214 protein-coding genes, 3 tRNA genes, 3 rRNA genes, 1 pseudogene and 2 riboswitches (2 of these 223 running past the window's edge) are annotated in these 230,686 nt (G+C 66.7%); of the genes and pseudogenes, 160 read left to right on the top strand and 61 right to left on the bottom strand.

Going from position 1 to position 230,686, the window contains the following annotated elements; all coding sequences use genetic code 11:
* Positions 1–543 carry the 5' end (the start) of a sensor histidine kinase gene (locus tag VUN84_05225; GenBank protein XAS65072.1) on the bottom strand. It extends 1,197 nt beyond the left edge of the window, so 543 of the gene's 1,740 nt are visible here — the first part of the coding sequence; the start codon lies at positions 541–543; the stop codon falls past the left edge of the window.
* Between the two features lie 157 nt (positions 544–700).
* On the opposite strand from VUN84_05225, the gene VUN84_05230 reads away from it, so the two are divergent.
* The 4 genes from VUN84_05230 (at position 701) to gatB (ending at position 5,720) form a co-directional block, all read left to right on the top strand.
* Positions 701–2,170 carry a CitMHS family transporter gene (locus tag VUN84_05230; GenBank protein XAS65073.1) on the top strand — a complete coding sequence of 490 codons (1,470 nt, stop codon included), beginning with the start codon at positions 701–703 and terminating at the stop codon, positions 2,168–2,170.
* Positions 2,171–2,339: 169 nt separating this feature from the next.
* On the top strand, positions 2,340–2,636 hold the full coding sequence (gene gatC / locus VUN84_05235; protein XAS65074.1) for an Asp-tRNA(Asn)/Glu-tRNA(Gln) amidotransferase subunit GatC: 297 nt from the start codon (positions 2,340–2,342) through the stop codon (positions 2,634–2,636).
* Between the two features lie 4 nt (positions 2,637–2,640).
* Complete coding sequence (gatA, locus tag VUN84_05240) at positions 2,641–4,215, top strand: Asp-tRNA(Asn)/Glu-tRNA(Gln) amidotransferase subunit GatA (protein ID XAS65075.1); 1,575 nt, start codon at positions 2,641–2,643, stop codon at positions 4,213–4,215.
* A complete protein-coding gene (gene gatB, locus VUN84_05245) occupies positions 4,215–5,720 on the top strand; it encodes an Asp-tRNA(Asn)/Glu-tRNA(Gln) amidotransferase subunit GatB (protein XAS65076.1) in 1,506 nt (501 codons plus the stop codon). The genes gatA and gatB overlap by 1 nt, the downstream gene beginning before the upstream one ends.
* 16 nt (positions 5,721–5,736) lie before the next feature.
* Here gatB and VUN84_05250 read toward each other — a convergent pair whose 3' ends face one another.
* Positions 5,737–6,645, bottom strand: a complete 909-nt coding sequence (locus VUN84_05250; protein ID XAS65077.1) for a LysR family transcriptional regulator — start codon at positions 6,643–6,645, stop codon at positions 5,737–5,739.
* Positions 6,646–6,803: 158 nt separating this feature from the next.
* Between VUN84_05250 and tdh the strand changes: the two genes are divergently transcribed.
* The 4 genes from tdh to hutI all read left to right on the top strand — a co-directional run bounded on the left by tdh (position 6,804) and on the right by hutI (position 11,533).
* On the top strand, positions 6,804–7,850 hold the full coding sequence (gene tdh, locus VUN84_05255; protein ID XAS65078.1) for an L-threonine 3-dehydrogenase: 1,047 nt from the start codon (positions 6,804–6,806) through the stop codon (positions 7,848–7,850).
* Positions 7,851–7,900: 50 nt separating this feature from the next.
* Positions 7,901–9,115: a glycine C-acetyltransferase gene (locus VUN84_05260; protein XAS65079.1), complete on the top strand. Its 1,215-nt coding sequence runs from the start codon at positions 7,901–7,903 to the stop codon at positions 9,113–9,115.
* Between the two features lie 85 nt (positions 9,116–9,200).
* Entirely contained in the window at positions 9,201–10,313 is a 1,113-nt protein-coding gene (locus VUN84_05265) for an FAD-dependent oxidoreductase (protein XAS65080.1), read from the top strand.
* Positions 10,314–10,324: 11 nt separating this feature from the next.
* Entirely contained in the window at positions 10,325–11,533 is a 1,209-nt protein-coding gene (gene hutI / locus VUN84_05270) for an imidazolonepropionase (protein ID XAS65081.1), read from the top strand.
* On the opposite strand, the gene VUN84_05275 is transcribed toward hutI, so the two are convergent.
* Entirely contained in the window at positions 11,530–12,210 is a 681-nt protein-coding gene (locus tag VUN84_05275) for a histidine phosphatase family protein (protein ID XAS65082.1), read from the bottom strand. The two genes, hutI and VUN84_05275, sit on opposite strands and share 4 nt — an antisense overlap.
* A gap of 88 nt (positions 12,211–12,298) precedes the next feature.
* Here VUN84_05275 and VUN84_05280 point away from each other — a divergent pair, with 88 nt between their 5' ends.
* Positions 12,299–13,054, top strand: coding sequence for a CPBP family intramembrane glutamic endopeptidase (locus tag VUN84_05280; protein ID XAS65083.1), 756 nt, complete (start codon positions 12,299–12,301; stop codon positions 13,052–13,054).
* A gap of 123 nt (positions 13,055–13,177) precedes the next feature.
* Here the strand turns inward: VUN84_05280 and VUN84_05285 are convergent, their stop codons facing one another.
* Positions 13,178–13,816 (bottom strand): VOC family protein, encoded by a 639-nt coding sequence (locus tag VUN84_05285; GenBank protein XAS65084.1) that lies wholly within the window; start codon positions 13,814–13,816, stop codon positions 13,178–13,180.
* 197 nt (positions 13,817–14,013) lie between these two features.
* A riboswitch (SAM riboswitch) is annotated at positions 14,014–14,129 on the top strand.
* Positions 14,130–14,190: 61 nt separating this feature from the next.
* Here VUN84_05285 and VUN84_05290 point away from each other — a divergent pair.
* The 3 genes from VUN84_05290 (at position 14,191) to VUN84_05300 (ending at position 18,434) form a co-directional block, all read left to right on the top strand.
* Entirely contained in the window at positions 14,191–15,507 is a 1,317-nt protein-coding gene (locus VUN84_05290; protein ID XAS65085.1) for a bifunctional o-acetylhomoserine/o-acetylserine sulfhydrylase, read from the top strand.
* A gap of 84 nt (positions 15,508–15,591) precedes the next feature.
* Positions 15,592–15,707, top strand: a riboswitch (SAM riboswitch).
* A gap of 11 nt (positions 15,708–15,718) precedes the next feature.
* The gene (locus VUN84_05295) at positions 15,719–16,870 is read left to right on the top strand and encodes a homoserine O-acetyltransferase (protein ID XAS65086.1); all 1,152 of its coding nucleotides are present in this window, start codon (positions 15,719–15,721) and stop codon (positions 16,868–16,870) included.
* Positions 16,871–17,051: 181 nt separating this feature from the next.
* Positions 17,052–18,434, top strand: a complete 1,383-nt coding sequence (locus VUN84_05300) for an MFS transporter (protein XAS65087.1) — start codon at positions 17,052–17,054, stop codon at positions 18,432–18,434.
* A 125-nt stretch (positions 18,435–18,559) separates the two neighbouring features.
* Here the strand turns inward: VUN84_05300 and VUN84_05305 are convergent, their stop codons facing one another.
* Positions 18,560–19,459 (bottom strand): LysR family transcriptional regulator, encoded by a 900-nt coding sequence (locus tag VUN84_05305; GenBank protein XAS65763.1) that lies wholly within the window; start codon positions 19,457–19,459, stop codon positions 18,560–18,562.
* A gap of 131 nt (positions 19,460–19,590) precedes the next feature.
* On the opposite strand from VUN84_05305, the gene mmsB reads away from it, so the two are divergent.
* Positions 19,591–20,493 carry a 3-hydroxyisobutyrate dehydrogenase gene (mmsB, locus tag VUN84_05310; protein ID XAS65088.1) on the top strand — a complete coding sequence of 301 codons (903 nt, stop codon included), beginning with the start codon at positions 19,591–19,593 and terminating at the stop codon, positions 20,491–20,493.
* Positions 20,494–20,525: 32 nt separating this feature from the next.
* Complete coding sequence (locus VUN84_05315) at positions 20,526–22,010, top strand: CoA-acylating methylmalonate-semialdehyde dehydrogenase (protein XAS65089.1); 1,485 nt, start codon at positions 20,526–20,528, stop codon at positions 22,008–22,010.
* 257 nt (positions 22,011–22,267) lie between these two features.
* On the opposite strand, the gene VUN84_05320 is transcribed toward VUN84_05315, so the two are convergent.
* Positions 22,268–22,765 carry a hypothetical protein gene (locus VUN84_05320; protein XAS65764.1) on the bottom strand — a complete coding sequence of 166 codons (498 nt, stop codon included), beginning with the start codon at positions 22,763–22,765 and terminating at the stop codon, positions 22,268–22,270.
* Between the two features lie 228 nt (positions 22,766–22,993).
* Between VUN84_05320 and arsD the strand changes: the two genes are divergently transcribed.
* Both arsD and arsA read left to right on the top strand, forming a co-directional pair.
* Positions 22,994–23,386, top strand: coding sequence for an arsenite efflux transporter metallochaperone ArsD (gene arsD, locus VUN84_05325; protein ID XAS65090.1), 393 nt, complete (start codon positions 22,994–22,996; stop codon positions 23,384–23,386).
* Between the two features lie 8 nt (positions 23,387–23,394).
* Positions 23,395–25,197: an arsenical pump-driving ATPase gene (gene arsA / locus VUN84_05330; GenBank protein XAS65091.1), complete on the top strand. Its 1,803-nt coding sequence runs from the start codon at positions 23,395–23,397 to the stop codon at positions 25,195–25,197.
* On the opposite strand, the gene VUN84_05335 is transcribed toward arsA, so the two are convergent.
* Complete coding sequence (locus tag VUN84_05335; protein XAS65092.1) at positions 25,140–25,490, bottom strand: metalloregulator ArsR/SmtB family transcription factor; 351 nt, start codon at positions 25,488–25,490, stop codon at positions 25,140–25,142. The two genes, arsA and VUN84_05335, sit on opposite strands and share 58 nt — an antisense overlap.
* Positions 25,491–25,603: 113 nt before the next feature.
* Between VUN84_05335 and arsB the strand changes: the two genes are divergently transcribed.
* From arsB to VUN84_05355, 4 genes are read left to right on the top strand one after another with little or no spacing between them, the layout of a single operon-like run.
* Complete coding sequence (arsB, locus tag VUN84_05340) at positions 25,604–26,701, top strand: ACR3 family arsenite efflux transporter (protein ID XAS65093.1); 1,098 nt, start codon at positions 25,604–25,606, stop codon at positions 26,699–26,701.
* Between the two features lie 25 nt (positions 26,702–26,726).
* Positions 26,727–27,149, top strand: coding sequence for an arsenate reductase ArsC (locus VUN84_05345; GenBank protein XAS65094.1), 423 nt, complete (start codon positions 26,727–26,729; stop codon positions 27,147–27,149).
* A gap of 27 nt (positions 27,150–27,176) precedes the next feature.
* Positions 27,177–28,154, top strand: a complete 978-nt coding sequence (gene trxB, locus VUN84_05350; protein XAS65095.1) for a thioredoxin-disulfide reductase — start codon at positions 27,177–27,179, stop codon at positions 28,152–28,154.
* A gap of 30 nt (positions 28,155–28,184) precedes the next feature.
* Positions 28,185–28,499 (top strand): hypothetical protein, encoded by a 315-nt coding sequence (locus tag VUN84_05355; protein XAS65096.1) that lies wholly within the window; start codon positions 28,185–28,187, stop codon positions 28,497–28,499.
* Here the strand turns inward: VUN84_05355 and VUN84_05360 are convergent.
* Entirely contained in the window at positions 28,496–29,293 is a 798-nt protein-coding gene (locus VUN84_05360; GenBank protein XAS65765.1) for an SGNH/GDSL hydrolase family protein, read from the bottom strand. The two genes, VUN84_05355 and VUN84_05360, sit on opposite strands and share 4 nt — an antisense overlap.
* Before the next feature lie 148 nt (positions 29,294–29,441).
* Here VUN84_05360 and VUN84_05365 point away from each other — a divergent pair, with 148 nt between their 5' ends.
* Entirely contained in the window at positions 29,442–30,092 is a 651-nt protein-coding gene (locus VUN84_05365) for a phospholipase (GenBank protein XAS65097.1), read from the top strand.
* Between the two features lie 85 nt (positions 30,093–30,177).
* On the opposite strand, the gene VUN84_05370 is transcribed toward VUN84_05365, so the two are convergent.
* Entirely contained in the window at positions 30,178–30,414 is a 237-nt protein-coding gene (locus tag VUN84_05370) for an RNA-binding S4 domain-containing protein (GenBank protein XAS65098.1), read from the bottom strand.
* Positions 30,415–30,447: 33 nt separating this feature from the next.
* On the opposite strand from VUN84_05370, the gene VUN84_05375 reads away from it, so the two are divergent.
* The 3 genes from VUN84_05375 to VUN84_05385 all read left to right on the top strand — a co-directional run bounded on the left by VUN84_05375 (position 30,448) and on the right by VUN84_05385 (position 33,952).
* On the top strand, positions 30,448–31,437 hold the full coding sequence (locus VUN84_05375) for a DMT family transporter (GenBank protein ID XAS65099.1): 990 nt from the start codon (positions 30,448–30,450) through the stop codon (positions 31,435–31,437).
* Positions 31,438–31,559: 122 nt separating this feature from the next.
* Positions 31,560–32,945, top strand: a complete 1,386-nt coding sequence (locus VUN84_05380) for a glycine--tRNA ligase (protein ID XAS65100.1) — start codon at positions 31,560–31,562, stop codon at positions 32,943–32,945.
* 2 nt (positions 32,946–32,947) lie between these two features.
* On the top strand, positions 32,948–33,952 hold the full coding sequence (locus VUN84_05385; protein XAS65101.1) for a GNAT family N-acetyltransferase: 1,005 nt from the start codon (positions 32,948–32,950) through the stop codon (positions 33,950–33,952).
* A gap of 69 nt (positions 33,953–34,021) precedes the next feature.
* Here the strand turns inward: VUN84_05385 and VUN84_05390 are convergent, their stop codons facing one another.
* The 4 genes from VUN84_05390 to VUN84_05405 all read right to left on the bottom strand — a co-directional run bounded on the left by VUN84_05390 (position 34,022) and on the right by VUN84_05405 (position 37,946).
* Positions 34,022–35,470: a TIGR00366 family protein gene (locus VUN84_05390; GenBank protein ID XAS65102.1), complete on the bottom strand. Its 1,449-nt coding sequence runs from the start codon at positions 35,468–35,470 to the stop codon at positions 34,022–34,024.
* A gap of 73 nt (positions 35,471–35,543) precedes the next feature.
* Positions 35,544–36,344, bottom strand: coding sequence for a lysophospholipid acyltransferase family protein (locus tag VUN84_05395; protein ID XAS65103.1), 801 nt, complete (start codon positions 36,342–36,344; stop codon positions 35,544–35,546).
* A 1-nt stretch (position 36,345) separates the two neighbouring features.
* Positions 36,346–37,188, bottom strand: a complete 843-nt coding sequence (locus VUN84_05400) for a DUF1295 domain-containing protein (GenBank protein ID XAS65104.1) — start codon at positions 37,186–37,188, stop codon at positions 36,346–36,348.
* Positions 37,188–37,946, bottom strand: coding sequence for an alpha/beta hydrolase (locus VUN84_05405; protein XAS65105.1), 759 nt, complete (start codon positions 37,944–37,946; stop codon positions 37,188–37,190). The genes VUN84_05400 and VUN84_05405 overlap by 1 nt, the downstream gene beginning before the upstream one ends.
* Before the next feature lie 349 nt (positions 37,947–38,295).
* On the opposite strand from VUN84_05405, the gene VUN84_05410 reads away from it, so the two are divergent.
* From VUN84_05410 to VUN84_05440, 7 genes are all read left to right on the top strand, one after another.
* A complete protein-coding gene (locus tag VUN84_05410; GenBank protein ID XAS65106.1) occupies positions 38,296–39,669 on the top strand; it encodes an FAD-binding oxidoreductase in 1,374 nt (457 codons plus the stop codon).
* Between the two features lie 163 nt (positions 39,670–39,832).
* A complete protein-coding gene (locus VUN84_05415) occupies positions 39,833–41,230 on the top strand; it encodes a YibE/F family protein (protein XAS65107.1) in 1,398 nt (465 codons plus the stop codon).
* 77 nt (positions 41,231–41,307) lie between these two features.
* Positions 41,308–42,489, top strand: a complete 1,182-nt coding sequence (gene dusB / locus VUN84_05420) for a tRNA dihydrouridine synthase DusB (GenBank protein ID XAS65108.1) — start codon at positions 41,308–41,310, stop codon at positions 42,487–42,489.
* The gene (locus VUN84_05425) at positions 42,482–43,771 is read left to right on the top strand and encodes a deoxyguanosinetriphosphate triphosphohydrolase (GenBank protein ID XAS65109.1); all 1,290 of its coding nucleotides are present in this window, start codon (positions 42,482–42,484) and stop codon (positions 43,769–43,771) included. Before dusB ends, VUN84_05425 begins: the two co-directional genes overlap by 8 nt.
* A gap of 73 nt (positions 43,772–43,844) precedes the next feature.
* Positions 43,845–45,803 carry a DNA primase gene (dnaG, locus tag VUN84_05430; protein XAS65110.1) on the top strand — a complete coding sequence of 653 codons (1,959 nt, stop codon included), beginning with the start codon at positions 43,845–43,847 and terminating at the stop codon, positions 45,801–45,803.
* A gap of 113 nt (positions 45,804–45,916) precedes the next feature.
* Positions 45,917–45,989, top strand: a tRNA-Asn gene (locus tag VUN84_05435).
* A gap of 136 nt (positions 45,990–46,125) precedes the next feature.
* Positions 46,126–46,198 (top strand) — tRNA-Asn (locus VUN84_05440).
* A 73-nt stretch (positions 46,199–46,271) separates the two neighbouring features.
* Here VUN84_05440 and VUN84_05445 read toward each other — a convergent pair.
* Both VUN84_05445 and VUN84_05450 read right to left on the bottom strand, forming a co-directional pair.
* A complete protein-coding gene (locus tag VUN84_05445) occupies positions 46,272–46,682 on the bottom strand; it encodes a hypothetical protein (GenBank protein XAS65111.1) in 411 nt (136 codons plus the stop codon).
* A 224-nt stretch (positions 46,683–46,906) separates the two neighbouring features.
* Positions 46,907–48,130: a multidrug effflux MFS transporter gene (locus VUN84_05450; GenBank protein XAS65112.1), complete on the bottom strand. Its 1,224-nt coding sequence runs from the start codon at positions 48,128–48,130 to the stop codon at positions 46,907–46,909.
* Between the two features lie 184 nt (positions 48,131–48,314).
* Between VUN84_05450 and VUN84_05455 the strand changes: the two genes are divergently transcribed.
* From VUN84_05455 to VUN84_05480, 6 genes are all read left to right on the top strand, one after another.
* Positions 48,315–49,208: a phage holin family protein gene (locus VUN84_05455; GenBank protein XAS65113.1), complete on the top strand. Its 894-nt coding sequence runs from the start codon at positions 48,315–48,317 to the stop codon at positions 49,206–49,208.
* A gap of 55 nt (positions 49,209–49,263) precedes the next feature.
* Entirely contained in the window at positions 49,264–49,899 is a 636-nt protein-coding gene (locus tag VUN84_05460; GenBank protein XAS65114.1) for a CDP-alcohol phosphatidyltransferase family protein, read from the top strand.
* Positions 49,899–50,804, top strand: a complete 906-nt coding sequence (locus VUN84_05465) for a DMT family transporter (protein ID XAS65115.1) — start codon at positions 49,899–49,901, stop codon at positions 50,802–50,804. The genes VUN84_05460 and VUN84_05465 overlap by 1 nt, the downstream gene beginning before the upstream one ends.
* Before the next feature lie 92 nt (positions 50,805–50,896).
* Positions 50,897–52,093, top strand: a complete 1,197-nt coding sequence (locus VUN84_05470) for a glycosyltransferase (protein ID XAS65116.1) — start codon at positions 50,897–50,899, stop codon at positions 52,091–52,093.
* An 81-nt stretch (positions 52,094–52,174) separates the two neighbouring features.
* Positions 52,175–52,248 (top strand) — tRNA-Ile (locus VUN84_05475).
* A gap of 265 nt (positions 52,249–52,513) precedes the next feature.
* Positions 52,514–53,704 (top strand): acyl-CoA dehydrogenase family protein, encoded by a 1,191-nt coding sequence (locus tag VUN84_05480; protein ID XAS65117.1) that lies wholly within the window; start codon positions 52,514–52,516, stop codon positions 53,702–53,704.
* A 65-nt stretch (positions 53,705–53,769) separates the two neighbouring features.
* Here the strand turns inward: VUN84_05480 and VUN84_05485 are convergent, their stop codons facing one another.
* A complete protein-coding gene (locus VUN84_05485; protein XAS65118.1) occupies positions 53,770–54,354 on the bottom strand; it encodes a peptidoglycan DD-metalloendopeptidase family protein in 585 nt (194 codons plus the stop codon).
* 473 nt (positions 54,355–54,827) lie between these two features.
* Between VUN84_05485 and rpsB the strand changes: the two genes are divergently transcribed.
* The 6 genes from rpsB (at position 54,828) to VUN84_05515 (ending at position 59,957) form a co-directional block, all read left to right on the top strand.
* Entirely contained in the window at positions 54,828–55,742 is a 915-nt protein-coding gene (rpsB, locus tag VUN84_05490) for a 30S ribosomal protein S2 (protein XAS65119.1), read from the top strand.
* Positions 55,743–55,904: 162 nt separating this feature from the next.
* Positions 55,905–56,741, top strand: coding sequence for a translation elongation factor Ts (tsf, locus tag VUN84_05495; GenBank protein ID XAS65120.1), 837 nt, complete (start codon positions 55,905–55,907; stop codon positions 56,739–56,741).
* 209 nt (positions 56,742–56,950) lie between these two features.
* Positions 56,951–57,688, top strand: a complete 738-nt coding sequence (gene pyrH, locus VUN84_05500) for a UMP kinase (GenBank protein XAS65121.1) — start codon at positions 56,951–56,953, stop codon at positions 57,686–57,688.
* Positions 57,689–57,800: 112 nt separating this feature from the next.
* Positions 57,801–58,358, top strand: a complete 558-nt coding sequence (gene frr, locus VUN84_05505; GenBank protein ID XAS65122.1) for a ribosome recycling factor — start codon at positions 57,801–57,803, stop codon at positions 58,356–58,358.
* The gene (locus tag VUN84_05510) at positions 58,358–59,278 is read left to right on the top strand and encodes a phosphatidate cytidylyltransferase (protein ID XAS65123.1); all 921 of its coding nucleotides are present in this window, start codon (positions 58,358–58,360) and stop codon (positions 59,276–59,278) included. Before frr ends, VUN84_05510 begins: the two co-directional genes overlap by 1 nt.
* 103 nt (positions 59,279–59,381) lie before the next feature.
* Positions 59,382–59,957, top strand: a complete 576-nt coding sequence (locus VUN84_05515) for a DivIVA domain-containing protein (protein XAS65124.1) — start codon at positions 59,382–59,384, stop codon at positions 59,955–59,957.
* A gap of 6 nt (positions 59,958–59,963) precedes the next feature.
* Here the strand turns inward: VUN84_05515 and VUN84_05520 are convergent, their stop codons facing one another.
* The 4 genes from VUN84_05520 to VUN84_05535 are packed head-to-tail and all read right to left on the bottom strand — an operon-like array spanning position 59,964 to position 63,795.
* Complete coding sequence (locus VUN84_05520) at positions 59,964–61,430, bottom strand: cation acetate symporter (protein ID XAS65766.1); 1,467 nt, start codon at positions 61,428–61,430, stop codon at positions 59,964–59,966.
* A 7-nt stretch (positions 61,431–61,437) separates the two neighbouring features.
* Positions 61,438–61,815 (bottom strand): hypothetical protein, encoded by a 378-nt coding sequence (locus tag VUN84_05525; protein XAS65125.1) that lies wholly within the window; start codon positions 61,813–61,815, stop codon positions 61,438–61,440.
* Positions 61,812–62,537 carry a LytTR family DNA-binding domain-containing protein gene (locus VUN84_05530; protein XAS65126.1) on the bottom strand — a complete coding sequence of 242 codons (726 nt, stop codon included), beginning with the start codon at positions 62,535–62,537 and terminating at the stop codon, positions 61,812–61,814. The genes VUN84_05525 and VUN84_05530 overlap by 4 nt, the downstream gene beginning before the upstream one ends.
* Positions 62,538–62,577: 40 nt before the next feature.
* Positions 62,578–63,795, bottom strand: coding sequence for a histidine kinase (locus VUN84_05535; GenBank protein XAS65127.1), 1,218 nt, complete (start codon positions 63,793–63,795; stop codon positions 62,578–62,580).
* Positions 63,796–63,976: 181 nt separating this feature from the next.
* On the opposite strand from VUN84_05535, the gene VUN84_05540 reads away from it, so the two are divergent.
* Together VUN84_05540 and VUN84_05545 are read left to right on the top strand one after the other, a co-directional pair.
* Positions 63,977–64,357 carry a DUF485 domain-containing protein gene (locus VUN84_05540; GenBank protein ID XAS65128.1) on the top strand — a complete coding sequence of 127 codons (381 nt, stop codon included), beginning with the start codon at positions 63,977–63,979 and terminating at the stop codon, positions 64,355–64,357.
* Complete coding sequence (locus VUN84_05545; protein ID XAS65129.1) at positions 64,354–65,970, top strand: sodium/solute symporter; 1,617 nt, start codon at positions 64,354–64,356, stop codon at positions 65,968–65,970. Before VUN84_05540 ends, VUN84_05545 begins: the two co-directional genes overlap by 4 nt.
* Positions 65,971–66,075: 105 nt before the next feature.
* Here the strand turns inward: VUN84_05545 and VUN84_05550 are convergent, their stop codons facing one another.
* Complete coding sequence (locus VUN84_05550; protein ID XAS65130.1) at positions 66,076–66,546, bottom strand: Lrp/AsnC family transcriptional regulator; 471 nt, start codon at positions 66,544–66,546, stop codon at positions 66,076–66,078.
* A 195-nt stretch (positions 66,547–66,741) separates the two neighbouring features.
* Here VUN84_05550 and pdhA point away from each other — a divergent pair, with 195 nt between their 5' ends.
* The 3 genes from pdhA to VUN84_05565 are packed head-to-tail and all read left to right on the top strand — an operon-like array spanning position 66,742 to position 70,327.
* Positions 66,742–67,920, top strand: coding sequence for a pyruvate dehydrogenase (acetyl-transferring) E1 component subunit alpha (gene pdhA, locus VUN84_05555; protein ID XAS65131.1), 1,179 nt, complete (start codon positions 66,742–66,744; stop codon positions 67,918–67,920).
* On the top strand, positions 67,920–68,930 hold the full coding sequence (locus VUN84_05560; GenBank protein ID XAS65132.1) for an alpha-ketoacid dehydrogenase subunit beta: 1,011 nt from the start codon (positions 67,920–67,922) through the stop codon (positions 68,928–68,930). Before pdhA ends, VUN84_05560 begins: the two co-directional genes overlap by 1 nt.
* Positions 68,927–70,327, top strand: coding sequence for a dihydrolipoamide acetyltransferase family protein (locus tag VUN84_05565; protein ID XAS65133.1), 1,401 nt, complete (start codon positions 68,927–68,929; stop codon positions 70,325–70,327). The genes VUN84_05560 and VUN84_05565 overlap by 4 nt, the downstream gene beginning before the upstream one ends.
* Before the next feature lie 119 nt (positions 70,328–70,446).
* On the opposite strand, the gene VUN84_05570 is transcribed toward VUN84_05565, so the two are convergent.
* Positions 70,447–71,112 carry a TetR/AcrR family transcriptional regulator gene (locus VUN84_05570; protein ID XAS65134.1) on the bottom strand — a complete coding sequence of 222 codons (666 nt, stop codon included), beginning with the start codon at positions 71,110–71,112 and terminating at the stop codon, positions 70,447–70,449.
* A 165-nt stretch (positions 71,113–71,277) separates the two neighbouring features.
* On the opposite strand from VUN84_05570, the gene VUN84_05575 reads away from it, so the two are divergent.
* The 7 genes from VUN84_05575 to VUN84_05605 all read left to right on the top strand — a co-directional run bounded on the left by VUN84_05575 (position 71,278) and on the right by VUN84_05605 (position 79,310).
* Positions 71,278–72,885 carry a carboxyl transferase domain-containing protein gene (locus tag VUN84_05575; GenBank protein XAS65135.1) on the top strand — a complete coding sequence of 536 codons (1,608 nt, stop codon included), beginning with the start codon at positions 71,278–71,280 and terminating at the stop codon, positions 72,883–72,885.
* Positions 72,886–72,892: 7 nt separating this feature from the next.
* A complete protein-coding gene (locus tag VUN84_05580; GenBank protein XAS65136.1) occupies positions 72,893–75,124 on the top strand; it encodes a biotin carboxylase N-terminal domain-containing protein in 2,232 nt (743 codons plus the stop codon).
* Between the two features lie 75 nt (positions 75,125–75,199).
* The gene (locus VUN84_05585; protein ID XAS65137.1) at positions 75,200–76,363 is read left to right on the top strand and encodes an acyl-CoA dehydrogenase family protein; all 1,164 of its coding nucleotides are present in this window, start codon (positions 75,200–75,202) and stop codon (positions 76,361–76,363) included.
* Positions 76,364–76,402: 39 nt separating this feature from the next.
* Positions 76,403–77,173 (top strand): CoA transferase subunit A, encoded by a 771-nt coding sequence (locus VUN84_05590; GenBank protein ID XAS65138.1) that lies wholly within the window; start codon positions 76,403–76,405, stop codon positions 77,171–77,173.
* Between the two features lie 3 nt (positions 77,174–77,176).
* A complete protein-coding gene (locus VUN84_05595; protein XAS65139.1) occupies positions 77,177–77,938 on the top strand; it encodes a CoA transferase subunit B in 762 nt (253 codons plus the stop codon).
* Positions 77,935–78,480, top strand: coding sequence for a MaoC family dehydratase (locus VUN84_05600; GenBank protein XAS65140.1), 546 nt, complete (start codon positions 77,935–77,937; stop codon positions 78,478–78,480). Before VUN84_05595 ends, VUN84_05600 begins: the two co-directional genes overlap by 4 nt.
* On the top strand, positions 78,477–79,310 hold the full coding sequence (locus VUN84_05605; GenBank protein XAS65141.1) for a CoA ester lyase: 834 nt from the start codon (positions 78,477–78,479) through the stop codon (positions 79,308–79,310). The genes VUN84_05600 and VUN84_05605 overlap by 4 nt, the downstream gene beginning before the upstream one ends.
* Before the next feature lie 355 nt (positions 79,311–79,665).
* On the opposite strand, the gene VUN84_05610 is transcribed toward VUN84_05605, so the two are convergent.
* Positions 79,666–81,162, bottom strand: a complete 1,497-nt coding sequence (locus VUN84_05610; GenBank protein ID XAS65767.1) for a lipase maturation factor family protein — start codon at positions 81,160–81,162, stop codon at positions 79,666–79,668.
* Positions 81,163–81,327: 165 nt separating this feature from the next.
* On the opposite strand from VUN84_05610, the gene dxr reads away from it, so the two are divergent.
* The 10 genes from dxr (at position 81,328) to VUN84_05660 (ending at position 92,368) form a co-directional block, all read left to right on the top strand.
* The gene (gene dxr, locus VUN84_05615) at positions 81,328–82,512 is read left to right on the top strand and encodes a 1-deoxy-D-xylulose-5-phosphate reductoisomerase (GenBank protein XAS65142.1); all 1,185 of its coding nucleotides are present in this window, start codon (positions 81,328–81,330) and stop codon (positions 82,510–82,512) included.
* A gap of 18 nt (positions 82,513–82,530) precedes the next feature.
* Entirely contained in the window at positions 82,531–83,862 is a 1,332-nt protein-coding gene (locus tag VUN84_05620; protein XAS65143.1) for a site-2 protease family protein, read from the top strand.
* Between the two features lie 144 nt (positions 83,863–84,006).
* On the top strand, positions 84,007–84,798 hold the full coding sequence (locus tag VUN84_05625; GenBank protein XAS65144.1) for a MarR family transcriptional regulator: 792 nt from the start codon (positions 84,007–84,009) through the stop codon (positions 84,796–84,798).
* Complete coding sequence (locus VUN84_05630) at positions 84,795–85,298, top strand: hypothetical protein (GenBank protein XAS65145.1); 504 nt, start codon at positions 84,795–84,797, stop codon at positions 85,296–85,298. The genes VUN84_05625 and VUN84_05630 overlap by 4 nt, the downstream gene beginning before the upstream one ends.
* Positions 85,299–85,426: 128 nt before the next feature.
* Entirely contained in the window at positions 85,427–85,720 is a 294-nt protein-coding gene (locus tag VUN84_05635) for a YciI family protein (protein XAS65146.1), read from the top strand.
* Positions 85,721–85,759: 39 nt separating this feature from the next.
* Complete coding sequence (gene ispG / locus VUN84_05640; protein XAS65147.1) at positions 85,760–86,926, top strand: flavodoxin-dependent (E)-4-hydroxy-3-methylbut-2-enyl-diphosphate synthase; 1,167 nt, start codon at positions 85,760–85,762, stop codon at positions 86,924–86,926.
* Positions 86,889–87,782: a GNAT family N-acetyltransferase gene (locus VUN84_05645; GenBank protein ID XAS65768.1), complete on the top strand. Its 894-nt coding sequence runs from the start codon at positions 86,889–86,891 to the stop codon at positions 87,780–87,782. The genes ispG and VUN84_05645 overlap by 38 nt, the downstream gene beginning before the upstream one ends.
* Positions 87,783–88,227: 445 nt before the next feature.
* Positions 88,228–90,039 (top strand): proline--tRNA ligase, encoded by a 1,812-nt coding sequence (locus VUN84_05650; protein ID XAS65148.1) that lies wholly within the window; start codon positions 88,228–88,230, stop codon positions 90,037–90,039.
* Positions 90,040–90,057: 18 nt separating this feature from the next.
* Positions 90,058–90,852: a TSUP family transporter gene (locus VUN84_05655; protein ID XAS65149.1), complete on the top strand. Its 795-nt coding sequence runs from the start codon at positions 90,058–90,060 to the stop codon at positions 90,850–90,852.
* A 49-nt stretch (positions 90,853–90,901) separates the two neighbouring features.
* Positions 90,902–92,368, top strand: coding sequence for a pyridoxal-dependent decarboxylase (locus tag VUN84_05660; protein XAS65150.1), 1,467 nt, complete (start codon positions 90,902–90,904; stop codon positions 92,366–92,368).
* On the opposite strand, the gene VUN84_05665 is transcribed toward VUN84_05660, so the two are convergent.
* The 3 genes from VUN84_05665 to VUN84_05675 all read right to left on the bottom strand — a co-directional run bounded on the left by VUN84_05665 (position 92,365) and on the right by VUN84_05675 (position 95,518).
* Complete coding sequence (locus VUN84_05665; protein XAS65151.1) at positions 92,365–93,495, bottom strand: aminoglycoside phosphotransferase family protein; 1,131 nt, start codon at positions 93,493–93,495, stop codon at positions 92,365–92,367. The genes VUN84_05660 and VUN84_05665 overlap by 4 nt on opposite strands.
* A gap of 35 nt (positions 93,496–93,530) precedes the next feature.
* Entirely contained in the window at positions 93,531–94,262 is a 732-nt protein-coding gene (locus VUN84_05670; protein ID XAS65152.1) for a VIT family protein, read from the bottom strand.
* A gap of 107 nt (positions 94,263–94,369) precedes the next feature.
* Positions 94,370–95,518, bottom strand: a complete 1,149-nt coding sequence (locus tag VUN84_05675) for a DUF4439 domain-containing protein (protein ID XAS65153.1) — start codon at positions 95,516–95,518, stop codon at positions 94,370–94,372.
* Positions 95,519–95,624: 106 nt separating this feature from the next.
* Between VUN84_05675 and rimP the strand changes: the two genes are divergently transcribed.
* The 5 genes from rimP to rbfA all read left to right on the top strand — a co-directional run bounded on the left by rimP (position 95,625) and on the right by rbfA (position 101,664).
* Positions 95,625–96,242, top strand: a complete 618-nt coding sequence (gene rimP, locus VUN84_05680) for a ribosome maturation factor RimP (protein ID XAS65154.1) — start codon at positions 95,625–95,627, stop codon at positions 96,240–96,242.
* A complete protein-coding gene (gene nusA / locus VUN84_05685) occupies positions 96,242–97,222 on the top strand; it encodes a transcription termination factor NusA (protein ID XAS65155.1) in 981 nt (326 codons plus the stop codon). The genes rimP and nusA overlap by 1 nt, the downstream gene beginning before the upstream one ends.
* 272 nt (positions 97,223–97,494) lie before the next feature.
* Positions 97,495–97,827, top strand: a complete 333-nt coding sequence (locus VUN84_05690; GenBank protein ID XAS65769.1) for a YlxR family protein — start codon at positions 97,495–97,497, stop codon at positions 97,825–97,827.
* Positions 97,828–97,979: 152 nt separating this feature from the next.
* Positions 97,980–100,907 carry a translation initiation factor IF-2 gene (gene infB, locus VUN84_05695; protein ID XAS65156.1) on the top strand — a complete coding sequence of 976 codons (2,928 nt, stop codon included), beginning with the start codon at positions 97,980–97,982 and terminating at the stop codon, positions 100,905–100,907.
* A 247-nt stretch (positions 100,908–101,154) separates the two neighbouring features.
* Entirely contained in the window at positions 101,155–101,664 is a 510-nt protein-coding gene (gene rbfA / locus VUN84_05700; GenBank protein ID XAS65157.1) for a 30S ribosome-binding factor RbfA, read from the top strand.
* A 96-nt stretch (positions 101,665–101,760) separates the two neighbouring features.
* On the opposite strand, the gene VUN84_05705 is transcribed toward rbfA, so the two are convergent.
* Entirely contained in the window at positions 101,761–102,933 is a 1,173-nt protein-coding gene (locus tag VUN84_05705; protein XAS65158.1) for a ScyD/ScyE family protein, read from the bottom strand.
* 313 nt (positions 102,934–103,246) lie between these two features.
* Here VUN84_05705 and trxA point away from each other — a divergent pair, with 313 nt between their 5' ends.
* Both trxA and VUN84_05715 read left to right on the top strand, forming a co-directional pair.
* The gene (gene trxA / locus VUN84_05710) at positions 103,247–103,684 is read left to right on the top strand and encodes a thioredoxin (protein ID XAS65159.1); all 438 of its coding nucleotides are present in this window, start codon (positions 103,247–103,249) and stop codon (positions 103,682–103,684) included.
* 28 nt (positions 103,685–103,712) lie between these two features.
* Positions 103,713–104,072, top strand: coding sequence for a CU044_2847 family protein (locus VUN84_05715; protein XAS65160.1), 360 nt, complete (start codon positions 103,713–103,715; stop codon positions 104,070–104,072).
* A gap of 41 nt (positions 104,073–104,113) precedes the next feature.
* Here VUN84_05715 and VUN84_05720 read toward each other — a convergent pair whose 3' ends face one another.
* Positions 104,114–104,311 (bottom strand): hypothetical protein, encoded by a 198-nt coding sequence (locus VUN84_05720; GenBank protein XAS65161.1) that lies wholly within the window; start codon positions 104,309–104,311, stop codon positions 104,114–104,116.
* A gap of 168 nt (positions 104,312–104,479) precedes the next feature.
* Positions 104,480–105,637 (bottom strand): pyridoxal phosphate-dependent aminotransferase, encoded by a 1,158-nt coding sequence (locus VUN84_05725; GenBank protein XAS65162.1) that lies wholly within the window; start codon positions 105,635–105,637, stop codon positions 104,480–104,482.
* A 69-nt stretch (positions 105,638–105,706) separates the two neighbouring features.
* Between VUN84_05725 and truB the strand changes: the two genes are divergently transcribed.
* The 3 genes from truB to VUN84_05740 are packed head-to-tail and all read left to right on the top strand — an operon-like array spanning position 105,707 to position 107,521.
* On the top strand, positions 105,707–106,660 hold the full coding sequence (gene truB, locus VUN84_05730) for a tRNA pseudouridine(55) synthase TruB (protein XAS65163.1): 954 nt from the start codon (positions 105,707–105,709) through the stop codon (positions 106,658–106,660).
* The gene (locus VUN84_05735; GenBank protein ID XAS65164.1) at positions 106,660–107,013 is read left to right on the top strand and encodes a hypothetical protein; all 354 of its coding nucleotides are present in this window, start codon (positions 106,660–106,662) and stop codon (positions 107,011–107,013) included. The genes truB and VUN84_05735 overlap by 1 nt, the downstream gene beginning before the upstream one ends.
* A gap of 46 nt (positions 107,014–107,059) precedes the next feature.
* The gene (locus tag VUN84_05740; GenBank protein ID XAS65770.1) at positions 107,060–107,521 is read left to right on the top strand and encodes a hypothetical protein; all 462 of its coding nucleotides are present in this window, start codon (positions 107,060–107,062) and stop codon (positions 107,519–107,521) included.
* On the opposite strand, the gene VUN84_05745 is transcribed toward VUN84_05740, so the two are convergent.
* Positions 107,518–108,021, bottom strand: coding sequence for an NUDIX hydrolase (locus VUN84_05745; protein XAS65771.1), 504 nt, complete (start codon positions 108,019–108,021; stop codon positions 107,518–107,520). The genes VUN84_05740 and VUN84_05745 overlap by 4 nt on opposite strands.
* 356 nt (positions 108,022–108,377) lie before the next feature.
* Between VUN84_05745 and VUN84_05750 the strand changes: the two genes are divergently transcribed.
* Positions 108,378–110,042, top strand: coding sequence for a DUF222 domain-containing protein (locus tag VUN84_05750; GenBank protein ID XAS65165.1), 1,665 nt, complete (start codon positions 108,378–108,380; stop codon positions 110,040–110,042).
* Between the two features lie 688 nt (positions 110,043–110,730).
* Here the strand turns inward: VUN84_05750 and VUN84_05755 are convergent.
* Positions 110,731–111,156, bottom strand: a complete 426-nt coding sequence (locus VUN84_05755) for a GNAT family N-acetyltransferase (protein ID XAS65166.1) — start codon at positions 111,154–111,156, stop codon at positions 110,731–110,733.
* Between the two features lie 111 nt (positions 111,157–111,267).
* Here VUN84_05755 and VUN84_05760 point away from each other — a divergent pair, with 111 nt between their 5' ends.
* Positions 111,268–112,335 (top strand): GNAT family N-acetyltransferase, encoded by a 1,068-nt coding sequence (locus tag VUN84_05760; GenBank protein XAS65167.1) that lies wholly within the window; start codon positions 111,268–111,270, stop codon positions 112,333–112,335.
* Positions 112,336–112,369: 34 nt separating this feature from the next.
* Entirely contained in the window at positions 112,370–112,819 is a 450-nt protein-coding gene (locus tag VUN84_05765) for a hypothetical protein (protein ID XAS65168.1), read from the top strand.
* Positions 112,820–112,896: 77 nt separating this feature from the next.
* Here the strand turns inward: VUN84_05765 and VUN84_05770 are convergent.
* From VUN84_05770 to VUN84_05780, 3 genes and pseudogenes are all read right to left on the bottom strand, one after another.
* Positions 112,897–113,046, bottom strand: a pseudogene (locus tag VUN84_05770) (helix-turn-helix domain-containing protein).
* Positions 113,047–113,174: 128 nt separating this feature from the next.
* Positions 113,175–113,564 (bottom strand): hypothetical protein, encoded by a 390-nt coding sequence (locus tag VUN84_05775; protein XAS65169.1) that lies wholly within the window; start codon positions 113,562–113,564, stop codon positions 113,175–113,177.
* 175 nt (positions 113,565–113,739) lie between these two features.
* The gene (locus VUN84_05780) at positions 113,740–114,537 is read right to left on the bottom strand and encodes a DUF937 domain-containing protein (protein XAS65170.1); all 798 of its coding nucleotides are present in this window, start codon (positions 114,535–114,537) and stop codon (positions 113,740–113,742) included.
* 237 nt (positions 114,538–114,774) lie between these two features.
* Here VUN84_05780 and VUN84_05785 point away from each other — a divergent pair, with 237 nt between their 5' ends.
* From VUN84_05785 to VUN84_05855, 15 genes are all read left to right on the top strand, one after another.
* Positions 114,775–115,803, top strand: coding sequence for a bifunctional riboflavin kinase/FAD synthetase (locus tag VUN84_05785; GenBank protein ID XAS65171.1), 1,029 nt, complete (start codon positions 114,775–114,777; stop codon positions 115,801–115,803).
* Between the two features lie 99 nt (positions 115,804–115,902).
* Complete coding sequence (gene kynA, locus VUN84_05790; GenBank protein XAS65172.1) at positions 115,903–116,757, top strand: tryptophan 2,3-dioxygenase; 855 nt, start codon at positions 115,903–115,905, stop codon at positions 116,755–116,757.
* Entirely contained in the window at positions 116,754–118,031 is a 1,278-nt protein-coding gene (gene kynU / locus VUN84_05795) for a kynureninase (protein XAS65173.1), read from the top strand. Before kynA ends, kynU begins: the two co-directional genes overlap by 4 nt.
* Positions 118,032–118,218: 187 nt before the next feature.
* Entirely contained in the window at positions 118,219–118,488 is a 270-nt protein-coding gene (rpsO, locus tag VUN84_05800; GenBank protein XAS65174.1) for a 30S ribosomal protein S15, read from the top strand.
* A 247-nt stretch (positions 118,489–118,735) separates the two neighbouring features.
* Positions 118,736–120,982 carry a polyribonucleotide nucleotidyltransferase gene (locus tag VUN84_05805; GenBank protein ID XAS65175.1) on the top strand — a complete coding sequence of 749 codons (2,247 nt, stop codon included), beginning with the start codon at positions 118,736–118,738 and terminating at the stop codon, positions 120,980–120,982.
* 109 nt (positions 120,983–121,091) lie between these two features.
* A complete protein-coding gene (locus tag VUN84_05810) occupies positions 121,092–122,435 on the top strand; it encodes a pitrilysin family protein (protein XAS65176.1) in 1,344 nt (447 codons plus the stop codon).
* Positions 122,436–122,561: 126 nt separating this feature from the next.
* On the top strand, positions 122,562–123,047 hold the full coding sequence (locus VUN84_05815) for a DUF1579 domain-containing protein (GenBank protein XAS65177.1): 486 nt from the start codon (positions 122,562–122,564) through the stop codon (positions 123,045–123,047).
* A gap of 226 nt (positions 123,048–123,273) precedes the next feature.
* Positions 123,274–124,470, top strand: a complete 1,197-nt coding sequence (locus tag VUN84_05820) for a substrate-binding domain-containing protein (GenBank protein XAS65178.1) — start codon at positions 123,274–123,276, stop codon at positions 124,468–124,470.
* A 44-nt stretch (positions 124,471–124,514) separates the two neighbouring features.
* Positions 124,515–125,279: an ABC transporter ATP-binding protein gene (locus tag VUN84_05825; GenBank protein XAS65179.1), complete on the top strand. Its 765-nt coding sequence runs from the start codon at positions 124,515–124,517 to the stop codon at positions 125,277–125,279.
* On the top strand, positions 125,276–126,070 hold the full coding sequence (locus tag VUN84_05830; protein ID XAS65180.1) for an ABC transporter ATP-binding protein: 795 nt from the start codon (positions 125,276–125,278) through the stop codon (positions 126,068–126,070). Before VUN84_05825 ends, VUN84_05830 begins: the two co-directional genes overlap by 4 nt.
* The gene (locus VUN84_05835) at positions 126,067–126,942 is read left to right on the top strand and encodes a branched-chain amino acid ABC transporter permease (protein ID XAS65181.1); all 876 of its coding nucleotides are present in this window, start codon (positions 126,067–126,069) and stop codon (positions 126,940–126,942) included. The genes VUN84_05830 and VUN84_05835 overlap by 4 nt, the downstream gene beginning before the upstream one ends.
* Positions 126,939–128,201, top strand: a complete 1,263-nt coding sequence (locus tag VUN84_05840) for a branched-chain amino acid ABC transporter permease (protein XAS65182.1) — start codon at positions 126,939–126,941, stop codon at positions 128,199–128,201. The genes VUN84_05835 and VUN84_05840 overlap by 4 nt, the downstream gene beginning before the upstream one ends.
* Entirely contained in the window at positions 128,198–129,832 is a 1,635-nt protein-coding gene (locus tag VUN84_05845; protein XAS65183.1) for an AMP-binding protein, read from the top strand. Before VUN84_05840 ends, VUN84_05845 begins: the two co-directional genes overlap by 4 nt.
* Positions 129,829–130,512 carry a TetR/AcrR family transcriptional regulator gene (locus tag VUN84_05850; GenBank protein XAS65184.1) on the top strand — a complete coding sequence of 228 codons (684 nt, stop codon included), beginning with the start codon at positions 129,829–129,831 and terminating at the stop codon, positions 130,510–130,512. Before VUN84_05845 ends, VUN84_05850 begins: the two co-directional genes overlap by 4 nt.
* Positions 130,509–131,414: an alpha/beta hydrolase gene (locus tag VUN84_05855; protein ID XAS65185.1), complete on the top strand. Its 906-nt coding sequence runs from the start codon at positions 130,509–130,511 to the stop codon at positions 131,412–131,414. The genes VUN84_05850 and VUN84_05855 overlap by 4 nt, the downstream gene beginning before the upstream one ends.
* A gap of 27 nt (positions 131,415–131,441) precedes the next feature.
* Here VUN84_05855 and VUN84_05860 read toward each other — a convergent pair whose 3' ends face one another.
* A complete protein-coding gene (locus tag VUN84_05860) occupies positions 131,442–131,801 on the bottom strand; it encodes a hypothetical protein (protein XAS65186.1) in 360 nt (119 codons plus the stop codon).
* A gap of 79 nt (positions 131,802–131,880) precedes the next feature.
* On the opposite strand from VUN84_05860, the gene VUN84_05865 reads away from it, so the two are divergent.
* On the top strand, positions 131,881–133,014 hold the full coding sequence (locus VUN84_05865) for a LuxR family transcriptional regulator (protein ID XAS65187.1): 1,134 nt from the start codon (positions 131,881–131,883) through the stop codon (positions 133,012–133,014).
* 27 nt (positions 133,015–133,041) lie between these two features.
* On the opposite strand, the gene VUN84_05870 is transcribed toward VUN84_05865, so the two are convergent.
* Positions 133,042–133,308, bottom strand: coding sequence for a MoaD/ThiS family protein (locus VUN84_05870; protein ID XAS65188.1), 267 nt, complete (start codon positions 133,306–133,308; stop codon positions 133,042–133,044).
* Between the two features lie 7 nt (positions 133,309–133,315).
* Entirely contained in the window at positions 133,316–134,452 is a 1,137-nt protein-coding gene (gene moaA / locus VUN84_05875; GenBank protein XAS65189.1) for a GTP 3',8-cyclase MoaA, read from the bottom strand.
* Positions 134,453–134,705: 253 nt separating this feature from the next.
* Here moaA and VUN84_05880 point away from each other — a divergent pair, with 253 nt between their 5' ends.
* The 7 genes from VUN84_05880 to VUN84_05910 all read left to right on the top strand — a co-directional run bounded on the left by VUN84_05880 (position 134,706) and on the right by VUN84_05910 (position 140,565).
* Positions 134,706–136,271: a molybdopterin-dependent oxidoreductase gene (locus VUN84_05880; GenBank protein ID XAS65772.1), complete on the top strand. Its 1,566-nt coding sequence runs from the start codon at positions 134,706–134,708 to the stop codon at positions 136,269–136,271.
* A 126-nt stretch (positions 136,272–136,397) separates the two neighbouring features.
* Positions 136,398–137,621: a gephyrin-like molybdotransferase Glp gene (gene glp, locus VUN84_05885; protein ID XAS65190.1), complete on the top strand. Its 1,224-nt coding sequence runs from the start codon at positions 136,398–136,400 to the stop codon at positions 137,619–137,621.
* On the top strand, positions 137,609–138,202 hold the full coding sequence (gene moaC, locus VUN84_05890) for a cyclic pyranopterin monophosphate synthase MoaC (GenBank protein XAS65191.1): 594 nt from the start codon (positions 137,609–137,611) through the stop codon (positions 138,200–138,202). The genes glp and moaC overlap by 13 nt, the downstream gene beginning before the upstream one ends.
* Positions 138,199–138,711: a MogA/MoaB family molybdenum cofactor biosynthesis protein gene (locus VUN84_05895; protein XAS65192.1), complete on the top strand. Its 513-nt coding sequence runs from the start codon at positions 138,199–138,201 to the stop codon at positions 138,709–138,711. Before moaC ends, VUN84_05895 begins: the two co-directional genes overlap by 4 nt.
* Entirely contained in the window at positions 138,701–139,180 is a 480-nt protein-coding gene (locus VUN84_05900; protein XAS65193.1) for a molybdenum cofactor biosynthesis protein MoaE, read from the top strand. The genes VUN84_05895 and VUN84_05900 overlap by 11 nt, the downstream gene beginning before the upstream one ends.
* A 138-nt stretch (positions 139,181–139,318) precedes the next feature.
* A complete protein-coding gene (gene dapB / locus VUN84_05905; GenBank protein ID XAS65194.1) occupies positions 139,319–140,077 on the top strand; it encodes a 4-hydroxy-tetrahydrodipicolinate reductase in 759 nt (252 codons plus the stop codon).
* Between the two features lie 5 nt (positions 140,078–140,082).
* On the top strand, positions 140,083–140,565 hold the full coding sequence (locus VUN84_05910; protein ID XAS65195.1) for a hypothetical protein: 483 nt from the start codon (positions 140,083–140,085) through the stop codon (positions 140,563–140,565).
* Positions 140,566–140,624: 59 nt separating this feature from the next.
* Here VUN84_05910 and VUN84_05915 read toward each other — a convergent pair whose 3' ends face one another.
* Positions 140,625–141,929 carry a heparan-alpha-glucosaminide N-acetyltransferase domain-containing protein gene (locus VUN84_05915; GenBank protein ID XAS65196.1) on the bottom strand — a complete coding sequence of 435 codons (1,305 nt, stop codon included), beginning with the start codon at positions 141,927–141,929 and terminating at the stop codon, positions 140,625–140,627.
* Positions 141,930–142,024: 95 nt separating this feature from the next.
* Between VUN84_05915 and VUN84_05920 the strand changes: the two genes are divergently transcribed.
* From VUN84_05920 to VUN84_05950, 7 genes are all read left to right on the top strand, one after another.
* Positions 142,025–142,378: a hypothetical protein gene (locus VUN84_05920; protein ID XAS65197.1), complete on the top strand. Its 354-nt coding sequence runs from the start codon at positions 142,025–142,027 to the stop codon at positions 142,376–142,378.
* A 143-nt stretch (positions 142,379–142,521) separates the two neighbouring features.
* Complete coding sequence (dapA, locus tag VUN84_05925; protein XAS65198.1) at positions 142,522–143,430, top strand: 4-hydroxy-tetrahydrodipicolinate synthase; 909 nt, start codon at positions 142,522–142,524, stop codon at positions 143,428–143,430.
* Positions 143,431–143,491: 61 nt separating this feature from the next.
* A complete protein-coding gene (locus tag VUN84_05930; protein XAS65199.1) occupies positions 143,492–145,183 on the top strand; it encodes a ribonuclease J in 1,692 nt (563 codons plus the stop codon).
* 173 nt (positions 145,184–145,356) lie between these two features.
* Positions 145,357–148,314 carry a DNA translocase FtsK gene (locus tag VUN84_05935; protein XAS65200.1) on the top strand — a complete coding sequence of 986 codons (2,958 nt, stop codon included), beginning with the start codon at positions 145,357–145,359 and terminating at the stop codon, positions 148,312–148,314.
* A 9-nt stretch (positions 148,315–148,323) separates the two neighbouring features.
* Positions 148,324–148,965 (top strand): CDP-diacylglycerol--glycerol-3-phosphate 3-phosphatidyltransferase, encoded by a 642-nt coding sequence (pgsA, locus tag VUN84_05940; protein XAS65201.1) that lies wholly within the window; start codon positions 148,324–148,326, stop codon positions 148,963–148,965.
* Positions 148,962–149,510: a CinA family protein gene (locus tag VUN84_05945; GenBank protein XAS65202.1), complete on the top strand. Its 549-nt coding sequence runs from the start codon at positions 148,962–148,964 to the stop codon at positions 149,508–149,510. The genes pgsA and VUN84_05945 overlap by 4 nt, the downstream gene beginning before the upstream one ends.
* A gap of 140 nt (positions 149,511–149,650) precedes the next feature.
* Positions 149,651–150,103: a helix-turn-helix transcriptional regulator gene (locus VUN84_05950; GenBank protein XAS65203.1), complete on the top strand. Its 453-nt coding sequence runs from the start codon at positions 149,651–149,653 to the stop codon at positions 150,101–150,103.
* Positions 150,104–150,243: 140 nt separating this feature from the next.
* Here the strand turns inward: VUN84_05950 and VUN84_05955 are convergent, their stop codons facing one another.
* Entirely contained in the window at positions 150,244–150,753 is a 510-nt protein-coding gene (locus VUN84_05955; GenBank protein XAS65204.1) for a MarR family winged helix-turn-helix transcriptional regulator, read from the bottom strand.
* Positions 150,754–150,797: 44 nt separating this feature from the next.
* On the opposite strand from VUN84_05955, the gene VUN84_05960 reads away from it, so the two are divergent.
* From VUN84_05960 to dapF, 6 genes are all read left to right on the top strand, one after another.
* Positions 150,798–151,016, top strand: a complete 219-nt coding sequence (locus VUN84_05960) for a DUF3046 domain-containing protein (protein ID XAS65205.1) — start codon at positions 150,798–150,800, stop codon at positions 151,014–151,016.
* Positions 151,017–151,277: 261 nt separating this feature from the next.
* Positions 151,278–152,330, top strand: coding sequence for a recombinase RecA (recA, locus tag VUN84_05965; protein XAS65206.1), 1,053 nt, complete (start codon positions 151,278–151,280; stop codon positions 152,328–152,330).
* Positions 152,331–152,550: 220 nt separating this feature from the next.
* Entirely contained in the window at positions 152,551–153,036 is a 486-nt protein-coding gene (locus VUN84_05970; protein ID XAS65773.1) for a regulatory protein RecX, read from the top strand.
* Positions 153,037–153,075: 39 nt separating this feature from the next.
* Entirely contained in the window at positions 153,076–154,641 is a 1,566-nt protein-coding gene (miaB, locus tag VUN84_05975) for a tRNA (N6-isopentenyl adenosine(37)-C2)-methylthiotransferase MiaB (GenBank protein XAS65207.1), read from the top strand.
* A gap of 33 nt (positions 154,642–154,674) precedes the next feature.
* The gene (gene miaA / locus VUN84_05980) at positions 154,675–155,601 is read left to right on the top strand and encodes a tRNA (adenosine(37)-N6)-dimethylallyltransferase MiaA (GenBank protein XAS65774.1); all 927 of its coding nucleotides are present in this window, start codon (positions 154,675–154,677) and stop codon (positions 155,599–155,601) included.
* A 22-nt stretch (positions 155,602–155,623) separates the two neighbouring features.
* Complete coding sequence (gene dapF / locus VUN84_05985; GenBank protein ID XAS65208.1) at positions 155,624–156,580, top strand: diaminopimelate epimerase; 957 nt, start codon at positions 155,624–155,626, stop codon at positions 156,578–156,580.
* Here dapF and VUN84_05990 read toward each other — a convergent pair.
* Positions 156,561–157,175, bottom strand: coding sequence for a methyltransferase (locus VUN84_05990; GenBank protein XAS65209.1), 615 nt, complete (start codon positions 157,173–157,175; stop codon positions 156,561–156,563). The genes dapF and VUN84_05990 overlap by 20 nt on opposite strands.
* Before the next feature lie 461 nt (positions 157,176–157,636).
* Here VUN84_05990 and hflX point away from each other — a divergent pair, with 461 nt between their 5' ends.
* Positions 157,637–159,205 carry a GTPase HflX gene (hflX, locus tag VUN84_05995; protein XAS65210.1) on the top strand — a complete coding sequence of 523 codons (1,569 nt, stop codon included), beginning with the start codon at positions 157,637–157,639 and terminating at the stop codon, positions 159,203–159,205.
* A complete protein-coding gene (locus VUN84_06000; GenBank protein XAS65211.1) occupies positions 159,198–161,279 on the top strand; it encodes an ATP-dependent DNA helicase in 2,082 nt (693 codons plus the stop codon). Before hflX ends, VUN84_06000 begins: the two co-directional genes overlap by 8 nt.
* 23 nt (positions 161,280–161,302) lie before the next feature.
* Here VUN84_06000 and lexA read toward each other — a convergent pair whose 3' ends face one another.
* On the bottom strand, positions 161,303–162,052 hold the full coding sequence (lexA, locus tag VUN84_06005) for a transcriptional repressor LexA (GenBank protein XAS65212.1): 750 nt from the start codon (positions 162,050–162,052) through the stop codon (positions 161,303–161,305).
* Between the two features lie 359 nt (positions 162,053–162,411).
* Between lexA and VUN84_06010 the strand changes: the two genes are divergently transcribed.
* The 8 genes from VUN84_06010 (at position 162,412) to VUN84_06045 (ending at position 168,819) form a co-directional block, all read left to right on the top strand.
* Positions 162,412–162,885 carry a LysM peptidoglycan-binding domain-containing protein gene (locus VUN84_06010; protein ID XAS65213.1) on the top strand — a complete coding sequence of 158 codons (474 nt, stop codon included), beginning with the start codon at positions 162,412–162,414 and terminating at the stop codon, positions 162,883–162,885.
* Positions 162,886–162,963: 78 nt separating this feature from the next.
* Entirely contained in the window at positions 162,964–164,082 is a 1,119-nt protein-coding gene (locus VUN84_06015) for a histidinol-phosphate transaminase (GenBank protein XAS65214.1), read from the top strand.
* Between the two features lie 64 nt (positions 164,083–164,146).
* Positions 164,147–164,773 (top strand): imidazoleglycerol-phosphate dehydratase HisB, encoded by a 627-nt coding sequence (gene hisB / locus VUN84_06020; protein XAS65215.1) that lies wholly within the window; start codon positions 164,147–164,149, stop codon positions 164,771–164,773.
* Entirely contained in the window at positions 164,770–165,525 is a 756-nt protein-coding gene (gene hisH, locus VUN84_06025) for an imidazole glycerol phosphate synthase subunit HisH (GenBank protein ID XAS65216.1), read from the top strand. The genes hisB and hisH overlap by 4 nt, the downstream gene beginning before the upstream one ends.
* Entirely contained in the window at positions 165,526–165,684 is a 159-nt protein-coding gene (locus VUN84_06030) for a hypothetical protein (protein XAS65217.1), read from the top strand.
* 78 nt (positions 165,685–165,762) lie between these two features.
* Positions 165,763–166,509: a bifunctional 1-(5-phosphoribosyl)-5-((5-phosphoribosylamino)methylideneamino)imidazole-4-carboxamide isomerase/phosphoribosylanthranilate isomerase PriA gene (gene priA, locus VUN84_06035; protein XAS65218.1), complete on the top strand. Its 747-nt coding sequence runs from the start codon at positions 165,763–165,765 to the stop codon at positions 166,507–166,509.
* 13 nt (positions 166,510–166,522) lie between these two features.
* Positions 166,523–167,422, top strand: coding sequence for an SseB family protein (locus tag VUN84_06040; GenBank protein ID XAS65219.1), 900 nt, complete (start codon positions 166,523–166,525; stop codon positions 167,420–167,422).
* A gap of 62 nt (positions 167,423–167,484) precedes the next feature.
* Entirely contained in the window at positions 167,485–168,819 is a 1,335-nt protein-coding gene (locus VUN84_06045; GenBank protein ID XAS65220.1) for an MFS transporter, read from the top strand.
* Between the two features lie 110 nt (positions 168,820–168,929).
* On the opposite strand, the gene VUN84_06050 is transcribed toward VUN84_06045, so the two are convergent.
* Complete coding sequence (locus tag VUN84_06050; GenBank protein ID XAS65221.1) at positions 168,930–169,316, bottom strand: DUF1844 domain-containing protein; 387 nt, start codon at positions 169,314–169,316, stop codon at positions 168,930–168,932.
* A gap of 339 nt (positions 169,317–169,655) precedes the next feature.
* On the opposite strand from VUN84_06050, the gene infC reads away from it, so the two are divergent.
* From infC to VUN84_06070, 4 genes are all read left to right on the top strand, one after another.
* Positions 169,656–170,840 carry a translation initiation factor IF-3 gene (gene infC / locus VUN84_06055; protein ID XAS65775.1) on the top strand — a complete coding sequence of 395 codons (1,185 nt, stop codon included), beginning with the start codon at positions 169,656–169,658 and terminating at the stop codon, positions 170,838–170,840.
* Positions 170,841–170,955: 115 nt separating this feature from the next.
* A complete protein-coding gene (rpmI, locus tag VUN84_06060; protein ID XAS65222.1) occupies positions 170,956–171,150 on the top strand; it encodes a 50S ribosomal protein L35 in 195 nt (64 codons plus the stop codon).
* A gap of 118 nt (positions 171,151–171,268) precedes the next feature.
* Positions 171,269–171,754, top strand: coding sequence for a 50S ribosomal protein L20 (gene rplT / locus VUN84_06065; GenBank protein ID XAS65223.1), 486 nt, complete (start codon positions 171,269–171,271; stop codon positions 171,752–171,754).
* Between the two features lie 64 nt (positions 171,755–171,818).
* On the top strand, positions 171,819–172,730 hold the full coding sequence (locus VUN84_06070; protein XAS65224.1) for an RNA methyltransferase: 912 nt from the start codon (positions 171,819–171,821) through the stop codon (positions 172,728–172,730).
* 144 nt (positions 172,731–172,874) lie between these two features.
* Here VUN84_06070 and VUN84_06075 read toward each other — a convergent pair whose 3' ends face one another.
* A complete protein-coding gene (locus tag VUN84_06075; GenBank protein ID XAS65225.1) occupies positions 172,875–173,141 on the bottom strand; it encodes a GlsB/YeaQ/YmgE family stress response membrane protein in 267 nt (88 codons plus the stop codon).
* A 260-nt stretch (positions 173,142–173,401) separates the two neighbouring features.
* Between VUN84_06075 and VUN84_06080 the strand changes: the two genes are divergently transcribed.
* Complete coding sequence (locus tag VUN84_06080) at positions 173,402–174,391, top strand: cation diffusion facilitator family transporter (GenBank protein XAS65226.1); 990 nt, start codon at positions 173,402–173,404, stop codon at positions 174,389–174,391.
* A 33-nt stretch (positions 174,392–174,424) separates the two neighbouring features.
* On the opposite strand, the gene VUN84_06085 is transcribed toward VUN84_06080, so the two are convergent.
* On the bottom strand, positions 174,425–175,633 hold the full coding sequence (locus VUN84_06085) for an MFS transporter (protein ID XAS65227.1): 1,209 nt from the start codon (positions 175,631–175,633) through the stop codon (positions 174,425–174,427).
* 171 nt (positions 175,634–175,804) lie between these two features.
* Here VUN84_06085 and VUN84_06090 point away from each other — a divergent pair, with 171 nt between their 5' ends.
* Positions 175,805–176,272, top strand: coding sequence for a (deoxy)nucleoside triphosphate pyrophosphohydrolase (locus VUN84_06090; protein ID XAS65228.1), 468 nt, complete (start codon positions 175,805–175,807; stop codon positions 176,270–176,272).
* Between the two features lie 6 nt (positions 176,273–176,278).
* Here VUN84_06090 and VUN84_06095 read toward each other — a convergent pair whose 3' ends face one another.
* Positions 176,279–177,469: an Rv2578c family radical SAM protein gene (locus tag VUN84_06095; GenBank protein XAS65229.1), complete on the bottom strand. Its 1,191-nt coding sequence runs from the start codon at positions 177,467–177,469 to the stop codon at positions 176,279–176,281.
* A gap of 122 nt (positions 177,470–177,591) precedes the next feature.
* On the opposite strand from VUN84_06095, the gene pcp reads away from it, so the two are divergent.
* Positions 177,592–178,233, top strand: coding sequence for a pyroglutamyl-peptidase I (gene pcp, locus VUN84_06100; protein ID XAS65230.1), 642 nt, complete (start codon positions 177,592–177,594; stop codon positions 178,231–178,233).
* A 39-nt stretch (positions 178,234–178,272) separates the two neighbouring features.
* Here pcp and VUN84_06105 read toward each other — a convergent pair whose 3' ends face one another.
* Entirely contained in the window at positions 178,273–178,911 is a 639-nt protein-coding gene (locus VUN84_06105; GenBank protein XAS65231.1) for an SIMPL domain-containing protein, read from the bottom strand.
* Positions 178,908–179,366, bottom strand: coding sequence for a hypothetical protein (locus VUN84_06110; GenBank protein XAS65232.1), 459 nt, complete (start codon positions 179,364–179,366; stop codon positions 178,908–178,910). The genes VUN84_06105 and VUN84_06110 overlap by 4 nt, the downstream gene beginning before the upstream one ends.
* 189 nt (positions 179,367–179,555) lie before the next feature.
* Between VUN84_06110 and VUN84_06115 the strand changes: the two genes are divergently transcribed.
* From VUN84_06115 to VUN84_06125, 3 genes are all read left to right on the top strand, one after another.
* Positions 179,556–180,617, top strand: a complete 1,062-nt coding sequence (locus tag VUN84_06115) for a phenylalanine--tRNA ligase subunit alpha (protein XAS65233.1) — start codon at positions 179,556–179,558, stop codon at positions 180,615–180,617.
* A gap of 2 nt (positions 180,618–180,619) precedes the next feature.
* Positions 180,620–183,163 carry a phenylalanine--tRNA ligase subunit beta gene (gene pheT, locus VUN84_06120; GenBank protein ID XAS65234.1) on the top strand — a complete coding sequence of 848 codons (2,544 nt, stop codon included), beginning with the start codon at positions 180,620–180,622 and terminating at the stop codon, positions 183,161–183,163.
* Between the two features lie 104 nt (positions 183,164–183,267).
* On the top strand, positions 183,268–183,870 hold the full coding sequence (locus VUN84_06125; protein XAS65235.1) for a 4'-phosphopantetheinyl transferase superfamily protein: 603 nt from the start codon (positions 183,268–183,270) through the stop codon (positions 183,868–183,870).
* 1,439 nt (positions 183,871–185,309) lie between these two features.
* On the opposite strand, the gene VUN84_06130 is transcribed toward VUN84_06125, so the two are convergent.
* The 7 genes from VUN84_06130 to VUN84_06160 all read right to left on the bottom strand — a co-directional run bounded on the left by VUN84_06130 (position 185,310) and on the right by VUN84_06160 (position 190,776).
* The gene (locus VUN84_06130) at positions 185,310–187,088 is read right to left on the bottom strand and encodes a molybdopterin-dependent oxidoreductase (GenBank protein ID XAS65236.1); all 1,779 of its coding nucleotides are present in this window, start codon (positions 187,086–187,088) and stop codon (positions 185,310–185,312) included.
* Between the two features lie 587 nt (positions 187,089–187,675).
* Positions 187,676–187,936, bottom strand: a complete 261-nt coding sequence (locus VUN84_06135) for a hypothetical protein (protein XAS65237.1) — start codon at positions 187,934–187,936, stop codon at positions 187,676–187,678.
* A gap of 28 nt (positions 187,937–187,964) precedes the next feature.
* Positions 187,965–188,087, bottom strand: coding sequence for a hypothetical protein (locus tag VUN84_06140; GenBank protein ID XAS65238.1), 123 nt, complete (start codon positions 188,085–188,087; stop codon positions 187,965–187,967).
* A gap of 146 nt (positions 188,088–188,233) precedes the next feature.
* Entirely contained in the window at positions 188,234–188,794 is a 561-nt protein-coding gene (locus tag VUN84_06145; GenBank protein ID XAS65239.1) for a hypothetical protein, read from the bottom strand.
* A gap of 350 nt (positions 188,795–189,144) precedes the next feature.
* On the bottom strand, positions 189,145–189,894 hold the full coding sequence (locus tag VUN84_06150) for a CPBP family intramembrane glutamic endopeptidase (protein XAS65240.1): 750 nt from the start codon (positions 189,892–189,894) through the stop codon (positions 189,145–189,147).
* Positions 189,821–190,324 carry a hypothetical protein gene (locus VUN84_06155; GenBank protein XAS65241.1) on the bottom strand — a complete coding sequence of 168 codons (504 nt, stop codon included), beginning with the start codon at positions 190,322–190,324 and terminating at the stop codon, positions 189,821–189,823. The genes VUN84_06150 and VUN84_06155 overlap by 74 nt, the downstream gene beginning before the upstream one ends.
* Positions 190,321–190,776 carry an ABC transporter permease gene (locus tag VUN84_06160; protein XAS65242.1) on the bottom strand — a complete coding sequence of 152 codons (456 nt, stop codon included), beginning with the start codon at positions 190,774–190,776 and terminating at the stop codon, positions 190,321–190,323. Before VUN84_06160 ends, VUN84_06155 begins: the two co-directional genes overlap by 4 nt.
* Positions 190,777–190,850: 74 nt before the next feature.
* On the opposite strand from VUN84_06160, the gene VUN84_06165 reads away from it, so the two are divergent.
* Positions 190,851–191,036 carry a hypothetical protein gene (locus VUN84_06165; GenBank protein ID XAS65243.1) on the top strand — a complete coding sequence of 62 codons (186 nt, stop codon included), beginning with the start codon at positions 190,851–190,853 and terminating at the stop codon, positions 191,034–191,036.
* 665 nt (positions 191,037–191,701) lie between these two features.
* Positions 191,702–193,549, top strand: a complete 1,848-nt coding sequence (locus VUN84_06170) for a DUF222 domain-containing protein (GenBank protein XAS65244.1) — start codon at positions 191,702–191,704, stop codon at positions 193,547–193,549.
* 42 nt (positions 193,550–193,591) lie between these two features.
* Here VUN84_06170 and VUN84_06175 read toward each other — a convergent pair whose 3' ends face one another.
* From VUN84_06175 to VUN84_06190, 4 genes are all read right to left on the bottom strand, one after another.
* Positions 193,592–194,977 carry a M1 family metallopeptidase gene (locus tag VUN84_06175; protein ID XAS65245.1) on the bottom strand — a complete coding sequence of 462 codons (1,386 nt, stop codon included), beginning with the start codon at positions 194,975–194,977 and terminating at the stop codon, positions 193,592–193,594.
* A 44-nt stretch (positions 194,978–195,021) separates the two neighbouring features.
* Positions 195,022–198,897, bottom strand: a complete 3,876-nt coding sequence (locus VUN84_06180) for a Pls/PosA family non-ribosomal peptide synthetase (protein XAS65776.1) — start codon at positions 198,895–198,897, stop codon at positions 195,022–195,024.
* A gap of 247 nt (positions 198,898–199,144) precedes the next feature.
* A complete protein-coding gene (locus tag VUN84_06185) occupies positions 199,145–200,110 on the bottom strand; it encodes a quinone oxidoreductase (GenBank protein ID XAS65246.1) in 966 nt (321 codons plus the stop codon).
* 186 nt (positions 200,111–200,296) lie between these two features.
* Positions 200,297–201,388, bottom strand: a complete 1,092-nt coding sequence (locus tag VUN84_06190) for an acyl-CoA desaturase (protein XAS65247.1) — start codon at positions 201,386–201,388, stop codon at positions 200,297–200,299.
* 223 nt (positions 201,389–201,611) lie between these two features.
* On the opposite strand from VUN84_06190, the gene argC reads away from it, so the two are divergent.
* The 10 genes from argC to VUN84_06240 all read left to right on the top strand — a co-directional run bounded on the left by argC (position 201,612) and on the right by VUN84_06240 (position 211,779).
* Positions 201,612–202,643 (top strand): N-acetyl-gamma-glutamyl-phosphate reductase, encoded by a 1,032-nt coding sequence (argC, locus tag VUN84_06195; protein XAS65248.1) that lies wholly within the window; start codon positions 201,612–201,614, stop codon positions 202,641–202,643.
* Positions 202,640–203,806: a bifunctional glutamate N-acetyltransferase/amino-acid acetyltransferase ArgJ gene (argJ, locus tag VUN84_06200; GenBank protein XAS65249.1), complete on the top strand. Its 1,167-nt coding sequence runs from the start codon at positions 202,640–202,642 to the stop codon at positions 203,804–203,806. Before argC ends, argJ begins: the two co-directional genes overlap by 4 nt.
* A gap of 9 nt (positions 203,807–203,815) precedes the next feature.
* On the top strand, positions 203,816–204,772 hold the full coding sequence (gene argB, locus VUN84_06205; protein ID XAS65250.1) for an acetylglutamate kinase: 957 nt from the start codon (positions 203,816–203,818) through the stop codon (positions 204,770–204,772).
* The gene (locus VUN84_06210) at positions 204,769–206,043 is read left to right on the top strand and encodes an acetylornithine transaminase (GenBank protein ID XAS65251.1); all 1,275 of its coding nucleotides are present in this window, start codon (positions 204,769–204,771) and stop codon (positions 206,041–206,043) included. Before argB ends, VUN84_06210 begins: the two co-directional genes overlap by 4 nt.
* On the top strand, positions 206,040–207,083 hold the full coding sequence (gene argF / locus VUN84_06215) for an ornithine carbamoyltransferase (protein XAS65252.1): 1,044 nt from the start codon (positions 206,040–206,042) through the stop codon (positions 207,081–207,083). Before VUN84_06210 ends, argF begins: the two co-directional genes overlap by 4 nt.
* Positions 207,083–207,613: an arginine repressor gene (locus VUN84_06220; GenBank protein XAS65253.1), complete on the top strand. Its 531-nt coding sequence runs from the start codon at positions 207,083–207,085 to the stop codon at positions 207,611–207,613. The genes argF and VUN84_06220 overlap by 1 nt, the downstream gene beginning before the upstream one ends.
* A gap of 49 nt (positions 207,614–207,662) precedes the next feature.
* Positions 207,663–208,868, top strand: coding sequence for an argininosuccinate synthase (locus tag VUN84_06225; GenBank protein XAS65254.1), 1,206 nt, complete (start codon positions 207,663–207,665; stop codon positions 208,866–208,868).
* 25 nt (positions 208,869–208,893) lie between these two features.
* Positions 208,894–210,357: an argininosuccinate lyase gene (gene argH / locus VUN84_06230; GenBank protein XAS65255.1), complete on the top strand. Its 1,464-nt coding sequence runs from the start codon at positions 208,894–208,896 to the stop codon at positions 210,355–210,357.
* A 111-nt stretch (positions 210,358–210,468) separates the two neighbouring features.
* Entirely contained in the window at positions 210,469–210,996 is a 528-nt protein-coding gene (locus VUN84_06235) for a pyridoxamine 5'-phosphate oxidase family protein (protein ID XAS65256.1), read from the top strand.
* 42 nt (positions 210,997–211,038) lie between these two features.
* On the top strand, positions 211,039–211,779 hold the full coding sequence (locus tag VUN84_06240; protein ID XAS65257.1) for a maleylpyruvate isomerase family mycothiol-dependent enzyme: 741 nt from the start codon (positions 211,039–211,041) through the stop codon (positions 211,777–211,779).
* A 51-nt stretch (positions 211,780–211,830) separates the two neighbouring features.
* Here the strand turns inward: VUN84_06240 and VUN84_06245 are convergent, their stop codons facing one another.
* Positions 211,831–212,352 carry a methylated-DNA--[protein]-cysteine S-methyltransferase gene (locus tag VUN84_06245; GenBank protein XAS65258.1) on the bottom strand — a complete coding sequence of 174 codons (522 nt, stop codon included), beginning with the start codon at positions 212,350–212,352 and terminating at the stop codon, positions 211,831–211,833.
* Positions 212,349–213,878 (bottom strand): AlkA N-terminal domain-containing protein, encoded by a 1,530-nt coding sequence (locus tag VUN84_06250; protein ID XAS65259.1) that lies wholly within the window; start codon positions 213,876–213,878, stop codon positions 212,349–212,351. Before VUN84_06250 ends, VUN84_06245 begins: the two co-directional genes overlap by 4 nt.
* A gap of 91 nt (positions 213,879–213,969) precedes the next feature.
* Here VUN84_06250 and VUN84_06255 point away from each other — a divergent pair, with 91 nt between their 5' ends.
* The 8 genes from VUN84_06255 to rrf all read left to right on the top strand — a co-directional run bounded on the left by VUN84_06255 (position 213,970) and on the right by rrf (position 225,092).
* Positions 213,970–214,614, top strand: coding sequence for a DNA-3-methyladenine glycosylase (locus VUN84_06255; GenBank protein ID XAS65260.1), 645 nt, complete (start codon positions 213,970–213,972; stop codon positions 214,612–214,614).
* A gap of 87 nt (positions 214,615–214,701) precedes the next feature.
* On the top strand, positions 214,702–215,247 hold the full coding sequence (locus VUN84_06260; GenBank protein ID XAS65777.1) for an adenine phosphoribosyltransferase: 546 nt from the start codon (positions 214,702–214,704) through the stop codon (positions 215,245–215,247).
* Positions 215,248–215,430: 183 nt separating this feature from the next.
* On the top strand, positions 215,431–217,659 hold the full coding sequence (locus tag VUN84_06265; GenBank protein XAS65261.1) for an AAA family ATPase: 2,229 nt from the start codon (positions 215,431–215,433) through the stop codon (positions 217,657–217,659).
* An 89-nt stretch (positions 217,660–217,748) separates the two neighbouring features.
* The gene (tyrS, locus tag VUN84_06270) at positions 217,749–219,062 is read left to right on the top strand and encodes a tyrosine--tRNA ligase (protein XAS65262.1); all 1,314 of its coding nucleotides are present in this window, start codon (positions 217,749–217,751) and stop codon (positions 219,060–219,062) included.
* A 520-nt stretch (positions 219,063–219,582) separates the two neighbouring features.
* Positions 219,583–221,106 (top strand): 16S ribosomal RNA (locus VUN84_06275).
* 391 nt (positions 221,107–221,497) lie between these two features.
* Complete coding sequence (locus tag VUN84_06280; GenBank protein ID XAS65263.1) at positions 221,498–221,629, top strand: hypothetical protein; 132 nt, start codon at positions 221,498–221,500, stop codon at positions 221,627–221,629.
* 17 nt (positions 221,630–221,646) lie between these two features.
* A 23S ribosomal RNA gene (locus VUN84_06285) occupies positions 221,647–224,772 on the top strand.
* Between the two features lie 203 nt (positions 224,773–224,975).
* Positions 224,976–225,092 (top strand): 5S ribosomal RNA (gene rrf, locus VUN84_06290).
* The 16S, 23S and 5S rRNA genes sit together here, the layout of an rRNA operon.
* Before the next feature lie 354 nt (positions 225,093–225,446).
* On the opposite strand, the gene VUN84_06295 is transcribed toward rrf, so the two are convergent.
* Positions 225,447–226,490 carry a hypothetical protein gene (locus VUN84_06295; protein XAS65264.1) on the bottom strand — a complete coding sequence of 348 codons (1,044 nt, stop codon included), beginning with the start codon at positions 226,488–226,490 and terminating at the stop codon, positions 225,447–225,449.
* Between VUN84_06295 and VUN84_06300 the strand changes: the two genes are divergently transcribed.
* The 6 genes in view from VUN84_06300 to recN are tightly spaced (at most 22 nt apart) and all read left to right on the top strand, a layout consistent with a single transcriptional unit that may run on beyond the window.
* Positions 226,479–227,453, top strand: a complete 975-nt coding sequence (locus VUN84_06300) for a hypothetical protein (protein ID XAS65265.1) — start codon at positions 226,479–226,481, stop codon at positions 227,451–227,453. The genes VUN84_06295 and VUN84_06300 overlap by 12 nt on opposite strands.
* A 6-nt stretch (positions 227,454–227,459) precedes the next feature.
* The gene (locus VUN84_06305) at positions 227,460–228,449 is read left to right on the top strand and encodes an HAD-IIA family hydrolase (GenBank protein XAS65266.1); all 990 of its coding nucleotides are present in this window, start codon (positions 227,460–227,462) and stop codon (positions 228,447–228,449) included.
* A gap of 10 nt (positions 228,450–228,459) precedes the next feature.
* Positions 228,460–228,738: a hypothetical protein gene (locus VUN84_06310; GenBank protein XAS65267.1), complete on the top strand. Its 279-nt coding sequence runs from the start codon at positions 228,460–228,462 to the stop codon at positions 228,736–228,738.
* Complete coding sequence (locus VUN84_06315; GenBank protein ID XAS65268.1) at positions 228,725–229,552, top strand: TlyA family RNA methyltransferase; 828 nt, start codon at positions 228,725–228,727, stop codon at positions 229,550–229,552. Before VUN84_06310 ends, VUN84_06315 begins: the two co-directional genes overlap by 14 nt.
* Positions 229,553–229,574: 22 nt before the next feature.
* Positions 229,575–230,600: an NAD kinase gene (locus tag VUN84_06320; protein XAS65269.1), complete on the top strand. Its 1,026-nt coding sequence runs from the start codon at positions 229,575–229,577 to the stop codon at positions 230,598–230,600.
* Positions 230,601–230,603: 3 nt separating this feature from the next.
* Positions 230,604–230,686, top strand: partial view of a DNA repair protein RecN gene (gene recN, locus VUN84_06325; protein ID XAS65270.1) — the beginning only. It continues 1,657 nt past the right edge of the window; only the first 83 of its 1,740 coding nucleotides appear in the window; it begins with the start codon at positions 230,604–230,606; its stop codon lies off the right edge, out of view.

Below are 230,686 nucleotides of genomic sequence, written 5' to 3' on the forward strand. Positions count from 1 at the left end.
CTCGGTGGAGTAGCCCACGCTGACCTCGCCCACCACGGTGTTCGAGTCCGGGGCGTACACCGGTACCTTGGCGCCGGCCGAGGGACCGAGGGTTCCGGTGTTCCGGGTAGTGACGTCCTTGCCGGAGAGGGCTTCGGAAGGGTCGGTGCTGACCCGTTCGCCCAGCCGCTCGGCGTCCGGGTGCGCCAGCCGCAAGCCGGTCTCGTCGGTGATCACCACAAACAGCGCGCCGGTGCGGGTGCGGGCGCCCTCTGCCGCGGCCATCAGGGGCCCGGCCAGGAGTTCAGCGGCCGGGGGAGTGCCGGGCCGGGCGCTGATGTCCTGGACATCCACCCGCACCTGCGGGTCCGAGGCTACGGTCCGGGCCAGCGTCAGGGCCTGGTTCTCCGCCTCGCGTCCCAACCGGTCGTAGGTCAGCCAGCCGTGGACGGCGCTGGTCAGGAGCACCACCAGCACCACCACCGCCAGCTGAAGCAACACGGTCTGGGTGGAAAACCGCAGGGGAGCGCGGCCGGTGAAACTCCGGACGGTGGAACGGAGCACAGCGGACCTCCTTGGGTGTGAGCACAATGCGCAAAATGCGTCCAACAAGCAGTATGCCAATCAAGGGAGGCAAAGGCCCGGCCGTGACGTGCGCCACTCTAACGTCTGTTGTACGCATCACACCGGGGTGGTGCGTACAACAACGAAGGAGCCGGCCGTGCTGGTATTACTAGGATTCACCATGATCGCGGTATTCATGGTGCTGATCATGACGAAGAAGCTGACGCCGGTCCTGGCGCTCATTCTCGTCCCCACCGTCTTTGGACTCTTCGCCGGCGCCGGGCTGGGCATCGGCCCCATGGTGATGGACTCCATGAAATCAATGACGTCCACGGCAGCCCTGCTCATGTTCGCCATCATCTACTTCGGCCTGATGATCGACGTCGGGCTCTTCGACCCCCTGGTGCGGTTCATCCTGCGCAAACTCGGCAACGACCCCGCCAAGGTGGTCCTCGGCACCGCCGTCCTCGCCGCCGCGGTTTCGCTCGACGGCGACGGCTCCACCACCTTTATTTTGACCACCGCGGCCATGCTGCCGGTCTACCTCCGCCTCAAGATGAGCCCCGTGGTCCTGACCTGCGTCGCCGGGCTGGCCAACGGCACCATGAACATCCTGCCGTGGGGCGGCCCCACCGCCCGTGCAGCCACCGCGCTGAAGCTTGACGTCAACGACGTCTTTGTTCCCATGATTCCGTCGCTGATCGCAGGACTCATCGTCGTGTTCGTCTTCGCCTGGCTCCTGGGCCTGCAGGAACGCAACCGGCTGCGCAGCGCCGCGCCGGAAATTTGGGGTACCGCTGACACGTTCGACGGCGGCTCGCCGCTGGGCGGCGCCGGCCGCTTCGGTTTCGGCCGCAAGTCCTCCGGCCCTGCCGGGGGCGCCCCCGCCGCCGGAAGCCCCTCAGCGGGCGGTTCCTCCGTCGCGGTCCTGGAACGCACCGAGGACCTGGTCGACGACCGCGATTCCGCCATGGCGGACACCGCACTGGACCCCAACCGCAAGACACTGCGTCCCAAGCTGTTCTGGTTCAACCTCGGCCTGACGGTTGCCGTCATGGTCACGCTCGTCGCCAACATCATTCCGCTCCCATTCGTCTTTATGGTGGGTTCCGCCATCGCCCTGCTGGTCAATTTCCCGAAGGTCAAGGACCAGGGCGCCCAGCTCATCGCGCACGCCCCGTCGATCGTTGCCGTCGTGAGTATGGTCATGGCCGCGGCAGTCCTCACCGGCGTCCTCAACGGCACCGGCATGGTCAAGGCGATGTCGGAATGGCTCGTCGCCATCATCCCCGCCGACATGGGTCCGTTCATGGCCATCATTACCGGCGTGCTGAGCATCCCCATGACGTTCTTCATGAGCAACGACGCCTTCTACTTCGGCGCACTGCCGGTGCTCAGCGAGACCGCGGCCCACTACGGCGTCAGCGCCGCGGACATGGCCCGCGCGTCCATCACCGGCCAGCCGTTCCACCTGCAGAGCCCCCTGGTCCCCGCGATCCTGCTGCTGGTTTCCCTCGCCAAGGTGGACCTGGGCGACCACCACAAGAAGGTCCTCTGGCGCACCGCGGTCATCTCCCTGATCATGTTGGGAGTCGGAGTCCTCACCGGAGCCATCGGCATCGGCTGACAACCCCACGAGCACCACAAAAAACAACGAGACTGTCGAATTCGGAGATTTTCCGGACCCGACAGTCTCGTTCGGTGCCGGTAGCGCGGCGGTGACGGGCCGGACGGCGGCGACCCCGAACCCACGTAGACTGGGACGGAAAATAATCCTTTACCTGCAGGGGAGATCCATGGCTGCGATCAACCGCGACGACGTCGCGCATCTCGCGCGACTCGCGCACATCGAGATGAGTGCTGAAGAGCTGGACCGGATGGCCGGCGAACTCGCCGTCATCGTCGATTCAGTGAAATCTGTAAGTGTTGCCGCCGGTGATGATGTCCCGGCCACGTCCCACCCCATCCCGCTGACGAACGTGTTCCGTGAGGACATCGTGGGCCACACTTTCACCGCCGAGCAGGCACTCTCCGGCGCCCCCGACGCGTACGAGGGCCGCTTCAAGGTCCCGGCAATCCTGGATGAGGGCTAAGAGCATGACTGAGAACAACGAACTGATCCGCTCCTCCGCCGCGACGCTGGCCAGCAAGCTCGCCGCCCGGGAGGTCACCGCCGTCGAGGTCACCCAGGCCCATCTGGACCGCATCGCCGCCGTCGACGGCAAGGTCCACGCCTTCCTCCACGTCAACACGGACGAGGCGCTCGCCGTCGCCGCCGAGGTGGACGCAATCCGCGCCGCCGGGGGCGCCGCCGCCAACGAGCTGCACGCCCTCGCCGGTGTGCCGATCGCCGTCAAGGACCTGATCGTCACCGTCGGCCAGCCCACCACCGCCGGCTCGAAGATCCTCGAAGGCTGGCACAGCCCCTACGACGCCACCGTGGTCAAGCGCCTGCGCGCCGCCAAAATGCCCATCCTGGGCAAAACCAACCTGGACGAATTCGCGATGGGCTCCTCCACCGAGCACTCCGCGTACGGCCCCACCCACAACCCCTGGGACCTGGACCGGATTCCTGGCGGCTCCGGCGGCGGTTCCGCTGCCGCCGTCGCGGCCTTCGAGGCCCCGCTGGCCCTCGGCACCGACACCGGCGGCTCCATCCGCCAGCCCGGCGCCGTTACCGGCACCGTCGGAGTGAAGCCCACCTACGGCGGCGTGTCCCGCTACGGTGCCATCGCCATGGCCTCCTCACTGGACCAGATCGGCCCGGTCTCGCGCACCGTGCTCGACTCCGCCCTGCTGCACCAGGTCATCGGCGGGCACGACCCGCATGACTCCACCTCGCTGCCGGACCCGCTCGAGGACCTCGTGGCCGCCGCGTCGATGGGCAACGTGCGGGGCATGAAGATCGGCATTATCAAGGAACTGCACGGCGAGGGCTACCAGGCCGGCGTCGAGAAGCGTTTCAACGAATCCCTCGAGCTGCTCAAGGCCGCCGGCGCGGAAATCGTTGAGGTCTCCTGCCCCAACTTCAAATACGCGCTGGGCGCCTACTACCTGATCATGCCCTCGGAGGCCTCCTCCAACCTCGCCAAGTTCGACGGCGTCCGGTACGGCCTGCGGGCCCTGCCCGAGGACGGCCCGATGACGATCGAACGCGTCATGGCTGCCACCCGCGCCGCGGGCTTCGGCGACGAGGTCAAGCGCCGCATCATCCTGGGCACCTACGCGCTGAGCGCCGGCTACTACGACGCCTACTACGGCTCGGCCCAGAAGGTGCGCACCCTGATCCAGCGCGACTTCGACGCCGCGTTCGCCCAGGCCGATGTGCTGATTTCCCCGACGGCGCCCACCACGGCCTTCAAGCTCGGTGAGAAGCTCAGCGATCCGCTGGCGATGTACCTCAACGACGTTGCCACCATTCCCGCCAACATGGCCGGCGTACCCGGGCTTTCCCTGCCCGGCGGCCTGGCCGAGGAGGACGGCCTGCCGGTGGGCGTCCAGCTGCTCGCCCCGGCCCGCCGGGACGCCCGGCTGTACCGCGTCGGCGCAGTCCTTGAATCCCTGCTGGAGGCCCAGTGGGGCGGCCCGCTGCTGGACCGTGCTCCTTCACTGACGGACGCCGCCGGCACTTCCCCCCGCAACGCCGCCCTGAGCCACGGAGGTTCCCGCTAATGACTGATGCAACCCTCAGCTTCGAAGAGGCGATGGAGAAGTACGATCCCGTCCTGGGCTTCGAGGTCCACGTCGAGCTCAACACCAAGACCAAGATGTTCTCCTCGGCTCCCAACGTCTTCGGCGACGAGCCCAACACGAACGTCAACGAGGTGGATTTGGGCATGCCCGGCGTGCTGCCCGTGGTGAACAAGACCGCGATTGAATCCTCCATCAAGATCGGCCTGGCGCTGAACTGCAAGATCGCTGAAACCTGCCGCTTCGCCCGGAAGAACTACTTCTACCCGGACACCCCGAAGAACTTCCAGACCTCCCAGTACGACGAGCCCATCGCGTACGACGGCTATCTGGACATTGAGCTCGCAGACGGCACCATGTTCCGCGTCGAAATCGAACGCGCCCACATGGAGGAGGATGCCGGCAAGCTCACCCACATGGGCGGCGCCACCGGCCGCATCCAGGGCGCGGATTACTCCCTCGTGGATTACAACCGCTCCGGTGTGCCGCTGGTCGAGATTGTCACCAAGCCGATCGAGGGTGCCGGCAGCCGGGCACCCGAACTCGCCAAGGCCTACGTGGCCGCGGTCCGCGAGATCGTCAAGAACCTCGGTGTTTCGGATGCGAAGATGGAGCGCGGCAACGTCCGCTGCGACGCCAACGTCTCGCTGCGCCCGCACGGCCGCGAACGCTTCGGCATCCGCTCCGAAACGAAGAACGTCAACTCGCTGCGCGCCGTCGAACACGCCGTCCGGTACGAGATCCAGCGACACGCCGCCGTGCTGGACTCCGGCGAACCGGTGATCCAGGAAACCCGCCACTGGCACGAAGACACCCGCTCCACCACCTCGGGCCGGCCCAAGTCCGACGCCGACGACTACCGTTACTTCCCGGAACCGGACCTCGTGCCGATTCTCGCGTCGCGGGAATGGGTTGAGGAGCTCCGGGCCACCCTGCCCGAGCCGCCGGCCGCGCGCCGCAAGCGCCTGCAGGCCGACTGGGGTTACTCGGACCTGGAGTTCCGTGACGTCGTCAACGCCGGCGTGATGGATGAAATCGAGGAAACCATTGCCGCCGGTGCCACCGCGACCGTGGCCCGCAAGTGGTGGATGGGCGAGATCGTGGGGCGTGCCAAGAACGCCGACGTCGACCCCGGCCAGCTCGGCGTCGCACCGACGACCATCGTGGAACTGAACACGATGGTCGAGGACGGCAAGATCAACAACAAGATGGCCACCGAGGTCCTCGACGGCGTACTGGCCGGCGAGGGCACCCCGGCGGAAATCGTGGCCAAGCGCGGCCTGGCCGTGGTCTCCGACGACGGCCCCCTGCTCGAGGCCATCGACGCGGCCCTCGCTGCCCAGCCCGGCGTCGCGGACAAGATCCGCGGGGGCAAGATCCAGGCGGTCGGCGCCATTGTGGGCGGCGTCATGAAGGCCACGCGCGGCCAGGCCGACGCCGGCCGGGTCCGTGAACTGATCCTGCAGCGCCTCGGCGTCGAAGGTTAGCGTCGGCGGCTAGGCCCTAGCCGCCCACCAGATCGGTCATGATGGCCTGCAACGCGTCGCAGACCATCATGACCGATCTGCGTTTAAGGTTCTCCGGACGGGCGAGGATGTCGATCCGCCGCCGGGTGCTGATGCCTTCCAAGGGCCGGAGCACAATATCCGGACTCAGCACCGGCCGGGCCGTGTACCGTGGCAGCAACCCGATCACGCTCCCGGTCACCACGAGTGCCGCCACGGTGGAGTAGTCGTTGATCCGGTGGACGATGTTCAGCTCCCGGCTGGAGACGGCAGCGACGGCGGAGAGCACGTCCGCAGGGGAGTAGCCTGCACGGCTGGTCACCCAGGGTTCGCCGACGACGTCGTCCGCCGTCACCGCCCGCTGCCCGGCCAGCCGGTGCCCGGCCGGCAAGGCCACGTCCAGCGGCTCATGGGCGAGCGGGATCACCGCCACCCGCTCCTCGGGCCAGCGCGGGCTGTGGTCCATCCGGTGGGCCAGCACCAGATCATACCGGGCCGTCAGGGCCGGAAAATCCTGCTGCGCCACGTCCTCGTCCGTGAGCAGGATCCGCGGCTGCCCCGGCCCGGCGAGCAGCCGGGCGAGCGGGGCGAACAGGGCCTGGCCGGCACTGTGGAACCCGCTCAGCGTCACCGGCGCCACCGGCGAGCCGTGGTACGCGCCGAGTGCCGTCCTCGCATCGGCCATGGCGCTGACGACGGCGGCTCCGGCGTCCGCCAGCACCTGCCCCGCCTCGGTCAGGACCAGGTTCCTGCCTTCCTTGCGGGTGAGCGGCACCTCGACGGATCTCTGCAGGGCTGCCAGCTGCTGGGACACCGCCGACGGGGTAACGAGCAGGGTTTCGGCGACGGCCTTGACGCTCCCCAGCGCGCCAAGCTCGCGGAGCATTTCCAGCTGGTGGATTTCCATGCAGCCAGTCTATGCACAAGGCTGGGCTTAACCGTCGATTGAGAAAATCCCGGTTGTACTAATGCGTTCCAGCGGCTCTAATGGGGGAAGTTGACTCCCATGCGCTGCCGCGGCAGCGGACCGAAGGTGCCTGGCCACGGGCGCAGTTAGGAAGGCCCATGAAGGCTCTTTACAAGGCAGGCGCCCATGCCGGTTTCGAACTGGTGGACCGGCCGGAACCGGAAACCGGCCCGGGCGAGGTCAAAATCCGCGTGCTGACCACCGGGATCTGCGGTACCGACCTGCACGTCCAGTCCTGGGACGCGTGGGCGCAGGGCATCATCAATGCCCCCCTGATCGCGGGGCATGAGTTCTACGGCGAAGTCGTGGAGGCCGGCGGTGACGTCCTGGACGTCAAGGTCGGTGACCGGGTCTCCGGCGAAGGCCATATCGTCTGCGGCATCTGCCGCAACTGCCGGGCAGGCCGCAAGCAGATGTGCATCAACACCGTCAGCGTCGGCGTCCAGCGCGACGGCGCGTTCGCAGAGTTCGTCGTGATTCCCGAGACCAACGTCTGGGTGCACCAGGACCCCTCCGTCACTCCGGAACTGGGAGCCATATTTGACCCCTTCGGCAACGCCGTCCATACCGCGCTGAGCTTCCCTCTGGTCGGCGAGGATGTGCTCATCACCGGCGCCGGGCCCATCGGGCTGATGGCCATCGCCGTGGCCCGCCATGCCGGCGCCCGCAAGATCGCCATCACCGACGTCTCTGCTCCGCGGCTGGAACTGGCCCGAAGCCTTGGCGTGGACCTCGCGATCGATGTCTCCACGACCCGGGTCAAGGACGCCCAGCGCGAGCTGGGCATGCGCGAGGGATTCGACATCGGCATGGAAATGTCCGGGCACCCCACAGCGCTGCCTGAGATGATCGAGAACATGAACCACGGCGGCCGGATCGCGATGCTGGGACTGCCCAGTCAGTCCATCGACATTGATTGGGGCAAAGTGGTCACGCATATGCTGACCATGAAGGGCATTTATGGCCGGGAAATGTTTGAGACCTGGTACGCGATGAGCGCCATGCTGTCCTCCAACCCGGTCCTGCGCGCCAACATCTCTGCCGTGGTCACGGACACCCTGCCGGCCACCGACTGGGAGAAGGGCTTCGACGTCGCCCGCGCCGGAGTGGGCGGCAAGGTGGTCCTCGACTGGACCTGCTTCTAACCCGCCGATCGCCAGGCCACACCGACCCACCAACTGAGGAGCCCACCGAAATGTATTCAGCCATCAAGGACCAGTTGCAGCACGAGCTGGACGAGATCCGCAGCGCCGGCCTGTTCAAGACCGAGCGTCATATTGACTCGCCGCAGGCCAACCACATCAAAGCCGGCCAAATCGGCGGCTCCAGCGCGGACGTGCTGAATTTCTGCGCCAACAACTATCTGGGTCTCGCGGACCACCCGGACATCATCGCAGCCGCCAAGTCCGCGATGGACGAGCGCGGCTTCGGCATGGCCAGCGTCCGGTTCATCTGCGGCACCCAGGACCTGCATCTGGCCCTTGAGGAGCGTGTCTCGAGGTTCCTCGGCACCGAGGACACCATCCTGTTCTCCAGCTGCTTCGACGCCAACGGCGGTGTGTTTGAATCGCTGTTCGGGCCGGAGGACGCTGTCATCTCCGACGCGCTGAACCACGCCTCGATCATCGACGGCATCCGGCTCTGCAAGGCCCAGCGCTTCCGCTACGCGAACCAGGACATGGCGGACCTGGAGGCCAAGTTAGTCGAGGCCAGCACCCAGGCGAACCCGGCCCGCCGCAAGATCATCGTCACGGACGGCGTCTTCTCCATGGACGGCTTCCTTGCCCCGCTCGAAGCCATCTGCGACCTCGCCGAAAAATATGACGCCATGGTCATGGTGGATGATTCCCACGCCGTCGGCTTCATGGGCGCCAGCGGGGCCGGCACCCCGGAGCACGCCGGCGTCTCGGACCGGGTGGACATCTACACCGGCACCTTCGGCAAAGCCCTGGGCGGCGCCTCCGGCGGGTACGTCTCCGGCCGCCGTGAAGTCGTCGCCATGCTCCGCCAGAAGGCCCGTCCCTACCTGTTCTCCAACTCGCTGGCCCCGGCCATCGTCGCGGCGACGCTCAAGGCCCTGGACCTCGTGGAGAACTCCGGCGAACTGCGCAGCAAACTCTTCGCCAACGCGGCCCTGTTCCGGCGCCGGATGTCCGAGGAAGGCTTCGGGCTGCTCCCGGGCGAGCACGCCATTGTGCCGGTGATGTTCGGAGATGCCGTGATGGCCGCCAAGGTGGCGGACGCCATGTTGCACAACGGTGTCTTCGTCACGGCTTTCAGCTACCCGGTGGTGCCCAAGGGGGCGGCCCGGATCCGCGTCCAGCTCTCGGCCGCGCACAGCGCCGAAGACGTCGAGGAGTGCGTGCAGGCGTTCGTGCGCAGCCGGGCCGCGGTGGACGCCGCCGCGTAGCCGGATCCGCACCGCAGCCGGGCCGGATCCGGGCGCCGCCGCGAAACTACTGACGGGACCTCCTGCGGGGTGCAAGGATGGAGGCATGTCAGCGAAATACGATGTTGTGATCGTCGGCGGCGGCATTGCCGGCCTGTCCCTTGCCTCCGCCCTTGCCGGGAAATGCAGCGTGGCCCTGCTCGAAGCCGAGCAGTCCCTGGGCTACCACACCTCCGCGCGCTCGGCCCGGCAGCTGATTCCCAGCTACGGCCCGCCCGTGGTCCGGGAGCTGACCATGCGCACGCTGGAACTTATCGGCATCCACGAGGGCACCCGGCCCGAACCCGTGCTCTCGCCACGCCGGTTCATGCTGATCGGAGACGAGGACGCCGTCCTGGAACAGGCCAGCGGGTTCATGCAGCGGATCAGCCACGCCGAGGCGCTGGAGATCTGTCCCGCGCTGAAGCCGGACTCGTTTACCGCTGCCGGCCTGGATTCGGGATCCTTCGCCTGCAACGCCTCCCTGCTGCTCGAAGACCACCGGGAGCGGGCCGTCGAAGGCGGCGTGGACATTATCACCGGCGCCAAGGTCCATTCGGCCCAGCGCCTCGGGTCAGGCTGGGAGCTCGGTGCCGGGCAGGAAGCCCTGCAGAGCGCCGTCGTGGTCAATGCCGCCGGTGCCTGGGCGGACGAACTGGCGGTACTTAGCGGCGTCGAAAAGCTCGGCCTGCAGCCCTACCGGCGCACGGCCGCGATTGTCGACGTCGAACATCCCCTGCCGCAAGGCTGTCCGATGGTGGCATCGACCGACAGCTTCTACTTCCGGCCCGACGGACGGCGGCAGGTGCTGATTTCGCCGTCCGAAACGGTGCCGAGCGGCCCCGAAGACGCCCGGCCGAACCCCGGGGACATCGAGGCGCTGATCACTCAACTCAACACCGTCACGACGATGGGGATCGGCACCATCAGCCGGGCCTGGACCGGGCTGCGGACCGAGGCTGCCGACGGCATCCCGGTCGTGGGATTCGACGCCGAAGCCGCCGGGTTCTTCTGGCTCGCCGGACAGGGCGGCTACGGCTTCCAGACGTCCTCCGGCATCGCCGAGCTGGCCGCAAGGCTGATCCTCGCAGGCCAGGGCACCGGCAAGGCAGCAACCCCCGGTCCGGCATCCCGGACAGCGGAGGCGCTGGCGGCCACGCGCTGGTCCATCCGGCCCTGAAGAATGGACCCATGAGCACCCTGATCACCAACCTTGCCGAGCTGATGACCCAGGACCTCGAACACCGGGTCCTCAAGGACGCGGCCGTGGTGATTGAGGGCGAACGCATCGCCTGGCTGGGCCGGGCCGCTGACGCGCCCGCCGCCGACGAAGCCGTCAACGCGGGCGGCCGCGCCATGCTGCCGGGCTGGGTCGACTCGCACACCCACCTGATCTTCGCCGGCGACCGGACGGCCGAATTCGAAGCCCGGATGGCGGGGGAGAACTACAGCGCCGGCGGCATAGCCGTGACCATGGAGGCCACCCGGGCCACCAGTGACTTCGACCTCACCCGCCTGGCCATGGGGCGGGTCGCCGAGGCCGTCTCCCAGGGCACCACCTACCTCGAAACCAAGACCGGCTACGGCCTGGACGTGGAGCACGAGGCCCGCAGCGCCCGGATTGCCTCCACCGTGGCTGACGAGGTCACCTACCTTGGCGCGCACCTGGTGCCGGCAGGAATGGACGCTGAGGGCTACACCGAGCTGGTCTGCGGCCCCATGCTATCCGCCGTCCGGCCGTTTGTGCGCTGGGCCGATGTCTTCTGCGAGCAGGGGGCCTTCACCGAGGACCAGTCCCGGCGGGTGCTCCAGGCCTGCAAGGACGCGGGACTGGGCTTGAGGGTGCACGGCAACCAGCTGGGGGAGGGCCCCGGGGTGCGGCTCGCGGTGGAATTCGGCGCGGCCAGCGTGGACCACGTGAACCACCTCTCCGGCGCCGACATCGACGCCCTTGCCGCCAGCTGGTCCGGCTGGGACACCGGCGGAGGCGCCGGCCGCGGGACGGTGGCCACGTGCCTGCCGGCCTGCGACCTGTCCACCCGGCAACCGCTGGCACCTGGCCGGGAGCTGCTCGACGCCGGTGTCCAGCTCGCGCTGGCGTCCAACTGCAACCCGGGCACGTCCTACACGAGTTCGATGGCGTTCGGCGTCACCACGGCCGTGCTGCAGATGCGGCTCAGTGTCCACGAGGCCGTGCGCGCGGCCACGTACGGCGGGGCGCTGGCCCTCGGCCGGGAATCCGGGAAGGACGCCGACGGCGAACGCGGTGTCGGCTCGATCGCCGTCGGGCACCGCGCGGACCTCCACCTTCTCAACGCCCCGTCCGCCACCCACCTGGCCTACCGGCCCGGCATGCCGTTGACGCACGCCGTCTGGCGGGCCGGGGTACGCGCCCGCTAGAAGAACATCGGCGGGGCATCCAGGACGGTTTCATCGACCCGTCTGGGCTCCCACTGGCTGAACGGCTTATCCAGCTCGTACTTGCCGTCCGTGCTGCGGTGCAGGGTGCGGACCTCGGCGTTGTCGGGGTTGTTGAGGGACTCGAAGTACTCCACCGACCAATGGAACCAGCGCATGCAGAACAGCCGCATCGTCAGCCCGTGGGTCACGAACAAAGCGTTGGGTGCGTAGTCCGGCCGGGACCAGTGGCGGTACAGCGTTTCCATGAAGGAGGAGATCCGGTCATAGACATCGGAGCCGGACTCGCCCTCCCGGAACCGGTAAAAAAAGTGGCCGTAGGCGTTGCGGAGTTCCTTTTGGTCCTCAATTTCGCCGGTGATCTGGAAATTGGCCCAGTCTTGCTCGCGCAGCCGCGGCTCTTCGATCACCCGCTCCACCAGCGGGCCGAGATTGAGCGCCTCCAGGGTCTGGTAGGCCCGCAGGTAGGGCGAGACGTAGACGCAGACCGGCGTGCCGTCCAGCAGCCGCCGGACCTCTTCGCCGGCCGCCCGGGCCTGTTCGATGCCGAGCTCCGTCAGCGGGATCCGGTAATCCGGGACCCTGTTATAGATCGAGGTATCGGCGTTGGCCGCGGACTGGCCGTGCCGGATCATAATGATTTTTCCGGGCGCACTCATAACCACCAAGCATAGGCCCGGCCGGCGCGCATCCTGTGGCAACAAGCGGTTTCAGGAAACTACCGGTATCTGCGGGCAAGATAGGAACATGTTGGTTCCCTCGCGCCGTCGGCTGCGGATAGAAGTGTGGATAGTTTTGGGCCTGTCGCTGGGGCAGTCAGCCGTGTATTCGGTGGTGCAACTGCTGGACAAAATGACCCGGGCTCCCCTGGCGGAAGCGACCTCCACGCTGAACCGCTCGCAAAGCACCCGGGAGTACTTTGACCTCACCTACCAGCTGCTGGACATCATCTTTGCCCTGGTGCCCGTGGCACTGGTGATCTATTTCCTCGCCGAACACCGCACGGCCGCCGCAGCCTGCGGCAAGCTTGGGTTCACCTTCGCGCGCCCCGGCAAGGACCTGCTCCAGGGCCTGGGCCTGGCCGCGCTCATCGGAATCCCGTCGCTGGGTCTCTACGCCGCAGGCCGGGCGCTGGGGATGACGACGGCGATTATCCCCAGTGGGCTGGACTCCTACTGGTGGACGGTGCCGGTGCTCATCCTCTCCGCGGTCCGGCACGGCATCGTGGAGGAAGTGATCGTGGTGGGCTACCTGGTGGACCGGCTGGGCAAGCTCGGCTGGAGCGTCCCCCTGATAATTTTTGCGAGCTCCATGCTGCGTGGCAGCTACCACCTGTACCAGGGCTTCGGTCCCTTCGTCGGCAACGCCATCATGGGCGTCATCTTCGCGCTCATCTACACCCGGACCCGCCGGGTGATGCCGCTGGTGATCGCGCACGCCGTGCTGGACATCGTGGCGTTCGTCGGCTTCAGTCTGTTCGGCAAGGCGATCGGCCTGGGCTGAGGGTTCGTTGGCTCCACGACCCCGGTGGTTCCCGGGACCGGCGTTTAACGAATTCGGCCGCCATCGGGGGGTGGCGCCATTGGCACCCGCTGATGGCGGCCGAAGTGTTGGGGCGGAAAAGCGTCAGATGGTGACTGCTCCGGAGGCCGTCTCGAAGGTGACAGAAAGGATGCCCGGTGTACCGCGCGGAGCGAGCCAGTTCACGGCCACATCCTCCAGCGGCTTCTCCACCGGAACGCCGAGCCACTCGGTGACGCGCTCTGCGGAGCCGGCGATGGTGAGGGCGGACATCTTGACGTTGCTCTCGTAGGCCTTGGACGGGTGGAGTTCCGGATCGCCTTCCCATTTCAGCATGTAAGGGACCTGGGGATCGGCGATGAGGCCGAGAATGCCGATCTGTTTCCAGACCAGTTCGCGGCCGTCCGGAAACTTGCGGTTGCCGTTGACAGCGGCGCGTCCCAGCCGCTCCTCGAACGGGGCGAGATCGTCCACTTCCACGCACCAGCCCATCCACCCGCCGCCCGCCGCCGACCGGGCGCGGACAGCCTGGCCGAAGGGAGCTTTGTCCGAGGCGGGATGGTTCAGCACCTCCACCACCTCAACGTACTTGTGTGCCGCGAGCGGGATAATCATGTTGCGGGTCCCGAACCGGGGGTGGACTCCGCCCTTCACGGCTTCGACGCCGAGGGCAGACGCAATTCGTTTGGTGGTGGCAGCGAGGCCATCTTGTTCACAGGCGTAAGAGACGTGATCCATGCGCATGCCCTCATCTTGGCACTTTGTGATGCGCCTCTCAGCTTAGGGTGCCCTAACCGGGAGGGGATGACCGGCGGGACGGCTTTCACAGGGCTCGCGGGGTCGCCACGATGACAGGAAGCGCCGCCCGGGACGGCTCCCCGGCCATGACATGTTCGTCACAAAGCTATCCACGGCCTGAACCGGTTCCTAGACTGGGGTCAGGTCATGAGTGCCAGCGCACGGCCCCGGCTTGCTGGCCGGCAACCCTCGTCTCGCGGTGGGGTGCCCCGGGTGAAGACCTGGCCGTCCGGCGCCCGCCGGGGGGCAAGCGCGGCGCCAGTGCCGCCCGGGCCGGAAGGCTGCGGGCAGACTGTGCCCGGACCTTTAGGAGTTGTCCCATGTCCAGTGCCTGGTCCTTTGAAACCCGCCAGATCCACGCCGGCCAGGAGCCGGACAGCGCCACCGGCGCCCGGTCGCTGCCCATCTACCAGACGACGTCGTTTGTCTTCCCCAGTGCCGAGAGCGCCGCCAACCGGTTCGCGCTGGCCGAACTGGCGCCGATCTACACCAGGATCGGCAACCCCACCCAGGACGCTGTGGAGCAGCGCGTGGCCAGCCTGGAAGGCGGACTCGCAGCACTGCTGCTCAGCTCCGGACAGGCCGCGGAAACCCTCGCGATCCTGAACGTCGCCGAGGCCGGGGACCATGTGGTGGCCAGCCCCAGCCTCTATGGCGGCACGTACAACCTGCTGGCACACACCCTGAAGAAGTTCGGTATCTCCGTAACGTTCGTGGCGGACCCGGACAACCTGGCGCAATGGCGGAATGCGGTGCAGCCCAACACCAAGCTGTTCTTCGGCGAAGCGGTCTCCAACCCGCGCCAGGACGTGCTGGACATTGAGGGCATCTCCCAGGTGGCCCATGAAGCCGGAGTGCCGTTGATAGTGGACAACACCCTGTCCACGCCGTTCCTCATCAGGCCCATTGAGTGGGGCGCGGACATTGTGGTGCATTCGGCCACCAAGTACCTTGGCGGTCACGGAACGGCGATCGCCGGCGTCATCGTGGACTCCGGCAACTTCGACTTCAGCAAGGACCCGGAGCGGTTCCCCGGCTTCAACACCCCGGACACCACCTACAACGGCCTGGTCTACGCCCGCGACCTCGGTGCGGACGGTGCCCTCGGCGCCAACCTCTCCTTTATCCTCAAAGCCCGCGTCCAGCTGCTGCGGGACCTCGGCTCCGCCGTCTCCCCGTTCAATGCCTTCCTCATCGCCCAGGGCATCGAGACCCTCAGCCTGCGGATGGAACGGCACGTCGCCAACGCCGTCAAGGTGGCCGGATGGCTGGAAGCGCGCGACGACGTCGAATCCGTTGCCTATGCCGGGCTGCCGTCCAGCCCCTGGTACGAGCGCGGCCGCAAGTACGGGCCCAAGGGGACAGGCGCCGTCGTCTCCTTCAACCTCGCCGGGGGAGCGGACGCCGGAAAGCGCTTCGTCGACGCCCTGGAACTGCACTCGCACGTGGCAAACATCGGCGACGTGCGCTCCCTGGTCATCCACCCGGCGTCGACCACGCACAGCCAGCTCTCCCCGGAGCAGCAGGCCGTTGCCGGCGTCCACCCCGGCCTGGTCCGGCTCTCGGTGGGGCTTGAGCATATCGATGACATCATCGCGGACCTCGATGCCGGCTTCCGGGCAGCCAAGACCGCCTGATCCATTCGGGGCTGAGGGGCCCGGCTGTCACATGGAAGTCACAATCTTCGCCATTCCGGCAACCGGTTTCGTAGACTCAGGGGAGGTCATGAGTGCCAGTGACAGCCCCGGCTTGCTGGCCGGCAACCCTCCTTTTGCGGCGGGGTGCCCCGGGTGAAGACCTGGCCCGCCGGTCAGCTGACGGCGGGCAAGCGCGAAGTTAGGTCCTCACATGACGATTGCCGTCACCCGCACCGGTGCCCCCGCAAGCAAGCCCTCCTCCGCCCCGGACGGCTCCGTTCCTGACGGGACCGTCCAGTACTTACCCATCGGATCCCTCGCGCTCGAATGCGGCTCCACACTGCCCGAGGTCATCCTCGGCTTCGAGACCTGGGGCACCCTCAACGCGGAGGCCTCGAACGCGGTCCTGATCGAACATGCCCTCACGGGGGACACCCACGTCACCCGGGGCGACAGCGACGAACCCGGCTGGTGGGAGCAACTGGCGGGACCGGGCGCCCCGGTGGACACAGACAGATACTTCGTGGTCTCCATCAACATCCTTGGCGGCTGCTACGGTTCCACCGGGCCCTCGTCGACGGCGCCCGACGGAAAACCGTGGGGCTCACGCTTCCCGCTCGTGACGTTGCGGGACACTACAGAGGCTGAGGCCCGGCTCACGGACGCCCTGGGCATCCGAAGCTGGTACGCCGTGCTGGGCGGATCCCTGGGCGGCGCCCGCGCCCTGGAGTGGGCCGTCAGCCACCCGGACCGGGTCCAGCGCTGCGGCGTGTTCTCCGTCGGCCCCAGCAGCACCGCAGAACAAATAGCGTTCGCCCAGGCGCAAACGCTCGCCATCCGGCAGGACCCCAACTTCAAGGGCGGGGACTACTACGGCGGGCCGGAACCGGTAGCGGGCCTGGCCCTGGCCCGGCGGATCGCGCACATCACCTACCGCTCGGCTGCCGAACTCGACGGCCGTTTCGGCCGGAACGCCCAGGACTCGGAGGCTCCGCTGGAAGCCGGATCCCTCGCCGGACGCGGGCGCTACCAGGTGGAAAGCTACCTTGACCATCAAGGCAACAAGCTGGTCCGACGCTTCGACGCCAACAGCTACATCGCCATCACCGAGGCGCTGATGAGCCACGACATCAGCCGGGGCCGCGGCACCCTCGCGGAGGCCCTGGCCCCGGCCACCGCCGAATTTTTGCTGGCAGCAGTCGACTCGGACCGCCTGTACTTCCCGACCCAGACCCAAGCGCTCGCCGAGGCCCTGCCAGGCAAAGTTCCGGTGCACACCATCGAGGCCCCGATCGGCCATGATGGCTTCCTGACCGAGATCGGCCAGCTTGATGCCCAGCTCAAGCAGTACTTCTTCGGGTAGTCCGGCAGCAGAAAAGTGCGAGTAATGTGCGTTTTTGCAGATGCGCTCTGCACTAATGGCCGTTGAGGCTCAGGACTGAAGGGCTCATACTCGTTGGGAATGGCGCAGCGTGTCCAATGTCACAAGCGCCCTCCTCCCAATGGTCCCACAGGGTGTCGAAGGCGACACCGAAGGAGTCGACATGAGTACGCAAAAAGCCGCCGCCAGGCGCCCGGAAGAGGAAGACGTCAAGTCGTCCGGACTGAAAAAGGTAGTAACGGCCTCGATGGCCGGCACGGTCGTCGAATGGTATGAGTTCTTCCTCTACGCCTCGGCCGCCACCCTCGTGTTCGGCAAGGCCTTCTTCCCCAACTCCGGCACGGAACTGGACGGCATCATTGCTGCCTTCCTCACCTACGCCGTCGGTTTTGTCGCCCGCCCGATCGGCGGCATCGTCTTTGGCCACTTCGGCGACAAGTTCGGCCGCAAACAACTGCTCCAGCTCAGCATCGTCCTGGTCGGCGTCTCCACCTTCCTGATGGGCTGCCTCCCGACCTTCCAGCAGATCGGCTACTGGGCCCCGGCCCTCCTGGTTTTCCTGCGCTTCGCCCAGGGCTTCGCCGTTGGCGGTGAATGGGGCGGCGCCGTCCTCCTCGTCGCCGAGCACAGCCCCAGCAAGTCCCGCGGCTTCTGGTCCGCGTGGCCGCAGTCCGCTGTTCCGCTGGGCAACCTGCTGGCCACGGCCGTCCTGTTCGTTCTCTCCTCCACACTGTCCTCCGCCGACTTCCTCAGCTGGGGCTGGCGCGTGGCCTTCTGGCTCTCCGCCGTGATCGTGCTGGTGGGCTACTACATCCGGACCAAGGTCACGGACGCCCCCATCTTCCTGGAGGCCCAGAAGGAAGTTACCGTCGAGAAGAAGGGCTACGGCGTGGGCGAAGTGTTCCGCCGCTACCCCCGCGGCGTCTTCACCGCCATGGGGCTGCGCTTCGCGGAGAACATCCTCTACTACCTCGTGGTGACGTTCTCCATCACCTACCTGAAGGTCATCGTGCAGACGGACACCGCCCGCATCCTTCTCCTGCTGCTGGTGGCACACTTCATCCACTTCGCAGTGATCCCGATGGTCGGCCGCATGTCCGACCGCTTGGGCCGCAAGCCGGTCTACATGGCGGGCGCCGTCCTGGGCGGCACCTGGGGTTTCTTCGCCTTCCCGATGATGGACACCAAGAACGACCTCATCATCCTCGCGGCGATCACCATCGGTCTGCTGTTCCACTCGCTCATGTACGCCGGCCAGCCAGCCATCATGGCCGAAATGTTCCCGACCCGGATGCGCTACTCCGGCGTGTCCCTGGGCTACCAGGTCACCTCGATCGTGGCAGGTTCGATGGCCCCGATCATCGCTGTCGCCCTCCTGAGCCAGTTCAAGTCATCCACTCCGGTCGCCGTGTACCTACTCGGCGCCTGCATGGTCACCATGGTGGCGGTGTTCTTCCTCAAGGAAACCCGCGGAATCTCCCTGCACGACGTCGACGCCGCCGACGCCCAGGGCACCGCCGACCTTCTTGCAGCCAGCAAAAAATAGCAGGCAGTAAACAGTAGCGGCTCACCACAACAGCCCGGCCCCGGATGACGGGGCCGGGCTGTTGTGGTGCCCGGCCCAGCGGGCGAACCGGGCTCAGCGGACAAACGCAGGTCGGCGGAGGCGGCTCAGCCTGCCAGGATCTCTTGGCGTTCGGAGATTTCGGTCCGAAGCGCCTCAAGGACGGCCTGCACCGGGGCTGAGCGCAGTGATTCCGGGCGGGCCGCCGCCCAGATCGGCAGTTGCCGTTGGAAGTCGTCCGGCAGTACCGGCAGGAACGCGGGGTCCCCGACCGCCAGGAAGTTGGGTAGCAGACCGATCCCGCCGCCCCGCCGGACGGCCTCAAGCTGGGCGAAGATGCTGGTGGCCTGGAAGCTGGAGCGGGGCATGGGCAGCTGGGTCGATCGGTGGCCGAGTTCGGCGACCTGCAGCGCGGACTCGACGTAGGAGACGAACCCGTGCTGCCGGACGTCGTCGAGCGTTTCCGGAAGGCCGTGTTCGCGGGCATATTGCGGACTGGCATAAAGCCGGAGGAAGTAGTTGGCCAGGAAAATGGTCTGCGCATTGCTGACGTCCAGATTGCCCACCACCACCTCGAGATCCACGCCGGACCGATTCTGGCTGACCTTGCGTGTGGCGCTGAGAATTTCCACGTTCAGCAGCGGATGCCGGCGCTGGAGCCGGACCAGCGCCGGGGCGACGAACTCCGCACCAAAGCCATCCGGGGTGCTGATCCGCACCAGACCCGATAGCACGTCCTCGGACTGGGCGATGCGGTTCGTGAGCGCACCGAGGGTACCCTCGATCGCCTCGGCGGCCGCGACCGCCTCATTGCCCAGGTCCGTCAGCTCCCAACCCTGGGGGCTTCGTTCCAGAGTTCGCCCGCCAAGCTGTTTGTCCAGCGCGAGAATCCGGCGGGAAATAGTGGTGTGGGTGGTGCCCAGCGTTTCCGCCACTGCATTGAACCGGCCCAGGCGGGCCACGGTCAGCAGGATGAGCAGGTCGTCCGGACTTGGAAGCCGCCTCAGGTCCACCGGAACTCCTCAACATCACATGATGTGCATTGATGCACATGCCCTCTGTAAGTTTTTACCTTGATTGCACTCTAACAGGATGTGATGCTGGACGCACAGCAAACGCAAAGCAAAGGAGCTTAGCCATGGCAGTAATCGCTTGGATCGGACTGGGAAACATGGGCGGGTCTATGTCGGTGAACCTCGCCAACGCCGGCAACGAGGTGCGCGGCTTTGACCTCAACGCCGAGGCCGTAGCCGCCGCCGAGGCCGGGGGAGTCAAGCCCGCGGGCAGCATCGCCGAGGCGGTGCAGGGCGCCGACGTCGTCTTCACCATGCTCCCCAAGGGTGAGCATGCCCGCACCGTCTACCTTGGCACTGACGGTGTGCTGGCCCACGCAGACACGAAAACCCTGCTGGTGGATTCCTCCACGATCGATATCGCCTCGGCACAGGCTTTGCACGACGCCGCAGCGGAGGCAGGCTTCCGCTTCGTCGACGCGCCGGTCTCCGGCGGGATGAGCGGCGCCAAGGCTGCCACGTTGACGTTCATGATCGGCGGCGAAGCCGGCGCAGTCGCGGACGCCACCGAGTACATCCGTCCGATGGCGGCCAACATCATTCCCACCGGCGGTGCCACCACCGGGCAGGCCGCCAAGATCTGCAACAACCTGATGCTCTTCATCAACCTCGCCTCCACCGCCGAGGGCGCCGTGCTTGCTGACCGGCTCGGCCTGGACAAGCAGGTCTTCTGGGACATCGCCTCTGTTTCCTCCGGCGACAGCTGGGCGCTGCGCACCTGGTACCCGGTGGCTGGTGTGGTCCCCACCGCCGCCTCCAACAACGGCTTTGCACCGACGTTCACCGCTGAGCTGGCCAACAAGGATATCGGGCTTGCCATCAGCGCCGCGGCGGACACGGGCACGCCGCTGGAAATCGGTACGCACGTCCAGCAGCTTTTCCAGCGGCTTATCGACGCCGGCCAGTCCGGAACGGACTGCTCGGCAATCGTCAAGTTGGTGGACGGCTCGCTCGAGCCCGCCAGCTAGACCTCCAAACTCTTGAGAAAGCGATGCACCCCATGGAACGTATTCCGCACTTCATCAACGGCGCTCTGGTGTCCGACGCCGAGCGCTACGGCCCCGTCTTCAACCCCGCTACCGGCGAACAGGAAAAGGAAGTAGCCCTGGCCTCCGCCGCCCGGGTCGAGGAAGCCGTCGCCGCCGCCCGTGCCGCCCTTCCGGGTTGGCGCGCCACGAGCCTGGCCAAACGCACCGCCATCTTCTTCCGGGTCCGCGAACTGCTGATGCAGCGCCGGCCCGAACTGGCTGCCCTGCTGACCAGCGAGCACGGCAAGGTCCTCTCCGACGCGGAGGGCGAGATCACCCGCGGCCTGGAGAACATCGAATTCGCCACGGGCCTCTCCCACGCGCTCAAGGGGGAACGCTCCGAGCAGGTGTCCAGCGGGGTGGATGTCCACTCCGTCCGCCAGCCGGTCGGCGTCGTCGCCTGCATCACGCCCTTCAACTTCCCCGCCATGGTGCCGCTGTGGATGATTGGCAGCGCCCTTGCCTGCGGCAACACGGTGCTGCTCAAGCCGAGCGAAAAAGATCCGTCCCCGGCCCTCTTCATTGCGCAGGCTTTCGCCGAAGCCGGCCTGCCCGACGGTGTCCTCAACGTGGTGCACGGCGACAAGGAAGCCGTCGATGTCCTGCTGGAGCACCCGGATGTGAAGGCCGTCAGTTTTGTCGGCTCAACGCCGATCGCCCAGTCGATCTACAAGCGCGCCGCCGAGAACGGCAAGCGGGTCCAGGCCCTGGGCGGCGCCAAAAACCACATGGTGGTGCTCCCGGACGCGGACCTGGACATGGCCGCAGACGCCGCCGTTTCCGCAGCCTACGGGTCCGCGGGCGAGCGCTGCATGGCTGTCAGTGTCCTTGTCGCCGTCGGGAACATCGCCGACGAACTCGTCGAGGGGATCAAAACCCGGATGGCCACGCTCAAGATCGGTCCCGGCACGGACCCGGCCTCGCAGATGGGACCGCTCATCACCGCGGAGCACCGGAACAAGGTGGCCTCCTACGTGGCCGGCGCCGCGGACGAGGGCGCCTCTGTGGTGGTGGACGGACGGGACCAGACGTTCGACTCCCACGGCTTCTTCATCGGCGTCAGCCTGGTGGACCACGTCAAGCCCGGCATGAAGGTTTACGACGACGAAATCTTCGGACCCGTCCTGTCCGTGGTCCGCGTTGAGACCTACGCCGACGCCGTCACGCTGGTCAACGACAACGAGTTCGGCAACGGCGTGGCGATTTTCACCCGCGACGGCGGCGCCGCCCGGCAGTTCGAATTCGACGTCGAGGCAGGCATGGTGGGCGTCAACGTGCCGATCCCAGTGCCGGTGGGGACGTTCTCCTTCGGCGGTTGGAAGAACTCGCTCTTCGGCGACACCCACATGTACGGCCCGGAAAGCATCCGCTTTTACACCCGTGGCAAGGTCGTGACCACCCGCTGGCCGGACCCGTCCACGTCCGTGATCGACCTCGGGTTCCCGCAGGTCGACTGACAGGTCTTTCCTTCCAGCACAACGCGGGGTCACGTCGCGCCCATCCGGGCTGCGGGTGGCCCCTCGTTGCTTGCAGTCGCCGGCACAAGAGGAGGCGCGCAAGGACACGTCCAGCACAGCGGCGCGGAGCTGCCGCCGGGCAGCGATGGCTGGCCGTATGTGCCGGAGCTGGTGGCGGCCCCCCACTTTGTCCTGGCACCACCACAAGGCTCCCGGGAGGACGGCAGGAACGGTCACCGCCGCGGACGCCGCTTTCGCTAGCCCTTCATGATCTCCGCGCGCTGGGCCATGTAGTCCTCCATGGAGAGCTCGCCCTCGCTGTAGCGCTGATCAAGTTCGGCAAGTTTTCGGGCCCGGAACCCCTGCGGAGCCGACGGCGGGGCAGGCGCCTCCGGCGCCGGGGCCGGGGGCTGCTGCTGCGCCGCCGGCGGCCGCCAAGCCTGCGGCGGGTTGTTCAGATACTCAGGGCTGTCCTCATAGGGGACCGGGGGCTGCGGGGTGGCCGGCGGTTGCGGTGCACCGAGCTGGCCGAAGCCACCGTAGTAATCGCGTTGGGTGAATCCGTCGCGGGGCTGGTTGCTCTGTTGCCCGGGGTAGCGGCCGGCACTGCCCCCGGACGGGTCGCCGGGAAACTGCCCGAACTGGTCCGGGCCGCCGGACAGGCCCTGGTTCTGGTTCCGGCCGCGCACCGACTTTTTGTAGTAGCGCATCGCCATCGGGATCAGGAATGACAAAACGATGATCCAAAAGAACATACTGCTCACGGTACCGGGCCTTTCGAAAGGGGTGCTTCCAGCCTAACGCCCGGCCCCTCTGCAACGTGCCCGCCCGGACCTGCCAAACCAGCTTTCATCTATCGACAATTATCGATATACTGTCCGTGGGCACTTATTCTGCTAAGGACTGCCCTGCGGGGAAGACCTTGAAGAGGGCCCAGTGTTTCGGTATCGCATCGAAACGCCAGGAAATCCGAGGAGAACCACATGCCTGCCATCCGCATCTACGAATCCGCTCTGTGCTGTGACACCGGTGTTTGCGGCCCCGACGTAGACCAGTCACTGGTGGATATCACCGCGGACGTCCGGCATCTGAAAGGCCTCGGTGCTGACATTGCGCGCTACAACCTGGCCAGCGAGCCGACCGCCTTCGCGTCGGACGAAACGGTCCGTGGATTCATGCACCTGGTTGGATCCAAGGGCCTTCCGCTCACCACCGTCGACGGCGTCACGGTGGCCACCGGGAACTACCCGGGCCGGGGCACGCTGCTCGCCTTTGCCGGACTGGGCGAAGCGAAGGTGGAACCGCAGCCGCGCCCGGACCTCGGCCTGGGCGACAAGTCCAGCGGCTGCTGCGGCGGCACCTCGAGCTGCAGTTAGGTCCGGGCGTGAAGTTTCTGGACAACGCACCCCGGTTCCTGTTCTTCACCGGCAAAGGCGGCGTGGGCAAGACCTCCGTAGCCTGCGCCACAGCGCTTACCCTGGCCAAAGCCGGTCAAAACGTACTTCTTGTCAGTACTGACCCTGCGTCCAACGTCGGGCAGGTTTTCGGCCTCACGATCGGAAACGCCGTCACTGCCATCAAGGAGGTGCCGGGTCTCTTTGCGCTGGAGATTGACCCGGAGCAGGCTGCCGACGCCTACCGCGAACGGATCATCGGACCCGTCCGCGGTCTCTTGCCCGAGGCGGAGCTGGCCGGCATTTCCGAAAGCCTCTCGGGTTCCTGTACGACGGAGATCGCATCTTTCGATGAGTTTACGAACCTGCTCGCCGACGATACCTCCTACGGGGAGTATGACCACATCGTCTTCGATACCGCCCCGACCGGCCACACGATCCGGCTCTTGCAACTGCCCGGGTCGTGGACAAATTTTCTTGAGGCGGGCAAGGGCGACCCGTCCTGCCTGGGCCCGTTGTCGGGCCTGGAGAAGCATAAGCAGGTCTACGCCAAGGCGGTCCAGGCCCTCACAGACCCGGCGAGGACCCGGCTTGTCCTGGTCGCCCGCGCGCAGACCTCGTCCCTGACCGAGATTGAGCGGACGTACCTCGAACTCAACCAGATCGGAATCGGCGGCGGCTATGTCGTTGTCAACGGCGTCCTGCCCGAGGCCGCCGGCGACGAGGACCTGGCGCAGGCCCTGCGCGCCCGGGAAGCTGCGGCCATCGCAGCCATACCCAAGGCCGTCGCCGCCCTGCCCCGGGACGTCCTGGACCTGTTGCCGGGCAACATGGTCGGCATCCCGGCGCTTGAGTCCCTGTTCGCGGCCACTTCCGGTGCCGACATCACCGGTGACGGCGCGCTCGTGCCCGACGTTGAAGACGCGCCGCTGGCTGCCCTGGTGAACGAAGTGGAGCTCGACGGCCACGGCCTCGTACTGTGCATGGGCAAAGGCGGGGTGGGGAAGACCACCGTGGCTGCCGCCATTGCAGTCGCTCTCGCCCGGCGCGGGCATGCGGTGCACCTCACCACCACTGATCCCGCGGCCCACCTCACCGAAACCCTCCACGGTTCCATCCCGGGCCTGACGGTTTCGCGCATCGATCCGGAAGCGGCCATTGCGGAGTATCGACGCCATGTGATGGAGACCAAGGGCCGAAGCCTGGACGAGGACGGGCGCGCGGCCCTCGCAGAAGACCTGATGTCCCCGTGCACGGACGAAGTCGCGGTGTTCCGGCAGTTCTCAAGGGTGGTGCAGGAATCCCGCCGGCACTTCGTGGTCATCGACACGGCACCGACCGGCCACACGCTGCTGCTTCTGGACGCCACCGGTTCCTACCACCGGGAGATCGCCCGCCAGGTCGGTGACACGATGGGATTCGTGACACCGCTCATGCGGCTGCAGGATCCGGCACAGACCAAGGTCATTCTCGTGACCTTGGCCGAAACGACGCCCGTGCTCGAAGCCGAGGAACTCAAAGGAGATTTGGAACGGGCCGGGATTTATCCGTGGGCCTGGGTGATCAACAACTCGATCGCCGCCGCACATCCGCAGACGCCGTTTCTGCGGGCCCGCGCAACGAGCGAAATCGAACAGATCACGAAGGTGCACAAACTGACGGACCGTTTCGCGCTCATTCCGCTGCTGCCCGAAGAGCCGACCGGTGAAGAGAAGTTGGCGGCCCTGACCGCAGGTTACAGGGAAGCCAGGAGGCCGGCCGTCCGCTCCATAGCGCCGGGTACGAGGGAGTAGTACGCCCAGGTACCGCGTTTTTCGCGGTGCAGCAGGCCTGCGTCGACCAGAATTTTCAGGTGATGGGACACCGTGGGCTGACCCAGGTCCAGCGGCTCGGTGAGCTCACACACGCACGATTCACCGGAGGCCTCGCCCTTGACGATGGAGAGCAGACGCAGCCGGTTGGGATCGGCCAGGGCCTTGAACACGAGGGCCGTGCGCCGGGCGTCTTCTGCGCTGAGACCAGACCGGCCGGACGGTACGCAGCGGGCGCCGTCGACGTCGGGCCCCAGAGTTTGCAGAGAATCCATGTGTCCATTATGCACATGGATTGACATTCATCGATATAGCCGGACATACTGCATATCGACAAGTATCAATATATCGCTTGAAACCCAGTACGGCCGAGAACCACAGGAGCCCCGTGAGCATCCAGACTGATTTGTCGCCCACCCAGGGAGGCGAGGCCGCTGTCGTCGGCAAGCTCTCCACCCTGGACCGTTTCCTGCCGGTGTGGATCATGGCCGCCATGGTCCTGGGGCTGCTGTTGGGCACCTTCGTCCCGGGACTGAACACCGCGCTTGAGTCGGTCACGGTCGGCGAGGTGTCGCTGCCGATTGCCATCGGGTTGCTGGTCATGATGTACCCGGTGCTCGCCAAAGTCCGCTACGACCAGACGCGCCGCGTGGTCGGGGACCGCAAACTCATGATCACCTCCCTGGTGCTGAACTGGGTCCTGGCGCCCGCGTTTATGTTCGCGCTGGCCTGGATCTTCATCCCGGACCTGCCCGAGTACCGCACAGGCCTGATCATTGTGGGACTGGCCCGCTGCATCGCCATGGTGATGATCTGGAACGACCTCGCCTGCGGCGACCGCGAAGCCGCCGCCGTCCTGGTGGCTATCAACTCCGTCTTCCAGGTGGTGGCGTTCGGCGCGCTGGGCTGGTTCTACCTGCAACTGCTGCCCGCCCTGCTGGGCTTGCCGACCACCAGCGCGGACTTCTCCTTCTGGGCCATCACCGCCTCCGTCCTGGTGTTCCTGGGGATCCCCCTGCTGGCCGGATTCCTGACCCGCACCCTCGGGGAAAAGGCTAAAGGCCGCGACTGGTACGAGGGGACATTCCTGCCGAAGCTGGGCCCGTGGGCACTCTATGGCCTGCTCTTCACCATCACGCTGCTCTTTGCGTTGCAGGGCGGCACCATCACCTCCCGCCCGCTGGATGTCGTCCGGATCGCCGTGCCGCTGCTGGTCTATTTCCTGGTGGTCTTTGCCGCCGGCATGCTGATCGGTAAGGGGCTGGGCCGTGGCTACGCCAAAACCACCACGCTCGCCTTCACGGCCGCCGGCAACAACTTCGAGCTCGCCATTGCCGTCGCGATCGGCACGTTCGGCGTCACCTCCGGCCAGGCCCTCGCAGGCGTCGTCGGACCCTTGATCGAAGTCCCCGTCCTTGTTGCACTGGTATACGTGGCCCTCTGGGCCCGCCAACGTTACTTCACCCCCAGCACCCTTTCCCGCTAAACTCCCTCACCTTTCAGGAGACTCCATGAGCACCGAAACCACCCCAAAGCCCTCCGTCCTCTTCGTCTGCGTCCACAACGCCGGCCGCTCCCAGATGGCCGCCGCCTTCCTCACCACCCTGTCCAGGGGAGCGATCGAGGTCCGTTCCGCCGGCTCCCAGCCTGCCGACAAGGTCAACCCGGCCGCCGTGGAGGCCATGGCCGAACTCGGCATCGACATGTCCGCCGAAATCCCCAAAGTCCTCACCACCGAGGCCGTGAAGGAATCCGACGTCGTCATCACCATGGGGTGCGGTGATACCTGCCCGATCTTTCCGGGCAAACGCTACGAGGACTGGGAACTCGAAGACCCGGCCGGGGCGGGCGTCGCAGCCGTCCGCCCGATCCGCGACGACATCAAGTCCCGCATCGAGGAACTCATCGCTTCCCTTACGCCCGCCGCCAAGTAACCCGTTCCCAGCACCAGGAGACATCTCGTGAGCACACAACAACTGATCATCATCGGGTCCGGCCCCGCCGGATACACCGCCGCGATCTACGCCGCCCGCGCCGGCCTGGCACCCCTGGTCATCGCCGGTGCCGTCACCGCCGGAGGTGCCCTGATGAACACCACCGAGGTGGAGAACTTCCCCGGCTTCCCGGGTGGCGTCCAGGGCCCCGAGCTCATGGACGGACTGCAGGCCCAGGCCGAGAAGTTCGGCGCCCAGGTGGTGTTCGACGACGTCACCGACGTGACGCTCACCGGGCACCTCAAACGGGTCGTCACCGGCGCCGGGGAAACGTATGCGGCACCCGCCCTCATCCTCGCCACCGGCTCGGCCTACAAGGAGCTCGGCCTGCCCGAGGAGAAGAAGTTCAGCGGCCACGGTGTTTCCTGGTGTGCCACCTGCGACGGGTTCTTCTTCCGTGACCAGGACATCATCGTCGTCGGCGGCGGGGACTCTGCCATGGAGGAAGCCACCTTCCTCACCCGCTTCGGAAAATCCGTGACCGTCGTCGTGCGCAAGAATGAGCTGCGCGCTTCCCGGATCATGGCCCAGCGCGCCAAGGACAACCCCAAGATCACCTTCGCCTGGAACTCCGCCATCACCGCCATCCACGGTGAGGGCAAGGTCACCGGCGTCACCCTCACCGATACGGTCACCGGCGACACCCGTGAGCACGCCGCCACCGGCATCTTCGTCGCCATCGGACACGTCCCGCGCACCGAGCTTCTGCACGGCCAGGTGGATCTCGACGCGGAGGGCTACATCAGGGTCGATTCGCCCACCACGGTCACCAACCTCTCCGGCGTCTTCGCGTGCGGGGATGCCGTGGACCACCGCTACCGCCAGGCGATCACCGCCGCGGGCACCGGCTGCGCGGCCGCCCTCGACGCCGAACGCTATCTCGCAGCCCTGGAGGACGCGGACAGCATCGCCACTGCCCTCGTCGAGGCACCCACGCACGGCTGAGCAGTGGCGCCACATCCGGCTGTTCTCCCCGTGGCAGTTCAAGACGGCGCCTGGAGGCTTGCCCACCGGACCGGCCCACGGCCGCACCGGGGAGAACTGATCCTTTCGTACCTGCCATCCACCACCGAGCATTTCGCCAACGACCGGCTCAATGCCCTGGCCCCGTCCAGGAGCGCTGGTGCCTCCGAGGTCCCCGAAGTGCTGTTCGTCGGTGTGCAGAACGCAGGCCGCTCCCGGATGGCTGCGGCCCCGCTCACCGACGATGTTGTGCGCGCCACCGACGGCTTTGATCACCACGGGCCCCAGCTGGCCGCCGGGCTGATGAACCAGCCCGGCGTTCGTTAGGAACGCACGGGATCTTCGGTACCGGGCGGGCCCTCGCCCGAGCCAAGCGGCATTCCGGGACCGAAGACCGGCCCCGGAAGGGGACGCTTGGCCGTGATGCCGTCGCCGGAGGAACGGTGCCGGATCCGGCGGACCACCCACGGCACGAAGTGTTCGCGGGCCCACACCAGGTCCCCGGACCGGGCCTGCCGCCAGCTGCTCGGCGGCAGGGGCTTGGGGGAGAGCGGCTCCAGGGTGTGCTCGACGTTGAGGGAATCCAGCACCATCGCAGCGATCGTGTGGTGGCCCAGCGGCGAGAAGTGCAGGCGGTCCGCGTCCCACATTTGCGGATCGTGGAGCTGCCGCAGCGACCACATGTCGGCAATGATGGCGTCGTGGCGGGCCGCGATGGTGCGGAGGTTCTCGTTGTAGATGGCCACCTTGCTGCGTACCCGGCCCAGCACCGAGGACCCGGTGTCGGGACCGTTGAAGAGCACCACGGTGGCACCGGCCAGGCTGAGGATCTGCACCACGGAGTCCAGCTTCTCGGCCAGGGCGTCCGGATCCCCGCCGGGGCGGATCAGATCGTTCCCGCCGGCGGACAGGGTCACCAGATCCGGACGGAGCGAAAGGCAATGCGCCAGCTGCTGGTCCACGATCTGCTGCAGAAGCCGGCCGCGGACTGCCAGGTTGGCGTAGGCGAAGCCCTCGTGGCCGCGGCTCAGTTCCTCGGCCACCCGGTCAGCCCAGCCGCGGTGTCCGCCCGGGCTCGCCGGCTCGGGATCGCCAATGCCCTCCGTGAAGGAGTCACCCATGGCCACGTAGCGGGTCCAGGGGTGGGTGATGGCGTTCTCGGGGACGTTCTCAAGGGCTTCAGTTCCGTTCACCTTTCCATGGTGCCCTTTTCCGGCAGAGCTACGCCACCGGGGGTTGTTACGTCCGGGTAACTGTAAGAATGGTGCCATGACTTCCGCTGCAACCTTCCCCGAACCCGTCGTCCTCTGGTCCAAGCCGGAGCAGGAGCGCGCCGGCAAGCCGCTCCTGGTCCTGCTCCACGGCTACGGTGCCAACGAACAAGACCTCCTGAGCCTGGCCGACATGCTGCCGGCGGAGTTCGCGGTGGCCTCGTTGCGGGCCCCGCTGGTCTCCGGCGCGGGCTTCACCTGGTTCCCCCTGACGGCGTCCATCGAATACTCGCTGGAGGCGGTCAAGGACGCCGCCGCTTACGTGGAGGACTGGCTCGATGCCGTCCGGCCGAACCACCCGTCCGTGACGTTGCTGGGTTTTTCCATGGGAATGGCGCTCGCCACCGCGCTGCTGCGGCGGCGGCCTTCGGACTATGCCGCCGTCGTCGGGCTGTCCGGTTTCGCCGTCGACGCCGGCGGTGACCCCAGCTTCCGCGACGACGAACTGGACGGGACGGTGCCGCTGTTCTGGGGCCGCGACCAGCAGGATCCGGTCATCACACCGGACAAGATCGACTTCACCATGGGCTGGGTACGCAAACACGTTAAACTCACCAAGGTGCTGTACGCCGGGATGTGGCACGGCATCAACCAGCAGGAGATCGGCCACGTCGGCGAATTTCTCACCCATGAGGTGCTCCGCAAATAGCCCGGACGGCGCCGCCGCGGGGCTCCGGGCGGGTGGTTCGGGTTTGCTAGGCTCCGCGGGGCTCCGGGCGGGTGGTTCGGGTTTGCTAGGCTCCGTGGGGCGTGGTGATCCGGACGGTCTGGCCGTTCACGGTGACGGTGTCGCCGTGGTGCAGTTGGCGGCCGCGCCGGTCGTCGATCTCGCCATTGACCTTGACGAGCCCGTTCCTGATCAGTTCCGCAGCTTCCACCCCGTCCTCGACCAAACTGGCCAGCTTCAGCAGCTGCCCCAGCCGGATCATGTCGTCGCGGATAGGAATGTCTTCAATTTCCGGGTTGCTCATACAAGCAATAATGCCTGACCGAAGGTGGCACCAATGACCCACGCACCGCGGCTTCCGCTGCCAGCAGGATTACTCATCGCCGTTTCGGCCGGGCTCCTCGTCCCCGTCCAAGGCCGGATCAACGGTGCCCTCGGAACGGCCCTGGCCGACGGCCTGGCCGCTGCGGTGGTGAGCTTCAGCACCGGACTGGTGCTGATGGTCGTGATCTCGCTGGTCCTGCCCAAGGGCCGCGCGGGGCTCGCGGAAGTCCTGCCGGCCCTGCGCGAACGCCGTTTTCCGCGCTACTACGTCTTGGCGGGTGCCATCGGCGCGCTCTTCGTGTTTGCCCAGTCCTTCACCGTCGGGCTGCTCGGTGTGGCACTCTTTACCGTCGCAGCCGTCACCGGCCAGACCCTCAGCGGACTGCTCGTGGACCGGATGGGCATCGGCCCTGCGGGCAAGCGGCCGCTCACCGGAATCCGGGTCATCGGCAGCGCGCTGACCGTCGCCGCCGTCGCCTGGGCCGTGTCGCCGCGCTTCGCCGCCGGGACCGGAAGTTCCGCGGCTCCGGGGACGGACCCGTTGGAACTGCTGGTGCCGGTACTGCTGCCGGTGCTCGCCGGTTTCCTGATGAGCTTCCAGCAGGCCATGAACGGTACCGCCACCGTGCACTACCGCACGCCGATCACCGCGACGCTGGTGAACTTCATCGCCGGCAGCATCGTGCTGTGGATTGCCTGGCTGATCAAGCTGGCTGTTGCCGGGCCCGGCAACGGCCTTCCCGGCGAATGGTGGTACTACCTGGGTGGGCCCATGGGCTGCGTGTTCATTGCCGTCGCTGCCTTCCTGGTCCGCGGTCTGGGCGTCCTGATTACCGGGCTCGGCATGATCGCCGGGCAGTTGCTGGGATCGCTTGGCCTGGACCTGGCGCTGCCGGCTCCGGGCACGGTCGTGGCGCTGCCCACCGTGCTGGGCACGCTCCTGACCCTGGCCGCGATCGTCCTGGCCAGCCTGCCGTGGTCCCGCGGCGCCCTGCGACGGTAGCGGCCCGGGTAGGCTAGGAGTTTGCATTACACCGTACGTAGCACCCCGCCCGGCGACCAGCCGGGGTTCCGGGGCTGAGACCGCGGACCGCACCCAGCGGCCCTGTAGAAAGTGGAGTTCCCATGGCAGCAAAATCCGTCCTCGACCAGATCATTTCCCTCGCCAAGCGCAGGGGTTTCGTATTCCAGGCCGGTGAAATCTATGGTGGCTCGCGTTCTGCGTGGGACTACGGCCCCCTGGGCGCTGAGCTGAAGGAAAACATCAAGCGCCAGTGGTGGCAGTCCGTGGTCCGCGGCCGCGACGACGTTGTCGGCCTGGATTCCTCGGTGATCCTGCCCCGCCAGGTCTGGGAAGCGTCCGGCCACGTCGATGTGTTCTCCGACCCGCTGGTTGAGTGCCTTTCCTGCCACAAGCGCTACCGTGCCGACCACCTCGAGGAAGAGTACGAGGAGAAGAAGGGCCGTCCTGCCGAGAACGGCCTCAAGGACATCGCCTGCGCCAACTGCGGCACCCGCGGCGAATGGACCGAACCCCAGGAGTTTTCCGGCCTGCTCAAAACCTACCTCGGCCCGGTGGCCAGCGAAGAGGGCCTGAGCTACCTGCGCCCCGAAACGGCCCAGGGCATCTTCGTCAACTTCTCCAACGTGCTCACCACCTCCCGCAAGAAGCCCCCGTTCGGCATCGGCCAGATCGGCAAGTCGTTCCGCAACGAGATCACCCCGGGCAACTTCATCTTCCGCACCCGCGAATTCGAGCAGATGGAGATGGAATTCTTCGTCGAACCCGGCACCGACGAGCAGTGGCACCAGTACTGGATGAAGGAACGCATGTCCTGGTACACCGGCCTCGGCATCCGGGAAGAGAACCTGCGCTTCTTCGAGCACCCGCTGGAGAAGCTCAGCCACTACTCCAAGGGCACCACGGACATCGAATACCGGTTCGGCTTCTCCGGTTCCGAGTGGGGCGAGCTTGAGGGCGTCGCCAACCGCACCGACTTCGATCTCTCCACGCACTCCAAGGCCTCCGGTGCGGATCTGAGCTACTTCAACCAGGCCACCAACGAGCGCTACACCCCGTACGTGATTGAACCGGCCGCCGGGCTCACCCGCTCCTTCATGGCGTTCATGATCGATGCGTACACCGAGGACGAGGCGCCCAACGCCAAGGGCGGCGTCGACGTCCGCACCGTGCTCAAGCTCGATCCGCGCCTGGCTCCGGTCAAGGCAGCGGTGCTGCCGCTGAGCCGCAACGAGGACCTCTCCCCAAAGGCCAAGGACCTCGCCGCCCAGCTGCGCCGGAACTGGAACATCGAGTTCGACGACGCCGGGGCGATTGGCCGCCGCTACCGCCGCCAGGACGAAATCGGCACCCCGTTCTGCATCACGGTGGATTTCGAGACCCTGGACGACCAGGCGGTCACGATCCGCGAACGCGACACCATGAGCCAGGAACGTGTGTCCCTGGACAAGGTGGAGGGCTACCTGGCCGCACGGCTGATCGGCGCCTGACCGTGGCGATCACCTACCGCGAATGGCGCGACGGCGACGATCTGGCGCTGCTGGAAATCTGGGGCGGGCCGGAAACCGAGCAGGCCCGGCAGTTCCGCGGCACCCTCGCGCCTTCGGGCAACGCCCCGTGGCGGCGTTGCATCGTGGCGGAGAATGTCGTTGACGGTGTGGCCATCCCGGTCGCTGCCGGAGTGGTCCACGAAGCCTCGCTGCACCCCCAGCGGCTGTGGGCCTATGTCGAGGTGGACCGGCAGCACCGCCGTGCAGGCGTGGGCTCCACGCTGCTGACCATGCTGCGGCACGAAGCGGCGCAGTCGCCGTCGGGTGTCACCCTGCTCCGGACCAAGGTTGAACCGGGCACCCCCGGCGCGGCCTTCGTTGAAGCAGCCGGCCTCGTTCCGGTCCAGCGGTCCCGGCTTGTCGTCGTCGAGCCGGGAGCACTGAAGCTGCCCGTCTTCGGCGACGGCTCCGAGGCCGCCGCGTCCGAGCAGGTCGAGGACCTCGCCACCGGCTCGGTGGAGCTCAGCGATGTTGTGGGCCGCTACTACTCCTCGGTGCACGGCTGGGACAGCCCGGGCGAGCTCAGCATCGCCACGGTCCAGCGGTTGTTCCTGGACGAGCTCAGCGGGGCGCACGGCGCGATCGTGTTGCGGGCGCCGAAGGCCAGTGCCTTCGGCCAGGGCGTACCCGTGAGCCGGAAGGGCCGGCTTGAGGCCTTCGCCATCAGCTACGCGGAGCTCGCGGCCGCAGGGGAGAACCCTGGCGGTGCTGACGCGCCCTCCGGCCAGCCCACGGACGTGTTCCTGGGCCACGAACCGAAACTCTCCGAGGACGAAGCCCGGGCCGCCGTCCGGGACCTGCTGGCGCTGATTGCGTTCCAGCACCCGGTGCTGCTGGAACTGGACGACTCGATGGCTGCGCTGCGTGCCGTCGTCGAGCCGCTGCTCGAGAGCGGCAAAGCCCGCGTCCAGGGCGCCGACACCCTGGTGGTCTCCGACCCGGCGTAACCGGCGCTAAACGCAGCTGACCCGCAGGAGAAGAATTCCTGCGGGTCAGCTGCGTTTAAGGCACGTGCATTACTTACCGGGCGGCATGACCGGCGGAACGAAGTCGAACGTCATTCCCAGCAGCCAGACGAGCAGCAGCACCACGGGCAGGTGGAACACAAACTGCAGGAACGTGAACCCCACGAGGTCCCGGGCCCGCAGCTTGAGCACGGCAAGCAGCGGCAGCATGAAGAACGGGTTGACCAGGTTCGGCAGGGCCTCGGCGATGTTGTAGATCTGCACCGTCCAGCCCAGGTTCATTTGCACATCCGTGGCGGACTGCATCACGTAGGGCGCCTCGACCAGCCATTTTCCGCCACCGGAGGGGACCAGCAGTCCCAGCAGGGCCGTGTACAGCGCGATCACGACGGCGAACCCGCCGCCGCTGCCGATGTCGGAGAAGAACTCGGCCAGATGAGCGGAGATCGTCATGCCTCCGTGGCCGGTGGCCTTGGTCAGGATTGCGGCCATCGCAGCATAGAGCGGGAACTGGACCAGGATGCCCGCCGTCGCGGGGACGGCCTTGGTGACCGCCTGCAGGAAGTTCCGCGGGGTGCCGTGCAGCACCAGGCCCAGGATCAGGAAGACCAGCAGGTAGCCGTTGAGGCTGCTCACCACAGTCAGGAAAGGTTTCGTCAGGAACTGCGAGATCAGCCAGCCGAGCGTCAGGATGCCGGCCAGGATGGGCAGGATCATGCTGTATTCGAGCCATTCGCCCGGTCGGGAGCGCGGCTCCGATGCTGCCGGTTCGTCGTCGAGGTCGACGCCGAGATCCTCCGCGGTGCGGATGGATCTGCCCTCCGGCGCCGAGAAATGCGCTATCACCGTGGTGAGCGCCATCAGGATGGCCAGGGTGAGCAGCGACTGCCAGGTGAAGATAGTGGTCCCGAAGTCCAGGATGCCGGTGATCTTCAGCAGGGCCGGCGGCAGCGAGGCCGCTGTGGCCTGCAGCTGCGCCGCCGACGAGGACAGGCCCAGCGCCCAGACGGCGCCGAGGCCCATGAAGGCTGCGGCGCCGAGCGCGCGGTAGTCCACGGTCAGGTCCTTGCGGCGGGCGATCGCGCGGGCCAGCAGTCCGCCGAAGATGAGGCTCAGGCCCCAGTTCAGGAAAGACACCGACATCGACATCAGCGCCACGAAGCTCACCGCGGTGCGTGCGGTCGCGGGGATGAGGGCCAGCCGGTTGATCAGCTTGGCCACGGGCGGGGACGTCGCCACAACGTAGCCGGTCAGCACCACCATGGCCATCTGCAGGGTGAATGCGGTCAGGTCCCAGAACCCGTTGCCGAAGGAATCGGCGATCGACTGCGGTGAAGCGCCGATGGCCAGGGCCGCCGCGGCGATGATCATGACGCCGGCCAGGGCGAAAACGTAGGCGTCCGGGAACCATTTCTCGGTCCACGCCGCCATCCGTTGGGCTATTCGGGCGAGGCCGCGTTCTTCGCCGATGCCGCTTTGCGTCAGGGCTGTGTTTGCCACAGAGGGGAACCTCTCCATTGAGTGCGATTTTGTACCCGATGGAGTTTAGTCAGGAGAGCCCGGATAAGCGGGCTTATGGGCGCCGGCCGCCCGCGCGCCGCGGGCCTTCGGCCTTATCCAGCCGCTGGCGCTCCTCCTCGGAGGGTGCTCCGCCGCCGAGCACGGCCGGCATCCACCACGCGCCCGGCGCCGGCGTCAGGGGAAAGTCCGCGATGCAGGCGTCAATACCGGATTGGAGGGCTGCGCGCAGCACGTCAGTGGCGGGTTGCGCGTCCCGGGCCGGGTCAGGATGCACCGGTTCGCTGACGTGGATCCGGACCGGGGCGCGCCAGGCGCGGGCGGGGGAGAACCCGTGGCGGCGGGTCATCAGCCGGTGGGCGCCCCACACGGATACGGCAATGATGGGCACCCCGGCCTCGGCTGCCATCCGCACCGCGCCGGTTTTGCACTCGCGTACCCTAAAGCTGCGGCTGACTCCGGCCTCCGGAAGGATCGCAACGTATTCGCCCTCGCGGAGTTTCTGCACGGCGGCATCGTAGGCGTCAGAGCCTGAACCGTACCCCACGACGAGGTGTCCCGCGGCACTGATCGCGGGGCCGGCAAACCAGTGGTCGGCCGCGCCCTGCGTGACCAGGAACCGCATCCGGACCTGACTGTGGCTCCACAGCAGGAGTTCGGCGAATGCGAAGTCGAGGTACCCGAAGTGGGTGATGGCGACCACGGCGCCGGAGCGCCGGCTGCCGCGGAGTGCCGGCTCCGGGAGGTGCTGCTGTCCGGTGACGATCACCCGGATCCGGAACAGGCGGCGCAGCGCCTGCCCGGTGCGGACAATGACGGCGTAGAAGCGGTCGTTGGGCGGGGGGCGCCAGGGCATGTCAGCGCCCACCGGGCCGGCGGGCGCCCGGCTGCCGTCCGCTGCGGTGCGTACGGGGCGGCAGCGGCACAAAGCCCGACGTCGATTCCACGTACTCCCTGTACCCGGGACGGGCCGACATGACCTTCTCGGTGAGCGGCTTGCCGGACTTGCCGGCGAGCAGCCAGATCATCAGGGCGGGGGAGAGGACCGTCAGCAACCCCGGCCAGGAATCGGCAGCGACGAGGAAAATCCCGGCCCAGACAGCGGCGTCGCCGAAGTAGTTGGGGTGGCGGGTGTACCGCCAGAGCCCGGTGTTGAGCACCGTGCCGCGCCGGGAGGAATCGGCTTTGAACGCCGAGAGCTGCCAGTCGCCGACCGTCTCGAAAACGAAGCCCACCGCCCAGAACACCACCCCCAGCCACGCCAGCCAACCGAGGGGGCCGGTGCTGAACATCCCCACCTGAACAGTGAGCGAGACAAAGAACAGAATGACGCCCTGCGGCAGGTACACCTTGCGCAGGGCGAAGACGTTGCGGGACCCGGGAGCGGCAGAGAGCATGTCCACATAACGGGGGTCCTCGTGGCCGCCGTGGGCACGGACGCCGATGTGGACCGCCAGCCGGATGCCCCAGACTGCCACGAGTGCCAGCAGCAGCAAGCGGCGGCCGCCGTCGCCCTCGCCGGCGGACAGCAGCCAGGAAATGCCAGCGGCCACGACGAAGCCGAGGCCCCAGACGGTGTCAATCACGCAATGGCGGCTCTGGCGGACGGCGACGGCAAAGGTCCCGGCCAGCAGTACAGCCAGGCCCGCTGCCACCCACGGCAGGCCCGCCAGGAAGGCGCCGAGCGGAAAATCCGGCATCACAGCACCACGGGAAGGCTGGCTCCGGCGGCCGGGAGCAGGCTGCGGAACGAACCGGCGCCGCCCCCGAGCTCCTGCCCAGAAGTGGCCGCGAAAGCGTCAAGAATGAAGCCGTTGGCCAGGGAGTTCCACAAACCCACCCGGCGGAACATGAAGTGTCCGGCGCCTTTGAGGGAGACGTAGTCCACGGACTCCGCGACGCCGTCGGCCCGGCGGGCGAAAGCCAGCGAGTTCGCGGGACTGGTCCAGCGGTCATTTGTGCCATGAACGATCAGGATCCGACGGCCCGCCACGGGCTCTACCGGCGTCGCGGCGTTGAGCCAGGGCGCCAGGGCGGCGACGGCTTCCACCTGCGGATGGTCCGCGACGCGCAGAGCCGTCAGACCGCCCATCGAATGGCCCAGGAGGTAGACAGGAACCCCGGGGTGTTCCCGGCCAATGAGCCCAAGCGCCCACCGGGCATCCTGGACGGGGGACATGTCCGCTCCGTTCCAGCCCCGGTACCTGTTCCGCAGGGTCCAGACGGCCAGGCCGTGGCCGCCGCCTCCCCTGCGGAGGGCGCGGGCGAACGGCAGCATCCGCGCAGGACTCAGGTGCCGGCCACGCACCGAGTCGAAGCTGTTCGCCCGCCCGCCGTGCAGGACCAGGGCCACGCCACGGGTGTCCCCGGTGGCGCCGGAAATACTCAGCACGGCCCTGGCGGCCGGCCCCGCGCCTGCCGTCCCGGGTTCGCGGTCGTCTATCTTGCGTATCGCCACGGGCGTATCCTCCACGTCTTGTTCATCTTTTCCAACCATAAGGCGCTCGGCCTGCAGTTCACGTTGTCCCCTCAGGACCTGGGCTCTTCCCCGGGTTCGCCCGGGGGCATGCCCACGGAGAGTTCGGAGCAGCACCCGTAACGGATGGGCGCGGCAGGCGCCGGCAGGTGGCGTGCACAGGACTCGCGGGTGCCCCGCCGGGGCATCAGGAAGCGCCGGCTCCGGCCTCTTGACGGGGGCCGGCCGGAGGAGTAGGACAGTGCTCGTAAACCTCCGGGCGTCATGCCGGCTGGGAGCACCAATCACCGTCCGGGTCGGAAACATCACGACGAAATCGACGGTACAGAAAATGAATGCAAGCAACTTTGACGGCCTGCGTGAGCAAGTCCGCGGGCAGGTGATCACGTCCGGCGACGCCGGCTATGACGAGGCCAGGACCGTGCAAAACGGCATGATCGACAAACGGCCGGCGGCGGTGGTCCGCGTCTCCCAGGTGGCGGACGTCATTGCCAGCGTCAACTTCGCGCGCGACCACTCCCTCGCCGTGGCCGTCCGCGGCGGAGGGCACAGCGGGCCGGGCTACGGCACCGCGGATGACGCGCTGGTCATCGACTTTGCCGGCACCCGCGGGGTCCGCGTTGATCCGGCCAGCAGAACGGCCCGGACCGAAGCCGGGGCGACGTGGGCGGACTTCAACCACGCCACGCACGCCTTCGGGCTGGCGACCACCGGTGGGATCGTGGGCTCCACCGGCGTTTCCGGACTGACCCTGGGCGGCGGGATCGGCTACTTGAACCGGAAGTACGGGCTCAGCTGTGACAACCTCCTGTCCGCCGACGTCGTGACCGCGGAGGGCAAGTTCCTCACGGCACGCGAAGGCGAAAACGACGATCTCTTCTGGGCCCTGCGCGGCGGGGGCGGAAACTTCGGCGTCGTGACGTCGCTGGAATTCCAGCTGCATCCCGTGGACATGGTCCACGCAGGCATCATCATCTACCCGCTGGAGCACGCAGAAACCGTGGCGAAGTTCTACCGTGAGCAGTTGGCGGCAGCACCGGAGGAGTTCGGCGCTTTTCTCGCCTTCCACCAAGGTCCGCCGGTCCCCTTCCTCCCTGAGGAGTGGCATGGGAAGCCCGTCTGCATCGTGGTGGGCATGTGGACCGGAGACCCCGCCGAGGGGCAGTCCCGCTGGCAGCCGTTCCTTGACGCCGCGCCCGTGGCAGGGTCCATGGTGGGCCCGATGCCCTATCCGGCCTTGAACTCAGCCTTCGACGGGATGTATCCCAAGGGGCTTCTGGCCTATTGGAAAGCTGCTTTCCTGTCTGAACTCAACGACGGAATCATCGACGTCCACCTCGATTTCGCCCGCCGGGTCCCCACCGTGCAGACCGCCGTGCATCTCTACCCGATCGACGGTGCCGTGCACCAGGTGGGAGCCGCAGACACGGCCTTCCCGAACCGCAGTGCCCGGTTCTCCCCGGTCATAGCCTGCCACTGGCAGGACCCCGCGGACACCGCGGCCAACATCGCCTGGGTGCGGGACTACGCAGCAGCGCTCCAGCCCTACTCCGAGACGGCCGGCTACATCAATTTCATGGACGGGGACGATCAGGGCCGGGTCGCGGAGAACTACGGGCCCAACTACGCACGGCTGCGGGAGGTCAAAGCCACGTACGATCCGCAGAACCTCTTCCACGTCAACCAGAACATCGTTCCTGCCTGACCCGGGGGCCGCGCCGCGGGGCGCCCCGCGGCGCGCCCGAACCACGCGCCCCCCAGTCACGCGCGCCCGAACCACGCGCGCCCGAACCACGCGCGCCCGATCAAGCGTGTCCGGGCGGGGCTGCCGGAAGCCGTAAAGTCTTGGGCATGAGGTTGAACTGCTGATGGGCGCCGGACATTCACACGCCCCGACCGGGCACACGGATCCGACGCCCCGGGCGCTCGCCGCCCGGAAGAAAGCCAACCTCATCCTGGCCGCCGTCCTGATCCCGCTGACGCTGCTGACGCTCGTGGCGATGGCTTTGCTATGGCCCTCCGGCAGCAAAGAAGGCATCACGCTCGCCAGCCCCTACGCCGCCGCGCCCGGGGTCACCTTCGACACCGGCAAGATCCAGCGCGTCGTCACCGGCAGCTGCATGGACGGGTCCCCGCAGGAACCGACCGGTGCCGGCGCCTCTCCGGCGCAGGGGTCAGAGTGCACCTTTGCCTTCACCGATCCGGACAAGGGCGGCGACCCCGTCAAAGTGGTGATCAACCCCGACGTCGCCAAGTCCCACGGGGTGAAGCCGGGCGACACCATCCGGTACCTGAACCTCGCCAAAGCCCAGGGCGCCGCCGCCCAGGGAACGCCCTCCTACGTCTTCGTGGACTTCGTCCGGACCATGCCCATCGTCTTCCTGGCGGTGCTGTACGCCGCCGTCGTGATCGCGGTGGCGCGCTGGCGCGGGTTCCGTGCGCTGATCGGGCTGGTCGGGGCCTACGCCGTGCTGGTCAGCTTCATGCTGCCGGGCCTCGTGGAGGGCAAGCCGCCGCTGCTGCTGGCGCTGGTGGGCTCCACCGTGATCATGATCGGGGTGCTCTACTTCGCCCACGGCTTCTCCGCCCGGACCTCGACGGCGCTGCTTGGCACCATGTTCGGGCTCACCATCACCGCGCTGCTGGCCGCGTGGGCAACCGACGCCGCCAATCTCGCCGGCGTGGGGAGCCATGACTCCGCCACCCTTTCCAATATCTCGGACAACATCTCCATCTCCGGCATCATTTTGTGCGGGCTCATCATCTCCGGCCTGGGCGTCCTGAACGACGTCACCATCACGCAGTCCTCAGCGGTGTGGGAACTGTGGGAACTGGCGCCGGAAACCTCCGCCCGGCAACTGTTCACCTCCGCCATGCGGATCGGGCGCGACCACATCGCCTCCACCGTGTACACCATCGCGTTCGCCTACGCCGGGGCGGCCCTGCCGGTGCTGATCCTGGTGATGCTCTACGAACGGCCGCTGGGGGATGCGCTGACCAGCGCCGAGCTGTCCGAGGAAGTGATCCGCACCCTCGTCGGTTCCGTCGGGCTGGTCCTGGCCATCCCGGTAACGACCCTGATCGCGGTGCTCGTGGTGAAGGCGACCGGCATCAGCCCGCGCGGCAGTTCCGTCCCCGCGGGCACCCGGCGCCCGGGCACCGGGGGGGAAGAACCGCCGCGGGGGATCGACGCCGCCGTCCCCGCAGGAGTTCTCGAAACGGCGCAGGCCGGGCTCCGCGGACGGCGCGCCGCAGCCCCGGACTGAGGCCCGGATTCCGCGCCCGTTTTCCACATAGCCGGTACCGACCCGGCCGATTTGCCCGGCTTTGAGACAATGAACAAGTGACTGTTGTAGCTACCCCTCCCGCCCCCAAGCTGGAACTCCCGCCCCTGAAGCTGGGTCCCCTCACGGTGGACACCCCCGTGATCCTGGCGCCGATGGCCGGCATTACCAACTCCGCGTTCCGCAGGCTGTGCCGTGAGTACGGCGGCGGCCTGTACGTTGCGGAGATGGTCACCTCCCGCGCCCTCGTGGAGCGCACCCCGGAATCCCTGCGGATCATCGCGCACGACGACGACGAGAAAGTCCGCTCCGTCCAGCTGTACGGCGTCGATCCCGTCACCGTGGGCCAGGCCGTCCGGATGCTCGTCGAGGAAGACCGGGCGGACCACATCGACCTCAATTTTGGTTGCCCCGTGCCCAAGGTCACACGGCGCGGCGGCGGCTCCGCGCTGCCCTGGAAGATCGACCTCTTCACCTCGATTGTGCAGACCGCTGTCAAGGAAGCCTCCAAGGGCAACGTTCCCCTGACCATCAAGATGCGCAAAGGCATCGATGAGGACCACCTCACGTACCTCGACGCCGGCCGCATCGCCCGGGACTCCGGCGTTGCCGCCGTCGCGCTCCATGGCCGGACCGCGGCGCAGTTCTACTCCGGCCAGGCCGACTGGTCCGCGATTGCCCGGCTGCGTGAAGCGCTGCCGGACATCCCGGTGCTGGGCAACGGCGACATCTGGTCCGCCGAGGACGCTATCCGCATGGTCCGCGAGACCGGCGTCGACGGCGTGGTGGTGGGCCGCGGCTGCCAGGGGCGGCCCTGGCTCTTCGGGGACCTCATGGCCGCTTTCGAAGGCAGCGATGAGCGGCACAAACCGGACCTGCGGCAGGTCGCGGAAGGGGTTTACCGCCATGCCCAGCTGATGGTCGAAACCTTCGGTGACGACGAAGGCAAGGCCCTGCGCGAAATCCGCAAGCATATGGCCTGGTATTTCAAGGGATACGTGGTCGGCAGCGAACTGCGCACCAAACTGGCCATGGTCACCAGCCTTGAGGTCCTGCGCACCACGCTGGACCAACTCGACCTCGATTCGCCGTACCCCGGCATTGACGCCGAGGGCCCGCGCGGCCGGGCAGGCTCGCCCAAGAAGCCCGCCCTGCCCAAGGACTGGCTCCTGGACCGCCGCATGGACGCCGATCAATCGCGCGAGATCAGCCACGCGGAACTGGACGTGTCCGGTGGCTGAAACCCGAACCACCGCCCCTGTGCTGGACGGCTACGTGGCGCGCGACACCGCCCGCTGGGTGCAGGAACCGGCCAAGTCCACCTACCGCTCCGACTTCGAACGCGACCGTGCCCGGGTCCTGCACTCCTCCGCCCTGCGCCGGCTCGGGGCCAAAACCCAGGTCGTGGCCCCGGACACCGATGACTTCGTCCGAACCCGCCTCACCCACAGCCTGGAAGTGGCCCAGGTGGGCCGCGAACTGGGCCTTGCCCTGGGCTGTGACCCCGACGTCGTGGACACTGCCTGCCTCAGCCACGACCTCGGCCATCCGCCCTTCGGCCACAACGGCGAATCAGCCCTCAACGAGGTCGCCCACGCGATCGGCGGCTTCGAGGGCAACGCCCAGACCCTGCGCCTGCTGACCCGGCTGGAGCCCAAGGTCCTGGCCGCGGACGGGCGTCCCGCCGGGTTGAACCTCACCCGGGCCAGCCTCGACGCCGCTGCGAAATACCCGTGGTCGGCGGCAAATGCCCCCGTCCTGCACGGCGAGCGGACCAGCAAGTTCGGCGCCTACGAGGACGACCTCCCGGTCTTCGACTGGATCCGTGAGGACGCCCCGGAGCGCCGTTCATGCCTCGAGGCACAGGTCATGGACCTTGCCGATGACATCTCCTATTCGGTGCACGACGTCGAGGACGCCATCGTCGCGGGGCACTTTCAATTGCGCTGGATGGACAACCCGGACCACCGCGCCCGGGTGGTCGGTTACGCCAAACAGTGGTACCTGCCGCACAACGACCCCGCCGCGATCGACGCCGCCCTCGCCCGGCTGGAAGCGACCAGCGTCTGGGTGCGGGAGGCCGACGGCAGCCGGAAATCCATGGCTGCCCTCAAAGACATGACCAGCCAGTTCATCGGGCGGTTTTGCCAGAGTGCGCTGGCGGCCACCCGCCTGGCTTACGGCCCGGAAAACCTCACCCGCTACAACGCGCAACTGATCGTTCCGGACGAGACCGTCATGGAGATCGCCGTCATGAAGGGCCTGGCCACCACCTTCGTGATGACCACGGAGCACCGTCAACCCATTTACGAACGCCAGCGTGAGGTCCTGCACGCCCTCGTCACGGCCCTGAGCGCCACCGGAGACCGCCACCTCGAGCCGATGTTCGCGGCGGACTGGCGCGACGCGGAGGACGACGGCACACGGTTGCGCGTCGTGATCGACCAGGTCGCCTCGTTGACCGACGGGTCAGCGCTGGCGATGTACGAGCGGCTCGTGGGCAGTCTGCCGTCGCTGTGGTAACTCCTCCGGTGACCGTGCCCGCGGACTCCTGCTCTGCGCCGATCCTGCCGCCGGGCGGAACTAGGATGGCAGTATGGCCGGCCTGATCAAACGTGACGATATCGACGAAGTACGCCAGCGTACGGACATCAAGGAAGTCGTTGACGGCTACGTGACCCTGAAGGGAGCCGGGCTCGGTTCCTTCAAAGGCTTGTGCCCCTTCCATGACGAGCGGTCGCCCTCCTTCACTGTCCGCCCCCAGGTGGGCCGCTACCACTGCTTCGGCTGCGGCGAAGACGGCGACGTCATTTCCTTCGTCCAGAAACTGGACCACACCTCGTTCCAGGAGGCCGTGGAGAAACTGGCCGCCCGCATCGGCTTCGAGCTCCGGTACGAAGACGGCGGCTCCGGACCCAACCGTGAGGACGTCGGCCGCCGGCAGCGCCTGCTTGACGCCCATAAGGTCGCGGACGAGTATTTCCGTGCCCAGCTGTTGACCCCCGGGGCCACCGAGGGCCGCAATTTTCTGCACGACCGCGGCTTCGACCGCGCCGCCGCCGACCAGTTCGGCGTTGGTTACGCCCCGCAGGGCTGGGATTCGTTGCTCAAACACCTCCGCGGCCGGGGCTACACCGACGCGGAGCTCAAGCTCACGGGGATGTTCTCCGAAGGTGGCCGGGGGATTTACGACCGCTTCCGCGGCCGCCTGATCTGGCCCATCCGCGACATCGCCGGTGACACCATCGGCTTCGGCGCCCGCAAGCTGTATGAGGACGACCAAGGCCCCAAATACCTCAACACCCCCGAAACCGCGCTCTACAAGAAGTCGCAGGTCCTCTACGGGATCGACCTCGCCAAGCGCAACATCGCCAAGGACCGCCAGATCGTCGTGGTGGAGGGTTACACCGACGTCATGGCCTGCCATCTCGCCGGGATCCCCACCGCAGTCGCCACCTGCGGAACGGCGTTCGGCACCGACCACATCAAGATCGCCCGCCGCCTGCTCTCCGACGACGGCAGCGGGGGGGAGGTCATATTCACCTTCGACGGCGACGCCGCGGGCCAGAAGGCGGCCCTGCGCGCTTTCGAGGAGGACCAGCGGTTCGTCGCGCAGACCTACGTCGCCGTTGAGCCCAACGGCGCGGACCCGTGCGAACTGCGCCAAACCAAGGGCGACGCCGCCGTGCGGGACCTCATCGGTACCCGGCGGCCCCTGTTTGAATTCGCCATCCGGGCCGCGTTGAAACGGCACAACCTGGACACTGTCGAGGGCCGGATCGCCGCCTTGCGCGAATCCGCCCCGGTTGTTGCCCAGATCCGCGACGCCGGTATCCGCCCTGCCTACGCCCGGGAACTTTCCGGCTGGCTGGGCATGCCGGTTGAGGAAGTCAGCCGGGCGGTGGGTGCGGCCGCCAAACGCGCTGCCCAGGCGCCGTCGGGTGGGAGCAGTTCCGGGCAGTACCCCGGCCAGGGACGGGGCCAGGGCCCAGGGAACGCCTCAGGCTACGCTGCAGGGGCTGGCGGCTCGGCGCCGGGAGTTGCCCCTGTGCCGCCGTCTGCCGGCCTGCCGGCGTTCAACCGGCCCGATCCCCGCGACCCCGTGGCCGCGATGGAGCGGCAGGCACTTGAGGTTGCCTTGCAGCAGCCCGGAATGCTTGAAGGCGAGACCTGGCAGCGCTTCTCTGAGGCGCGGTTCTCCACCCCTGCGTACCTGGCCATCCACGAGGCCGTCCGGGCCACGGGCCTGGCGTTCGCGGCCGATCCGGTGCGCTGGGTGGAACAGCTGCTGCAGGAGGTGCCTGAACCGCTGCGCCCCTTGGTATCCGAGCTCGCCGTCGTGCCGTTGCCTGCCAGCACTGCCGACGGCGTCACACGGTACTGCCGGGACATTCTGGCGCGCCTGTTCGAACTGCAGATCACCCGGGTCAAGGCGGACAAGATGGGACAGCTCCAGCGCCTGGACGCCTCTGCCGACCCGGAGGAGTTCCAGCGGCTCAACCGCGAACTGATGGAGCTGGAGATGCAGCGGCGGTCCCTGCGCGCCGAAGCCTGACCGATCGGAGCGGATCGCGGGGGATTCCGCCCCGCCGGCGGTCTCTGGTGGTCGGCCACCGGCGGCAATTTCGCTTCCATGCCGGGTGTTTGCTAGGCTTGTATCCGCTTCATTCCTCCTTAGCTCAATTGGCAGAGCATTCGACTGTTAATCGAAGGGTTGCTGGTTCAAGTCCAGCAGGAGGAGCGCGCAGTCCCCGTCCCAAGCTTTTGGGACGGGGACTTTTTTATACCCGGAGGGGGTATCGTGCCCGGTCTGCGGGCGTGCCGCCGGGCCGATTTCCTAAGCGGCTCAACCTTTGCTAATGTCGTACCTGCTTCATTCCTCCTTAGCTCAATTGGCAGAGCATTCGACTGTTAATCGAAGGGTTGCTGGTTCAAGTCCAGCAGGAGGAGCGGACAGGTCCCGCGGCCGGTGAGTTACCGGCTGCGGGACCTTTTTTGTGCCCGCCCAGCGTGATGGCAGGTTTCAGACGAAGTACATCTCCACCTGCAGGAACCGCTCGGCCTCCGCCACGGCTGCCTGGAATGCCTCGGCCTCAGTGGGGGACGTGCGGGGCTCACGCGGGTGCCACTCGTGCGGAGCGGAGTGGACCTGGGTGAAGCCACTGCCGGGCGGAGCGTAGAAAATGCCAAAGCGCTGGACGGGCCACTCGGGGGAAGTCTCGGGGGCCACCAGGAGCGCCGAGTCGTAGGCCGGGTTGTACCACTGCGCGATCGGGCGGCGGCGGTCCTCGGTGAACAGGCCAGCCGCGAACAAAGCCGCCGACTGCTGGCTGGTCTGGCTGCACAGGCGATCCCACCACAGGGGCAGGATTCCGGTGTCGCACCGCTGCCACGTGGCCGGTAGGGGCGGGGGACGATCCTGCCAGTGGGGCACATCTACAACCTTATCGCCCGCCATGGGGCGGCAACAGGGCCCGCGGACATTCCCGCTGCCCCGCCGGCCGGACATGCCCTTCGTTCGGGCTCACGGATGGACATAGCGTGTGTATGCCCCTTGCTGGCCGCATCCGCGGGACATGTCCGCTGGACGCGTGCCTGCAGGGGTGGACTTGTCCCGCAGCCCGCAGCCCGCAGCCCGCAGCCCGCACGAGGACGTGGCTACTGGATTGCAGGAACCGTGCGGGGCCGGACCACAAGCCACAGGGCTGTGGCGGCCAGGAAGATGCACGCGGCCTGGACGGCACCCATCGGCGTGGCCGTGGTGACGCCGAGCCACCCGACTACCGGCGAGATGAGCCCTGCCATCAGGAATGTGGCGGCGCCGAGGAGAGAGGCGGCCGTCCCGGCCTGTGCCCCGTGCTTGGCCAGCGCCAGGACCTGCACGCACGGGAAAGTGAAGCCGGCGCCGAGGATGTAGAACCACAACGGCACCATGACGCCCCATAACCCGAACCCCAGCTGGTCGAAAATGACAATCAACACCGCCATGAGGAACATCCAGGCGGTGGAGCAGGCCAGGATCCACTGCGGCGGAACCCGCCGGATGAGCCGTGAACTGGTCTGCACCCCCGCAACGATGCCGAGGGAATTCACACCGAAGAGCAGGCCGTATTGCTGCGGACTGAAACCGAATACGCCCTGGAACAGGAACGGTGATGCGGAGAGGTAGGTGAACAACCCGGCGAAGTTCATGCCGCCGACTAAGAGCAGCCCCACAAAGATCCGGTCCGCGAACAGGACTCGGTAACGCTGCCTGGCGGTCAAGCCGGTCTTTCCGCGCTGCTCACGCGGCAGCGTCTCACGGACCACAAACACGGCTGCCGTGAGGACGCAGATGCCGTAGCCGGCCAGGAAGAAGAAAATCCCCGGCCACGGCATGAACAGCAGCAGCTGCGAGCCGATCACCGGGGCGAGGATGGGCGCCAGGCCATTTACGAGAGCCATCCGGGAGAACATCCGCACCATGGCGTATCCGCTGAACAGGTCCCGCACCATCGCCATGGCCACCACGCCGCCGCCGGCCGCGCCGATGCCCATCAGCACCCGGAACAGGCCCAGCGTTGAGATGTCGGTCGAGAGCGCCGCGCCGAGGGACGCCATGATATGAACGGCCGTCGCAAGAATCAGTGGCAGCCGGCGGCCAAATTTGTCGCTGAGCGGACCCACCACCAGCTGGCCCAGGGCAAAGCCGATCGTGGTGCCGGTCAGCGTCAACTGCACGGCTGCCTCGGAGACGTTGAGGCTCTTTTCCAGCGCGGGGAAAGCCGGCAGGTACAAGTCCACGGTGAACGGCCCCAGGGCCGTGAGAGCACCGAGCATCAGGATGTAAAGGAGCTTGCGGCGCCGGCTGAGGGAATCGCCAGGATTGGTGGGTGTAGTCACAGAGGTCAATCCTAGGGCTCTTGCCCGCCGGGACTGGGTGGCGCGGGTGGCGCGCCAAGGTTCGCTTCCGTGCCGCGGTAGGGGGACTGAATGGTAGTTTTGACACCGGGGTCTGCAACGAAGCTGCGCAGACCGGCAAGCCCGCGCAAGCGGAATCACAGATGTAACCAGTTAGGCGGGACCGATGAGCGGACGTCACAGCGGCGGGACAAACGGGAAGCTGCGCATTTCCGCGCTGCCCACTACCCTCAAACTGATCTTTAAACTGGCTCCGCGGCAGCTCAACGACGAGATTGCGCTGGCCAAAATCGAGCTGAAGCGCAAGGGCATCCAGGTTGGCGTCGCTGCAGCCGTCCTTGCCGTGGCACTGGCGTTCGTGGCCTTCCTGATCGTCGGCCTCATCGTCGCCGCCATCATGGGCCTCGCCACGATCATGCCCGCCTGGCTCGCCGCACTCCTCGTCTGTGGCCTTTTCCTGGTGATCGCCCTGATTGTCGGGCTCGTGGGGGTCTCCAAGTTCAAGAAGGCCATGCCACTGGTCCCGGCGGACACCATCCGGGGCATCAAGTACGACCTTGGCATCGCCAAGGAGGGCTCGGCATTCGATCCTGCCGTCCTGGACCCGGACTCCGCGCAGTACAAGGCGGCCAAGGCCGCCAAGGAAGAGGCCGCAGCGAAGGCCAAGGCCGAGAAGGACGCCAAAAGGGCCGCCGAGCCGGACTTCGGACCGCCGCCCACGGAGACGGAACTTCGACGCCGGCTGGACCAGCGCCGCACCCATCTCACCGGCGTCCGCGATGAACTCAACGACGAACTGGACGTCAAGACCCAGGCGCAGGTCCTGCTGGCCGTAGCCCAAGCGAAACTGCAGGCCGGCAAGGAACAGCTCGGCGACCAAATTGCCGGTCTCCGGTCCGCTGCCGGCCGCGTCACGACCCGGCGCACGACGCCGGGCAGTCCCGCCCGGAACGGCTCAGAGGTGGCAAGCCAACTCGGTCAGCGGTGGAAACCGCTTGCCGTGCTGACTGCTTCGGCCGCCGCGTTCGTGTTCCTGCTGCGCAAACTACTCAAGGGCTAGGCAGCCCGCTGAACTTGGGCGCGCGTCCGTTGCCGGCCACGGAAAGGGGAACCCGGTGAAGTTCATCGGAGCTGGTGCCCGGCGTGGTCAGCCCCAGATCCACCACGACCGGGTCTTCACCGTCCCTAACGTGCTGACCGTGGTGCGGTTCCTGGGCGTCCCGCTCTTTATCTGGCTCGTGCTCGGAGCACAGGAATACGGTTACGCCGCTCTCGTTCTGGCGGTCATGGGCAGCACGGACTGGGTGGACGGCTACGTCGCCCGACGCTACAACCAAATGTCCAACCTCGGCCGGGTCATGGATCCCATCGCGGACCGCATGTCCCTGATTGCGGTTGCCGTGACCCTCGTGATCGCCGGCGTCGTGGAGTGGTGGTACCTCACGGGGCTGCTCGTCCCCGACGCCATCCTGCTTTGCCTGTCGCTCTACTACTTCCACGGCCATCCCGACCTTCCAGTCAGCAGGGTCGGCAAGATCCGCACTGCACTCCTGCTGGTCGGCACACCGCTCCTGGTGCTCTCAAAACTGCCGGTCCCTGGCGCCGAGGCGTACTTTGTCGCGGCCTGGCTCTGCCTGGGTCTCGGCCTGGTGGGACATTGGATCGCCGCTTACAACTACTTTTGGGCCATCATTCGCAAAGGCAGGAGCCACCCGGACTCCCGCACAGAGACCGACGGCGGTACCCGCTGATGGTCTGGATGGCGGTCATCCTCGCCGTGCTGGGTGCGTTCTGCCTGGCCGTGGGTGCCCAACGCCAGGGCAGCGCCGTCAAGGCGGACACCGGGGGACTCGCGCTCAACAGCCACGGCATGCTGCGCCTGCTGCGCAGCAAACGCTGGGTGTTCGGACTGCTGCTGCTGACCGTCGGCATGGCAATGAACGCTGTCGCCCTGGTCATGGCGCCATTGACCGTGGTGCAGCCGATCGGGGCGATCGCGCTGGTCATCACCACGATCGTCAACGCCAAAGATCAAGGGCTGAGCATCAACCGGGCCACCGTCGTGGCGATTTCCGCCTGTGTTACCGGATCGGCCCTGTTCGTCGTCCTCGCCGTCACCGTGACCCAGGAGAACCACCAGGTCAGCTCCTCCGACGAGCTGACCATCGTGCTGCTGCTGGCCCTGGCCGTGGGGCTGTTCGGGACGCTCGCCCTGATGCTGAGGCACCGCATGAGCGCCTTCATCTACATTCTTGGTGCCGGGATCCTGTTTGGGTTCGTCGCCGTCCTGACCCGCATCATCGGCAAGCACATCCTCGATCCGAACGGCATGGGCGTCCTGAACGTTCCGTGGTATTCCGTTGTGGCTATCGTTGCGGCCGGCGGCCTCGGGTCATGGTTCGTTCAAAACGCGTATTCCGGGGGCCCGCCGGACTTGGTCATTGCCGGGTTAACCGTTATCGACCCGATCGTCGGCATAGCGATTGGGATCACGATCCTCGGTGAATTGCGCCCCGATGTTCCCGCCGTCATGGCCATCGCGATGGGGGCAGCCGGTTCGCTTGCTATCGTGGGAGTGATCGCTTTGTCCAGGCACCATCCCGAGGTCACCAAGCGCAAGAGGGACGCGCGGAGGGCCGCGGGACGGGTGTCGTAGGACGCCAATAAGACTTCAGCAGCGGACCCGACGCGCTGCGCGACGGCCACCACAGACCAGCTGCCCGCACCCTGACAACAGGAGCCCTCCACGTGACCATGCCTGACACCAAGCACCCGCTGACCATCCTGATTGCCGCGGATACTTATCCGCCCCACGTCAACGGCGCGGCCATGTTCGGTTACCGCCTGGCCAAAGGCATGACGGCGCGCGGCCACAACGTGCACGTTCTGGCCTGCCGCGCCGATAAAGGCAAGAGCTATACCGAATTCAGCGATGAAGCCACAGTCCACCGGATCCGCTCGCACTCAGTTCCCACCCACGAATACTTTCGGATCACTTTTCCGTGGGAAATCAAAAAGGAGATCAGTCTGCTGTTCGACCGGGTGCAGCCCGACGTCGTCCACATCCAAAGCCACTACATGATCGGCGAGCACGTGCTCTACGAGGCCGTCAGGCGTGGTATCCGGGTTGTCGCGACCAACCACTTCATGCCGGAGAACCTGAACCCGTTCCTGCCCTTCCCGGAGTGGTTCAAGAACGTTGTAGGACGCATCTCCTGGAAGGACATGGGCAAAGTCATGGGCCAGGCCGACGTCGTCACGACGCCGACGCCGCTCGCAGCCAAGGCGATGCACGACCACGCGTTCCTGCGCAAAGTGCTCCCGCTTTCCAATGGCATCGACTCGGCGGCGTACGAACTTAAACCCGGCGAAGAGCTGGTGCGCCACTCGAGCCCCACGGTGCTGTTCGTCGGCCGGCTCGCCGAGGAAAAGCACGTCGACGTCCTCATCGACGCCGTCGCCAAGACGCCCAAGGAGCTGGACGTCCACCTTGAGGTAGTCGGCGGGGGCGAGGTGCGTCCCGCCCTCGAAGCCCAGGTAGAGCAGCTCGGGTTGCAGGACCGGGTCAAATTCCTCGGCCTGGCCAGCGACTCCGATCTCCGTGAGGCGTATTTGGCAGCTGATGTGTTCTGCATGCCCGGCACCGCCGAGCTTCAGTCGCTGGTGACCCTGGAAGCCATGTCAGCTTCCACTCCGGTTCTGCTGGCGGACGCCATGGCGTTGCCGCATCTGGTGCGCGACGGCGAGAACGGTTACCTGTTTACGCCCAACGACAGCGGCGACCTCGCCGCCAAAATGACGCGGATGCTCTCACTGCCGGCCGACGAACTGGAGGCGATGGGCAAGGCGAGCCGGGGAATCGTGGAAAGTCACAGCCTGGAGCGCACCCTGCAGGCCTTCGAGGACCTCTACCGCGGAGCGAGCTACGACGACCTCGTCGTCTAAACCGGTCCACTAGTATTGCTAGAGTGAATTTTTCCCGGAAACCATTCGGCCCCGTGCGGGCCGAAGCGGGTTCCGGGCCACGGGGCTATAGCTCAGCTGGTTAGAGCGCGGGACTCATAATCCTAAGGTCCTCGGTTCAAGTCCGAGTAGCCCTACCCCCTGCGGACCCGTCCACCGGCCCGCACCCGGAGCCGGGCTGACGTTTCGACGTCAGCCCGGCTCTTTTTCTTTTCGGCAGGGGCCGATCGCCGGTCCCGGCCGCCGGGCGCGTCCGGGCCTGCGTGCGTCCGAGCCACTGCCAGTGTGTCCTGCATCTCTTGCGGTGATCCGGCCGGCTGCGGTAAGTTACTGATCAGTAACATTCGCCGGCGCGCTGACAGCGCCACCCTCGCCGCTGCTGATCCCACGTGAAGGAATATCATGTCCAAAGCTGACATCGACATCAACAACCTCCCGTACGCCGACGGCGACTTCTTTGCCTTCGAGCAGCTGCTCAGCGGCAAGGAACAGGACCGGCTTGCGGAGGTCCGTGACTTCCTGGCCCGCGAGGTCAAGCCGATTGCTGTCGACTGCTGGAACCGGGCCGAGTTCCCCATGGACCTGATTCCGAAGCTGGCCGAGATCGATCTCGTGAGCCCGGTCCGGAGGCAGGGATATTCAAACCTTTTCGCAGGGATCATGCATGCCGAGGCAACCCGTGCCGACACCTCCATCGCGACATTTCTTGGTGTCCACGACGGACTTTTCACCGGCTCCATCGAGGCGCTGGCCTCCCAGGAACAGCAGGAAGCCTGGCTGCCGGACATCTATGCACTGAAGAAGATTGGCGCCTTCGGCCTCACCGAACCACTCGGCGGATCAGATGTTGCCGGCGGCACCCGGACCACGGCCCGCAAGGAGGGGGACAGCTGGATCCTCAACGGTGCCAAGCGCTGGATCGGCAACGCCACGTTCTCCGATTGGGTGGTCATCTACGCCCGCGACCTCGCCGATAACCAGGTCAAGGGCTTCCTGGTGGACACCAAAGCTGCGGGCTACAGCGCCACCAAGATTGAGAACAAGATTTCCCTGCGCACCGTGCAGAACGCCGACATCACTCTCGATAACGTGGTGGTCCCGGACTTCTACAAGCTCGCGAATGCCAACAGTTTCCGCGACACGAACAAGGTCCTCAAGGTCACCCGGCTCTCCGTGGCCTGGCAGGCGGTAGGCCAGCAGCTCGCAGCCTTCGACGTCGCCCGCCGCTACGCTGTGGAGCGCAGCCAGTTCGGACGCCCGATTGCCTCCTTCCAGCTTGTGCAGCACCAGCTCGTCCAGATTCTTGGCAACGCTGTCAGCTCGATGGGCATGATGGTCCGGCTGTCCCAGCTGGAGGACCAGGGCGAGGCCAAGGACGAGCAATCCGCTCTTGCCAAGGCCTTCACCACGGCCCGCATGCGCGAGAGTGTGGCCTTGGGCCGCAGCCTCCTTGGCGGCAACGGCATCGTCACCGACTTCGAAATGGCCAAGATCTTCTCGGACGCTGAGGCCATCTACTCCTACGAGGGAACCCACGAGATCAATACCCTCGTCACGGGCCGCGCGATCACCGGTATCTCCGCGATCGTCTAGCGGCCACGTCCGCGCCGGGAGGCCCGGGCGCGTTCGCCTTTCGTTCCTTTGCCCGTCTCTGGCCCCTATCCGGGAGCCGGGTCCAGAGGCGGGAGCAGGACGGAGGGCCGCAGGTCGGTGACGAAGGCCAGCGGATTCACATAGGTCCCACCCCGGCGGACCCCCCAGTGGACGCAGGGACCCGGGAGGCAGTGGCCGGGCTCGATCCAGCCCAGCACATCTCCCACCCTGACTGCCGCACCCGCCTCCAGGGTGCTGCGCACCGCCTCGAAGCTGCTGCGCAAACCGTCGCCGTGGTCGATGGTGATGACCGGGCGGTCCACCACGACGCCGGCAAAGCTAACGGTGCCGGGCGCGGGTGCGGAGACGGCGGCGCTGTGCTCCGACGCCTGAAGGTCCACACCCCGATGGCCGCTCAGCCACGGTCTTGCCGGCGGATCAAAGGTACGCAGGATGGCGGGTCTGGGGCTCAGCGGCCAGCTCCACCCGGCAGGCGGCCCGCCATCGATGGTGGAACCGGGGGCGGAGCCTGGAAAAGTGCCGGGGGCCCCTGAAGCGGAGGCCGCCTCCGGGTTTGCTGACCCGGCCACCGGCACAAGCACTAGAAGCACCGCGGCACCAAGGGCCGCCCATTGCTGGGGTAGATTCATGGCTCCAGCCTGCTGCGGCCGGGCGGCCGGTGAAAGCAGATCCTTGGGCCAAGTGGATAACGCGGCCCTCCAGGAGCCATCCTTGGTGCCCGTCCGGTGCGCTCCGGTCTCCCTGAGGCCGTCCGGTCCGGCACCTGCCCTGTAGTACACTTGGTGGAGCAGTTTGCTGTGCCCTCACGCTTGATCTCTGTCTTTGTGCGAGCAAGGTAATTATCTAAGCCGGCACGCCTCATTCAGGGGTGCGGGGGAGCGGGAACTGACTACGCGTATCCAGCCCTCCTCATCTGACGCTGAAAAATTTCAGCTGCGGAGGACTGCCCCTCTTACGGTCCGGGCCAGTGGTCCGGGAGAAGAAGAGCAGTGGATGCCAGGAGCACCGCCCGCCTGGGTGTTGCTAACTAACCGTCAACTATTGGCAGGGTAAGACAGTCCTTGGGCTCTCTCATGAATGACCTGCCGGAAGGAGCGTCGGCATGCCCGTCGTAACTATGCGCCAGCTGCTTGACAGCGGCGTCCACTTTGGACACCAGACCCGCCGTTGGAACCCGAAGATGAAGCGATTCATCTTCACGGAGCGCAACGGCATCTACATCATTGACCTGCAGCAGTCGCTGTCCTACATCGACCGTGCGTACGAGTTCGTCAAGGCCACCGTTGCCCACGGCGGCACCGTTCTCTTCGTCGGCACCAAGAAGCAGGCGCAGGAATCCATCGCCGAGCAGGCCACCCGCGTTGGCCAGCCGTACGTCAACCAGCGTTGGCTCGGCGGTATGCTGACCAACTTCCAGACGGTATCCAAGCGCATCCAGCGCATGAAGGAACTCGAAGAGATCGACTTCGACGACGTCGCCGGTTCCGCGTACACGAAGAAGGAACTGCTGCTCCTTCGCCGCGAGCTCACCAAGCTGGAAACCAACCTCGGTGGTATCCGCAACCTGACCAAGGCGCCCTCCGCGCTGTGGATCGTTGACACCAAGAAGGAACACCTTGCTGTTGACGAAGCCAAGAAGCTGAACATCCCGGTTGTTGCCATCCTGGACACCAACTGCGATCCGGACGAAGTCGACTTCCCGATCCCGGGCAACGACGACGCCATCCGCTCCGTCAACCTGCTGACCCGCGTTGTTGCTGACGCCGTTGCTGAGGGCCTCATCGCCCGCAACCAGCGCGCCACCGGCACCACGGAAGCTCCGGAAGAGCCGCTGGCCGAGTGGGAGCGCGAGCTCCTCGAAGGCAGCAAGGCCGAGGCGGCCGCTGCTGCTGAAGCTGCACCCGCTGCTCCGGCTGCTGAAGAAGCTCCCGCCGCTGAAGCTGCTCCGGCTGCTGAAGCTGCACCCGCTGCCGAGGCTGCTCCGGCTGCCGACGACGCTGCGGGCGAAGCCAAGTAGTCGGACTGTTCCGGCTGCTTTGGCTCGACTGACAAATAAAACCGGATCACCCCGCCCGCCTTCCGCGGCGTAGGGGAACTGACAGGATGGCCGCCCACTGGACGTGGGCTGCCGTCCTGTCAGTCCGTACACCACACAAAATTTCTAGACAGAGGGGTTCACATGGCGAACTACACTGCCGCTGATATCAAGGCTCTGCGCGAGCGCACGGGCGCCGGCATGATGGATGTCAAGAAGGCTCTCGACGAGGCCAACGGTGACGCCGAGAAGGCCATCGAAATCATCCGCATCAAAGGCCTGAAGGGCGCTACCAAGCGTGAAGGCCGCTCCACCGCGGAAGGCCTGGTTGCCGCCAAGGTCGACGGCGGCGTCGGCGTGATGATCGAGGTCAACTGCGAGACCGACTTCGTCGCGAAGGCTGATAAGTTCATCCAGCTCGCCGACAAGGTCCTGGCCGTCGCCGTCGAGTCCGGCGCTGCCGATCTCGAGACCCTGCTCGCCACGGACGTTGAGGGTAAGCCGCTTTCCGAAATGGTCGTCGAAGAGGGCGCCATTCTGGGCGAAAAGGTCGTTGTCCGCCGCATCTCCCGCGTCGAGGGTGCAACGGTCGATGCTTACCTCCACAAGACCTCCAAGGATCTCCCGGCCCAGGTCGGCGTCCTGTTCGCTGTTGATGGAGAGGGCGAAGCCGCTGCCACCGCAGCTCACGACGTGGCCGTCCACGTTGCCGCAATGTCCCCGAACTACCTCTCCCGCGGGGATGTGCCGGCCGACCTCGTCGAGTCCGAGCGCCGCATCGCCGAGGAGACTGCCAAGGCTGAAGGCAAGCCCGAAGCAGCAATGACCAAAATTGTGGAAGGCCGTGTCACCGGCTTCTACAAGGGTGAGGTCCTGCTGGATCAGGCCTTCGCCAAGGATGCCAAGAAGTCTGTTGCGCAGGTCCTCGAAGAGGCCGGCGTCAAGGGCACCGCATTTACGCGTTTCCGCGTCGGTTCCTAGCCAGACACCCGCCAGGAACTGACCTGGCACGCTGAGGGGGTGGTCACTGCGGTGGCCGCCCCTTTCGCATGCGCGCAGGATATCCCCGGGCATCCCTTCCTGGAGCCTGCGTCCGGAAGCACCCCCGGTCAGATCCGGGGCCCGGCGGAATCACGCCTTCGGTCCCCGGCACGATAACCTTTTTCAGAGTCCACCAACGGGAAGGCACCATGGAAACCGTCACCACTTCAGCCCAGCCAAAAAAGAGCCGACGCCGAGTCCTGCTCAAGCTTTCCGGCGAGGTCTTCGGCGGCGGGAAGCTCGGCGTCGACCCGGACACCGTCCGCGGAGTAGCCAAGCAGATCGCCGCAGCAGTTCCCGACGTCGAGGTCGCGATCGTCGTCGGCGGCGGAAACTTCTTCCGCGGCGCCGAACTGTCGCAGAGCGGTATGGACCGCTCACGCGCGGACTACATGGGCATGCTCGGCACGGTCATGAACTGTCTTGCCCTCCAGGACTTCCTTGAGCAGGCCGGCGTCGAGACCCGTGTCCAGAGCGCCATCACCATGGGCCAGGTCGCGGAAGCGTACATTCCGCGCCGCGCCATCCGCCACATGGAAAAGGGCCGCGTCGTCATCTTCGGTGCCGGTGCCGGACTGCCTTACTTCTCTACGGACACCGTCGCCGCCCAGCGCGCCATGGAGGTCCACGCCGACGTCGTCCTCATGGCCAAGAGCGGGGTCGACGGCGTTTACACCGCAGACCCCAAGAAGGACCCCACAGCCGAGAAGCTCCACCACCTCAGCTACGACGAGGCCCTGCGCCGCGACATCCGGGTGATGGACCAGACCGCCATGACCATGTGCAAGGACAACAACCTCACCATGGTGGTGTTCGGCATGGAAGGCGAAGGCAACGTCACCCGGGCCATCCGCGGCGAGGAGCTCGGCACCGTAGTCACCCCCTAGCAACAGCTAGGATGTTTTCAGGACAGTTCCGTGCCCCGCAGCCAGCTGCCGGCGGCCGGAAAACCACAGCACCCCCGCCAGCGGAGGTTGCACCAATTTCTGAGGAGAGATCGTGATCGAAGAAACCTTGCTCGAAGCCGGGGAAAAGATGGACAAGGCGGTTGAAGTAGCCAAGGAAGACTTCGCCTCGATCCGGACCGGCCGCGCCAACCCGGGCCTGTACAACAAGGTCCTGGTCGACTACTACGGTTCGCCCACGCCGCTGCAGCAACTGGCCTCGTTCGCCATTCCGGATGCGCGCACCATCCTGATCACGCCGTTCGATAAGACCGCGTTGCGCGATATTGAACGTGCGCTCAGCGATTCCGAGGTCGGCGCCAACCCCTCCAACGACGGCAACGTCATCCGGATCACCATCCCGGACCTCACGCAGGAACGGCGCAAGGAATACGTCAAAATCGTCAAGACCAAGGGTGAGGACGCCAAGGTGTCCATCCGCAATATCCGCCGCAAAGCCAAGGAAACCCTGGACAAGCTCGTCAAGGACGGCGAAGCCGGTGAGGATGAGGGCAGCCGCGGCGAAAAGGAACTCGACGCCCTGACCAAGGCCCACGTCGACGGCATCGATGAACTGCTCAAGCGCAAGGAAGCCGAGCTGCTCGAGGTCTGATGGCGCAGGAACAGGGGGACCCCGGAGCCGGCGTCCGGGTGCGGGGCAAACAGCGGAGGAACCCGACGCCGAAAGCCGGCAGGAACCTGCCCGCCGCTATCTCGGTGGGGCTCGGCATGCTTGTCGTCGTTCTCGGCGGCCTGCTGTTCCTTCCGCTGGGCTTCGTACTGATCGTCACCGCCTTCGGGGTTTTCGGGGTCTGGGAAGTCTTCCGTGCCCTGGAAACCTCGGGCACCCGGCTGCCCATCATTCCCGTCATGACCGGCACGGTCGCGATGCCCGTTTCCGCCTACTTCGGCGGCCTGGAAAGCTTCCTGTTTGCGATGATGCTCAGCAGCGTCGCGGCGTTGATCTGGCGGTCCCTCGAGGGTGCCGCCGGATCCGCGCGGAGCATCTTCGCCGGCGTCTTTACGTTGGCCTGGATCCCGTTCATGATCAGCTTCGCTGTTTTGCCGCTGCACACGCCCTCGGGCGAGACGCCGGTGGGGCTATGGCCCGACGGCGTGATCCCCCCCGGAGCGTGGCAGATCGCCACCCTGCTGCTGCTGGTGGTCGCGAACGACACGTTTGGATACCTCGTCGGTGCCTCCCTTGGCAAGCACCCGATGGCACCGAAAATCAGCCCCAAAAAGAGCTGGGAAGGTTTCGCCGGTTCCATCGCAGGCGCTACGGCAGTCGGCGTGCTGGCCGCAATCTTCCTGCTGGACAAGCCCTGGTGGTGGGGTGCAGGGCTGGCCGTGGGCATGGTGGCCGCAGCCACCGCCGGAGATCTCGCTGAATCCATGGTCAAGCGCGAACTTGGCATCAAGGACATGAGCAGCATCCTGCCCGGCCACGGCGGGGTCATGGACCGGTTGGACTCGATCGTTTTCGCCTCCCCGGTGGCCTTCATCCTGTGCTCACTTTTCGCCGCCGTGTGAGCCAGCCCGCAGGCACCCTGCAGCCCTGGAATGGTGCCGGCAACCCGGGCGATCGGCACAACGGCATAACGGCATAACGGCAGTGAAGGAAACAACGGTAACAGTGGAGATCCAACAGCAGAATCCTGCTTCCTTTGACCGCGTGCAGCCCAACCACTACGGCTACAACGTTAAACAGGTGGACCAGTTCATGCAGCGCGCGCGGCTGTCCTTCGAGTCACCAGGGCCCGCAAGAGCCGTCAAAAGCGCGGACGTCAGGGCCGTCTCGTTCGACCCCGTCAAGGGAGGCTACGCTGCCGGGGGCGTCGATGCGGCCCTCGACCGCCTCGAGGATGCCCTCGCCCTGCGGGAACGTAATGAACTCGTGGCCGAACGCGGGGAGGAAGCCTGGCTCCGGGAGATCGGCCAGATCGCTGGGGTGCTACGTGGACGGCTGCACCGCGGCGACGGCGAGCGGTTCCGGCGTCCGTCCAAGGCCAAAGCCCGCAGCTACAACACCACGGACGTTGACGATCTTTGCCACGAGCTGATCGGCTACCTCGACAAAGGCAAGCCGCTGAGCGTGGACACTATCCGCCGCGCGCTCTTCCGACCCGCGGCCGGCAAGGACGGCTACGAGGAAAACCAGGTGGACGCGTTCCTGGACCGCGCCGTTGAACTCATGGCCGCCATCGACTGAGCGACGCTACCGTTCGGTGACGAGCGGCCGTTCCGGAGTGTGCAGCCGTGTCATCAGCCGGGTGATGTTCCGCGGCACGCGCGCCCGGGTGGCGCGGGAGACGAGCACCATCACAGCAAACGCGGCCGGCACCGTCCAGGCCGCCGGCTGCGCCAGCCACGCCGGCGTGCCGCCGGCTCCCAGAAGGGGCCCCGCCGCCATCGCTCCGCCGCACAGCACCGCGCCGGTCGCCATGCCGGCAATGGCGCCGGCGTCGGTAAGACTGCGCCACCAGATGCCCAGCAGGAGCACCGGACACAGTGTGGACGCGGTGAACGCAAACACCATTCCCACGCTGCCGGCCAGCGCCAGCGAACCCGTCATGGATGCGATCCCCAACGGCACCACCGCAGAGAACACGGCCGCCCGGCGGAAGCCCTTGACGCTGCCGCCCAGGAGGTCCTGGCTGATGACTCCGGCGAGCGAGACCACCAGCCCGGAGGTCGTGGATAAGAAAGCCGCGAACGCCCCCGCCACCACCAGGGCGGACAGCAGATCACCGGCGGCCCCTCCCACCAGTTCACCGGGAAGGACCAGCACCAGGGCATCGGCCTGCCCGCTCTGCGCCAGCCCGGGGGCGAACATCCGGCCCAGCAACCCGTACGCCGTCGGGAACAAATAAAACACTGACAGCAACCCCAGGACGATCAGGGTGGTCCGGCGGGCCGATTGCCCGTCCGGGTTGGTGTAGAACCGCACCAGGACGTGGGGCAGCCCGAGCGTGCCAAACAGCAGTGCCACCAACAGCGAAATATTGGCGTACAACCCCGCGGGAGCGGCCCCTGTCGGGTTCGCTGACGCGGCGGCCACGGCAGGGGTGCCGGCGTCCGAGAGCACCAGGACAATGAAGACGAAGGGGACGGCCAGCGCCGTGAGTTTCAGCCAGTATTGGAACGCCTGGACAAAGGTGATGGAGCGCATGCCGCCGGACACCACGGTGACGCAGACGACGGCGACCACCGCCACCATGCCCACCCAGGCCGGCAGCCCGGTGGTGATCCGGATCGCCAGCCCCGCGCCATGAAGCTGCGGAACGATATACAGCCAGCCGACCATCACGACAACGACGCTGGTGACGCTGCGGACCACCCGGGAATCGAGCCGCGCCTCGGTGAAATCCGGAATGGTGTAGGCCCCCGAGCGGCGGAGCGGGGCGGCGACGAACAGCAGCAGCATCAGGTAACCGGCCGTGTACCCCACGGGAAACCACAGGGCGTCCGTGCCGGAGAGCAGGATGAGCCCGGCGACGCCGAGGAAACTTGCCGCCGACAGGTATTCACCGCCGATCGCCGAGGCGTTCCACCAGGGCCGGACCGTCCGTGAGGCCACGTAGAAGTCCCCGGTGGTGCGCGAGATCCGCAGGCCATAAAAGCCGATCACCGCCGTTGCCAGCGAAACGGCGGCGAAGGCAGCGATGCCCACAACCGGGTTCACGGATGCCTCACTTGTCCCCAACGAGGTCACGGTAGCGGGACTCATTGCGTGCCGCCGTGCGGATGTACAACCAGGCGCTGAGCCCGATCACCGGATAAATCCCGATACCCAGCAGGACCCAATCGAAAGGCAGTCCCGCAATCGTGGACCCCGCGAGGCCGGGGACCAGTCCCAGCATCAGCGGGAACGCGACCAGGATCAGCAGGAATCCCGCGGCCACCACCACCGCAAGCCGCAGCTGCGAGCGGATCAGCGACCGGACGAACACCTGGCCGGCGTCGGACTCCTCGGCAGCTTCGCGCGAGTCAGCCGCGGACCGTGCGGCCGGGGGCAGGCCGCCCTGCGGGGCGGTCTTGCGGGGGGCGGTGACGCGGACGCGGGTCATGCCTGCGGCCGGATCCGGGTCGCCTCAAGCTTCTCCCGCACCGACGGCAGGTGCCGCCGGCTGATGGGCAGTTCCGCCCCCGCCCCCGCCACGGTGACGCTGGGCCGGGCCGCGGCAAGCTTCATGTGGCTGACATGGTTCAGTGCAATCAGGTAGGAGCGGTGGATGCGGAGGAAATCCGCGGCCGCCCACTGCTGTTCCAGGTCGGCCAGCGGGACGCGGATGAGGTAGCTCGCATCCGCGGTGTGCAGCCGGGCGTAGTCACCCTGCGCCTGGACGTAGGTGACGTCTTCGCGGCGGATCATCTTGGTGGTCCCGCCGAGGTCCACGGTGATCATTTCCGGGCGGGGCGCCCCTTCCTTGAGCAGCTCACTGATCCGGCCGATCGATTTGGCGAGGCGCTCGGCGCGGACGGGCTTGAGCAGATAGTCGACGGCGGCCAGCTCGAAGGCTTCCAGGGCGCAGTCTTCATCCGCCGTGACGAAGACTACGGCGGGCGGCTTGCTGCTGCGCGCGATGACGCGGGCGATGTCCAGGCCTGAGAGTGCGGGCATGTGGATGTCGAGGAAGACGGCGTCGACCTCTTCGGATGCGAGGGCGCGCAGGGCCTCGGCTCCCGAGGAGGCGCGGTGGATGACGCCGATCCGGTCATCCCGGCCGAGCAAAAAGGCCAGTTCCTCGACTGCGGGCAGCTCGTCGTCGGCGACGAGGACGTTAATCATGGCTCAAGCGTACTGCCGCGCGCATTTGGGCCGGGCCTGCTCACGCGTCGTGGCGGGGCTGGGACTTGGGCACCCGCATGGTGATCAGGGTGCCTTCCCCGGGCGCCGTCTCGATCACCAACCCCGTGTCGTCGCCGTAGACCTGCCGTAAGCGGGCGTCGACGTTATGCAGCCCGACGTGGTCGCCGTCGCTGTGGCCGGCAAGGACGGCCCGCAGCTGCTCCGGATCCATGCCCACGCCGTCGTCCTCGATGGTGACCTCCGCGAACGCCCCGGAGTCATTGGCCGTAATGGTGATATGGCCGGGCCCTTCCTTGGCCTCGAGGCCATGCCGGACAGCGTTCTCCACCAGAGGTTGCAGGCTCAGGAACGGGATGACGGTACTGAGGACCTCGGGAGCAATCCGCAGGCTCACCTGGACGCGGTCGCCGAACCGGGCCCGTTCCAGCAACAAATAGCGGTCTATGCAGCGCAGTTCCTCGGCGAGGGTGGTGAAATCACCGTGCCGGCGGAAGGAATAGCGGGTGAAATCGGCAAACTCGACCACAAGTTCCCGGGCCCGGACGGGGTCCGTGTTGATGAAGGAAGCGATCGCGTTCAGTGAGTTGTAGATGAAGTGCGGGCTGATCTGGGCCCGGAGTGCGCGCACCTCGGCTTCCATCAGGAGCGTGCGGGAGGCGTCAAGTTCGGCCAGTTCCACCTGCGTTGCCACCCAGTCGGCCACCTCGCTGGTGGCCCGGACCAAGCCCGCGCCGGCCGCGGGGGCGAAGGCCGCCACAACGCCCACCACCCGGGTTCCGGCCTTGATCGGGGCGATCACCGCGGCACGTTCCACGTCCGGCCGGACCGCCGCGGAACCGTTGCGCCAGGCGAGTTCCTGGACTTCACCGGCCGGGATCACAGCGGTGTGTCCGCCGTCGAGCACTCCGGCCGCGAGCTCCATCAGGACCGGTTTGAGCTCATCCCCGGCGCCGTCCCAGGCGAGCACGCCGGCGGCGTCGGTGATGGCCAGCGCGTCACAGCCCAGCAGGCTGCGCAGCTGCCGGCTTGCCTTCGCGGCGCCCGCCGGGTTCAGTCCCGTCCGCAGGTGCTGGCCGGCGCGGGACGCCGCGTGCAGGGTCTTGTAGGTGGCCCGCTCCGCGTCGGTGCCAAGTTCCCGGAAGGAGCGCAGCACCTTGAGCCCCACGGCGACGACGACGGCGATCCCCGCCGCGATCACGGCGATGGCGGCGGCGATGAACAGGGGAGAGTCGGGCATGGGCCCAGCGTATCGCGCCGTTGAACGCAGCATCCCGACCGTTGAGCGACGCAGGGCACTGGGGTGCTGGAATGTATGCCGCATCACGGGAGAGAGTGATTGCAGTCACACTGGCCGGAGGGCTGTTTGGAGCAGGCCCGGGCAGCCGGTGTGGACTCAAATCTCTCAATGAGGAGGAACGATGGGTCACGAAGCCCAAGATACGGACGCCACGGCGGCCGTGGACTTCAAGGAAGTCCAGTCGACGCCGCGGTTCCAGGAACTGCGCAAACGTCACCGCAGCTTTGTCTTTCCGATGGCCATTGCATTCCTGCTCTGGTACTTCGCCTATGTCCTGCTGGCCGACTACGCAGTGGGATTCATGTCCACCAAGGTCTGGGGCAACATCAACATCGGCCTGATCATGGGCCTGGCCCAGTTCGTGACCACGTTCGCCATCACCGGGTGGTACGTCAGTTACTCGAATCGCCGGCTCGACCCGATCGCCGCAGAAATCCGCCACGAAATTGAGGGCCACGAATTCGATAAGCACGGCAACCAGATCACCGGGGTGGAAAAATGACGCTTATGGTTCCCGCAGTCAACGTCGCGGATCTCAAGGACACCACGCTGCTGAACATGGGCATTTTCGCCCTGTTCGTGGCGATCACGATGGTCATCGTGATCAAGGCAAGCAAGAACAACAAGACGGCCGCCGACTACTACGCCGCCGGACGGTCCTTCACCGGATCCCAGAACGGCACCGCCATCGCAGGGGACTACCTCTCGGCGGCCTCGTTCCTGGGGATCACCGGGGCCATCGCCATCAACGGCTACGACGGCTTTATGTACTCCATCGGATTCCTGGTCGCCTGGCTCGTCGCCCTGCTGCTCGTGGCCGAACTGCTCCGCAACACCGGCAAGTTCACGATGGCCGATGTGCTCTCCTTCCGGCTCAAGCAGCGGCCCGTGCGCATCGCGGCGGCCATCTCCACCCTCGTGGTCTGCTTCTTCTACCTCCTGGCCCAGATGGCCGGGGCCGGCACCCTGATCTCCCTGCTCCTGGGCATCAGCGACTGGGGCGGACAGGCGCTGGTCATCGTCGTCGTCGGCGCCCTGATGATCATGTACGTACTGATCGGCGGCATGAAGGGCACCACCTGGGTGCAGATCATCAAGGCCGTGCTCCTGATTGCCGGTGCGGCTGTGATGACCCTGTGGGTCCTCGCCATCTACGGCTTCAACCTCTCCGCACTGCTCGGCGGCGCGGTGGAAACCTCGGGCAACCAGAACCTCCTGAACCCGGGCCTGCAGTACGGCAAGACTGAAACTTCCAAGATCGACTTCATGTCCCTGGCCCTGGCCCTTGTGCTGGGCACCGCGGCCCTGCCCCACGTACTGATGCGCTTCTACACGGTTCCGACCGCCAAGGAAGCCCGTAAATCCGTGGTCTGGTCCATCTGGCTGATCGGCGTGTTCTACCTGTTCACCCTGGTGCTGGGCTTCGGCGCGGCGGCGCTGGTGGGCGCGGACACCATCAAAGCCGCTCCGGGCGGCGTCAACTCCGCCGCACCGCTGCTGGCCTTCCACCTCGGTGGCCCGCTGCTGCTCGGCTTCATCTCCGCCGTGGCCTTCGCCACCATCCTGGCAGTCGTCGCCGGACTCACGATCACCGCGGCGGCATCGTTTGCCCACGACATCTATGCCAGCGTCATTGCCAAGGGCAAGGCCGACGCAGCCACCGAGGTCAAGGTGGCGCGGCGCACCGTGGTCGTCATCGGCCTGCTGGCCATTGTCGGCGGCATCTTCGCCAACGGCCAGAACGTGGCGTTCCTCGTGGCTTTGGCCTTCGCGGTCGCAGCCTCGGCCAACCTGCCGACGATCCTGTACTCGCTGTTCTGGCGTAAGTTCACCACCCAGGGCGCCATCTGGAGCATGTACGGCGGCCTGGGCTCGGCAATTATCCTGATCGCTCTGTCCCCGGTGGTTTCCGGTGCCAAGACCTCGATGATCCCGGGCGCCAACTTCGCGATCTTCCCGCTCAGCAACCCCGGCATCGTCTCCATTCCGCTCGCGTTCGTCCTGGGCTGGCTCGGATCGGTGCTGGATAAGAAGCTGGAAGACACCACCAAGCAGGCTGAAATGGAAGTTCGCTCCCTCACGGGTGTGGGCGCCGAGAAAGCCACCGAACACTGATTCCCATTTGCCGGCGGTTGCCGCCGGCTGACTCTCTGCCGGCGTCAACCGCCGGCAGAGAGGCAAAAGCCCCCGTGCACGTGCACGGGGGCTTTTCTCATGTGCTCATTCGGCCGAGCCACGTTCCAGCAGTGGCTGGACCCGGAACGGGATCATCTCCTGCATGGCCAGGGCGGTATCGGTCCGGTCCACACCGTCGCAGGCCAGGATCTTGCCGTTGATCCGGAACAGGTCCTCGGCGTCGAGCGCCACCACCCGGAGCAACAGATCCGCCGAGCCGGTGAGTCCGTACCCTTCCAGGATCTCCGGAATGTCGGCCAGTTCTCCCGCCAGTTTGGCGAGCTTCTGCTGCTGGACGTGCACGGAAATAAAGGCCATCAGTGGATAGCCCAACGACGCCGGATTGATGCGGCGTTCAAAGGACAGGAAGACGTGCTTCTTCTCCAGCTGCGCCATCCTGGCCTGAACGGTGTTCCGCGAGAGCCCCAGCTTCTGCGCCAGTGCCACCACCGTCCGCCGGGGGTCCCGCGCCATGGCCGAAAGCAGGCGGGTGTCGGTGCCATCCAAGGGTTGCATAATGCGCAAGATTAGCACGGTCGAAAGGCGCCGTCGGGTGCAGAATGCTCAATTTAGTCCCGGGTGGTTGTACCCAATGATAGTTGTGAGTAGGGTCACAACTATCCGGGGCAACGGCGCCCGGGCGGCTGGCGCGGAACGGGATCACGAGTCCTGCAGACGCCGGTCAGACGACGTCAGAAGGTGCGGACAACTGTGTTTACCGACGACGCGGGCAAGGGCGGCATTTCCGCCGGGGGCCCCGGGAACAGTGCAGAATCAAACAGGCGGTCGGGCGGGGATCTCGTCCAACTCATCACCCCCGGGGGTGAGCGCGTCAGCCATCCGGAGTTCGACCCCTGGGTCCAGGACGTCACCGACGAGCAGCTCGGCTCCCTCTACGAGGACATGGTGGTGATCCGCCGGATCGACACCGAGGCAACCGCCCTGCAGCGCCAGGGCGAGCTGGCACTGTGGCCCCCGCTGCTGGGCCAGGAAGCGTCCCAGATCGGCTCCGCCCGTGCCCTCCGCGACGACGACTTCGTCTTCCCCAGCTATCGCGACAATGGCGTCGCCTATTGCCGGGGCGTCAACCCGGAAGACATCGTCAAGGCCTGGCGGGGCAACGCGCTTGCGGGCTGGGACCCCTACACAGTCAACGTCGCAACCCAGCAGATCATCATCGGCGCCCAGACCCTGCACGCCACCGGCTACGCGATGGGAATCCAGAACGACGGCGCCGATTCAGTCGCCGTGGCGTACTTCGGTGACGGCGCCACGAGCGAGGGCGATGTCAACGAGGCCCTGGTGTTTGCCGCCAGCTTCCAGTCCCCGGTGGTCTTCTTCTGCCAGAACAACCACTGGGCCATCTCCGAGCCCGTCCGGCTGCAGTCCCACATCCAGATCGCGGACCGCGCGGCGGGCTTCGGGATCCCCAGCATGCGGGTGGACGGCAACGACGTCCTGGCCGTGATGGCTGCAACCCGCATCGCCACGGACCGCGCCCGTCACGGCGGCGGCCCCACCTTCATCGAGGCCGTTACCTACCGGATGGGCCCGCACACGACGGCGGATGACCCCACGAAGTACCGGGACGCCAATGAGCTTGAGGACTGGGCCGCCAAGGATCCCATCGCCCGGCTGAAGTCGCTGCTCGACCGCAAGGGACTCCTCACGGACGAACGTGGGGCCGCCGTCGCCGCCAAGGCCGACGCCGTCGCCAAGGCCTTGCGGGCCGGGACCATCAACATGCCCGACCCGCGGCCGATGGATATCTTCCAGAACGTCTACAGCACGCCCAATTCCACGCTGGACCGCCAGCAGGACCACTACTCCCGCTATCTGGCTTCTTTCGGTGATCCCGCAGAAGCCGCTTCTGAAGAAGGTGCACGCTGATGACACAGATGACCTTTGCCCGAGCCATCAATTCGGGCCTGCGCAAGTCCCTGGAAAACGATGCCAAAGTCATCCTCATGGGTGAGGACATCGGCGCCCTCGGCGGCGTTTTCCGCGTCACTGACGGCCTGCAAAAGGACTTCGGCAAACACCGGGTGGTGGACACTCCGCTCGCCGAGTCCGGCATCCTGGGAACCGCCGTCGGCCTGGCCTACCGCGGCTACCGCCCCGTGGTGGAGATCCAGTTTGACGGGTTCATTTACCCGGCCTTCGACCAGATAGTCAGCCAGGTCGCCAAGATGCACTACCGCACCCAGGGTGCGGTCAAGATGCCCATCACCATCCGGGTGCCCTTCGGCGGCGGCATCGGCTCCCCGGAGCACCACTCCGAATCACCCGAGGCGTACTTCACCCACACCTCGGGCCTGCGGGTGATTTCCGTGTCCAATCCGCAGGACGCCCACACCATGATCCAGCAGGCCATCGCCTCGGATGATCCGGTGCTCTACTTCGAACCCAAGCGCCGCTACCACGACAAGGGCGAGGTGGACGAGGCGCTGGACCTTGGCGCCGCCTTGTCGATGGAGAAGGCCCGCGTCGTCACCGAAGGCACGGACGTCACACTGGTGGCCTACGGCCCGCTCGTCAAGACAGCCAAGGACGCCGCCCTCGCCGCGGCCGACGAGGGTATCTCCATCGAGGTCATTGACCTGCGCTCACTCGCCCCGCTGGACTTGGCAACCCTTGCGGCCTCCGTCCGGAAGACCGGCCGGCTGGTCATCACCCACGAAGCCTCCCAGACCGGCGGCATCGGAGCGGAAGTTGCCGCGGGCATGACGGAGCGCTGCTTCTTCCACCTCGAGGCGGCCCCCGTCCGGGTGACCGGCTTCGATGTTCCGTACCCGTACTCGAAGCTTGAAATGCACCACCTCCCGGGCCTGGACCGGATCCTTGATGGCGTGGACCGCGCCCTGGGCCGCCCCAACTCCCTGAGCGGGCTGGAAGGATGACCGCCACCATGATCAAGGAATTCAGGTTGCCGGACCTCGGTGAAGGTCTCACTGAATCGGAAATCGTCGCGTGGAAGGTCGCGGTCGGGGACACCGTCGCGCTCAACCAGATCATCGCCGAAGTCGAAACCGCGAAGGCCGTCGTCGAGCTTCCCTCGCCGTTCGCCGGCGTCATCACAGCGCTGCACGAACAGCCCGGCACCGTGGTGGAGGTGGGCAAACCGATTGTCTCCTTCGAAGTGGAGGGCGAGGACGCCGGTGCTGCCCGCGGTCCGGGCGCCGCCGGAGGTGGGGGAGCAGGCGCGCCCGCCAAGCGTGAACCAAACCTTGTCGGCTACGGCGCCGTGCTGGAAGGCTCCGGCCGCCCGGCCCGCCGCGCCCGCAGCTTCTCCGCCGCCGCGGCGCCGGCAGCGCCGGCTCCCGTGGCGCTCGCGGCAGCGCCAGGCCCCGTCGTGGAGTCCGTTCCGGTCATCGAGCCGGTTGGGCCTGTACCTTCTGCTGCGGAACGCCCCCGGTCCACGCCGCCGGTGCGCAAGCTCGCCAAGGACCTCGGCGTCGAACTCGCCTCCGTCACCGGCACCGGGGAGTTTGGTCTCATCACCCGCGAGGACGTCCGCAACTTCGTCGGCGGAGGAGACCTGCCGGTGGCATCACGGGATCTGGCCGGGGTGTCCGCAAACGGGCAGGCGGCCGGGGACCGGGAGACCCGGACGCCGATCAGGGGTGTCCGGAAATTCACCGCCGCCGCCATGGTCTCCAGTGCCTTCACCGCCCCGCACGTCACGGAGTTCCTCACCATCGACGTCACCCCGACCATGGAACTGCTGGCGAAGCTCAAGACCAGCCGGGCCTTCGCCGGCTACAAACTCACGCCGCTTACCCTGGTGTCCAAAGCCGTCCTCATCGCGCTGAAGAACCACCCCACGCTCAACACCCGGTGGGATGAGGCGAGGCAGGAAATTGTCCAGTACAACTACGTGAACCTTGGTATCGCTGCGGCCACCCCCCGCGGGCTGACCGTGCCCAACATCAAGGACGCCCACCGGATGTCCCTGCTGGAGATCTCGACAGCGCTGACCGAACTGACGGACACGGCGCGGGCCGGCAAGACCGCCCCGGCTGATCTTTCCGGCGGAACGATCTCCATCACGAACATCGGTGTCTTCGGCATCGATGCCGGCACTCCCATCCTCAACCCGGGGGAAGCAGCCATCCTGGCCCTCGGTGCGGTGCGGAAAATGCCGTGGGAGTACCGGGACGAGGTGGCGCTGCGCCAGGTCATGACCCTCAGCCTCTCCTTTGACCACCGGCTGGTGGACGGCGAGCAGGGGTCCCGGTTCCTGCAGGATCTCGGCGCCATGCTGTCTGATCCGGGCATGGCACTGGCCATGGTGTAGCACCGCGGTGCGCAACTGCCGGTCGCCTGTTCGGGTGGCCGGCAGTTCTCTTGCGCGGCGGGGCCGGATGGTCCAGGCCTGGGCGCGCACGGCCGGGCCGGTGGGGTTCGGGGGCGCGGTCAGCCGGGCTGGTCAGCCGGGGCCGGTGCCATCAGGGCAGCCAGCGCCATACTTTGCAGCAGCGGCCGGGCGCGCTTGACCGCGATCCGGCGCCCGTGGCTGCGCACCGAATGCGGGGTGGAGTTGATCAGGCCGAAGGTGGCGTGGGCGCGCATCCTGAGCTCGGCTGCCTCGGTATCCGGGTGCAGGCCGGCCAGGACGTCGACCCAAAGCTCCACGTAGTTCCTTTGCAGGGTGCGGACCTCGGCCTGGTCCTCGTCGGCGAGGTTGCTGAAGTCCTGGTCCTGCACACGGATAACGTCAGGGTTGCTGAGTGCGAAGTCGACGTGGAAGCAGACCAGCCGGCGCAGGGCGACGGCGGTGCCGTCGGAATCCGCGATAACGCGCCGGCCGCCGTCGAGCAGCTTTTGGCTGACACTCAACAACAGCGCCCCCAGGACCGCCTGCTTGCCGGCGAAGTGCCGGTAGACCGCCGGGCCGCTGACCCCGGCTGCCGCACCGAGATCTTCCAGGGACACCCGGTTGAAGCCGTCGACGGCGAACAGGGCGGCGGCCGAGGACAGCAGCGCCTGGCGCCGGATCTCCTTAGCCTGGCTGCGCTGGGTGGCCGCAGGCAGGGATGCCGCAGGTCCGGCGGTCCCGCTCGTCCTGCTGGGTTCGGTCACCGGCACACCCTTCACTCGAAAACCCCATCATATGCGCGGCCCTGTGTTGGACATCACAGTTAATAAAGACTAACCTAAATCTCAGTTATGCGGCACTAACCGAATTGGCCGGAACGGGTGCGGGACAAGCCGCCGGTACGCAGGTGCGAGAACGGAAAGCAGTCAATGGAGACAATCGCCAGCCAGGTGGACGCCACGAGCGCCGCCTTCGCGACAAACCGTGACGCCCAGCTGGGGCTGGCCCGGGAGTTGCAGGAACGCCTCGCCACGGCAGCCCTGGGCGGGCCCGAAAAGTCCCGGGAACGCCATGTGGCCCGCGGCAAGCTCCTGCCCCGCGAACGCATCGACCGGCTGCTCGATGACGGCAGCCCCTTCCTGGAAATCGCCCCGCTGGCGGCCAACGGCATGTATAACGACGACTCGCCCGGCGCCGGCGTTATTGCCGGAATCGGGCTGGTCCATGGCCGCCAGGTTCTGGTCATCTCCAACGACGCCACGGTCAAGGGCGGCACCTACTATCCGATGACGGTGAAGAAGCACCTGCGGGCGCAGGAGATAGCGCTGGAGAACCGGCTGCCGTGCATCTATCTGGTGGATTCGGGCGGGGCGTTCCTGCCCAAACAGGACGAGGTCTTCCCGGACAAGGAGCACTTCGGCCGGATCTTCTTCAACCAGGCAAAAATGTCCGCGGCGCGGATCCCGCAGATCGCCTCCGTGATGGGCTCCTGCACCGCCGGCGGGGCCTACGTCCCCGCGATGAGCGATGAGACGGTGATTGTCCGCAACCAGGGCACCATCTTCCTGGGCGGCCCGCCGCTGGTGAAGGCCGCGATTGGCGAGATCGTCACGGCCGAGGAACTCGGCGGCGGCGACGTGCATTCGAAGATCTCCGGCGTCACGGACCACCTGGCGGAGAACGATGAGCATGCGCTCCAAATCGTCCGCGACATCGTCTCCACCTTGCCCGGCCCGGCAGCCCCCGCCTGGGACATCGACACCGCCGTCGAACCCCGGGCGGACCCGGAGGAGCTGTACGGCGCCGTTCCCACCGACGTCAACGCCCAGTACGATGTCCGCGAAGTCATCGCACGGCTCGTGGATGGCAGCCGCTTCCACGAATTCAAGAAGAACTACGGCACCACCCTCGTCACCGGTTTCGCGAAGCTGCACGGCCACCCGGTCGGGATCGTCGCGAACAACGGGGTGCTCTTCAGCGAATCCTCGCTCAAGGGTGCGCACTTCATCGAACTCTGCGACCAGCGCGGCATTGCGCTGATCTTCCTGCAAAACCTCTCCGGCTTCATGGTGGGCAAGGACTACGAACAGGGCGGCATCGCCAAGAACGGCGCCAAAATGGTGACCGCCGTCGCCACCGCCCGCGTCCCCAAGCTGACCGTGGTGATCGGCGGGTCCTTCGGCGCCGGCAACTATTCCATGTGCGGGCGGGCCTACTCGCCGCGGTTCCTGTGGATGTGGCCGGCGTCCCGGATCTCGGTGATGGGCGGCAACCAGGCCTCCGGCGTGCTCGCCACGGTGAAGCGGGACCAGTACGAGGCCCGCGGCGAGGAGTGGTCCGCCGCGGAGGAGGAGGCATTCAAGGCCCCCATCAAGGCCCAATACGAGGACCAGGGAAGCCCCTACTACTCCACTGCCCGCCTCTGGGACGACGGCATCATCGACCCCGCGGACACCCGCACCGTGCTGGGGCTGGCGCTCGACGTCGTCTCCCGCACCCCGCTGCCGGAGACCTCTTTCGGCCTTTTCCGGATGTGAGCCAGAAGTGACTAATTCTGCACCGACTACACCCTCCCCGACGCCGCAGGGCACCAGGGCGCTCTTCGGCACCGTGCTCGTGGCCAACCGGGGTGAGATCGCCTGCCGGGTGATCCGCACCCTGCGCGCACTGGGCATCCGGTCCGTCGCCGTCTATTCCGACGCCGACGCCGGCGCCCGGCACGTCCGCGAGGCCGACGTTGCCGTCCGCATCGGTCCGGCCGCGGCGGCGGAAAGCTACTTGAAGACCGAGGCGATCCTCCAGGCCTGCCGCGACACCGGCGCCGAGGCCGTCCACCCCGGTTACGGCTTCCTGAGTGAGAACGTGGACTTTGCCCGGGCGCTGGAAAAAGCGGGCATCACGTTCATCGGTCCCGGCATCGAATCCCTCAACGTCATGGGCGACAAGATCCGCTCCAAAAACCACGTCACCGGCTACGGCGTCCCGGTGGTCCCGGGCATCGCCGCACCGGGTATGACGGACACACAACTGATCGAGGCGGCGGCCGGCGTCGGGTTCCCGCTGCTCATTAAGCCGTCCGCCGGCGGCGGCGGCAAGGGCATGCACATCGTTGAACGGCCGGAGGACCTCGAGGCGACGCTGGCGACCGCCCGCCGGGTCGCGGCCAGCGCCTTCGGCGACGACACCTTGTTCCTGGAACGCCTCGTCAGTACCCCGCGGCACATTGAGGTCCAGGTCCTCGCCGACAACCACGGCAACGTCATCCACCTCGGCGAGCGCGAATGCTCACTGCAGCGCCGCCACCAGAAGGTCATCGAGGAAGCGCCGTCGCCGCTGCTGGAATCACTGCCCGACGGGACGGAAATCCGCGCCCGCCTCGGCGAGGCAGCGTGCCAGGCCGCCCGCAGCGTCAATTACAGCGGCGCCGGCACCGTGGAATTCCTGGTCTCCGACAACGCCCCGGACGAGTTTTTCTTTATGGAGATGAACACCCGCCTGCAGGTCGAGCATCCTGTCACCGAGATGGTCACCGGAATCGACCTCGTCGAGTGGCAGGTCCGGATCGCCGCCGGTGAGGAACTCACCGTTCGCCAGAGCGACGTCGACTTCACCGGCCACTCGGTCGAGGCGCGTGTCTACGCCGAGGTCCCGGCGAAGAACTTCCTGCCCTCGGGCGGCGAAGTGGTGTTCCTCGATGAACGGGGCACCATCTTCACCGCGCTGGACGACCGGGACGCCGTCACCCCGGCCGACCCGGACATCCGGATCGATTCCTCCCTCCTGGCGGGCCTGGAAATCTCCAGCGACTACGACCCCATGGTCGCCAAGGTCATCGCCTGGGGTCCGGACCGCACGGCTGCCCTCGATAAGCTCGACACGGCCCTGGCCCGATACACGGCGCTGGGCATCGACACCAACGTCGAGTACCTGCGCCTGCTGATCAACGACGCCGACGTCCGGGCCGGACGTTTAGACACCGGCCTGATCGAGCGGAAGATGCCGGACTTTACCTTCCGCCGCGCCGGCGACGCCGAGCTCATTGCCGCGGCCATCCCGTTCTGGGTCCTGGCGGAGGGCCCGGCAACGCTCGGATCCCCCTGGGACACCACCACCGGCTGGCGGCTGGGCGCACCAGCGGCATGGACCAAGAGTTTTGGTATGCCGGGCGGGGGACTGGCCACCGTGGCGCTTACCTGGCTGAACAACCCGGACCTCGGCCACGCGAGCGTCCGGGTCAACGACGGCCCGGTGCACGAGGTGTTGGTGCTGGGGCTCTCCAGTAACGGCGTCTTTTTGGAACTTGACGGTGCGGAACTCCGGTTCGCTCAGGGCGCCGTCTGGGAGGACTACCCGCCGGAGGGAAATCCGCAGTACGTCCACATCGGCAACGAAGGCTGGTCCTGCCGGCTGGAGCCTCTGGACCGCGAGGCCCGGCTGGAACGGGTGCTGGCCGCCGTCGAACGCGAAGAAGGGGCCGCGGACCCGGCTGTACGCTCGCCGATGCCCGGCACCGTGGTGTCCGTCTCGGTCAGTAACGGCGATCCCGTGGAGGCCGGGCAGGTGCTGCTTTCGGTGGAGGCCATGAAGATGGAACACCAGCTCGTCGCGCCGCTGGCCGGAACCGTGCATATCAGCATCAACTCCGGAGACCTCGTGAAAGCAGACCAGGTCCTCGCCACCATCCACCCCGCGGTTCCGGCCACGCCGCCCCCGGCGGACAGCGCGGCCGGGGACACCACCGAGGAAGCCGTTCCCGCCCTGGGCACGGCGGACTAGCAAACCCAGAACTTCAGCACCAGACCCAGCCCGACACAGCTCTTCGGACAGCAGCAAAGACAAAGGAGTCACCCCATGACAGATTTCGAACTCAGCGAGGAATACCAGGTCCTCAGCGACACCGTCCGCGAATTCGCCGACGAAGTAGTGGCCCCGGTTTCCGCCAAACACGACGAGGAACACAGCTTCCCCTACGAGATCGTCTCCCAGATGGCGGACATGGGCCTCTTCGGCCTGCCCTTCCCGGAAGAATTCGGCGGCATGGGCGGGGACTACTTCGCCCTCGCCCTGGCGCTGGAACAGCTCGGCCGCGTGGACCAGTCCGTCGCCATCACCCTGGAAGCCGGCGTCTCGCTCGGTGCGATGCCGATCCACCGCTTCGGCAACGAGGCGCAGAAGCAGGAATGGCTGCCGCTGCTGGCCTCCGGCAAGGCGCTCGCCGGCTTCGGCCTGACCGAACCGGAAGCCGGCTCAGACGCCGGCGGTACCAAAACCACGGCGAAGCTCGGTGGTGGAGAGTGGGTCATCAACGGCAACAAGGAATTCATCACCAACTCCGGCACCGAGATCACCAAGTTGGTCACCGTCACCGCGGTGACCGGCCAGCAGGAGCGTCCGGACGGCAGCATCAAGAAGGAGATCTCCACCCTCCTGGTGCCCACCGACACCCCGGGCTTCAAGGCGGAGAAGGCCTACAACAAGGTCGGCTGGAATGCCTCGGACACCCACCCGCTGACGCTCAACAACGTCCACGTCCCCGAGGAGAATCTGCTCGGGGCCCAGGGCCGGGGCTATGCCAACTTCCTGTCCATCCTCGACGAGGGCCGGATCGCGATCGCGGCGCTGGCCGTCGGCGCGGCCCAGGGCTGCGTGGACCAGTCGGTGAAATATGCCAAGGAGCGCAGCGCGTTCGGGCAGAACATCGGCAAGTACCAGGCCATTGCCTTCAAGATTGCCCGGATGGAAGCACGGGCCCACACCGCCCGGCTGGCGTACTACGACGCGGCAGCACGGATGCTTGCCGGCAAGCCGTTCAAGACGCAGGCGGCCATCGCTAAGATGGTCGCAGGCGAGGCAGCCATGGACAACGCGCGGGACGCCACCCAGGTGTTCGGCGGCTATGGCTTCATCAACGAATTCACCGTGGCGCGCCACTACCGCGACTCCAAGATCCTTGAAGTCGGTGAGGGCACCACAGAGGTCCAGTTGATGCTGATCGCCCGCGAACTGGGGCTCTGACCTGCCTGCTGGCCGCAACCGTCGAGGGAAGGAACACCGATGATCAACAAAGTTGTTGCCAGCGCTGCGGAGGCCGTCGCGGACATTCCCGACGGCGCCTCCCTCGCCGTCGGCGGTTTCGGGCTGTGCGGAATTCCGGTCGCCCTCATCGACGCCCTGCACCATCACGGCGCCACAGACCTGGAAACGGTGAGCAACAACTGCGGAGTTGATGACTGGGGGCTCGGGATCCTGCTGACGGACGGCCGGATCCGCCGCACCATCAGCTCCTACGTGGGGGAGAACAAGGAATTCGCCCGGCAGTACCTTGCCGGCGAACTTGAAGTGGTCCTCACTCCGCAGGGCACGCTGGCCGAGAAGCTGCGCGCCGGAGGCGCCGGCATCCCCGCCTTCTACACGCCGGCCGGCGTGGGGACCCAGGTCTCCGACGGCGGCCTGCCGCAGAAGTACGACGCCGGTGGAAAGGTGGCGATTGCCTCCGCGGCCAAGGAGGTGCGCAGCTTCAACGGCGCCGACTATGTCCTTGAGGAATCGCTGACCCCGGACTTCGGCCTCGTGCACGCCTGGAAGGGCGACCGGCACGGCAACCTCGTCTTCCACGCCACCGCAATGAACTTCAACCCGCTGTGTGCCATGGCCGGCAGAATCACCATCGCCGAGGTTGAGGAACTAGTGGAACCCGGGGAGCTTGACCCGGAGCACGTCCACGTCCCCGGGATCTTTGTCCAGCGTGTGATCCTCGCGCCGCCGGCGGAGAAGCGCATCGAAAAGCGCACCACCTCCAGCACCACCGAGCAGTCAGGAGCCTAGGCCATGGAATCCAACAGCCCGCAGGGTGCCCCGCCCCGTCCCGAAGCGGTCCGCCACGAATACCGGCCCGCCGCCGTCGAGCATCCTGCCGGTAGCGAAAGCAAGGGCTGGACGCGGAACGAACTGGCCGCCAGGGTGGCCAGGGAGCTGCGCAACGGGCAATACGTCAACCTCGGCATCGGCATGCCCACCCTGATCCCCAACTACATCCCCGCCGGCGTCGAAGTGGTCCTGCACTCCGAAAACGGCATCCTTGGCGTCGGTCCGTACCCGACGGAGGACCGCGTCGATCCGGACCTGATCAACGCCGGCAAGGAAACGGTGACGGTCAACCAGGGCGCCGCGTTCTTCGACTCCGCCACGTCCTTCGGCATGATCCGCGGCGGGCATGTGGACGTGGCGGTGCTTGGTGCGATGGAGGTGGCCCAGAACGGTGACCTGGCGAACTGGATGATTCCCGGCAAGATGGTCAAAGGCATGGGCGGCGCCATGGACCTGGTCTTCGGCGCCAAAAAGGTGATCGTGATGATGGAGCACGTGGACCGCAACGGCCGGCCCAAAATCGTGGAGAATTGCACGCTCCCGCTGACAGGCAAAGCCTGCGTGGACCGGATCATCACCGACCTCGCCGTGATCGACGTCGTGACCGACGCCGGGCGGCCGCGGCTGGTGCTGCGTGAACTCGCACCCAACGTCACAGCCGAGGATGTGGCCGCGGCCACCGGCGCCGAACTTTTCGAGGAAGACCAGGAACTGAGCGTATGACCACCGAACCACTGCGCGCCACGGAACCGAGAATCGTCGAACAACGCGGTCTGTACTTCGACGAGCTGGAAGAGGATGTGGTCTACGCGCACCGGCCCGGCCGGACCGTGACCGAGGCGGACAACGTCCTCTTCACCACCATGACCATGAACACCCAGGCCCTGCACCTCGACGCCGCCTGGAGTGCGGGCCAGCCGTTCGGCCAGCGTCTCGTGAACTCCATGTTCACGCTCGCGACCGTGGTGGGGCAATCCGTGCCGCAGTTGACCCAGGGAACCATCATTGCCCAGCTGGGACTCACGGACGTGTCCTTTCCGCACCCCATGTACCACGGCGACACCCTGTACACGGAGACTGTGGTGACCGGGAAACGGCTTTCATCGTCCCGCCCGGGCCAGGGAATAGTCACCATGAAGCACACGGGCCGGAACCAGGACGGCGAGGTTGTGGCCCTTGCCACCCGCAGCTGTCTGATGTGGACACGGGAAGCACACGCCGGCGGAGCGAAAGATGCCGCTGCAGAGGGGACAATCGAAGCATGAGCTTCTTGATGGGCCCCGCCCTGCTGTTTTGCCCCGCCGACCGCCCGGAGCGGTACCAGAAAGCATCTGAACGCGCCGACGCAGTGATCGTTGACCTTGAGGACGCCGTCGCGCCGGCGGATAAGCAGCGCGCCCGTGGCGCCATCCTCGCCCAGCTTGGCGGCACCGGGGAGGTGCCCGAGCTGGACCCGAGCCGGACCATCATCCGGATTAATCCCGCGGGCACGGACGAATTCGCGAAGGACCTGCACTGCCTCAAGCACACGCCCTACCGGCACGTGATGCTCGCCAAGGCCGAACGCCCTGGCCAGCTCAGGGAGCTGGCGGGCTACAGCGTCGTTGCCCTCTGTGAGACCGCGCTGGGGGTGGTCAATGCTGCCGCCATCGCAGCAGAGCCGAACGTCGTGGGACTCATGTGGGGCGCAGAGGACCTGCTCGCCTCACTTGGCGGCACCTCCAGCAGGACGGACGACGGCGCCTACCGCGCGGTCGCGCTGCACGCCCGGTCCGCGGTGCTGCTGGCCGCCCGGGCCTTCGGCAAGGAGGCCGTCGACTCCGTCTACGTCAACATCCCCGACCTGGAGGGACTCGCCCTCGAATCCCGCGACGCTGTCGCCTCCGGGTTCGGTTCGAAGGCCTGCATCCACCCGAACCAGGTGGCCGTGGTCCGGGCTGCCTACGCGCCGTCCGATGCGGAGGTTGCGGCTGCCGCCGAACTCCTTGAGGCCGCCGCCGCAGCCGGCAACGGTGTTTTCCAGTTCAACGGCAAGATGATCGATGGGCCCATCCTTAAGCACGCCGAATCCACGCTTCGCAGAGCGGGGCGCTAGCGGACCCACGGGCCCGCCCGCAGGGGCTACTCCTGCGGGCGACCTGGACCGGAATGGTTCGTTGTGGGAGCCGGGGGAAACCGGGCGCGCGGGCTTCATCGATTCGTCACGTATGGCCGCTTTGGTGGGCCCTCTAGCGGCCGTCTGGGTCGAATGGAGACCGGGTGCGGTCGGAATTCACGCCCACCCGCATCACTCCAAGGTTCCAGCATGTCGATCGCAGCCCCAAGAGAGGGCATGCCCCGTGACCGCCCGCACCGGTGAAAAACGAGGTGTCCGTCCAGGCGGACCGTCCGAAGGCGCCACGCCGATCGCCGGACGGGAGACCCATTCCGGCCACCCGCGTTACCGGGGCTCAGCCCTCCGGCGGCAGGGACAGCGGCGGAATCGACTCGCGCAACGGAATCCGGACCCAGCGCTCGCCCGTGGCGCGGAACTCAGCCCGGGTGGCGTAACGGTACAGGTAGCTGCGCGCCCGCACCCACCGGGGCCGGGCGCCGTCGAACGGATCATGCCGCAGCAGGCGAAGCGTGGGCCGGTCGGCCGCCAGCAGCTTCGCGAGGAAAGCGTAAAACCATTGCTCGTGCACGGTCCGCAACGGCAGGAACCACATCAGCCAGTCCAGGCGCAGGTGGTACGGCGCCCACTGCCGCGGGACGCGGCCCACCTCGCCCGGTTTTCCCCGGAAGCCGTATTCCCGCCAGTCCGCTGAGTCGCCGGGGTCGGCGTCGAGCGTCCCTTCCACCGCGATCTCGATCCGCTGCCTGGTGACCGAGCCAAACGCGCCATAGGTGTTCCCCAGTTGCCAGCGGTTGAACGCGGCGTTCATCAGCTGGTAGCGGGAGAACAGGTTCTCGACCGGGCGGTAGCTGAGCACCACGAGGAACACCGTGGCCACCAGGACCACCACGAGCCATGCCAGCGGCGCCTGGCTGCCGGTGCCGGCGCCCGCGGTCCCGGCAACGGCAGCCCCGGCGCCTGCAGCTGACGGGTGCCAGTCGAGCGGGATCGCCGGGAGCACGGCGTGCGCCACCGGGTCGCTGACGGCGGCGAAGGCGAGCAGGATGGCCATCCAGTTGAGCCAGGCGAAGTTCCCGCTCGCCACCAGCCACAGCTGCGTGAAGACGACGATTCCTGCCGCCGCGCTGGCCAGCGGTTGCGGGGCGAAGAGGAAGAACGGCACTATCAGCTGCGCGACGTGGTTGCCCAGCACCTCGAGCCGGTGCACAGACTTGGGCAACAGGTGGGCCTGGCGGCTGAGCGGGCCCGGCATCGGCTGGGTCTCGTGGTGAAAATACAAGGCGGTCAGGTCGCGCCACTCCGGGCCGCCGCGGATTTTGATCATGCCGGCGCCAAACTCCAGCCGGAACAACAACCAGGCCAGCAGGATCAGGATGGTCCGCGGCGGGGGAGTCTGGTCGGAGCCGAGGAAGGCCGCAATAAAACCGGCCTCGAGCAGCAGCATTTCCCAGCCGAAACCGTAGAACGTCTGCCCCACGTTCACGATCGACATGTACAGCAGCCACAGCGCGAGGAACGCCAGCAGCGGAACCCACGCCGGCCCCGACTGCGGCAGTCCCAGAACCACCGTGGCAGCAATTGCCATCCCGCCCCAGCACACCGCACGCAGCAGCCGGTCCGAGTACCGCCAGCTGAACAGGGTGGGCCTGCGCAGCCGGCCGGACCGGGCCAGGAAATCCGGCACGGGCAACAGTCCGCGCTCGCCGAGGAGGGCCGGGAACTGGTTCAGCGAGGACAGGAAGGCCACAAGGTAGACCATGGCGATGCCGCGCTGCAGCACCTGCCGGGCGAACTCGTACTCCGGGGCGTCAAACCAGGCCGTCCACTCCACGTTTCCCACGTTACGCCCGAGGCCTCCGGCGTCAACGGGCGCAGCATTCGAAACCGGGCCGGCGTCGAGTACGCACGTCGCGGCAATGGTGCGCGTCACCATTGCCCTGAACTGCCGACCCGCCGGGCGGCCCAAGCACCCGGCGGGGTGCGGGATACTGGAAGCATGCAGCCGCGCAAGATCGTCCTCCTCGGGTCCACCGGTTCCATCGGCACGCAGGCGATTGACGTCGTCGACGGCGCCCCGCACCTCTTCGAGGTCGTCGCCCTCAGCGCCGGCGGCGGCAACCTGGACCTGCTGGCCCGCCAGGCCGTGCACACCCGTGCCGTGGCCATCGGTATGGCCTCCGGCGACGGGGGCGCCCTTCAGCGGCTGATCGACGACGCCGCTGCCGCGGCCGGAGTGGCAGGCTACCGTCCCGAGATCATCACCGGACCCGACGCCTCCACCCGGATCGCGGAGATCGAGGCCGACGTCGTACTCAACGGCATCACCGGCTCCATCGGCCTGGCGCCCACCCTCGCCGCACTCAAAGCCGGGACCACCCTTGCCCTGGCCAACAAGGAATCCCTGATTGTCGGCGGCGCCCTAGTGAAGGCCGCGGCCCGTGAAGGCCAGATCGTCCCGGTCGATTCCGAGCACTCGGCCATCGCGCAGTGCCTTCGCTCCGGCACCGCGGCTGAAGTGGACCGGCTGATCCTCACCGCGTCCGGCGGACCCTTCCGCGGCAAAACGCGCGGGCAGTTGCACCAGGTGACCCCGCAGGAAGCCCTCGCCCACCCCACCTGGGACATGGGCCTGATGGTTACCACCAACTCCGCCAGCCTGGTCAATAAGGGCCTGGAGGTCATCGAGGCGCACCTGCTCTTCGACATCCCGCTGGAGCGGATCGACGTCGTGGTCCACCCGCAGTCCGTGGTGCACTCCATGGTCCAGTTCGTCGATGGCTCCACGATCGCCCAGGCCTCGCCGCCGGACATGCGCCTGCCCATCGCCCTCGGGCTCGGCTGGCCGGACCGTGTCCCCGGCTCGGCCCGGGCCTGCGACTGGACCCAGGCCACCAGCTGGACCTTCGAGCCGCTGGACACCGCGGCTTTCCCCGCCGTCGGACTGGCGAAGGACGCTGCCCGGCAGGGCAGTACCTACCCGGCTGTCTTCAACGCCGCCAACGAGGAAGCCGTGATGGCCTTCCACGCCGGCCGGATCCGGTTCACCGACATCGTCGACACGATCGATGCCGTCCTCAGCGAACACACAGGCTCCTCCGGGCTGACGGTGGAGTCCGTGCTGGATGCTGAGAGATGGGCACGCGCCCGCACCCACGAACGTTTAGCCGTCAAAAGCGTCTAGGAAGCAGCAGATCCCAGCATGAGCCCCGTCCTCCTCTTTATCCTCGGTGTCGTCTTTGTGGCGATCGGCATTGCCGTGTCCATTGCCCTGCACGAGGTGGGCCACCTGCTGCCCGCCAAATGGTTCAAGGTCCGCGTCACCAAGTACATGATCGGCTTCGGCCCCACCCTCTGGTCCCGCAAGAAGCGCGAAACCGAGTACGGCTTCAAGGCCATTCCGCTGGGCGGATTTGTCTCCATGATCGGCATGTACCCGCCGAATAAGGCGGACGGCACAGTCCGTCCCTCCAGCACCGGCATGTTTCAATCACTCGCCTCCGACGCCCGCTCCCTGGCCCACGAGGAAGTGGGCCCCGCGGACGGAAACCGCGTTTTCTACAAGCTTCCGGTGTGGAAGAAAATCATCATCATGCTCGGCGGGCCGGCCATGAACATGCTGATCGGGCTGGCGCTGACGGCCGTGCTGCTGATGGGCTTCGGCATCGCCACCCAGACCACCACCATCGCTGATGTCTCCAAATGCCAGGTCAACGCCGGCGAAACCGTGGACCCGGATTCGGCCGACTGCAAGCTCACCCCGGCGGCCGCCGCAGGCCTTAAACCCAACGACGCGATTACCTCCTTCGACGGAAAACCCGTCACCAGCTGGGACGAACTGACCGGCTGGATCCGCGCGTCCGCGGACAGGCAGGTCGCCATCACCGTGGAACGCGACGGCGTCCCGGTCACCACGTCGGTCACGCCGGTCCTTTCCTCCCGTCCCGTTGTAGGCGACGACGGCCGGCAGGCCAAATCGGCCGACGGCACCCTGCAGTACCAGGACGTCGGTTTTCTCGGCATCGGGGCGCAGACGGCGCTCGTCCCGCAGCCGGCGTCGACGGTTCTGCCGATGGCGGGCGAGAACATCAAGCAGATCGCCGGCGTGGTGGTCAATCTTCCGGCCCGCGTGGCCGGCGTCGCCAAGGCAGCGTTCAGCGAAGAGCCCCGCGACCCCAACGGACCCATCAGCGTGGTCGGAGTGGGGCGGGTTGCCGGCGAGGTCGCCGCGATGGAGCAGGTGCCGATGCAATCCCGGATCGCCACCCTGGTGGGGCTGCTGGCCGGCCTCAACTTCGCCCTGGCCGTCTTCAACCTCATTCCGCTGCTGCCGCTCGACGGCGGCCACGTGGCCGGTGCGCTGTACGAAGGGGCCCGGCGCAGGATCGCCAAGCTCTTTGGCCGGCCCGACCCGGGCGCCTTCGACATCGCCAAGCTGCTGCCGGTCACCTACGTCGTGGCCGTGCTGCTGATGGGCATGGGGGCGCTGCTGATCTACGCGGACATCGTCAAACCCGTCAACCTGTTCGGCTGACCCGGGCCTCCTCCGGCCGCGGTGAGCCAGGCCAAACCCGCAACCGCTCCGGGCTGATGTTTCTTTATCAGCCTATTACGGATGATTTACAGTAATCAGTTGAATATGGTTGATTTGGTAGGATCAACCCCTTAGGCTGTGCTCATGTACGTGATGACCATCGACCAGCGCGGCAGCAGCGCCGACATCGACCGGGTCCCCGGCCTCCTCGCTGAACTGGCCGGGCTCTCCACCGCCGGATATTTTGAGCGTTCCGTCGGGGATGAAGTCCAAGGGGTCGTGGAGCGCCCTGAAGAGGTGGTGGATATCGCCCTGCATGCCCTGCGCAGCGGCCGCTGGTACGTAGGCATCGGCGTCGGGAGGGTGGACCGGCCGCTGCCGGCCAGCCCGCGCGAAGGATCCGGGCCCGCCTTTGTGGCAGCCAGGGCGGCGGTCGAAAAGGCCAAGGCCGGTGCGGCCCACGTGCCGATCGCCGTCATCTCCGGCGGACTTCGACGGGCAGACGCAGCACCGTCACCGGCGGGGTCTGCCGGCGCCCGTGCCTGCGCCAACGCGGAGGCGGTACTGCGCCTGATCGGACGGCTGGTCCAGGACCGCACCGCTGCCCAGTGGAAGGTAGTTGAGGTGCTGCGCTCGGTGCAGCACGGACACACCGGTACACACGGAACGCAGAAGATCGCCGCCCGGGAACTGGGAATCACCGAACAATCGGTGAGCCGTGCGCTGCTGCGCTCCGGTTGGCAGGAAGAATGGGCAGCGAGGCCCGCAGCCCAGATGCTGCTGGCCCTCGCCCACGACATCATCACCGGCCACGACGGCGGTCCCGGCCCCTTCCCGGACGGCGCCACGGCCGGGTCCGCGGATGGCGCCACCCACCCTGGCCCGACCCGGCCCGCAGACCCGCGCACCCCGGACAGCAAGGAAGGAGAGCAGTGAACGCCCTCTGGATCACCCTCGCCCTACTCATCGCAGCGTTTGCCGGCTGGCCCGTCACCGCTCTGGTCTTCCGGCTCGCCAGGACCATCGATGACCGGCAGGACGCAGGGGCAGGCGCTGTTGACCCCGCGAACGACCCTGCGGCGGATGTCACCGTTGATTCTCCGGCCACCCAGGGACCGGCTGCGACCCCCGCCCCTGCCGGCTCGTCCACCCCGGCATCCCCGGCGGCGGGCTCCGCCACCCTTCCGGTCAGCAGCGTCCGGATCCTGCGCGGCGGGGCGATCATCGGCATCCTTGAGCGGCTCGCGGTCTGCCTGGCCATCCTCGCCAGCCAGCCGATCGCCATTGCCTACGTGGTGGCGATCAAGGGGCTTGGCCGCTTTGCCGAGCTGAAGGAGACGCCGGTGGCCGCGGAACGGTTCATCATCGGTACCCTCACCTCGATGCTGTGGGCGGCCGGCATCGCGGCCCTGGCGAGGGCGACGGTCCTCGGCTGATGCCGCCGGAACCACCGCTGCTGTCCCGGCCCGCCCGCCGGCGCTGTGCCCGCCCGCCAGTCTGCCGGACCGACGCCTGGACCGACGCCCGGATGGGTGCCTGGCCGGCGGAGCGATAGTGTATCTGTATGACTGTTTTTGCTGTTGAGTACGTATACGATGCCGAATCCTCTGAAGCCCGCGACGCCGCCCGCCCGGCGCACCGCGAATGGACCGCAGGACTTGCCGGGGAGGGAACGCTGCTCGCCAGCGGGCCCTACGGGGACGGTGCCGGCGCACTGTTGATTTTCAAGGCCGCCGACGAGCGGGCACTCAATGCGGTCCTCAAGCAGGATCCCTTCGCTGCCGCCGGCGCCGTCTCCGGCACCCGCACCACGGCCTGGGCGCCTGTCACCGGCCTCCTGGCCGGCCACGCGGCCTAGCCACCCCCCGCAAGACCTACTTCAACACAAGGAGTCCATGTGACCTCGGTCAGCTTGGGAATGCCGTCAGCACCACCCCCCGTCCTTGCCCCGCGCCGCAAGACCCGCCAGATCAAGGTGGGATCGGTCGGTGTCGGCTCTGATTCGCCGATCAGCGTGCAGTCGATGACCACGACCCCCACCACGGACATCAATGCCACCCTCCAGCAGATCGCCGAACTCACGGCTTCCGGCTGCGACATTGTGCGGGTTGCATGCCCGTCCGCGGACGATGCCGAGGCCCTGCCGATCATCGCGCGCAAGTCCCAGATCCCCGTCATCGCGGACATCCACTTCCAGCCGAAGTACGTCTTCGCGGCAATCGAAGCAGGGTGCGCCGCCGTCAGGGTGAACCCCGGAAACATCCGCAAGTTCGATGACCAGGTCAAGGAAATCGCACGCGCCGCCAAGGACCACGGCACCTCGATCCGGATTGGCATCAACGCCGGTTCCCTGGAACCGGGCATCCTGAAGAAATACGGCAAAGCCACGCCGGAGGCCCTCGTGGAATCCGCTGTCTGGGAGGCTTCACTCTTCGAAGAGCACGGCTTCCATGACTTCAAGATCTCGGTCAAGCACAACGACCCGGTCATCATGGTCGCTGCCTACGAGATGCTGGCTGAGCAGGGAGACTGGCCGCTGCACCTCGGCGTTACGGAGGCGGGCCCTGCGTTCCAGGGCACTATCAAGTCAGCTACGGCCTTTGGTGCCCTGCTGTCCCGCGGCATCGGTGACACCATCCGGGTTTCCCTCTCCGCGCCGCCGGTCGAGGAAATCAAGGTCGGCAACCAGATCCTGCAGTCGCTGAACCTCCGCCCGCGGAAGCTCGAAATCGTTTCCTGCCCGTCCTGCGGCCGCGCCCAGGTGGACGTGTATACGCTGGCCGAGCAGGTCACCGCCGGGCTCGAGGGCATGGAGATCCCGCTGCGCGTGGCCGTGATGGGCTGCGTCGTCAACGGACCCGGCGAAGCGCGCGAAGCCGACCTTGGAGTCGCCTCGGGCAACGGCAAGGGCCAGATCTTTGTGCGGGGCGAGGTCATCAAGACTGTTCCCGAGGACCAGATTGTTGAGACACTGATCGAAGAAGCCATGCGTATCGCCGAAGAGATGGGGGAGGCCGATGGCGAAGATGCTGTCAAGGGTAGCCCCGTGGTTAGCGTCTCGTAAGGACGGCGCCGGCGCCGGTGCCGGCGTCGCTGTCCGGTCCCTCACGGGCTCGGACACTCCCCAGCTCCTTGACCTGGCGCGGCAGGATGCCGTGGCCAATGTCTTCATCCTCTCCCACCTGGCGACCGCCGGTTCGGCAGCACCCACCCCGGGCGGTGCCAGCATTCTCGGCGTGTTCGACGGCGGCACCCTCCTCGGTGCCTGCTGGGCCGGGGCCAACCTGGTACCGGTGCAGCTGGACCCCGGGCTTGCCGCTGCCGTGGCGGCGGCAGCCCACCGCTCGGGCCGCCGGTACGCCTCAATCTTCGGCCCCGCCGAGACCGTCCTGGCACTGTATGCCGGGCTGGAACTGTTCGGCCAGACGGCGCACGAGATCCGCGACGACCAGCCGCTGATGACCATTGCCGGGCCGCCCGCCGTGACTCCAAACCCGAAGCTGGGCTTTGGTCAATTGGCGGATTTCGACCGGATCCTTCCTGCCTGCGCAGCGATGTTCGAGGAGGAAGTGGGCTACTCGCCCTACCTTGGCGGACGCGAATACTACAGCCGCAGGGTCAAAGGCCTGATCCGCGAAGGGCATTCCATGGTGCACCTGAACCCGGGGCGCCAGGTGGTTTTCAAGGCCGAGCTGGGCGCAGTCACCGAGGAAGTGACCCAGATCCAGGGCGTCTGGATGGATCCGGAGTTCCGGGGCCAGGGCCTGAGCGCGGGTTACATGGCTGCCGCCGTCGAACTCGCCCGGACCATCGCCCCGGTCACCAGCCTGTACGTCAACAATTTCAACGCCCGGGCGCGTGCCACGTACGAGCGGGTGGGTTTCCGCCAGGTGGGCACGTTCGCGACGGTGCTTTTCTGACGTGCTTGCACGGAAACTTCAGTACTCTCTGACCCCAGGGGTAACAAGGGCATTCGGAAATTAACTGAATGTGAACTCTTGTTTTAGTGCCCTGTGTCACGTAGGTTCGAGCTGGCAGTGCGGCACGGGCACACGTTTCCACGGTGCAGATGCCGGGATGCAGGCGCCCTCGAGGGCAACACCAAGGGCCCACCGCCGGAGATTGGCGGCACCGGGGGCCGCAGAGCCACGTCAGAGCGGGATGACCAGCCGGGAACGGCCAGGGGCTTCCGTCGTTTATGGCGTGGCTCTTCTGCGCCCGGGCTGACGGTAGATTGGTACCTGAACGCGTGGCCGCGTACCGGGTCCACCCCTTCACCGTGGTGCCGTTGTCATCGCGCTTTGATGTGTTGTTTGTTGTTTTGCTGCTTTGCCCCGCACCTTCCCAGAAACGGATAGATACCCAGTGGTCCTTCGACTCTCCAAGCTGTTCCTGCGCACCCTGCGTGAAGATCCCGCCGATGCCGAAGTGGCCAGCCACCGCCTGCTGGTCCGTGCCGGGTACATCCGCCGGGCCGCGCCGGGCATCTACACGTGGCTTCCCCTGGGATTGAGCGTGCTGCGCCGCGTGGAAAAGATCATCCGCGAAGAAATGACTGCCATCGGAGCCCAGGAAGTGCACTTCCCGGCGCTGCTGCCGAAGGAACCCTACGAGGCCACCAACCGCTGGACCGAGTACGGTGACGGCATCTTTCGGCTCAAGGACCGCAAAGGCAACGACTACCTGCTGGCCCCCACGCACGAGGAAATGTTCACCCTCCTGGTCAAGGACCTGTACTCCTCGTACAAGGACCTGCCGCTGAGCATCTACCAAATCCAGAACAAATACCGCGATGAGGCACGCCCGCGGGCCGGCCTGCTGCGCGGCCGCGAATTCATCATGAAGGACTCGTATTCCTTCGACGTCGATGACGCCGGACTCGATGACAGCTACGCCGCGCACCGCGGGGCCTACCTGAAGATCTTCGAGCGCCTCGGGCTGGAGGTCATTCCGGTGGCAGCCACCGCCGGCGCCATGGGCGGGTCCAGGAGCGAGGAATTCCTGCACCCGACCGAGATCGGCGAGGACACTTTCGTCCGCTCCGCCGGTGGCTACGCAGCCAACGTCGAGGCCGTCACCACCGTGGTTCCGGCGGACATCGACTTTTCCAACGCCCCCGCCGCGGACGTCCGGGACACCCCGGACACCCCCACGATCGACACCCTCGTCGACGCGGCCAACGCTTTGGTACCCCGCAGTGCGGCCGACGGCGGCGCCTGGACGGCCGCCGACACGCTCAAGAACGTCGTGCTTGCCGTCACCCTGCCCACCGGCGAACGCCAGATCGTCGTCATTGGCGTGCCGGGTGACCGGGGCGTCGACCTCAAGCGCGTCGAAGCCAACATCGGCTCCTTCCTGCCGATCGGCGGCGAAATCACCCTTGAGGCCGCCAACGAGGACGACCTCAAAAAGCATCCCCTCATCGTCAAGGGCTACCTCGGCCCCGGCCTGACTCTGGACGCGCCCCTGCTGGGCGCCGAGGGCAGCGCCAAACTGCTCTACCTGGTGGATCCCCGCGTCGTCAGCGGCTCGGCCTGGGTCACCGGCGCGAACGAGGCCGGCAAGCACGTCTTTGGACTGGTGGCCGGCCGGGACTTCGGCTGGGACGGCGTCATCGAGGCCACCGAGGTGCGCGCCGGCGACGAAGCCCCGGACGGCTCCGGACCGCTGGAGACCGCCCGCGGCATTGAAATGGGCCACATCTTCCAGCTCGGGCGCAAGTACGCCGCAGCCATGGATCTGAAAGTCCTGGACCAGAACGGCAAGCAGGTCGTGGTCACCATGGGATCCTACGGCGTCGGCGTCACCCGCGCCGTCGCTGCCCTGGCCGAATCCAACCACGACGACAAGGGCCTGATCTGGCCGCGCGCCGTCGCCCCGGCCGACGTCCACGTGGTGGCTGTCGGCCGCGGCGAGGAAATCTTCGCCGCTGCGGAGAAGCTGGCCCTCGACCTGGAGGCCGCCGGCCTTGAGGTCATCTATGACGACCGTCCCAAGGTGTCGCCGGGCGTGAAATTCGGCGATGCCGAACTCGTCGGCGTCCCAACCATCCTCGCCGTCGGGCGCGGTCTGGTGGATGGCGTCGTCGAGATCAAGGACCGCCGCAGCGGCAACGCCGAAAACATCGCCGTCGAGGCGGCCGTGGCCTACGTGGTCGACGCCGTCCGTAACAGCTAACGCACGGCACCGGCAGGCGTGGTTTCCGGACTCGAGTCGATTGAACTCACTACCCTCATCCTGATCGTGGTGGCCGGTTTCGCCGCCGGCTGGGTCGACGCGGTGGTTGGCGGCGGAGGATTGATCCAGCTCCCGGCCATGTTGCTGGTGCCGGGCATCAGCCCGGTACAGGCTCTGGCGACGAACAAGATGGGTTCAATTTTCGGAACCACCACCAGTGCCGTCACGTACTACCGACGGGTCCGGCCGGACCTGCGCACGGCCTTGCCCATGGCGGCCGTGGCCATGGGCGGCAGTTTCGGCGGGGCCGTGCTGGCAGCGAATTTACCGGCCAGCGTGTTTAAACCCATCATTGTTGCCGCGCTCATCGCCGTCGCCCTGTTTACCGCGTTCCGTCCCAGCGTGGGGGAGCTGACCCGGCTCCGGCATAGCGGCCACCGCCACTACGTGCTGGCATGCCTCATCGGCGGGGTTATCGGCTTTTATGATGGCTTGATTGGACCGGGCACCGGCTCGTTCCTGATCATCGCACTGGTTTCGGCCATGGGGTACGCCTTCCTCGAAGCGAGCGCCAAAGCCAAGATCGTCAACATGGCCACCAACGCAGGGGCTCTCTTATTCTTCGTGCCGCACGGCGCCGTGCTGTGGGGTCTGGGGCTGGTTCTGGGCCTGGCCAACATGGCCGGCGGCTACCTCGGCGCCCGGACAGCCGTCAAGCAGGGCAACAAATTCATCCGCGTCGTTTTCCTTGCCGTGGTGGGTGCCCTCATCATCAAGCTCGGCTCCGACATCTGGCAGGACAGCCTCGCGTAGCACCTGCCGGGGGCTGCCGGTGGCTCTGCAGCGGGCGTAGCATGCAGCTATGTCAGTTCCGGAACGGCGCTACAGCGGCGCCTTGGAGGCTGCGGCCCGGCACGCTCGCCAGTGGCTTTCGAGCCAGCAGACCCGGCCAGTCGGCCCACGCATGACCGCGGCGGACCTCGCCGCCGATTTTGGCGGTCCGCTGCCCCGGACCGGAATGCCGGCGGCGGAGGTCGTGGAATATCTGGCCGCAAAAGCCGAACCCGGCCTGATGGCCATGCCCTCCGGACGGTTCTTCGGCTGGGTCATCGGCGGCACCCTGCCGGCGGCGTTGGCCGCGGACTGGCTCGTCAGTGCCTGGGACCAGAATGCCGGGCTGCGGTTCGCCACCCCGGCGACGGCGGCCATCGAGGAGGCTGCCGGCAAGTGGCTCCTTGACCTGCTGGACCTCCCGCGGGAATCCGACGTCGGCTTCGCAACCGGCGCCACCATGGCCAACTTCACCGCACTGGCCGCTGCCCGCTGGCGCCTGATGGCCAATGCCGGCTGGGACCTCGATGCCGACGGACTCTCCGGCGCGCCCCGGATCCACTGCTTCGTGGGCCAGGAACGGCACGACACGATCGACCTCGGCCTCCGGTATTTGGGGCTGGGCAGGCCCACAGTCGTCCCGGCCGACGAGCAGGGCCGCATCGACCCGGCAGAGTTGGCTGGCGCCCTGGACCGCGCCCTGGGCAGTTCCGGCGGGAGCACAGGCAATCCGTCCGCACATGCGGCAGGCGGCGCCACCGGAGCGGCCCGGCCCCCGCTGCTGGTCTGCCTGCAGGCCGGAAACCTGCACTCCGGAGCCTTCGATCCGTTCCTTGAGGCGGTGGCCGTCGCCAAAGCGCATGGTGCCTGGGTCCATGTGGACGGCGCCTTCGGGCTCTGGGCGGCCGCCGTGCCGGAGCTCGCCGCACTGACGGCGGGGCTGGGGGGCGCCGATTCCTGGGGTACGGATGCGCACAAAACGCTCAACGTGCCCTACGACTGCGGCATCACGGTGGTCCGGGATGCCCAGGCGCTGCGGGCTGCCATGGGAGTGCACACCAGCTACTTAATCCAGGACGCGGACGGGGCGGCCGATCCCTTCGAGACGGTTCCGGAACTGTCCCGCCGCGCCCGCGGCGTCCCGGTCTGGGCCGCGCTGAAGTCGCTCGGCCGGGACGGCGTCGCGGCCCAGGTCCAGGGGCTCGTGCGGCACGCCGGGCAGTTGGCGGAGCGGTTGTCCGCGTTGGACGGCGTGGAGGTGCTCAACGACGTCGTCTATACCCAGGTGTCGCTGGCCTTCGGCGACGACGTCACCACCCGGGCGGTGACGGCCCGGGTCATGGCGGACGGCCGGGTCTGGATGTCCGGTTCACGCTGGCAGGGCCGTGAGATTCTGCGGATTTCCGTCAGTAACTGGAGCACCGACGACGCCGACGTCGCCGTCGCCGTCGACGCTGTCCGGGACGCCCTGGCGGCGGTCCGCGGGCAGAACGGCTAGCTCCGCGCTTCCCCCGGGGCGGGAAGCTGGCCGGGTGCAGGAAGCCCGGGCAGCGTGCGCCCGGCCAAGGTGCTGGCCACCCAAAGCGAGCGTGCGAGGTCGCCCTCGTGGCGTGGTGTTGCGGCGTAGTCGAGGGCGTTGTCCACCTCGCGGGCAACGCTCCACTGCCTCGCGGCCTCGCTGTCGAGTCCGGCTGCGAGGCTGAAGTCCCGGCAGCGCTCGAGCAGGCCCCGTTCCGGATCCGCCCCGGGCAGCTCGCGGATCCGGTTCCACAGCAAGGGTGCCACGGCGAATTCCGCCTCGCCGATCAACGGCTGGGGATCGATGGCGGCCCAGCCATCGGCCGGATCCAGCGCTGCGTTCTCCGCTGCGTTCCCGGCTGCGCGGCGCAGTGCAGAGGCGGGGCGTTTTGCGGGGGCATGGCGGCCGGGCCTGGCCAGGACGTTGGAGTAGTGCAGGTCGGTGTGGACCAGCACGTCCCGCCCGGAGCGGCGGCCCACCGCGCCGCGCGTCTGGCAGACCTCAAGGGCGGCTTCCAGCAGCCACCGGGGGAACGGCCGGCCCAGTCTGTCCCAGGTTTCCGGCAGTTCGTCACTCCATCGCTCGGCGCGGGCGGCCACATGGTCCAGCTCCCGCCATTCCGGCGCATCATCGGGAACCCGGCTCAGCCGGCGGACCAGCCCGCCCCAGACCGGGACGGCCACGTCCATTGGCTCGTCCTGCAGGGAACGGGCAGCGTCCAGGCGTTCCAGCAGCAGCGCCCCGGCCGCCGCGTCGGCCGCGAGCAGGCGGACAGCTCCGTCGCCCTTCCACAGGGTGAGGGCGTGCGGCTCCACCAGCGCTTCGTCGTAGGGATAGGCGATCTTGAGGACCGCCGCATCACCAGCGGCCACACCGGATTCCCCGGTGGCCGCCCAGGGCGGGGTGCGGGGGCGTACCGGGATGACGATGGCGCCGTGGCCGTTCCACGGCAGCGCGCCGGACGCCAGGTCGGGCCGGAGGTCCCACTGGTCCAGCGTCTGCTGGATCAGCCGGGGGAGGGCCGCAAGCCAGCCGCGGCCACCGGTGCTTCCGGCGAGGTGGCGGCGCAGCTCAGGCGGGATCGGGACGTCGTCGCACTGGCTCATCCCACCCAGCGTAGTGGCTGGGACGCTCCCGCTTATCAGCCCACGATGCCGCTGGCGCCAAGCCAGCTGCCGATCAGGAAGGTCGCCACCAGGGCGGCCGCGCCGCCAATCACGACGCGGATGGCGGCCTTGGGTTGCGAACCGCCGCCGATCCAGGCGCCGATGGCGCCGGTTGCGGCGAGGGCGATCAATACGGCCACGAAGGTCAGCGGGACCCGAATATTCTCCGGCGGCAGCAGGATGGCAAGCATGGGAAGGATCGCGCCGACAAGGAATGCTACGGCGGAGGCGAACGCGGCGTGCCACGGACTGACGATGTCTGTCTCGTCGATATGCAGTTCAGCGGACAGATGCGCGGCGAGGGCATCGTGGGCGGTGAGCTCCTTCGCCACGGTGCGGGCGGTCTCGACGCTAAGGCCCCTGCCCTGGTAAATGGCGGCCAGTTCCTCGAGTTCCTCTTCGGGCTGTTCGGCCAACTCGCGGCGTTCCTTCTCGATCAGCGCCCGCTGGCTGTCTTTTTGACTGCTCACGGAGACGTATTCGCCAAGGGCCATCGAGATTGCGCCGCCGACGACGCCGGCGGCACCGGCGATGAGGATGGGGCCCGAGTCCGTGGTGACGCCTGCGACGCCCACCACAATTGCGGCGACGGAGACGATCCCGTCGTTGGCGCCCAGCACGCCGGCGCGAAGCCAGTTGAGGCGGTGCGCAATGTCGTTATGGTGGGGTTCGTTCCCGTGCTGAACGGGGGCGGCTTGACTGTCCATGAGTACAGCAAAGCACCGGGGCCCCCGGCCTACCAGTATCACGAGCCTAAGTTAGCCCCGGCTTCCCCTTTCGCGGCGCCGGCCGGAGATACCGCAGGAGCACCCGGTCAGGGGCCGGGCGTTCCAGCAGGGGAGGGCAGGTCCGGGAACTGGCCCGGGTCTGCGGCCACGCCGGGAAGGACGCCGGTGTCTGCACCCCAGAGGGCGGACCGGCGCGCTGCTCCGACCAGGCCCGAGATCGCCCACTCCCGGGTGGGACCCTCGCTCAGGGCCACGAGGTCGCCGTATACGGGCAGCGCCGACGCCTCCAGTGCCCCCAGACCGGCACCCGGTGCGGCCAGGAAGGCCGACGTCAGGGTGTAACCGGCTTCGCGCAACGGAACCGGCACGCAATGCATCATGCCCAGCGCCTCTGCGCCGGAGGCGAGGGCTTGATGATCGGCGAGCAGCTCCGCCGCCGGCCCGGCCGTCGTGCCGGCCAACCGGGTCAGAGCCACCTCATATCCATACACGGCTTCCCGTTCGGCCTCCACCATGGCGGCCAGCGCACCGGGCAAGGACGCGGCCGCGGTGTCTGCACCGGCCACGGAATCGGCGGAGGACGACGGCGCTGCCGGGGGGCCTGGGCACGGGCCGGAGAGCTGGGGTGCTGCGGGGACGGACACCGCAGGAGCCGGCGCGCCCACCGCAGCGGCGAGCGACGAGGCCTGGAGCAGTTGGGCGGTCCCGACGGCGGCCAGCAGCCTGGCCATGCCGCCATCGGCCCGGGCCGCGTCGGCGAGCCGCTGCGAGGCGCTGGCGGCCAGCCCGGTGGCCAGCTCAGCCGCCGGGGCGGACGCGGGGTCAATGGCGGGATCTGCAGATCCAGGAGCAGAGTCAGCAGTGGACGGAGGGGGCATCGCAGAGGCCGCTGACCAGGGGTCGGCGCCCGATGGGTAAAGGGCGGCCGGGTTGTCCTGGCCGGGCACCAGGAGCGCGCGGGACTGGTTTGTCAGCAAACTCACAGTCCGCGCCACCATGGCGTTACCGTCGCCGGCCAGGGACTGCTCAAGGTTCTCTCCAGCGGCCCGAAGCCGCAGGGAATCCACCAGGGCGGCGGACCTGGCCTGTTCGGAAAACGGCGGTTCGACGGGCTCCTCGGGGCTGCCGGGCCGCCAGGCCAGGCCAAGGCTGGCAACCACAAGGGCGAGGCAGGCAAGGACCGCCACGCGGGGAACGAGCCCGCGCCGCCGCTGTTCGGTGCTGTCGTCGTTCACAACAGACCATGTTGTCATGCCGGCCGGGACCTGTTGTTCACCACGGCGCCCGGAAAATGGCTACGCTAGTACTCACAACATCATCTAACGGGAGGCGGCCGGCATCATGACAAATGCAGAAGCCACGACTTCATCAGACCGGACCGGAACGGGTAAGGCTGAAGCCGCACCCGCCCATAACTTCGAGGCCGAGCGGCTGCATGCCCTCCTGGAGCCCGAGGTCCTGGCACACCGGCTGTACCTGGAAGACGTGTCTATCCACGTCGCCGGCTCCAACCGGGTAGTCCACGTAGTGGTGGACCTGCCGCAGGAGGAGACAGGCGGCGTCGGTCTCGACGTCATCGCCGAGATCTCCACGTCCCTGTCCGAGATCCTGGACAACGATCCCAGCACGGACGCACGGCCCTACGAGCTCGAAGTCTCTTCGCCGGGAGTGGGCCGTCCCCTCACCGAAGAGCGGCACTGGCACCGTGCCCGCGGCCGGATGGTCAAGGTCAACGTCCTGCAGGGCGAGAACGTCACCGGCAGGGTCCAATCCGTCGACGACGGCGGCGTGACGCTGGTTCCGGAGATCACGGTGAAGAAGGGCATGAAGCCCAAGCAGGGCGAGCCCCTGAAGCTTCCTTTCGACAGGATCCGCAGTGGAAAAGTCGAGATTGAATTCAGCCACCTCGAAGAGGCCGGCCTGGAGAACGCACACAATGGACCTTCTGAGGAGGCCTAATGGATATTGACATGAGCGCACTGAGACTCCTGGAGCGTGAGCGCGAAATCCCTCTGGATCTCCTGATTCCGACCATCGAGCAGGCCCTGTTGGTGGCCTACCACAAGACGCCCGGGGCGTTTGAAAAGGCCCGCGCTGAACTGGACCGCAAGAGCGGCCATGTGACCATCTGGGCCACGGAGATCGACGACGACGGCGCCCCGATCGGTGAATTCGAAGACACGCCTGCGGGCTTCGGCCGCATCGCCGCAAGCACCGCGCGGCAGATCATCCTGCAGCGGCTGCGCGACGCTGAGGATGACAACGTACTGGGCCAGTTCAAGGGCCGTGAGGGCGAACTTGTCGCCGGAACCATCCAGCAGGGCAACAACCCGCACATGATCCAGGTCAACCTGGGCACTGTGGAGGCGCTGTTGCCGCCGCCCGAGCAGGTCCCGGGGGAGAAGTACACCCACGGCAACCGGCTCCGCGCGTTCGTCATCGACGTGCACCGCGGCACGAAGGGTCCCTCGATCACCCTGTCCCGGTCGCACCCGGGACTCGTGCGGAAGCTCTTCGAAATGGAAGTTCCGGAAATCGCGGACCGCTCTGTCGAAATTGTCGCGTTGGCCCGCGAAGCCGGGCACCGCACCAAGATGGCCGTCAAAGCCAACACGCCCGGCATCAACGCCAAGGGCGCGTGCATCGGCGAAATGGGCTCCCGTGTCCGTGCCGTCATGAACGAACTCAACGACGAGAAAATCGACATTGTTGATTACAGCGACGATCCGGCGACGTTCATCGCCAGCGCCCTGTCCCCCTCCAGGGTGAACTCGGTCACCATCATGGACGAGGCGACCCGCTCCGCCCGTGTGGTGGTCCCGGATTACCAGCTCTCCCTTGCCATCGGCAAGGAGGGCCAGAACGCCCGCCTGGCCGCCAAGCTCACCGGATGGCGGATCGACATCGTCTCGGACGCTGCAGTCAGCCGCGACAACTAGGCCCACCAGCTGGCCCGATCCCAGGGTGCCCAGCACAGAGGCGGCACGATTGGGCCTGCCCGCCGGCGTCCGTGTCCCCGCAGGTTCGGGTCCCGGGCGCTTGAGGGGCTAGAATAGTCATGACCGCGCCTCACGGCCGGTATCCGCGTGTCCGTCACGTGTTCGGAGTTGAATCCGGCGAGGAGGTTGGCAACAACACCTTGGCCCGGCAAAACCTGGACGACAGGGCCGGCAGATATGGACTGGCAGGAAGATACTCGTAAGTGGCACACGTGCAACACCTCGAGAATCAACCGCAGCGTACCTGCATTGGATGCCGGAGCAAGGGCGCGCGGTCGCAGTTACTCCGGCTCATTGCCGACACCAGCGGTTCATCCGCTGTGGTGGTCGACGAACGGCGCCGGATGACTGGCAGGGGTGCATGGCTGCACCCCAGCGAAAAGTGCCTGGCACTGGCGGTCAAACGTCGGGCGTTCGGACGCGCCCTCAACGGCGCGACCGGAACAGCCGACGTCGAACGCCGGATACTGGCGGGCACGCAAGCCGTGGACACCCCGGTGGCCGCAGCAACAACCGTCCAACCTGAAAGCGGGTCAGAAAACTGATGGAAACCCGATGAGTTCCCAGCGATGAGTGCGCAACGATGACAACTTTGTTGCGCTCTGCAATGGACCTTTCAGCTGCACCCGCGGCGGAGGTCCGCAGTAAGAAGTAGACGGTTCGTGCCTGGCTCGGTGCGGACCGAGACAGGAGAAATGTGGCCAAGGTCCGCGTACATGAGCTCGCTAAAGAGCTCGGTATTACTTCCAAAGATGCAGTAACCAAACTGCAGGAACTGGGCGAATTCGTTCGCTCTGCCTCTTCCACCATTGAGGCCCCCGTTGTGAGGAAACTCCGCAACGCGTTCCCCGACGCAGCGGCAGCTTCGAAGTCCGAAGCGCCCGCGTCTGCCCCCAAGGCACCCGCCAGCCCCGCGGCAAACCGTCCGGCGCCCGCGCCGGCACCGGCTGCCCCGAAGGCTGCCGACACCACGACTGAAGCTCCGGCAGCGGCTGCTCCGGCTCCGAGCGCGGCCCCGGCTGCTCCGGCTCCGAGCGCGGCCCCGGCGGCTCCCGCCGCACCGGCAGCGTCCGCGGCTGAAGCTCCGGCAACCCAGGCCCCGGCGGCGCCCTCCACGGGTGTCAAGCCCGGCGCACGTCCGGCGCCCAAGGCTGAGACCCCGGCTGCTCCGGCACGCCAGGGCGGCTCGGCGCCCCGCCCGGGCGGTCCCCGCCCCGGCAACAACCCGTTCGCTACGTCCCAGGGCATGCCCCGGGGCCGCGGCGGCGACAACGAACGTCCCACGCGTCCGGGTAACAACCCGTTCGCCCCTTCCCAGGGCATGCCGCGTCCGGGCGGAAGCCGTACCGAGGGCGAACGCCCCGGCGGCCCGCGCCCCGCAGCAGGCGCTGGTGGTCCCCGTCCGGGTGCTCCGCGCACCGGCGGCGCTCCGGGTGCACGTCCGGGCGCTCCGCGTCCGGCCGGCGCAGCAGGCGCCGGCCGTCCGGCAGGGGCCGGCGGAAACCGTCCGACTCCCGGCATGATGCCTAACCGCACCGAACGTCCCGCACCCGCTGGTGCAGGCCGTCCCGGTGGCGGAGCCCGCGGCCCGGGCCGTCCGGGTGGCGCTCCAGGTACCGGTGCTCCCGGTACCGGTGGCGGCGCTCCGGCCGGCGGTGGCTTTGGCAAGGGTGGCCGCGGACGCGGTGGCACCCAGGGTGCTTTCGGCAAGGGCGGCGCAGGCCGCGGCAAGCAGCGCAAGTCCAAGCGTGCCAAGCGCCAGGAACTCGAGCAGATGAGTGCCCCGTCGCTGGGTGGCGTAAGCGTTCCCCGCGGCGACGGCAACACCGTAGTCCGGCTGCGGCGTGGCTCGTCCATCACGGACTTCGCTGACAAGATCGAGGCAAACCCGGCCGCACTCGTGACGGTCCTCTTCCACCTCGGTGAGATGGCTACCGCCACCCAGTCGTTGGATGAAGAGACCTTCGCCCTGCTGGGTGAGGAGCTTGGCTACAAGCTTCAGGTCGTGTCCCCGGAAGACGAGGAGCGCGAGCTGCTCTCCGGTTTCGACATCGACTTCGATGCAGAGCTCGAGGCCGAAGGCGACGAGGACCTCGAGGCACGTCCTCCGGTTGTCACCGTCATGGGTCACGTTGACCATGGTAAGACCCGCCTGCTCGATGCCATCCGCAAGTCCGACGTTATGGCGGGCGAGCACGGCGGCATCACGCAGCACATTGGTGCTTACCAGGTCACGCACGCTCACGAAGGCATCGATCGCAAGATCACCTTCATCGATACTCCGGGCCACGAGGCGTTCACCGCCATGCGTGCCCGTGGTGCGAAGGTGACCGACATCGCGATCCTCGTGGTGGCAGCGGACGACGGCGTTATGCCGCAGACGATTGAAGCCCTCAACCACGCGCAGGCGGCCAATGTGCCGATCGTGGTGGCCGTGAACAAGATCGACAAGGAAGGCGCCAACCCGGAAAAGGTCCGCGGCCAGCTGACCGAGTACGGCCTGGTTCCGGAAGAATACGGTGGCGACACCATGTTCGTGGAGGTCTCTGCCCGCCAGAACCTGAACATCGACGAGCTGCTCGAGGCTGTCCTGCTGACCGCAGACGCTGCCCTGGACATGCGCGCCAACCCGAACAAGGACGCCCGCGGTATCGCGATTGAAGCCAACCTGGATAAGGGCCGCGGCGCGGTTGCTACCGTCCTGGTTCAGTCCGGCACCCTGCACGTCGGCGACACCATCGTGGCAGGTACGGCCCACGGCCGCGTCCGTGCGATGTTCGACGACGACGGCAGTGCCCTGACCGAGGCCGGCCCGTCCCGCCCCGTCCAGGTGCTGGGTCTGTCCAACGTCCCGCGCGCCGGTGACACCTTCTTCGTGACCGCTGACGAGCGCACCGCCCGCCAGATCGCCGAGAAGCGTGAAGCTGCGGACCGCAACGCCGCCCTGGCCAAGCGCCGCAAGCGCATCAGCCTGGAAGACTTCGACCAGGCCGTCGCCGATGGCAAGATCGACACCCTCAACCTCATCCTCAAGGGTGACGTGTCCGGTGCCGTGGAAGCCCTCGAAGACGCGCTGCTCAAGATCGACGTCGGCGAGGGTGTCCAGCTCCGCGTTATCCACCGCGGTGTCGGCGCGATTACGCAGAACGACGTCAACCTGGCAACGGTCGACAGCGCCGTCATCATCGGCTTCAACGTCAAGCCCGCAGAGCGGGTTGCCGAACTGGCAGACCGCGAAGGCGTGGACATGCGCTTCTACTCCGTCATCTACGCAGCAATTGATGACATTGAGGCGGCCCTCAAGGGCATGCTCAAGCCGGAGTACGAAGAAGTCCAGCTTGGCACCGCCGAAGTCCGCGAAGTGTTCCGTTCCTCCAAGTTCGGCAACATCGCAGGCTCGATCGTCCGCTCGGGTGTCATTCGACGCAACGCCAAGGCCCGTGTCAGCCGCGACGGCAAGATCATCGGTGACAACCTCACCGTTGAGACGCTCAAGCGCTTCAAGGACGACGCCACTGAGGTCCGTACGGACTTCGAGTGTGGTATTGGTCTTGGCTCGTTCAACGACATCACCGAAGGCGACACGATTGAGACCTTCGAGATGCGCGAAAAGCCGCGCGTCTAGTCTCAGAGCCAGATGAGTGAAGGTGCGGGGCCGTTGGATTTTTCCGGCGGCCCCGCCCCTGCGCCGGGCGGCTTGCGATCTTCGATCGCAACCGCCCGGCTCCGGCAGGCCCGATGCCACTCCCAGGCCGCCGGAAAAATCCAACGGGAGTCCGTCGTAGGCTTGCCTTAGGCGCGTGGCACCAAACTCACCAATGTGCGGCTCGTGTTCCGGCGCCGTCGTACATCCAAATTTTTTAGGAGTGGAAATGGCTGATCCCGCACGGGCTGCCAAGTTGGCGCAGCGGATTAGGGTTGTTGTTGCTGAGGCCCTGGGCCGCAGGGTCAAGGATCCCCGGCTGGAGGGCGTCACGGTCACCGATGCACGGGTGACCAATGATCTGCAGCACGCCACGATTTATTACACCGTGTTCGGTGACGAGCTGGCCCAGGCCGAGGCCGCCAAGGGCCTGGAGAAGGCCAAGGGCGTATTGCGCCAGGAAGTTGGCCGCAACGTCACCGTCCGGCTGACGCCCACCCTGGAATTCGTTGCGGACCAGATCCCGGTAGTGGCCTCGAACCTTGAGGAGCTGCTTCGGGCCGCGAAGAAGCGCGACGCCGAGGTAGCCGCCCTCGCTGCCAGCGCCAAGCACGCCGGTGATGCCGACCCGTACAAGAGCGATGTCCCGCAGGACGTGGAGCTCGATGAGGACGACTTCGACGAAGAGGACCAGGACCTCAGCGACGGGAATGCCCTCGACGGGGACAACAGCAAGTAGTCCACTCACGGAAGTGGTCCGGCGCTGCCCGGAACCGCAGGAATGGCCGGTCCCGGCAAGGGACCGGCCATTCTTGTCCGGTAAGAGAGGCCCGGGTCACGACGTCGTTGCGCCGTTGTGCCGTCCCGAGTCGAGGTCCAGGTACACAACCTGGCCGTCGGGCGGACCGCCGGCCCCTGGCAAGGCGTTGACCGTTGCGTAGAGGGTGCTCCCGCAGAGGTCGACGTCGGCCGTGAAGCTGGCTGCCAGCACCACTGTCTGATCACCGGAGTCGGGGTCGATTCGAAGGACTCCTTCGCCGAACAGGGACGCGACATAGATCTCACCGTCCTCGGCGAGCGCGAGGCCGGTGGGAGACATGATGTTTTCCGCCACGAGCTCCACTTCGTCCTCGTCCGGGTTCACCTTGAAGATCGCCCCGCGCGGGCCCAGTGCCGGATCTTCAGGTCCGCCCGGGAGCGAGGTCACGTACAGGTAACCGTCAGGGCCGACGGCGACATCGGTCGGGACGGCTTCGAAGTCGTACGTTGTTCCGACGACGCAGTCCGGCAGGCCGTTGGAGGCCGCGGCTTCCGCAGTGATCGTGTACGGCCGCGGCGGCAGGACAGCGACAGTCGTGGTCTTGCCGCTGTTGGCATCAACCGACACCACACTGTTGGCGCCGGCGTCGGCGACATAGAAGGTCCCGTCGGTGACGGCAATGGCGTACGGATGCGAGTCGACGTCGCCGTCGTAGCTGGCCGGCATGTTGACGGGCAGTTGCGCAGCGCAGCCCTCGGGCAGGTCACGGAAGCCGTACCGGGTGGTGCCGTCGGGGTTTGCGCCAACTTCGAGGGCGGCGAAATCGCCCACCGTGTGCTGATGCCCGTCTTCGTCGATCACGCGGACGTGGCCGGCCAGTTCAGCCGGGTCCGGGCCGGCGCCCCGGCTCTCCAGCACGTACGTCGTCCCCTCGTGCCGGGCATTACCTGAAATATCCCAGTCCGGGGTTTCGTAGAGGACTTTCTGGTTTCCGCCGGAGTCCACCTGCGTCAGACGGCCGGCGAAGGACTCACTCACCGTGACTGATCCGTGGTGCCCGGCACTGAGGGACAGCGGACCCACCAGCCTTCCGGTGAGCACCACGGGGGTGTCGTCGGCTGCACCGCCCGCAGCCTCGGTTGAGACCGTGGTTGAGGCCACCGCCGGGACCGCGCCGGCGGGCGCTCCGGCGGCGACGAAGACGGCAGCGAGGGCGGCCGTGGCGAGTAATGACAAGTGCTTTCTCATGGTTGGCTCCCGTGGCGAATGATGGCGTATCGATGTTGTCGAGACCACTGAGACCACTGAGACCACTGAGACCGGTAGCGCGGCGGCCGGACGAGTTCCGGCGGCCCCCACTGCGGATATTAGGCTGTTGAAGCAGCAAAGTCGATGCCTCCGCGGGCCTCGGACCCCTGTCTCGGAATGTGCCGGGCCCGCGTCCGCGCGGGGCGTCGTCCGCGCGGGGCCTCGGGGGCCGGGGCCTTTGGACTCTAGGCGCGATCCGCGCGGGGGCGTCCCATGAAATCATGACTGCAGGAACTCGGGAAGGCGGCGGGCCGTGGGCTCCAGCCTGATCACGTGTCCGAACTGCGGGAAGACCAATCGGGTTCCGGCGGCCGCCACCGGTCATCCCCGGTGCGGCAGCTGCCGCAAGGACCTTCCCTGGATTGTCGATGCCGGGGATACGGACTTCGGTGTCATTGCGGAGCAATCCTCGACGCCGGCCCTCATCGATTTCTGGGCCGCCTGGTGTGGTCCCTGCCGCATGGTCAGCCCCGTGCTGGACAAGCTCGCGCAGGAGCGTGCAGGCCAGGTCAAACTCGTTAAGGTCGACGTCGACAAGTCGCCAGGACTTTCGCGGCGCTTCGAGGTCCAGGCCATTCCAACCATCCTGCTGATCAGGGACCGCAAAGTGGTGGCCCGCCAGGCCGGCGCTCCGCCGGCGGCGGCCCTGCGGCGCTGGCTCGACGACGCCCTGGCGGCGGGGCCGCCGTGATCGTCATTTTGCCGAGATGGAGAAAACAATGACCGCGATATTGCGCTACGAAGTAGGTTCCGGAACGGTGCTGGTCGAAGCCGCGGATGACAGCTTCGGCGTCGAACGGCCCGCGCGAAACGAGCAGGGAATTACCGATGCCGGGCGGCGGCTCGAGGATGCCCTCGCCGCCATCCGGCCAGCAGCCACCGCGGCCGCGGACGTCCTGAAGGAGGTCGCGGCGGAGCACCTGGAGCTTCAGTTCGGCGTGAAGCTGGCCGGTGAGGCAGGGGCCATCATCGCGCGGAACTGCTCAGAGGCCCACTTCATCGTCACGCTCTCTTTCACCCGCGCAATCATGCACGCGCAGGCGGCGTCACTCTCACCGGAGGATGAGATCACGCTGTGAGACAGTCCACCCGACTGCCACTTTGGCAGGAGGGCGCTGGATCAACGGCGCCGGCCGCGACCCAAAACGCCCAGGAAGGGCGATCCCATGCCGAGCACGAAACCGAAGTCGTACCAGTTGCCGGCGCGGGCCGTGTTGTAAAAGGGGAACTCGCTCCACTGCCCGAACACATGCACGATCAGCACTATCCACGCCGTAAGTCCGTTCCAAATGCCCCACAACAAGTCTTGCCACCACATGTGTGCCTCCCTGACCGAACGCTGGATCGCCTCGTGCGCCCCGGACCGGATGGTTCCGAAACCACCGGCGAAGTGCAGAGGCTGCGCCCAGAGTATGCGCTGCCGTGCCGCAACGGTAGGGGACTGCGGCCCCTTAGGCCGCCGGCTCCCCATGCGAGGCGCCGGCCCTCAGCCGACCCGGGCGGGTAACCTGCCGAGGCCTTCCACGAGATCGGCCTGGCTGGTGCAGAGTGCGATCCGGATCCAGCCTTCGCCAATTGAACCAAACGCGGTGCCCGGGGCGAAGGAGACGCCGGACTCCGCGAGAAACGTCCGGACCCAGGCCCGCACATTCCCGCCGCTGGCGTGGGACACATCAGCCCACAGGTAGAAAGCTCCCTGCGCCGTCAGGAACGGGATGCCCTTGGACTCCAATACCGCCGAGGCAGCATCCCGGTTGGCCCGGTAGTGCCCGCGGGCGTGGCTGACGTAATCCTGGGGGCCGGTCAGCGCCGCCAACGCCGCGTACTGCGACGGTGCGGCGACGCAGGAAACAATCGCCTCCATCACGTTGTTCATTTTCTGCTCCAAGCCCGGAGGGCAAACCAGCGCACCGATACGGAGCCCGGTCAGACCGTACGTTTTGGAAAGGGTGAGCGAGGTGAACACCCTTGCCTCGCCCGGCGCGTCACTGTCGAAGCGGGCAGGACTGACATGCGGGACGTCGTAAGTGAACGCTTCGTAGCATTCGTCGGAAATAATCCATAGGTCACGCCGGACCGCCAGTTCCACGAGGCTGCGGGTGAGCTCTTCACCCAGGACCGCGCCCAGCGGATTGGAGGGTGAATTCAGGATCAAGACCTTGGTTCGAGCGGTGATGAGTTCCTCGATGTCCTCGATCCGGGGCTGGAAATCATGCTCGGGATACAGCGGGTACTGCACCGGGACGGCGTGCAGCAGGCTGGAGGTCATGGCGAAGGTTGGATAGCCCGGATTGGGGATCAGGATTTCGTCGCCAGGGGCGAGCAGCAGGCTCATCGCGAAATGCAGGCCCTGCTGGGCGCCGCCGACAACGTACACGCGGTCCGCTCCGACCGGCGTCGCGTTGTGCTCCCGGAACCTGGCCGCGAACGCCTCCCGCAGGGCCGGGATGCCGGCGTTGGGGGTGTAATTCGTTTCGTCGCGGTCCAGGCAGGCCATCCCGGCCTCGAGGATATGGCGGGGCACAGCGAAACCTGGTTCGCCGATGCTCAGCACGATGGCGCCAGGCGTCCGCCAGGCGGCTTCGGTGATTTCGCGGATCTGGTTTACGGGAACGTCGCGGACGTGGGCAGCAAGCTCGGGCATGTCTGCCATCCTAACTGCCGCAACTGTTCCGGCGCCGGGGGCCACCGTGGCGCAGATATACTGGGAAGCGTGCTTTCTGGACTGGTAATAGTGGACAAGCCGCAAGGCTGGACCAGCCACGACGTGGTTGGACGGATGCGGCGGCTCGCCGGTACCCGGAAGGTGGGCCACGCCGGCACCCTGGATCCCATGGCGACGGGCGTTCTGGTGGTCGGGATTAATAAGGCCACCCGCCTGCTCACCTACATTGTGGGCACCTCCAAGACCTATACAGCGACCATCCGGCTCGGGGAATCCACCATCACCGACGACGCCGAGGGTGAGGTCACCGCCGTCCGCAGCGCCGCCGCCGTAACCGAAGAAGCGGTCCGCTCCGGCGTCGCCGCCCTGACCGGGGAGATCCAGCAGGTTCCCAGCAGCGTCAGCGCCATCAAGGTCAACGGCGAGCGCGCCTACGCCCGTGTCCGCTCCGGTGAGGAAGTCACGTTGGCCGCCCGGCCGGTCACCATTCACCGCTTCGAGGTCCACGGGCTCCGTCCGGTGCGCGAGGGTGAGGTGCTGGATGTGGACGTCACCGTGGAATGTTCCTCCGGCACGTACATCCGGGCGTTGGCCCGCGACCTCGGCGAGGCGCTCGGCGTCGGCGGCCACCTGACAGCGCTGCGCCGTACCCAGGTGGGCCCCTACACGCTGGACCAGGCGCGCACCCTCGAACAGCTCGCTGCGGAACTCGACGTACTGGAGATGTCCCTGGCCGCCCGGGCGCTCATGCCCAACCGTGAACTCAGCGAGGCGGAAACCACCGAGATTTCGTTTGGCCGCAGGATCGCTGCGGGGGCGGACGCCGGCACCCCACACGCTGCCACGGCGGACAACCCGGCAGCGGCCTTTGCTCCGGACGGAACCCTCGTGGCCCTGCTCGCGGACAAGGGGGGCTACGCCAAGCCGGTGCTGGTCTTCGCGCCGGACAACGAGAAGCGCGCCCCGAAGCAGGCCCCGACCGAACAGCAGGCCGGGACCTAGTGGACGCGTACTTCTACATCGTTCTGGTGGTGGGGCTGATCTCCACCGTCCTCTGCCTCTCCGCCGGCATCCTCAAGAAGGCTCCAAACGACACGACGATCCTCTCGGTCGCCGCCGTCGAGCTCTCCCTGCTGGTATACCTCGTCGGTTCGATCATCCGGGTCGCGGGCGGGGAGCAGATCGCGGGGGAGCCGTGGGAGTTCTGGGGCTACCTGCTGACGGCACTGCTCCTGCCGGTCGGAGCGGTGTACTGGGCCATCCTGGAACGCACCCGCTGGAGCAACTTCGTGTTGGCCGCTGTCGGCGTCACCGCTCTGGTGATGGCGGCCCGAATGAATCAAATCTGGTACTGACGTGGAAGAGGCAAAGAACGTGACGGCAAAACCCTCGCACGAGGACATCGGAACCACACCCAACCCGTCGCCGGGTCCGGCGGCCGCCGGAACGAAGCGGGATACCCGCAACACCGGCCCGGGCCGGCTGCTGATCGCCGTCTACGCTGTGTTCGCTATCTCGGCGACAGCCCGGGCCGGTTACCAGATTCTCACCAAGTTCTCCGAGGCGCCGGTAGCCTATCTGCTGTCGGCGTTCGCCGCCGTCGTCTATCTCGTGGCGACTGTCTCCCTCGCCAAAGCCGGCCGCACCTGGTTCAAGGTCTCCGTGGCAGCGGTGCTCGTGGAACTGGTGGGTGTGTTGGTAGTCGGTGCACTCAGTGTCTTCGACTCGGTCAACTTCCCGCACGAGACGGTCTGGTCCTTGTTTGGTCGCGGCTATGCGTTCATTCCGCTGCTGCTGCCAGTCCTCGGCCTCATCTGGCTGTACCGCCGCCGTCCCGCGCCGAAGCAGCCCCGGGAGTCCTAGCCGGGGGTACTGTCAGTTCCGGCGTCGAGCCCCAACAGCCTGCGGCGCAGGACCGGCCAGGCCGCGCCAAAGCCGGGATGCAATTCCTTGTCGCCGACGAGCTCAACCGGCACCCACTGCAGCTCCAGGCTTTCCGGGTCGCTGATCTCCGGTTCAAACGCCGCTACAACCTCGACGGCGACAGTGGTGTAGGTCCAATATCCGATGTCGAAGACCGAGGTGAACAGTACGCGGACGTTTTCCGGCGGGACGGCAGCTTCTTCTTTTGCCTCGCGCAGAGCGCCGTGGACAGCCTCTTCGCCCTGGTGCAAGGCTCCGCCCGGTAGTCCCCAGGTGCCGCCCTGATCGCTCCACAGGGCGCGGTGCTGGAGCAGGATGCCCTTGGCGGAATCGTGGACGAGGAGGCCTGCCGAGCCAAAGCGCCCCCAGAACCGTCCGCGGTTTCCCTCAACCCAGGCGTCACCGGGATCACGGGGTCCGTGGGGGCGGCGCAACTCAATGGGAAGCTCGGTTTGTGCGGCGGGGAGCTGTGAGCCGCTGGGCCGCGCGTCGTGGGGGAGCGCAGGGCTCGAGGTCGGGGCAACAGGGCTGTCCATGCCCCCAGTTTCCCACGGCACTGCCCGTGTCGGCCGAAGTGTGACCTCGCGGGGCTGGCCTTGACGCCCGCGTGAACCCCGTCCGTACCCGGGCCGAACAGCCCGGGACGGTTAGTGTCACACCTGAAAAGTAGTGTTCAGTCATGGACGCCATTGGAGATTTCATCCCGATGCAGGCTACACAGCCTGACGCGGGAATACTCCTTGGAAGTCCCCGGATTGCGCCCGTTATTGTCACACCTCAAAAGTACTGTTGAGTCATGGAAGCCGTTGGAGATTTCATCCTGGTACAGGCCACCCGGCCTGGCGCCGGGATCCTCCCTGGCATTCCCCGGCTCGCGCCCGTTCCTCCCGAGGCGGAGGGCGTGGGCCGTGCCCTGGCTGGGGCGCTTGCCCTGCTGCGGTCCTGCAACGGGACTGCTGTGGCTGATGCAGCGCTGTTCGGAGTGGCCGAAGCCTCCGACTTTGCCGGCCGCGTGGAGGAGTTGTCCCGCATGGCCGATTACTTCCAGCTTGTGGCCGCGGCGGCGGTCGACCGGACCCGCAGCCAGGCAGTGGCCGGACCCGGGACTGCCGCCGGAAAGTTTGGTTCCAACGCCCCTGCCGGGTGGTTGACAGGCTGGAATACAGAGGCGAGTGCGCCGAAAAGTACTCTGTCCGACACCATCTGGAACGATACGGGAGGCGCTGATCCTTCCTCTGGAGGGGTGGACGACGGGTACCGCAACACCGCGGAATTCCTGCGGGTGCGGTTGCGTATCAGTGCCCCGGAAGCCCGACGCCGGCTGGCCCTCGTGGCGGACGTCCTGCCGCGCACGGGCCTGTTGAGCCAGCCCTTGCCGGCCGCGAAAGAGGAACTCGCGGCTGTGGTCGCTTCGGGGGACATCAGCTCACGGGCGGCGACCATCATCAACCTCTCCCTGGACCGGGTCCGGCACGTGTCCGCACCGGAGGATGCCGCGCGGATGGAGCATGCGCTCACCCGGACGGCGATCGAGAACGACCAGGACTTCCTGACCCGGATCGCCAAACGCTGGACGGACGCCCTGGACCAGGACGGCGGGGAACCCGGCGAGCAGGAACTGCGCCACCGCCAGGGCGCCTTCATCCGACGGGTACACCGCGGACTGCAGCATCTGGAACTCTTCGCCACGACCGAACAGTTCGAACACATACTCTCAGTCATGAACACCGCCACCAACCCGCGGACAGGCGCCGCATCCGGGCCCGACGTGGACGACGCCGCCGCCCCAACGGGGCCCCGGGCCGGTTCTGCCGTCGACGGCGATGCCGACGACGCTGCTGCAGCGGAACGGCTGGATCAGCGCACCCGGCCGCAGCGGCTCCTCGACGGCCTCGTCGGTGGCTGCAAAGTTGCCCTCGCCGCCGGAGACCTGCCCGCCGCGGGAGGGCTGCGTCCGCAGGTGATGGTCACCGTTGACTACCGTGACCTGCTGGAGCGGCTCGGCGGCGCCGACGCCGAGACCCGCGCCCCGGGCTCCAACGCCGGGACACTGATGTTCACCGGACCTGTCACGGCCTCGACAGTGCGCAAGATCGCTTGCGACGCCGACATCATCCCGATTGTGCTGGGTGGACAAGGCCGGATCCTCGACATCGGTCGCGCCTCGCGGGTTTTCCCGCCGCACATCCGCAAGGCCATCACCGCGCGCGACCAGGGCTGTGCCTTTCCCCAGTGCACTATCCCGGCGCCCTGGTGCGAGGCCCACCACATCAACTATTGGTCCCGCGGCGGAAGCACCGGGGCAGGCAACGGAACGCTGCTCTGCTCGCATCACCATCACGTCGTCCACAAGGAACATTGGACCATCCAACTGCGAAGCGGCGTCCCGTGGTTCATCCCGCCTCCGCACGTCGATCCGCGTCAGGTGCCACGACGAAACCGCTACTTCCGGCTGGAGTGAGGCTGGGTATGGGCGTCGGCGGGGCGCTCTGCCGTTGGCTGGAAGAGCGAGCGAGGCTGCCCTGCTGCGGCGAGACCGCCCTCGGTGTCGAGCCCGACGACGCGGCGGCACAAAGGCTCGGCGGCACAAAGGCTCGGCGTTTCCGAACGGCATGCGCCACCCGAACGACGGCCTCAACTGGATGCTGGCGGAACGGTTTCAGGGCCCCAAACGAGACACCCCTTAGGTAAGGGTCGATAATTGGATGCCGTCCGAGTGCCATTTATCAGGGTGCGGCGAATGTCCCACTGAGCGAATTCCCCGAGGATGTGGACTGTGTATTCGTTCTTACCTTTGCCGCCACCGTGATTGGGCTTAAGTATCTGGTCTACGAGTTCGCGGTGAGGGCCTTCGCCGGGACCTACAGGAATCGTGCTAACTGGCTTTGTTACTACGCCGGTTATGCGGCCGCGTTGAAGATGGACTTGGCTTCGATATTTGCGGGGCCGAAACCCGTATCAGACTGGGGCCCAGCCATTCAGGCCGCAGTCCTCCAAACTCCATTGGTCCTCATCGCGCGCGGCGGGCGCAATCGCAGCCATTGTTCTTGGAAAGACATCCCTCCCATAACCGGGGCTACCGCGGCTCCCCGATCGTTGCGTTAGTCGGCTCTGCGCCGCAAAGCCCAGGGTCTGCGGGCTACCCAGGGCTAGCGGAACTGAGCAAAGACGCGCACCGGTTCAGGACGAAAATCCGAACCCTCGGTGAAGCCGAGGGACTCGTAGAAGGCACGCTGCCCGGGATCGTTGTCGGTGATCAGCACGAACTGCCGGACGTGCTGGTAGCGCCCGCGCACAGCTTCCAGCAGCGCGCGGCCGGCACCTGATTTCTGGAAAACCGGGTCTACGAGGATGTCCTGCAGGTAGCAGATGGTCGCATCGTCGGAGATTGCCCGGGCCATCCCAACCAGCGCCCCGCCGCTATTCCGGGCCGTGACTACGAAGGACGAACCGCGGACGGCCGCGGCCAGAACCTTGGGTTCCCGGGTATACGCACCCCAGCCCACAGATTCGTACAACGCCTGCACCTCGGGAGCGGAAAAGGGGCCGCCGGCAAGGACTGTGAACTCTGACATCGGATCAGTGTGCCACACAGGTCTGCCCCGGGCCGCAGGTGAGGTGCTAGCGTATGGCCGATGCGCAAGGTACGCAGGGCCCTACAGGGCGGTCATCCCGGGGGAGGAACCATGAATGCATCCGTGGTCATCCGCCAGTGCGAGGCGGGAGATCTTTCCTGCCTTGTCCGGCACGAACCTCCGAACTCACGGATCGCCGAGGGTTTCCTGGAACGGCAGACGTCCGGGGAGTTGATCTACGCCACGGCGTGGACAGGGAAAACCCCGCACGGCGGGGCTGTCCTGGAATTCCGGGCCGGGCCTGTTCCTGAGCTGAAGCATCTCTTCGTGTATCCCGGCAGCAGGGGGGCGGGGATAGCCGGAGCGCTCTGCCTCTGGCTGGAGGAGCAAGCAAGGCTGGCCGGTCACAGCGAGATCATCCTTGGCGTCGATCCCGGCAACGCGGCGGCACTCCATCTCTACCTGGGCCTTGGCTACCGGCCGACCGGCGCTGCCGCGACGTATTCGTACGAAGCGTTGGACACCGCCGGCAACCGAACCGTCGCCACGGAAACAGCCCACTGGTACCGCAAACCACTCGGAACCATCACGGCTGGCAGCGACTCCGAACCGCCCCCGGCCGCACCCTCCCGCGTTCTCTTCTACGGCGTGAGCGGGAGTGGCAAGTCCGCTGCCGCCCGGGCCTACGCTCAGGCCACCGGGCTGCCCGAGTTCTCTGCGGACGATGACATTGGCTGGCTGCCCGGGTGGCAGCAGCGCACGGTCAAGGAGCAACGGGACCTCGCCGCCGCGATTGCAGCCCAGGACCGCTGGGTACTGGACAGTGCTTACGGGGTGTGGCGGGACGTTGTCCTGCCGCGGGCGGAGCTCGTCGTCGGCCTGGACTATCCGCGCTGGCTTTCGCTGGCCCGGCTGGTACGCCGCACGCTGCGCCGGGCCGTGACCCGGGAACCGGTCTGCAACGGGAACCAGGAAACCCTTGCCCGGCTTTTCATCCAGGACTCGATCATCCGGTGGCATTTCCGGTCGTTCACACGGAAACGGCAGGTGATGCGCAGTCTCCATTCGGATCCAGCGATGCCGCCCGCGATCCTGTTCCGCCATCCCCGCCAGCTCGACGCCTGGCTCGCGCAGCTGTCCGCCACGGGCGCTGGGTCCAGGCGGGCCGAAAGCCTCTGACCGGACGACGGCGGACGGCGGCTACGCTGGATTTATGGTCGGACTCAAGGCCCCACGGAAGCTGCGGAAGGCTGAACGCGCGGCCCGGCTAAGGGCCGTCAAAGCATTCCACACCTTCGCCTGGCTCACGATCGAGGCCTGTATGGTCTACGTCCTGTATGCCGGCGCCCGCGGCCGTACCGACCGGAGGGTGGGCCTGGCTGCGGGCGTCGTCACGGCCGAAACCCTGGTCTTTGCCGCCAACGGGTTCCACTGCCCTCTCACCGCCGTGGCCAAGGACCTTGGCGACGAGACGGGCTCCGTCACCGATATTTACCTGCCACGGTGGTTCGCGCGGAATCTCCCTGGCATCCACGTTCCGCTGATCCTGGCCGCCGTGCTGCTGCACTGGCGGAATCACCGCGCCGCGGGCGACACCACCACGCACCCCAGCCCCGGCACGCTGACCGGCACGCTGACCGGAACCTCAGCCCCGGCACGCTGACCGGCACGTCAACGCGCGCCGTTGACCGACCTCTCGCCGGGCGCAGTTGGCGGCGCCAACTGTACTCCCCAGGGAGGTGCGGGGAAGCGGGTCGCCCACCGTTTCGCCGTCGGCCAGGAGCAATTGAACTGTTTGGCAGCCCGGGACACCGGTCAGCCCTGATCAGCGACAAGACGCGCGACGCGCAAACGCTGGCGTGGAGTCAGCGCGGCATTAGCGCGGGACATTGAGGACCTCCTGGTCACTGCAGCGGTTGTCTAAGCAACTCCACTGTGCAGCCGGAGGTCCTCACCCATCAGTCAATGACTCCAGCGGGTCATCACATGAGGCGAACCAACGTCCCAGGGCAGTACAGCTAGCGCAATGGCTCACCCTTGAGGTCAACGCGGAAATGCTCGATCACCCTGTTGGTAGCTGTGTCGATGATGACCACCGAGTCCGCCGGCCAGGACGGATCGGGAACGACTGAATAGGGAACATCCGTGATGAGGGTGGGTCTCCCGGCGCCGTTGATCGTCCGGCTGAAGGCATCGACCACGAGGTTGGTCCTGGTATTGATGGCAACAGTTTCCTGGGGGAGTCCCGCATTGCCGCCGCTGGCCGGTGTGGCGTTCCACCAGCCCTCGTAGCCGCCCACCGCCGGTTCCCCGGGCGCCGACCGGGACAGCTGCGGTGTACGGGCGTCTCCAGCAGCTTCGGCCGCGCCGCCGCAGGCGCTCAACGAAACTCCCGCCGCGAGCATCACACAAACAGCGGCAAGCTGTGGCGCTCTGGCCGTTAAACCCACAATTACGTCCCCCACCATTGTCCCCGTCCGGCGGTGTCCGGCGCGGATGGGATGACCCTACCAGTCTCGTCACCCGGAGCCGGCGCCGGGGATGAACGGTGGCCTGCCTGGCAACTCCGGGCAGGTCCGCGGCCTACTTTTTCCCGAACAGGCCGCCCAGGATCCCGCCGATCCCGCCGTCGTCATTTTTGCGCTCCACCGGCTGGCTCTCCGGAAGGTCGACGTCGATCACCTCACCGGGGCGTGGGGCGCCGCCGGTGGGCTGGTCCTGCGGATAGGTCTGCGGCTCCAGCGAAGAGTCCCGTCCCGCATCAGGAACCGCATCGGGCACGGCTGCCGGCGACGACGGCTGGCCGCCGCCGAGCAGCCCGCCCAGCAGATCGCCAAGCCCGCCCATCCCGGCAGCGCCGCCGGCGCCGCCGCCGCCGGCGCCGCCCAGGATCCCGCCCAAAATCCCACCGAGGTCAATGCCACCGGCCTGGCCGGACCCACCTGCGCCGCCAGCGCCGGACGACTGTCCGCGGCCGCCGAGGACCTTCTTCGCCAGGTAGGACATCACGATCGGGGCAAGGATCGGCAGCAGTTTCTTGATCATGTCCCCGCCCACGCCGCCGAGTTGGGAGGCCCCGGCCAGCCGGCTAACCACTTGGTCCTGCTGACCGCCGAAGACATGGCTCACGATCTTTTCACCGTCCGCGGTATCCACCTGCGACACATCGACTCCGCCCTCGATCAGCCCGTTCTGGTGCTGGCTGAGCGCGGACTCCAGTGATGAGGCGCCGTCGGAGGCTTGGGCATTGCTGTGCATGCCTGCCAGCAGCGTGGGCACGGCGGCCTCCACTGCGGCCTGCGCGGTCTGCCGGTCCGTACCGAGCATGCCGGCGATCTGGTCCACCGGGATCTGGCTCAGGATGTCTTGGAGCTCGGTCATGGGTACTCCTTCAACCGCACCGCGGTGCGGGCCTCATAGAAAACGGCGCCCGCTCAGACGCCGCCGGACTGTTTGCCCTTGCATCGTAGTCCGGCCCTCCCGCACGGGGAAGGACGTTGCCCCGGTGCCCGGCAGTGCCGTCGGAATGCTGCCGGGTTTGCGGGTAATCTAGGAGAGTTCCGGAGCCTGCAGATCCACTCCGGAGGCGCACATGGCAGGAAGCAAAAGGCGAGGTTGATGGTCCACATCTGGAACGATCCGTCCGAAGTCCCGGCGGACTTCGGACCATCCGTCGTTACGTTCGGCAACTTCGACGGTGTGCACCGCGGGCATCAACAGGTGCTCTCACAACTCATCCGGGTTGCCCGCCTCAACCACGCCCGGGCGGTCGCCATCACGTTCGACCCCCACCCGGCGCAGGTGCACCGGCCCGAATCCGCTCCGGAACTGATCATGGGGCTGGAAGACAAACTGGCCGCGATCGGCGAGCTTGGCCTCGACGCCGTTCTCGTCATGAAATACTCCCTGGAGCTGGCCAGCCTCACCCCCGAAGAGTTCGTGTCCACCGTCCTCGTTGACGGTCTTAACGCGAGCCACGTGGTGATCGGCCACGACGCCCGCTTCGGCCGGAACAACTCCGGAGACCTCGAAACCATGCAGGAACTCGGCCGTAAGCTCGGCTTCGAGGTGCTGGTCATCAGCGAATTCGGTTCAGAGGGCTTTCCGCTGCACCCCGAAGAACAGTCCGGTGGCGCAGCCGCCGGTGGCGCCCGGGACGCCGACGGCGGGGCAAACCGCCGTTGCTCCTCGACCTGGGTGCGGGAGGAACTGCGGGCCGGCGACGTCGCCACCGCGGCCGCCGTCCTGGGAAGACCGCACCGGATGCGCGGTGAAGTGGTCCACGGTGCCGCCCGCGGGCGCGACCTTGGTTTCCCCACCGCCAACCTGGCCGCCAATGCCAGCGGCTACATTCCCGCGGACGGCATCTACGCCGGCTGGCTCGTGGACCAGGCCGGCACCCGCTGGCCCGCCGCCATCTCCGTCGGTTCCAACCCCACGTTCGACGGCGTCAGCCGGCAGGTCGAGGCCCATGTGATTGACCGGCCAAAAGAAGCCGTCGAGGACTTCGATCTGTACGGCCAGACAGTGGTCGTGGAATTCGTCGCCCGGCTGCGGGGGATGGTGGCGTACCGTGGCCCTGAGGCATTGGTGGACCAGATGCGGCTGGACGTCGTCCAGGCCCACGACATTCTGTTCGCGCGCTAGCGCGCTGAGCTGTCCGCACCCGGCCGCAGCGCTGGGCGTCCCGCCGGTTCGCCGGCAGGCCCGGTGATGGACGGCTAATTGGCCCAGGAAGGCAAAGACGTGACAATTGAGAAAAATACGCGGGAGCTGGACAAGGACATAGTCCGGGACTTCAGCTCCCGGATGAGCTATGCGTCCTACCTGCAACTGCCGACGCTCCTGAGCGCCCAGCAGCCGGTCAGCGCGCCGGAGCACCATGACGAGATGCTGTTCATCATCCAGCACCAGACCACGGAACTCTGGCTCAAGCTGGTGCTGCACGAACTCCGCAGCGCCGCTGCCTGGCTCCGCTCCGACGACCTCGGATCGGCGCTGAAGGCGATCGCCCGGGTTAAACACATCCAGAAGACCCTCACGGAGCAATGGTCCGTCCTGGCCACCCTCACCCCCACCGAGTACTCGCAGTTCCGCGGGTTCCTGGGCAACTCCTCCGGCTTCCAGTCCAGCCAGTACCGCGCGGTGGAGTTCCTGCTGGGCAACAAGAACCGCAAGATGCTGCCGGTGTTCGAGTCCGACGCCGAGGCCCATGGGATGCTGCTGGAAATCCTTGAATCCCCGAGCATTTATGACGACTTCCTTGCCTACTTGAAGCGGCAGGGCTTCGACGTCCCGGCGTCACTGTTGGAGCGGGACGTCACCCAGGCCCACGAGTTCTGCCCGGAACTGGTCCCGGTGTTCAAATACATCTACGAAAACGCCGCGGACAACTGGGGCGCCTACGAGGCCTGCGAGGAGCTCGTGGACCTGGAGGACAACTTCCAGCTGTGGCGGTTCCGGCACCTGCGCACTGTACAGCGCACCATCGGCATGAAGTCCGGCACCGGGGGATCCAGCGGAGCCGCCTTCCTGCAAAAAGCCCTCGAACTGACCTTCTTCCCCGAGCTCTTCGCCGTCCGGACGGAAATCGGCCAATGAGCGCCCTGCAGCCGGAAACAGCAGCCGCCGTTCCGCAGGACAGTGCCCTGCTCGAACGCGCCCGGGAACTCGACGCCGCCGATCCGCTCGCCGCCTTCCGCGCCCACTTCGTCGGCACCGGCACGGACCTGTCCTATCTGGACGGCAACTCCCTGGGCCGGCCGCTCAAGCGCACCGTCACGGACATCAGCAGCTTCATCCAGGACAGCTGGGGTGGCAGGTTGATCCGCGGCTGGGACGAGGAATGGCTGGATTTGCCGCAATCCATCGGCGACCAGCTGGGCAGGGCCGTTCTCGGCGCCGCTGCCGGGCAGACCATCATCGCGGACTCCACCACTGTGGTGCTCTACAAAATGATTCGGGCCGCCCTCGCCGCCGTCACGGACCCGGCGCGCACCGAAATCGTGCTGGACACCGAGAATTTCCCCACCGACCGTTACCTTGTCGAGGGCATCGCGCGCGAAGAAGGACTGACGCTGCGGTGGATCGACGCAGATCCCGCCTCCGGCGTCACCGTGGACCAGGTGCGGGCCGCCGCCGGCCCGGCCACCGCCGTCGTGGTCCTGAGCCAGATCGCCTACCGCTCCGGATATCTCGCCGACCTGCCGGCCATCACCGCTGCCGTGCACGACGCCGGCGCGCTGGTCGTGTGGGACCTGTGCCACTCCGCCGGGTCGGTGGAGATTGCCCTGGACGCCGCCGACGTCGACTTCGCCGCCGGCTGCACCTACAAATACCTCAACGGGGGACCGGGCTCGCCGGCGTTCGCCTATGTTAACGCCCGGCACCTGCCCGGCCTGCAGCAGCCGATCTGGGGCTGGATGGGCCGGAAGGACGTCTTCGAGATGGGGCCCGGCTACGAGGCTGCCGCCGGGATCCGCGGTTTCCTCAGCGGCACTCCGGCAGTTTTCGGGATGCTCGCCATGCGCGGCACCCTGGACCTGCTCGAGGAAGTCGGCATGCCCGCGGTCCGGGACAAGTCACGGCTGCTGACCGCCTTCGCCGTCGAACTCCACGAGGCCTGGCTCGCCCCGGCAGGGGTCGAACTCTCAACCCCGCGGGAACCGGAACGGCGCGGCAGCCACATCACCGTGGACCACCCGGCGTTCCGGGAAATGACAGCCGCGCTCTGGGACCAGGACGTCATCCCGGATTTCCGGGCGCCGCAGGGCCTCCGGATCGGGCTGTCCCCGCTGAGCACCTCCTTCACCGAGGTGTACCGGGGCATGGCCGCCATCCGGGAACGGCTGCAGCCGGGCGGAGCCGGGAAGTAGCAGGACCGGCCGTTTCGACAAGATTGGCGGCGTGCCGGTAAACTAGGCGTTGGATCCGGCTGCAGTCCGTGGCGGCTGGCTCTTGTTGTGTACAGGACATCCTCTCCTCGGAGGCGAACCACTTGGCGCAACACCCCCGGCAGTGAGTTACTGTTTCGGGCCTCACGGCACATCTCTAGGAGTTATCGTGGCACTTGAAGCCGCTGTAAAGCAGTCCATCATTCAGGATTTCGCAACGTCCGAGGGCGACACCGGTTCGCCGGAGGTCCAGGTTGCAGTCCTGACTCAGCGGATCAAGGATCTCACTGAGCACATGAAGGTGCACAAGCACGATTACCACACCCAGCGCGGTCTGCTGGCCATGGTTGGTCGTCGCAAGCGCATGCTGACCTACCTCAAGAACACTGACATCACCCGCTACCGTGCGCTCATCGAGCGTCTCGGCCTGCGCCGCTAGTCAGCTCTAAGGGGCGGCCCCTTCCGGATCGGAAAGGGCCGCCTTCTTCACCAATAACTCAACAGGAGGATCAACCGCATCGCGCATTCGCGGTCTTCGGTAGTGACTTCCGGGAACGGCTTCAAGGATTGAAGCCCAGGCCCGTGGGTCTCGATCGATGACCGGGTGCAGTGCAGGCCAGCAGACAGACGCTGGACTGGGTTGATGCGGCTGGGCTCCGTGAACCATGAAACGGAGGTGACTCTCTATGGAGGGTCCCGAAATCCAGTTCTCAGAAGCAGTCATTGACAATGGCCGCTTCGGCAAGCGTGTAATCCGCTTTGAAACCGGCCGCCTTGCCAAGCAGGCAGCCGGCGCAGCGATGGTCTACCTCGACGAAGAGACCGCCCTGCTGTCCGCCACCACCGCCGGAAAGCACCCGCGTGAAGGATTCGACTTCTTCCCGCTCACTGTCGACGTCGAAGAGCGCATGTACGCCGCCGGCCGGATCCCGGGCTCGTTCTTCCGCCGCGAGGGCCGCCCGTCCACGGAAGCAATCCTTGCCTGCCGCCTGATGGACCGCCCGCTGCGTCCGACCTTCGTCAAGGGCCTGCGCAACGAGGTCCAGATTGTCGTCACCGTGCTGTCCATCAACCCGGATGAGCTCTACGACGTCGTAGCGATCAACGCTTCCTCGATGTCCACCCAGCTCTCCGGCCTGCCGTTCTCCGGCCCGATCGGCGGCGTCCGCGTTGCCCTGATCGCCGACGAGCACGGTTCGCAGTGGGTCGCGTTCCCGAAGCACTCCCAGCTGGAGAACGCTGTCTTCAACATGGTCGTTGCCGGCCGCGTCAAGGATGACGACGTCGCCATCATGATGGTCGAAGCCGAAGCCACCGACAACTCCTGGAACCTCATCAAGGAACAGGGCGCCACCGCCCCGACCGAAGAAGTTGTCTCGGAAGGACTCGAGGCGGCCAAGCCGTTCATCAAGGCCCTCTGCGACGCACAGTCGGACCTGGCAGCACGCGCCGCCAAGCCCACCGTTGAGTTCCCGGTTTTCCTGGACTACCAGGACGACGTCTACGCTGCTGTTCAGTCCGCTGCCGCCGCGAAGCTGACCGCTGTCTTCCAGATCGCCGACAAGCAGGAACGCGACACCGCGTCCGATGCGCTCAAGGACGAGGTCACCTCTTCCCTGGCAGGCCAGTTCGAGGGACGCGAGAAGGAGCTGTCCGCAGCGTTCCGTTCCGTCACCAAGCAGGTTGTGCGCCAGCGCATCCTCACGGACCAGATCCGCATCGACGGCCGCGGCCTGACGGACATCCGCCAGCTCACCGCCGAGGTGGAAGTTCTGCCCCGCGTCCACGGCTCTGCCATCTTCGAACGCGGCGAGACCCAGATCATGGGTGTCACCACGCTGAACATGCTCAAGATGGAACAGCAGATTGACTCGCTGTCTCCCGTGACGCGCAAGCGCTACATGCACAACTACAACTTCCCGCCGTACTCCACCGGCGAGACCGGCCGCGTCGGGTCCCCGAAGCGCCGCGAAATCGGCCACGGTGCTCTCGCAGAGCGCGCCATCATGCCGGTGCTGCCGTCCCGCGAGGAGTTCCCGTACGCCATCCGCCAGGTCTCTGAGGCTCTCAGCTCCAACGGTTCGACGTCGATGGGTTCGGTCTGCGCGTCCACGTTGTCCCTCCTCAATGCAGGTGTGCCGCTGAAGGCCGCCGTCGCCGGTATCGCCATGGGCCTGGTCTCCGACCAGGTTGACGGCCAGACCCGCTACGCCGCCCTGACCGATATCCTCGGCGCCGAAGATGCTTTCGGTGACATGGACTTCAAGGTCGCCGGTACTGCTGAGTTCGTCACGGCCATCCAGCTGGACACGAAGCTTGATGGCATCCCGGCCTCGGTCCTGGCAGCCGCCCTGAAGCAGGCCCGCGAAGCGCGCCTGCATATCCTGGACGTCCTGAACTCCGCAATCGACACCCCGGACGAGCTCTCCGAGTTCGCGCCGCGTGTCATCGCGGTCAAGATCCCGGTTGACAAGATCGGCGAGGTCATCGGCCCGAAGGGCAAGATGATCAACCAGATCCAGGAAGACACCGGCGCCGACATCTCGATCGAGGACGACGGAACGGTCTACATTGGCGCCACGAACGGCCCGTCTGCCGACGCAGCACGGTCCGCCATCAACGCCATCGCCAACCCGCAGATCCCGGAAATCGGCGAGCGCTACCTGGGTACGGTCGTCAAGACCACCACCTTCGGTGCCTTCGTGTCCCTGACTCCGGGCAAGGACGGTCTGCTGCACATCTCCGAGCTGCGCAAGATCGCCGGCGGCAAGCGCGTGGACAACGTCGATGACGTCGTCTCCGTCGGCCAGAAGATCCAGGTGGAAATCACCAAGATCGACGACCGCGGCAAGCTCTCCCTCTCGCCCGTGGTGGCTGACGAGGCAGGCTCCGAAAGCGCCGACGCTGAGGTCTCCCTGGAGTCCGCAGAGTAGTCTTTCCAAACACAGCAGCAGGGCCGGTGGATTCATCCTCCGGCCCTGCTGCCGTTAAAGGCAGGTAGGATTGCAGGCAGATTTGGCATGGAACAATTGAAAGGCTTTGATGACTGTCGTCCCCCTGCCGCTTGAGCAGAACCAGCACGCTGATACCCTGATCCACGGCGCCGACGGCGGTTCCGAGGTGCGCCGGTCGGTCCTGCCCGGCGGCGTCCGCGTGCTGACCGAGGCCATGCCGGGGCAGCGCTCGGCCACCATCGGCTTCTGGGTCGGTGTCGGCTCCCGCGACGAGGCACCCGGGCAGCACGGGTCCACCCACTTCCTGGAACATCTCCTGTTCAAAGGCACCAAGCGGCGCACCGCCCTGGAGATCGCCTCGGCCTTCGACGAAGTCGGCGGGGAATCCAACGCCGCCACGGCCAAGGAAAGCACCTGCTACTTCGCCCGCGTCCTGGATACGGACCTGCCGATGGCCATCGACGTCATCGCGGACATGATCACGGGCGCCGTGCTGGACCCGCAGGAAATGGAGCAGGAACGCGACGTCATCCTCGAGGAGATCGCGATGGACAGCGATGACCCCACCGACGTTGCCCACGAACACTTCGTCGCCGCCGTGCTGGGCACCCACCCGCTCGGCCGTCCGATCGGCGGCACCCCGGACGCCATCCGCGCCGTCGCCCGCGACTCCGTCTGGGACCACTACCGCCGCTACTACCGCCCGGACGAGCTCGTCATCACCGCCGCCGGCGGACTGGACCACGACGTCGTCTGCGGACTCGTCGTCGATGCCCTGCATTCCGCCGGTTGGAGCCTCGAGCCCGAGGCCGCGCCGGTGCAGCGCCGCTCCACCGACCGTGCGGCTATCACCGGCACCGCAGGACTGCAGGTGGTCAAGCGGCCGGTGGAACAGGCCAACATCATCATGGGCTGCCCCACCATCGTCGCTACCGACGACCGCCGCTTCGTCATGAGCGTGCTCAATGCAGTGTTGGGCGGCGGCATGTCCTCCCGGCTGTTCCAGGAGGTCCGGGAGAAGCGCGGCCTCGTCTATTCGACCTACTCTTTCGCTTCTTCCTACGCCGACGCCGGTTACTTCGGCATGTACGCCGGCTGCACGCCGTCGAAAGTCCGGCAGGTGCTGGACCTCCTCGGCGCCGAACTGGACAACCTCGCCGGTGGCGGCATTTCCGAGGAGGAACTGCGCAAAGCCGTCGGGCAGTTGTGCGGCGGCATTGTGCTGGCCCTGGAGGACACCGGGTCGCGGATGTCCCGCCTGGGCCGGGCCGAACTGGTGTCCGGTGAATACCAGGACATCGACGAAACCCTGCGTCAGATCAAGGCTGTCACCGCCGCCGAAGTCCAGACGCTGGCCCGCGAACTCGCGGCCGCCCCGCGGACCGTCACGGTGGTCGGCCCCTTTGAGGAAACCGAGACGTTCGGGCTCTGACCGGCTCCCGCCGGGCGCCAGCGGTTTACCAACCGTCCGTCCCGCCGCCGTCCCGCTGCCTTTACATTCCGCCCGGCCCGGCGGAATGATTAGGGCAGGGGCACGGGAGCCTACTCGGAAGGACGCATGGAGCGGGAACTGCCAGGCAGCGCACCCGAGGCGCTTGAGGCGTTCCTCGGGCAGTGGAGCGGAACCACCCAGTGGGAAGCCACGGCGTGGGGGCCGGCCAGGACCGCTGCGGCCGGGGTCGTGTTTGCCCGCGCCGCCGCCGGCCTCGCTGTGACCATGAGCTACCGCCACACCGAGTCCGATGGTTCCCGGACCGACGGTATCGGCGTCTTTACGATGGACCCGGGCCGCCCCGACACCCTGTGGTACCACGTCAACAGCATGGGACTGCCGCCGGAGGCGCCTGCCAGGGCAAGCTGGCAGGGCGGAACCCTGACCATTGAACGGCGCAGCGACCGCGGCACCGCCCGCCACACCCTGACCGTAACCGACGGTCTGTTTACGCACGCTGCAGGCTTACGGCTGGGCCATGCCAGCGGATTCATTCCTTTCATGACCACCCTGTGCCGCCGGGTCGCGAACCCGGCGCCTGGTCCTGCCTGACCGCAGCCCCGGGCCACCTCCTTGACGGCAGTTTTCCTGCCCTGCGTGGTGCGCTGCTGCGCTTTTGCGCACCAACCGTGATCCATCGGCCGTGAGCCAGCACGCGACCCTTCAAACCGTTGACACGTGGCGACGTGCGCCCTAGATTTACTGTAATCTGAATCACCTTTCAGGTTCTACTCAGATCTCCTGTCGGATTTCGTGGATTCTCACCGAAAGGCATCCCGTGAAGGATACAAAGAAGTTCCTGATGGCCGCCGTCATGGCCACCGGACTGGCCCTCAGCGCCTGCGCGCCCACCGCCGGCAGTGCGGCGCCGGCGGAATCGGGCGGCACCAAGGCTGCCGAGCCGGTCAACGTCGGCATCATCTATTCCAAAACCGGACCCCTCGCGGCCTACGGCGCCACATACTATGAGGGACTGCAGGCCGGCATCGACTACGCCACCGGCGGCACCGGGGAAATCAACGGCGCCAAGATCAACCTCACGTACGCCGACGACGGCGGCGACCCGGATAAGGCTGTCACAGCCGCCAAGGACCTGATCGGCAAGGGCTACAAGATCATTGGCGGCACGGTCGTCTCAGGCATTGCGCTCAAGCTGTCCGAGCAGGCGGCACAAAACAAGGTGCTCTACATCTCCGGGCCGGCCGCCACCGACGCCATCCAGGGCATCAACAAGTACACCTTCCGCTCGGGCCGCCAGAGCCTGCAGGACGTGGCAACTGCCGGTACCTTCATCGACACCAAAGGCAAGAAGGTCGTCGTCTTCGCACAGGACAACGCGTTCGGCCAGGGCAACGTGGCGGCCGTCAAGGCCGTGCTCGGAGCCAAGGGCGCCACGGTCGAGGCCGTCCTGGTCCCGGACGGCCAGGAACTCACCCCCTTCGCCCGGCAACTCATCGATGCGAAGCCGGACATGGTCTTCGTCGCCTGGGCCGGGGCAACATCCGGCACCATGTGGCAGACCCTCAGCCAGCAGGGCGCCTTCGACGCCGCGCCGATCGTCACCGGTCTCGGCGATGCCGCCACCTTCAGCGCCTACGGCGAAGCCACCGCCAAAATCAGTTTCCTGAACCATTACTTCCCGGGAGCCGCCGGCACCGAGGTGGAGAAGAAGATGATCGCCGCGGTCGAGAAGGCGGGCGGGAAGGCTGACCTTTTCACCCCCGACGGCTTTGTTGCCGGCCAGATGATTGCCCGGGCCATCAAGGAGGGCGGCTCGGACGCCGACGCGATGGTCAAGGCCCTGGAGGGCTACAGCTTCGACGGGCCCAAGGGCAAAGAGACAGTCCGCGCCTCGGACCACGCCCTGGTCCAGGACATGTACCAGGCCAAGCTCGTCCAGACCGGCGGCACGTGGGCGCCGGAGCTCATCAAAGTGGTGCCGGGCGGGACGGTCGCCCCGCCGGAGAAGAAATAACCCGCCCACCGCTTCCGTAGACCGGCCAAAGACGAAGGATCCGAATGAATTCCCCAGCCCTGCCCGCCTTGGCGGTCGACGGCCTCGGTCTGCAGATCGGCGGTGCGCGCATCCTCCAGGATGTGGGCTTCGCCATCGGCGCCGGCGAAATGGTCGGCGTGATCGGCCCCAACGGTGCCGGCAAGACCACGTTGTTCAACCTGATTTCCGGTGTCATGCGGCCCACGGCGGGCAGCATCACGCTGAACGGCAGGGAGATCACGGCCGCGCCCATCCATCGCCGGGCCAAGGCAGGGCTGGGCCGGACCTTCCAGACCTCGAACCTCTTTCCCCGGCTCAGCGTGCTGGAAAACGTCCGGCTCGCCGCCCAGGCCAAAATTGGCGGCAGTTTCAGCCTGCTGCGCTTCCCGTCCGCCTCGGATGACGCCACCCGGATTGCCCGCGGCACCATCGCGGAAGTCGGGCTTACCAGCCAGCTGACGACGGCGGCCGGGGACCTCTCGCACGGCGAAAAGCGCAAGGTGGAGATCGCCGTCCTGCTGGCGACGGACCCCGCCGTCGTGCTCCTGGATGAGCCGATGGCCGGGGTGGCGTCGGGGGACGTCCCGTCCCTCACCGCGATCATCGCGGGACTGCACCGGGACCGTGGCTGCACCGTGATGATGGTGGAGCACCACATGGACGTGGTTCTGGGTCTCGTGGACCGGGTGGCCGTGATGCATCACGGCAGCCTGCTCGCCCTGGACAGCCCCGAGGCCGTGATGTCGGACCCGACAGTACAGAGTGCCTACCTTGGAGAACCCGTATGAGCACCGCCGCGGACAACCGGCCGATCCTCAGAATTGCAGGGCTCAACGCCCACATCTCCGGTCAACAGGTCGTGGAGGACGTCTCCTTCACGGTCCCGGCCACCGGCATCACCGCGCTCCTGGGCCGCAACGGCGTCGGAAAGACCAGCACCATCAAGGCCATCATCGGCTTGATCGACCGCACGGGCGCCATAGAGCTCGACGGCATGCGGATCGACAAGGAACCGACGTTCAGGATCATTCAACGCGGTGTGGGCTACGTCCCCGAGGACCGCGAAGTGTTTTCAAAGCTCACCGTGGCGGAGAACCTCCGTCTCGCCGAACGCGACGCGGCACCCCGGCGCCAGCTCGTTGAAGAACTCTTTCCGGACTTGCTGGCCCGTTCCGCCCAAATGGCGGGAACCCTGTCCGGCGGCCAGCAGCAGATGGTCTCCCTGGCGCGTGCGCTGCTCAACACCAATAAGATCCTGCTGGTCGATGAACCCACCAAGGGCCTGGCCCCAAAAATCGTCGCCGAGGTCGCCGAGACCCTCGCCGAGGCCGCCCGGACCGTCCCCATCCTTCTGGTCGAGCAGAACCTGCACGTCGTCCGCCAGCTCGCCGGCGGCGCAGTGGTCCTCTCCGGCGGCCGGGTGGTCCACACCGGCAGCGCCCTGGCATTCCTCGAGGATGCGGAGCTCACCCAGCGCTTGCTGGGTGTGTCCAGCGACGCCGCTCCAGCCGGACACCCAGCCGGACACCCAGCCGGAGAACCGGCCGGACAAGCCGCCGGGACAGGCGCCGCCCTGTGAGTACCGTCATCCTGCTGCTCTTCACCGGCCTGGGTCTGGGTGCCCTGTACTTCCTCGTGGCCGCCGGCCTGTCGCTGATCTACGGGCTCATGGGCGTCCTGAATTTCGCGCACGGTGCGTTCCTCACCCTCGGCGCCTTTACCGGCTGGGAACTTGCCCGCCGCACCGGTTCGGACAACTGGGGGACATTCCTGCTGTCCCTGCTGGTCGGGGCCGCCGCCGGGGCAGCCTTCGCCGCCTTCACCGAGTTCGTCCTGATCCGGCGGCTGTACCAGCGGCACATCGAGCAGGTGCTCATCACGGTGGGCCTCTCCCTCGCCGCAGTTGCCCTCTTTGACGGCATCTGGGGCACGGATCCGGTGTTCATTCAGGGACCTGCCTGGTTCAAGGACACCACCGAGATCCTGGGCGCCCGCGTCCCCAACGACCGGTTCGTCTGTATCATCGCCGCGGTGCTGGTGCTGCTGGCCCTCGTGTTCTTCCTGAAGAACACCCGGTACGGCATGATCATCCGGGCCGGCGTGGAAAACCGCTCCATGGTGACGGCCCTCGGCATCGACGTCCGGAAAGCCTTCACCCTCGTCTTTACCATCGGCGGTGCCGCCGCTGGGCTGGGCGGGGTCCTGGCCTCGCACTACTTTGGCTACGTCTCCCCGATGTTGGGCGGCTCGCTGCTGATCTTCGCCTTCATCGTCACCGTGATCGGCGGGCTGGGCTCGCTGACCGGAGCGGCCATAGCCGCCGTCGCCGTTGCCGTCCTGCAGCAGTTCGCCAACTTCTACCTGGGCGGCACCGGCGACTTTGTCGTGGTGCTCGCCTTGGCGCTCGTGCTGCTGTTCCGTCCCACCGGCCTGCTCGGGAGAACCTCATGACCACCGATACCGACGCCGCCGGCACCAACAAGGCCGGCACCACCAACGCTGCCGCCCCGGGAGCCGGGAGCGCCACGGAACCCCGCCAGGTGGCCGAAGCCACCCGGTCCGGCGGCCCCCGCCGGACACGGCCGAACCGCCGCAGGATCGCCGGCGCAGCAGCCGCGGCCGCCGGTACGGCCCTTCTGGTGCTCCTGCCGCTGCTCAACCTGTCCTTGCCCGGTGTACTGCCCGGACCGACGTACACGCCAGGATCGCTCCAGCTGCTGGCGATGTCCATGCTCATGGCCGCCGCCGCGTTGACTTACCACCTGCTGCTCGGTGTCGCCGGCCTGTTGTCTTTCGGGCATGCGCTGTACTTCGGCGCCGGAGTCTATGGCCTGGCCATGATCTTGCAGAACCTGGATATCCCGCTGCTGCCCGCGATGGGGCTGACCCTGCTGCTAGTGATTGTGCTGGCCCATGTAGTGGGGAGCATCAGCCTGCGGGTCAGCGGAATCCCGTTCGCCATGGTCACGCTGGCGTTCGCGCAGGCCGGATCGGTGATCGTGGGCCGCAACCCGAACGGCACCACCGGCGGCGACGAAGGCCTGACGCTGCGCACCGATAACCTGCCCGACTTTCTCGTGGGCGTGGTCAACACCCGCAACCTCTACTGGCTGGCCCTGGCGGTGCTCGTGGTGGTCTTCGTCGTGGTCACCTGGGTGCAGTCCTCCCGCGCCGGGCACGTCGCCGCCGCCGTCCGCGAGAACGAACTCCGCGTCCGCGTCCTTGGCCTGCAGCCGTACCTGGTGAAGCTGCTGATCTTCGTGGTCTCCGCCGTCCTGGTGAGCATTATCGGCATGGTGTTCCTGTTGCTGCAAAGCGGCGCCGTCCCGCGGGCCATGTCCGCCGACCTCACCATTACCCTGCTCGTCATGGTGGTGCTGGGCGGTGTCGGCTCGCGCTGGGGCGCCGTGATCGGCGGGGTCTTCTACACCATCCTGGACCAGCGCCTCACGACCTTGGCGAACTCCGACGCCATCGCCGCGCTGCCGGACATCCTGCGGGTACCGTTGTCTGAGCCCCTTTTCATCCTGGGAACCCTGTTCATCCTCGTGGTGCTCTTCCTGCCCGGTGGCTTGACGGGCACGGCGCAGCGGCTGGCCCGACGCCGGGACCGGCACAGAGCCCGGCCCGGCAGCCCCGGAGCCGGACCCGCGGGAACGGCAAGCGAAAGGACGGCGATGTCCCGCGAGATCCTGGCGGAATCGGCATGATTCCCGCCGACGGACTGCACACCCTGGGCCGCTGGACTACGGACCGCAGCCTGGCCACCCCGCAACGGATCGCCATCGACGACCGCGGGTGCACGCTCACCTACGGGGAGCTGGAACGCCGGGCGGACCGCCTCGCAACCGGTATGAAAACCGCCGGCTACGTTCCGGGGGACCGGGTTGCGACCCTCACCGGCAACAGCTCGGACCACGTAGTGGTGTTCTTCGCCTGCGCCAAGGCCGGCCTGGTCCTGGTCCCGCTGTCCTGGCGGCTCGCGGCCCAGGAACTCGCTGCGCAGCTTGAGCTCGCGGACCCGCAGCTGCTGCTGGTCGAGGACGAGCTCGACTCGCTCGCCGCGGCGGCGTGCATCCTGCTGGCGCACCGGCCGCGCACCGCGGCGCTCGGTCCCGGCGGCATTGAAAAGTCCGTGCCCCCGCCGTCCCGGACCCTCAGCCAGAGGCGGAGCGAAGCAAGCAGGGAAGTGCGGGACGAAGACCCCCTCCTGATGATTTTCACGTCCGGCACGGAAGGTGCCAGCAAAGCCGCGGTCCTGACCCATGCGAACTGCTTCTGGACCAACCTGTCGCTGTCCCGGACGATGGATCTGGGCAGCACCGACGTCGTCCTGGCCGTGCTGCCGCAGTTCCACGTCGGCGGGTGGAACATCCAGCCCCTGCTGGCCTGGTGGACCGGTGCCACCGTAGTCCTGGAACGCGGCTTCGAACCCGGCCGTGTCCTGCAGCTCATCGCGGAGCGGCGCGTGAGCATGCTCATGGGCGTCCCCACCCAGTACCTGATGCTGGCCGAACACCCCGATTTTGCGTCCGCAGAGCTTGGCAGCCTGCGGCACGCCGTGGTGGGCGGGGCACCCATGCCGGCGCCGCTGCTGCGGATCTGGCACCGCAGGGGAGTGGCGCTGAGCCAGGGCTACGGCCTCACCGAGGCGTCACCCAATGTGCTCTGCCTGCCCAACGAGGACGCCGCCCGGATGGTGGGGTATTCGGGAAAACCGTACCCGCACGTCGCCGTCGCGGTGGCTGATCCCGTGACCGGGGCGGTCCTCGACGGCGCCGCCACCGGCGAACTGCTGGTGGGCGGCCCGGGGGTCTTCGCCGGCTACTTCCGCGACCCGGCCGCGACGGCTGCCGTCCTGGCGGGGGACTGGCTGCGCACCGGTGACCTCGTGGAACGCGACGCCGAGGGGTACATCAAAGTGTTGGACCGGCTCAAGGACATCTTCATTTCCGGTGGCGAGAACGTGGCTCCGGCCGAGGTCGAGGCGGTGCTGCTGGCCCATCCTGCCGTTGCCCAGGCCGCCGTCGTTGGTGTGGAGGATGCGCGCTGGGGCGAAACCGGTGTCGCCTTCGTGGTGGTCCGCCCGGGCCTGGCGACAGACGGACAGGAACTCCTCGACCATTGCGCGGCGCTGCTGGCGCCGTTCAAAGTCCCCGCCCGCATCGAGATGGTCGGCGCCCTGCCCCGGACGGCGCTGAACAAGGTGCTGCGCGCCAGGCTGCGGCAACAGCTTGAGGGCCGCGGAACTGCAGGACGTCCCGACACCCCGGACACGCCCCCCGGAGCCGCGTCCGGGTCTGTGGCCTTCTCGCGTCCCGTGACCGGCGGCGGGCTGTGAGCGCCGTGCCGCGCACTGCGCGGGGCACCCGAACGCGCGCCAAGCTGCTGCAGGCGGCCGAGACGGTCTTCGCGTCGGTCGGGTACCACGAGGCCTCCATCGTCAAGATCACCGAGGAAGCGGGGGTCGGCCTCGGCACTTTTTACCTGTACTTCGAGGGCAAACAGGCCATTTTCGACGAGGTCGTCGAGGACTTGAACCGGCGGGTCCGGCACGCCATGACCGACGCCGCCCGCTCCGCCGGCAACCGGCTTGCGGCCGAACGCGCGGGGTTCCGCGCCTTCTTCAAGTTCACGGCGGAACATCCCGCGCTGTACCGGATTATCCGCCAGGCCGAGTTCGTCTCGCCAGGGGCTCTGCGGCTGCACTACACCCGGATCGTCAACGGCTACATCGAAGGACTTAAAGCCGCGCAACTCAGCGGCGAAGTCCGGGCGATGGATCCCACCGTGGCGGCCTGGGCCCTGATGGGCATCGGTGAGCTGATCGGCATGCGCTGGGTGCTCTGGGACGAGGAGGGCGTCGAACCCTTGCAGGGTGCCCGGCCGGACGTCCCGGAGGACGTCTTTGAGGAAATGATGCAGTTCATCGAACGGGCGCTCGCCCCGGCACCGGCGGACGTTCCTGTGGCCGGCCCCGCTCCAAGCACCATCCAGACCCAGGAAGGGACAGCCCCATGAGCCAGGAAACCAGCAATCCCAGCTACCGAACCACTGACGTTGAGGTCCGTGGCGGAACCCTGCACACCGCCCTCTGGGGACCCGAGGACCCGGCCGCCCCGACCATCCTCGCGGTCCACGGCGTCACAGCCTCGCACATGGCGTGGGCGGTGCTGGCCCACGAGCTGCCGGACATCCGGATCATCGCCCCCGACCTGCGGGGCCGGGGCCGGAGCAACGCGCTGCCTGCGCCCTACGGAATGCCGTCCCACGCCGGGGACCTCGCCGCGGTGCTGGGCGCGCTCAGCACCGGGCCCGTCGTGGTGGTGGGCCACTCCATGGGCGCCTTCGCGTCCCTGGTCCTCGCGAACCTGTTCCCCGAGCGCGTGCGGTCCCTGGTGCTGGTCGACGGCGGATTGCCGCTGCAGGTTCCGGCGGACCTGAGCGACGAACAGATCGTGGCCGCCGTGCTGGGTCCCGCGGCGGAGCGCCTGAACGCCACCTTCGCCAGCCGGGAGGTGTACCGCAGCTTCTGGAAACAGCACCCGGCTTTCAGCGCTGACTGGGGCCCCTTCGTGGAGGACTATGTCGACTACGACCTCACCGGAGAGGAACCGTTGCTCCGGCCGGCCACCCAGTACCGGGCCATGGCCGATGACACTGGGGAACTGCACCGCGGCGCCTCCCTCCTGAGAGCCTTGGACGAACTGGCGGTGGAGACCCTCGTGCTGCGGGCACCGCGCGGGCTGCTCAACGAGCCCGGCGGCCTGTACGCGCCCGGCTACCTGGACGCCTGGGCGGAGAAATTGCCGGCCTTGACCGTCCGGGAAGTTCCGGATGTCAACCATTACACGATCATTATGGGCGCGGCCGGAGCTGCTGCCGTCGCGGACACTGTCCGGGAGGCCCTGGCCGCAGCCTGAGCTCCGGCGGCCAGTGCAGCCGGACCGTCAGAGGGCTTCCTCCAGGATCCTGGTTTTCGGGGCGCCCTGGAGGGCAGGTGCCGCCGCCGGGGACGTCCAGACGTTCGCCTTCAGGTTGGCCAGCAGTGCTTCCGCCTGGGACCGAAGCGTGAAGTCGAGTTCGACCACAACGTAGTGCGGGTCCTCCACCGGCCGGCTAATCCGGTGCGCGATCACGCCCGACGCCGCCCGCCCGACGGGATCCCGATCAAACGCGCTCTTCCAGAGACCAAAATCCGCAATGCCGTGCTCAATCTGCAAGGTGTACATGCCAATCCCTCCTGCGTTGTCCTGTGCCCCCGAATGCGGGGATATTTCACCGTAGGCGCACCCCGGTGCCTCGGACATCCCAGAAATCTGGTGACGGCGGCCGGACTCAGCGCCGGGTGGCCGGGCGCATGGGCGCGGCTTGGAACATACTGAACTCATGACCACCAGCTGGGCGTTCAGCCGGAGCCTGGAGCGCCTGGGGCAGCTCTGCCGGGACATGCTCGATGACAAGGAGCTGCGCCGGGAAGTGCTTGCCGAACTCGGCGCAAGGGTGCCGTTCAGCGCCTACGCCTGGCCCCTGACGGATCCGGAATCGGCTACCGGCATCGCCCCGATGGCCCGGATCCCCTGCCCGGACAAACTACCGGAGCTCATCCGGCTCAAGTACGTGACACCGCAGGGCCGTTGGACGGCGCTAATGCGTTCGCCGCGGCCCGCAGCGACCCTCCTCACGGCCACGGGCGGAGATCCTGCGCGCAGTCCGTTATGGAGCGGGCTGTTGATCCACCACGGGGTGGCGGACGTGCTCTCAACCGTCTTTGCTGACAAACATGGCTGCTGGGGCTGGCTGGACCTCTGGCGTATCGGGAACGACGGCACCTTTTCCGCTGTGGAGACCAACTATCTCGCAACGGCCGCGCCGATGGTGGCGGCCGGCCTTCGGCGGAGCCGTGCAGCCCAATGCCGGCGGGACGCGGAGGCCGGGGGCACCGCCGCCGCCGTCCGGCAGCCACTGCCGCCACAGGCCGTGCTGACCCTGGACGAGGCCCTGGCCGTGGCGGGGCAGACGGTTTCGGCCGGGGAGTGGTTGAAGCTGCTGCAGCGGGGGCCGCGGCCGTACCAGGACGTGCCGGCGGAGGTCCTCAACGTCGCCGCCCAGCTGCTGGCCCGCGAGGCCGGGGTGGACACCCACCCTGCCATGTCGCGGGTCTCCGTCGGCGACGGCAACTGGGCGCTGCTGCGCGCCACCCGAATGGTGGGGGGCCGGTGGGGGGCGACTCCTCCGCTCGCGGTGACCATCCAGGAATGCCCGGCGGCGGACCGGCTTGAGGTTTTCGCCCGCTGCTTCGCGCTCACCCCGCAGCAGCACCGGCTGCTCGAACTTACCGCTGGGGGACTCAGCACGGCGGAGCTGGCCGCGGTCCTGGGGATCCGTCCCTACACCGTGCAGGACCAGTTCAAGGCTGTGTTCGCTGTCTGCGGTGTCCGGAGCCGCAGCGCGCTGCTGGGCCTGGCTCTAGGCACCGCAGCCAGGCCGGCCGGCACCGGCCCGGCCTCCGGGAGGTCGTAGGGCGCTGCCGCGGGGAGCCGGAACCGGCTAGCCGCCGGCGAAAGGCGGCAGGACGTCGATGACGTCGTCCGGTTGCACCGCCGCCGTCCGGGTCCGGACGGCCACCTCGTTGAGAAGGAAGCTGCTCCGGGACAGCAGGCGCGCCAGCGGCGGGGTCCCGGCGGGGGGCTCCGGCCGTTCGACGGCGAGGATGGCGTCCAGGAGCGCGGCGACCGTGGCGCCGGCGGGAAGCTCGAAGTGTTCCTCCTCGACGCCGGCGGCAGCGCGCGCGGCAGCGAAGTAACGTACGTTCACAGGTGGTTCAGCCTCCGATGGCGCTCATGCTGCGGTCCGGCTGGACGAAGTCCGGGGCGTCCAGTCCCACGTGGTCCATGCCGTGGGCCTTGGGCTTGATCCACATGGCGTCCTGCCAGCGTTCGGCAAGCTGTGCGTCGCTGGCGCCCTCCCGGAGCAGCCCCAGAAGGTCCACTTCTTCGCGGGAGAACAGACAGCTCATGATCTTGCCCTCGGCAGTGATGCGGGTGCGCCGGCAGTCGGAGCAGAACGGCTCAGTTACGGAGGCGATGATTCCCACGGTCCCCAGGACGGGTCCGGCGGCCTCGTCGGTGCCGGGAACCCTCGCCCGGACCTCGAAGCGTTCCGCCGGGGCGCCGTCGCGGTCCCGCGGATCGGCGCTGAGCACGTAGTCGACGGAGAGGAGTTCGCGGATCTCCGCGGCGGTGATCATGTTCCGGCGGGTCCAGCCGTGGTCGGCGTCGAGCGGCATCTGCTCGATGAAGCGCAGTTCATAGCCGCGGCCCAGCGCCCACGCCAGCAGGGACGGGGACTCGGCGTCATTGATGCCGCGCATCAGAACGGCGTTGAGTTTCACCGGTCCCAGCCCGGCGGCCCACGCGGCGTCCACGCCGGCCAGGACCTTATTCAGGAACGGCCGGCGCGTCAGCTGGGTGAACGTCTCCTCATGGAGCGAGTCCAGCGACACGTTGATGCGGGTCAGGCCCGCGGCCTTCAACGCAGCGGCCTTCTTATCCAGCCCGACGGCGTTCGTCGTCATGGAGATCGGAAGGTCGGGGTGGGCGAGGCGAAGTGCAGAAATGATGTCCAGCAGATCGGCCCGGACCAGCGGTTCGCCGCCGGTAAGCCGCAGCTCGCGAACGCCCAACGTGTCGACGCCGATCCGCACGATGCGGACGATCTCCTCGGCTGACATCACGGCCTGTTTGGAGAGCCACTCCAGGCCCTCCGCCGGCATGCAGTAGGTACAGCGCAAATTGCATTTATCCGTCAGGGAGAGCCTCATGTCGGTGGCGCGCCGTCCGTAACGGTCGACGAGGCCGGCGGGCATGCCGTCCGGCCGCCCGCCCAACTGCGCACTTGAGGAGCCCGCACCGGGGCTGTCATCCGCGCGGGGCTGGGGCATACCTAGCTGAACACTCATAAATTCAGGCTACGCCACCGCGGGGCCGGCAACACCGCCGCGGGCCCGATTCCGCCGGCAGCGTTCCATTCGCCGCGGACAAATCTATGCTGGAGGAGTGAACAGCACCCCGCATGATCAACCCGGCGCTCCGATCGGCACACCGCGGAGCGCCCGGCGCCTGGCTGAGGTCCCGCTTGCCGAAGTCCCGCCGGAGAGTGGGCGGCAAAGCCCGCAGCCGCCGGCCGGCGGGCCACCGGACAACGGGCGGCGCATTCGGGCCCGCTGGGCTGCCGGCGCCGGCGTCGTTGCCGTGGGTGCCGGCCTCGCCCTGGGCGAGCTCGCGGCAGGACTCATCAGTCCCTCACTCTCGCCGGTGACCGCTGTCGGCGGCGCGGTGATTGACACGGTCCCGCCGGGGGTCAAGGACTGGGCCATCGCCCTCTTCGGCACGGCTGATAAGGCTGCTTTGCTGGGCGGCATGGGACTGCTCATCGCCGTGCTGGCAGCACTGTGCGGGGTGGTGGAATTGCGCCGCCGTTTCGCCGGGGCAGCCATCATTGCCACCTTTGGTGCCGCGGGGCTCGTGGCTGTTCTGAGCCGGACGGAACTGACAGCCAATGCCATTCCCGCCCCGTTGCTCGCCGCCGCCGTGGGAATGATTCTGCTGCGCTGGCTGATCCGGCGGCTGGAAGAGTGGCGGACCGGCAGCGAACCGGACGTGCCGGTTTCGGGGGCCGCTGCCACGCCGCCCACCGCCGCGCGGCCCCCTGCCCGCCGACGGTTCCTGCAGGTGCTCGGCGGAACGGCCGCTGGCGCCGTCATTGCAGGGGTGCTGGCAGCGACAATCCGGGGAGCTGCCGCCGCCGTCAGCGAATTGCGCAGCAAACTGGTGCTCCCCGCGCCCGTGTCAACGGCTCCTCCGATCCCGGACGGCGCCGACGTCCGGCTTGACGGCGTCAGCCCGCTGGTCACACCCACCAACGACTTTTACCGGATCGACACCGCCCTGCGTGTCCCCGTGGTGGACCCCGCGCAGTGGACGCTCAAAGTCACGGGACTCGTGGAGCGGGACATTTCCCTTGACTTCGCCGCGTTGCTGGCCAAACCCTTGATCGAACGGCACATCACCATCGCCTGCGTATCCAATGAGGTGGGAGGGGACCTGATCGGCAATGCCCGGTGGCTGGGTTGGCCGGTCCGGGACCTGCTGGCACTGGCAGGCCCGAAGGCCGGCGCGGACATGGTCCTGTCACGTAGCTCGGACGGCTGGACCGCCGGAACCCCGTTGGGGGCGCTGACGGACAACCGGGACGCGCTCCTGGCGGTCGGCATGAACGGCGAACCGCTGCCGCTGGAGCACGGCTTCCCCGTCCGGCTGATCGTTCCGGGCCTCTATGGCTACGTTGCGGCCACCAAGTGGGTTACCGAATTGAAGGTGACGCGGTTCGCGGACGACGCCGGCTACTGGACACCCCGCGGCTGGACCGAGCGGGGACCCATCAAGATGTCCTCCCGCATCGACACTCCCCGGGACGGCCGCTCCGTGGGCGCCGGGACGGTGGCTTTCGGCGGTGTCGCCTGGGCCCAGCACACCGGGATAGCGCGCGTGGACCTGCGGGTCAACCGTGGCGTGTGGCAGCAGGCGGAGCTGGCTCCCGGGATTTCCCTCGACACCTGGTACCAGTGGAAGCTGGCGGTGCCGCTCACCCCCGGAAACTATGAAATCCAGGTCCGCGCCACGGACCGCAATGGCGTGGCGCAAGTGGAGGACCGCGCGCCGGTGGCGCCCAGCGGGGCCACTGGCTTTCACACCGTTAGAGTTGACGTGAAGTCCTAACCGGCCGGGCGAACCCGCCAGGCCGCCCGCCAGGCCGCCCGCCCGGCCGCCCGTCCGGCCGCCCGTCCGGTAAGGAAGCCGGACCGGCGAACCCGGCCAACGGCTCAGATGAGGGGTCACCACCGTATGCACCGCACCCAGGCAGGGCACGTCAGCGTGGAAGCACACCGGGAGTCGGTGCGTCACCTGCTGGCCCCGCTCCGCAGCCCGGACCGGATTGAACGGCTCCCGCTGCTTTCGGCCCTAGGCCGTGGCCTTGCCGCGGACGTCGTGGCTCCGCTGGACCTTCCGCCATTCGCCAATTCGCAAATGGACGGCTTCGCCATCCGCAGCGCGGACGTGCCCGACGGCGGCGCCGACCTGCACGTCGCCGCCCCCGTTGCCGCCGGAGCCATGGCTCCTGAACTTGCCGCCGGGACAGCCGCACCGATCATGACCGGCGCCATGATGCCGCCGGGAGCGGACGCCGTCGTGCCGATTGAACAGGCCGTACCCGATGTCTTCCCGGCCCCGGGCGTGCCCGCGACCGTGCGGCTGCCTGCTGCCCCGGCTCGGAGCTTCGTCCGCCATCCCGGCAGCGACATCCGCGCCGGTGAGCTGGCTCTTCCCGCCGGAACGTGCCTGGGACCGGGCCAGCTGGGACTCCTGGCGGCCCTGGGCTTCACGGAGGCGCCCGTTTTCCGTGCGCTGCGGATCCTGCTGGTCACCACCGGGGACGAGGTCGTGGAACCGGGCAGCCCGCTGGGCGACGGCAAGATCTACGACTCGAATGCCACCTTGCTGGAGGCGTCCATGCGCCAGGCCGGCCTTGACGTCACACGGACCGGGATCTCCACCGACCGCCCGGAGGAACTGGCTGCCCTGCTGCGCCGGCACGCGGCGGACGTGGACCTGGTGGTCACCACCGGCGGGGTCAGCAAGGGCGCCTACGAGGTGGTGCGGCAGGCGATGGCAGGTCACGACGTGCAGTTTTTTGCCGTCGCGATGCAGCCCGGCGGGCCGCAGGGGATTGGAACATTCGAGGGCGTACCGGTCCTTGGCTTTCCGGGAAACCCGGTGAGTTGCCTCGTGTCCTTCGAAATGTTCCTCCGGCCCGCGCTCGGGGATCTGTTCGGCTCGCCGGCGCCCCGGCCCGTGGTGAGGGCGCGGCTGGCCGGGGCGCTGACGTCGCCGGCCGGCAAGCATCAGGTGCGGCGCGGCACCGTCCTTCCCGACGGGACTGTCCGGCTTGAGGGTGGCGCAGGCTCGCACCTCGTCAGCGCGCTCGCGCACTCGAACGCCCTGATCCAGGTGCCCGAAGGTACCGCTGCGCTCGCTGCGGGCGCCGAGGTGGAAGTATGGATGCTGTGAATGAAGAGAACCCTCCAAAGATGACCCCCGCAGGGATGACCCCAGCAGGGAAGACCCCCGCAGGGAAGAACCCCGCAGGGAAGAACCCCGCAGGGGTGAACCCTGCACCGGAGGGCCCGGGCCTGACCCACCTGCGGCAGGATGGCACGGCCCAGATGGTGGACGTGTCCAACAAGGCCGAAAGTACCCGCGAGGCCACCGCCACCGCCACAGTCCGCAGCACGGAGGAGGTCCTGGCGCTCCTCGGCAGCGGAGACCTGCCCAAAGGCGATGCCCTGGCTGTCGCCCGGGTCGCCGGCATCCTGGCCGCCAAGAAAACCCCGGACTTAATCCCGCTTTGCCACCCGCTGCCGATCGCCAAGGTCACCGTCGACTTTGAGCTCGACGCCGACTCTGTCACCGTGTTCGCCACGGTGAAGACCCGCGGGGTTACCGGCGTCGAAATGGAAGCGCTGACCGCAGCCTCCGTCGCCGCCCTCAGCGTGTACGACATGATCAAGGCCGTAGACAAGCACGCGGTCCTGACCGATATCAAGGTGCTGGCCAAGAGCGGCGGCAAGAGCGGGGACTGGAAACTATGAGCATGCCCGAACCACACCGTCACGGTGAAGCCACCGGGCGGAAGGCCGGCGTCGTCATCGCCTCCACCCGCGCCGCGGCCGGAATCTACGAGGACCTGACCGGTCCCGTCATCATCGACTGGCTTACCGAACACGGCTTCGAGACCTATCCGGCCATGGTGGTTCCGGACGGCGACGCCGTGGGCGCGTCCCTGCGCGCGCTGCTGACCCAGGCGCCGGCTGTCATCATCACCAGCGGCGGTACCGGCCTCAGCCCCACGGACGCGACTCCGGAACAGACCCTGCCCCTGTTGGACCGGGAAATCCCGGGCATCATGGAGGGCATCCGGGCCGCCGGACTGACCAAGACCCCGACGGCGATGCTGAGCCGGGGCCACGCGGGTGCTGCGGGCCAGACATTCATCATCAATCTTCCCGGATCTCCCAAAGGTGTCATGGATGGGCTCAGCGTGCTGGACTCCATCCTGGGACACCTGTGCGACCAGCTGGAGGGCGGCCATGGGCATTGACTCAACCTTTGAAGTGGTCACCGCGGTACTCAGTGCCGACCCCATTTGCGTGGACCACGCCATCGCGGCCGTCGAATCGGACACCGCTGGTGCAGTGGTCAGCTTCAGCGGGGTGGTCCGGAACCACGACGGCGGCAAACCCGTCCAGCGGCTCAGTTACAGCGCGCACCCCACCGCGCACCAGGTGATGGCCGACGTCGTCGCGCAACTCGTCTCCGAACAGGCGGCCGGCAGCTCACCCGCCGGTTCCGGCGGGCCGGAACAGCCGGTGCGGATCTGGGTGGCCCACCGGATCGGGATGCTGGAGATCGGGGACCCGGCGCTGGTTTGCGCTGTCGCGGCAGCGCACCGCGGTCAGGCCTTCGCGGTATGTTCGGAACTGGTGGACCGGATCAAGGACCAGGTTCCGATCTGGAAGGAACAGTTCTTCACGGACGGCAGTGTCGAATGGGTTGGAGCGGGCGCCTAGTCCTCCCGGGCACCGTCTGCGACCCAACCCCGGGCACTTTCCGCCCCGCCCTGCGCTGGCCCTTGCATCGTCGTGACTGGCTCGTAACGCGTTGCCCCGGTTCAGGCGGGCGCCGGGCCCGGCGGTAGGGTGGATGGCATGATCGAACAACTCGCAGTCGCCGTGCTGGGCGCCAACGGGCGGATGGGCGCCGAGGCCGTGCAGGCCATCGAGGCGGCCGCAGACCTCAACCTTGTCGCTGCTCTGGGCCGGAACGACTCCCTGGAAACCCTCGTCGACGCCGGTGCGCGGGTGGTGGTGGACCTGACGGTCCCGGAAAGCACCGACGCGAATGTCACCTTCGCCGTCGAGCACGGCATGCACGCCGTGGTGGGGACGACGGGCTGGGATCAGCAACGGCTGGCCCGGCTCGAGGAGCTCCTCACCGGCCGGCCCGGCGTGGGTGTGCTGATTGCGCCGAACTTCGCGCTCGGCTCGGTGCTCGCCTCGGCGTTCGCTGCCAAAGCCTCCCGCTACTTCGAATCGGCGGAAATCATCGAACTGCACCACCCGGAGAAGGTGGACGCTCCGTCCGGAACCGCAGTGCGCACCGCGCAGCTGATCTCCGCCGAACGCGCAGCCGCCGGCCTTCCGCCCAGCCCCGATGCCACCAGGGGCGGGCGCCCTGGCGCGCGCGGCTGCGACGTCGACGGCGTCCGCGTCCACAGCGTCCGTCTCCGCGGTCTCGTGGCGCACCAGGAAGTTCTGCTGGGCGGTCCGGGCGAGCAGCTGACCTTCCGGCATGACTCCTTTGACCGGGCATCGTTCATGCCCGGGGTGCTGCTGGGTGTCCGCAACGTGGCTGCGAACCCCGGCCTCACCGTAGGCCTGGACGGCTACCTGGACCTGGGACTCTGAGCGCCGTGGCCAACGTCCTCACCGCCTTCAAAGCAAACCGCACCAAAATCTGGGTTGGCGCCGTCACGCTGCTCCTCGTCTTCTACCTCGTGGTGTCCCTGCAGCGCTCGGTGCTGTTGATGACGGACGCTAATCCGGTGGCTAAGGCACTCGGCGTGGCGTACCTGCTCCTGCCCGTGGTCGGCGCCTGGGCCCTGGTCCGCGAGCTGGTGTTTGGTGTGCGGACGGAACGGCTGGCAAAGATCCTCGAGGCCGAGGGCGGCCTGCCCGAGGACAATCTGCCGCGCACGCCCGCGGGACGGATCATCCGCGAAGCCGCGGACCGGGAGTTCGAGAAATACCGCACGGAGACCGAGGCGGCACCGGAGAACTGGCGCTCCTGGTTCCGGCTTAGCTGCGCCTACGACGCCGCAGGGGACCGCAAGCGGGCGCGGGCCTCGATGCGCGACGCCGTCCGGCTCTACCGCACCGGTTCCCGCCGGGGCTGAGGTTCGACGTCGGGGACCGCCGCGGCCGCTCAGCGAAAGCATGGCGGCGCGTTCCGGGGTCAGCGGACGCGGGCAGGCTGATAGCGGCCGAGTTGGTTCGCGGCGTGCGCCACCCACTCCAGCGGTCCGCGCCAGCCCAGGGCTGCGACGATGCCGCCGATGGCCAACAGCGCCAGGGCCTGCGCCCAGTACACGCCCTCAAGTGTCCACCCGGACGGCAAGGGCTGGCCGTAGAGGGAGGCCATCACGCACAGGTGGGCCGTGTAGAGGCTCAGGGTCATGGCACCGGCGCCCCGCAACGGAAGCAGCAGGTCCACCCGGATCCGCTCCACCAGCCGGCCCAGCAGCAGGCACGTTCCGACGACGGCGGCAGCCACTCCGGAGGTGTGCAGCAAGTCAAGGGTGGTACCGGAGTGCGGCGCACTTGAGGCGAGCCACCAGGGGGAGCCGGTTTGATCCACGCCGGCCAGGTTCACTTGCAGCAGGCTTTCCAGCGGATACGAGGGCTTCAGCAGGGACGCCTGGAGCGCCGCCCGGCCGCCCCAATCCTCCATCATCACCAGGCTGAACCACCTGGCCAGGACCGCCACGGCGGTTCCCGCTGCCAGCAGCAGCGCCGGGACTGCCGCCGTCGTCAGGGCCAGCCGGCCAATTGCGAGCCCGATCAGCAGGTAGGCGATCCACTGGAACACGGGATAGTAGCCGGTCAGGAAGAGGTCCCCGAGCAGCACGGCGGGGGTGGACAGATCCTCCCATTGCGGGTTGTGGCCCAGTTGCAGGGCCGGCGTGGCGGTGAGGAGCCATGGCCGCAGAAGAAAAGCGAGCGCCGGAGTGACAAGGACCCAGCCCGCGGCGAGGACCAGCAGGTGCCGGGCGTCCAGCCCGAGAAACGGCAGGATGCACAGGAACAACACGGCGTAATGGACCAGGATGATGGCGATGTTCACCTCAAGCCCGCCAATGGAAAGCCCCACGGCGGCGACCACGAGCGCCCGGAGCGCGACTCCGCGGCGCGCCGCCCACAGCTGCGGGCCCTGGAACGGCTCCTGTTTACCGGTGGATAACGCCAGCCCAATTCCTGCGAGCACGGCGAACAGAGCGGAGGCCCGTCCGGAAAATACCAGGCCCACCCACGTGGGGGTCAGTTGCGGGTCGGATTCGAAAGTGGGAAGCACATGAGTGGCCATCATGCCCAGGAGGGCCAATCCGCGGGCGGCGTCGATGCCTGACAGCCGGGTTCCGGATCTGCGGCCTGGGCTGCGGCCGCCGTTTCCCCCGGATTTTCCGGACCCGCCCCCGGGGCCGCTCCTGCTCCGGGCCGGCCGGGCCGGCCGGGGGAACGATGCCGTGTCGCGGGGAGTCATGCCTCGATGTTCTCATGTCCGGCCACCAGGGAGCTGTCCGGACGGGCGGCTCCGGCACCCTTGTGTTCGAATATATGTTCGAATACGATGGGCCCATGACCAACACACCAGAGCCCCTCTTCCCGGGGTCCACCCGGCCGGACCCGTGCGCCCCGGACCCGTCCGGAGTCCTCAAGGCCTTGAGCCCCGGCGTCGTGGACTTCCTCTTCCGGCAGTTGGTGGCCGGCGAATCGGCCGAGGACGTCCAGTGGCAACGTGAAGGGAAAGCCCTGTCGGCGCAGGCGCCGGGGGCCGAACTGGCCCGCCGACTGGCGGAGACGGACCTGGAGTCCCTCACGCCTACCGAGCTTTTCCACTACGTCCGGGCCGCCCAGCGGCTCGCTGCGTGGGCGGAGGCCCTGCGCCAAACGGCCGTCGGCCGCTACTGCGCCACACCGCCCGGCGGGTAAGGTTTTGCTCCCTGCCGGGCCGGCCCCGGCACCGGAAGAGCGGCCGGGCAGGGGCAGGACTGAGGCAGGAGCCACGGCGGGCTTGACCTTCATCACGGTGCCGCATTGTCGGAACACGCCGGGGACAGGGTAACGTTTTTCATATGGCTGACTCTCCCTCCCGCTCTTTTACGTTCGGATCCCTCGTGACCGCCATGGTCACGCCCTTTACGTCCGATGGTGAGGTCGACTACCAGCAGAACGCCGAGCTGGCCAACAAGCTCGTCGACGACGGCCATGACGCCCTTGTCATCTCCGGGACCACAGGGGAGACCTCCACGCTGGAAGACGACGAGAAGGAAAAGCTCTTCAGGGTGGTCGTCGAAGCCGTGGGGGACCGGGCCAAGGTCATTGCCGGTACCGGCACCAACCACACCTCCCACTCCATTGAGATGGCCAAACGCGCCGCCAAGGCCGGAGCCCATGGGCAGCTGATCGTCACCCCGTATTACAACAAGCCCAGCCAAGCCGGTATCCGGGCCCACATTGAAGCTGTCGCCGACGCCGCCGACCTCCCCGTCATGGTGTACGACATCCCGGGCCGGTCCTGCGTGCCGATCCTGCCCGAGACCATGATCCGGCTCGCGGACCACCGGAACATCGTTGCGCTCAAGGACGCGAAGGCAGACTTTGCCGCCATTACCCGCGTCCTCGCCAACACCGACCTGGATGTTTATTCCGGCGATGACGGACTGACGCTCCCGTGGATGGCTGCGGGCGCGGCCGGTCTTGTCAGCGTCACCGCGCATGTCGCGACGAAGCAGTTCCGCGCCATGATTGACGCCGCACTCGCGGGCGATTTCGCCACCGCCCGCACCATACATTTCGAACTGGACCCCGTGGTCCGTGCAGTGATGACCCATATCCAGGGTGCTGTTGCTGCGAAGCAAGTTCTTAAGTGGCAGGGAGTCCTGCCCAACTCGGTTGTCCGTTTGCCCCTCGTGGAGCCGGACGACGCCGAGACCGAAACCATCCGCGAGGACTTGGCGGAAGCCGGCATGGTCTTTTCCTGATCAGGTGCTTGATCCTGATGAGAAAAAATCCCGCCGGCAACCGCCTGGAAAGTAGTGCATTATGACCCAAACTGCCCTTCCCGGCCTCGTCACGCCGCCGAAACTGCTCAAGGACACCCTGCGGATTGTTCCGCTCGGTGGACTGGGGGAGATCGGCCGCAACATGACCGTTTTCGAGATCGACGGCAAGCTGCTGATCGTCGACTGCGGTGTCCTCTTCCCGGAGGAAACCCAGCCCGGCGTCGACTTGATCCTGCCCGATTTCTCGTACATCAAGAACCGCGTCGACGACATCGTGGCCGTCGTTCTGACCCACGGCCACGAGGACCACATCGGGGCCGTTCCCTACCTGCTGCGCCTGCGCGCGGACATTCCCGTGGTGGGTTCCCGGCTGACGCTGGCTCTCATTGAGGCGAAACTGCTGGAGCACCGGATCAAGCCGGTCACCCAGACCGTCACCGAAGGCCAGGTGCAGAAGTTCGGTCCGTTCGAATGCGAATTCGTGGCCGTCAACCACTCGATCCCCGACGCTCTTGCCGTGTTCCTGCGCACCTCCGGCGGCACCGTGCTGCACACCGGTGACTTCAAGATGGATCAGCTGCCGCTGGACGGCCGCATCACCGACCTCCGCCACTTCGCGAAGCTGGGCGAGGAAGGCGTGGACCTGTTCATGTCGGACTCCACGAACGCCGACGTCCCCGGGTTCACCACGGCGGAAAAGGAAATCGGTCCCACCCTGGACCGGCTCTTCGGCCAGGCCTCCAAGCGCCTGATCGTCGCCTCCTTCTCCTCCCACGTGCACCGCGTCCAGCAGGTCCTCGATGCCGCCGCAAACCACAACCGCAAGGTCGCGTTCGTCGGCCGGTCGATGGTCCGCAACATGGCGATCGCCGAGAAGCTCGGCTACCTCGACGTCCCGCCGGGCCTCCTGGTCGACATCAAGAACATCGACAACCTGCCGGACAACCGCGTGGTCTTGATGTCCACCGGCTCGCAGGGTGAGCCGATGGCAGCCCTGTCCCGGATGGCCAACGGTGACCACCGCGTGGTCGTCGGCCAGGGCGACACTGTCATTCTCGCCTCCAGCCTGATCCCGGGCAACGAGAACGCCGTGTACCGCATCATCAACGGCCTGCTGAAGCTCGGCGCCGACGTCATCCACAAGGGAACCGCCAAGGTGCACGTCTCCGGCCACGCCGCCGCGGGGGAGCTGCTGTACTGCTACAACATCCTTGAGCCGCTCAACGCGATGCCGGTTCACGGCGAAACCCGCCACCTGATCGCCAATGGCAAGATTGCCCTGGACTCCGGTGTCCCCGAAGAGAGCATCCTCCTGGCGGACAACGGCACGGTCATCGACCTTCGCGACCACCAGGCGGACATCGTCGGCCAGGTGGAAGTCGGCTTCGTCTACGTGGACGGCTCCAGTGTCGGCGAGGTCACCGAATCCGACCTCAAGGACCGGCAGACGCTCGGTGATGAAGGTTTCATCTCCATCATCACGGTGATCCACCGCGCCACCGGCAAGGTGGTCTCCGGTCCGGAGATCCACGCCCGCGGCGTGGCTGAGGACGATTCGGTCTTCGACGAGATCATCCCCAAGATCAACGCCGCCCTGGAAGAAGCCGTGCTGAACCGCACGGACCACACCACGCACCAGCTCCAGCAGGTCGTCCGCCGTGTGGTGGGCACCTGGGTCAACCGCAAGCTCCGCCGCAAGCCCTTGATCATCCCGGTGGTCCTGGAGGCGTAGGCCCTGGCGGCCCCAGCGCTTCTCTGGGCACACCGACGGCCTTTCCGGCCTGCTGCAGGCTCCCGCTTGCGGTGGACCGGGAAGGCCGTTTTGCGTCTCCGGCCCGCAACATGGACCCTGCGAAGGCCCGAAAATCCGCGGTTTTCGGCCCGGTGTCGGGTACCGTAGCGGGTATGGCGACACGTACTTCCTCCGCGCCTAGGGGAAACCCCAGCGGTAAATCAGGCAGCTCTTTGGTCCGGGGCTCCGGCCCCGCTGCGTCCAAAACCAGCAAGGCCCCGGGAACGGCGGGCACAGCGCGTACCCGCCAGCTGGCCGTCGTCGAACCCCAACAGCCCTGGCTGGTCCGGGCTGCCGCGGGAGCCTGGCTGGGCGTCGCACACGTCGTCGGAGCGGGTGTACGCCGGATCGGTTACGACGTGAGCGATCTCGCCCCCGGGGACCGCCGCGACGGCGCAGCCCTCTTTAACCTGGCACTCGGAGTCTTCGTCGCCACCTTCGCCTGGTGGGGGTTCCAGGGCTGGTTCCCGGACATGGTCTACGGAATCGTCAACGGAACCTTTGGCTGGATGTCGCTGCTCCTGCCGCTCATGCTGTTCGTCTGCGCCTTCCGGCTGTTCCGCCAGCCCGTGGACGGGCGCGGGAACAACCGGATCGGTATCGGCTTCCTGATCATGACGTTTGCCGGGTCGGGCCTGGCCCACGTCATCGGCGGGGAACCGAGCGTTGCCGAGGGATTCGACGGGCTGCGCCGCGCCGGCGGTATGCTCGGCTACCTCGCCGCGGCGCCGCTGGCGGCGCTGCACGCCGCCGTCCCGCTGGCCGTCTACGGCCTGCTTGCTTTCACGTCACTGCTGATCGTCACGGCGACGCCGTTCGGTGCCATCCCTTCCCGGTTGCGGGACGCTTACGAACACCTCATGGGCATCGACCTGCAGGATCAGGATGCCGGCTCCGACTCCGGCGCCCATGACCGCAGCTACCTCTACGAGAACGATTCCCCGGCTCCCGCGAAGAAGAAGCGCCGCCGCCTCTTCGGCAAAGAGCAGGAGGAGGACGCCGGACTCGAAGGCTACGTCGGCGACGAGGCCTTCGAACGGGCGCTCATCGCGGATGAGGAAGCCGAGGCCGCCCGGGCGGGCAAGGCCGGCAAGGACGCCCCGCCCCTCAAGCCCGGCGTGCGCCGGCCCACGCAGGCGGAGATCGCCGTCGAGAAGATCAAGGCGGCCCAGGGGCTGGGGAGTGCCGGCGGTTCGGCGGGGGAGAACGCCACCGAAGCCATTCCGCTCGTCACCCCGGCAATGGTGGCCGCAGGGTCACTGAACCCGGCCGCGCCGGCACCGGTGCCGGCCGCGGTGGCTGCCGCGTCCAAGGTGCCATCCAACCCCGTCACGCCCGCCCCGGCGCCCACTCCCATCCCGCAAAGGACCGAGCAGCTGTCCCTGGCCGGCGACGTGACGTACACACTGCCGGCGTCGGACGTCCTGACCCCGGGTTCCATTCCCAAGGAGCGCACGGAGGCCAACGACGCAATTGTTGCCTCTTTGACCGAAACGCTCAACCAGTTCAACGTCGAGGCCCAGGTCACCGGCTTCAGCCGCGGTCCCACTGTGACCCGCTATGAAATCGAGCTGTCTCCGGGTACCAAGGTGGAGCGCGTTACCGCACTCTCCAAGAACATCTCCTACGCCGTCGCCAGCTCGGATGTGCGTATCCTGAGCCCCATCCCCGGCCGGTCCGCAATCGGTATTGAAATTCCCAACACGGACCGTGAAACGGTGTCCTTGGGGGACGTGCTGCGCAGCCAGAACGCCCGGCGGACTGAACACCCCATGGTGATCGGCGTCGGCAAGGACGTGGAGGGCGGCTACGTCGTGGCGAACCTCGCCAAGATGCCGCACCTGCTCGTCGCGGGCGCCACGGGCGCCGGCAAGTCGGCATTCGTGAACGCCATGATCACCTCCATCCTGATGCGTGCCACCCCCGACGAGGTCCGGATGGTCATGGTGGACCCCAAGCGCGTGGAACTCACCGCCTACGAGGGCGTCCCGCACCTGATTACCCCGATCATCACCAACCCGAAGAAGGCCGCAGAGGCCCTGCAGTGGGTAGTCCGCGAGATGGACGCCCGCTACGACGACCTCGCCAACTACGGCTTCAAGCACATCGACGACTTCAACAAGGCGGTGCGGGCCGGCAAGGTCCACGCGCCGGAGGGTTCCAAGCGGGTCATCCGGCCGTACCCGTACCTGCTGGTGATCGTGGACGAACTCGCTGACCTGATGATGGTCGCCCCGCGCGACGTCGAGGACTCGATTGTCCGGATCACCCAACTGGCCCGCGCCGCCGGCATCCACCTCGTGCTCGCCACCCAGCGGCCCTCGGTCGACGTCGTCACCGGCCTGATCAAGGCCAACGTGCCCTCGAGGATGGCGTTCGCCACGTCCTCGGTCACGGATTCCCGCGTGGTCCTAGACCAGCCGGGCGCCGAGAAGCTGATTGGCCAGGGCGACGCCTTGTTCCTGCCCATGGGCGCATCCAAGGCTATGCGCGTCCAGGGTGCCTGGGTGACCGAATCGGAAATCCATAAAGTGGTGGAGCACGTCAAGGGCCAGCTCAAGGCCGTGTACCGCGACGACGTCGCCCCCGAGGCTCCGAAGAAGCAGATCGATGACGACATCGGCGATGATCTTGAGGTACTGCTGCAGGCCACCGAACTTGTTGTGACCACCCAGTTCGGTTCCACCTCAATGCTGCAGCGCAAGCTGCGGGTCGGCTTCGCGAAGGCCGGCAGGCTCATGGACCTGCTTGAATCCCGCGGCGTGGTGGGCCCCTCCGAGGGTTCGAAGGCCCGCGATGTTCTGGTCAAGCCCGATGACCTGGCGACGGTGCTTGCCGCTATGAAGGGCATGGAAGTGCCCGCCACCGGCGATTCCCACACCGCGGCCCTGAGCGAGAACGCCAACGCTAACGTCGCCCAGGGCGGCTACGCCGAGGACCTCGTGGCTTCTGACCTGGACCGCCGAAGCCAGAACAAGGAGTACTACGACGGCTCCGACGCAAACTCCGGAGGCGGCCCTGACGATGACGACAACGGGGCCGAGGACGCCTGGTCGCTCACCGGACGGTAGCCTAGGAAAGTGACTAGCGCCGAAGCAAACAGACCCGGATCCCCGCCTCGGATCTGGAACCTGCCAAACGTCCTGACGATGCTGCGAATCGTCATGGTGCCGTTCTTCGTCTGGTTCCTCATCCTTGATGCGCCCGGACTGGCGGCCCAGAACGGGCTGTGGCGTTGGGTTGCCGCGGCGACCTTCGCCGTTGCAATCTACACGGACAAACTCGACGGCGACATCGCCCGCAGCCGCGGACTCATCACCGACTTCGGCAAAATCGCTGACCCCATCGCGGACAAGCTCCTGATTGGGTCGGCCCTGGTGATGCTTTCGGTGCTGCAGGAGCTGCCCTGGTGGGTGACGATCCTGATCCTGGTCCGCGAATGGGGTGTCACCGCGCTGCGCTTCATCGTGATCCGCTACGGTGTGATGCCCGCGTCCCGCGGGGGCAAACTCAAAACCGTCATCCAGACCCTCGCGATCTTCCTCTACGTCCTTCCGCTTGCCCCGGTCGCGCCGTGGCTGGGAGGGGTGGCCTTTGCCGTCATGATGGCGGCCCTGGCGATCACCGTCTGGACCGGCGGCGAATACGTTGTAGAAGCCCTCAAACTGCGGGCCAGCGGCATCCGGACCCGGCAACAAAACACCCAGGAAGGCAGGCCATGACCAGTATCCACCGCTCCGGCGAGCGGCCTCCTGTGACCACTGCGCACCATGCGACAAACCTGCACCACCTGGCCGAAGAAGCAGTCACCGGGGCCATCGGCCGTGGCGTCACGGTCGCCACGGCCGAATCCCTGACCGCCGGCATGCTCGCCGCCGTGCTGGCGGACACGCCCGGCGCATCCGGAATGCTCCAGGGCGGTGTCGTGTCCTATCAGAACAGTGTCAAGGCCGACGTGCTGGGCGTTTCCCGGGAACTGCTGGACACCGTCGGAGCCGTCGATGCACGGGTTGCTGAGGCCATGGCTGAGGGAGCCCGCAGGATTTGCGGTGCCGACATTGGGATCTCCACCACGGGCGTCGCCGGACCCGAGCCGCACGCCGGCAAGGACGTCGGCTCCGTGTACATCGGCGTCGCCACCGCGGACGGCTCGACGGCGTACAGCTACAGCTTTACGGGCAGCCGGCCGGAAATCCGCGGACAGGCGTGTGCCGCGGCGCTGGAACGCCTGCTCGAAGCTCTGGCCCCGAAGGCTACCGGAGCGTAAAGTTGCCGGGAACAAAACATGATTCCTGTTAGTTGTTACATTGTGTCGTCTCCGAATAAGCGAGGCGCCTAGGATGAAAGCATCATCAGTGTCCGCTCTGACCAGCGGGCCCGACACAAAGAGGGAGCAAGGCGATACAGATGGTAAAGCAGCCCGTATCCGTTAACGGCGTTGTCCGCTGGAAGGATGTGGGCCTCGCCGATCAGGCTAAGAGCGAACAGAAGGAGCGCAAGATGGTTGTACTTCGTCACGAAATTGGTGATGTACTTCGCGATGTCCGCCAACGCCAAGGCCGTACCCTCCGCGAAGTCTCGCACAGTGCCCGCGTTTCCCTGGGCTACCTGAGTGAAGTGGAACGCGGCCAGAAGGAAGCCTCCTCTGAGCTTCTCTCCTCGATCTGCTCGGCCCTTGAGGTTCCGCTCTCCAGCATGCTCCGCGAAGTCAGCGACCGCGTCGCCGTCGCCGAGGGAGTCGCAGTGCCGGACACCGTTCCCCAGGAGTTCGCGGCGCGTTACGGCCGTGACCTGGACCGCGAGCTCAGCTCCGACCTCAACGACGAGTTGGCCACGGGCCTCCTCTCCGGGGCCCGCTAGCCCCGCTACGTTACTACTGGACAAAAGACCCCGGCGGTGTGCCGGGGTCTTTTGCGTGCCCCGTCTTTTGCGTGCCCGGCATGACGCGGTCCCGGCACGACGCGCTCCCGCCATGACGCGCTCCCGCCGGACGGAACACCCTAGCGGGGTTCGTCCCGGGGGAATCCGTCGTGCTCGTAGGTGGCGTTGAGTTTAGCGAGCGAGCTGGAGAGGTTCCGCAGCTCCGACGTCGGCCATTCGCCCAGGCGATCGCGGAACACTTCGCGCCGCGCGTCCTGCACCTCGTGCATCCTCTCCTCACCCGTGGGCGTCAAGCGGATCATCTGAGCCCGGCCGTCGAGCGGATCAGCCTCCTTGGAAACCAGGCCCAGGCGTTCGAGAAAGGCGACCTGCCGGCTCACCGACGGTTTCCCGACGCCGATGCTGGACGCCAGATCCGTCAGGCGCATGGCGCCCTGGTGGCGGATGACGGAGAGCAGGCCGTACGCGGCCGGTTCCATGTCCGGGTGTACCTGGCGGGAGAGATGATGGGAGATCGAACGCGCACGGCGCCACAGCAGGCTCAGCTGGTGTTCGACGGCGGTCAGCGCCGCGTCGGTGGACTCGTCAGTGCCGCCGGGGATCCCAGGGCCATCGGCGGGGTTGCTCATGGCAACCATTCTAGAGTCACGCCGCACCGTGAGAGACTCGAGGGGTGCGAATCAGTGACTTTTGGCGCCTTATGGACGATGAATTCGGAGCCGGGTACTCCCGGGTTCTCAGCAGCTCCCTGGTCCTGGCGGGCGTCGGCAGCCGGACCGCGGACCAGGCCCTAAGCGCCGGTGTGGCGCCCCGGCAGGTCTGGCTCGCCCTGTGCGAGGTCCAGGATGTGCCGCCGGAGCGCCGGCTGGGCCGGGACGTCAAACCGCGCTGACACGCCGGACCGATTGTTCGAATATCTGTTCGGATGGGACTATGCTTTTTTCAGAGCGTTTTCCACATACGCGCGGCGGGCGGGCACCGTTGTCAGTGGGTGGCAGTAGCTTCAGTACTGACCGAAATACTCTTTCCAAACTTGATATGACCACTGATCACGAACAGTCATCACCAGCGCTGATCACAAGCGCTGATCGCGAACACTCCACAGGGCCTGCAACGGCCCATCTCCAGCGAGAAAGCATTAGAGGTGTGAACCATGGCCGCAGCCCCGGATCGCCAGAAAGCGCTCGACGCAGCGCTTGCCCAGATTGACAAGCAGTTCGGCAAAGGCTCGGTAATGCGCCTGGGCGACGAAGTCCGCGCGCCCATCGAGGTCATTCCGACCGGCTCCATCGCCTTGGACGTCGCCCTCGGAATTGGCGGACTGCCCCGCGGCCGCGTCGTGGAAATCTACGGACCGGAATCCTCGGGTAAGACCACAGTGGCGCTGCACGCCGTCGCCAACGCCCAGCGCCTGGGTGGCATCGCCGCCTTCATCGACGCCGAGCACGCCCTGGACCCGGAATACGCCGCCAAACTGGGCGTCGACACCGATGCGCTCCTGGTCTCCCAGCCGGACACCGGCGAGCAGGCCCTGGAGATCATGGACATGCTGATCGGTTCCGGGTCCCTTGACGTCATCGTCATCGACTCCGTCGCAGCCCTGGTTCCCCGCGCCGAAATCGAAGGCGACATGGGCGACAGCCACGTGGGCCTGCAGGCGCGCTTGATGAGCCAGGCGCTCCGCAAGATCACCGGCCGGCTGAGCCAGACCAAGACCACCGCCATTTTCATCAACCAGTTGCGTGAAAAGATCGGCGTCTTCTTCGGCTCTCCGGAGACCACCACCGGTGGTAAGGCGCTGAAATTCTATGCGTCGATCCGCATCGACGTCCGCCGGATCCAGACCCTGAAAGAGGGCGCGGACTCCGTCGGTAACCGCACCAAGGCCAAAATCGTCAAGAACAAAATGGCGCCGCCCTTCAAGATCGCCGAGTTCGACATCATTTACGGCCAGGGCATCTCGCGCGAGGGCGGCATCATCGATATGGGCGTCGAGCACGGCCTGATCAAGAAGTCCGGCTCGTGGTTCACCTACGACGGAGACCAGCTGGGCCAGGGCATGGAAAACTCCCGCCGCTTCCTGCGGGACAACCCGGAACTGGCGGCCGAACTGGAACGGCTGATCAAGGAAAAACTCGGCGTCGGAGTGAAGGCTCCAGCCGAGGCCGAGGCATCCCCGAAGCTGAAGGCCGTTGACGGCTTCTAACAGCCGGCGGCGCCAGGGGGCAGGATCCCCGTCAGGGGACGCTGACCCCGGCTTGGCCGACGGCGCGGGGCCTGGCGCCGGGCCTGGCGCCAGGCCTGACGATTGGTCCGGCGACCGGCCGGAGCGCCGGCCCGGCACCCGGCACGGGAAGGGGAACCGTCGCGCGGGTCCCACCACCGAACAGGACGTCGACGCGGACCCGGCGGCGGTCGCCCGGTCCATTGTCCTGCGGCAACTGACCAGCTCACCCAAAAGCCGGCTGCAGCTGGCCCGCAAGCTCACCGAGCGCAACGTTCCGGACGACGTCGCCGAGGCCGTCCTGGACCGCTTCGAGGAAGTGAAACTCGTTGACGACGCAGAGTTCGCAGACCTGTGGGTGCGGTCCCGGTCGCAGAGCCGCAAGCTTGCCAAAGGTGCGCTCCGGCGGGAACTTGCCGAGAAGGGCATCGATACGGAGATTGCCGCTGTCGCCTTGGAGCAGCTCAGTGACGAGGATGAGGCATCCGCGGCCCGCGAGCTGGTTCAACGCAAACTCCGGGGCGTCACCGGATTCGAGGACCGGGCCCAGCGGGACAAAACCACGCGCCGCCTGGCGTCGATGCTTGCGCGCAAGGGCTACCAGCCCGCCCAGGCGTTCCGGATCGTGGGCGAGGTTTTGGACGAAGCCGTGGCCGGTCCCGGTGCCGGCTTCGAACCGGAATTTTGAGGACGCCCCGGCGCCGCGTCGACCCGGTACCCTTAACAGGTGAGTTTGACCATTCCCTCCCCAGCAGCCACCACTCCTTCCATAGCCGCTGATTCAGCGGCCGGCGCCGCATCCGGGCTCCCGAAGCCCCGCACCTACCAGGTGCGCACGTTCGGGTGCCAAATGAACGTGCACGACTCCGAGCGGATGGCCGGGATGCTCGAAGCCGCCGGCTACGTGCCCGCAGCCGGCGAACTTGCCGACGTCGTGGTCTTCAACACCTGTGCCGTGCGGGAGAACGCCGATAACAAGCTTTATGGCAACCTCGGCATGCTGGCGCCCGTCAAGGCCGCCAACCCCGGAATGCAGATCGCCGTCGGAGGCTGCCTGGCGCAGAAAGACCGCGAGACCATCGTCAAGAAGGCACCCTGGGTGGACGCCGTGTTCGGCACCCACAACGTGGGTGCCCTCCCGGCCCTGCTGGAGCGGGCGCGCCACAACAACGAAGCCCAGCTCGAAATCCTCGAGTCGCTCGATGTCTTCCCCTCCACGCTGCCCACCAAGCGGGACTCGGTCTATTCCGGCTGGGTCTCCATTTCAGTCGGCTGCAACAACACCTGCACCTTCTGCATCGTCCCTGCCTTGCGCGGCAAGGAGAAGGACCGCCGCCCCGGTGACATCCTGGCCGAAATCCAGGCCCTCGTCGCCGATGGAGCCATTGAAGTGACCTTGCTGGGCCAAAATGTGAACTCCTACGGCGTGGAATTCGGCGACCGGCAGGCGTTCTCGAAACTGCTGCGCGCCTGCGGCGACATCCCCGGCCTCGAGCGGGTCCGGTTCACCAGCCCGCACCCTGCCGCGTTCACTGACGACGTCATCGACGCCATGGCGGAAACCCCGAACGTTATGCCGCAGCTGCACATGCCGCTGCAGTCCGGTTCCGACAAGGTTCTCAGGGACATGAAGCGGTCCTATCGATCCACCAAGTTCCTCGGCATCCTGGACAAGGTCCGCGAGAAGATCCCGCACGCAGCGATTTCCACGGACATCATCGTTGGCTTCCCGGGCGAGACCGAGGAGGACTTTCAGGCAACGCTCGACGTCGTGGAAAAATCCCGCTTCGCCACCGCGTTCACGTTCCAGTACTCCAAACGGCCCGGAACGCCTGCCGCGGAGCTGCCTGATCAGCTGCCCAAGGCAGTGGTGCAGGAGCGCTTCGAACGCTTGACTGCCCTGCAGGACAGGATCGCCGCGGAGGAGAACGCCCGCCAACTCGGCCGGCGCGTTGAGGTTATGGTCACGGCCCACTCCGGACGCAAGTCCGAGGAAACGCACCGGCTCTCCGGCCGCTCCCAGGACCAGCGGCTCGTGCACTTCTCCGTGCCCGCCGGCGCCGAGGCACCCCGGCCCGGCGACCTCGTCACCGTAACCATCACCGAGGCTGCAGCCTTCCACCTTGTCGCCGATCCTGTGTCCGCGGAGGACTACAGCTTGCGGCGCTCCCGCGCCGGCGACGCCTGGGACAGGTCCCAGGCGGATTCCTGCGGTGCGCCGGCGCCGGTGTCCACCTCCGGCACCACGGGGGTCTCCCTGGGCATGCCCACCCTGCCAAGCCGCAGCCGCTAGGCCGTGTCCGCCCAGCAGGGTTTTCCGGCGGAGCTGCCCACGGCGGACGGCGCCCTCCCGGGACCGCCGGTGATCGCCGTCGTCGGGCCAACCGGTTCCGGAAAGTCCGATCTCGCCGTCACACTGGCGCTGGAGCTCGACGGCGAGGTCATCAACGCCGATTCCATGCAGTTCTACCGCGGCATGGACATTGGCACCGCCAAGATCACCAGCGCCGACCGCAGGGGAGTGCCGCACCACCTCCTGGACATCCTGGACGTGACCGCGGAAGCGTCCGTCTCGGACTTCCAGCAGCAGGCCCGGGCGCTCATCGCCGACATCCACGCCCGCGGCAAGCGCGCCATCCTCGCCGGTGGTTCCGGGCTGTACGTCCGTGCCGCCCTGGACGTCCTCGAATTTCCGGGCACCGATCCTGCCATCCGGCGCCGGCTCGAGGCGGAACTCGAAGCCGGCGGGTCTGCGCCTCTGCGGGCGCGGCTGGAACGTGTGGACCCGGTCTCCGCCGGCCGGCTCGGCGACGCGCGGCGGATTATCCGTGCGCTTGAGGTGTTCGAGCTGACCGGGCGGCCCTTCAGTTCGTTTATGCCCACCCGCGAGTACGTCCAGCCGGCAGTCCAGCTGGGGCTGGACGTCGACCGGGCACAGCTCCGGGAACGTCTCGCAACCCGCGTGCACACCATGGTGGACAGTGGGTTGCTCGAAGAGGTCCGGGCGCTCGACGGCGCCGGGCTTCGGCTCGGCCGGACCGCCCCGCGCGCCCTCGGCTACGCGCAGTTCCTCAAAGTTCTCGACGGCGAAACGGATGTAGCGCAGGCTGCGGAGGAAACGATCGTTGCCACCCGGCAGTTCGCCCGCCGCCAGCTCACCTGGTTCCGCGCCGACCCCCGCATCCACTGGCTCGACTGGCATGACCCGGCCCTTCCCGCCCGGGCAGCCGCGCTGAGCCGCGGTACGCGGTGACCCGGGACGGTAACCTTGGATCATGGACGAAACCCTGGCCGTGGCCCCTGACCGCACCTCATCCGGTGACACAGCAGCCTTGCGCGGACTCAAATTTTCCAAAGGCCACGGCACGGGCAACGACTTCATCCTGCTGGCCGATCCCCACGGCACACTGGACGTCACCGCCGAACAGGTCGCCGCCCTGTGCGACCGCCACCGCGGCATCGGCGGAGACGGACTGATCCGTGCCGTGCCGTCCCGCCTGCTCGCCGAGGGCCGGGAACTGTTGGCCCACACCCCGGATGCTGCATGGTTCATGGACTACCGCAACGGTGACGGTTCGCTGTCTGAGATGTGCGGCAACGGCGTCCGCGTCTTTGTCCACTTCCTCCTCACCGAGGGCCTTCTCGAGCTTCCCGCCGGAGAGTCACTGACCATTGGCACCCGGGCGGGGGCCAAGCGGGTGGTCCGCACTGCTGCCGGCTACGCCGTGGACATGGGCCCCTGGGAGTTCATTTTTCCCGGCGAAGCCACCGGCCGGGCCATGGACTCACTGGTCAGCGCGGCAGGGCTGGACGTCGCGCGGCCGGCCCTGTCCGTCAGCATGGGAAACCCGCACACCGTCGTGGCGCTGGCGGAGATCGCCGAGCTGGAGGCCACCGAACTCTTCACCGCACCGCACGTTGATCCAGCCCCGCCGCTCGGCACCAACGTCGAGTTCGTGGTCCCGTCGGAACCCCTGGTGCATGAGGGGGTAGGAACCATCACCATGCGCGTTCATGAACGGGGCGTGGGGGAGACGCAGTCGTGCGGGACCGGAGCGTGCGCCGCGGCCGTCGCCATCCGCCATTGGGCCGGCCAGGGCGCGCCCGATGTCTGGAACGTCCACGTACCGGGCGGCGTGGTCGGGGTGAAGTTCTTCCTCGGTGCGGAGGGCCACGAGCACGTCGAGCTCAGCGGTCCCGCGGTCATCGTCGCTAGTGGGATGCTTTCCTGACCCGAAGGATCCGGAAAGACTTCGAGGTGCTCTCCCGGGTCACGGTAAAGCTGCTGTCCAGCTCCGCTGCGAGCCAGCGCTGAAGGGAATCCGAGCCCAGGTTCTTCTGCACCACGAGCCAGGCCGAGCCGCCCGGCGCGAGCCGCGGCAACCACAGGAGCAGCAGGGCATGCAGTTCGTCTTTGCCGATCCGGATGGGCGGGTTGGACCAGATGGTGTCGAAGCGGAGCTCCGGGTCGATGGCGTCTGGGGTGCAGGCAGTGACGTTCCGCAATCCCAGCAGTCCCGCGTTTTCGTTGGTCAGGGTCACGCACCGCTCGTTGACATCCACAGCGTAGACGTGGGAATGCGGTGCCCGCAGGGCCATGGTCAGCGCGATCGGACCCCAGCCGCAGCCGATATCCAGCAAGGCGCCCTGCGGCGCGGGGGCCGGAGCTTCCGCCAACAGCACCGCAGTACCCTTATCGACGCCGTCAGGGCTGAAGATCGCCGAGGACGTCTGCAGCTGCCGGGGTTCGCCGGCCAGCTCCACTGTCAGTGGCTTGCGGGTGAACGGTCCGGCAGGCCGGGCGCTGAAATAGTGTGCAGACTCCATAACTGCCCAGATTAGTTGGCCGCCGGGCTCAGGCGAAACCAGGGCCGGGCGGCGGAAGCTGCCGGGACGTCTGCTAGGCTTAAAGACATGCTCTCGAACTTCAAGTAGCCGGCACGGGTCTTGTCCCGTCCCCGCAGCGACGCAGGTAGTTACCTTCCGCTCAGTGCGCCATCTCCGACTTTTCCGTAATGGAATTTTCTACCGGCGCCCCGAATTCCTTGAAGTCCGGCCGCGCCGGCAAGGCGCAGCCCGGCGGAGCGTTCCTTCCTCCTACAGGCCAGACGGCCTCATCATTCCCCACCGCACAAGCTCCCCCGCGGAGCCCACTCTCCGCCCGGCACCGCTGCCGCAGGCATCCCAGGAGGCCCGTTTTGACCACCAGTCGTCAGCCCAGCGCGAATACCGCCCCGGACAGCTCGGATCCGCACTATTCTGAAGTTGCCAAACCTCTAAAGGAGACCATGACCAGTCAGCCCAACACCGGACCCGATTCAGCAGCCCAGGACATGAGTCCTGCGGAAATCCAGGCTGTCATCGACCGGATCCTCGCCAAGGACACCCCTGCACGGAAAGCGGCCCCCGCTGCCGGCGAGCCCTCATCGGTGCTCGGCAAGGCGCAGGCAATCTCCGGGCTGAACGAGGAACACAGCACCTTCGACGGTGACCAGCAGGACCTTGAGGAACGCCACGCCCTGCGTCGCACCGCCGGGCTGTCCACCGAACTCGAAGACGTCACCGAGGTCGAATACCGGCAGTTGCGCCTGGAGCGTGTCGTCCTGGCCGGCCTCTGGACCGAAGGCACCCTCGCGGACGCGGAGAACTCGTTGCGCGAACTTGCCGCCCTCGCCGAGACCGCCGGTTCGGAGGTCCTCGACGGCATCGTCCAGCGCCGGGCCAAGCCGGACCCCGGGACCTTTCTCGGTTCCGGCAAAGCCCAGGAGCTCAAGGACATCGTGATGTCCACGGGCGCGGATACTGTCGTCGTCGACGCCGAACTGGCACCCTCGCAGCGCCGCAGCCTGGAAGACATCGTCAAGGTCAAGGTCATCGACCGCACCGCCCTGATTTTGGACATCTTCGCCCAGCACGCCAAGAGCCGCGAGGGTAAAGCCCAGGTGGAACTGGCCCAGCTCGAATACCTGCTCCCGCGCCTGCGCGGCTGGGGCGACTCGATGTCGCGCCAGGCCGGCGGCCAGGTGGGCGGTGCCGGTGCCGGCATGGGTTCGCGTGGTCCCGGCGAAACCAAGATCGAACTGGACCGCCGCCGCATCCGGACCAGGATGGCCAAACTGCGTCGCGAAATCGCCGCCATGAAGCCCGCACGGGAGACCAAGCGGGCCAACCGCCGTCGTCATGCCGTGCCGTCCGTAGCGATCGCCGGATACACCAACGCGGGCAAGTCCTCGCTGCTGAACCGGTTGACCGATGCCGGTGTCCTGGTGGAGAACGCGCTCTTTGCCACCCTGGACCCGACCGTACGCAAAGCGGAAACTTCGGACGGGCTGGGCTACACCCTGGCCGACACCGTCGGTTTCGTACGTTCGCTGCCCACCCAGCTCGTGGAGGCTTTCCGTTCCACCCTGGAGGAAGTCGCCGACGCGGACCTGATCCTGCACATCGTGGACGTCTCCCACCCGGACCCGGAAGGCCAGATTGCCGCCGTCCGGGCGGTGTTCAGCGAAGTCGACGCCCGCAAGGTGCCGGAAATCATCGTCCTGAACAAGGCCGACGCCGCGGACCCCTTCGTGATTGAGCGGCTCAAGCAGCGCGAACCGCGCCACGTTGTGGTCTCGGCGCGCACGGGCGAAGGCATTCCGGAACTGCTCAAGGCCATCAGCGAGGGCATCCCGCGGCCCAGCGTGAAACTTGAACTGATGATCCCGTACAACCGTGGGGACCTGCTGAGCAAGCTGCATGAAACCGACGCCGAGATCCTCAGCCTTGACCACGAGGAAGCGGGCACCCGTGCCGTGGTGATGGTGCGCGAAGGTTTCGCCGCTGAACTGGATTCCTTCATCAGCAATGACTGAGGCGGCGGTGAGCGGAGCGGACACGGACCCAGGCAGCAAGGGCGGGGGAGAGTTCGTTATTGAACTGCTCGACCGTGCCGTGTCCGGCATGGGCGGCCAGAGCCGCGAGGGCCAGCACGAAATGGCCCGGCAGGTGGCGCACGCGATTGACAGCGGCGACCACCTGCTGGTCCAGGCCGGCACCGGCACAGGTAAGTCCCTCGCGTACCTGATCCCGCTGATCGCGCATTCCCTGGTCAGTGAGAAGCCCACCCTGGTCTCGACGGCTACGCTGGCCCTGCAAACCCAGATTGTCGGCCGGGACCTGCCCCGGCTGTTGAAAACCATCACGCCGGCGCTGGAACGGCCCGTTAAGATCGCCCTGGTCAAGGGCCGCTCCAACTACGTGTGCCGGCACAAGCTCGAGGGTGGCTTCCCTTCCGAAGAACCCTCGGAAGGGCAGCTCTTCTCGCTCGGCGAGGACACCTCCGTGCCGCACTTTGCTGCCGCCATGGGCGGGCCATCCTCCCAGCTCGGCAAGGAGGTGGTCCGGCTTCGTGAATGGGCTGAGGACACCGTCACGGGAGACCGCGACGAACTCCTGCCCGGGGTCACGGACCGTGCCTGGCGGCAGGTGTCCGTCACGTCCATGGAGTGCCTCGGCGCGCAAAAATGCCCCCTGGCGGCGGAATGCTTCAGCGAGCTGGCCCGGCAGAACGCCGCGGACGCCGACGTCGTGGTTACCAACCACGCCATGCTGGCCGTCAGCGCCTTCGAGGGCCTTGCCGTGCTGCCGGAATACGACGTCGTGGTGGTGGATGAGGCCCACGAGCTCCAGGACCGGGTGACCGGAGCCGTCTCCGGGCAGCTCTCCGTCGCGATGGTCCACGCTGCGGCGTCCGGAGCCCGCAAGCACACCGGCATCACGGTGGACGCCCTGAACAATGCCGCGTCCAACCTCGAACTCGCCATCGAGGGCGTGCCCAGCGGACTGATGCCCAACGGCCTCAACAGCGAACAACTCGACTGCGTGGACCAGTTGCGGGATGCCTGCCGTGCTGCGCTCTCCGACTCAAAAGGGGACAGCGCCAACACGGTCGACGGCGGCCGGCAGCTCGCGCGTTCCCGCCTGATGGTGATCCTGGAACTTTGCGAACGGCTGCTCGCGGCGCGGGAGAACCGCGAGGTGGTCTGGTTTTCGCGCAACAGCACCTTCGACCCGCAGCAGGGGTACTCCCAGCCGGACGAGTCCGCGCCGGCCCTGGTCAATGTCGCGCCGCTGAGCGTCGCCGGCCGGCTCCGCGAGGGCCTGTTCGCCGACCACACCGTTATCCTGACCTCGGCCACCTTGGCGATCGGATCCGCCTTCGAGCCCGCGGCCGGAGGCCTCGGGCTGCTCGGACCCGGTGCGCCCAGCTGGACCGGCATCGACGTGGGCTCACCCTTCGAGTACCCCAAGCAGGGCATCCTCTACGTCGCCAAACATTTGCCCAAGCCTGGCCGCGGCACCTCACCTGAGGCCCTCGATGAGCTTGAAAAGCTGATCCGCGCCTCGGGCGGCGGCGCTTTGTGCCTGTTTTCCTCCCGGCGTGCCGCCGAGGACGCCGCCGAAGCCATGAGACCACGGCTGGACATGACCATTCTCTGCCAGGGTGACTCGACGATGACGGCACTCGTGAAGCAGTTCGCCGACGAACCGGACACCTGCCTCTTCGGCACCATGTCCCTGTGGCAAGGCGTCGATGTGCCGGGAACGGCCTGCCGTCTGGTGGTCATCGACCGGATTCCCTTCCCGCGGCCCGATGATCCCCTCATGACGGCCCGGTCCCGCGCGGTGGCCCAGGCCGGCGGCAACGGATTCATGAGTGTTTCCGCAACCCACGCCGCGATCCGCCTGGCCCAGGGCGCAGGCCGGCTCATCCGCACAACAACAGACAGGGGAGTCGTGGCAGTGCTGGATTCCCGGTTGTCCACTGAGCGCTACGGAGGATTCCTTCGGGCCGCCCTGCCGCCGTTCTGGCCGACTACGGATCCGGCGATAGCCCTCGCGGCCCTGGAACGGCTCGGAAAAAAACCCGGCCAGTCCGCAGACTGACCGGGTAGTTCGGGCGCGATGCCCTAAAGGGAGCGCATCACCGAGACGACCTTGCCCATGATGACCGCGTGATCGCCAAGGATGGGTTCGTACTGGGTGTTCTGCGGCAGCAGCCAGGTGTGGCCATCGCGCTGACGGAACGTCTTGACGGTGGCTTCGTCGTCCAGCAACGCCGCGACGATGTCGCCGTTGACGGCGTCGCCCTGCTGGCGTACCACCACCCAGTCACCGTCACAGATGGCGGCGTCGATCATCGAATCCCCGGCGATCTTGAGCATGAAGAGCTCGCCGTGGCCCACCAGCTGGCGGGGCAGTGGCATGACATCTTCCACGACCTGGTCGGCCAGGATCGGACCGCCCGCGGCGATCCGGCCCACCAGCGGCACCATGGCCGTGTCAGTTGCGCTTGCCAGCTCCGATACGGACAGGCCGCCGACGGTGCGCAGGGAACCAGACGTCGCCACCCCCGAAGTCTTCGTGGTCCCCTCATCCAGGGTCAGCGGTATCAGCACTTCCATGGCCCGGGGGCGCTTGGGGTCACGCCGCAGGTAACCGAGCTTTTCAAGCTGCGAAAGCTGGTGGGTGACGCTGGACAGGCTCGCCAGACCCACGGTGTCACCGATCTCGCGCATCGACGGCGGATAGCCGTTGTCCGTCACGGACCGCTGGATGGTTTCCAGGATCTTTCTCTGCCGGACGGTAAGGCTCTTGGGTGGCCGGGCCGCCTGCGGGCCCCGTGCAGGGGCCCTGCCGCCAGTGGCTTGTGCTGCCATGTTCGCCAACGCCTTTCCGTTCCGCCCGGCCACCGTGGCTGCGGCTGCCGGGAACTTCCGGCCTGAAATGTCAGACCCTGCTGATCAACTGCAGAAGTGGTTGTTCTTGAACACAAACGTAGGCCAGCCGCACCGCTTTTTCAAACATTTGTTCTAGCGAGTCTCGACAATGTTCGTTCATAAGTGCTAAAACAGAACAAGCGGGATTCGAATATGTGTTCTAGTTGAACACACGTATTTGGCCGGACGCGGGGAGAACCCGGCGCATCGTTCGGTTCTTTGTTCGAAGATTAGGCCGGTTGGCGGCGAGTACGTGGAGTACGCCGGGCGGCACAGTAAGGTCCAGGAGGGCTCAGTTCATGTCAGCATCAAGCGCGTTTTCCACCACATTGGCCCGCGGCGCATCCGGGCACGACGGCAGGCGCGAGGCCGCGGCCTCGATCAGCAGGCTCAGCCCCGCAGCTCAGAAAGCCCCGAGCGGCGTGCCCGCCTCCACCCGCCGCGGAGCCCGAACCACACAGGCACCGCTGAAGCTCACGCGGCGGGGACGCTTTGTCTTCATCGGCGTGCCGCTGATCCTGCTGGCCGCCCTCATCCTGTCCTTCAGTGGATTCTTCAATGCACCCGCCAAGGCCGCGGAGTCTGCTGCCGAACTCTCCCCCACCCCCTCGGTGACTGTCACGGTGCAGCCCGGTGAGTCCTTGTGGGCCATTGCCCGCTCGGTGGCCCCGGAACGGGATCCCCGAGACGTCGTCAGCGAAATCATCGAGCTGAACAATCTGGAGGCATCCCAGCTTGAGGCCGGCCAGGCCCTCTTCATTCCGTCGAAGTAGTGCCAGGGAACCCTGCCGACCCGGCCCGGTGGAGCACGTGGTTTCCCGGGTTGCGGCCGCGTCACTTAAACTAGGGACGTGACTGATCAGCTAGAGCGACTGAACCGACTTCCCCTTCGGACCAACTTGCGCGGCCTGACGCCGTACGGTGCGCCGCAGCTGGACGTTCCCATCCTGCTCAACGTCAACGAGAACTCCCATGGCGTTCCCGCCGAGGTCCGCGCCGCTATCTCCGAAGCCGTCACGATCGCCGCGGCGGGCCTGAACCGATACCCGGACCGGGAGTTCACCGAGCTGCGGGAGGCACTGGCGGAGTACCTCGGCCATGGACTGGGTGCCCGGAACATCTGGGCGGGAAACGGGTCCAACGAGGTCCTCCAGCACATCCTCCAGGCGTTCGGCGGACCCGGACGCACCGCGCTCGGGTTCCCTCCCACGTACTCCATGTACCCGCTGCTGGCTGCCGGCACGGACACCGAGTACATCGTCGGGGTCCGCGCCGGGGACTACGGCCTCAGCGCCGCATCGGCTGCCCGCCAGGTCAGGGAACTCCAGCCGAATATTGTCTTCCTTTGCTCACCGAACAACCCCACCGGCACCGGGCTTGGCCTGGACGTCGTGGAGGCCGTCTACGCGGCCGGTGACGCCAGCCAGACCATCGTGATCGTCGACGAGGCGTACCACGAATTCGCCCACGACGGCACGCCCAGCGCCCTGACCCTCCTCCCGGGCCGGGAGCGGCTGATCGTCTCGCGCACCATGAGCAAGGCCTTCGCCCTTGCCGGCGCCCGGGTCGGCTACATGGCAGCAGCACCCGAGGTCACCGACGCGCTGCGGCTGGTTCGGCTTCCGTACCACCTCTCAGCCATCACCCAGGCAACAGCGCTGGCAGCCCTCCACCACCGGGTTGCACTCATGGCAGACGTCAAGGACATCATGCGACAGCGGGACAGGATCGTCACCGAACTGCAGCGGATGGGGCTCAAGCCCGCCGTCTCGGATTCTAACTTCGTCTTCTTTGGCGGCCTCGAGAATCCGCATGAAGTTTGGCAGAGGCTGCTCGATGCCGGGGTGCTCATCCGGGACGTCGGCATTCCGGGGCACCTGCGGGTGACCGCCGGAACTGAGACGGAAACCACAGCCTTCCTCTCAGCCCTTGAGCGGATCCTGGCCGGCCGTGCAGTGCAGCCCGCCTAGACTTAACACCGGACATTCACATTGCCTGCCTGCCGGGCACCGTCGTCATCCAAAGGACACGCACATGAGCAACACCGGATCCACCGCTGGCGAGGGCCGGACCGCACGCATGGAACGGACCACCAGCGAGTCGTCCGTGCTGGTCGAGATCAACCTCGACGGCACCGGCGTCTCGGACATCAGCACCTCCGTGCCGTTCTACGACCACATGCTGACGGCCCTGAGCAAGCACTCCCTGATCGACATGACTGTCAAGGCCACCGGCGACACGCACATTGATGTCCACCACACGGTCGAGGACGTAGCCATCACGTTCGGTGAGGTCCTGCGCACCGCCCTCGGCAACAAGGCCGGGATCCGCAGATTCGGCGAGGCCACCGTCCCACTCGACGAAGCCCTCGCGCAGGCCGTCGTCGATGTCTCCGGACGCCCGTACCTCGTGCACGGCGGGGAACCAGCCGGCCAGGAATACCACCTCATCGGCGGACACTTCACCGGTTCCCTGACCCGGCACGTCTTCGAAGCTATCACCCTGCACGCCGGAATCTGCCTGCACATGAACGTCACTGCCGGCCGGGATCCGCACCACATCGTCGAGGCCCAGTTCAAAGCGTTCGCCCGTGCCCTGCGCGCAGCCGTCGAACCGGATCCCCGCGTCACAGGCATCCCCTCGACCAAGGGTGCGCTGTGACCGGCAAGGTGCTGCAGGACGGCGCCATCATCAACCCCGACGCCGGCAAAAAGCCCGCGTCGCCCGAGGGCAAGCCCACGGTCACCGTCCTTGACTACGGCTCCGGGAACATCCGCTCGGCAGTGCGCGCCCTCGAGCGCGCGGGCGCCGAGGTCATCCTCAGCTCCAAACCGGAGGACGTGCTCAACGCGGACGGACTCGTGGTGCCCGGCGTCGGCGCCTTCGAAACGGTGATGAAAGAACTAAAGGCTGTCGACGCCGTCCGCATGATCGGACGGCGCGTCGCCGGCGGCCGTCCCGTTCTGGCCATCTGCGTGGGCCTGCAGGTTCTCTTCGAGGCCGGCGTGGAGCACGGCACCGAAGCCGAAGGTATGGGGGAGTGGCCCGGCAAGGTCGAACTCCTCCCCGCCGACGTCGTCCCGCACATGGGCTGGAACACCGTATCTGTTCCGGCGGGCTCACGCCTCTTTGCCGGTGTCGAAAACGACCGGTTCTACTTCGTGCACTCCTACGGCGTCCAGACATGGGACTTTGACGTCATCCAGCCGCGCATGGCGGCGCCCCTGGTGACGTGGTCAGAGCACGGCGCCCCGTTCATCGCGGCCGTGGAAAACGGCCCGCTGTGCGCCACCCAGTTCCACCCCGAGAAGTCCGGCGACGCCGGGGCGCGCCTGCTGCGCAACTGGGTCGATGGCCTGCGGGAGAGCGCCGGAACAGCTCAACCCCCGGCAGCGGCAGCGGGGACCGCCTAGATGTGGTCCCTGGTGCTGATGGGGCTCGCCGGCCTGCTGGTTGGCGGCGCGCTGTCATTCCGCCAGCAGAAGAGCCCTCGCTGGGTCCAGATTGTTTTCTATCTCCTGGCCGCGATGGCGCTGGTCGCCGCGTATCTCCTGACATTGCCTGCCGCGTGAGGCTGCCGGCCACCTGACACTGCCTGCCGCTGCACCAGTGGCGGCGCCCCGCTGACCCGAAAGAGCTGAGGACCCACCATGACCACCGAAACCCCGCTGCCCGTGCTGGAATTGCTGCCCGCCGTCGACGTCGTCAACGGCCAGGCCGTCCGCCTCGTCCAGGGCGAGGCCGGCAGCGAGACAAGCTACGGCACACCGCTGGAGGCCGCACTCAACTGGCAGGAGCAGGGCGCCGAATGGGTCCACCTCGTTGACCTGGACGCAGCCTTCGGCCGGGGCTCCAATGCCGAACTGCTCCGCGAAGTCGTGGGCCGGCTCGACATCAAAGTGGAGCTTTCCGGCGGCCTGCGCGATGACGAGTCGCTCGAGAAGGCGCTCAGCCTCGGCGTCGCCCGGGTGAACCTCGGCACTGCCGCGCTGGAAAACCCGGAATGGACCGCCAGGGTGATCGAGCGTTTCGGGGACAAGATCGCGGTCGGACTCGATGTCCGCGGCACCACGCTGGCCGGCCGGGGCTGGACCAAGGAGGGCGGTGACCTCTGGGACGTCCTCGGCCGCCTCGAAGACGCCGGCTGCTCCCGGTACGTCGTCACCGACGTCACCAAAGACGGCACCCTTCAGGGACCCAACGTCGAGCTGCTGCGCCAAATGGTGGACAAGACCGGCAAACCTGTTATCGCCTCCGGCGGAATCTCCAGCTTGGACGACCTCAAGGTGTTGCGCTCCCTGGTGCCGCTCGGCGTCGAGGGCGCCATCGTCGGCAAGGCCCTCTACAACGGCAACTTCACGCTGCCCGCGGCCCTCGACGTCGCAGGCCGGCGCTAAGCCGGCCCGCAGCATGGAACAGCCTCCAGCGCAGAACACCACAGCTGATCCTGCCGCCGCATCCCGGCCCTTGCCCGGGCACATTGCAGCGGCTCTGGCCGGCGCCGGGGGACCGGCGGACTCAGCCGGCCGGCCGTGGGCCGGACGCAGCCTTACCGGCCAGGACGCCAGGATCCACAACTTCGAGGACGACGACGGCGCAGCGGACCCCGGCTACCTGGCGGCACTGGCAGCACTGCTCTCGGGCGACGGGGACGAGGCCGCGGTGGTGGCCTCGTTGGCCACGGCCCGGGTCTTTGTGCCGATCCTCGCCACGCTCGCCGAAGAGGGCGAAGGTGCCGGGGGTCTCCAGGCCGACAAAAAAGCCGACATGGCCCTGGTCACCCTCAAGGCTCCGGACGGCCGTACTGCCATGCCCGTCTTCACCTCCGCGGCATCGTTGACGGCCTGGCACCCGGAGGCCCGTCCGGTGGCCGTCTACGCTGCCCGCGCGGCGCTTTCTGCGGTTGCGGAGCACGCGGAGCTGCTCGTGCTCGACCCCGGGTCGGCATTGACGTTTGTGGTGCGCCGGCCGGCGGTCTGGGCCCTGGCGCAACAGCGGAACTGGACGCCGTCGTACGCTGACCCGGAACTGGCCCGCGGCCTCGGCGAGGCCGCAGTTGGCTTTCCCGCCGTCCGGCGTGTTGAAATTCATCCAGGCGGAGGAGTTGCTTCGCTCACGGCCGATGGCAGCCAGGTTCCCGGCGGTGGCTCAGGCCCGGAGCTCCGGGTGGTGCTTTACCTGGAAGAAGGACTCGATGCCGCCGGTGTCCAGTCCATCGTGTCCGGCCTCAACAGTGCCTGGGCGCGGAATGAAGAATTTGCTGAGCGGGTTGACTCCATCGAGGTCACATTGCAGCGCGCAGCACCGTAGCTGACGGCCAGCGGGGGAAACCCTGGTGCTGCCGGGAAGCAGGACCAGAAGGATGTCGTTTCGTGAATTTCGCGCTTTACCGGGAGCTGCTGGCCATTCGGCCCATCAGGAGGCTCCTGCTGGTGGGGATGGTTGCCCGGATACCGCACTCCGCAGCCGGGGTGCTCCTGACCCTGCACATCGTCCTGACCCTCGGCCAGGGCTACGCGGCAGCCGGGGCCGCCGCCGCCGTCATGACGATCGGCATCGCCGTCGGTGCCCCGTGGCGCGGCCGGCGGGTCGACACGGTGGGGCTGCGCCGGGCGCTCATCCCCTCCGTCATCTCTGAAACGGTCATCTGGTCCGTGGTGCCGCACGTCTCGTATGAGGTGCTCCTGCCGCTGGTGTTCGTCGGCGGCCTGCTGACGCTGCCGATCTTCAGCGTGGTGCGCCAGTCCCTGGGCGTCCTCGCCACGGGGGAGCAGCGCCGCACCGCCTTCGCCCTCGACGCCATCTCCACCGAACTGGTGTTCATGATTGGACCTGCCGCGGGCGCGCTGGTCGCGACGGCAGGCTTCTCGGTGCTCGGACTGACGATCGTCGGCATCGCCACCTCGGTCTCCGGGCTTTTCCTCATGTGGTTCAACCCGCCAACCCGCAGCGCAGAGTCTGTCCTTGGGTCCGATGCAGAGTCGGAGGCAGCGTACGTGGCGAGCCAGCAGGCCGCCGCAGGGGCGGCCGTCGTCGCCGCTGCCCCGGCCCACGTGCAGGACGCCGCCACCGAGTTCGCGCCCCTCGCCGGTGCGGAGGACAGGCGCCGGGAACGGTCCGGGCTGCGCCAGAAGGTCATCCACAATTTCGCCTGGTTTACCTCAGCCGTGGCCGCAGTCTTCGCCGTCGCGGCCGGAGCCGGGATGGTGCTCAGCGGCACCGACGTCGGCATCGTGGCGGCCCTGGAAACCGGTGGCCACCAGGCCGAGATCGGGCTGGTTTTCCTGTTCTGGTGCGCGGCCTCGGTGGTCGGCGGAGTCATCTATGGCGCCATGCACCGGCCCATTTCCCCCATCCTGCTGCTGCTGGGCATGTCGGCGTTGACCATCCCGATGGCCTTCGCCCAGGACACCTGGACCCTGAGCCTGCTCTCACTCCTGCCCGGCCTGCTTTGCGCGCCGGTGCTCTCGGCTGCCTCCGAGAAGGTCGCCGAGCTCGTCGAGGAGCGACGCCGCGGCGAGGCGATGGGCTGGTATGGCTCGGCGCTGACCGGCGGCGTCGCGCTCGGTGCCCCGCTTGCCGGTGTCTTCATCGATGGCATCGGGCCGTCCACTGGATTCGTGGCCGTGGGGGCCGGCGGAGTGGTGCTGTGCCTCCTGGGCCTCGGGCTGCAGCACCGCCGCCGCCGGCGGCTTGCGGGAGTTTGACCAAGCTGCAAGGCCGGGAACAATGCCTGGGGCACGAACGACGGCGGCGGCCGGACCGATATGGTCCGCCCGCCGCCGTCGTTACTTCTGGTGGAGCTCGGTGCTCTTGCCTAGTTGACTGCTCCGGTGTATTTCTCGCCCGGGCCCTTGCCCGGCGGGTCCGGAATGATGGACTCTTCACGGAAGGCCAGCTGCAGGGACCGCAGGCCATCGCGCAACGGTCCGGCGTGCTGGGAGCCGATCTCGGGCGCTGCGGCGGTGACCAGCCCGGCCAGGGCGGTGATCAGCTTCCGGGCCTCGTCGAGGTCCTTGAGTTCTTCGGCGTTCTCCTCGGCGGCGAGTCCAAGCTTCACGGCCGCGGCACTCATGAGGTGCACGGCGGCGGTGGTGATGACCTCGATTGCAGGCACCTCAGAGATGTCGCGGATCTGCTGTGAGACGTCGGCCGGGGCCCCGGCGGGTTCGTACACGTGTGAATTACTATCTGCTGTGCTCATGCTGGTAAGCTTGTCACAGACCGACTGATTGTCGTTATTTCGTTCCAGTTCAGATTCATCTGAACCGCTGGAGCAGAAAGACAACGGAACCCCGTTAGCAGCCAGCATGCACGTCATGCAGGTGCGCCGGACGGGATTTGTTCTGTACAATCGACTTTCAGTTTGCAAGCGGAGTTCTCTCCCACCCGCGTCAGCCGCTCTCCTTCGGGAGGCTTCCCAGGAAGCAAGGTTGCCGGGTACCTGGTCGGGCATTCCCGCGGACACCAGTCCGTGGAATGTATCGCCGTCTCATATGGGACAGGCACTTCCGATCTTCGAGGCCTTCGATTGCTCCGGCAATTGGGGGCCTTCTCTTTTTGCCGGTGGAATACCCCTCACGAACACAGGAGCTTTAACATTAGCGAGCCAAGAATCAATGAGCGTATCCGCGTCCCCGAGGTGCGGCTGGTCGGCCCTGCAGGCGAGCAAGTAGGGGTTGTCCGTATTGAGGATGCCCTGCGTTTGGCTGCCGAGTCCGATCTTGATCTCGTTGAAGTAGCACCCCAGGCCAAGCCTCCGGTGTGCAAGCTGATGGACTTCGGCAAGTACAAGTACGAGGCCGCCGTCAAGGCACGTGAAGCCCGGAAGAACCAGACCAATACGGTCCTGAAAGAAATCCGCTTCCGCCTGAAGATCGACACCCACGACTACGAAACCAAGCGCGGCCATGCGCTGCGCTTCCTCGGCGCCGGTGACAAGGTCAAGGCCATGATCCAGTTCCGCGGCCGCGAGCAGCAGCGCCCCGAAATGGGCATCCGGTTGCTCCAGCGCTTCGCGGACGACGTCGCCGAAGTCGGTATCGTCGAGTCCAGCCCGCGCATCGATGGCCGCAACATGGTCATGGTGGTCGGTCCCCTGAAGAACAAGGCCGAGGCCAAGGCAGAAGCACGCCGCGCAACGCAGCGTGCGGATGCCAAGGCCGAGAACGAAGCCAAGGCTTCAGGTGGGTCCCGCGTCGATACATCCGGACCCGAGGCGCCCCTGACCCAGTCGCTGGCCGACCTTCTTCCGGAGGGCTACCAGGTCCGGACCGAGCCCTCCGCGGCCGAAGTCACGGCCACGGAGGCTCCGGCAGCAGAGGCCCCTGCAGCCGAAACCGCTCCGGACGCCGTGAAGGCGCCGGCCGGCAACGTTCAGACTGACGCCGTAGAAACCACACCGGCTCCAGCCGTCACGGTGGAGGAGACTCCGGCTGCCAAGGCCACGGTCCAGGCAGCGCCCAAGCAGGAGGCTGCCAAGGCCCCCAAGGCAGAAGCTCCGAAAGCGGCCGCCAGGCCGGCAGCAACCAAGCCGGCTGCGGCCAAGGCTGCAGAGACCAGGCCGGCTGCAGCCAAGGCTCCCGCGGTTGACACCGCAGCCCCGGCTGCGGCACCAAAGCCGGTCGCGGCTCCCAAGCCGGTTCCGCGCCCTTCCGCGCCGAAGCCTGCTGCACGGCCGGCTGCCCCCAAGGCCGCCGCCAAGCCGGGAACCAAGAAGACCAACTAGTTCAGGGCCGCCGGACAGCAATGTCCGGCAGCAAGCAACCAGCATGCCGCCCGCAGGGGCGGCTGCACGAAAGACTGCAGACCTTGTCTGCGGATACGTAAGGAGATCGGTTACCATGCCGAAGATGAAGACCCACAGCGGTGCTAAGAAGCGCTTCAAGCTGACCGGCAGCGGCAAACTGCGCCGCCAGCAGGCCAACCGCCGTCACTACCTCGAGCACAAGTCCTCCAGGCTGACCCGCCGCCTCGCCGGCGACAAGATCGTCTTCAAGGGCGACGCCAAGGTTATCCGGAAGATGCTCGGCATCTAAGTTCCAAGTTCTCTGACTGTTGCCACCTGGCAGCGGTCAACTACCAAAAAGGCTTCTCAGGCCAGCCGGTTGTTCCGGCAGTAGATGCTTGGGATCAGATTTTCGAAGGAGTACGCACGTGGCACGTGTGAAGAGGGCGGTCAACGCCCACAAGAAGCGCCGGGTTATCCTTGAGCGCGCCAAAGGCTACCGTGGACAGCGTTCACGCCTGTACCGCAAGGCCAAAGAGCAGCTGCTGCACTCGTTTGTGTACAGCTACGGCGACCGCAAGAAGAAGAAGGGCGACTTCCGTCGCCTCTGGATCCAGCGCATCAACGCTGCATCCCGCGCCAACGGCCTGACCTACAACCGTCTGATCCAGGGCCTGAAGGCCGCTGAGGTCGAGGTTGACCGCCGTATGCTGGCCGAGCTTGCCGTCTCCGACGCCAACGCCTTCGCCGCGCTGGTCCAGATTGCCAAGGATTCGCTGCCCGCCGACACGTCGGCTCCGGCCGTCCAGGTCCAGGCTGAGGCTGCTCCGGCTGTCCAGGCGCCGGCCGCGAAGAAGGCTCCGGCCAAGAAGGCCGCTGCCAAGAAGCCTGCCGCCGACAAGGCTGCCGAGTAGTACCCGAGGTACTTCACGAACCCTGCGTTCAGGAACCGGCTGAAAAAGCTACTAAGGTTCTTGTATGAACGAAACCGGGCGCCCGCAAGATTTGATACTTTCCAACCCCCGAGCTGATCGGGTCCGGAAGGTGGCTCAACTTGCCGGGCGTCCGGCCCGTTTAAAGCGCCGCGAATTCCTCGCGGAGGGTCCGCAGGCGGTTCGTGAAGCTCTTTCACTGCATCAGAAAAGAGTTGCTGCGGGCGAGCCCGGCATCGTCTACGAGGTCTACGCCAGCGAATCCTGCCTGGACCGGCATCCTGACCTGGAGGCGCTGGCAGAGGGCACCACGGCGTTCCTCGCCACCGACGAAGTGCTGGCGGCAATGGCCGATACTGTTACGCCCCAGGGCATTCTCGCTGTCTGCGGTTTCCTGGACGTGAGCCTCGAACAGGTGCTCGACGCCGGGCCCCGCCTGGTGGCGGTGCTCTGTGAGGTCCGGGACCCGGGCAACGCCGGCACGGTGCTCCGGGCCGCTGACGCAGCCGGGGCGGACGCCGTCATCCTCACGGCGTCGAGTGTGGACATTTACAACCCCAAGGCCGTGCGCTCGACAGCGGGCTCGCTGTTCCACCTCCCGGTGGCGCTGGGCGCCGGGGTCGAGGAGATCGTCGCGCGCTGCAAGGAGCGCGGCATCGGCGTCCTGGCTGCTGACGGGCACGGCCAGCTCAATCTGGACCGGCTGCAGGATCAGAATGCCGCCCGGCGGCTCGGCGCACCGGCCCAGAGTGGAGGGTACGCCTTGGAAGCCCCTACTGCGTGGCTCTTCGGCAACGAGGCGCAGGGCTTGTCCGAGGATGATCTTGCCTTGGCCGATCACGGCGTTGCCGTCCCCGTCTACGGCGCTGCCGAAAGCTTGAATTTGGGCACCGCCGCTACGGTCTGCCTGTACGCCAGTGCCCGTGCCCAGCAGGGTCGCATCCCGGCGGCGGAGTAGTCGCCACGCTGGCGGGCGCCGAACCGCTCCACCGCCGTACCCCCGGGACGCCGCGGGGGAGTGCCCGGGGGCTGCACCTCCAAGGGCAAAAAAGTACGGCGGGCGTCCACCCGAAGGTGAGCTCCCGCCGTCGCTCGCGCAGCGTTAGGTGGTCTTGTTCCGTCCCGTGATGGCGCCGTAAATACCGGCAACCGCCAGGCCGCCGACAATCGCGAGAACCCAGGAACCGAGATTCCAGAATTCCATTCTGCCGCCGCCGAACAGCAGGTCGCCGATCCACCCGCCGACAATGGCGCCGACAACGCCAAGCACGAGGCTGGTGACCCAACCGCCGCCGACCCTGCCAGGCATGACTGCCTTGACGATTGCACCTACTATGAGTCCGAGAATGATCCAGCCTAGAAAGCCCATTACTCCTCCTACATATTCGTCGGCATTCAAAGAGTGAATCCCGATTATGGCTTCAAGCTAACATAGGCGGGTTTGCTTGTCAGCAGGATCACCCCCAATCGTTACCTGCCCCCTTGACCTGCCCTCATGGGCTGCCGTGGAGATGGCTCCGGCGCCCGGCGGCGATGCCCGGTGACCTCGATAACGGGTACGGTATTCCATGTGGACGCAGGCACCGGCCGGAGTCCACCATCCGGTCAAACCCCTAAGGAGAAGCTCTTTTGGCTGCAAACGGCGGTACCAAGGCGATAGTTGCAGCGCTTGCTGCCAACCTGACAATCGCCGTCCTGAAATTCGTCGCGTACTTCCTGACGTTCTCCTCCTCGATGCTGGCCGAAGCGATCCACTCGCTCGCCGACTCCGGCAACCAGCTCCTCCTCCTGGTGGGCGGCAAGCGCGCCAAGAAGGCCGCGAGTCCGGAGCACCCGTTCGGTTACGGGCGTGAGCGCTATATTTACGCTTTCATCGTCGCGATCGTGCTGTTCAGCGTGGGTGGCCTGTTTGCCTTGTACGAAGCGTGGGGGAAGCTCCAGCACCCGCACGCTATCGAGGGCGCGTTCTGGTGGGTTCCACTTGCTGTGCTGGTCGGCGCCATCCTGGCCGAGTCCTTCTCGTTCCGGACGGCGATCATCGAGTCCAACCACATCCGCGGCAAGCAGACCTGGATCAGGTTCATCCGCAGTGCCAAGCAGCCCGAGCTTCCCGTCATCCTGCTCGAGGATTTTGGCGCCCTGCTGGGCCTGGTCTTCGCGCTCTTCGGCGTTGGCCTGACGCTTTTGACCGGAAACGGTATTTGGGATGCGTTGGGCACCGCGATGATCGGCTTGCTGCTGGTGGCGATCGCCGCCGTCCTCGCCGTCGAAACGAAGTCGCTGCTTCTGGGTGAATCAGCCACCAAGGACGACGTCGCCAAGATCGAAGCGGCCATCGAATCCGACGGTACGTCGATCATCCATCTCAAGACCTTGCACCTCGGCCCCGAGGAACTGCTGGTTGCGGCCAAGATCCGCATCGGCCGCTCCGATACCGGCCAGGATATTGCCCGCGCGATTGACAGTGCCGAGACGCGGATCCGCGAGGCCGTTCCGATCGCCCGCGTGATCTACCTGGAACCGGATGTGCAGCGCGACAGTGCGGGGCGGCCCTCAGCCGTGGTTCCGGGGCCGGCACGGCAGGAGCCCGAGCCGGTGAAGTCCCAGCACCGCAATTGACGGGGGCCGCGGGTCCGGTAGACGCAGTACGCGCTACCGGACCAGCGGCCTTTTGCGTTCCACGAGTCCGCTGATGAGGGCAACTCCCAGGCCCAGGACCGCCAGCACAGCACCAACCAGGGCAGGAGCGACGTAGCCCCAACCCCACGCGATGACGAGTCCTCCGAGGAACGCGCCCAGGGCGTTGGCGACATTGAGGGCCGCATGGTTGAGTGAGGAAGCGAGCGAGGGCGCATCCGGAGAAGCGTCCAGCAGCCGGGTCTGGAGCGCAGGAACCAGCAGGGAGCCTGCGCCGCCGACGACGAAGACCATGACGTAGGCGGACCACGGCCAGTGCACGGCGACGGCGTAGACCACGAGTGCAACGGCGATGCCCGGCAGCACCCAGTAGATGGTTCCCATCACGGACTTGTCCGCGATCCGGCCACCAATGATGTTGCCGGCCACCATGCCCAGCCCGTAGAGGGCGACCACCAGCGGCAGCCAGGCAGCAGGGATGCCCGCCACGGAGGTCATGGTGTGCGCGATATAGGTGTAGGTCGCGAAGAAACCGCCGAACCCGACGATCCCGATCAGGATTGCCAGCCAGACCTGGAGCCGTTTCAAGGCGCCCAGTTCGCGGCGGAAGCTTGCATCGGCGTGCGGCTCTTGGAACGGCAGGAACTTGAAGAGCATCACCAGCGTGAGAATGCCGATCACGCCCACCAGCAGGAACAGCAACCGCCAGCCATAGGTCTGTCCCAGCCAAGTGCCGAACGGAACTCCGATGACGTTGGAGACGGTCAGCCCGGCCATCACCATCGAGATGGCCCAGCCACGCCGTGTCGGGGCGACCAATGATGCCGCGATCACGGCGGCAACGCCGAAGAAGGCACCGTGGGGCAGCCCGGCAGCGAAGCGGGAGATCAGCATGGTGCCATAGTCCGGTGCGATGAACGAGGCAAGGTTGGCGATGCTAAAGAACAGCATGAGCCCCAACGCAAGGTATTTCCGCGGCATCTTAGCGCCGATGGCCGCCAGCAGTGGTGCTCCGACCACCACACCAAGTGCGTAGGCCGAAATGAGGTGCCCCGCCTCCGGGGTGCTGATGTTGAGACCCTGCTCCACCTCCTTGAGCAGCCCCATCATGGTGAACTCGGTGGTGCCGATACCGAATCCGCCCATGGCAAGGGAAAGAATGGCCAGGGCAAGATGGCGGTTGGTGCTCTTGGCTGTCGCCGGGGCTTGTGCTGTGGTTGTCATTCATCTGCTTTTCAGGAACGTTCCCGGCTGATGCCAGGAGAATGCGGCAAGTTAAATCGGAGGTGGAGACTGAGGTGTCCAACGGGACAGGCGGGCACGGTATTCCGGGCGCTCAGGTAAGTGTCCACTCCTATTCTCCTTCATGCTTGTGCCGCACCTAGACTTGGGGACGTGAACGGACTGGTACAGGTTGTGGGCGGCGCGGTAGTGGATTCCTTGACGGGGCCCTGCCGGCTACTGGTGGCGCGCCGGACGGCGCCCCCGCAGTTCGCCGGGATGTGGGAGTTCCCCGGCGGCAAGGTCGAGCCGGGCGAGACCGCCGAGCAGGCCCTGCACCGCGAGCTGCTGGAAGAACTGGGCGTGAGCATCCTGCTCGGCACCGAACTGGACAGTGGGTCCGCTGAGGGCTGGCCCCTCAACGCCCGGGCAAGGATGCGGGTGTGGTTGGCGGAAGTACGTGACGGAGTTCCGCACCCACTCCAGGACCACGATGAGCTGCGTTGGATCGACATCCGCGACCGCGATGAGGTCTTGGGACTGCCTTGGATCCCGGCCGACCTGCCCATTGTCGGGGCCTTATTGGACCGGCTGCCGGCAGCGGAGACCGGACAGGGCATCCGTCCCGGGCCGAAAGAGTAAAAACTTCTAAAACAGAGTGGGCTGCGCGACCGGTGTGCCCGGCCGCGGTCCGGCGGGGGCCTCTGCCGCCTCAGGAATGCTGCCCGCGGGGTACTGCGCTTCCTCGTCCCTGGGGTCGCCGCTGCCGGCGGGGTCGTTGAGGCCGCGGTGGCCGAAGCCCTGCGATCCGAGAAAGCCATGGCGGGCTTTGAAGTACCTGATGCGGCCGGCCAGCCAATCGAAGTACTCCTTGGAGGCGTACGAACCTGATCCGTAGAGCCGGCGGTACTTGCCGGCGAGCTGCGGATGTTCCCTCGCGATCCACTGCATGAACCACTCCCGGGTGCCGGGCTTGAGGTAGAGCGCGCCGGCGGTAACGCCGGTGGCACCCGCCTCGGCCAGGGACCCGAACAGGGAATCGAGAGCTTCGTCGCTGTCCGAGAGCCACGGCAGGATGGGCATTGCCATGACCCCGCACGGCAGCCCCGCCTCCCGCAACCGGGTGATGAGCTTTAGCCGGGCCCGGGGACCGGGCGTACCTGGCTCCACCGCTTCGGCAAGCCGTTCGTCCGTCATTGCCAGGGAAATCCCTACGCCGACGGGAACCTGGGCCGCGGCGTGCTTCAGGAGGGGAATGTCCCGGGCCAGCAGCGTCCCCTTGGTCAGGATGGACAGGGGAGTGCCGGAGTCCGCCAGCGCTGCAATAATGCCCGGCATGAGCCGGTACCTGCCCTCGGCCCGCTGGTAGGGATCGGTGTTGGTGCCCAGGGCCACATGCTGCCGGCCCCACGACGGTTTTGCCAGTTCCCGGCGCAGGACCTCCGCGGCGTTGATCTTCACCACCACCTGACTGTCAAAGTCCAGCCCGGCGTCGAAATCAAGGTAGGTGTGGCTCTTCCGGGCGAAGCAGTAGACGCAGGCGTGGCTGCAGCCCCGGTAGGGGTTGATGGTCCACTCGAACGGCATCCGGGAACCGGCGGCCACTTTATTGAGCACCGATTTTGCGGTGACCTCGTGGAAAGTGACGCCGGCGAATTCGGGGGTGGTTACGGACCGCACCAGCCCTATGAGGGGTAGCAGGGCATCGGCGGCGGGCGCTGTCCCGGCCCTGCCGGGACCGAGGGCACCACCGACGGCAGTGTCCTCTTCTGTTGCCGCACTGCTGCCTCCTGCGCTGCCGGCAGGCGCCGGCCTGAGTGCTTGTGCGTCCCATCTCATCGCTCTATTCGAAGGTATGTTCGAGTTTAAGTCAAGGACCTTGCCGCTTTCGAATCCCCCCGGCCCCGCCCCGCAGGCCACCGCTGGTGCCCAGCACCCGCAGCCGTTGCTAGGCTGGGGCGATGATTTTGCTGACAGGATTCGAGCCGTTTGGCGGCGAAAGCACCAACCCGTCCTGGTCGGCCGCGAGGCAGGCTGCTGCCCGGCTCCGTGCGGAGGGACTGGACGCGCGGGCCGTGGAACTGCCGTGTGTCTTCGGGGAAGCGACCCGGGTCCTGGAAGCGGCGCTGGATCACTACGGACCGGATCTCGTGGTCTGCGCCGGCCAGGCCGGGGGAAGGCCCCGGATTTCGCTGGAACGGATTGCCATCAACTGCGACGACGCGCGGATTCCTGACAATGCGGGCAACTCACCCGTGGACCAGGCGGTGGTCAGCGGGGGACCGGCAGCCTACTTCAGCACCCTTCCGGTTAAGGCTGCACTCGCAGCGCTCCTCGCGGCGGGGATCCCGGCCGAGATCTCGCAGACGGCCGGCACCTACGTCTGCAACCACGTTTTCTATGGGTTGATGCATGCCCTGCGGCACCGTCCCGGAACGCGGGGAGGGTTCGTCCATGTTCCCTACGAACCGGCCCAGCTGCCCCCGGGGAGCAATCAGCCGTCGCTGACGCTGGAGCACATGACGGAGGCGCTCGCCGCCGTCGTCCGCACCACCCTGGGCACGACGGCGGACCTGAAGATCGCCGCCGGCGCCACCCACTAGCTGGACAAGCAGCGCGCGCCCGGCACGCGACCCGCCGGCTCAGTCGAGCAATTCCCACACCACGGAGACCGTGGCGGTGACGCTGGACTGGCCGGCCTCCACAGCCAGCGGCTCCACCGCGGCGGCCCGCTGCATCCTCGCGAGCGGGATCGGCGCAGGGTGCCCGGTTTGCTGCGCCAAGGAGACCACTCTGCCCAGCGATGTGCCGGCGAGAGAGGCAAAATGCCCAGCAGTGGTGAGGGCGTCCTGCCAGGCTGCTGCGCGGGCCAGCGCGGTGACCGCGGCGGGATCAGCGAAGCCGAGCTCCAGCCCGTTCAGCCGGACGTCGTTGCCGCCGGCCGAGACCGCCGCTGCGATGACGTCCGAGGATGAGCCCAGCTCCCTGATCCGTACACTGAGCGCACTGGAGGCCAGGTAGCCCGAGACCACTTGCCCCTGGCCTTCTTGCCAGTTCACTTCCGCACGGACGTTAAGTCCCGACGTCGTGATGTCCGGGTCCGCGATGCCATGGCGGCGAAGTGCGGCGGTCATGGCGGCGGAGACGCGGCCTGCCTTACCGTACGCCCTGTCCACGCCTTCCTGCCGGCACTCGACGCCGATCGAAAGGGTCAGCAGGTCCGGCGCTGCTTCCGCGCTGCCGGTTCCACTGACTGAGATGGTCCTGGGGCTGTCGGTCATGTCGTGCCTCGATCCGTTCGGGGGCCGCTGGGCCTGTGTGGGGAGTGGGCGTGCGTTGGCTCCGGATAGCCCCCGGCCCGGAGGCCGGCGTGCCGTTCGAAAACGTTGCGCGAGCCGGGGTTGCCGGTTCGGGCCAGGGACCAGCCTGCCGCAAGGAAGTACAGCGGCAGAAACGGCAGGCCCAGGCACCAGGCGTACTGGGTGCAGTGGCGCTCCTCATGCCCCAGCAGCACGGGGCTGGCCAGGACTTCCGCAGGTCCGGAGCGGAAGATCACCACGTTGCCCACCGTGAAGGCGCCGGCTTTGGGCAATCGCCAGCGGTATCCGGTGGCGATCAGCAGTCCGCGTGGACCGCCGCGGAGAGGGGTACGGGCACAGCCGGCCAGCAGCAACCCCAGCGGGGTGGTTCCGTTCACTACATTGGCCAGCTGCCGCAGCCGTTCTCCCGGCGTCATGGCCCCATGCTAACCGTGCGCCGTTCCGATTGGGTCGACCGGACGCGTTCACCGGGTCGGTTCAACTAGACTGAAGACGAGTGCCCGCCGGAGTTATTTGGCGAGCCCTGCCCTTTGTCGGTGCGCCGGTCCCTGCAGCTAATGGTCCCGTGCCGCCGGCATGAACCGACTCATAGCTAAGAACAGTAGATGACTGAAACTTTGCCGGGCGCCGGCGTCCCGAATCCCCTGGATGAAGCCGCCATCACCGCCGCCGTAGACCAGGCCGTTGCCGCCATAGCCGCCGCCTCCACGCTCGACGAACTTAAGGCCGTTCGCCTCGCGCACACCGGCGAGAAGTCCGCGCTGAGCCTCGCCAATCGTGAAATCGGTGGACTAGCCAAGGACCAGAAGGCCGCCGCCGGCAAGCTCATGGGCTCTTCCCGCGGACGGGTCAACAAGGCGCTCGCGGAACGTACGGTTGAACTCGTTGCGGAGAACGACGCGCGGATCCTGGTCGAGGAGACCGTGGACGTCACCGCCGCTCCGCGCCGCCGTCGTGCCGGTGCACGCCACCCGCTCTCCACCCTGCAGGAACGCGTCGCGGACATCTTTGTGGGCATGGGCTGGGAAATCGCCGAAGGTCCCGAGGTGGAGTCCGAGTGGTTCAACTTCGATGCGCTGAACTTCAAGCCGGACCACCCCGCCCGCGAAATGCAGGACACGTTCTTCGTGGAGCCGCCCGAAGCCCACTTGCTGATGCGCACCCATACCTCTCCGGTGCAGGTCCGCTCCATGCTGGAACGCGAACTGCCCATCTACGTCCTGTGCCCGGGCAAGGTCTTCCGCACCGACGAACTCGACGCCACCCACACGCCGGTGTTCCACCAGTTCGAGGGCCTGGCCATCGATAAAAAGCTCAGCATGGCGGACCTCCGCGGCACCCTGGAGCACTTCGCCCGGCAGATGTTCGGCGACGAGGCGCAGATCCGGCTGCGGCCCAACTACTTCCCGTTCACCGAACCTTCCGCAGAGCTGGACATCTGGCACCCGGGCGCCAAAGGTGGCCCCAGCTGGATCGAATGGGGCGGCTGCGGAATGGTCAATCCCAATGTGCTCCGTGCCGCGGGCATCGATCCGGACATCTATTCAGGTTTCGCCTTCGGCATGGGCATCGAGCGGACTCTCATGTTCCGCAACGAGGTCGGCGACATGCGCGACATGATCGAAGGCGACGTACGATTCAGCGAGCACTTCGGGATGGAGATCTAAGCATGCGTATCCCACTTTCCTGGCTGCGTGAATTCGCAGCAGTACCGGCCGAAGCGACAGCCGAAGACGTAATGGCAGACCTCGTCAAGGTCGGCTTTGAAGAAGAAGCAGTGCACCGGCCTACGGACGCGCTCCAGGGCCCCATCGTGGTGGGTCAGGTCCTGAGCATCGTCAAGGAACCCCAGACCAACGGCAAGACCATCAACTGGTGCCAGGTCCGGGTGGTCCCTGAAGGTCAGCAACAAAGCCTCACGGGTGAGGGCATCGACCCCTCGGGCGTCCAGGGCATCATCTGCGGCGCCCACAACTTCGTCGAAGGTGACAAGGTGGTGGTCACCCTTCCGGGTGCTGTGCTGCCCGGCGACTTCCGCATTTCCGCCCGCAAAACTTACGGGCACCTGTCCGCCGGCATGATCGCCTCCGTGCGTGAACTCGGCATCGGCGAGGACCACGACGGCATCCTGGTGTTGTCAAGGATCGGGCTGGACCCGGAAATCGGTTCGGACGCCATGGAGCTGCTGGGCCTCTACGACCAGGCCGCCGAAATCAACGTCACCCCGGATCGTGGTTACGCTTTCTCGATCCGGGGTGTGGCCCGGGAGTATGCCCACGCCACCGGCACGGCTTTCACGGACCCGGCAACCAGAGTCCAGGCACCTGCTGAGCTTGCAGGGGGCCACGGGGTGAAGCTCAACGATGACGCCCCTATCTACGGCAAGCCCGGCTGCGACCGGTTTGTGGTCCGCACCGTCCGCGGCGTCGACGCCACGAAGCCCACGCCCCCGTGGATGACCTCCCGGCTGCGGCTCGCCGGAATCCGCTCAATTTCGCTGCCAGTGGACATCTCCAACTACGTCATGCTGGAACTTGGCCAGCCCACCCACTGCTACGACCGGGACACCCTGTCCGGTGACATCGTGGTCCGTCGGGCGGTGGCCGGGGAAAAGATCACCACCCTGGACGACAAGGAACGCACGCTCGACGTCGAGGACCTCCTCATTACCGACGATTCCGGTGCGATCGGCATCGCCGGCGTGATGGGCGGGGCCGCCACTGAGGTGTCCGACTCCACCACCAACGTCCTCGTGGAGGCCGCGCACTTCGACGAAGTGTCCATCGCACGCTCCCGCCGCCGCCACAAACTCCCGTCCGAGGCCTCCAAACGCTTCGAACGCGGCGTCGACTGGCACGTCGCCAACATCGCCGCCCAGCGGGTCGTTGACCTCCTCGTGGACCTTGCCGGCGGCACTGCCGTCGCCGAGGGGACCGACGTCGGAACCGCGCCGGATGCCGTTGCCGTAGAACTGCCCGCAACCTTCGCCGCGGAACGCATCGGCATCGATTTCACCGAGAGCCAGATCCGCACCTCGCTTGAGGACCTGGGCGCCGTCGTCGACAAGAGCGACAGCGGCTACCTGGTGACGGCCCCGAGCTGGCGGAACGACCTGGAAACCAAGGAGGATCTGTCCGAGGAGATCGCCCGGCTGGTTGGTTATGACAAGATTCCGGCGTCCCTGCCGGTGGCGCCTCCAGGCCGCGGACTGACCCGCGTGCAGCAGCAACGCCGACGTCTGGTGCAGGCGTTGGCAGCGTCGGGGCTCACCGAGGTGCTTGCGTACCCGTTCGTCTCGCAAGCCGCCAATGACACTTTTGGCGTACCCGCGGCGGGAACCGCGAGGAAAGCGCTCAAGCTCGCCAACCCCATCAGCGAGGAGCAGGGCTACCTGCGCACCTCGATCCTGCCGGGGTTGATCGAGGTAGCCAAGCGCAACCATTCGCGCGGCTTCCGGGATCTTGCCTTGTTTGAGGCCGGACTCGTCTTCCTGCCGGGCGATACGCTGGGCACCGCCACGATCCCGCCACTGGGAATCCGGCCCACTGACGAGGTGCTGGACGGCCTGTACGACGGCGTCCCGGACCAGCCGCTGTACGTTGCCGCGGTGCTCACCGGACATGACTCACCCGTCGCCGCAGGCCACACGGCCCGGGCCTGGGACTGGGCCGATGCGCTGGACATCGCGCGGATCGCAGGAGACGTGCTCGGCGTCGAAATCGTCATCAGCCAGGGCAGCCACCAGGCCTTCCACCCGGGACGGGCGGCGCAGCTTGCGCTCCGCACCGGCGAGGTCCTGGGCTACGCCGGCGAACTGCACCCTAAGCTGCTGGCCGCGCACGACATGCCCGCCCGCTCCGTTGCGCTCGAATTCAACGCCGACGCGCTCTTCGAGGCCGCGGCCGACGTGATTGTCTCCCGGCACCTCTCCACCTTCCCGGTCGCCACCCAGGATGTAGCCCTCGTGGTGCCGCTGGACGTCCCGGCGGAAGAGGTGCTTGCCGCTCTCCGGACGGGTGCCGGTGGCCTCCTCGAGGACGTCGCCCTGTTCGACGTGTACGCGGGCCAAGGCATCGAGGAGGGCAAGAAGTCGTTGGCCTTCAGCTTGCGCTTCCGCGCCAGTGACCGCACGCTGACCGCCGATGAGGCGTCGGCGGCCCGTGAAGGCGCGGTTGCCGTTGCCCACGAGCGCTTCGGAGCAGTCCAACGCTAGAAAACGGCAGAACACTTGCCGCAGCCGGAATCACCGTCCGGTCCGTTCGTCTTGCCGACGTCGGACCGGACGGGTGGCCGGACGGCGGGGCAGTTCTCGACTCTGTGGAACGTGTACGGGCCGCCCGCATCGCGGACCCCCTCGTGCGGCACGACTTTCTCTCCGGCAGGATGGCACTGCGCGGATTCGCGGCGGAGATCCTCGGCGTACACCCCGAAGATCTGTCAGCGAACTATTCGTGCCCGGACTGCGGCACAGGCCCGGAGCTTGACCACGGCCGGCCCGGCTACCGGGTCGACGGAGGAGCCGCGTGTCTCACCCTCAGCCTGTCCCGCAGCCGGGGCTGGGCCCTGCTGGCCGCCAGGGGTCTGGGGGCGAACGGTGCACTTGCGGCCTCTGTCGGCGTCGACCTGGAGCACAGCGCCGGTGTGACGTTTCCCGGGTTCGACGCCGTTGCCCTCACACCGTCCGAACGGCAGCTTCTACGCGCCCTGGCGCCGGATACGGCGACTCTGTGGCGGGCGTCCGCGTGGGCCCGCAAGGAGGCCCTGCTGAAGTCCCGGGGTACCGGATTGCGGGTCGACCCGGCCACGGTGGAGGCATTTGTGGCACCCGGGAACGGCGGCCTGCTTCTGGACTTGGACGCTGTGGCGCTGGGACTGCCCGCGGGCTTCGTCGGCGCGCTGGCCGCCGTCGACGCCGCCTAGCAGGTTACGCCCAGCCGGGTACTTTGCAGCGGGAGGCGTCCTCCAGCGCTTCCGTGAGCCATCGCACGGCAGTCCAACGGGAAGGGGCTCCGGGTCAGTGCGTCGGGACGCGGCGACGATCCGGTTGTCGTCTCGTGGCAACGACAGCAGGGGTGCTGGGAGATGTCACGGTTGGCTTTTCGCGGCTACCGTCGCCGGTGGGTTCCGGCGGCAAAGCTCATCATCATCGGGCTCGTTGCGGTCCCGGCTGTCGGCATTTGTGCACCACGTGGTTGATAACGCTGTTGGGCGCACGACGGTGGCGGCAGATGCCGACGCCGCAGCAGAGCGGCGCTGGGCCGGATACGGCAGTGAACCCGCCGCAGCAGGAAACCCTGCCGCGCTGGCCGTGCCCCTTCAGCAACGCCCGGAAACGACTGCAGTGCTGGCCTTTTCTGCCCCGGCCCGGGCCTGTCTACCGGGGACGCCGTCGGCGTTGCAGTCGACTTTGCGGACGTGGCCAGTGATGCCCTGCGCCGTGGCATCAGAATCTGCTCAGCGGATCTGCTCAGCGGATCTGCTCGGCGGTCATCGAAGGGCGCGATGGAGGGCAGGACAGCGATCAACCTCGCCTGCGGGGTGATCATTGCGCAGAGCAGGTGCTCGCAGGAGGAAGCCTCCGACGTCCTTCCTCAGGCCTCGATCAGCCGCAACCAGAAGTTGCACACCATGGCCGCAGAGATTCTCAGGCGTTGCTTCGACACCGCCGGAACGACAACCCGTGGCCTAACAACCCGTCAAGCCGGCAGGACAGGTGCCTGGACGGGGTGCATGGATGGGGCGCAGATTTGAGCCGCGGATGATGGGGCCGACACGCCTCAGAGGATGCCCTGCCGGTTCTTCCCGGCGCTGATCCCGCCCCAGTTCGTGATCGATGATCTCCAGCATCTGCCGGCTCGTGAAGTTGTCGCGAGTACCGAGTAGCTCAACCATGTTGAGCAGGATTCGGCCCACGACCGGGGCCGAGAGTTCCGGAAGCGACCGCGCCGGGTCGAGGACTGTCGGCGCCATTTTCGTGCGCGGGTGTGGGGATTCTGCGGTGAGCCGCGCTTCTGAAACGGGTAAGGACGGGGCCGGGTCGCCGAATGAGGGATGCCGGCCGGACCGGTACGCAGAGGCGATGATGGGTTCGAGTCCGTTGAGGACAGTCCGGTTCCCGGGAAGAACCACGGGGGCCAGGAACTCCGTTCGAGGGTGGCGGTGTTTGCCGCCGCCGCTGCCGCCCAGAACTGATCGATCACCCATGGCTGTGCCTATCCCGACGTGGTTCTGACGTCACCTGCGGCGTGAGCCGTGTTTTTGGTGCGTACCCGTGAAGACGATCCGCTGCGACCGTAACCATCATGGGCCCGATCGGCACCGCTCCTTGGCGACGGAAGGAAGGAAGGGTTTCGATTCGGTCATATGGATTGCCGGTAGCCAAAGAACTCGTGGTCGTTGTTGTAACCGCCCAGCCCGCCCCCGATGTCCGCAAAGCTTTCGACGAACTCGATGGCTTGGATCCACTTCACCATTTTGAATCCGAGCTCGACTTCGTTGCGAAGGCGAAGCGGTGCCCCGTGGCCGAACGAAACGGGTGCGCCGTTCATGTCGTACGCGAGCATCGTGAGGTGGTAGCTCATCTGCTCGATGGCGTGGGCGTCATAGTAGAGACCGCCCTCCGGGCCGTTGGCGAACGAGTAGAAGACCACCCATCTGGCTTCGGGCTTTGGACGGACGGTGTCCAGGATCGTCTGCATGGAAATCCCGCCCCACTTTGCCACGCCGGACCAGCCTTGAATGCAGAAATGCTGCGTAATCTGCTCCTGATAGGGAAGTGCCCGGAGCTCCCCGAGGGACAGCTCGACCGGGTTCTCGACGAGGCCGCCGACAGCGAGCTTGAAACCGATGAAGCCATCCGCCTGGAGTTGCTTGTACTTTGCGCTGTCGGGGTAGTTGCCGTTGTGCCAGAAATAGGGCGAGACGTCTTTCTCTGTGTACTCGCCGGGTTTCGAGTCGACATGTTCGAACAGCCGCTGAGCGGGTCCTACGAGTGCGTAACCCAGGCGTTGCACGACCCGCGGATGGCGATACGTGAACGGGGTCGCGGCGACCCACCCGACGATGATCACGACCATTGAGGCGGCGAAAATCCAGAACCCGGTCCAGGATGCCGTGTTCTGCGAAGCGTAGATGTGGTTCAGATTGCGCAGGGCACCGGTGGTGAACACAAGAGCGACGTGAATGACGATGAAGAGGATGAACCAGCACAGCACGAAGAAGTGCAGGGACCGGGCCACCTGGATGTTGAAGAACCGGCTCACCCAACGGAACCGGGTGGACAACGCCGGGGACATGCCGAGCCCGGTCAGGAGCGCCACCGGCGGGGCGATGAACACCGTGATGAAGTACGCGAGAAGTTGCAGGCTGTTGTAGTTGTTCCACCCGCTCTCGACCGGCCAGCGCAGCGAGAGGTACTGAATCGCGACCGAAACGGCGTTCGGGAAAACATCCCACCGCACCGGGACCAACCGCATCCACTGTCCGGTGGTAAACAACAGGATGTAGAAGACGACGCCGTTTGCCAGCCACAGAGTGTCGATGCCCAGATGCCACCAGCGGGCCAGACCGATCGAATGCCGCCGACCCGGGAGACCGACACCGTCAGGCAGCGTGATGGAGTCCTGCTTCGCCGTATAGAGCGGGGCCGTGGGCACGGGCTTCTGCACCCGGAACCAGTCCTTGCCGGGCGTCGAGTGGCGGGTCCAATAGAGCCGCGGATGGTCTGCGAGGATCGTCACCCCGGAACGGATGATGAAGATCATGAAGAACATGTTGAGGAAGTGCTGCCAGCCGACCCACGCGGGCAATCCAACCGGAGCATTCGGCAGCGGCTGTGACTCGCCGGGATAACGCTGGAGGAAGGCCTCCACCTGAGGCAGTTCACGGATGCCCTGGGCGACCGCCACCCCGACGATTAGCAGCAGCAGCCCGATAGGGATCAGCCAGAGAAGGTTGAACCATTTGTTCTGTCCGATTCTGATTCTTGGCGCCACTCCGTATTGCGGCTGAACTCCGCCAGCCCAATGCTCGTCGACGGCAGAATAACGGGTGGCGTCGAGCTCGCTGCGGATGCTCATCCGTGCTGCCGCGCTGAACCCTGCGGCGGGAGGAGACGGTTCATTCGAAGGTTCACTCATACGCCCAACCTAGCCCTCACGCGAACAAGCGCTGCATCACTCCATATCCCAGCCTCCCGCCCGTCAAGGGGACGGGGGAGGGCTTCAGGGACCTGTCACCTCGATAGTTCTCCCCAGCCAGATGACAAATATGCTAGGGCGAGCCGTACGCAAGGGCCCCCGCGAAGGCCGTGCCGTTACGTCCGATAACCGGGCCGGGGACAGCCGGATCAACGTGGCCCCGGTGGGGCCATCGAAGCCGCCGCGGCATCCCGTCAGAGCGCGGGCCAGTTCGCGGGATCGTAGCCAAACCGTCCGCCGCAAGTTTCCCTTACTGTCGGCGCCGGGCGGTCCGCCGGAGGCTCTCGCGGGTCTTTCTGCCTGAGCGTCCGTGGTGCCGGACATGCACGCTGCCCGGCGGCGGCACCGGGTGCGTCCTGATCTGTGGACATGCGGATTCCCCCTAGTTCATGGACTGCGTGGACACCGGCCCGATACCTGGACCGCCGTGCACCTCACAGCACGCTAGTGGCCACGGGCGGCACCGTCATAGGGGCTTTGTGCCTTATCCTGCCACCGCGATGACGTTCTCCGCGGAGCGGTTGTTCTCATCGATGAGCGCCGGGTCGGCATAGTTGTGGATCGTCATCAGCCGGATCTGTTCGAGGTCCCGCTCGGAGCAGACCCCGTCCGATGGTGACGAGGGCTGAGACTTCCCCGGGGAAGCGGTTCACATAGTCCAGGCTGTCGATTCCCGCCAGGGAGTGGGCTATCAGGGCGTAGGAATCGTCCACACCCGGCGTCGAGAGTGTGGCATGCAGTTCGGTGGAGATGTTCTTCACGGTGCGGTGCGGTGCAGTGCGTGACATCCAGGTCGCTGTCGCCATATCCGGACCGTTAGATCACGAGAACGGTGGAAGCGTCGTCGAGCCCGCTTATCAGGGGTGTGACGTCCGGTACCGGCGAGGCGGTGTCGTCACCGCTGAGCAGCACCACGATCTGTTTGCCCTGCCCTGTCACGGATCCGTTGACCTGGCCCCCGTCTCTGCCGATCCTCTCGTTATACGGGTGCAGCAGATTCCTTACGATGCTTCCACGGGCGGTGCCAACGGCATCCGGTTTCGGCCGCCGTCGGCGGGCACCCGGGCAGGGCCCGAGCCGGCACGTCAGCGTCCCCGGCTAAGCGGGGTGTTCTCCAGGGAGCGGGCGGACGAGCGAAGCAGGAAAGCGAAGACCATGAGCAGTGCCCCGGTGAACCATCCGCCGACGGTGGACGGGACGGGCAGCCCAGACAGGAGGAGGACGCCTGGTACCACCAGTGCTGCGGACAGGACGGCGAACAGGCGCATGCCGTAGAGGAAGACGAAGGGGAGGTAGTGCGCCCCGACGATGACCATGCCAGCTGGAAAGAACAGGTCAGTGCGTCCGTCGAGCATGGCCACGATCACGAAAAAGCCGATCGGTACCGTGAACGCTATCTGCATCGCCAGGGGTGCCATCGGGTGCCCGGCCGGCAACGACGAGGGCCGTCCGGAAAGCCGAATGACGAGTGTCGTCAGCGGGTAGATCAGCATTCCACCGAAGAACAGTGCGCCGACAGCGGCCGGTGGAGAGAACCATGTGGCCGCCGCGGCGGCCACAAGCCACACCGCCCCGGACACCAGCTGACCGTAGAATCCGCCCGCATAGACGCGCCGCACATCGCGTTGGGCTGCGGCGATCGACACCTATCCGGCCCTGCCCGTCAGGGCGGATTCCACTGGGACCAGGTCGGTGTGCGCGATAGACCCGCAGGCCATCCTGACCCTGTCAATGTGCACGCGCGCTTCGACCATGATTCTTCCCCCGGATTCGGCCGTGGCGGCCGTTGGCCCCACTCTAGACCCCATGAGGTGTGGTGGCTCCGATGCAGGGCTGCAACCACAGGCACTGCAGCTGTGAGGGCCATACCGCCGGCGTGGAACCCGAGGACGCCTGACGCGGTGGCGTGCAGGGGTGGCGTCCTCCCTGGTTGGAGCAGGGGCGGGGTTCCTACTACTCCTGCTATTGACTGACGATGCTCGGTGGTGCTCCAGCTTCATGCCACCTTGAGGGCCGGGGCGCTGACCGCAGGGCCGGTCGTGGCGAGGCGATTGCGCAAGAACAGAATGTAGGGGATCATCACGGCCGCGATGATTCCTACCGTCACGGAGTCCCCGACCACGGAGTGCGCGGTAATCGTGCCGCTGATGTTGAACAGGATGTGGAAGGCAACGCCGGGCATGATGCTCCCGGTGAGCGCCACGCAGTATGCCAGGGCAATGCCGATGAGCACTGCCGCGACCACCTGCAGGGCCTGGTCAGTGGGCGAGTATCCCCGCAGGAGGTTAACGATGTGCCCCAGGCCGAAGGTGACTCCTGAAATGATGATCGCGCGGGTGAAGCTGCCGCGCGTCCGCAGCGCCTGGAGCAGGAAACCGCGGAAGAGGAGCTCCTCAATGAAACCCACGGCCGCCATCAAAAGAATCGCGAAGACGATGGCTTCCAGGTCAAGTCCGGGCGCGAATCCTTTGGTGTACGCCAGGAATGCGATCGCGAATAGAGGAAGGTAGAAGAGCGTGGGTGGCAGTGTGCCGGGCTGCACGGGACACACCCCGTAGAACGTAAGCCGGCCACCCACGCGCAGGTAGATGATGAGCACGATCGACAGAATAATCAGCACGATGCCCGTGAGGCCGGGGAAGCCGAGTGCTTCCCCGATGATGTCGCCGATGTTAACGGCGACGAGGTAGATCGCAATCCAGATCAGTGCGTGCCCGATGGGCTTGGTGTCCTTTAGCTTGCGCATGTGACTCCTCCGATGGGTGATCCGCGATAGCGGGTCTTGGCCGGACTATGTATCTTGCCGGGACTGGGTGAGCTGCCGGGGTTCGCGGCGTGGGGTTCCAGAGCAGATGGTGGAAGCGTTCAGGAAAAGCCGTCAACGCCCGCGCGTGCCGGCGGGGACGGAGTCGTTTCCCGGTGAGGGCGTTGCGTTTGCGGAAGGTTCCGGCGAGGGAGAGTTTGCCTGAGTATTGGATGGATCCGTAGCGGAAGAGGTGGACGGCGAAGCGGAGGATGAGGAACCCGATGACGAGGAACCCGATGACGAGGGTGGCCTTGAGGGTGCTGAGGGTCCCGATGCCGTTGCGAAGCATGGCGGTCACGGGGGTCGAGAGCGGGAAGTACGTGAAGATCTGCACGATGGGTGCCCGGTGGTCCAAGAGGATAAGAGTCACGGCGAAGAAAGGGGACGAAAATCAGGGCCATGAGAGGGGTCCGAAGATCGTTCCGGCGTCTTTGGCGGTGGGCATGATCGCGCCGATCGCGACGAGACACCGGTGAAGTCCGTGAAGCCTCCGATGAGCAGCAGCGCTCCGACGATCATGGTCCATGGTTCGAAGCTGAGGTGGGAGAGGTCGACGTCGGGGAGGGCGAGTTTTTCCCGGAAGAAGAGGTAGCCGATGACGACGAGGGTCTGAAAGACCAGGATTTGGGCGAGGCTGACCATGAAGCGGGCGATGACTTTGCCAACGATCAGTGTGGTGGGGTTCAGGGTGGTGAGGACCATTTCGGTGACCCGGTTCTCTTTTTCCTCCAAAGTCGAGTTGAGCATCTGGCTGGAGAGCAGAATGATCGAGACGTAGTCCTGAAGGTGTATCAGCGGACCGGCCGCGTCCCCCAACGTCATGCCCTCACTCTAACCGGGGTGCACAAGGGTGCCATGTGGCCCTGCCGCACGCTCCCGTGCCGTACCGTGAGCCCATGGACTCTCCCCAAAGACCGCGGCTGCGGGTAGTCGCCTTCATCGCTGCGGTGGTGCTCGGTACAACCGTGGTCATCGTCTTAACGCGCTGGGTGACTGGTTCCTGGTCCACCGGCGCGACGGCCGGAGTCATTGCCGGCACACTGTCCGCAGCAATGTACCCGCTCCTGTTTCGCAAGCGCTGACCGCCCCTAACCAACGGAAGTCACGCCAATCCATTTTCCCGACCAGGGCGTGGTCTGACCGCAACCACGACCGGCACCGTCACGACCGGCACCGTCACGACCGGCACCGCTGAGCCCGTAGCCGCACCGGTTCTTCCCGCGGACGACAGGGCAGGCGACGGGTACAACTGGGTGGACACCCTCGAAGTCACGCCGTGGTTTGGGCTGCCGGGGCAGCGAAGGCTGGGACGCCGGATCCTGGCCCTGCATCATCTTCGCCGTCGCCCGCACCCGCGATGAGGACGGGAACTTGTTCGGCTATGGCACCTGCGTCGAAGGCGACGTCTCCACGCACTGGTTCCGGGCCCAGGTCCCTTGTTGAGAAGCGATCACCGCCGACGTGTTCTTCCACTGGGCATCCGGCCAGTCCCACGGTCCGGACAACCTCCCGCCACCGCCACCGACCTGCCGGACCCGGCTCGGAAGCTCTACCCCGGCTGGACAGACTAAAAGTGCTCCGGTGCTCCGGCCGGGACACCCGAAAGGTACACCGACATCCGTGGACACAGCATTGAGATTCCTTCGCTTCGAAGAAGCTGACGAAGCGTGTGCTGTCGATTCCGTGTCTCCGGTGCCCCAGCAGCGGTGGGATCAGGATTGTCGGTGCCCCGGTTTAGTCTGAAGGTGTGAAGAGCGGGGAAGCTTTGAGCAGGGAGTGCGTGGAGGCGGTGGGTGCCGTTGCCGGCTCTGTTGCGGCGCTTGCCGCGATCTTCGGGGCGGACCTGCCCGGTGGGGGGCCGGGTTCCGCGGAGCCGGGCGGGGCGGGTGGGGATCTGTTGCGGGACGTCGCGGATGCGTGTCTGGAGGGGTTGGCTGAGGTGGCGCGGTTGGAGGCCCGGGCCGCGGCGGTGAAGGTCCGGTTGACCGGTGAGTATGTCCGGGCCGCGGAGGCACTGGCCCCGCCGGCGGTCTCGCCGCAGCAGCGCACCGCGTGGGAGATGGCGGTCGTGGCGGAGGTCGCGTGTGTGTTGACGGTCAGCGAACGTGCTGCCGGGGCTTTGATCTGCGAGTCCCGGGCACTGTGCTCGGGGTTGCCGTTGACTCTGGCGGCGTTGCAGGCCGGGGAGTTGTCCTGGCAGCACGCCCGGGTCATGGTCGGGGAGAGCACCGGCCTGGACCGGGGAGGGACGGCCGGGCTGGAAGCGCATTTTTTGGATCCCGCGGCGCCGAACCCGGCCCGGGGCTGCCCGGCCGGGGAGCTTGTCCCGGGCCGGTTCCGGGCCAAAGCCCGGACCTGGCGTGAACGCCACCACCCGGTCAGTATCGAGGCCCGGCACGCGACCTGCGTCGGGGACCGGCGGGTGGAGTTCGTCCCGGACCGGGATGGCATGGCCTGGTTCTCGGCCTACCTCCCGGCCGTGACCGCGTCCGCGGCCTGGGACCGGGCCACCACCGCCGCGCGCGCCCTTCAGGGCCCGGCCGAGACCAGGACCTTGACCCAGCTCCGCGCTGACATCACCGCGGCGTGGCTGCTGACGGGCGGGACAGATCGAACGGATGCCACGGGTGGAACGGATGGAACGGATGGAACGGATGGAACGGGTGGAACGGGTGGGACGGGGACAGGGGGTGTGCCGTCGCCGCGGGCGCAGGTCCTGATCACCGTCCCGGTGCTCTCACTGCTCGGTCTTACCGGGGAACCGGCGGTGTTGGACGGGTACGGGCCGGTTCCGCCGTCGGTGGCCCGCCGCCTGGTCGCCGACGGGTCCGGGTCCTTTTACCGGGTCCTGACCGATCCCCGCGACGGGGCACCGTTGGAGATCGGCCGGAGCAGTTACCGGCTCACCACCTCCCAGCGGCAGTGGCTGCGGCTCCGGGACGGGAAGTGCCCCTTTCCAGGGTGTAACAATGCTTCCCTGGACAACGAAGCAGACCACCTGTTGGCCTGGGCCGACGGCGGCACCACCGGGATCACGAACCTCGGCCAGCCCTGCCGCAAACACCACCGCCTCAAACACACCTCAGCCTGGACACCCACCGGGGCCAGCAAAAACCACCCGCCCGGATGGACCTCACCAATGGGACGGCGGTACCCCAGCGAATCCCAGGACTGGGAACCACCACCCTGGCCAGCCATCCTCGCAGCACTGACCCAGCCCCCGGACCGGGGCTCCCCGGCGGAGAAGACCCCGGACCGGCAAGCGGACCCGGGGCCGCCACTGGACAACGGCCAGGGCCGGACACCGCCCGCGGACGAGGAACACGACACGGACCTGGACTGGAACCCGCCACCGGACCAGGAACACGACACGGACGTGGACTGGGACCCGCCACCAGACGAGAGACAGGGCTGGGACCCGCCCGCGGACGAGGAACAGGACACGGACGTGGATTGGAACCCGCCACCAGACAAGAACCCGGGCTGGGACCTGGACGCGGAGCTGGACTCGGGACTGCCGCCGGACCCCGGCCCGGACCCCGACCAGGAACTCCCCGTCGACCCTCTACCCGCAAAGTACCAACCCGCGGCCTGAAAGGACCCTCGGCGAGCACGTGGAGAAAAGAATCCCCCGAGTTTAGTCGCTGCCTGGCAAGGGTGGCAGCGCTTCCTGATACAACCACGGGTGAAGGAGAGTTTCGGTGTCGAGCCCGGTCGCATGGTCAGCGGTAAGGATGAACTGCGCCGTCGAGACAGAGCCATGACGGTTCTGGCCGGCCCAGTCGTGGAGCAGGGAGAAAAATGCCAGGTCGCCGCAGCGCAGGCGCAGGGCATGCAGTGCCAAGGCGCCGCGTTTATAGACGCGGTCATCGAACATGAGCTCCGGTCCAGGGTCGCCCACCAGCAAGTCCTGCTTGCCGGCCTTGAGTTTCCGCCACGCACCTGCCGCGCGGCGCGCCACAGACATAATGCCGGCTTCCTCGGACCAGATCCATTCCGCGTAGCAGGCGAATCCCTCGTGGAGCCAGATGTCCTTCCATGAGGCCGCCGTCAGCGAATTGCCGAACCACTGATGGGACAATTCATGGGCAATGAGCCGCTGGGACTCCCAGTCCTGCGTCAAGTGGTTGGGACCGAAGATGGACAGGCTTTGCGCTTCCAATGGGATTTCCAGGTCGTCCCCGGTCACCACGGCCGTGTATTCCGAAAAGGGGTAGGGCCCGAAACAATCGATGAAGGTGCGCATCATCTCGGGTTGTCGCGTCAGCCCCGCGCGGGCCATATCCGCCAGCACCGCCGGAACGGCCGCATACTGCGGTACGTGGGATTCCGGATGGCCGGGATTGAGCACCAGGAGTTCATAGCGGCCGATTTGTACTGTGGCGAGGTAGGTGGACATGGGCTCGGTTTGCTCATAGATCCAGGTCTCGCGGCTCGACCGGCTGGTACGGGAGACCAGGAGGCCATTGCACACGGCCCGGTAGTTGGCGTCGGTGGTCACCGAAATCCGGTAGCTTGCCTTGTCCAGCGGGTGGTCGTTGCAGGGAAACCAGGACGGCGCGCCGTTGGGCTGCCCGGCCACGAGCACCCCGTCGGTCAGTTCTTCCCAGCCCACTTCGCCCCACAAACCCCGGCGGGGAGAAGGGTTGCCCTCGTAGCGGATATCCAGGATGAAGTCCTCGCCCGGGAGCAATGCGGCCTCGGGAACCACGACGAGCTGGTCGGCCCGGTGGCTGAACTTTCGAACCTTTCGGCCGCCGAGCTGAATCTTCGTGGCCCGGAGCCCGGTCAGATCCAGGACGATGGCCGACGTCGGCCGCTGGGTCACGCCGTGGACCACAGCGCGCCCGTTCAGGCGGTTGCTGCTGAGCTTATAGTCCAGCTCGATTTCATAACGGGTAACACGGTAGGCGTCGGTGCCATGCCCTGGCAAGTAAGGATCCGGAGAGACGGCGGGTTGATCGGAGGACGGGAGTCCTCCGGTGCCAGCGGCAGCGGTGGAACTCTGGGGGCTGGAACTCATCGAGGGACCTTCGGGATTGCAGGAGCGTATTGGGTTGGGGCTGGCTACTTCGACGTGGGGGATGGCGCAGCAGGCCCACCCCACGGACTGACCGGATTACCCATCCAGTACGTCCCGGCGGGCACCGTCTCACCCCGCATCACGAGGGACGCCGGGCCCACCGTGCCGCCCTTGCCGATCCGGGCCTGCGGAAGGATCACTCCGTGCGGGCCCATCGTTGCCCCATCTTCGAGCGTAACAGTGTCAATGCTCATCACGCGGTCGTGGAACAAATGGGTCTGGACGACGCAGCCCCGGTTGACCGTGGAGTTCTTCCCCAGGGTCACGAGGTCTGCTTCGGGCAGCCAATAGCTTTCGCACCAGGTGCCGGCGCCGATCTTTGCGCCGAGGGCCCGGAGCCACCAGACCAAGGCCGGTGTTCCGGTGGCGGAGCGGGCGAACCAGGGGGCGCTGACCATTTCGATGAACGTGTCAACCACCTCGTTGCGCCAGATGAAAGAGCTCCACAGCGTGTGCTCGCCGGGTTTGATGCGTCCCACCAGCAACCATTTCGCTACGACGGCGCTGCCGGCAGCCACGGCGCCGGCGATCAGGACCACGACGCCGCCCAAGAGTGCCGCGACGCCGTAATTGGAGACCGCGGCAAGCCAATCGAGGGCAATCAAGACGCCGGCCGCGATCGCAACCGTCGCCACGACCGGGACGAAGCGGCACAGTTCCCACAGCGCGCGGGCGATCTTTAGTTTCCGTGGCGGCTGGTACGTCCTGGTGTCATCGGAGGCGATGGCGGTGCGCCGGAGCCGGACCGGCGGGCTGCCCAACCAGGAAGTCCCGGACTTCGATTTTGCCGGGGTAGCGGAAAGCACTGCCACCAGGGAGTTCTTGGGCACACTGCGTCCGGCCGCGGTCATCCCGGAGTTGCCGAGGAACGAGCGTTTGCCGATCTTGGCGGGGGCGATCCGCAACCACCCGCCGTCGAGTTCGTAGGTGGCCACCATGGTGTCGTCGGCAAGGAATGCGCCCTCGCCCACCGTGGTCATCTTCGGGATCAGCAGAACAGTTGACGCTTCCACGTTTTTGCCGATTCTGGCGCCGAGCAGACGCAGCCAAACAGGCGTGAAGAGGCTGGCATAGATGGGAAAGAGCAGGTCTCGGGCCATGTCCAGCACCCGCTCGGTCGCCCAGACCTGCCAGCCGATCCTGCTGCGCACCCGGTAGTAGCCTTCGGCCAGCCCCGCGCCGAGAAGTCGGGTGGTGGCAAGGATCAGCACAAGGTTTAAAAGGAACCAGACCAGGGCTGCCGGCGGCAGAGACAGCAGGACCTGGGGGAGCGCGGCCGTCAGTGATTCGCTGCCCCGGATGAACGCGAAGACCACAGAAGCTGCCCCGGCAGCGGACAGAAAGGGGATCAGGGCCAGGGCGGCGGAGGCGGTGGCGAAGCCGGCGAACCAGAGCCGGCCGATCAGCGGATTCTCCGGGGGAGTGTCCGGCCAGGTGTGCTTGGCTTTGCCCCGCCGCTCAGCGGGAGACCCCGACACGAGTTGGCCGGCCTTCACCTTGCCCAGCACGGCCGATCCGGCGGCCACCTGGGCCCCGGCTCCGATGGTGGCACCGGGCATCAGAGTGCTGCGGCTGCCGACCGCAGCGCCGGGCCCGATGTGGATGGCGCCGATGTGGACGATGTCGCCGTCGATCCACCAGCCGGAAAGATCGACTTCAGGTTCAATGTTGCAACCGCTGCCAAGCGAGAGCAGGCCGGTAACGGGAGGCAGTGAGTGGAGCTGGACGTTGTGGCCGATTTTCGCCCCGAGGGCCCGGGCGTAATAGGGCACCCAGGGGGCGCTGGCCAGGCTGACCGCGCCTGCCAGGTCCTGGATCTGCTCCGCCAGCCAGAGGCGGAGATGCACCCGGCCGGAGCGTGGGTAGGCTCCCGGGACCACCCCGCGGAGCAGTAGGCGGGCGGCGGAGACGGAGATCAGCATCCGGCCGGCAGGGCTGACGAAAACGAGCCAGGAGGCCGCGACCCACCACCAGGACACGGTGGGCGCAGCCGTGAAACCGGCAAAGGAGAAGAGCAGGTTGTTAGCAGCCATGAGATATGTCAGCCAGCGCATGCCTACCAGGAGGTGCAACGGTATGCCCATGAGCGTCTGAAAGACCTGCGATTTGCGGGCCGTGGGCCGGACTGTGCGCTCCGGGACCGGAACCAGTCCTCCGTCGGGCAGCGACTGTCGCGCGGTGTCGATGAGCGCCCCGACCCGGGGGGTCGCGTAAATGTCCGCAACCGTGATGGTGGGAAAGCGCACGCGAAGGGCGGACACAAGCTGCGCAGCGGCCAGCGACCCGCCCCCGTAGGCGAAGAAGTCGGCGTCGAGGCTGGACACCGCATTCCCCAGCACCGCGCTCCACTGCTCCACGATCCACGAGGCATCCTCAGGAAGGTTCAACGGGGCCGCATCGGCGCCGGCAGCGCCGGCGCCGGCCAGCGGCCACGGCAGCGCACGGCGGTCCACCTTGCCGCTGGTCTTGGTGGGCAGCGAATCAACGACTGTCAGCAGCGGGATGAGCGCAGCCGGCAGGCTTTCACCGAGGGCTTCCCGGGCGGCGGCCAGATCGAGCCCGCGTCCCTCTGCCGCTGCGAGGTATCCGACGAGGATCTGGTTGCCGGCCGCCGTTGTCTGCACCGTCGCCGCCGCGCCGGCGACATCAGGCAGAGCCTGCAGGGCGGCATCGATCTCGCCCAACTCAATCCGGCGTCCACCGAGCTTGACCTGCTCATCGGCGCGGCCCTGGAAAATCAGCCCCTCAGCTTCATAGCGGACCAGGTCTCCGGAGCGGTACGCACGGGTCCAGCCCAGCGACGGCATGGGGGCATATTTCTCGGCGTCCTTCGCCGGGTCCAGGTACCGGGCCAGGCCAACGCCGCCAATGATCAGTTCACCGATCTCGCCTTCGCCGACAGGTACGGCGTTGGCGTCGACGACGGCGAGGTCCCAGCCGTCCAGGGGAAGGCCGATCCTGATCGGACCGGGACCGCCCATCCGGGCGGCGCAGGCGACGACTGTGGCCTCGGTGGGTCCGTACGTGTTCCAGACCTCGCGACCCTCGACGGCCAGCCGTTCGGTGAGCTCCGGCGGGCAGGCTTCCCCGCCGAAGATGAGCAGGCGGACGCTCTCCAGAGCCTCTACCGGCCAGAGAGCGGCGAGGGTGGGCACAGTGGAGACGACCGTGATGCCGTGGCTGATCAGCCACGGGCCGAGGTCCATGCCCGTCCGGACGAGGGCCCGCGGCGCCGGCACAAGGCAGGCGCCGTACCGCCAGGCGAGCCACATCTCCTCACAGGAGGCGTCGAAAGCAACGGACAGTCCAGCCAGGACACGGTCCTGCGGGCCGATCGGATCGTCCTGGAGGAAAAGCCGGGCCTCGGCGTCAACGAAGGCTGCCGAGGACCGGTGCCGCACCGCGACGCCCTTGGGGGTCCCCGTGGACCCGGACGTGAAGATCACCCAGGCGTCGTCCTCCGGGCCGGGGAGCCGGGGAGCGGGAAACGGGCGGGGGCGCAAGCTGTTCGTCACGATCTCGCCGCCGCGCAGGACACCGGCCACCCTCGCCTCACCGAAGACGAGTTTGGCCCGTTCATTGGGATCATCGGCGTCCACCGGGACATAGGCCGCCCCAACCATCAGGATGGCCAGGATGGAGACGTAGAGCAGGTTGGAGCCGGACGGAATCCGGACGCCGATCTTGTCGCCCGCTCCCAGGCCGGCGGCGTGGAGCTCCCGCGCCTTGGCCCGGACCGCTACCAACAGCTGGGCATAACTGAGCGACTGATGCCCGTCATCGAGCGCAGAGGCATCCGGGAAACGCCCGGCCGTGTCCTTCAGGATGTCAACGAGCGTCCGCTCCGGCGGCGTCGCCAGGGTGCCCGCAAGCTGCGCCTGGAAGGCCGCTCCGGCAGTGGCAGCAGCCCGCGGAAGGTCGCTGTGCTGGGTTTGTTGTTGCTCAGTCACGGGGAAATCGTCTCCGGCTTAGGTGAACGGAAGGTTATCCGGCGTCGCACGTGCGTTAACGGTGCCGCTCGTGTGTTAATACCGTGCGTCGGCCCGGACGAACGCACCAGAGTCCCATTATGTGCCTGGAATCTCAGGCGCGGACCCGGGGACCGGTTCAGGGAACCAGGAGGACTTTTCCAGTGGTGCGCCGCTGCTCCAGGTCATCATGCGCCTGGGCGGCTTCGGCAAGGTCGTAGCGGGCGCCGACCCGGACCTTGAGGGACCCGTCGGCAACCGAGGCGAAGAGCTCATCCGAACGCCAGCGGCGCTCCTTGGCGTCACGCAGGAAATGCACGATCGTCGGCCGCGTCAGGTACAGCGAGCCGCTGGCGTTGAGCCGCTGCGGATCGAAGGGGGGCACCGGACCGGACGCGGCGCCGAAGAGAACAAGGGTCCCGCGGATGCGAAGGGAGGCCAGGGACCCGTCAAAGGTGTCCTTCCCGACGCCGTCGTACACCACATGCGCGCCGGCGCCGCCGGTCAGCTCGCGGACCCTGACGGCGAAGCCCTCGTAGCGCAGCACATGGTCAGCGCCGGCTTCCCGGGCCAGCGACTCCTTCTCGTCGGTAGAGACGGTGGTGATGACGTGGGCACCCCGGGCTTTGAGCAGCTGGATCAGCAGGAGTCCGACGCCGCCCGCTCCGGCATGCAGCAGGACCGTGTGGCCCGGCTCCACTTTGAACGAGGAGTTGATCAGGTAGTGCGCAGTAATGCCCTGCAGCGGCAGAGCCGCGGCCGTGAAGTCGTCCACACCGGCGGGGACCGGCAGCGCCTTGTCCTCATCGATCAGGGTGTAACCGGCGTAGCAGTTGGCGCCTTCGGCCGTGGCCACCCGGTCACCGGATGAAAAACCGGTCACTCCGGCGCCGATCTCCGCCACAGTTCCGGAGGCCTCGGAGCCTGGGGTGAAGGGGTAACCCACCTTGTAGCTGCCGCTGCGTTTGTAGGTGTCGATAAAGTTCACGCCGATGGCGGCAACCTTCACCAGCAGCTGGCCGGGTCCCGGGACCGGGCGCTCCACCTCCGACAGCTCAAGGACCCGGGGGCCGCCGGATTCGCGGGCGACGATTGCATGCATCATGTGACTCCTTGCTGGGCTGGGATCCCTCGGCGCGGATTCCGGGCCGCAAATACCGGCCCTCATCCTGTCCCCATCCTAAGGACACCGGCACCAACGACGAAGTGACGGCCGCTATCCGGCCGTCACTTCGGGTCGAACTGGAAGATCACGTCAATTATTTTCGCGTCCGCGGAGGCGGGTAGCTACTTAGTATCGGCGGGTGACAGTAGCCATCGGGCACTCGAAATGGCGTCCGGCGGAGAGCCCGACGTCGTTGAGGTACCGGACGATGATGCCGTAGGACTGCAGAAGGGTGGTTTCCGTGTAGGGAACCTGGTGCTTCGCGCAGAACTCGCGGACAATCACGGCAGCCTTGTCGAGCTGGGGCCGGGCCATATCCGGAAAGAGGTGGTGCTCGGCCTGGCGGTTGAGGCCACCGAGGAGGATGTCCATGAACCGCCCGCCGGAAATATTGCGGGACGTGAGCACCTGGCGGCTGAAGAAGTCCACCCGGCTGTCGGCCGGCAGGACCGGCATGCCCTTGTGGTTCGGCGCGAAGGAGGCGCCCATGTAGAAACCGAAGACGGCGAGCTGCACACCAATGAACGCGAGCGCCATGCCCCAGGGCAGGAAGGTGAAAGCAAGCACCGGCAGCAGGCTCAGGCGGACCGCGAGGATCGGGATTTCAACCCAGCGGTGCGTGACCTTCGCGCGCTGGAAGATGAACTTGATCGAATCGATCTGCAGGCCCAGGCCCACGAGGAAGAGCAGGGGGAAAAACAGCCAACCCTGTTTGCGGGTTAAGAACGAGAACCGGCCCTGCCGGGTGGCTGCGGCTTCCGGGTAGAACGCGATCGCCCCGGTGGCGATATCCGGGTCCTTGGAAATGACGTTCGGGTGGTTATGGTGTGCGCCGTGTTTCTGCTCCCACCACGAGTAGCTGATCCCGGCGACGGACGTGGCGAGCAGCCTGGCAGCCCAGTCGTTGGCACGGCGGGACGCGAAGATCTGCCGGTGCCCGGCCTCATGGGCGAGAAAGCTCAGTTGGGTGCACAGGACACCCAGGGCGGCAGCGATAAGGAGCTGGAACCAGCTGTCGCCAATCAGTGCGAAGCCGAACCACGTGGCGGTCATCAGCAGGACCAGGACGGCGAACACCGCGATGTAGAAGCCGACGCGCCGCTCGAGCAGGCCTGCGGCCTTGACGGTTTTAAGGAGTTCGGAATAGCTCAGAACGACGGCGTTCGGCTGGCGGATCCGCGAAACGGGGCGATCCGGCGTAGCAGTGGTGGGGGTCATGGAGCACGTGCCTCGTAACTGTTACGGGCAACGCTGCAGCCGACAGTCGGACTGCACCCTCTGGATCACCCTTGGTCAAGCATACGCCCCGCCCGTCACCGCCCACTCCGAAAATGTCTTCGCGTGTGAACGCCGGTGGAGGGCCCGGCAGGCGGCGGGGGCACGAAACAGCGTATGCATAATTATCGGCATCTATGCATACTCTTGCTGTATAGTTCCTGCTATGACTCTTTCTGTTGCCGTCTCCGGCGCAAGCGGCTATGCCGGCGGCGAGGTGCTCCGGCTGCTCGCGGGCCACCCGAATGTCACCATCGGCGCCATCACGGCGCACAGCAACGCCGGTTCCAGACTAGGGGAACTGCAGCCTCATCTCCATGGCCTCTCCAGCCGGATCCTCGAGGACACTACGGTGGAGAACCTGTCCGGACACGACGTCGTATTTCTGGCCCTGCCGCACGGCGCCTCCGCGGAGATCGCCGCGAAACTGCCGGCCGGCACCCTGGTGATCGACGCCGGCGCCGACCACCGGCTCGAGGATGCTGCCGCCTGGGAAAAGTTCTACGGGTCGCCGCACGCAGGCACCTGGCCCTACGGACTGCCCGAACTCCCCGGCCAGCGCGAGGCACTCCGGGGTGCCAGGCGGATCGCTGTCCCCGGCTGTTACCCGACGTCGGCCCTGCTGGCTCTCACCCCGGGCTTCAGCAACCACCTGCTTCAAGCCGACGACGTCGTCATTGTTGCCGCGTCCGGTACCTCCGGGGCCGGCAAGGCTGCCAAGGTCAATCTGATCGGCGCCGAGGTCATGGGTTCGATGAGCCCTTACGGTGTGGGCGGCGGACACCGGCACACCCCCGAAATTGAACAGGGACTCTCCAGGGCGCTGAACGCTCCGGTGACGGTGTCCTTCACGCCCACGCTGGCCCCCATGAGCCGCGGCATCCTCACCACCGCTACCGCGAAGGTGCGGCCCGGCGTCACCGCCGAGGAACTCCGCCAGGCGTGGAGCGAGGCCTATGACGATGAACCGTTCGTGCACCTGTTGCCCGAGGGCCGCTGGCCCTCCACCAAGTCGGTCCAGGGCTCCAACCACGCCGTTCTGCAACTGGCGCTGGACAGCCACACCGGCCGCGTGATTGTCACGTGCGCCATCGACAACCTCACCAAGGGGACGGCCGGCGGCGCTGTGCAGTCCATGAACATCGCCCTCGGCCTGGCGGAAACCGCCGGCCTCGAACTGCAGGGAGTCGCACCATGAGCATTACCGTCCCCCAGGGATTCCGCGCAGCCGGAGTCACCGCCGGCCTCAAGACCTCCGGCAACCCCGACCTGGCCCTCGTGGTCAACGATGGCCCTGTCAAGGCCGCCGCGGCCGTGTTCACCTCCAACCGGATGGCCGCTGCCCCCGTGCACTGGTCCCGCGAAGTGGTCAAGGACGGCCGTGTGGACGCCGTCATCCTGAACTCCGGCGGTGCCAACGCCTGCACCGGCCCGCAGGGTTTCCAGAACACCCACACCACCGCCGAGAAAACGGCCGAAGCGCTCGGCGTCTCGGCCACCGACGTCTTCGTCTGCTCCACGGGCCTGATTGGTGAGCAGCTCCCCATGGAGAAGATTCTCGCCGGAATCGGTGCCGCCACAGCAGCACTCAGCGCCGACGGCGGACCGGAGGCCGCCACCGCGATCATGACCACGGACTCCGTGGCCAAGCAGGCGGTCTTTCTCGGCACCGATGCCGACGGCAAGCAATTCACCATTGGCGGCATGGCCAAGGGCGCCGGAATGCTCGCTCCGGGCCTGGCCACCATGCTGGTGGTCCTCACCACGGACGCGGACGTCCAGCCGGAAATGCTCGACGTCGTGCTGCGCGATGCCACCCGGGTGACCTTTGACCGGGCGGACTCGGACGGCTGCATGTCCACGAACGACACCGTGGTGCTGCTCGCCTCCGGAGCCTCCGGTGCCGTCCCGTCCGCCGTCGACTTCGGCACGGGCCTGACGCAGGTCTGCGCGGAACTGGCCCGGAAGCTGATCGGCGACGCCGAGGGCGCCAGCCATGACATCGCGGTCCGCACGTTCAACGCCTTCAGTGAAATGGACGCCGAAGTGGTCAGCCGGGCCGTGGCCCGTTCCAACCTCTTCAAGGCGGCGATCTTCGGTAAAGACCCCAACTGGGGCCGGGTTCTCTCCGCCGTCGGAACTACCGATGCGGCGTTCGAACCCGACCAGCTCAACGTGTCCATGAACGGCATCCAGATCTGCCGCAACGGCAGTATCGGCGATGACCGCGGCCTCGTGGACCTGGAACCCCGCGAGGTGCTGGTCGAGATCGACCTCCAGGCCGGCAACGCCGAGGCCACGATCTGGACCAACGACCTCACCCACGACTACGTCCACGAAAACAGCGCCTACTCCAGCTAGGGAACGCCAGTGCACACCGAGACCCGCGAAACCACGTCCATGTCCGACGCCCAGGACAAAGCCGGCACCCTGATCGAGGCATTGCCGTGGATCCAGCGCTTCGCCGGGACCACGATGGTGATCAAGTACGGCGGCAACGCCATGGTCAACGACGGGCTCCGCCGCGCCTTCGCGGAGGACGTCGTCTTTCTGCACCACGTCGGGATCCACCCCGTGGTGGTCCATGGAGGCGGCCCGCAAATCAACGCCATGCTCAGCCGGCTCGGGATCGAATCAGAATTTAAAGGGGGATTGCGGGTCACCACCCCGGAGGCCATGGACGTGGTCCGCATGGTCCTCACCGGCCAGGTGGGCCGGGAACTTGTCGGCCTGATCAACTCGCACGGCCCGTACGCTGTGGGCATGTCCGGTGAAGACGGCGGCCTGCTCCGCGCCGTCCGCACCGGCACCGTGGTCGACGGCGAAGAGGTGGACCTGGGCCAGGTCGGTGAGGTCATCGGGGTAAACCCCGAGGGAATCCTGGACATTATTGCAGCCGGCCGTATCCCGGTGATTTCGACAGTTGCGCCGGAGATCTTCGACGACGGAACTGGCGACCCGGGCGCAAAGCAGGCACAGACCACTGGCCAGGTCCTGAACGTCAACGCGGACACCGCCGCCGCCGCCCTCGCCGAAGCTCTGGGCGCCTCCAAACTCGTGATCCTTACCGATGTCGAGGGCCTCTTCGCCAATTGGCCGGACCGCACCTCCCTGATTTCCTCGCTCACCGCGACGGAGTTGCGCGAGCTGCTGCCGCGCCTGGAGTCCGGCATGATCCCGAAAATGGAGGCCTGCCTCACAGCCGTCGAAGGCGGCGTCGAACGGGCGCACATCGTCGATGGCAGGCTGCCGCACTCGATGCTCCTGGAGACCTTTACGACGGCGGGCATCGGCACCCAGGTCGTCCCGGACGAGGAAAACTCATGAACCAACTCGACATATCCCCCGAACTCGGCGAAATCGTCGGAACTGCCGGTCCCGGCAGCGGAGCCGACTGGCTGGCCCGCTACTCCACCTCACTGCTGGGCGTCTTCGGCACCCCGCAGCGCGTCCTGGTGCGCGGTGCCGGCTGCCTCGTCTGGGACGCGGACGGTAAGGAATACCTGGACCTGCTCGGCGGGATCGCGGTCAACGCCCTGGGCCACGCCCACCCGTTCGTCACCTCGGTTGTCGCCAGTCAGCTCGCCACCCTGGGGCACGTCTCCAACTTCTTCACCAGCCCCACCCAGATTGCGCTGGCCGAGAAGCTGCTGGAGATCACCGGGGCTCCAGCCGGGTCCAAGGTATTCTTCGCCAACTCCGGCACCGAGGCCGTCGAAGCCGCCTTCAAGCTGGCGCGGCGCAACGGTGGCATCGGCGATCCTGACGCGGAAGCCAAGCCGCGCACAAAAATCATCGCCATCGAAGGCGCCTTCCACGGCCGGACCATGGGTGCCCTGGCGCTCACCGCCAAAGAGGCCTACCGGGCGCCGTTCGCTCCGCTGCCCGGCGGCGTCGTGCACGTCCCTTTCGGGGACATCGACGCGCTCCGGGCCGCGGTGGATGAGACCACCGCAGCCGTCTTCCTTGAACCCATCCAGGGCGAGGCCGGCGTCCGGCCGCTGCCTGCCGGCTACCTGGCGGCCGCGCGGCAGGCCACCCGCGCCGCCGGCGCCCTGCTGATCCTGGATGAAGTCCAAACCGGGATCGGCCGCACCGGAAAGTGGCTCGCCAGCGCGGACGCCGGGATTGTGCCCGACGCCGTCACCCTCGCCAAGGGCCTCGGCGGCGGATTCCCGATCGGCGCTCTGGTCACCTTTGGCCCGGAGACGTCCGCACTGTTGACCGCCGGCCAGCACGGGACGACGTTCGGCGGCAACCCGGTGGCTACGGCGGCGGCACTGGCCACCCTGCACGTGCTCGGGACCCAGCATGTGCTGGAGCACGTCAGAGACGTGGGGGAGCACCTGCGGGCAGGCCTCACCGCCATCGAGGGCGTCACCGAGGTCCGCGGCGAAGGGCTCCTGATCGGATTCGACCTCGACGCCGACGTCGCCCCCGCCGTGGTGGCCGCGGGACTCGACGCCGGCTTCATCGTGAACAGCCCCGGCCCGCGCACCATCCGCCTCGCGCCTCCCCTGATCCTCACCACCGGGCAGGCCGACCGCTTCCTTGCGGCCCTGCCCGCCCTCCTCCGGACCGCAAAGGACGCCCAGTGACCGCCCCTTCGACTGCAGCCGCACCCACCCGCCACTTCCTCAAGGACACCGACCTCACCCCGGCCGAGCAGGCAGAGGTCCTGGATCTCGCCCTCCGGATGAAGGCCGCCCCGTACAGCATTCAGCCCTTCGCCGCAGCCGGGAGCGCACGCAAGACCGTGGCCGTAATCTTCGACAAAACCTCCACCCGCACCCGCGTTTCCTTCGCCACCGGCATCGCGGACCTGGGCGGCAACGCCCTCATCATCAACCCCGGCGAGGCCCAGATCGGGCACAAGGAATCAGTCGAGGACACCGCGAGAGTCCTCGAACGCATGGTGTCCACCATTGTCTGGCGCACCGGCGCCCATGCCGGTCTGGTCGCCATGGCCGGGAATTCCCGCGTTCCCGTTATCAACGCCCTGTGCGATGACTACCACCCCTGCCAGCTCCTCGCGGACCTGCTGACCATCAAAGAACACAAGGGCGGGCTGGCGGGACTCACCATGACCTACCTCGGCGACTCGGCCAACAACATGGCCAACTCCTACCTGTTGGCAGGCGTCACTGCGGGTATGCACGTCCGGATCGCCGGACCCGACGGCTACCTGCCGTCCCCGGAGATCATCGCGGCCGCCGAGGACCGGGCGGCGGAGACCGGAGGCTCGGTGCTCGTCACGGTGGACGCCGCCGAGGCGCTGCTCGGAGCCGACGTCGTGGCCACCGACACGTGGGTGTCCATGGGCCAGGAGGACGAGAAAGCGGCCCGGATGCAGCTGTTCCGCGGCTACGCGGTGGATGAAGCGGCCATGAAGCTCGCGGCGCCGGACGCCGTCGTACTCCATTGCCTGCCCGCCTACCGCGGCTATGAGATCGCCGCCGGTGTGATTGACGGCCCGCAGTCCGTGGTGTGGGACGAGGCCGAGAACCGGCTGCACGCCCAGAAGGCGCTGATGGCGTGGCTGATGCACCGCTCCGGCCTCGCCGTGGTCGATGGGCTGGCGCCGGTTGATGGGCTGGCGCCGGTTGATGGGCTGGCGCCGGCGGAGGGCCTCGGATAATGTCCGTCCAGCCAGCTTCGCCGGGGGCCAGCCCGGCCACGAAGACGGCCCGGCAGGCGCGCATCACCGCGATCCTCACCGGCGAGTCCGTCCGCTCCCAGGCGGAACTCGCGGCGCTGCTCGCGGACGACGGCGTGCAGGTCACCCAGGCCACACTGTCCCGCGACCTCGTGGAGCTCGGCGCTGTCCGGGTCCGCGGCAAGGAAGGCGTCCTCGTCTACGCGGTACCGGGAGAGGGCGGGGAACGCGCCGCCCGGAGCGGCGTCACCCAGGAAATCCTCGACGCGCGGCTGGCCCGGCTCTGCGGGGAACTGCTGGTCACGGCCGAGGCATCAGCGAACATCGCGGTGCTCCGGACTCCGCCGGGCGCGGCCAACTTCCTGGCCCTCGCCATTGACCACTCCGTCATGCCGTCCGTTCTGGGCACCATCGCGGGGGACGACACCGTGCTGCTGGTCAGCCGGGACGCCCTGGGCGGCGCGGCCCTGGCTGCGCGGTTCCTGCAGCTGGCTGAGGAAGCCGGCCAATGATTTTTCATCACACACCTAAGATTTCCCAAACAACTAAGGAGCAATTGAAGTGACTGAGCGTATTGTGCTGGCCTACTCCGGTGGCCTGGATACTTCCGTAGCTATCGGCTGGATCGGTGAAGCAACCGGCGCCGAGGTCATCGCCGTGGCGGTCGACGTCGGGCAGGGCGGTGAGTCCCTCGAGACCATCCGCCAGCGGGCCCTCGGCTGCGGCGCCGTGGAAGCCTACGTCGCCGACGCGTCCGATGAGTTCGCCAACGAGTACTGCATGCCGACGTTGAAGGCCAACGGCCTGTACCAGGGCCACTACCCGCTGGTCTCCGCCATCTCCCGCCCGGTGATCGTCAAGCACCTGGTCAAGGCTGCCCGCGAGTTCGGTGCCACCACGGTGGCGCACGGCTGCACCGGCAAAGGCAACGACCAAGTCCGCTTCGAAGTCGGCATCCAGACCCTCGGCCCGGACCTGAAGTGCATCGCACCGGTCCGCGACCTCGCCCTGACCCGCGACAAGGCCATCGCCTTCGCCGAGGAAAAGGGACTGCCGATCGAGACCACCAAGAAAAACCCGTACTCGATCGACCAGAACGTGTGGGGACGCGCCGTCGAGACCGGCTACCTTGAGGACATCTGGAACCCGCCCACCAAGGACATCTACGACTACACCGCCACCCCGGAATTCCCGCCGGCCCCGGATGAAGTCACCATCTCCTTCGAGGCCGGCATCCCGGTCGCGATCGACGGCGTGAAGGTCACCCCGCTGCAGGCCATCAAGGAACTCAACCGGCGTGCCGGTGCCCAGGGGGTGGGCCGGATCGACGTTGTCGAGGACCGGCTCGTCGGCATCAAGTCCCGGGAAGTCTACGAAGCACCCGGAGCCATGGCGTTGATCACTGCGCACAAACACCTCGAGGACATCACGGTCGAACGTGAACAGGCCCGCTTCAAGGCCACCGTCGGCCAGCGCTGGTCCGAGCTGGTCTACGACGGCCAGTGGTTCTCCCCGCTCAAGCGCTCCCTGGATGCCTTCATTGAGGACACCCAGCGCTATGTCACGGGCGACATCCGCATGAGCCTGCACGGTGGCCAGGCCGTCGTTAACGGCCGCCGCTCCGACACCTCGCTCTATGATTTCTCCCTCGCCACCTACGACACCGGTGATACCTTCGACCAGTCCATGGCCAAGGGCTTCATCGAGCTGTGGGGCATGTCCGCCAAGGTCGCCTCCGGCCGTGACATCCGCGTCGCAGGGCAGTAACCGGATGGCTGAGACGAATCCGAAGATGGACCCACGCCCGCAGGGGTCCCAGGCCGGGCAAAGCGAGGTCGGGGGGCGCTCGGGGACCAACACCGGTGCACTGTGGGGCGGCCGGTTTGCCGGTGGCCCCGCGGACGCCCTCGCCGCGCTGAGCAAGTCCACCCACTTCGACTGGCGGCTGGCCCGTTATGACATCGCCGGTTCCAAGGCGCACGCCCGCGTGCTGCACAAGGCCGGGCTGCTCGACGAGGCCGAGCTTGAGGGCATGCTGGCCGCCCTCGCCCAGCTGGATGCTGACGTTGCCTCCGGCGCCTACCTGCCGGCGGAGTCTGATGAGGACGTGCACGGTTCGCTGGAACGCGGCCTCATTGAGCGCGCCGGGAGCCAGCTCGGCGGGAAGCTCCGCGCCGGCCGGTCCCGTAACGACCAGGTAGCCACCCTGGGCCGGATGTTCCTGCGCGACCACGCCCGGATCATTGCCCGCGGCGTGCTCGCAACGGTCGATGCCTTGATCGGCCAGGCCAAGGCGCACCAGGGCGTGGCCATGCCCGGCCGCACCCACCTCCAGCATGCCCAACCGGTCCTGCTCAGCCACCACCTGCTCGCCCACGCCTGGGCGCTGCTGCGTGACGTGCAGCGGCTGGCGGACTGGGACAAGCGGGCGGGGGTTTCGCCGTATGGCTCCGGCGCCCTCGCAGGCTCCTCGCTGGGCCTGGACCCGGAGGCCGTCGCCGCGGAGCTGGGTTTCTTCTCCGCCACGCACAACTCGATCGACGGCACCGCATCCCGCGATGTTTTTGCCGAGTTTGCCTGGATCACGGCCATGATCGGTGTGGACCTGTCCCGGGTCTCGGAGGAAGTGATCCTCTGGGCCACGAAGGAATTTTCGTTCGTGACCCTGCACGATTCCTACTCCACCGGTTCCTCGATCATGCCGCAGAAGAAGAACCCGGACGTCGCCGAGCTGGCCCGCGGAAAGGCCGGCCGGCTGATCGGGAACCTGACCGGACTCCTGGCCACTCTGAAGGGTCTGCCGCTCGCGTACAACCGCGACCTGCAGGAGGACAAGGAACCGGTCTTTGATGCCGCCGACACGTTGGAAGTCCTGCTCCCGGCCGTCGCCGGCATGATCGCGACACTGACGTTCAATACCGAGCGGATGGAGTCCCTGGCTCCTCAGGGCTTCGCACTGGCCACCGACATTGCCGAATGGCTGGTCCGCCAGGGGGTTCCGTTCCGCGAGGCGCATGAGCTCTCCGGTGCCGCCGTCAAGCAGGCCGAAAGCCGCGGCGTGGAGCTGTGGGACCTGACGGACGCGGAATACGCCGGCATCTCCGAGCACCTGACGCCGGAAGTCCGCACGGTCCTGTCGACACAAGGTTCGCTGAACAGCCGGAACTCCCAGGGCGGCACCGCACCGGCCGCCGTCGAGCGCCAATTGCTGGCCCTCGAAGGTGAGCTCGCCGGGGTCCGCCGGTACGCCGGCTAGCTTCCGCCGCATCAGGGGCCATGCCCCACGCACCCCACGAGTTGGCACTTCGCGACATTGTTTTTCGGACACTGCCGCCAAGTGCCAACTCGCGGCGCTTAAGGTGGATGCATGAGTCAAACCTTCCGCCAGATGCTGCGCGCCCTGCCCGATTTCCCTGAACAGCTCCCGGACTTCGACCCGGCCACGGCCCCCGCGGACCCGGCGGTGCTGTTCCGGCAATGGCTCATCGAGGCCCTGGACGCGGGCGTGGCCCAACCCAACGCCTGCAGTCTGGCCACCGCGGATGGGCTCGGTCAGCCGTCCTCCCGGATGCTGATCCTTAAGGACATCGACGACGACGGCTGGCACTTCGCCACGTCCCGGGCCTCACGCAAGGGCCGGGAGCTAGCGGCGAATCCGCAGGCCGCGCTGAACTTCTACTGGCAAGAGCAGGGCCGGCAGGTCCGCGTCGCCGGCAGCGTTGTGGAGTTGTCCACTGCTGCGTCCGCGGACGACTGGCACGCCCGGCCCGGCGCCGACGGCAGCGACAACCCGGACTGGCAGTTGTACGCCGTTCAGCCGCGCGAAATTGAGTTCTGGCAGGCCCGGCACGACCGCCGGCATCTGCGCCACCGCTACGGCGCGGCGGCCTCTTAGTTAATCCGGATTCATCGAGAACGCTCGGTTAGGATGTTCGCCATGACTCCAATCACTCCGGAACAACTGCTGGACGAACTCCGCCGCGCCGCCGGCGCAGTGACGGACATTATCGCCGGACTGGCCGAGGACGACGTCAAGTCGCCCTCGGACCTGCCGGGCTGGACCCGCGGCCACGTTTTGGCCCACGTCAACGGAATCGCCACCGCGATGGCGCGCCAGGTGGAATTCGCGTCCCGCGGAGACTCCGTCGAGCTTTATGACGGCGGTTTCGAGGGCCGGACCCGGGCCATCGAGATGGCGGCCGGCCACAGCCTCGCGGAACACCGGGCCGACGTGGAGGCGGCCCTGAGCCGTGCCCTGCAGGCCTTTGGTGCGCTGGACGGCGCAGGCTGGCAGGCGCCGATCAGCTTCCGCGGGGGAGCCGCGTTCGACGGCGGGCTGGCCCTCTGGCGCGAGCTCACCATCCACGCCACCGACCTCGGTACCGGCCGCGGCCCGGAAACCTGGAGCCGGCCGTTCTGCGAGCACCTGTTCGACTTCCTGGCTGCGCGCGTTCCGGACGGGCAGCGGTTTGTCCTGCAGCCGCTCGGCCTGCCGGCCGTGGCCCTCGGCGCCGCCGGAGGCCGGTCGACGGCCATCAACGGAATGCTGACCGACATTGCAGCCTGGCTCGCGGGACGGACGCCGACGCTGGGCAGCCTGCGGGCCACAGCGGCGGCCGACGGCGTCGACCTCCCTGCGCTGCTGCCCTGGCCGGCGGGGGTGCCCGTCACCCGCTGAACGGTTCCCGGAGTGAGGCGCCGCGCCCAGGTGCGACACGGGCGCGGGCGCTTAGCCCGGCGCTGACGGGAGAAGTGCCTGCTGCCGTTCACGGGCCAGCAGGCTCTCCTTGATGGCCAGCCCCCAGCGGAAGCCGCCCAGGCTGCCGTCGGAGCGGATGACCCGATGGCAGGGTACGAACAGCGCCGCAGCGTTGAAGGCGCAGGCGCTGGCCGCTGCCCGGACGGCTTTGACGTTGCCGGACAGCTCCGCATACTCGGTGTACGTCACAGGATGTCCCGGCGCGACGGTGCGGAGCATATCCCAGGCGTGGCCGCGGAACGGACCGGACTTCTGCAGCACTGGAACCTGCATTGCAGGTGCCGGATTGCCGGCATAAAACTCCGCCACGGCTTCCGAGACGGCGCCCAGCCGGGGAACGGTTTCGTATTCGCCGGGCAGCAGGCCCGGGTGGATCTGCCCGGTCAGCTCACCGGGAACCGCGGTCCACCCGGAGGCAAGCACCACGCCGTCCCGGGCAATGATGGTGAAGGGTCCATCCGGGGTGGACATGGTCAACAACTGGGCTTTCATGGTGTCGCTTTCTTCGCAGGGGGTGTCGGTTTCCGCGCGGCGGCCTGGGCAGCGGCCGCCACGCGCCACAGGTGCATTGTGGCGTAGGAGCGCCAGGGGCTGAGCTCGCGGAAATCAGGACTCGAGCCGGCACCGGGGGACTCCGGCACGCGCCCAGGGCCTGTGGCCAGGGCGCGGATGCCGTTACGCACCGCGGCGTCGTTGGCCAGGAACACGTCGGGGGCGCCGATGACGCGCATCGCCACATAGCCCACTGTCCAGGGCCCGACGCCGGCAAGCGGCAGCAGTTTGGACTCCAGCCCTGGCAGGTCATCGCCGTAGCCGAAGTCGAGCGCACCCGAGGCCATTGCGGCTGCCGCCCCCCGGATCGCGTCAATACGGCGTTGCGGGCCCCGGATCAGTTCGAAACCGCCGGCGGCGATCTGCCCGGCTGTGGGGAACAGCCGGTGCAAGGTTCCGGAGGGAACCAGACACCCGCCCCCGGCGGCAGAGAGCCGCACGAGAGCGGTCCGGGCTGCGGCCACCGTGATCTGCTGACCGATCATGGCCCGGATCAACAGCTCCTGGGGGTCGACGGCACCCGGCAGCCGGATGCCCGGACTGGCCGCCACGATGGCTGCCAGCCGGGAGTCACCTCCCAGTGCGCTGTCGATGGCGACCGGATCGGCGTCGAGGTCCAGCAGCCTCCGGACCCGGCTGAGCAGGGATGGCAGGTCCCGGAGGTCAACGGCGCCGATGGTCAGCACCAGCGGACGGCCCGCTGCGACGGCGTCGTAGTCCACCCGGAACCGGGCGTCACCGTGGGCCAGGCGCAGCGTCCGGGCGTAGAAAGTGGGCGAGCCTTCCTCGATGCCGGGGATGGCGCGGACCGCCAGGAAACCGAAGACCCCCGGGTCGAACGGCTCGCGGTAGGGCAGGTTCAGCGTCAGGGCAGTGGACTCCCCGGCGGTTCCGGCGGGGAGGCGGTGGTGCCGGGCAGTGGCCCTCAGCGCCGAGGGCGTCATGGCGAAGACCCCGCCAATGGTCTCGTTGAACTGCCGGACGCTGTTGAAGCCGGCCGCGAAGGCAATGTCCGCGACTTTCATTGCCGTGGAGACAAGCAGGGTGCGCGCGGTCTGGGCCCGGCTGGCCCGCGCCAGGGAGAGGGGCCCGGCGCCGAGCTCGTGGCTGAGGATCCGGTTGAGCTGGCGGGAGGAGTAACCGAGGCTGGCCGCGAGCCCTTCCACGCCGTCGCGGTTGATCACCCCGTCGTTGATCAACCGCATGGCACGGCCGGCGACGTCGGAGCGGAGGTTCCAGGCGGGGGTGCCGGGAACAGCCTCGGGCAGGCAGCGCTTGCAGGCCCGGTAGCCGGCGTCGTGCGCGGCGGCGGACGTCTCGTAAAAGGTGACGTTCCCCGGTTTGGGGGTCCGCGCCGGGCAGGACGGCCGGCAATAGATGCCTGTGGTGCGGACCGCGGTGTAGAACTGCCCGTCGAACCGGGTGTCCCGGGCATCGATGGCCCGGTAGCGCTGCCAGAAGTCCATGCGTCCATCCTGCCAGCTTCCCGGCACCGCTGCTAGCGGGAATCGGACATGGCCGTGGAGGGGGATTAGGGGCTTTTGTTAAAGTCGGAGCATGATCATTCCGCCGCCCGGCAGCGCAGATCTCCGGACGTTTCTCTCCGCGGACGCCCGGCAAGTGGCTCCGTTGCTGCTCGGCGCGGTGCTGACGCACCAAGGGCATGATGGCCCGGTGTCGGTGCGGATCACGGAAGTGGAGGCTTACCTGGGCCCGCACGACTCGCTGCACCCGGACCCGGGCTCGCACACATTCCGCGGAGCCACCGCGCGCAACGCCCCGATGTTCGGCACGGCCGGCCATCTGTATGTCTACTTCACGTATGGCATGCACCACTGCGCCAACATCGTGTGCGGGCCGGCAGGCGTGGCGTCCGCCGTGTTGTTGCGGGCAGGGGAAATCGTCGCAGGCGGTGACCTGGCGCTCACCCGCCGGCCGACGTCGAAGTCCGCCAAGGACCTGGCGAGCGGACCAGCCCGCCTTGCCACGGCGCTCGGCCTCACGACGGCGGACAGCGGCCGGGACGCGCTGGCGGCACCGTTCCGGCTGGAACTGCCGCCGGCCCGTGCTTCAGAGATCAGCGCCGGACCCCGCGTCGGAGTCTCCGGCGCCGGCGGCTCCGCCGACTACCCGTGGCGGTTTTGGCTCACCGGGGACCCCACCGTCTCCCGGTACAAGGCGGCGAAGATACGGTTGCCCTGACGCCGCGGACATTCGGGGCCCGGCAAAAAGCGGGCAGGCAGAACCCCGTAAGGTTGACGGGTGAACCAACGCCAGATCCACCCCATCATGACCGCACCGAACGGCACTTCCCCGCACGTGGCAGGGCTCATCAACAGCCTGTGCGCCACCATCCCGGACCACCCCAAGCCCGGCATTGTCTTCAGAGACCTGACCCCCGTCTTCGCGGACGGGACCGCACTGCGGGCGGTGGTCAACGCTCTGGTGGAGCCATATGAAGGACAATTCGACGCCGTCGCCGGTGTGGAGGCCCGCGGGTTCCTGCTGGCGTCCGCCGCGGCGTACGCCAGCGGAACGGGCGTCATCACCGTCCGTAAAGCCGGAAAACTCCCGCGCGAAGTGGTCTCCGAGGACTACGCCCTTGAATACGGCAACGCCACCCTGGAACTGCACACCACGGACCTCGCTCCCGGCAGCCGCGTGCTGATCCTCGACGACGTCCTCGCGACGGGCGGCACGCTGGGCGCTGCGGTCAAGCTCTTCGAACGCTGCAGCGTGCAGGTCGCCGGCGTGGGAGTCGTCCTGGAGCTTGCTGATCTCCAGGGCCGTTCGGCGCTGGGCGGCCACCCGGTCAGCTCCTTGCTCCGCCTCTAGGCAATGTCCCTCCGCCGGACGGAAGCAAGCCGGACGGGAGCACTGGACGGGAGCGCTGGACGGGAGCGCTGGACGACTGCGACCTGCTCGATAGACTGCCTGCAAAAAACAGACATGTGCCGGTGGGAAGGCCGAAATGGTTGTAGAATGGTTGGTCTGTCTTTTTCGATAGGGGAACGTTCGATGCATGACGCTGATTTGGTCCATGAACGCGACTACGTGGCCGGACTTTATACCCGGTTGGATGAGTTGCGGGCGGAAAAGCGTGCCCAGCTGGCGCAGGTCCGGCGCGCAGGCGCGGTGGGCACCATGCAGAACGTTTCCGAGCGGGATGCGTTCGCGGCCCTGTACGAGGACCGCCTGGCGCAGCTGGACGCCGTCGACGACCGTTTGGTATTCGGCCGTCTAGACCTCGACTCGGGCGAAGCCCAGTACATCGGCCGGATCGGCCTGACCACCGAGGACCTCCAGCGTCTCATGCTGGACTGGCGTGCCCCGGAAGCCGGACACTTTTACCAGGCCACCGCGTTCGACCGGCAGGGTGTGCGCCGCCGCCGGCACCTCATCCTGCAGGGCCGCGAGGTTAAAGCGATCGAGGATGATGTCCTTGACGCGGACCTTCTCGCCGACAACGACTCCCTCCAGGGCGAGGGTGCCCTGCTGGCAGCTCTGAACTCCAAACGGACCGGCCGGATGTCCGACATCGTCGGAACCATCCAGTCCGAGCAGGACCGGATCATCCGGTCCTCAATCTCGGGCGCCCTCGTGGTCCAGGGCGGTCCCGGAACGGGTAAAACCGCCGTCGCGCTGCACCGTGCTGCCTACCTGCTGTATACCCACCGCGACCGGCTCAAGACCGCCGGCGTCCTGCTCGTGGGACCGTCGTCGTCGTTCATGAAGTACATCGAGCGGGTGCTTCCATCACTGGGTGAAACGGGTGTCGTGATGGCCAGTGTCGGCCGCCTGATGCCAGGAATCCATGCGGTCGCCGAGCCGGAATCCGAGGTCGCAGCCATCAAGGGCCGGTTGGAGATGGCCGACGTGGTGGCCAACGCTGTGGCCAACCGGCAACGCATACCCGCGGAAAACCGGGTCCTCGAGGTCGACGGACGCAAACTCCTCCTCACCCCCCGGCAGGTACGCCGCGCCCGGGACCGGGCGCGCTCCACCGGCAAGCCGCACAACGAGGCCCGCGTCTCGTTCGTGAAGATCCTGCTGCGCGAACTGACCGAGCAGATGACCGAACTCGTGGAAGCCGGCAGCATCGGCAACAACGCAGACCGCTCCTATCTGGCTGAAGACGTCCGCTCCGCCCGGGACGTCCGCATCGCTATCAACCTGTGCTGGATGCCCATGACGCCGGAGAAGCTCATCGGCGAACTCCTCACCCGGCCGGCGATCCTGGAAGCCTGCACCCCCCATCTCAGCCCGGCCGAGCGGGCACTGCTGCTGCGGCCCGCCGACGCACCGTGGACCGAAGCGGATGTGCCGCTGCTGGACGAGGCCGCCGAGCTGCTGGGCGAACTCGACGCTGCAGCCGGCAGGGGACTGGCCCAGCAGGAAAGCGACCGCGCACGCGACCTCGCCAATGCCAAGCAGACCCTGGTCAACATGGAAACCGCGGGCGTGGATGTCCTGATCTCCGCAGAGGAACTCGTGGACCAGAACCAGGAACGCGAGGCCCGGCTCACCGCGGCGGAGCGCGCTACGACCGACCGCAGCTGGGCGTTCGGGCACATCGTGGTGGACGAGGCGCAGGAGCTCTCGCCGATGCAGTGGCGGCTGCTGGTCCGCCGCTGCCCGCTAAAGTCCTTCACGATTGTCGGCGATATTGCCCAAACAAGCTCCGTGGCAGGTGCCAATTCCTGGCAAAGCGCCCTGGCGCCGATGTTCGGGGACCGCTGGCAACTCGAGGAACTCACCGTCAATTACCGCACGCCCTCGCAGATCGCCGAAGCTGCCGCCCGGATGGCCAACGCAGCTGGGCTTGTCGTATCCGCACCGAAGGCTGTCCGTGAGGGCCGCTGGTCACCGGTCATCGACCACGTCGAGCCTGGCCGGATCATCAGCAAGCTCGTGGAAGTCTTGCCGCAGGAGATCGAGGCACTGGAGGGGGGCCTGCTGGCGGTCATTGCCGACGGCGATCTCCTTCCGGAGGCTACCGCAGCCTTGCGCGCCGTCTACGGCCGGCGTGTCGGCACGGACGCCGGCAGCTATGAGCAGAACATCGTCGTCATCAGCCCCCGCGAGGCCAAGGGCCTGGAGTTCGACGGCGTCGTGGTGCTGGAACCGTCGGCGATGCTGAACCATGAGCACGGCCGGGTCGGCGACCTGTACGTGGCCATGACCCGGCCCACCCAGCGGCTGCGGCTCATCGCGTCCGCAGGAGTGCCGGCCGGCATCGAGGAGTAGGACCTGCCGGCTGCCGCCTGCCGTCCGGCGGCGGGTCGGCTGGGAGTCACACGCGCTGAGGGTGCCCTGAGCCTGCTAACTTAGATTCCGTGTCCCAGCTAAATGATCTCCGTTCCCAGCAGAATGACCCCAGCTTCGCCAACGTCTGGCAGGAGCTGAAATGGCGAGGCCTGGTCCACGTCTCAACGGATGAGGCAGAGCTGGAAAAGCTGCTCGCCGGTGACCCCGCAACGTATTACTGCGGCTTCGATCCCACCGCACCGAGTCTTCACCTGGGCAACCTGGTCCAGCTGCTGCTGATGCGCCGGATCCAGCTCGCCGGCCACAAGCCCCTCGGCCTTGTCGGCGGCTCCACCGGCCTGATCGGCGATCCGCGCCAGAGTGCCGAGCGCGTTCTGAACACTCCCGAGACCGTGGCGGAATGGGTCGGAAAACTGCAGGCACAGGTTCAGCGTTTCCTTAGCTTCGACGGCAACAACGCGGCCCGGATGGTCAACAACCTTGACTGGACCGCGCCGCTGAGCGCCATCGACTTCCTGCGGGGGATTGGTAAGCACTTCCGGGTCGGGACCATGATCAAGAAGGACATTGTCGCCAACCGCCTGAACTCCGATGAGGGAATCAGCTACACGGAATTCAGCTACCAGATCCTGCAGGGCATGGACTACCTGCAGCTTTTCCGCGACCACGGTTGCGTGCTGCAAACCGGCGGCTCGGACCAGTGGGGCAACCTCACCAGCGGCACGGAACTCATCCGCAAGGTCGAGGGCAAGCACGTCCACGCACTGGGTACACCCCTCATTACCAATGCCGACGGCACAAAGTTCGGTAAGAGCGAGGGCAACGCCGTTTGGCTGGACCCGGAGATGTGCAGCCCGTACGCCTTCTATCAGTTCTGGCTCAACACGGCGGACAGCGACGTCGCTGCGCGGTTGAAGGTCTTCACGTTCCTCACCCGGGCCGAAATCGAGGCCCTGGAGGCGTCCGTGGCCGAGAGGCCGTTTGCCCGTGAAGGACAGCGCAAGCTTGCTTACGAAGTGACCTCCCTGGTGCATGGGGTGGATGCCACGGAGAAAGTCATTGCCGCCTCGGCTGCGCTGTTCGGTAACGGAGACCTCGCAGTCCTGGACGAGGCCACCCTGAAGGCCGCCACGTCCGAACTTCCCTCAGCAACCGTCGCTTCGGACGGCTTGGGCATCATTGAGCTGTTGGTGGCTACCGGGCTGTCGGAGAGCAAGTCCGCCGCCCGCCGCACGGTGGGGGAGGGCGGCGCCTACGTCAACAACGCCAAGGTTGCGGACCCTGACACCGTGATTGAAGCCGGCCAGCTGTTGCACGGCCGCTATCTGCTGCTGCGGCGGGGCAAGAAGAACCTGGCAACCGTGGAGGTCACTGCGCCGTAACTGCGCCTTCCCGTCTACGCGCTCCCGCCCCGGTCCAGTTGCCAGGTCGGTCAGGAGCGTGTATTGTTTCTTCAGTCGCCACCGCAGAGTGGTGGCCAACCCCAACAAAATTAGAGAAGCGATTCTCCTGCCGCTGTCGTCTCCCCGGAGAACGATGCGACGGACGGATATTTACTTCTCATTCTGTTGGGAATAGTCAGTCCACTTAGTGAATTCCGAATGAATATCCGGATTTGCAAAGTGGATGTGAATGAAATAAGCTTGAAATATCGCAGCGAAGAAAAAGCGAAACAAAAGAATTCAATGATATTGAATGTTTTGATGATTACTTTGAATGTGTCTGTTGTTTGAGAACTCAATAGTGTGCCAAGTTTGTTGATACCAATTTATTGTATTGAATTGGTTGAATTGACTGGATTGCGCCACCCCGTGGTGTGGTCTGGTTTTTACAGCTGGTTTCAAATTTTGTGCAGCTGGCGCGTCCCGTTTTCCCGGGGGTGTTGGTTGTGTCTGTTTTACTTCAACGGAGAGTTTGATCCTGGCTCAGGATGAACGCTGGCGGCGTGCTTAACACATGCAAGTCGAACGATGATGCCAGCTTGCTGGTGGATTAGTGGCGAACGGGTGAGTAACACGTGAGTAACCTGCCCTTAACTCTGGGATAAGCCTGGGAAACTGGGTCTAATACCGGATATGACTCCTCATCGCATGGTGGGGGGTGGAAAGCTTTTTTGTGGTTTTGGATGGACTCGCGGCCTATCAGCTTGTTGGTGAGGTAATGGCTCACCAAGGCGACGACGGGTAGCCGGCCTGAGAGGGTGACCGGCCACACTGGGACTGAGACACGGCCCAGACTCCTACGGGAGGCAGCAGTGGGGAATATTGCACAATGGGCGAAAGCCTGATGCAGCGACGCCGCGTGAGGGATGACGGCCTTCGGGTTGTAAACCTCTTTCAGTAGGGAAGAAGCGAAAGTGACGGTACCTGCAGAAGAAGCGCCGGCTAACTACGTGCCAGCAGCCGCGGTAATACGTAGGGCGCAAGCGTTATCCGGAATTATTGGGCGTAAAGAGCTCGTAGGCGGTTTGTCGCGTCTGCCGTGAAAGTCCGGGGCTCAACTCCGGATCTGCGGTGGGTACGGGCAGACTAGAGTGATGTAGGGGAGACTGGAATTCCTGGTGTAGCGGTGAAATGCGCAGATATCAGGAGGAACACCGATGGCGAAGGCAGGTCTCTGGGCATTAACTGACGCTGAGGAGCGAAAGCATGGGGAGCGAACAGGATTAGATACCCTGGTAGTCCATGCCGTAAACGTTGGGCACTAGGTGTGGGGGACATTCCACGTTTTCCGCGCCGTAGCTAACGCATTAAGTGCCCCGCCTGGGGAGTACGGCCGCAAGGCTAAAACTCAAAGGAATTGACGGGGGCCCGCACAAGCGGCGGAGCATGCGGATTAATTCGATGCAACGCGAAGAACCTTACCAAGGCTTGACATGAACCGGTAATACCTGGAAACAGGTGCCCCGCTTGCGGTCGGTTTACAGGTGGTGCATGGTTGTCGTCAGCTCGTGTCGTGAGATGTTGGGTTAAGTCCCGCAACGAGCGCAACCCTCGTTCTATGTTGCCAGCGCGTTATGGCGGGGACTCATAGGAGACTGCCGGGGTCAACTCGGAGGAAGGTGGGGACGACGTCAAATCATCATGCCCCTTATGTCTTGGGCTTCACGCATGCTACAATGGCCGGTACAAAGGGTTGCGATACTGTGAGGTGGAGCTAATCCCAAAAAGCCGGTCTCAGTTCGGATTGGGGTCTGCAACTCGACCCCATGAAGTCGGAGTCGCTAGTAATCGCAGATCAGCAACGCTGCGGTGAATACGTTCCCGGGCCTTGTACACACCGCCCGTCAAGTCACGAAAGTTGGTAACACCCGAAGCCGGTGGCCTAACCCCTTGTGGGAGGGAGCTGTCGAAGGTGGGACTGGCGATTGGGACTAAGTCGTAACAAGGTAGCCGTACCGGAAGGTGCGGCTGGATCACCTCCTTTCTAAGGAGCACCTACAGCCACCTTGCCTCATGTATGTGAGTGTGGAGGGGTTGTCAGGAGTACGCCCGTTGCGCAGACGTAAGTTCTGCGGCGGGTGCTCACGGGTGGAATATCAACAAATAGCGGCCGCTGGTTTTTCCTGCGGCACTTAGTACGGTTCTGCACTTGTGTGGTTCCTGGAACGGTGTGCGGGGGGTGCTGGTGGTTTAGTGTTTGGCACACTGTTGGGTCCTGAGGCAACAGGACCGGTGGGGGGATGGCCTTTTGGGGTTGTTGTTCTGCCGGGACTTGTGTTTCTGGTTTCCTGGCTGCAGCGAGCACACGGTGTCGCCCCTTTTGCGGGGGTGCGTGTGGGGTGTGTGGTTTGGGGTTGTTGTTTGAGAACTACATAGTGGACGCGAGCATCTTTTATAAAGAAGCAATTTCCAAGAATATGAACCTGGATCTGGCTGCGCGTGGTGGCATTCCCTTTGTGGGGGTGTTGTTGGGTGTGGCTGGTTTTCGTGGTTCTCTCGAAAATTAGCGTTTTTGATCTTTTGTGGTCAAGTTTTTAAGAGCACACGGTGGATGCCTTGGCATTAGGAGCCGAAGAAGGACGTAGGAATCTGCGATAAGCCTGGGGGAGTCGATAACCGGACTGTGATCCCAGGGTGTCCGAATGGGGAAACCCCGCCAGGGGCGCGAGTCACCTGGTGACCCGCATCTGAACACATAGGGTGCGTGGAGGGAACGCGGGGAAGTGAAACATCTCAGTACCCGCAGGAAGAGAAAACAATAGTGATTCCGTCAGTAGTGGCGAGCGAACGCGGATCAGGCTAAACCGTTCCATGTGTGATAGCCGGCGGGCGTTGCATGGTCGGGGTTGTGGGACTTCCCATTCTGTCTCTGCCGGGACAGTGGGGTGTGTAGTGCAGGCATAGGTGAACGGTCTTGAAAGGCCGGCCAGAGAGGGTGTGAGCCCCGTAACCGAAATGTTGTGTACCGCCCGGGGAGTATCCCAAGTAGCACGGGGCCCGAGAAATCCCGTGCGAATCTGTCAGGACCACCTGATAAGCCTAAATACTCCCTAATGACCGATAGCGGACCAGTACCGTGAGGGAAAGGTGAAAAGTACCCCGGGAGGGGAGTGAAACAGTACCTGAAACCGTGTGCTTACAATCCGTCGGAGCAGCCTTGTAGCTGTGACGGCGTGCCTTTTGAAGAATGAGCCTGCGAGTTAGTGTTACGTCGCGAGGTTAACCCGTGTGGGGAAGCCGTAGCGAAAGCGAGTCTGAATAGGGCGTTGCAGTGGCGTGATCTAGACCCGAAGCGAAGTGATCTACCCATGGCCAGGTTGAAGCGACGGTAAGACGTCGTGGAGGACCGAACCCACTTCAGTTGAAAATGGAGGGGATGAGCTGTGGGTAGGGGTGAAAGGCCAATCAAACTTCGTGATAGCTGGTTCTCCCCGAAATGCATTTAGGTGCAGCGTTGCGTGTTTCTTACCGGAGGTAGAGCTACTGGATGGCTAATGGGCCCTACAAGGTTACTGACGTCAGCCAAACTCCGAATGCCGGTAAGTGAGAGCGCAGCAGTGAGACTGTGGGGGATAAGCTTCATAGTCGAGAGGGAAACAGCCCAGACCACCAACTAAGGCCCCTAAGCGTGTGCTAAGTGGGAAAGGATGTGGAGTTGCGAAGACAACCAGGAGGTTGGCTTAGAAGCAGCCATCCTTAAAAGAGTGCGTAATAGCTCACTGGTCAAGTGATTCCGCGCCGACAATGTAGCGGGGCTCAAGTACACCGCCGAAGTTGTGGATTTCAGATAGTAGCCAAGCCCTTGTGGTTCAGGCGTCTGGAGTGGTAGGGGAGCGTCGTGTGGGCAGTGAAGTCGCGGTGTAAACCAGCGGTGGAGCCTACACGAGTGAGAATGCAGGCATGAGTAGCGAAAGACGGGTGAGAAACCCGTCCGCCGAATGATCAAGGGTTCCAGGGTCAAGCTAATCTGCCCTGGGTAAGTCGGGACCTAAGGCGAGGCCGACAGGCGTAGTCGATGGACAACGGGTTGATATTCCCGTACCGGCGAAAAACCGTCCATGTTGAACAGGGGATACTAACTGCCCGAGACCTGCCTGACACCCCTTGTGGGTGGAGGGTTTTGGTGGAGCGCGGGACCTGATCCTGGGAGGCAAGCGTATTAACAGGTGTGACGCAGGAAGGTAGCCAAGCCGGGCGATGGTTGTCCCGGTCTAAGGATGTAGGGCGAACGGTAGGCAAATCCGCTGTTCATGATGCCTGAGACCCGATGGGACCCCCGTCAAGGGGGGATTTGGTGATCCTATGCTGCCGAGAAAAGCATCGACGCGAGGTTTTAGCCGCCCGTACCCCAAACCGACACAGGTGATCAGGTAGAGAATACTAAGGCGATCGAGAGAATTATGGTTAAGGAACTCGGCAAAATGCCCCCGTAACTTCGGGAGAAGGGGGGCCCCCATCGTGATGGACACCAGCTGTCCGGAGCGTGCAGGGGCCGCAGAGACCAGGGGGAAGCGACTGTTTACTAAAAACACAGGTCCGTGCGAAGTCGCAAGACGATGTATACGGACTGACTCCTGCCCGGTGCTGGAAGGTTAAGAGGACCGGTTAGCCGCAAGGCGAAGCTGAGAATTCAAGCCCCAGTAAACGGCGGTGGTAACTATAACCATCCTAAGGTAGCGAAATTCCTTGTCGGGTAAGTTCCGACCTGCACGAATGGAGTAACGACTTCCCCGCTGTCTCAACCATAAACTCGGCGAAATTGCAGTACGAGTAAAGATGCTCGTTACGCGCAGCAGGACGGAAAGACCCCGAGACCTTTACTATAGTTTGGTATTGGTGTTCGGAGTGGCTTGTGTAGGATAGGTGGGAGACGTTGAAACCCGGACGCCAGTTCGGGTGGAGTCATCGTTGAAATACCACTCTGGTCACTTTGGACATCTAACTTCGGCCCGTAATCCGGGTCAGGGACAGTGCCTGATGGGTAGTTTAACTGGGGCGGTTGCCTCCTAAAAAGTAACGGAGGCGCCCAAAGGTTCCCTCAGCCTGGTTGGCAATCAGGTGTCGAGTGTAAGTGCACAAGGGAGCTTGACTGTGAGAGAGACATCTCGAGCAGGGACGAAAGTCGGGACTAGTGATCCGGCGGTACATTGTGGAATGGCCGTCGCTCAACGGATAAAAGGTACCTCGGGGATAACAGGCTGATCTTGCCCAAGAGTCCATATCGACGGCATGGTTTGGCACCTCGATGTCGGCTCGTCGCATCCTGGGGCTGGAGTAGGTCCCAAGGGTTGGGCTGTTCGCCCATTAAAGCGGTACGCGAGCTGGGTTTAGAACGTCGTGAGACAGTTCGGTCCCTATCCGCTGCGCGCGCAGGAAATTTGAGAAGGGCTGTCCTTAGTACGAGAGGACCGGGACGGACGAACCTCTGGTGTGTCAGTTGTACTGCCAAGTGCACCGCTGATTAGCTACGTTCGGATGGGATAACCGCTGAAAGCATCTAAGCGGGAAGCTCGCTTCGAGATGAGATTTCCATACACCTTGTGTGTGAGAGGCCCCCAGCCAGACCACTGGGTTGATAGGCCGGATGTGGAAGCGAGGACTAACGACTCGTGAAGCTGACCGGTACTAATAGGCCGATAACTTACACCACACACCACCCGGGCAAACGATTCAAAAGCGTTTGCACCACCGGGAGGTACAAAGATAACAAGACTGCACGCGTCCACTATGTGGTTCCCAACCAACAAACCCGTTGCTTGCGAACACAACAAAATAACAACACCACAGTTGTAACCAAAAGTTTCCCACCACCACCCCCCCCACGGGGCCCCTGGTACGGTGCGGAGAAAAAGTTACGGCGGTCATAGCGTGGGGGAAACGCCCGGTCCCATTCCGAACCCGGAAGCTAAGACCCACAGCGCCGATGGTACTGCACCCGGGAGGGTGTGGGAGAGTAGGTCACCGCCGGAACACCATTAAACGGTCGAGAGCCCCTAACCACCAGGTCAGGGGCTCTCCCGCATTTAACCACCAAAACCAAACGGCACCCCGACAAGAACACCCCGGCACACCAGGGTCCCCAGGCCACACGTCTTGCCTGTGGCAATTTGTGCTTCCGGCCTGCTGGCGAGGGGTGATCGAGGCGCACTCACCTGCTTTGTGTGAGGCTTGACACCGGATGGTGCAGAAGTGCCTCCGCCGTTAGCCGGGCGCAGGGGTCTCGCTTAGAATTGACTGAGATATACGGACTTCGAAGCGCTTGATTTCGGGTTGCGTAAGGACGAAACACGGAATAGAGCGGCTGCGATTGCGCCAGTGGTCAGCTCATAACAGGAGGAATCCAGCATGGCTGAGCACAACGACGGTAACCGCGGCGGAAACGACCGCGGCAACTTTGGCGGCCGCTCTTCGGGTGGGGGAGGATTCCGCGGCACCAACAACTCCGGCGGCGATCCCCGGGGTTACCGTGCTCGCGATGACCGGGGCACTCAGGGAGAGCGCCCTTCCTCCAACGATCGTGACCGGAAGCCTTATGGTGACCGTGCCCCTCGTGAAGGTGGCGGGGAACGCCGCAGCTTCGGTGCCGGCGGCGGAGACCGGAAGCCGCCTTACAGCGGCGGTGCTGACCGTGACCGGAAGCCTTATGGTGACAGTGCCCCTCGTGAAGGTGGCGGGGAACGCCGCAGCTTCGGTGCCGGCGGCGGAGACCGGAAGCCGCCTTACAGCGGCGGTGCTGACCGTGACCGGAAGCCTTATGGTGACCGTGCCCCTCGTGAAGGTGGCGGGGAACGCCGCAGCTTCGGTGCCGGCGGCGGAGACCGGAAGCCGCCTTACAGCGGCGGTGCTGACCGTGACCGGAAGCCTTATGGTGACAGTGCCCCTCGTGAAGGTGGCGGGGAACGCCGCAGCTTCGGTGCCGGCGGCGGAGACCGGAAGCCGCCTTACAGCGGCGGTGCTGACCGTGACCGGAAGCCTTATGGTGACCGTGCCCCTCGTGAAGGTGGCGGGGAACGCCGCAGCTTCGGTGCCGGCGGCGGAGACCGGAAGCCGCCTTACAGCGGCGGTGCTGACCGTGACCGGAAGCCTTATGGTGACCGCGACAATCGCAAGCCGTTTGGCAGCCGTGAGGACCGTCCTGCACGTGGCTTTGACCGTGGCGAGTCCGGCCCGCGCCAGTTCGGTCGCGACCGCCCTGAGGACCGCCCGGTACGAGTGCCTAACGCCAGGGATCTCCGCAGTGCCAACCGTCCCGATCGCGAGCGGTCCCCGCAGATTGATGACGACGTCACGGGCAAGGAACTGGACCGCGCCACCCAGCACCAGATCAGGACCCTTGAGGACAACAGTGCCGAGTGGGTGGCCCGCCACCTCGTGATGGCTGGCCGCCTGATTGATGACGAGCCTGAGCTGGCGTTCCAGCACGCCCTCGCGGCCAGCCGCCGCGGCGGCCGCCTCGCCGCCGTCCGCGAAGCCGTGGGCCTCACCGCCTACGCCGCCGGGCACTACGGCGAAGCCCTGCGCGAGTTCCGCACGTACCGGCGCATCAGCGGGTCCAACATGCACCTGCCGGTCATGGCTGACTGCGAACGTGGACTCGGCCGGGCGGACCGCGCCCTGGAAATGGCGCGGTCTGAAGAAGCCAAGGACCTCGACGCCCCCGGCAAGGCAGAGCTTGCCATCGTAGCCGCCGGCGCCCGGACAGATCTTGGCCAGCTCGACGCTGCCGTCTCGGAACTGGAAATCGTCCAGCTCGACATCAACCGCGCTTTCTCCTACAGCCCGCGCCTGTTCCGGGCCTACGCTGAGGCTCTGGCCGCCGTGGGCCGCACGGCCGAGTCGGAGAAGTGGGAACGCCAGGCCGCCGTCGCCGAGAACGCCCTCGGTCTCGACGTGGCCGAGGACCCGGACATCATCGACCTCGGCTGGGATGAGGAAGAGGAAGCCCGTGAGGAAGCGCAGGAGCGCCGGCACCTCGCCGACCAGGCAGCCCAGCGTTCCGCCACGTCCGCTCAGGTTCCTGAGCACGAGGAGACGCCCCGAGCGGCCAGCGCCGAGGCGGTTGCCGGACTGCCGGAAGCAGCTGCCGCAGCCAGCGCCCTAGACGACGAATCAGACGACGGCGAATCAGATTTTTGGGAGTCCGACGACACGGAATCCGATGAGGATTCCGTCGAAAAGGACACCCTGGACCGCTCCGAGGTGCTCAGCGGCGATGACTCCGGCGAGACTGACTCCGGCGACGCTGACAGCAGCGATTTGTCTGAAGACCGTTCGCACGATGGTATCGACGGCGACGGCGACTCCCGCGTGCCGGACCGCTCCGAAGGCTGAGCGGGAATGGCAGACGCGGAGCTGATCGCGGCCTTCGATGCAGTCCTCTCCGACCTCGACGGCGTCGTGTACGCGGGCCCGCATGCCATACCGGGCGCGGTGGAATCGCTGCGCCGGCTCGCCGGGATCGGCGTCGGCCTGGTCTACGTCACGAACAACGCCTCCCGCACGCCCGCCCAGGTCGCGCAGCACCTGCGCGACCTCGGCGCGCCGGCGGCGGACCACCAGGTGGTCAGCTCCTCGCAGGCCGCAGCCGACTTGCTGGTGTCCCTGCTGCCGGCGGGTTCCCGCGTCCTGATCACCGGCGGTGACTCCCTCGCGCAGGAGATTGAAATGGCGGGGATGGTGCCGGTCCGCAGTGAGTCGGAGCGGCCCGTCGCCGTCGTCCAGGGCTTTCACCCGGACCTCGGGTGGAAGGACCTCGCGGAAGCCGCCTACGTCGTCGCCGGCGGAGCGCTGTGGGTCGCCACGAACACGGACATGTCCATTCCCCAGACCCGGGGCATGGCCCCGGGCAACGGCACCCTGGTCGCGGCGGTATCCGCAGCCACCGGGAAATGTCCCCTGGTTGCTGGCAAACCGGAAGCGCCGCTGTTCCATGCTGCCGCCAAACGCCTGGCAGCGGACCGGCCGCTGGTGGTCGGCGACCGGCTGGACACGGACATCCTTGGCGGCAACAACGCCGGATTCGCCACGGCGGCCGTTCTAACCGGCGTCGACACACGGGAGACGATCCTGGCCGCCCGCACCCTGGAACGGCCCACCTACCTCATCAACGACCTCACGGACCTCTACCGTCCCTACCCTGCCATTGAGCACGACGGCGTCCAGCACCGGTGCGGCGCGGCCTCCGCAGTCGTTCACGGGCGAAGCGTCCGCGTCAGCGGCGATCGCGGGGACCTCAACGCGTGGCGGGCGGCGTGCTCGGCCTGGTGGACGGCCAACCCGGAAACCTCCGCCGCCCTGGCCCCCGTCCTCGAATGGCCGGATGCCTAGACTGGAGACCATGACGGAGCCGAACCACATCCCCGAGACGGGCGCCAACGGGGACGAGCCCCGGGTCATCTGGCCCGCGATGCCGGGGGAGCGGGCCGATGCCTCCGGGCAGGCCACATCCGCAGACGCCGGGGTGGCCGCCGTGCTGGAGCGCCTCGGGACCCTGCCGGACCTGCCCGTGGCGCGGCACGGCGACATCTACGCCGGCCTGCACGACGACCTGCTGGCTGCCCTCAATGAGCCCATTACCACCACTGCCCGACGGGAACCCACGCATGAGCAGGCTTGACCAGGCCCTCGTTGGCCGTGGGCTGGCACGGTCCCGCACCCATGCCGCCCGCCTGATCGCCGAAGGCAAGGTCAGCTCGGCCGGTGAGGTGCTCGCCAAAGCCTCCCTGCAGGTCCACGACGATACGGTCCTCGACGTAGCCGCCGCGGATGAGGACAACTACGTCAGCCGCGCCGGGCACAAGCTGGCTGGCGCGCTGGACGCGTTTCCCGCCGTTTCGGCGGCAGGCAAGCGGTGCCTGGACGCCGGCGCCTCCACCGGAGGGTTCACCGAAGTGCTGTTGCGCCGCGGTGCGGGGCACGTTGTGGCCGTCGACGTCGGCCACGACCAGCTGGTCCCCGTGATCCGCAGTGACCCCCGCGTCTCCGTCCACGAAGGACTCAACGTCCGTTACATGACATCCGCGGAAATCGGGGGACCGGCGGACCTGACGGTGGCAGATCTTTCCTTCATCTCACTCACCCTCGTGCTGGCACCCCTCGCAGCATGCACCTTACCCGGCGGGGACCTGGTGCTCATGGTCAAACCGCAGTTCGAGATCGGCAAGGACCGGCTGGGCCGCACCGGCGTCGTGACCTCGGAGCGGGAGCGCCGCCTCGCGGTCGGCAAAGTCGCCGCCGAAGCGATGGACACGGGCCTGGAACTGAAGGGCCTCGCCAGCAGCCCGCTGCCGGGCCAGGATGGAAACGTCGAGTACTTCCTGTGGATTAAGCGCGGTTTTCGAACAGACCTGCCTAAGATCGAAGAGCGGGACGCAGCCGTTGCTGGGTTACTGCGAACGATCTGGCCCACCACACTCTGGCCCAACGACTAGAAGCACTAGAAGGCGGAACCCGATGAGCAGGCGTGTCCTCATCCTTGCCCACACAGGCCGTGAGGAGTCCCTCAAGGCTGCCTGGGAAGCGTGCGCCCGGCTCCACGGCTCCGGCATCGTTCCGGTGATGCTGAAGTCCGAACTCGGCGACATGGTCCGCTTCTTCGGACGCCTCGACCAGCCGGTCGAGATCCTCCACGACCACGTGATGCTGCCCGACGTCGAACTTGTGATGGTCCTTGGCGGCGACGGCACGATCCTCCGCGCCGCGGAACTGGTGCGGGAGGTCGATGTGCCGTTGCTGGGCGTCAACCTCGGACACGTGGGATTCCTCGCCGAAAGCGAAAGGGCGGACCTCGCCCAGACCGTCGAGTGGATCGCGAGCCGTGACTATACGGTGGAAGAGCGGATGACCATTGATGTCCAGGTCTGGGTCCGCGGCCAGAAAATCTGGCATACCTGGGCATTGAACGAGGCAGCGATCGAGAAGGGCAACCGGGAGCGAATGCTCGAAGTGGTCACCGAGGTCGACGAGCGGCCGCTGACGTCCTTTGGCTGCGACGGCGTCGTCCTGGCCACTCCCACCGGCTCCACCGCGTACGCTTTCTCCGCCGGCGGCCCCGTGGTCTGGCCCGAAGTTGAGGCGCTCCTGATCGTGCCGATCAGCGCCCACGCGCTCTTCGCCAAGCCGCTGGTGGTTTCGCCCAGATCCCGGCTCGCTGTGGAAATCCTGAACCGCACTGACGCGCAGGGCGTGCTGTGGTGCGACGGCCGGCGGTCTGTGGACCTGCCGCCGGGAGCGCGGGTGGAAGTCACCCGTTCGGCGACGCCGGTCCGGCTGGCGCGCACGCACCAGACGCCGTTCTCCGGACGCCTCGTCAGCAAATTTGAACTGCCCATCCAGGGCTGGCGCGGCCCCATGCCGCAGGCCGCCGCGATCCATACCGGGCCGGTGCCCGTGATCCGCACGCCCCGGCCGATGCCGCCGCTTTCGACGCCGCCGCCTGCCGGTCCGGGCGAGGCTTCCGATCCATCAACTGCGAAGTGAACCATGCTTGAAGAACTGAGAATCCGCGACCTCGGTGTCATCACCGACGCCACGCTGCCCCTCGGCCCCGGCCTGAGCGTTGTGAC

The organism is Micrococcaceae bacterium Sec5.8 (genome assembly GCA_039636775.1).
In the GTDB taxonomy this organism is placed as follows: Bacteria; Actinomycetota; Actinomycetes; order Actinomycetales; family Micrococcaceae; genus Arthrobacter.

Excerpts from the sequence above, each read along its gene's own strand:
- recA (XAS65206.1), top strand. The coding sequence starts at position 151,278 with ATGGCCGCAGCCCCGGATCGCCAGAAAGCGCTCGACGCAGCGCTTGCC.
- VUN84_06255 (XAS65260.1), top strand. The coding sequence starts at position 213,970 with ATGATCATTCCGCCGCCCGGCAGCGCAGATCTCCGGACGTTTCTCTCC.
- VUN84_05845 (XAS65183.1), top strand. The coding sequence starts at position 128,198 with ATGATTCCCGCCGACGGACTGCACACCCTGGGCCGCTGGACTACGGAC.
- VUN84_06245 (XAS65258.1), bottom strand. The coding sequence starts at position 212,352 with ATGAAAGCCCAGTTGTTGACCATGTCCACCCCGGATGGACCCTTCACC.
- VUN84_05465 (XAS65115.1), top strand. The coding sequence starts at position 49,899 with ATGGTCTGGATGGCGGTCATCCTCGCCGTGCTGGGTGCGTTCTGCCTG.
- VUN84_05395 (XAS65103.1), bottom strand. The coding sequence starts at position 36,344 with ATGCCCTGGCGCCCCCCGCCCAACGACCGCTTCTACGCCGTCATTGTC.
- VUN84_05725 (XAS65162.1), bottom strand. The coding sequence starts at position 105,637 with ATGCCCGAGCTTGCTGCCCACGTCCGCGACGTTCCCGTAAACCAGATC.
- VUN84_05840 (XAS65182.1), top strand. The coding sequence starts at position 126,939 with ATGACCACCGATACCGACGCCGCCGGCACCAACAAGGCCGGCACCACC.
- mmsB (XAS65088.1), top strand. The coding sequence starts at position 19,591 with ATGGCAGTAATCGCTTGGATCGGACTGGGAAACATGGGCGGGTCTATG.
- VUN84_05595 (XAS65139.1), top strand. The coding sequence starts at position 77,177 with ATGGAATCCAACAGCCCGCAGGGTGCCCCGCCCCGTCCCGAAGCGGTC.
- VUN84_05855 (XAS65185.1), top strand. The coding sequence starts at position 130,509 with ATGAGCCAGGAAACCAGCAATCCCAGCTACCGAACCACTGACGTTGAG.
- rimP (XAS65154.1), top strand. The coding sequence starts at position 95,625 with ATGACAAATGCAGAAGCCACGACTTCATCAGACCGGACCGGAACGGGT.
- VUN84_05665 (XAS65151.1), bottom strand. The coding sequence starts at position 93,495 with ATGAGCCAGTGCGACGACGTCCCGATCCCGCCTGAGCTGCGCCGCCAC.
- VUN84_05590 (XAS65138.1), top strand. The coding sequence starts at position 76,403 with ATGATCAACAAAGTTGTTGCCAGCGCTGCGGAGGCCGTCGCGGACATT.
- VUN84_06320 (XAS65269.1), top strand. The coding sequence starts at position 229,575 with ATGAGCAGGCGTGTCCTCATCCTTGCCCACACAGGCCGTGAGGAGTCC.
- VUN84_05250 (XAS65077.1), bottom strand. The coding sequence starts at position 6,645 with ATGGAAATCCACCAGCTGGAAATGCTCCGCGAGCTTGGCGCGCTGGGG.
- VUN84_05365 (XAS65097.1), top strand. The coding sequence starts at position 29,442 with ATGACTTCCGCTGCAACCTTCCCCGAACCCGTCGTCCTCTGGTCCAAG.
- VUN84_05765 (XAS65168.1), top strand. The coding sequence starts at position 112,370 with ATGGTCGGACTCAAGGCCCCACGGAAGCTGCGGAAGGCTGAACGCGCG.
- dapA (XAS65198.1), top strand. The coding sequence starts at position 142,522 with ATGGCTGACTCTCCCTCCCGCTCTTTTACGTTCGGATCCCTCGTGACC.
- VUN84_05810 (XAS65176.1), top strand. The coding sequence starts at position 121,092 with ATGACTGTCGTCCCCCTGCCGCTTGAGCAGAACCAGCACGCTGATACC.
- VUN84_06250 (XAS65259.1), bottom strand. The coding sequence starts at position 213,878 with ATGGACTTCTGGCAGCGCTACCGGGCCATCGATGCCCGGGACACCCGG.
- VUN84_05785 (XAS65171.1), top strand. The coding sequence starts at position 114,775 with ATGGTCCACATCTGGAACGATCCGTCCGAAGTCCCGGCGGACTTCGGA.
- VUN84_06075 (XAS65225.1), bottom strand. The coding sequence starts at position 173,141 with ATGGGCTTTCTAGGCTGGATCATTCTCGGACTCATAGTAGGTGCAATC.
- VUN84_05575 (XAS65135.1), top strand. The coding sequence starts at position 71,278 with ATGGAGACAATCGCCAGCCAGGTGGACGCCACGAGCGCCGCCTTCGCG.
- nusA (XAS65155.1), top strand. The coding sequence starts at position 96,242 with ATGGATATTGACATGAGCGCACTGAGACTCCTGGAGCGTGAGCGCGAA.
- VUN84_05540 (XAS65128.1), top strand. The coding sequence starts at position 63,977 with ATGGGTCACGAAGCCCAAGATACGGACGCCACGGCGGCCGTGGACTTC.
- VUN84_06040 (XAS65219.1), top strand. The coding sequence starts at position 166,523 with ATGGAACAGCCTCCAGCGCAGAACACCACAGCTGATCCTGCCGCCGCA.
- VUN84_05620 (XAS65143.1), top strand. The coding sequence starts at position 82,531 with ATGAGCCCCGTCCTCCTCTTTATCCTCGGTGTCGTCTTTGTGGCGATC.
- glp (XAS65190.1), top strand. The coding sequence starts at position 136,398 with ATGCACCGCACCCAGGCAGGGCACGTCAGCGTGGAAGCACACCGGGAG.
- tsf (XAS65120.1), top strand. The coding sequence starts at position 55,905 with ATGGCGAACTACACTGCCGCTGATATCAAGGCTCTGCGCGAGCGCACG.
- VUN84_06070 (XAS65224.1), top strand. The coding sequence starts at position 171,819 with ATGAACGAAACCGGGCGCCCGCAAGATTTGATACTTTCCAACCCCCGA.
- rbfA (XAS65157.1), top strand. The coding sequence starts at position 101,155 with ATGGCTGATCCCGCACGGGCTGCCAAGTTGGCGCAGCGGATTAGGGTT.
- dnaG (XAS65110.1), top strand. The coding sequence starts at position 43,845 with ATGGCCGGCCTGATCAAACGTGACGATATCGACGAAGTACGCCAGCGT.
- VUN84_06175 (XAS65245.1), bottom strand. The coding sequence starts at position 194,977 with ATGAGTTCCAGCCCCCAGAGTTCCACCGCTGCCGCTGGCACCGGAGGA.
- argJ (XAS65249.1), top strand. The coding sequence starts at position 202,640 with ATGAGCATTACCGTCCCCCAGGGATTCCGCGCAGCCGGAGTCACCGCC.
- VUN84_05550 (XAS65130.1), bottom strand. The coding sequence starts at position 66,546 with ATGCAACCCTTGGATGGCACCGACACCCGCCTGCTTTCGGCCATGGCG.
- VUN84_05670 (XAS65152.1), bottom strand. The coding sequence starts at position 94,262 with ATGGACAGTCAAGCCGCCCCCGTTCAGCACGGGAACGAACCCCACCAT.
- gatB (XAS65076.1), top strand. The coding sequence starts at position 4,215 with ATGACTGATGCAACCCTCAGCTTCGAAGAGGCGATGGAGAAGTACGAT.
- VUN84_05920 (XAS65197.1), top strand. The coding sequence starts at position 142,025 with ATGACCAACACACCAGAGCCCCTCTTCCCGGGGTCCACCCGGCCGGAC.
- VUN84_05275 (XAS65082.1), bottom strand. The coding sequence starts at position 12,210 with ATGAGTGCGCCCGGAAAAATCATTATGATCCGGCACGGCCAGTCCGCG.
- VUN84_05600 (XAS65140.1), top strand. The coding sequence starts at position 77,935 with ATGACCACCGAACCACTGCGCGCCACGGAACCGAGAATCGTCGAACAA.
- VUN84_06030 (XAS65217.1), top strand. The coding sequence starts at position 165,526 with ATGTGGTCCCTGGTGCTGATGGGGCTCGCCGGCCTGCTGGTTGGCGGC.
- VUN84_05545 (XAS65129.1), top strand. The coding sequence starts at position 64,354 with ATGACGCTTATGGTTCCCGCAGTCAACGTCGCGGATCTCAAGGACACC.
- lexA (XAS65212.1), bottom strand. The coding sequence starts at position 162,052 with ATGGCAGCACAAGCCACTGGCGGCAGGGCCCCTGCACGGGGCCCGCAG.
- argH (XAS65255.1), top strand. The coding sequence starts at position 208,894 with ATGGACCCACGCCCGCAGGGGTCCCAGGCCGGGCAAAGCGAGGTCGGG.
- VUN84_05860 (XAS65186.1), bottom strand. The coding sequence starts at position 131,801 with ATGTCCGAGGCACCGGGGTGCGCCTACGGTGAAATATCCCCGCATTCG.
- VUN84_05635 (XAS65146.1), top strand. The coding sequence starts at position 85,427 with ATGACTGTTTTTGCTGTTGAGTACGTATACGATGCCGAATCCTCTGAA.
- VUN84_05805 (XAS65175.1), top strand. The coding sequence starts at position 118,736 with ATGGAGGGTCCCGAAATCCAGTTCTCAGAAGCAGTCATTGACAATGGC.
- VUN84_06150 (XAS65240.1), bottom strand. The coding sequence starts at position 189,894 with ATGCGCAAGCTAAAGGACACCAAGCCCATCGGGCACGCACTGATCTGG.
- VUN84_05510 (XAS65123.1), top strand. The coding sequence starts at position 58,358 with ATGGCGCAGGAACAGGGGGACCCCGGAGCCGGCGTCCGGGTGCGGGGC.
- rpmI (XAS65222.1), top strand. The coding sequence starts at position 170,956 with ATGCCGAAGATGAAGACCCACAGCGGTGCTAAGAAGCGCTTCAAGCTG.
- VUN84_05560 (XAS65132.1), top strand. The coding sequence starts at position 67,920 with ATGACACAGATGACCTTTGCCCGAGCCATCAATTCGGGCCTGCGCAAG.
- dapB (XAS65194.1), top strand. The coding sequence starts at position 139,319 with ATGATCGAACAACTCGCAGTCGCCGTGCTGGGCGCCAACGGGCGGATG.
- VUN84_05320 (XAS65764.1), bottom strand. The coding sequence starts at position 22,765 with ATGTTCTTTTGGATCATCGTTTTGTCATTCCTGATCCCGATGGCGATG.
- VUN84_05410 (XAS65106.1), top strand. The coding sequence starts at position 38,296 with ATGAATGCAAGCAACTTTGACGGCCTGCGTGAGCAAGTCCGCGGGCAG.
- pyrH (XAS65121.1), top strand. The coding sequence starts at position 56,951 with ATGGAAACCGTCACCACTTCAGCCCAGCCAAAAAAGAGCCGACGCCGA.
- moaC (XAS65191.1), top strand. The coding sequence starts at position 137,609 with ATGGATGCTGTGAATGAAGAGAACCCTCCAAAGATGACCCCCGCAGGG.
- VUN84_05260 (XAS65079.1), top strand. The coding sequence starts at position 7,901 with ATGTATTCAGCCATCAAGGACCAGTTGCAGCACGAGCTGGACGAGATC.
- VUN84_06000 (XAS65211.1), top strand. The coding sequence starts at position 159,198 with ATGACTGAGGCGGCGGTGAGCGGAGCGGACACGGACCCAGGCAGCAAG.
- VUN84_05525 (XAS65125.1), bottom strand. The coding sequence starts at position 61,815 with ATGACCCGCGTCCGCGTCACCGCCCCCCGCAAGACCGCCCCGCAGGGC.
- VUN84_06130 (XAS65236.1), bottom strand. The coding sequence starts at position 187,088 with ATGAGTGAACCTTCGAATGAACCGTCTCCTCCCGCCGCAGGGTTCAGC.
- VUN84_06260 (XAS65777.1), top strand. The coding sequence starts at position 214,702 with ATGACCGCACCGAACGGCACTTCCCCGCACGTGGCAGGGCTCATCAAC.
- hisB (XAS65215.1), top strand. The coding sequence starts at position 164,147 with ATGAGCAACACCGGATCCACCGCTGGCGAGGGCCGGACCGCACGCATG.
- VUN84_05605 (XAS65141.1), top strand. The coding sequence starts at position 78,477 with ATGAGCTTCTTGATGGGCCCCGCCCTGCTGTTTTGCCCCGCCGACCGC.
- VUN84_06310 (XAS65267.1), top strand. The coding sequence starts at position 228,460 with ATGACGGAGCCGAACCACATCCCCGAGACGGGCGCCAACGGGGACGAG.
- VUN84_05900 (XAS65193.1), top strand. The coding sequence starts at position 138,701 with ATGGGCATTGACTCAACCTTTGAAGTGGTCACCGCGGTACTCAGTGCC.
- VUN84_05815 (XAS65177.1), top strand. The coding sequence starts at position 122,562 with ATGGAGCGGGAACTGCCAGGCAGCGCACCCGAGGCGCTTGAGGCGTTC.
- VUN84_05990 (XAS65209.1), bottom strand. The coding sequence starts at position 157,175 with ATGGAGTCTGCACACTATTTCAGCGCCCGGCCTGCCGGACCGTTCACC.
- hutI (XAS65081.1), top strand. The coding sequence starts at position 10,325 with ATGAGCACCCTGATCACCAACCTTGCCGAGCTGATGACCCAGGACCTC.
- VUN84_05290 (XAS65085.1), top strand. The coding sequence starts at position 14,191 with ATGTCCAGTGCCTGGTCCTTTGAAACCCGCCAGATCCACGCCGGCCAG.
- kynU (XAS65173.1), top strand. The coding sequence starts at position 116,754 with ATGAGCGCCCTGCAGCCGGAAACAGCAGCCGCCGTTCCGCAGGACAGT.
- gatC (XAS65074.1), top strand. The coding sequence starts at position 2,340 with ATGGCTGCGATCAACCGCGACGACGTCGCGCATCTCGCGCGACTCGCG.
- VUN84_06105 (XAS65231.1), bottom strand. The coding sequence starts at position 178,911 with ATGACCGACAGCCCCAGGACCATCTCAGTCAGTGGAACCGGCAGCGCG.
- VUN84_06010 (XAS65213.1), top strand. The coding sequence starts at position 162,412 with ATGTCAGCATCAAGCGCGTTTTCCACCACATTGGCCCGCGGCGCATCC.
- hflX (XAS65210.1), top strand. The coding sequence starts at position 157,637 with ATGACCAGTCAGCCCAACACCGGACCCGATTCAGCAGCCCAGGACATG.
- VUN84_05895 (XAS65192.1), top strand. The coding sequence starts at position 138,199 with ATGAGCATGCCCGAACCACACCGTCACGGTGAAGCCACCGGGCGGAAG.
- VUN84_05565 (XAS65133.1), top strand. The coding sequence starts at position 68,927 with ATGACCGCCACCATGATCAAGGAATTCAGGTTGCCGGACCTCGGTGAA.
- VUN84_05865 (XAS65187.1), top strand. The coding sequence starts at position 131,881 with ATGACCACCAGCTGGGCGTTCAGCCGGAGCCTGGAGCGCCTGGGGCAG.
- VUN84_05950 (XAS65203.1), top strand. The coding sequence starts at position 149,651 with ATGGTAAAGCAGCCCGTATCCGTTAACGGCGTTGTCCGCTGGAAGGAT.
- VUN84_06220 (XAS65253.1), top strand. The coding sequence starts at position 207,083 with ATGTCCGTCCAGCCAGCTTCGCCGGGGGCCAGCCCGGCCACGAAGACG.
- VUN84_06190 (XAS65247.1), bottom strand. The coding sequence starts at position 201,388 with ATGACCCCCACCACTGCTACGCCGGATCGCCCCGTTTCGCGGATCCGC.
- VUN84_05915 (XAS65196.1), bottom strand. The coding sequence starts at position 141,929 with ATGACTCCCCGCGACACGGCATCGTTCCCCCGGCCGGCCCGGCCGGCC.
- VUN84_05280 (XAS65083.1), top strand. The coding sequence starts at position 12,299 with ATGTTGGTTCCCTCGCGCCGTCGGCTGCGGATAGAAGTGTGGATAGTT.
- VUN84_06050 (XAS65221.1), bottom strand. The coding sequence starts at position 169,316 with ATGAGCACAGCAGATAGTAATTCACACGTGTACGAACCCGCCGGGGCC.
- VUN84_05455 (XAS65113.1), top strand. The coding sequence starts at position 48,315 with ATGAGCGGACGTCACAGCGGCGGGACAAACGGGAAGCTGCGCATTTCC.
- VUN84_06095 (XAS65229.1), bottom strand. The coding sequence starts at position 177,469 with ATGAGATGGGACGCACAAGCACTCAGGCCGGCGCCTGCCGGCAGCGCA.
- VUN84_05935 (XAS65200.1), top strand. The coding sequence starts at position 145,357 with ATGGCGACACGTACTTCCTCCGCGCCTAGGGGAAACCCCAGCGGTAAA.
- tdh (XAS65078.1), top strand. The coding sequence starts at position 6,804 with ATGAAGGCTCTTTACAAGGCAGGCGCCCATGCCGGTTTCGAACTGGTG.
- arsD (XAS65090.1), top strand. The coding sequence starts at position 22,994 with ATGCCTGCCATCCGCATCTACGAATCCGCTCTGTGCTGTGACACCGGT.
- VUN84_05335 (XAS65092.1), bottom strand. The coding sequence starts at position 25,490 with ATGGATTCTCTGCAAACTCTGGGGCCCGACGTCGACGGCGCCCGCTGC.
- VUN84_05400 (XAS65104.1), bottom strand. The coding sequence starts at position 37,188 with ATGCCGGATTTTCCGCTCGGCGCCTTCCTGGCGGGCCTGCCGTGGGTG.
- pcp (XAS65230.1), top strand. The coding sequence starts at position 177,592 with ATGATTTTGCTGACAGGATTCGAGCCGTTTGGCGGCGAAAGCACCAAC.
- rpsB (XAS65119.1), top strand. The coding sequence starts at position 54,828 with ATGCCCGTCGTAACTATGCGCCAGCTGCTTGACAGCGGCGTCCACTTT.
- VUN84_06235 (XAS65256.1), top strand. The coding sequence starts at position 210,469 with ATGAGTCAAACCTTCCGCCAGATGCTGCGCGCCCTGCCCGATTTCCCT.
- VUN84_06305 (XAS65266.1), top strand. The coding sequence starts at position 227,460 with ATGGCAGACGCGGAGCTGATCGCGGCCTTCGATGCAGTCCTCTCCGAC.
- VUN84_05360 (XAS65765.1), bottom strand. The coding sequence starts at position 29,293 with ATGGGTGACTCCTTCACGGAGGGCATTGGCGATCCCGAGCCGGCGAGC.
- gatA (XAS65075.1), top strand. The coding sequence starts at position 2,641 with ATGACTGAGAACAACGAACTGATCCGCTCCTCCGCCGCGACGCTGGCC.
- VUN84_05370 (XAS65098.1), bottom strand. The coding sequence starts at position 30,414 with ATGAGCAACCCGGAAATTGAAGACATTCCTATCCGCGACGACATGATC.
- VUN84_05285 (XAS65084.1), bottom strand. The coding sequence starts at position 13,816 with ATGCGCATGGATCACGTCTCTTACGCCTGTGAACAAGATGGCCTCGCT.
- VUN84_05535 (XAS65127.1), bottom strand. The coding sequence starts at position 63,795 with ATGCCCGACTCTCCCCTGTTCATCGCCGCCGCCATCGCCGTGATCGCG.
- VUN84_05955 (XAS65204.1), bottom strand. The coding sequence starts at position 150,753 with ATGAGCAACCCCGCCGATGGCCCTGGGATCCCCGGCGGCACTGACGAG.
- moaA (XAS65189.1), bottom strand. The coding sequence starts at position 134,452 with ATGAGTGTTCAGCTAGGTATGCCCCAGCCCCGCGCGGATGACAGCCCC.
- VUN84_06240 (XAS65257.1), top strand. The coding sequence starts at position 211,039 with ATGACTCCAATCACTCCGGAACAACTGCTGGACGAACTCCGCCGCGCC.
- VUN84_05380 (XAS65100.1), top strand. The coding sequence starts at position 31,560 with ATGGCAGCAAAATCCGTCCTCGACCAGATCATTTCCCTCGCCAAGCGC.
- dapF (XAS65208.1), top strand. The coding sequence starts at position 155,624 with ATGGACGAAACCCTGGCCGTGGCCCCTGACCGCACCTCATCCGGTGAC.
- priA (XAS65218.1), top strand. The coding sequence starts at position 165,763 with ATGACCACCGAAACCCCGCTGCCCGTGCTGGAATTGCTGCCCGCCGTC.
- VUN84_05760 (XAS65167.1), top strand. The coding sequence starts at position 111,268 with ATGAATGCATCCGTGGTCATCCGCCAGTGCGAGGCGGGAGATCTTTCC.
- VUN84_05625 (XAS65144.1), top strand. The coding sequence starts at position 84,007 with ATGTACGTGATGACCATCGACCAGCGCGGCAGCAGCGCCGACATCGAC.
- VUN84_06135 (XAS65237.1), bottom strand. The coding sequence starts at position 187,936 with ATGTCACGCACTGCACCGCACCGCACCGTGAAGAACATCTCCACCGAA.
- VUN84_06315 (XAS65268.1), top strand. The coding sequence starts at position 228,725 with ATGAGCAGGCTTGACCAGGCCCTCGTTGGCCGTGGGCTGGCACGGTCC.
- VUN84_05345 (XAS65094.1), top strand. The coding sequence starts at position 26,727 with ATGAGCACCGAAACCACCCCAAAGCCCTCCGTCCTCTTCGTCTGCGTC.
- VUN84_06210 (XAS65251.1), top strand. The coding sequence starts at position 204,769 with ATGAACCAACTCGACATATCCCCCGAACTCGGCGAAATCGTCGGAACT.
- pheT (XAS65234.1), top strand. The coding sequence starts at position 180,620 with ATGCGTATCCCACTTTCCTGGCTGCGTGAATTCGCAGCAGTACCGGCC.
- VUN84_06265 (XAS65261.1), top strand. The coding sequence starts at position 215,431 with ATGCATGACGCTGATTTGGTCCATGAACGCGACTACGTGGCCGGACTT.
- VUN84_05755 (XAS65166.1), bottom strand. The coding sequence starts at position 111,156 with ATGTCAGAGTTCACAGTCCTTGCCGGCGGCCCCTTTTCCGCTCCCGAG.
- VUN84_05300 (XAS65087.1), top strand. The coding sequence starts at position 17,052 with ATGAGTACGCAAAAAGCCGCCGCCAGGCGCCCGGAAGAGGAAGACGTC.
- VUN84_06165 (XAS65243.1), top strand. The coding sequence starts at position 190,851 with ATGGACTCTCCCCAAAGACCGCGGCTGCGGGTAGTCGCCTTCATCGCT.
- VUN84_05295 (XAS65086.1), top strand. The coding sequence starts at position 15,719 with ATGACGATTGCCGTCACCCGCACCGGTGCCCCCGCAAGCAAGCCCTCC.
- VUN84_05375 (XAS65099.1), top strand. The coding sequence starts at position 30,448 with ATGACCCACGCACCGCGGCTTCCGCTGCCAGCAGGATTACTCATCGCC.
- VUN84_05480 (XAS65117.1), top strand. The coding sequence starts at position 52,514 with ATGTCCAAAGCTGACATCGACATCAACAACCTCCCGTACGCCGACGGC.
- VUN84_06115 (XAS65233.1), top strand. The coding sequence starts at position 179,556 with ATGACTGAAACTTTGCCGGGCGCCGGCGTCCCGAATCCCCTGGATGAA.
- VUN84_05530 (XAS65126.1), bottom strand. The coding sequence starts at position 62,537 with ATGATTAACGTCCTCGTCGCCGACGACGAGCTGCCCGCAGTCGAGGAA.
- VUN84_05415 (XAS65107.1), top strand. The coding sequence starts at position 39,833 with ATGGGCGCCGGACATTCACACGCCCCGACCGGGCACACGGATCCGACG.
- VUN84_05720 (XAS65161.1), bottom strand. The coding sequence starts at position 104,311 with ATGTGGTGGCAAGACTTGTTGTGGGGCATTTGGAACGGACTTACGGCG.
- VUN84_05485 (XAS65118.1), bottom strand. The coding sequence starts at position 54,354 with ATGAATCTACCCCAGCAATGGGCGGCCCTTGGTGCCGCGGTGCTTCTA.
- VUN84_06160 (XAS65242.1), bottom strand. The coding sequence starts at position 190,776 with ATGACGTTGGGGGACGCGGCCGGTCCGCTGATACACCTTCAGGACTAC.
- VUN84_05825 (XAS65179.1), top strand. The coding sequence starts at position 124,515 with ATGAATTCCCCAGCCCTGCCCGCCTTGGCGGTCGACGGCCTCGGTCTG.
- VUN84_06185 (XAS65246.1), bottom strand. The coding sequence starts at position 200,110 with ATGATGCATGCAATCGTCGCCCGCGAATCCGGCGGCCCCCGGGTCCTT.
- VUN84_05715 (XAS65160.1), top strand. The coding sequence starts at position 103,713 with ATGACCGCGATATTGCGCTACGAAGTAGGTTCCGGAACGGTGCTGGTC.
- VUN84_05930 (XAS65199.1), top strand. The coding sequence starts at position 143,492 with ATGACCCAAACTGCCCTTCCCGGCCTCGTCACGCCGCCGAAACTGCTC.
- VUN84_05830 (XAS65180.1), top strand. The coding sequence starts at position 125,276 with ATGAGCACCGCCGCGGACAACCGGCCGATCCTCAGAATTGCAGGGCTC.
- dxr (XAS65142.1), top strand. The coding sequence starts at position 81,328 with ATGCAGCCGCGCAAGATCGTCCTCCTCGGGTCCACCGGTTCCATCGGC.
- VUN84_05945 (XAS65202.1), top strand. The coding sequence starts at position 148,962 with ATGACCAGTATCCACCGCTCCGGCGAGCGGCCTCCTGTGACCACTGCG.
- VUN84_05750 (XAS65165.1), top strand. The coding sequence starts at position 108,378 with ATGGAAGCCGTTGGAGATTTCATCCTGGTACAGGCCACCCGGCCTGGC.
- VUN84_05705 (XAS65158.1), bottom strand. The coding sequence starts at position 102,933 with ATGAGAAAGCACTTGTCATTACTCGCCACGGCCGCCCTCGCTGCCGTC.
- VUN84_05660 (XAS65150.1), top strand. The coding sequence starts at position 90,902 with ATGTCAGTTCCGGAACGGCGCTACAGCGGCGCCTTGGAGGCTGCGGCC.
- VUN84_05585 (XAS65137.1), top strand. The coding sequence starts at position 75,200 with ATGACAGATTTCGAACTCAGCGAGGAATACCAGGTCCTCAGCGACACC.
- VUN84_06085 (XAS65227.1), bottom strand. The coding sequence starts at position 175,633 with ATGACAACCACAGCACAAGCCCCGGCGACAGCCAAGAGCACCAACCGC.
- VUN84_05265 (XAS65080.1), top strand. The coding sequence starts at position 9,201 with ATGTCAGCGAAATACGATGTTGTGATCGTCGGCGGCGGCATTGCCGGC.
- VUN84_05780 (XAS65170.1), bottom strand. The coding sequence starts at position 114,537 with ATGACCGAGCTCCAAGACATCCTGAGCCAGATCCCGGTGGACCAGATC.
- VUN84_05315 (XAS65089.1), top strand. The coding sequence starts at position 20,526 with ATGGAACGTATTCCGCACTTCATCAACGGCGCTCTGGTGTCCGACGCC.
- argC (XAS65248.1), top strand. The coding sequence starts at position 201,612 with ATGACTCTTTCTGTTGCCGTCTCCGGCGCAAGCGGCTATGCCGGCGGC.
- VUN84_06110 (XAS65232.1), bottom strand. The coding sequence starts at position 179,366 with ATGACGCCGGGAGAACGGCTGCGGCAGCTGGCCAATGTAGTGAACGGA.
- VUN84_05645 (XAS65768.1), top strand. The coding sequence starts at position 86,889 with ATGCTGTCAAGGGTAGCCCCGTGGTTAGCGTCTCGTAAGGACGGCGCC.